The sequence below is a fragment of the Allobosea sp. GW822-FHT03F07 genome, assembly GCF_058801345.1.
On sequence record NZ_JBXAND010000001.1, the window covers coordinates 1,562,440 to 1,782,948 of the forward strand.

The following is a 220,509-nucleotide window of genomic DNA, read 5'->3' on the forward strand; positions in this document are numbered from 1 at the left end:
GCGCATTGTCAGAGCCGCACGCGCCTTGGCGAGGCGCAAGTCCGCCTGCAGTTCGGGCGGGTAGCGATCGAGCACGGCTTCGGCGCGCCGGAAGCCGAGCAGGGCCTGGGCGTCGCGGCCGCGCCGTTGATCGACCAGCGCGCGCCATAGGCCCGTCTCGGGATCGTCCTTGATCGGCGCGGCGTCGAAGGCCGTGGCGGCCTCCTGATGCCGGTGCATCCCTGTCGCGATCAGGCCTTTCAGGAACAGCGCCTCGCGGTTGGCGCGCATGGCCGGATCTTCCGCCATCAGGGTTTGCAGCGGGCCCTTGGCCTCGGCCAGCAAGCCGTTGGCGGCGTAGAAGCGCGCCAGTGCGAGGCGGGTCTCCGATTTGCGGGCGCGCGAGGCCCCGATGATCTCGCGCTGGAGCATGCGCTCCTGTTCGCGCACGGCGGGAACGACCAGCTTGCTCCACTGCTCGGCGTCGAGCAGGGCGGCCTGTGGCTTTGCCGCTTCTGAGTCGGCGTCTTTCTCAGGGGCGGGGACGTCCAGCGTCACCGTCAAGCCGCCCGTGCGGCCGATGCGAACCTGCTCGGTGCCGGCGCGGACGACGACATCGTCGGAGCGCGGGCTCACCGCCAGCCCATGCGTGGTCTGAAGCAGGCCGAATTCGACGAACTGGTAGGGCTTGGGCGTCACCCGGGTCGGCCCGGTCGCCGTGGCGACCGCGACGGGCAAGCCGCCGGGGCCTGCCTCCAGCCAGTGAACGCCGGTCATGCCGCGCAGGGGCACGGCGACGATGGTCTGCCCCTGCTCGTCCATGGAGCGAGCCGGGATCAAGGGCTCTGCCGGCTTGCCGCCCTGCTCCCCGAAGCTCAGCGACCAGGTCGTGCCGTCGTCGAACAGCCGCGCCAGGGGCTGGCCTGCGAGGCGCAGACGGACCAGCGCGACCTTGCCCTCGCGAGTGACGCTGGCATCCTCGATCAGTTGCGGCAGCAGGCCCTTGAGCTCGGCCGGGTCGATCGTGTCGCGGGTGTCGAAGACCAGCGTCGCGGCACCGGCCTCGACGAAGCCGGCGGCGCCCGTCATCCGCGGGAAGCGGAAGTCGAGACGCGTGCCGACGGCCACGACCTTCACCGCCTGCGGCGCTGGATCGACCGCCGGCGGAGGCTTCGGCGCCTGGGCCGGTGCGGCGGCGGCAGGTGGGGCCGGCCTATTCTCGCCGGCCGGGGTCGGAGCCGGGGCAGGGGGCGTGGCCGGGCCGGCTGGCGGCGGGGCGGGGGCCTGCGTCGCGGCGGCGGCGGTCAGCGCGCCGACCGGATCGACCAGCGCGGCGGCGGACAGCTTGGCGGGCTTCAGCAGGTCGACGACGAGCCCGTCCTCGTCGCGGAAACTGCGGAACTGCCAGTCCTTGGGCAGCGAGAGCGCGAGGGTCGTAGCGGCCTTGCCGGCGTCGTGTGAAACCAGCGTCACGCCGGCAGGCAGCGCAGAGCGGATCGCGGCCGGGTCGACGTTCATCGGCTGGTTGAAGGAGAGCTTCAGCGCGCCGTCTGCGAGCTCCGGATTCAACGTCGTGTCCGGAGCCGCCTCGAAGACCAGCCGCTCCAGCGTCGGCAGGCTGGTGCTGCGCAGGCCCAGCGTCCTGCGCTGTTCCTGCGCCAGGCGAGCGGCCTCGCGGGCGCGCGCCTCGGCGACGCGCAGCCTCTCTGACATCTCGGCGATGACCTCGGGCGGCGGGCCGGGCAGGAGACCCGTCCAGTTTTCCGGCAGGATGTCGATGAAAGCCTTCTCGCCGGCCTCGATCAGGTTGGTGCGATAGGGCCGGGTGAGGGCCAGCCGCATGCCGCGCCCATCGGGATCGACGCGCGCGACCGAGACATAAGCCGGCAATTCGCGGGCGATCTTGGCGATGTCGATCTTCACGCTGCCGTCGAAGGCGACGACGAGAACGCCGTTCGATACGCGGATGCGCGTCGTGATGGGTTCGTCGAAGGTCAGGGAGAGGCGCCCGAAGCCCGGCTGCATGACGTCGCCGCGCAAGGTCGCGCTGGCGGCGAGCGCCGGCGCGCCGAGTCCGGCGGCTATTGCCAGGGCGAACAGCCCGATGCCGAAAGCGAGGGAACGCGGGAGACGCAAAGCCGGATACTCACGCAACACGACACGATCGGGGCAGGCAGACAAACCTGCCACGATCGTCGCGAGGCTAGCGCGTCAAGGATAATGGGGGGTTAAGGGCATGCTTGGAAATCCCCGTGGGGCTTCTTCTCGAGAGTCCGGCCGATCACGACGTCGGAATGTCCAAAGGCTCGACCATCAAAGAAAACGTGCAGTCGTCCCGGGCGACCGCAGGAAGACCCGAGATTCATTCCGGAGCCTCACCGGCAAACGCTCCGGCATGGATCCCGGATCTCCGCCTCGCTGCGTCCGGGACGAGGATGCGTTTCGGCGCGAAATTCCAATCAACCGAAATCGCTGAGCGCACTATCGGTCGACCTCGCAGGATGCGGGCCGATGTTTCCAAACGAACCGTCAGCGCCGCGGCGCAGGTGCGATCGCAGGCAGCTCGGTGCCGGGCAGGGAGGAGGGATCGACCGCGACACGCTCGGCGCCCGGGCCGCGCGCCATGGTCGCCAGCGCCACGGTCAGCTTCTCGGCCCGGTCGGGCGCCATCGCCGCTAGGACCTCCGACATCTTGCGCGGATTCATCTGCTGGACGACCGGCACGAGGATGTCGAGGCCGAGGCGGTCGAAGACGCGGGCGGCGTCCTTCGGCTTCATCGCCTCGTACATGATCACGAGGTTCTTGATCGCCTTGGCCTCCTCGCCCGCCTGCTTGCCGGCGGGGCTGCCCGCCTTGGTTTCGAGGTCCTTCAGGTCGCCGACGCGACTGTCGAGCTTCTTCTCGGCCGTGTCGAGCAGGCGTTCGCGCATTTCGAGCTCGCGCATGCGCGCGTCGATCGCCTCGCGGCGCTCGCCGAGGCGTTCGAGCAGGGCGCGCTCGGCCTGCGAGACCGGCGGGGTCGTGCCGTTCATGACCCCGGCCTTGTTCAGCGGATTGGCGGCTCGCGCGGCTTCTTCGTTCGCTTCTGCCTCGGCCTTCTCCGCCGCCTTCTTCGGATCGGGAGCCGGCACCGAGCCGGTGGTTTCGGGATCGCGGAACTGGATGTCGGGCGAATGCGCGTGCGCGATCACCTTGGCCAGGCCCCAGACCTCCTTCGCCGGCTTCGGCGCGGAGGCGAAGGCCGGCGGGCTCGACGGCACCTTTCCGGGATAGGGTTCCGCCGTCCAGGCGAGCATCTTCAGCGCCAGGAGACCCATGGCGCCGAGGATGACGGCCGGAAGCAGGCGGGGCCTTTCGATCACGCGGCCTGACCCTCGAGACGGCGGGCGGCGCGGCTGCGGATCGCGGCGGCGGACTGGGCGGCGCTCGCCAGGCGCGAGATTGGCGTCGCCTCGGCGGGGGCGGGCTGCATCGCCTCCTGGCCGCCAGCGGCTTTCGGCGCGATCATCGTCGCGGCGCTGACGATCTGGCCGATACGATCCATCACGACCTGCCCGGCCTCGATCTGGGCGGCGAGATCGGCGGCGTAGCGTTCGGCGGTCTGCAGGCGTTCGGCGAGGGTGCGGTCGCAATCGCCGAGCGTCAGCTTCAGGCCGGCGATGGCGCGTTCGGCGGTGTCGGTCGCGGCGATCAGCGCGCCGACTGTCTGGCGCATGCCGGCTTCATCCGCCTTCAGGCGCTCGATGCGCTTGGTCAGGACGAAGCAGGTGATGATGGTGGCGACGAGCAGGCTGGCAACCAGCACATCGGCGATGAGAGTGATCGTCATGCGGGGGCCTTTTCGTCAGGAGGGTCGGCCGAGCTGGTTGCTGTCGAAGGCGGCCATCGTCGTCTTGGAGCGCCGCAGCGGGCTGACGATCTGGACGGCGATCTTGTCGTCGACCCGGCCGATGCGCCCGTCGCTGACGATGAAGTCGCCGCAGCGCAGCGAAACGGTGGCGTCGGGACGTGCATCGAACATCAGAGTGTCGCCGATCTCGAGCTTCATCATCCGCTTCAGCGGCATCTGCGTCTCGTGCAGGACGCAGGTGACGGGCACTTCCGTCTGCCAGACCTCGGTCGCGAGATGGTTCTCCCAGATCGGATCACGGCCGAGCTTCTCACCCATGAAGCTTTCGAGCAGCAGATCACGGATCGGCTCGATGGTCGCGTAGGGCAGGAGGAGGTGGAGAGAGCCGCCACGCCCTTCCATGTCGAACTTCAGCTCGACGCGGATGGCTGCGTTGGCCGGGCGCGAGATCGACACGAAGCGCGGATTGGACTCGATGCGGTCGATCGTGAAGTTGACGGGCGAGAGCGGCTTGAAGGCGGCCTCGGCGTCGCCCAGCACGAGCGAGATCACGCGGCGGATGACGCGGATCTCGATCGAGGTGAAGGGGCGCCCGTCGATGCGCGGCGCCGGCTGGCCGCGCTTGCCGCCGAACATCGTGTCGAGCACCGAATAGATCAGCGAGGACTCGATCGTGACCAGGCCGAAATTGTCCCATTCCTCGGCCCTGAAGACCGAGAGCAGAGCCGGCTGCGAGATCGAGTTCATGTAGTCGCCGAAGCGCACGGAGCGGATGCTCTCCAGCGTGACCTCGACGTTGTCGGTGAAGAAGTTGCGCAGGCTGGTCGAGAGCAGGCGAACGAGACGCTCGAAGATGATCTCGAGCATCGGCAGGCGTTCATAGGAAACCGAACCCGAATCGACGATCGCCTGGATGCCGTTGCGGCCGTCCTTGTCGTCCCCGAGGGAGAAACCGAGCATCGTGTCGATTTCTTCCTGCCCCATCAGGCGGTCCGTACCGCCTTCCGGTTCGCCTTCCTCCTCGACGATGTCGGGCATGGTGGCCCATTCGGCCGCCATGCTCTCAGGGCTCAGGGGCGCGTCCTTGGGAGGTGCGCCGGCATTGTCGCGATCGCTCGTGCTCATCGGCCTGTCGTCGCTTCCGTCACTCTTTGTTTCCACATCGGTTTGATCCGAAAACCGGCTTCCACTTTTCGGGTCGATGCGCCGGGCAAATCCGGCCGGCTCACTGAACCAGCAGTTCCTTGAACAGCACGGCGTCGATCTTGGCGGGGAAGACCGTGACGTTGACGCGGCGCAGCAGCTCCTCCTTCAGGCGGTACATGCCGGCCGAGCCTTCGAGGTCGGAGGGGCGCAGCTCGCGCATGAAGACCTGGAAGGCGTCCTCGACGCGCGGCAGCAGCGGCTTGATCTCGTCGGAGACCTTCGCATCGGCGGTTTCGAGCACGACCTTGATCTTGATGATCGGCTGGCGGTCCTGCTGGGGGCCGCCGGTGATGCCGATCATCATGTCCTTCATCTCGATGAAGGCGACGGGCTTCTTGGCATTCTTGGCCGCCTCGGCTGCCGCGATCTGCTCGGGCGAGGGCTTCTTCAGGAAGAAGAACCAGCCTCCGCCACCGAGCGCCGCGAGCATGACGACGCCGCCGACGATCATGATCAGCTTCTTCTTGCCGCCCTGCGGCGCTTCCTCGCCGGAGGCGCCTTCCTCTTCGGTCTTCGGCTTCTTCGCCATCGCCTGCACGCCTCGAATTCCGGACGGCCAGCGCGCCTGCGCCGACCGTTGGAACACCCTGAACATTCACGGTTAACGCGTCGTTAAGGAGGGCAATTTCTGCCGGGTCGATCTTGCCGGCCGACCCGGAAATGCAGGGTTGGCCGCAGTGCCAATGATCTAAATTATTTATCTATATCAATATTTTAGCTGAATTAACCATGCTGGCATGGCGCTTGCGGAATGGTTTACGTGGCTGCTGCGCTGGGGAGCGTCGAAGCGGCCGCGGAACAGAATCGGGAGACCTGCCGTGGAGAATGCGCTTCTCGTCGGCCTGTCGCGCCAGATGGCCCTGGCGCGTGAGCTGGATGTCATCGCCAACAACATGGCGAATGTCGGGACCAACGGCTTCAAGGCGCGCTCGGCGCGCTTCAACGAATTCATCATGCCGAGCGCCAGCGCCGACAGCTTCAAGCCGAGCGACCGGCCGCTTTCCTATGTCATCGACAAGGGCACGCCGATCGACCTGTCGCAGGGGGCGATCGAACGCACGGGCAATCCGCTCGACGTGGCGCTGCGCGGCGACAACTACCTCGTCGTGCAGACGCCCAATGGCGAACGCTACACCCGCTCGGGTTCGCTCGACATCAATGCCGCCGGCCAGCTCGTGACCCAGGCGGGCCAGCCGGTCCTGGGCGATGGCGGGCCGATCACCTTCGGCTCGGCCGAAAGCAATCCGCGGATCGCGGCCGACGGCACCGTCTCCACCGATCAGGGCCAGCGCGGCAAGATCCGCCTGGTGCGCTTCGCCAATCCGCGCGCGCTGACCAGCGAGGGTACCAACCTGTTCGCCTCGCCAACCGCGCCGCTTCCGGCGGGAGCGGAGGCCCGGATGGAGCCGGGGGCGATCGAGGGCTCGAACGTCAAGGCGGTGATCGAGATGACCCGCCTGATGGAGGTGCAGCGCTCCTATCAGAGCACGGCCAACATGATGTCGAAGACCGACGAGCTGCGCAGCAAGGCGATCTCCCGCCTCGCCGACCAGCAAGCCTGACCCGGCCAAGAGGAGCAAAGCCCATGCGCGCCCTTCAGACCGCCGCCACCGGCATGATGGCCCAGGAACTCAACGTCCAGGTCATCTCCAACAACATCGCGAACGTGCGCACCACTGGCTACAAGCGCCAGCGCGTGCATTTCCAGGATCTTCTCTACGAGAACTTCCGGCGCGCGGGCTCCGCCACCTCCGACCAGAACACGCAGGTTCCGGCGGGCACCTTCGTCGGCTCCGGCGTCAAGACGGTCTCGACCGGCCGGGTCATGACGCAGGGCAACCTGACCCCGACCGAAAAGCAGTACGACCTCGCGATCCGCGGCGAGGGCTTCTTCCGGGTCCGCATGCCCGACGGCCGCACCACCTATTCTCGCGACGGCTCGTTCGATCTCGACTCGCAAGGGCAGCTCGTCACCCGCGACGGCTACCAGGTCGAACCCGGCATCACGATCCCGAACAATGCGACCAGCGTCAGCATCAACTCGCAGGGCACGGTCGAAGTCATGCTGCCGGGCCAGACGGCGCCGCAGCAGCTCGGCCAGATCCAGCTCGTCCGCTTCGTCAACAAGGTCGGCCTCGAATCGATCGGCGACAACCTGTTCATCGAGACGGCGGCGTCTGGCCAGCCGATCGACGGGTTCGGCGGCGGGGAGGGCTTCGGCACGCTGCAGCAGAACTATCTCGAAGAAGGCAACGTTCAGGCGGTGACGGAGCTTTCCTCGCTGATCGCGGCGCAGCGCGCCTATGAAATGAATTCCAAGGTCATCACCGCCGCCGACCAGATGATGTCGGCGACGACCTCGATGTTCCGCGGCTAGGCCGAAGGCAGCGCATCATGACCCGTTCCTCGCTCTCGCTCGCCGTCCTGCTCCTGCTGGTGCCCTCGGCGCTCTGCGCCCAGCCGCGGCCGGCCGCCCAGCCCGGCATGTCCGTCGCGGCCCTGTCGGCCGGCCAGGTCCCAGCGCCCCAAGTCGCAGCGCCCCAAGTCGCAGCGCCCAAAGTCACGGCGCCCCAGCCCGCGGCGGCGCAGCTTCCGCGCCGGCTGCAGCTTCGCAACGAACTGACGCTGGCGCGCGACCTCGTCAGCTTCGGCGATCTGATCGCGGGTCTCGGCGCGGAGGCCGCCGCGACTCCGGCCTTCCGGGCGCCGGCGCTCGGCGAGACCGGCACGATCCAGGTCGCCCGCATCGTGGAGGCTGCCCAGGCGGCGGGCATCATCCGCACCGCGACCGAGCTCGAGAGCCACGGCTCGGCGCAGGTCGTGGTCACCCGCGCGGCGCGGCGCGTCACCGCCTCCGACATCGAGGCTGCCGTGAAGACCGGGCTGCAGGAGCGCTACGGCGTGGATGCGCGGGCCTTCGCGCTGGCCATCGACGGTGGCGCGCCGGCGATTGCGGTCGAGCCGGAACTGACCGGCGACGTCACCGTCACCGATCTGAGCTATGACGCCCGCGCGCGCCGGCTCCAGGCCCGCGTCTCGGTGCCCGGCAGCATGGCGATGCGGCTGAAGCCGGTCCGCGTCAGTGGGCAGCTCGTCGAGACGGTCGAGGTGATCGTTCCCAAGCGGGCGATCGCCCGCGGCGAGACGCTGTCCAAGGCCGATGTCGTGGTCGAGCGTCGCCCGCGCGACGGCCAGGCCGCCGATCTCGTCAGCGATCCGCGCGCCGCCATCGACAAGGTCGCGCGCCGCGCGCTGATGGCCGGGCTGCCGCTGCGCGCCGGCGACGTCCAGCGCGAGGAGATCATCGCGAAGGGCGACCTCGTCACCATCATCTACGAATCCAAGGGGCTGATGATCACCATGCGCGGCCGCGTCAACGAGGCCGGCGCCATGGGCGACGTCGTCACCGTCACCAACCCCCAGTCCAAGCGCGTGCTGCAGGGCACGGTCAGCGGCCCCGGCCGGATTTCGGTCCAGGCCTCGCCGGCCGGCCGCGTCGCCAGCGCCCCGTAATCCCACAGCGGAAAGCAAGCCATGACCCAGATCTCCGCTCTCAAGCTCTCGGCTGCCAGAGTTTCCTGCGTGCTCGCGCTCGGCGCCGCGCTGGGGGCCTGCGGCGCCGCCGACCGGCTCGCCAATGTCGGCGCGGCGCCGGCGCTCTCGCCGATCGAGGATCCGACCGCGATGAAGGGCTACAAGCCGGTGCAGATGCCGATGCCGCAGATGGAGCATGCCTCCTTCGCGCCGAACTCGCTCTGGCGCACCGGCTCGCGCGCCTTCTTCAAGGACCAGCGCGCCCGGCAGGTCGGCGATCTCGTCACCGTCAAGGTCAAGGTCACCGACCGGGCCCAGCTCGACAACACGACCAAGCGCAGCCGCAAGAACGGCGAGGATTTCGGTGCGGCCCGGCTCATGGGTTTCGAGAACAAGCTCGACAAGTTCCTGCCCGACGGATCGAGCGCCAGCGAACTGCTCAAGCTCGATTCCGAAGGCTCGAGCGAAGGGTCGGGCTCGGTGCGCCGCGCCGAGCAGCTCGCCACCAACGTCGCGGCCGTGGTCACCCAGACCCTGCCGAACGGCAATCTGGTGATCGAGGGCAAGCAGGAGATCCGCGTCAACTTCGAGGTGCGCGAGCTGATCGTCGCCGGCGTGATCCGGCCCGAGGACATCGAGAGCGACAACACCATCGAATCCGCCAAGATCGCCCAGGCCCGCATCGCCTATGGCGGCCGCGGCCAGATCACCGATGTCCAGCAACCGCGCTACGGCCAGCAGGTGATGGACATTCTTCTCCCCTTCTAAAAGCAGCGCATTGCTTTTCGAAATCCGGCCGGCGCGGAACGCTCCCCGCAATCCCCGCGTCGATCCGGCCGGCGGTCTCTCCCGAGCCGCCATCTTGGTGAAGCATGATCTCGGCCGAAAACCGGCGCCCCACCTTTCGGGATCATGCTTGCTCCCGGCCGCCAGCCACGCTCCCCAAGCTCAAAAAGCTGGCGGCCCGAAGCCCCGCGTTCTCCCGACGCGGGGCTTTTGATTTTCCGGCGAGCAGACCAGGGGGCGGCTCCTATGGGCGGATTGCAGTCCTTCGACGCCAGCTCCGGACTTGCCCGGATCGCGCCATGTGTGGAAGTCACGAAAGCAGACGGATCATTCTCCGAGCGGTGGTTCGGCAAGACGAGGCCCACCATTTCTCTTTGATCATTTCGGCGAAGCCGGCGTCGCAGTCAGACTGGGTGGCCACCAGCCCAGGCCGGTCACGGCAATTTTTGACGACATGGGGAAAATCGCTTCGTTCTCGAGTTCAATCTTCGCGACCTGTCCACGAGACGGCGGCCGAAATGCGCGTTGAAACTCGGCTGGGAGCGGTACCGTGAGCGGCTGGATCTCGGCGATCCTGCCAGCTGTCTGCTTGAAGCCATCCGCAACGGAGACGCGATCGCCAATCTTCGCTTCATAGAGCGAGCCCGTCTCCAGATAGACCAGGGCGAACTTCTTGCCGATGTATAATTGCATCAGGTTGTCGCCGGGCCTCAGCACATCGCCCTGCACGGTGGTCTTTGGGCCTACCGTACCGTCCGCCGGCGCTTCGATGATCCCGTTATTGTAGCTGAGCCGCAGCTGCTGGAGGGCGGCGCGCGCCTCTGTCAACGACAAATCAAGCTGCGCGAGTTGCTCTATGGTGCCGCGACGCTCCGCCTCGCGCGAGACCTTCTCCTGCATTGCAAAGTAGCGATCCTTTTGAACATTGGCTGCGAAGGCGTCCGAGACAAAGCCCGCAGTGGCACGGGACGTATTGACCTTGCGAAGCTGCGCCTCGGTCTCCTTCAGGCGCTCGTCGGCGGTCTTCATGACAGCGTTGGCGACCTCCAGCTTGATGGCGAGTTCCGCCTGCCTTGCGGTGGTCTCCGCCGCTTTGGATGTGAGCGTGGCCATCGCCTCCATCATCTGCGGGGAACTGACGAGAGCCAGGACATCACCTTGTTTGACCGCTTGCCCCGGCTGCACCGCCATCTTTGTGACCTGAACGGCGTAGGGCGAGGCTATGATCACGTGTTCGGACAGGACAAGCCCTTCCGCCTTGAGCCAAATAAGGTGCCCGACAAAGAGATTACCGAGATAAATGAAGACCCCCAGTAGTGCCGTGACGTAGAAATAGCGCCCATAGTTCCGGCGGGCTTTCTGGTTTGCGCGGACATCATTCAGGAATTTGTCAGCGCGTGTGCGCTCTCTCAATTGAGTAATCATTGCCTCACCTGATCCGATGAGCCTGGTGCGAAACCCGCAACGGTGAGTACGAGTCTCGCATGGAGGCGCGGTGCACCCATTCTTCGTAATAGGCGTAGAGACGCACGCATCGCATGAAGATGCCATTGTATAGGCCAAACGTCAGCAAGAATGGCGCCACACTGAGGACCATCTTTGAGCTGTAACGCCCGCATATCGATAGCGCCATAAGGAAGGATAGCGCATCAAGTAAAAGATAAACAATCGCGACGGCGCCGAGAATGGACAGCGCTCCACTACCGAAAACCAGGAATAGCCATGCGATATATATAGGGAATACGATCGTTACGAGTACGTTTAGCGTCAGCCATTCGATCTGCTCAAATGTCTCAAGCAGATTGAACCTACGGCGGCCTGGGCTGAAGGCGTTTCGAAATTTGCGCATGCGTGTGCGGATCGTATCCCGATCCCAACGTCGCCTTTGACGAATGATCGCCGCGAAGGTCGCCGGCGTGTCGGTGAAACACCATGAATCCGCGGCAAACCTGATCTTCCAGCCGCTCCGCCGGAGCCGGAGCGTCAGGTCGAAGTCTTCGCCGGGCCCTGGATCGAGAAGACCCACCTGGGCGATGGCCTCGCGACGGAAGGCGCCAAAGGCGCCCGATGCGCAGACTACCATGTCCAGCATGTCGAGGGCGCGCTTTCCCATCCCGATCGAGACGATGTATTCGATCGCCTGGTAGGCCGTCACGACGGAATGGTCGAAGTTGCGCACGCCGAGCGCACCCGTTGTCGCTCCGACGCTTGGATCTGCAAAGGGTTCCAGGAGCCTTTCGATCGCATCGCAGTCGTAAGAACAATCAGCATCCAGATTGACGACGATATCGCCCTTCGCGATCGTAAAGCCGAGATTACAGGATGCCGCCTTGCCGCTTCGGACCTGGTTCGACAGAGCGATGTCGATGCGGCGGAGTTGGCGATATTTGTTTATGATCTCCCGCATGCCGTCGGTCGAACCGTCGTCGATGAAGATGATTTCGTCGATTCGGCGGGTCTGCTCACCGAGAGACCTGAGACATTTTTCGATGGCATCGGCCTCGTTATGGCCTGCAATCACAATGCTGACCGTCATCCGATCCAGCGAGCGCTTCTGCGCCTCGGTCAGCGCATGCTTGCTGCCGAAACTCGAGACGAAAATCGCAATCCCAGAGAGCGTGTACCGTGGGATCTCCAGCAGGATCATAAACCAGAACATCGCGAGCCATCCGGCCCAGTCGAATTGGCCCAGAATGATGAACGGTGTGTCCAGATCGTCCATGGTCATGCGGCCCGATCATGAGCACTTCGCACTGTGAGACCATCGAGAAGTGAATAGTCGAAGCCAGGGTCGATCTTCAGTACCGACGACGTCCTGCCGGCGATCTGGGCCATAGCGCGCATTGCGCCCGCCAGATCGGTTCTCGGCATCAGGATGAGAAAGCCCTCGTGATCCTCCCGGATGGCGTCAACCTCGCGAAGGGCGCTGTGCAAGACATCGCGAATGAGCAGCATGCTCTGCTCCCAAAGCCGTATGTCCTTCGCCTCGATCATCTTCCGGTTTGCAAAAGTTAAGCGGGCGACTTGATAGAGCGAGCCGAATTCACGCTGCTCTCGTTGCGCATACTCGAGCAGTATATGGAACCTGTCGGTCTCGGGTTTCGACGAGGTCCCCGGCGCTTCCTTTTCGTGGAGGACACGGTGCAAGCCTGCCGACGTCATATTGTAGGTGTACCATGTTCGGGCGGGCACCTGATCTGCGGCCGAGTGTGCTTCGCAATCGATGCATTTGAAGCCGACATTCGGTTTATCGTTGATCGCCCCGCAGTCTTGGCAACATGTGATTGATCCTGGCTTGTCGTAATCAAGACCGATGTGCCGGAGCGTTCGTGCGCATTTCGGACATTCGAATCCGCCGCCGGTACGGAAATGCGATTCCGGCGCTTCATGAGCGCATTGGAAATGATGAACGACCAGTTCTTCGCGAATATGCGGCGACATGCAGGAATGACACTCCTCACGCACCGACAGGTGCCCGGAGCGGCACTGAGGACAGCAGTGAATGCGGTCAAAGAAACCACGGACCAAGTATCCTTTGTCGAAAAGGGCGGTTGCCGTTTCGGACACATTCGCCAGCGCGCCGGCGACAGGATAGCGAACGAGATCTCGTGAGGTCGAGTCGTAGACTGGATTTAGGCCTTCGTTGCGCGAGTACATTCTGGCTAGGAGAATGTCTTCAGACCAAGTCGAATGGCGTACGGACGGCGGCAATTCTTTCAGGCGCGAATCTATTTCATACGCTCGTGCCCAGACAAGCCGTTCACTTGTCCCTGCAGCATCAATGCATTGCCGGTCGTCCGGCAGTAAGCTGATAATGGGCACGAGGGGATCTTTGATATTGTCAAGGATAAGCTTGAGAGCATGATCCGGCGCTGCAGCGGTCAGAACAACCGCATCAATTGTGTCGCCTGGCCCGAACGGCCTCCATTCTGAAGGGATGATATATCCTTCTGGAATTCTTGGGTAGGCGAGAAAGCATCGTTGCTCTAGCTTTGGAGCCAACGTAATTCCATTTACGCCAACTAACATCAATCTACTCCGAATAGGTTGATATTAATAAATTAGCACGATAATTATATTAGTAATAACTTATGACAAAATGAAATATAAGATCTATAGTATATATAGATATATAGCGAATATCAATCAGATTATTATTAATTCAATAATATTATTTACTTGGTTTAATCGCGGTATTATGTGTTCTATATTATAATCAATGTCTCATTTTGGTCATTTCGACGCGATGCTCAACTCAATGAGAAAACCTCCCCTAGTGTTCGAAGCCTCGTTTCGACCCCAACGCTACGATTAATGCAGGGTAGAAGCCGAGCAAAAAAAGTATGTATTTACTTGACCCAGTCCGTTGCATTTTACCGACCCAAGAGGATCGCGGTTGGTGGCATCAGGCCTTCGCCCATGCCGGAGTAGACGCGACAACCCGATGAGGGGAACTGGCGTCGAAAGGGCTCGCGACGGAGGACGCCAACGACCCAATAAGCGCGGCCCGGAGACACAAATCGCCGGTAAGCGGAGCGCCACGGGGCGTGCGGGCAGTGGCTCAATCTGCCCGCGCCGCGACCTGGCTCAATGGTTGCGGCCCAATACCCTCGCGCCTCGCGGCGCTCCGCTGCCCCTCACCAACCGACGCGGAGGCGCGGGCGGGCGAACGCGCATGTCTCCGTCCCTGGTCTTTGGGCATCATTCGCACCTGATTGGCCCTGCGCCGTCATCCCGGACAAGCCGCGTCAGCGGCGCCGATCCGGGATCCATTCCGGAGCCTATCGAGACCAGCGTTCCCGAATGGATCCCGGGTCTACGCTCCGCTTCGCCCGGGACGACGCGCGAATGCATGGTCGAACTTCCGGGCGACAGCGGGTTTGGGAGAGCGCCCATGCAAAAAGGCCCCGCTCCATGACGGGGCGGGGCCTCTCGCATGCTGTCACGGGCGGTCGGGCAACTAGTCGTCCCTGAACACCCGCTCGTTGCGCTCGTGGCGCTCCTGCGCCTCCAGCGAGAGCGTCGCGATCGGGCGGGCTTCGAGGCGCTTGAGCGAGATCGGCTCGCCGGTCTCCTCGCAATAGCCGTAGGTGTTGTCGTCGATCCGGGCGATCGCCGATTCGATCTTGGAGATCAGCTTGCGCTGGCGGTCGCGGGCGCGCAGCTCGATCGCGCGGTCGGTTTCGGAGGAGGCCCTGTCGGCGATGTCGGGGTGGTTCTCGCTTTCGCTCTGCAGCGTCACGAGGGTGTCCCGCGCCTCCTTCAGGATCTCTTCCTTCCAGGCCAGCAGCTTGCCACGGAAATATTCCCGCTGCCGCTCGTTCATGAACGGCTCGTCGTCCGAGGGTTTGTAGTCCGCGTCGAGGGTGATCTGCTTCGACATAGGCGCACTCTCTCGATTGCTCGTTCCCAGGCGCCCACCGACATTGCCGTGGGAGGGCCGCCGATTTGGCGCCCTTATAGCGAGGGACATGGCCGGGAACAATCGGGTTGGCGGAGCCGTCCAACGCTATCGCCCAAAGGGTCTTTTTGCCCGTCGGTCGCCGGCGAAAACGGTCTTCAGCGCATAGCTGCCAGCGCTGCGGCGATGTCCGCCTCGACCAGCCGGGCGATCGGCTGGCGGTAATGGCTGTGGTCGAAGAACTGATTCGGGTCGTGCAGTTCCGGCCGGTCGCGGCGCCAGTCGACCAATGCGGTGCGCGGGCGGCGCTCGGCGAGGGCGGCGAAAGCGTCCCGGCAGGCCTTGTCGGCAGCTGCGTCGGTGCTGCCGGGGACGGGCAGTTCGGTGTGGTAGACCGGCGGGCGCAGGAGGATCAGCGGGGTGCCGGGCGCGGTGTTCATCAGCGCCTCCAGAGCGCCGGCTGCGGGGTGCGGGCCCTTGACGTTGCCGCCGCTGGTCGCGATCGGCCTTTCCAGCCCGGCACGCTTCGTCGGGTCGCGATCATAGCCGAGCGCGATGTAGTCGGGCTCGTAGTCCCAGTAGCCGTCGCGCCGCGCCTGGCCGCCCTTGCCGGTCAGCAGGTAGGCGATCCGGCGCTGGAACTCCTCAAGCACGTCGAAGCGCAGCAGGCCGACGAGATATTCGGCGCGGTCGCGGCTGTAGAGCCAGAAGGGGAAGGGCTTTTGGTTGGGCAGTGCCGGATTGCTCGTGCACCAGAGCGAGTCGATGCCGACGACCACTGCACGGGCTGGCTCGCGCCGGTGGCGCAGGAACCAGTCGATCAGCACGAGGCCTTCCTTCGGGCCCGAGGCCGGGGCGATCAGCGAGACGAAGGGGATGCCGGTGCGCGTGCGCAGTTCCTCGGGCGAGAGGAGCTGGACATGCGAATTGCCGAAGATGGCGGCGCTGAAGGCGGGGTCTCGCCCGCGGCTGGCGGCTGCGGTCCGTGGTCCCTGTGGCCGAACGCCCTCGGGCAGGCTCAGCGGGGTATGGCCAGTGTCGTAGGGATCGATCAGGAAGGCCAGGGCGAGCGTGCCGATCAGCAGCGAAGCCGCCGTGACCGCGAAGATGCGCACGAAGCCGCCCCAACGCGCGGCCTGAGTTCGCGCGACCTGCGTCGTTTCACGCTCAGAACTGGAAGTAGATGAACTCATAATTGGCGTCTTCGCCGATCTTGAAAAGGATGAGGACGAACAGGGCCGCTGCGGCCACCGCGAGCCAGCGCGAGGGCGGCAATCGGTTAACCAGCGCCCAGGCGGTCGGGCCGATGATGGCAAAGGCCGCGGCCGGGAGCAAAGCGCGCCATTTGAAGCCGTTGCCGATGGGCGCGAACCCGAACAGGCCCTTGTAGATCGCCAGTGCCGCCTCGAAATTCGTGGCCCGGAAGAGCACCCAGCAGAGTGTCACGAACAGGAAGGTGAGGAGCCAGCCGAGCAGGGCCGGCATCGGCCAGCCGGCCCGGCGCCAGAACAGCGCGACGATCAGGGCGAGCCCATGGGCCGCGCCCCAGGCGACGAAGGTGAGTCCGGCGCCGTGCCAGAGCCCGCCCAGCGTCATGGTGGCGAAGAGCGCCCAGACTTGCGTCGGCAGGCCGCTGCGCGAGCCACCGAGCGGGATGTAGAGATAGTCGCGCAGGAAGCGCGACAGCGTCATGTGCCAGCGCCGCCAGAAATCCTGGATGCTCGTCGCGCGATAGGGCACTTCGAAATTCTGCGGCAGCACGATGCCGAAGAGCAAGGCGAGGCCCAGCGCCATGTCGGTGTAGCCGGAGAAGTCGAAATAGATCTGGAAAGAGAAGGCGAGGGTGCCTTGCCAGGCTTCCACCATCGAGACGGCCTTGCCGGCCGCTGCCGCGGCGAAGACTGGATTGGCGTATTCGGCGAGCGGGTCCCCCAGCAGGACCTTCTTGGCGAGGCCGGCGGTGAGGAGCAGCAAGCCCTGGCCGAAGCGCTTGGCCGCATCCTCGCGCCAATAGGGCCGCTCGTCGAACTGGTGCATGATTTCGCGCCAGCGCACCAGCGGCCCGGCCAGCACCTGCGGGAAGAAGGCGATGTACAGTCCGTAGCGTACCAGATCATAGCGCGGAGCCTGGCCGCGCCCGAGATCGGTCAGGTACATGACATGGTGGAAGGTGAAGAAGGAGATGCCGAGCGGCAGAGCGAGTTCGAGCTTTGGCGCAGGCAATCCTGGAATCATTCCAGCCAGATCGGTGAAGAAGTTGAAGTATTTGAACAGCGCCAGAACCGCGAGATTGCCGATGATCGCGAGCGTGATCAGCAGGCTGGCCCGGGTCTTCTGGAAGGCTTCCGCGATCAGCCAGTTCAGCCAGATCGAGACAGCCAGCAGCGGCAGGAAGCGCCAGTCCCACCAGGCGTAGAAGAGCAGCGACAATGTCAGTAGCAACGCGAGTCGCCAGCGCGGCGCAAAGCGCTCCGCCAGCCAGTGCAGGCCAAGTGCGAACGGCAGGAAGGCGAGCAGGAAGGCGAAGGAGTTGAAGAGCATCGGGAGGCAGGAGCTGCGCGAGAACCCGGCTTAGTCGATTACGCAGCGAAAGTCATGTCGCGCAGGCGCGGGATCGCCGCCCTGCGTCGACGCCTCACGACTTCAGATCGAATTCGTGCGCGAGCCTCTCGTAATTGCGCAGGCGCAGGGCGGGATCATCGAGGAAATCCTGGATCATGAATTCCTGCGCGCCGGTGATTTCGGCCATGCGCTGAAGCCTGGCCTTTACGGCAGCAGGCGTTCCGACCAGAAAAGCCGGCCAGTCCTCTTCGCCCGCCGGGACCATGCCGCCCATGATCGCGACCGCCTCGTCGAGCGTGGCCAGGTGCTCGACCATGATGCGTTCGGGCTTGCGGCGCTGGCGGAAGACGGCGCGGACCGGCATGGCGAGGCGCTCCGCCTCCTCCAGCGTCTCGCCGAGAATGACGCGAACGGCAAGGAAGGACTGCGGCGCGGCGATGCCGGCGGCAAAGGCGGAGGGGCGGAAGGACGCGCGGTAGGCCGCCATGGAATGCGGCGCCTGATCCGGCTTGTGGAAGGCGCTGCAGGCGAGCCCGAGGCCGAGCGTGGCGGCGCGTCTTGCGCTTTCGTCGCTGGCGGCGAGGATCCAGGGCAGGGGGCCGGGCGGCTCGTCGGGCATGATGCCGATGCCGTGGAACGGCGAGGTCGCCGGCAGGTCGTTGCCGAGCCAGCCGATCAACTCCTCGACGCGTTCGGCCTGATCGTCGGGGATTTGGGCGTCGCGCAGCCGCTGCAAGGCCCTGTCAGCTACGGGGCCGGCTGTGGCGCGCCCGATCCCGACATCGATGCGCCCGGGAAAGAGCGCATTCAGCGTCCGCATCGCTTCCGCCACCTTGTAGGGGCTGTAGTGGTTGAGCAGGACGCCGCCGACGCCGATGCGAATGCGCGAGGTCGCGCCGGCCAGCGCTGCGGCGAATACCTCCGGGGCCGGATTGGCCTCGAAGGCGACGTCGTGGTGCTCGACGATCCAGTAGCGGGTGAAGCCGAGGCGCTCGACCTGTTGCGCCATGGCGATGGCTGTGCGCAGCGCGCCGCCCGAGGTCGAGCCCTTCGGTACGACGAGCGGATCGAGGATCGAGAGTTTCATGGGACGGGCCGGCGCCGGTGAGGCTACTTCAGGGCGAAGGCCAAGGGCGCGATCAGCTTCGCCTTGAGGTCCATCGCCCTGGCCTTGGGCAGCATGCCGGCCTCGACCATGAAGGCCTGGTCTTCGGTCAGGTTGGCGACGTCGGCGTCGGTCATGACGGAGGTGAAGTCGTAGAGCGGCAATTGGGCCCGCGCGTCCTCGATCGAGATCTTCTGCTCCTTGGCGGCGATCGCGAGCGCCTCTTCGGGGTTCTTCGCCATGAAGTCGAGCGCCTTGCGATGGGCGGCGAAATAGGCGGCGACGAGGTCCGGATGCTCATTCAGGAAGGCCGTGCGGGCGCCGATCACGGTCGTCGGCTTGATCAGGCCCTCGCCGCTGGCGAGCGCCCGCCCGCCGGCCTTCTCGACCAGCGTGACATTGGCGCCGGCCAGCGTCGCGACATCGACCTGGCCTGCGAGGAGCGCGGCGCGCGCCGCCGGCAGGTCCATGTTGATGTATTCGACATCGGCCAGCGTCAGCTTCTGCGAGGCGAGCGCGGCGACGAGGAGCTGGTTCAGCACCGTGCCCTTCGGCCCGGCGATCTTCTTGCCCTTGAGGTCGGCGAGCTTGGCGGGGCCATCGGCACGCGTCATCAGGAAATAGGCCTTCGGCGAGCGGGCATAGGCGGCGACGACCTTGAGCGGCACGCCATTGGCGGCGGCCAGGATCGCCGAGGTGCCGCCGAGCACGCTGGCGATGTCGATCTCGCCGGCGGCGATCGCCTGGGTCTGCTGCGCGCCCGAGGTGATCTCCGGGCTTTCGACCTTGATGGCGAAGGGCGCGAAGGCTTCGTCCAGGAAGCCCTTCTCGCGCATCACGATCGAGGGAAGGTTGAAGGGCGCGGTGACATAGGTGATGCGCACGGTCTTGGGCTTGTCTGCGGCAGTGGCCGGGCCGAGCAGCAGGGCGGCCACGACGCCGATGGCGGCGAAGAGTTTCATGATGGGCTCCTGCGAGATGTCAGACCGGTTCGGCCGGGGCGGGTGAGGGGGCATCCATCAGCCGCGCCAGAATCCGTCGGCGATGGAGGTTGGTTTCGGCGGAGGTCGGGTCGCGCGGGTGAGGCAGGTCGAGGCTCTCATGGCCGACGACGCGGCCGGCCTGCATCTCCAGCACGCGCTCGCCGAGCAGGACGGCCTCCTCCACGTCATGCGTCACGAAGACGATGGTGGGGCAGCGGCGCTGCCAGATCGCGACGAGTTCGCTCTGCATGGCACGGCGCGTGAAGGCGTCGAGGGCGGCGAAGGGCTCGTCGAGGAGCAGGATCTGCGGCTCCAGCACGAGCGCGCGGGCGATGGCGACGCGCTGCGCCATGCCGCCGGAGAGCTGGCCCGGCATGGCGCGGGCAAAGGCACCGAGACCGACGAGCGCCAGCACCTCGGTGCAGCGCTGTTCGATCGTGCCCTGGGGCAGCCGGCCGCGCAGCCCGAAGGCGACATTGCCGCGCACATCGAGCCAGGGCATCAGCCTGGCTTCCTGGAAGACGACGCCGATGCGCGGCGGGCTATCGTCGCCGCGCCGGATCGCGCCTTCACTCGGGCTCTCCAACCCGGCGAGGATGCGCAGCAGGGTGGTCTTGCCGCAGCCGCTGCGCCCGACGATCGTTGTGAAGGAGCCCGGCGGAAAATCGAGGCTGACGTCGGCAAGCGCTGTCACTTGCGCACCATCGACGCTGTAGCGACGGCCGATGCCCACAAGCTCAAGCACGGGCCATCTCCAGGTCGCCCGCGAGCCAGGGCGCCGAGCGCCGGATCGCGAAGCGCAGCAGATGGTCGGCGAGGAGGCCGAGCCCGCCGATGACGAGGATACCGGCCAGCACGATGTCGGTGCGAGCCAGGTTCTCGGCATCGACGATCATGTAGCCGAGGCCGGCCGCGGAGGCGATCAACTCGGCGCCGACAAGCGCACGCCAGCTATAGCCGAGACCGATGCGCAGCCCGACGACGATGGCCGGCAGGGCCGAGGGCAACACGATCCGGAGCATGATCTCGGTGCGCGAGAAGCCGCAGACGGTGCCGACATCGATCAGCTTCCGGTCCACCGTGGCAAAGCCGCCGCGGACGCCGAGGAAGATCGGGAAGAAGCAGGAGAGGATGATGATGCCGACCTTCTGGGTCTCGCCGATGCCGAGCCAGAGCATCAGCAACGGCATCAGGGCCAGCGGCGGGATCTGGCGCAGGAATTCGAGCAAAGGCTCGAGCGTGGTGCGCAGCGGCCGGCTCAGCACGAAGAGCAGCGCCAGCGGGACCGCCAGCGCAATCGCCAGCGCATAGCCGAGCGCTACGCGCCGCAGGCTGACGAGGCTGTGCCGAACGAGTTCGCCGGAGGCGAGCAGGTCGCCCAGCGTCTCGGCGACCGTGGCGGGGCCGGGCAACAGGAAGGCGCTGACCCAGCCGGAACGGCTGGCCAGCCACCACAGGCCGATGGCGGCGGTAAAGACGGCGATGGTGATGGGGCGGGGCAATGGATCATGCCAGATTTAGAGCAATAGCTCTTCAATAGAGCCATTGAGCCGAATGGCAAGATCGGCCGGTATGTCTGTATCGTCGCGGCCTATATTTGAAATTGTCTAAGTAAAAATGAGTTACATGTCTTGTTCGGAAGGCCCGCCTTCGCCATGATCGGGCTCGTCGTGACCATCCAGATATTCATCGACGGAGTGCGATGTTCAGGACATGGATGCCCGCCACAAAGTGAGCATCCTTCGGCATGTGATGCTCGGGGCAAGCCCGAGCATGACGCGGTGGCGTGGCGTCTTGCCTGCTGGCAGCCCCTTACAGCGGAATATTGTCGTGTTTCCGCCAGGGCCGCTCGACGCTCTTGGTCCTGAGCATGGCGAGCGCGCGGGCGATCCGGCGGCGGGTCGAGTGGGGCATGATCACCTCGTCGACATAGCCGCGCTCGGCCGCGACGAAGGGCGACATGAAGCGGTCCTCATATTCCTTGGTCTGGCGCGCGATGGTCTCGGCGTCGCCGCCGCGGAAGATGATCTCGACCGCGCCCTTGGCGCCCATCACCGCGATCTGCGCGGAGGGCCAGGCGTAGTTCACATCGGCGCCGACATGCTTGGAGGCCATGACGTCATAGGCGCCGCCGAAGGCCTTGCGCGTGATGACGGTGACGAGCGGCACGGTGCATTCCGAATAGGCGAAGAGCAGCTTGGCGCCGTGCTTGATCAGGCCGCCATATTCCTGCGCCGTCCCCGGCAGGAAGCCGGGAACGTCGACGAATGTGACGATCGGGATCTCGAAGGCGTCGCAATAGCGGACGAAGCGGGCGGCCTTGCGGCTGGCATCGGAGTCGAGCACGCCGGCCAGGACCATCGGCTGGTTGGCGACGATGCCGACGGTGCGGCCCTCGATGCGGCCGAAGCCGGTGACGATATTGCCGGCATAGGCCGCCTGGATCTCGAAGAAGTCGCCCTCGTCGACCGTCTTCAGGATCAGCTCCTTGATGTCGTAGGGCTTGTTCGGATTGTCGGGGACGAGCGTGTCCAAGCTCATGTCGACGCGGTCGGGTACGTCGAAGGACGGCCATTCCGGCACACCGACCGTGTTGTTGGCGGGCAGGAAGTCGAGCAGGCGGCGCACCTGCAGCAGCGCCTCGACATCGTTCTCGAAGGAGCCGTCGGCGACCGAGGACTTGGTGGTGTGGACCTTGGCGCCGCCGAGCTCCTCGGAGGTGACGGTCTCGTTGGTCACCGTCTTCACCACGTCCGGGCCGGTGACGAACATGTAGCTGGTGTCGCGGACCATGAAGATGAAGTCGGTCATCGCCGGGGAATAAACGTCGCCGCCGGCGCAGGGGCCCATGATCACCGAGATCTGCGGGATGACCCCGGAGGCCGCGACATTGCGCTTGAAGACCTCGCCATAGCCGCCGAGCGCCGCCACGCCCTCCTGGATGCGGGCGCCGCCGGCGTCGAACAGGCCGACGATAGGGGCGCGCATCTTCAGCGCCATGTCCTGGATCTTGATGATCTTCTGCGCATGCGTCTCGGAGAGCGAGCCGCCGAAGACGGTGAAATCCTTGGAGAAGACGAAGACGGTGCGGCCGTTGACTGTGCCCCAGCCCGTGACGACGCCGTCGCCGGGGATCTTCTCGGCCTTGTCCATGCCGAAATCGACGCAGCGATGCTGCACGAACATGTCGAACTCTTCGAAGGAGTCCTTGTCGAGCAGCAGTTCGATGCGCTCGCGGGCCGAGAGCTTGCCACGCTTGTGCTGCGCCTCGATGCGGCGCTCGCCGCCGCCGAGCCGCGCGCCAGCGCGCCGGTCTTCCAGCTGGTCGAGAATGTCTTTCATGGAGCCCCCGCGAGCCTAGCCAAATAACGCAATCAACCTCGCTATCCGGCTTAAGGGCGGAAGGCCGGGCTGTCTATCGGGCGCGGTTGCGGCTTTGGTGCAAGGCGGGTTGCGCGCAGGCGCCCGGCCTATCCGGTGAGACGATGGGTGGGTTGCGAATCAAATAAGTGTGTGATTATGTATTGTCGATGGTTGAGCAGGACATCTTCAAGGCGTTGGCCGACCCGACCCGCCGGGCGATCTTCGAGAAGCTCGCGGCCGGTGGCATGAACGCCAGTGCGCTCCGTGAGGGCATGGCGATCAGCCAGCCGGCGATGTCGCAGCACCTTGCCGTGCTGCGCACCGCCGGGCTGGTGCGCGAGGAGCGGCGGGGGCGCTTCGTCAACTACGAGGTCGACCCGGACGGGCTTGCCCTGATCGCGCACTGGCTGGCGAAGTATCGGGCCTACTGGCCGGCGCGCATTGATGCCCTCAAGGATCTGCTGCGGGACATGGACCAATGAGCGAGAGCGAGACGCAGGATCGGACGAAGCAACTGGTCTTCGCCTACCAACTCGATGCGCCGCCCGAGAAGGTCTGGCGGGCGCTCAGCATTCCGGTGTTCCGCGAGAAATGGCTGCCGGCCGAGGTTGAAGCTCTCTCCTCGGTGCCGGGGGAGGAGGTGCACTATCGGCTGAGGGAGGAGGAACCCCCCTTTCTTGAAAGCGTCGTGACCTTCCACCTCGCGCCGAACGAGGGCGGTACGGAGTTGCGGATCATCCATAGGCTGACGGATGCGAGGCTGGGCGAGCAGCAACCGCTACCTGTCAACAGCAACCAGCCGCTCATGCTGCGCGCCGCCTGACCGGCCAAGCTCGCAAGTCCAGCCATCAGCATACGGAACAGAGGAGGTCGTCGATGCACGGCACGATGCAGCTCGTCCCTATCGTCGTCGAACAATCGACCAGCGGGGAACGCTCCTTCGACATCTATTCGCGCCTGCTGCGCGAGCGGATCATCTTCCTGAACGGGGAGGTCAATGATGCCAGCGCCGCGCTGGTCTGCGCGCAATTGCTGTTCCTGGAGGCCGAGAACCCGAAGCGCCCTATCCATTTCTACATCAACTCGCCGGGCGGCGTCGTCACCAGCGGCTTGGCGATCTACGACACGATGCGCTACATTCGCTCGCCCGTGCACACGCTCTGCATGGGAACGGCTCGTTCGATGGGCTCCTTTCTCTTGATGGCCGGCGAGCCGGGCGAGCGCGCGGCGCTGCCCAATGCCAGCCTGCATGTCCACCAGCCGCTCGGCGGCGCCCAGGGACAGGCCTCGGACATCCTGATCCATGCCGAGGAGATCCAGAAGACGAAGTGCCGCATGATCAGACTCTATGCCGAGCATTGCGGACGCAGCCAGGAGGAGGTGGAGCGCACGCTCGACCGTGACCGATTCATGACCGCCGAGGAGGGCCGGGATTGGGGGCTGATCGACCGCGTACTGACCGCGCCGCCGGAGGGAGCGTCGTAGTCAGGCGCCCGGCTTGCTCGGATCGCCGAGTTCGCGGTTGAGCGCGACCGCAGCGCGCACCAACTCCGCCACGATGGCGCGATCGACCACAGCGCCCTGACGCAGCTCGAGCGTCGCCATCTCGTATTTCCCGCCCGGTTTCAATCGCGGCTCGATCTGCCGCAGCCGCTTGCCGCGCCAGAAGCCGAAAAGCACGCGTTCCGCCTCGGCCCGGATGAGGCAGACGGGACCGTTCGAGAGATAGATCAGATTCGTCCATTTGATGCGTTCGTCGAGCGCGGCGGAGAGCGCGTCGCGACGCAACTGCTCGACGAGGGTGCGCTGCCAGCCGTCCAGCGCCGCGACATAGGCGTCGGGCGATGCGGCTGTCTGTCCCATCGCCATCGCCGGGACCCTAGCCCTGCTTCAGCAGCAGCGCTGCGGCATCGAAGTCGGCGCGGCGGATGGCACGGCGCTCGGCCGCCTCCTCGTCCTGGCCCCAGATGCCGATCTGGTAGTCCTCGTCGAGATGGGCGGCAGCCCAGACAGCATCCGCGTCGCGCTGGCCGAAGGCGAGCGCCAGCATCAGGATGGTCGAGCCCGTCAGCGTCATGACGTTGTGGGCGCCGGCCAGCGCCACCGGCGCCGGGATCTCCGCGACATGGCGGGCGACCGCGTCGAGGGTCTGTTGCGGCTGCTGTGCGAAGACGATGCCCTCCGCAAGCAGGAAGCGCGCGCCGATCCTGGCCTCGACGCCGTGCCGGATCGGCTCCCAGACCTCGTTCTGCTGTGCGACCAGTTCCTGCGGTTCGCTGGCGCGGTAGCAGAGCGCGTCGCTGCCGGCATAGCGCAGGATCTCGGCGCGCACGGCCTCGTGCTGGTCAGCGACGCCGTCCAGCGCCGAATTGACCAGCCGCGTCAACGGCATGCGGGCCGGGTCGATTCGTTCGGCTTGAGCCTCCCATTCGGCGGCGAGCGCCTCGGCGACAGGTCGCGATGCGACGGCCAGAGGGTTGCGGGCGGGGGTCCGGGCCGTGCGTCCGTCGAGAGCGACATGGAACAGCCCGTCGCGCTCGCTGACGCCGGCTGCCTCGTAGAAGCGCTTGGGCAGGGCATTGCGCATCGCCGATTGCGCGGCGGCGACGGGATCGGGCTGGCGCTGGCCGGCGGCACCGAAGCGTGCGAGGAAATCGTCTGTGGACATGGCCGCGGCTCTAGCATGCCCCGGGCGCGCGGTCAGCTTGCGAAGCGATCGCGCCAGGCCGGTTTCGCTCCCGGGAAGGGCAGGGCTGTCGCTGCATGGACACCACGCGCCACGGCTCGGGCTAGCACGTCGGCGGCGGTGGTGCAGAGTTCCGTCAGGGCAAAGGCGTCGGAGGGCGCGCCGGCATGGCCCGTCGCGGCGGCGAAGACGACATCGCCGTCGAGTGCGCCATGCGCGGGGCGAAGCGCACGGGCGAGGCCGTCATGGGCGGCCAGCGCCAGGCGCTTGCACTGCGCCTTGGTCAGCACGGCGTCGGTCGTGACGAGCGCGATCGTGGTATTCTGGCCGGTGCCGCCCTTGAAGTTCAGGGCAATATCCCTCTCGGAGATCGTGGCCGGCCAGCCTCGCCCACCGAACTCGCTGCCCCGTTCATAGGGCGCCGCCCAGAAATGCGGGCCGTTGCCGATCGTGGCGGTGCCGACCGCATTGACGGCAACCAGAGCGCCGACGGTCTGGCCGGTTGCGGCACGGGCGCTGGCCGAGCCGATGCCGCCTTTCAGGTTCGCCGTGGTCGCGCCGAAGCCGGCGCCGGCCGTGCCCAACTGGAAGTCGACGCCGGCTGCCGCTGCGGCGAGGCCGCCCAGCCGGCGATAGGGCGCTTCAGCGTCGCCCTTGGCCCAGGGCTTGTCGCCTCCATTCAACAGGTCGAACAGGATCGCCTGCGGCACGATCGGAATGCGCAACGAGCCGACGGGGAAGCCGCGGCCCTGGCTGGCGAGCCACCCCGTCACGCCATCGGCGGCGGCAAGCCCCCAGGCCGAGCCGCCCGACAGCACGATCGCGTCGACATGCTGGACCGTCATCTCCGGCTCGAGCAGGGCGGTGTCGCGCGTGCCGGGGGCGCCGCCGAGAACGGCGATGGAGGCGATCGTCGGGCGCTCGAAGAGGGCGACCGTCACGCCTGTCGCGGCTTGCGCCTCGTGGGCCTGCCCGATCAGGACGCCCCGGACATCGGTGATCAGATTGCGCATCGGGGAAGCCGAAAGAGTGGGAAACACAAACGCGCTGGCCGGCGCGCGGGCCTCACATTACGATCTTTTCATGATCGCGCCATCGTAGGGCCACCGCTCGGTGCGCAGTGTGGCGTCATCGCGAACCGGCTTCGAGACCCGCTCAGCGACCAACGATCCGATTGCCTCAATGGGAGATTCCGCATGAAACATATCGCACTCATCGCAGCGTCCTCCGTCGCTGCGCTCGCGGCGACCTTTGCGATCGCCCAGCCGCAGCCGCTTCCGCCCATGGGTGGCGACCGTGACGCTTCGCGTCACGAGCGCTCGGAAAGCCGCGAGCAGCGTCGTGCCGAATGGCGCGAGCAGCGCGGCGCCCGCATGCAGGAGCGTCTCAACGAACGCCTCGCCAAGCTGCGCACCGACATGAAGCTGAAGCCCGAGCAGGTGCCGTTGTTCGACACCGTCGAGAACCTTGTCAAGAAGCGGGCCGAGGAGCGCCGCGCCGGCTGGGCCGCCATGCGCGAGCAGCACGAGACCTTCCGCCATGCCGACATCATGGAAAAGCTCGACATGATGTCCGGTCGTCAGGCCGCGCGTGCGGCGCATTCCAAGGAACTCGCCGATGCCGTGCGCCCGCTCTGGGTGACGCTCAGCGACGAGCAGAAGACCGTGGCGCGCCGCGCCGTGCGCGAGGTCATGGCCGAGGGTCGCGGCATGATGGAGCGGATGCGCGAGCGCATGGACGAGCGCCGCGGCGGGCATGACCACGACGACGACGACCGTGGGCCGCGTCGCTGGCGCGAGGAGCGCGGTGATCGCTGGGAGCGCCGCGGCTGATCGCGCGACAGGCTTCCACCGACCGAGAAGGGCGGCTCTCGCGAGCCGCCCCTTTGCTTTTGCGCGTCAGGTGCCGACCGCGTCGCTGACGCATTTCTTGGTGAAGCTGGTCTTGGCGGCGCCGGAGAGCTTCTTTTCGGCGGCGGCCTTGTCGCAGGCCGCGCCGGCGTCCTTCTCGCACTTGGTCAGGAAGCTCGTCTTCGCGGCACCGGCGAGCTTCTTGTCGCCCGCCTGGACCGTGCAACTCTGGGCATGGGCAAAACTCGAGAGGCAGGTCAGTGCCAGGGCCGCAATCAGGGTCTTCGTCATGGTTCTCGATTCCCGGCTCGTGATTCCCGTGGTTGGGGATGCAAGGGTTAACCCAGCGGGAAGCGGCCGCAAGCGGCAATTCCGCCGCATCCGCCTTGATTTCGCCTCACCTCCTAATGCCTTGGGAACAAAGGGAAAACGCGATTTACCCTGACCGTTCAACTTCGATTCATCTGTTTCCGTTTACGGTTCGGCAGTGATTTGGAAACAAAGGTGGGCCATGAAGGCGACATGGTTGATCTGGGGTATGCGCGGCTTCATCGGCCTCGTTTTCCTCTTGAGCCTGTTTGGACCCTATGCGCTGTCGATCCTGATCGGCTGCCTGGGGCTGGGCTGCCATTACTTCCGCAACGAGGTCGGCTCGCATCTGTGAGCGGCGAGGCGGCATCGCGTTGATGGCCCTGACGGCAGGTTGATTCAGCGCAAGGGCGAGGGCGCCGGCAGCGTGTAGCCAGAGCTGCATGGTCTCCGGCGGTTTTCTCATCGGGTTGGCGCTTCTGCTCGCCACGCCCGGCCCCACAAACACCCTGCTTGCGCTCGCGGGTGGAACGAGCCGGCTGCGCGCGGCACCCGGGCTGTTGCTAGCGGAACTCGGCGCCTATCTCGTTGCCGTCATCACGCTGGGAGTCCTGGTCAGGCTGCTCGGCTCGGGGGTCGAGGGCTTGCGGCCCTGGATGCAGGCGGGGGCAGCCATCTATCTCTCCTGGGTGGCCGGCACGATGTGGCGCTGGCGGCCCGATCTGTCCGGTGTCGATCGGGTTCGTCCTTGCCATGTCGCCGCGACGACGCTGCTGAACCCCAAGACGCTGATCATCGCCTTCGTGCTGATGCCGCCGGGTTGGAGCAGCGAGGAGGCGGTCGCTGCGGCGCATCTTTCGGCGATGTGCGTCCTGATTCCGGCTGCCGGCAGCGCATGGTTCCTCGGCGGGCGCGGGTTGGCGGCCGTGACGGGAGTTGGCCGCCGACGACTGATCCCGCGCGCTTCGGCGCTTCTGCTGGGCCTGTTCGCGATGGTGCTGGCTGGGCGCGCGCTCGCCGGATGGTGAGGTGTGGGCGGTGGTTCAACGGCACGTCGCAGAACGCGGAGATCATTCCCTGGCGATGGCGGCTATGGCAGCATGACGGGATGAGTCAGCGCATTCGATCGGCAACGCCCATCGATCTCGAGGTCGTCGAGCAGATCGTTCTGGATGCATACAGCCACTATATCGCCCGCATCGGTCGAGAACCGGGGCCGATGCTGGATGACTACGCGGCTCTGATTTCGGACGGACGCGTCTGCGTGATCGAGCACGATGGCATCGTGCAGGGACTGCTCGTCCTGATCCCGCAAGCCGATGCGATGCTGCTGGACAATGTGGCCGTCTCGCCGCGGGCCCAGGGGCTGGGCCTCGGCCGTATGCTGCTGGACTACGCCGAACAGGCAGCGGTCGCGGCGGGCTATCGCTCTATCAAGCTCTACACGAACGAGGCGATGACAGAGAACATCGCGCTCTATTCCCGCATCGGCTACGCGGAAACACATCGCGTCGAGGAGAAGGGGTTGCGGCGGGTCTACATGGTCAAGCCGGTCGGTCGGGCTGGTGAAGTGTAGCCGGAAAGGCCGCGTTTCAGCCCAACGGCGACATGCGAGCTGGCGACATGCGAGCTTCAGTGCCGGGCGGCTCCCGTCCCCTTCATCTCCACGTGAAACTCAAGCAGCAGGTCGAACAGCGGCGTTTTCCGGAAGTCCTCATCGAACCCCCAGCCGGACGCCCGCTTCTGCTTGCGATTCGCGATAGCGCCCAGCCAGGCGAGGGGCCGCAGGACGCGAGATACCATCGCGAATTCGGGGAGGTCGGGCCTCGGGACCTCTTCGAGCGTTTCCATGATCGTGCTCGCCTCCATCAGCTTGCCCGCGCTCGACCAGCCATGCGCCGTCACCGACAGGCTCCAGAGGATCACACCCATATGATGCTGCGGCCAGAACTCGATCGGGTTCCTGTCGAAATCCTGAAGATTCACGCTCCAGAACACCGCCTCGAAGAGTTCGGCCAGCAGGGCAGGAGCGGCTTCCGGAGCCAGCAGCGCCTTGCCGGCCTTGCTCGCCTTCAGAACCCCCAGACGTTTTCGCAGGAGCCCTGCAGCCTGCAGCGCGATCCGCGTGAAGAGGACCCCGTAGGCGTCGTCTTCGTTGATCACCTTGTTCACGGCGAGGATGTCGGCCTTGTCGTAGCCCGGCCATTCCGTCCGATCGAAGACGTGGCGGACATCGACACGCTTCAGGGCTCCGGCGGGGGTGAGCACGAGTCCGCCCTTCTCAACGGCAAGCTCCAGCAGGAGCCGCGCGGCGATCACCATGGGGGCCTGAAGGGCGGCCTCGACAGGAACGTATTGGGGCGTGAGGCGAAGCGCCTGCGGCACCCGGCCGGGCGGCTCCAGGAGCGCCTTGAGGGACTCAGGCTGCAGATGCGTCCAGGCGGGAGGGATGGTGGTCACGCTTGCAAGCCTAGGCGGGCTGAGGCGCGGGCTCAACAGCCGGGCGAAGCTCCGCTCGCGAAAAGCGTGGCCCAAAAAAACGGGGGATGGCGATCTCTCGCCATCCCCCGAAATAATGCCGGTAAACGGGTCCTGCGACCCGCTCCGCCCGATCAGCGCGAGTAGAACTCGATGACCAGGTTCGGTTCCATCTGCACCGCGTAGGGCACGTCCGTCAGGGTCGGCGTGCGGGTGAAGGTGGCGGTCGACTTGTTGTGGTCGGTGTCGAGATAGTCGGGAACGTCACGCTCGGCGAGCTGGGCCGATTCGAGGACGATGGCGAGCTGGCGGGAGCTCTCCTTGACCGCGATCACGTCGCCCGGCTTGACCTGGTAGGAAGCGATGTTGACGCGCTTGCCGTTGACCGTGATGTGGCCGTGGTTGACGAACTGACGGGCGGCGAAGACCGTCGGGACGAACTTGGCGCGGTAGATCACGGCGTCGAGGCGGCGCTCGAGCAGGCCGATCAGGTTCTCGCCCGAGTCGCCCTTGAGGCGGATCGCCTCGGCGTAGTAGCGGCGGAACTGCTTCTCGGAGATCGAGCCGTAGTAGCCCTTGAGCTTCTGCTTGGCGCGCAACTGCGTGCCGAAGTCGGACGGCTTGCCCTTGCGGCGCTGGCCGTGCTGGCCGGGGCCGTATTCGCGGCGGTTGACCGGGGACTTCGGACGGCCCCAGATGTTCTGACCGAGGCGGCGGTCAATCTTGTACTTCGCCTCATGGCGCTTCGACATATCGCGTGTCCTCTGTGGTTCGCGAGTTGAGGACCGCGCCCTCCTGCTCCCCGATAGAAATGGCCGGGGCGACAGATCCGGCCTCCGAAGAGAAGCGGATCACGGGTGCGGAAAAAGCCACGCGGGCCTTTTGGGCCCGCGCGACGCCGGCTTAGAACCACTTGTGGCGGCGTTTGTCAAACCGAAAGCGTCGTTCCGGGGGCGGCCCGTACCGAAACCGTCATGGTCGGGCTTGTCCCGACCATCCACGTCTTCCTTCGTCGAGTGCGGTGTTCAAGGCGTGGATGCTCGCCACAAGGGCGAGCATGACGGGGAAGCCTTTCCCCGCCGCTCGCGATCAATTCGCCAGCGGCATCGGCTCGATAGCGACCTCGGCCAGCCCATATCCGGCGAGCGCGATGCGCAGGGGCCCGGTGATGCCGGCGCCGGACGTGAAGACCGCAACGGCGTCGTTGGCTCCGGTCCGGCCGGCGGAGACATCGGGGCCAAGCAACTGCACGACGCGCCGGGCGATGGCCGGCGCCGGATCGATCCATTCGACCGGCCAGGCCGCGAGGCGCCGCATCCTCTCCAGCAGAAGCGGATAATGCGTGCAGGAGAGGGTGACGACATCGGTGCGGGCGTTGCCGCGGGCGACGAAGCAGGGTGCGATCTCGGCGGCGATGGCGTCGTCATCGACCGGCTCGCCCTTGAGCGCCGCCTCGGCGAGGCCGGCGAGTTGCGTCGAGCCGACCAGCGTGACCTCGCAATCGCCGGCATAGTGCTCGATCAGGCCGCGGGTGTAGTCGCGCGCCACCGTGCCGGGCGTCGCCAGCACCGAGATCAGGCGCGATTTCGTCAAGGCGGCAGCGGGTTTGATCGCAGGCACCGTGCCCACGAAGGGCAGGGCGAAACGGGCCCGCAAGGCCGGCAGCACCAGCGTCGAGGCGGTGTTGCAGGCGATGACCACCAGATCGGGATGGAAGCGCGCGACCAGCCGCTCCATCACCGACATCACGCGCGTGACGAGTTCGTCCTCGCGCAGCCCGCCATAGGGAAAGCCGGCATCGTCTGCGGCATAAACGACATGGGCGCCGGGATGGGCCTGCATCGTCCGCGACAGCACGGTGAGGCCGCCGAGCCCGGAATCGAAGACGAGGATGGTGGGCGTGTGTCGCGGCAGCATCGTCGCCCGATACGCCGTTCCGGCCAGAAGATCGACCTGCATGCGCCTTGAGCCTGCCAACTGACGAAGGCGGCAATTGCGCCAGAGAGGAGTTAAGAGATCGTCAAGATCCGCTTAGCGCGATGCATCGTATTTGATCGATTCGTTCAGGCCTTGATCCGCGCCACCGCCGCGGCTGCGGCCCGGCCGGCCAGTGTCGCGCCGCCGACCGTCATCGCGCCGCCCCCGGCCGTGGCTTCGCCGGCGATGAAGATGCGCCCGCCGATCGGCTCGGCGAGCTGTTCGCGCGCGGCCTCGCGCCCGGGCAGGCAGACGGAATAGGAGCCGCGCGAGAACGGGTCGGTCCACCAGGCGGGGAAGGAGATCCCGGTCACGGCCTTGCGAATGTCGGCGCCGATCATCTGCGCCAGCAGTTCGGTGACGTGGGCACGGGCGGCCTCGGGGCCCGCGGCCGAGAGTTCGCGGGCATGGTCGCCGCCGCAATAGGCGATGACGAGGTCCTTGCCATCCGGGAACATGTCGACATTCATCAGGCGGCTGGGCGAGCCGGCCTCGAGAAAGCTCGTGCCGGGCGTGATGCCGAAGCGCTCGCCCTCGACCTTCAGCGCGATCTTGGTCAGCGCGCCCATGCCGATGCCGTCGAGCGCGTTGCGGGTTCGGGCCGGCAAGGCCGGGGTGAAGCGGATCGCGCCGGCCTTGAGCACACCGACGGGCACCGTGACGATGACGGCATTGGCGCGCAGCGTGCCGGATGGCGTCGTGACCGCGACATCCGGCCCGTCCCAGCGGATCTCGCTGACGGGCTGGTTCAGGCGGATGTCGAGGTCGGCGCCGTGACGGGCGACGAGGTTGCCGTAGCCCGACGGCACGATCAGGTCGTCGCCGGCCCAGAGTCGCTGATAGTCGCGCGCGGAAATCCGATCGGATTCCTCGCCAATGGAGAGCAGCAAGCCGGACGATGCGATCTGCGACATGTCCGGGCCGAGATCGCCGAGCAGATCCCTGACCGAAAGATCGCGCCGGGTGAGGTCGACCGTTTCGAGCCGGCGGTCGATCTGGCCGAAGGCGCCGCGCCGCTTCTGCCGGTCGGCGTCAGGCATGGGCTTGCCGCCGGAGAAAACCTGGAAGCCGCCGCCCCAGGATTCGCCCTGCGTTTCGATACCGAGTTCGCGTGCGATCTGGACCCAGGGGTTGCGCTCGGCCCAGTGGATGAACATGGCTCCGGCATCATAGGACGGGCCGAGCGATGCGTCGGTGAAGGCGCGGCCGCCGATGCGGTTTCGGGCTTCCAGCACGATCGCCTTGCGACCAGCGGCCTTGAGTTGATGGGCGGCTGCGAGCCCTGCCGCGCCGGCGCCGATGACGATAACGTCGGTCTCGGCCGCGTGGCCGTGACCTGTCGGCAGTGCCAGCGAGGCCGCCATCGCAGCTGATCCCGTCAAGATGGTCCGGCGGTCGAGCATCGGTTCGGAGCGTTCCATTCTGCCCGCCCATGTTGGGCTCGTATCCCGGTGTTGCAACAGGAAGGTGTCGGGCAAGCGGCCGGGCGCGATCACGAGATCGGGAGGCCGGGGCCGCGGCGCGGCTGGGCGGGCGATCTCCGATTAGAGCAATGCGACACAATACTCTTGATTAGAGAAATTCTACTATTGTGTTGTTTGTGCACCGCAATGATTTCTTCGATTGTCGGGCAATTGACAGTCGTCGAGTCGGTCAATAACCGAATAGAGCCTTATCAAATCGTATAAGGCCTTGTTTATATTCATTTTAAACTTCTGAGACGTGGTGGCGCAAGCCATCCGCGCCGATAAGGACGGGTCAGGGCGATGGGGATTCATTCCGGCAGGCTGGGCGAGGGCGTCGCGCTCGGGACTTTGATGATGGTACTGCTGGCGTCGCCCGCGCTGGCGCAGCAGAGCCGCACGCAGCAGGCTCCCGTGGTACAATCCTCGGAAGCGCCCGTCACGCTCGACCAGATCACGGTCCAGGGTGAGAGCGGGGCCGGCAGCGCGCTCGTCGAGGGGCCGACCACGACGCGGACGACGCGCGAGCAGCTCGACCGGGCGCAGGTGCAGAGCCTGGCGGAGCTCTCCAACCGCATCGAAGCGGGCATCACCCTCAACCGGCAGACCAACTCGCTCAATATCCGCGGCCTAGATGGGGCGCGAATCCTGACGACGATCGACGGCATCCGCCAGCCTTTCCTCACCGATGCGCGCACCAACGGCCGCGGGATACCGCTGGCCTTTGATTTCGACTCCCTCTCGACGCTCGACCTGCTTCGCGGGCCGAGCGGCGGCGCGACACTTGGCAGCGGCGCGCTCGGCGGCGCGCTCGCCGTGCGCACGCTCGACCCCGAGGACCTGATCCGCAATGGCCGCAGCTACGGTGCGCTGGCCAAGACCGGCTTCGACAGCACCGACCGTGCCATCTTCGGCAGCGCCGCCGTCGCCGGGCGCTGGAACAACACCTGGGCCCTGGTCCAGGGCGGTTTCCGCACCGGGCACGAGACCGACAACCGAGGCAACGTGAAGACAGTCGGCGCGGCCCGCACCGAGCCCAACCCGACCGATTTCGACCAGTACAACTTCCTGGCCAAGATCCATCAGTACTCGAACGACCAGGCACATCGCTTCGGGCTGACCGCGGAAACCTTCAAGCGCTCCGCGCGGATCCAGAACCGCGACAACTCGGTCTCGCTGACCGGCAATTTCCGTCCCGGATCCTATACGACCGGCGAGGACATCGAGCGTGACCGCGTCTCGCTGAGCTATGACTACAAGCTGCCGGGCTCGTTCTTCGACGAGGCCCATGCCCAGGCCTATTGGCAGCGCCTGAAGCGCAACGACCTGACGACGGCTTATCGCTTCACTAGCATCGTCGGTCCCTATGGTCGCGACAACGAGAACGAAGAGAACGCCTATGGCTTCAACGGCCACGTCATCAAGAACTTCAACACCGGCATGTTCTCGCACCGGCTCATGGCCGGAACCGAACTGCGCATGACGTCGCTGGAGCAGTATTCCAAGGGCTACGACAATTGTCCGACCCGGCCGGCAACGGGCAGCTTCACCGGCGCCTTCACGACCTGCAACAACATCCCGAGCAACCAGGCCGAGCAGCCGAAGGTCGACGGGCAGCTCGCCGGTTTCTTCGTGCAGGACGAGATCGGCATGCTCGACAACCGCCTGCGCGTGACGCCGGGCGTGCGCTACGACTGGTATGAGGAGAAGCCGAAGTATACGCCGGAATATTTCGCCAATTTCTCGCGTCCGACCAGCCTGCCGCCGTCATCAAGCGATTCCGCCTGGTCGCCGCGCGTCCGGCTCGAATACGACATCGTCAAGAGCGCCGGCCTGTTCAAGAACGTGACGGTCTTTGCGCAATGGGCCAAGACGTTCCGCCCGCCGACGGCCAATGAACTCTATGGCCGGTTCGGCTCTGCGACGACCTATCTGCGCATCGGCAATCCCGACCTGCGGCCCGAGATCGGCAACGGCATCGATGTCGGCTTCCGCTTCGGCGACAAGGCGTTCGGCGGTTCGGTGACCTATTTCCACACCAACTACCGCAATTTCATCGATACCTATCAGGTCCAGGCCCCCTGCGTCGGCGGGCAATACTGCCAGGGTGGCATCACCAGCTTCCGCAACATCGCGCGGGCCGAGATTCAGGGCATCGAGGCCAATGGCCAGTACGCCTTCGCGCCGAACTGGCTGGTCCGCGGTTCGTTCGCCTGGACCCAGGGCAAGAACAAGGTCGACGACACCTATCTGAACTCGATCCCGCCGATCCAGGGTATCGTCGCGATTGCCTATGGCACGGAAAACTGGGGCGCCGAGGTGTCGACCAAGCTGGCGGCCGCGCGCAACGACGTCGCCGCGACGACGGGCACGAATGCCGGCTTCAAGGCGCCGGGCTACGCGCTCTTCAACGCCACCGCCTGGTGGAAGCCGATGCCGCAGATCGCGGACCTCGAAATCCAGGTCGGCGTCTACAACATCTTCGACCGCAAGTACTGGGATGCCGTCAACGTCCCGACCGGAACGCTCGCCCAGGCGCGCGACTACTACACCGAGCCTGGCCGCACGGTGAAGGCGACGGTGAAGTACCAGTTCTGACCAGCCTCGTTTCGAGACCCGGCTTGTGGGCCGGCCCTTCGGGGCCGGCCTTTTCTTTGGGCGCGCGATCAGTTTCCCGTTCGCACACCGTTCGGAGCGAGCGCGACTAGTCCTTCCGTCGCGTGGACGCCGATTGGCGATCGTGCAACGTTACGATCGGTTATGCTGGGGGGTCCATGAGACATGCATTGATACTTGCTGCCGGTTTGGCAGCTTTGGGTGTTACGGGCTTTGGAGGGGAGGCATCGGCGCAGGGCATCCATCCACAGTGCCGGACGGCGAAAGACCAACGGTCCTGCTCCTGCGCGGTGAACAATGGCGGCAGCGTCTCAGCTGATCCTCATCGACCGGGTCGCATGCGCTGGAGGTCGGCGAAGCTGGGGACGGCTGCGCATATGGCGTTCATGAACTGCACAAATGCCAGGGGGCGCTACTGACGCGAAAAGCGCGAGCCGCATAAAGCCGATGCACGAGGCCTCGAAGGCGACGGTGGAGTTCCGGTCCTGATCGGCCGCGCTTCGAGGCTTGGCTCATGGGCCGGCCCTTCGGGGCCGGCCTTTCTCGTTGATGGGGCGTGAAGGACGGTCGCGTCGCGGGCGGAGCAAGTCGGCAACGGGTCGATAGCGGACATCTTCTAGAATCGATTCTATCCCTTTTGCAGCCTCGGCACGGCGTTCGGGTGGTCACTTTTCGGACTCGACAGCTCAGCACCGTTACCCCGTGCTGCCGATTGTTAAGCGAGCCCTTAGGAGGAAATCGCGATCTTAAGAGTCCGCGGAACCAGACCTAAGCGAAAGGAGTGCTAACGCGGAGCCATAGAACTCTTCATTTAAGAGAATCCAATGGCCATGCGCAGATACGTCTCGATCATCTTCGCCATCTTGATCGGCGTTACGGCGCTTTTTATTTTTGGTTGGTTTTCCTCGTGCCAAGGCCGGATGCAAGAGTGCTACGCATCGTTTCGGGCTGTCGGGGACAATGCCGATTCCGTTACGCGTGAGCGACAACGAGCCATCTATGCCGGTTTCGGCGCATCTGCGAGCACCGTGGCGTTCCCGATGCCTCTCGGAGATGGGACGAGCGGCATCTTGTTGATCGATCGCAGCACCGGCAAGCCCAGTCTCGTCGCGCCTACCAATTACACACACTGGTCGCCGAATTTCTCTACAAATGGAGAGCGACTGGTGTTCGCGCGGCAGCTTAAGGGCAGCACAGAAAGAGAGCTGATCAGTTGTAAAGTGATTGGTTGGCAATGCGATGTATTGTATAAAACAGATTCACCGATTTCCTCTGCAGTCGATATTGGTAATGGGTCTGTCATTTTCTCGATGGGCGTTCCGCGAGCGGGCGACAACGAGAGGAGGCGTCGGTTTGATCTTTATGCCATAGAAAAGGGACAAGTCCCAAAGCGGCTTACCGAATATGAAGCCTATACGCTGTCATCGATAAGCGTCGGGGGGAACAAGATTGCCTTCGCCGCGGAAAGCGGAATTGGTTTCGAGCCATTTCGCTGCGAAGAATCGGATAGATACAAGTGCCCCGAGAGCAATATCTATGTTCTCGACCTCGCCCTTCCTGAAGTGACCGTCAATAAAACCTCGAACTTGAAACCAGCTCTGGTGCTCCCTGGATACACGGTCGGCGTGGCTTTAACAGGCGACGGCGCCAGAGCCGCATTGCGGAACACCACCAGACGCGGGAATCCCTATCGCTATAATGAAATAATTGCTGGCTTTGACGGCGCCGTAGAGCGCCAGATTGATGTCGAGGGATATGCCTTCTCATCTGGAGTTTTTGTCGGAGAGACGTTTTTGGTCAATGAGTTATTCGAAGACCGATACCGGGTGCGTGCCCTCAACTTGTCAAAAAATCAGCTCCAAGACCTGCAATTCGAATTCTTGCCCGGCAAATCGGCGGAGCCTGACTCGATCACTCTCTCGTTTTCGTAAGCGGGGCCAGACCAAGGCTGATGCTTCCGAAGTCCGCAATGGGTCGGGAACTGACATTTAATTCTTGCGCTCTGCACCATCTTGACAGGACGAGTCGACGACCGTGGCCCGCCGTGTGACCCGGACGATTGTGTTCCTGCAGGCTCCTCGGCTTAGATCGGTCAGATAGAGCGACGATTGGCGTTGAAAGGCATCGAGGTCTGCGGCATCGCCTTCAATCACCGCAATATGGCGCGAACCGTCGAGGAAGCCGCTGTATAAAATATAACGCCCTTTCATCGAATGACTGCCGGCGAGCTTGGCGGCTTCTAACCCGCGCACCTGTGAAGCCGCAAAATCGATGAAATAAAACGCATTCGAAAAGCATCCGATCAGCACGAAAGCAGCCACGATAATCAAGCCAAAAGCGGCGTAACGACCAACCGATATTGCCGAGAAAATGGCGAATAGGGCGAGCGGGATAGCGAGCCAATCTAACCGCGAGGCGCAATAGAGCGATAGCGCGGCCAGTACTGAACATAACAACGTGCCAAACGCGCGATAAGATGGGTTCGTCATATGAGAAATGCTGTAGGGCTGCCTCGCTGGCTCGATCGATATCACAGTTGGCGACAAATTGGGTTCGTCGCATCAAGCGGCGCTGTTCGAAACATGTGCGCCACGGGTCGATGGCGGCCACTTATCCCGGTGGGCAATCGAACACGAAAAGCGACAGTGTCCATGTTCCGATAATCAGTATCGGGCTGGAGAAGACGGTAGCTGCTACGATCTTTAGTGGGTCAATCTTCCGGCTGAAAGCAATCAAAAAAACCAAGCCCAGCGAAAGCCAGACGCCCAAGAGGTGAGTTGGCCCAATCTCGGCCAATAGCTCGCACGCGCCTGCAGAATGCCCCACTTCTGCCGGCCCTCATCCGTTGCAAGGCACGGCTCTTAACGTGCGTCAATTTGGTCTGCAATGGGTCGAAAGCTGACATCGGCATTCATCAGAGACCGACCGATAACCACTAGCTGGCTAGTGGCATAGGGCTCGGCGAGCATGTAAGACACGCGCATGGCCGAGCTTCCGAAATCGCTCTATTCGATTCTTCGCACATGCGTGCATCTTTTCAGCTCATTCGCTGTGTTGACTATCTCCACGCTTGGGTTGAGCGCTTTCAAGCTCGATCAAGTCTATTTCATTCTTACAAACGCAGTCATTTTTTTAGCAGCGGGCTACACGGGCATCTTTGTTAGATCTATTGGGTATAACATCACGATATTGATCTTGGCTCTTCCGAGCCTTTGGTTCTCATTCAACGCATATTTCTACCACAATAACATTTTGTCTGGCCCTCAAATCAAGGAGGGCTACCTATTGACCTCGATGTACTGCCTCGTTGGAATGGCGTGCACCTTTGTTTTTCTGATCAGTCGCATCTGGAAATATGCCGTCGCAAAGTATGAAGCCCGGGTGTGAAGAGTGGCCACTGATCGCTTATGAACACCGCAACCGCCGCTACCAGCGAAAATGTCTGATGTCAGCAACGGGTCGTGACCGGACCCTCTCCTCGAATTCGCGCCGATTCGCTTACGCGCCATCCTCTGGCTTCGGCGCGCGCAACCGCCTTGGTCCTTCCGTCAACGACTTGAAGACGCCTCGGAGCGTGCGGGCCTCCTGCTCGGTCATCTCCAGACGGTGCAGGATGTCGCGCAGATTGGCGGTCATGATCTGCTTCTTGCCGGGCGGGAAGAAGCCGCAAAGGTCGAGTTCGCTCTCGACATAGTCGAACATCGACAGCACCGTGGCGCGGGTGGCCGGCGGGGAGAGGTTGTTTTCGCGGAAGGGCGGCTCGCCCCCGGTCGCCTTGAACCATTCATAGCCGGCGAGCAGGACGGCCTGGGCGAGGTTGAGGGAGGCGAAGGCAGGGTTGACGGGGAAGGTCAGGATCGCGTCGGCGAAGGAAATCTCCTCATTGGTCAGCCCGATGCGCTCGCGCCCGAACAGGATGCCGACGCGCTCGCCCGAGCCGATTCTATGGGCGATCGGGGGCATCGCCTCGGCCGGTGTGAGAACGCGCTTCATCTGGCCGCGCTCGCGGGCTGTGGTGGCCAGGACGTAGTTCAGATCGGCGATGGCCTCCGCCGCACTCGGAAAGAGCCGGGCGTTCTCGAGGATATGGGTCGCTCCCGAGGCTGCCGAGGTCGCACCTTTCTTCAAACCGCCGCCGGTCGGCCAGCCATCGCGCGGCGCGACGAGGCGCATTTCGGAAAGGCCGAAATTCGCCATGGCGCGGGCGCACATGCCGATGTTCTCGGCCATCTGCGGCTCGACCAGGATGATGACGGGGGCAGGGGCCTCGACGGGCGGGCGGGTGCGGTCGGTGCCGGATCCGGGCATGATGGTGTCTCGTCATTCCCGGGCGGAGCGCAGGGGCGGCCGTGGGAATCGCCCCAAGTGAGCGCCGGGTCAAGCCTTGGCCGTCATGGTCGGGCTTGTCCCGACCATCCACGTCTTCACTGGTCCAATGTCGCGTTCAAGACGTGGATGCTCGCCACAAGGGCGAGCGTGACGATAGCGGCCGGCTTCAGCCGGCTGCCTTCTCGACCGCCCGCATGACACGCAGCGTGTTGCCGCCGGCGAGTTTTTCGAGATTATCCTCCGACCAGCCGCGGCGGATCAGCTCGGCGATCAGGGCCGGGAAGACCGAGGTGTCCTCCAGGCCGTCGGGATTGATCCAGCCGAAGAAGTCCGAGCCGATGCCGACATGGTCATGGCCGATGCGCTGCGCGAGATAGTCGAGATGGTCGCAATATTGCGGCAGCGTTGCCCTGGGCCTGGGGCCGGACTTCGCCGCGATTTCGGCCTCGGCCTTCTCGTGGTCGAGCCCTTCAGGCGTCTTGCCGTATTGGTCCTTGGCGGGCCTGTGCCAGTCGCGCGAAGCCTGGCTGATGAAATCGGGCACGAAGGTCGCCATGACGACGCCGCCATTGCCTTTGATCCGGTCGAGCACGTCGTCGGGGACGTTGCGCGGGTGGTCGCAGAGCGAAAACGCGTTGGAGTGCGACCAGACGACCGGCGCGCGCGTCACATCGAGCGTGTCGTGCATCACCTTCGGCGAGACATGGGCGAGATCGACGACCATGCCGAGCCGGTTCATCCGGCGGATCACGTCCTTGCCGAAGGCGGTCAGCCCGTCATGCCTTGGCGCATCCGTCGCGGAATCACACCAGTCGGTGGTATCGTTGTGGCAGAGCGTCATCAGGCGGATGCCGAGATCGTAATAGGCGTCGAGCGCGTCGAGCTGGTTGTCGAGGGCGGTGCCGTTCTCGATCGTCATGAACAGCGCAATGCGCCCTTCCGCCTGCGCCGCGACGACGTCGTCGGCGGAGAGCCCCGGGCGGAAGGCGTCGGCGTGGCGCTTCAGGATGTCGCGCATCAGCGCGATCTGGGCCAAGGCGAAACCGGCCGGGCCCTTCTGCTTCGGCGGGACATAGGCCGCGAAGAACTGGCCGGCGAGCTTGCCGGCCTGCATGCGCGGGATGTCCGTGTCGCCCTCGGCATGGACCTTGTCGAGACGGTAGGCGCCGACATCGCCCTTCGCCTCGCGGTTCAGGCGGATGACGTAGGGCAGGTCGTTATGGCCGTCGATCAGCGGGGCGCGATCGAGAAGGGCGAGGGCCGCCGCATAGGCGTTGTCCTGGACGGGGGGCTTGGCGAGGGCCATGGCGTATCTCTGCTCGGAATCGGGAAGACCACTTTGTCAGGGAGCGCGCGAAGCGGCGAGGGCCAGAAGCGCAGGGCGCCCCCTCGTCATGGTCGGGCTTGTCCCGACCACCCATGTCTTCCCTGGTCGATGGCGGTGTTCAAGACGTGGATGCTCGCCACAAGGGCGAGCATGACGATGTTTCCCCGCCTGCGCGGCCTGCGTCAGCCGAACCGCGCCGGCGAGAAGGGCGTCGGGTCGACGAAGGCCTTCTGGCCGGTCACCATCTCGGCGACCATGCGGCCGGTGACGGCGGCGAGCGTCAGCCCGTGATGGGCGTGGCCGAAGGAGAACCAGAGCCCCTTATGCTTCGGCGCCGGGCCGATGATCGGCATCATGTCGGGCGTGCAGGGGCGCCGGCCGAGCCAGGGCTCGGGGTCCACCCGTTCGCCGAGCGGAAAGAGCGTGCGGGCGATCGGCTCGGCCCGTGCGAGCTGGACCGGGGTCTTGGGCGCGTCGCGGTCGGCGAATTCCGCGCCGGTCGTCAGGCGGATGCCCTGCTGCATCGGCGCGAGGAAATAGCCGCGCTCGGTGTCTAGGACCGGATGGTTGAGCACCGCATTGCCCTTGGCCTTGTAGTGCATGTGGTAGCCGCGCTTGACCGCGAGCGGCAGGCTGTAGCCGAGCTTGCCGGTGAGCACGTCGGCCCAGGGGCCGAGCGCGATCACGACGTCCTTCGCCTGCGCCTTGGTGCCGTCGGCGAGCGTGACGCTCCATTCCGCTCCGTTCTGCGCGAGCGTACCCGCATCGCCGATCGCCAGCTTGCCGCCGAGCTTTTCGAACAGCGCGACATAGGCCTGTGACAGGCCGAGCGGATTGATGACGGTGACCGGGTCGGTCCAGTGCAGGCCGCCGACCAGGCTGCCATGGTCGATATGCGGCTCCTCGGCCTTCAGGGTGGCGATGTCGAGGGCGCGATAGTTGAGGCCGAATTCGCGGTTCCATTTCGCCGCCTCGGCCAGGCGCTCGTCCTGCTGGGCGGCCGTGCGGAAGACCTTCATCCAGCCCTTGCGGCGGAGGAGGTCCGTGGCGCCCGCTTCCTGCGCCAATGCGTCGTGCTCGGTGACGCAATGCTCGATCAGGGTCGCGTATTTATGGGCGATGGCTTCGTGCTGCGAGGCGCGCGAATGCATCCAGTAGGACCACAGGAAGGGCGCGAGCTTCGGGATCGCGCTCCAGTGGTAATAGGCGTCGATCGTGTTGTTGCGCGCATAGCGGAGAAGCGCCCCGAAATCATGCGGGAAGCCGTAGGGGTAGACGCCCTCGCGCTGGATCAGCCCGGCATTGCCATAGCTCGTCTCCTCGCCCGGAGCGCGCCGGTCGACGAGCAGGACGGAGCGGCCGGCTTTCTGCAGATGCAGCGCCACCGAAATGCCGACGATGCCCGCACCCAGAACGATCGTATCCGTCGCCATGACCTGCTCCTGCCAGTCCCCACATCAGCAAAAATAGCCGTTTGCGCTGCCTTGTCAGCGCCGCGACGTGTTTTTGCGCCGTTGGGCCCAAAGTTTCGCAAGATTTGCGCCATGGCGGCCGTCATCTATCGCGGAAGCCGGCAAAGCATGGTTTCGACGCAATTTCCTGCCGACGCAGGGTGGGGCTGCGGCGATGGCGGGTGACGCCAGCATGGCAATCGGCCAGTGTCGGCCTCCTTTCGGGACGAGTCGTGCCTTCCATGCTCACGCGCATCGCCGCTTCTCTGGCCGCCGGCCTTGCCTGGCTCGGGCGCTACGGGACCCAGGGATTCGCGCTCTCGATCTTTCTCGGCCTGGCGCTGCCGCAGTTCTCGGCCGCCGCGCGCCCGGTTCTGCCGGTGACGATCTTCTGCTTCACCACCATCGTCTTCATGCGGGCCGATATCGGCATCATCGCCGGCCTGCTGCGTCGCCCGGGCAAGTTGATTCTGACCTGCCTGTGGATGGTGGCTGCCCCCGTCGCGCTGATCGGCGGCGCCTTCCTGATCGCGGGGCGCGACGCGCTCGACCCCGGCCTGCTGCTCGGTCTCGCGATCCTTGCTGCGGCGCCGCCGATCATGTCCTCGCCCGCCGTCGCGATCCTCTACGGCTTCGAGCCGTCGCTGATCATCGCCGGCGTCATCATCACCACGGTCGCGAGCCCGCTGGTCGCGCCGATGCTGGTCGAGCTTCTGGCCGGGGCGGCCGTGCCGCTCGACCGCTGGGTCCTGAGCCTGCGGCTGCTGCTCTTCGTCGGGGGCGGCATGGCCTGCGCTGCCGTGTTGCGCTTCTGGCTGGGCAGGGCGCGCATCAAGGCGATGAAGGCCAATCTCGATGGCTTCGGCGTGCTGATGTATTTCATCTTCGCGATCGCGGCGATGGACGGCGTCACCCGGGCTGCGCTCGACAACCCGGTACGTGTCGCCGGCTTCCTCGCCTCCGCCTTCGGCGTATCGGTGATCGGGCTGGGGGTGAGCTATCTCGTCCTGCGTTTCCTGCGCCGGTCCGAGCGCTTCATGGTCGGCTACGGCGCCGGGCAGCGCAATATGGGCATGATCGTCGCCGCGCTCGGGGCCGGGGTGCCGCCCTCGACCTTCCTGTTCTTCGCGCTGGCGCAGTTCCCGATCTACCTGATGCCCTGGTTGCTGAGCCGGATTGCGGGGCGCATCCGGCGCGAGGAGGCCGCTGCTGACGGTGCCTGACGGGGAAAGTTGCGAAGCTGGCTCCGTCGTCATCGGAGCCTTCAGTCATGATCACCCTTCATTCCGGGCCGCTGAGCCTGTTCTCGCGCAAGGTCGAGATCGCCCTGCGGGAGAAGGGGCTGGCCTTCGAACGGATCACGGTCCCGTTCAACCAGACGACGGGCTATGATCCCAGGCACCCGGAGGTCGTCGCGCTCAACCCGAAGAAGCAGGTGCCCATCCTGAGCGATTGCGGGCTAGTGCTCTACGATTCCACTGTCATCCTCGAATATCTCGAAGACGCCTATCCGGAGCCGGCGCTCTACCCGGCAAGCCCGGTCGACCGGGCGCGCTGCCGGCTCGACGAGCTCTATGCCGACGAGATCATGTTCGCGAGCCTGAAGCTGCTGATGCATCGCACGGAACCGCCGGCTTCGGACCTGATGAGGCGTGCCGCCCAGGAGGCCGACGCGCTGATCGGCGAAAGCCAGCTCACCGATCACTATGCGGTGCTGGAGGAGAAGCTGGCCGGGCGCGACTTTTTCGGCGGCCTGCTCTCTGCCGCCGATATCGCGCTGTTCATGTCTGTCCTGTATGCGCTGCGGCTCGGCGGGCCTTCGCTTGAAGGCTTCGAGGGGCTGGCGCGCTGGTATGACCGGCTGAACCAGCGCCCGGCCTTTGCGACGGCGGCAGCCGAGATGGCCGAGGCCGACCGGCGGCTGTCCTTTCCGGTCAAGGCGCGTTCGGCCTGACAGGCGGACCGGCCGGCGCATTTTTTGTTCGCCGCATCGCATTTCTGCGGAAAACGCGTTCCCATTTTGCCGCGCGATGCTTTAAACCGCCTCGCATGAGCGCTCCCATCCGCATCGCCCCGTCCATCCTCTCGGCCGACTTCTCGAAGCTCGGCGAGGAGGTTCGCGCCATCGACGAGGCTGGCGCCGACTGGATCCATTGCGACGTGATGGACGGGCATTTCGTGCCTAACATCACCTTCGGGCCCGATGTGCTGAAGGCGATCAGGCCGCATACGAAGAAGTTCTTCGACGTGCATCTGATGATCGCGCCGGTCGACCCGTATATCGAGGCCTTCGCCAAGGCCGGCGCCGACCTGATCTCGTTCCATGTCGAGGCAGGCCCGCACCCGCACCGGACGATGCAGGCGATCCGGGCGCAGGGCAAGAAAGCCGGCATCGTGCTCAACCCCGGCACGCCGGCGAGCCTGGTCGAGCCGATGCTGGATGATCTCGACTTGATCCTGCTGATGACGGTCAATCCGGGCTTCGGCGGGCAGAGCTTCATCCATTCGGTCGTGCCGAAGATCGCGCAGGTGAGGGCGCTGATCGGCGAGCGACCGATTGCGCTCGAGATCGACGGCGGCGCGACGCCCGAGACGGCGCCGTTGGCTGCCAAGGCCGGAGCGGACGTCTTCGTTGCGGGCTCGGCCGTGTTCAAGGGCGGGCCTTCGGCCTATGCCGGCAATATTTCCGCGATCCGCAAGGCGGCCGAAGCTGCGCGCGGTGATTGGGTTTGAGGTTTAATCAGCCCTCATCCTGAGGAGCCGCGAAGCGGCGTCTCGAAGGATGATCCAGAGTGCACTGGAGCATCCTTCGAGACGCGCTCCTGAAGGAGCGCTCCTCAGAACGAGGGCTCATGTGGTGACAAGGACGAGACGATGATCCCGCGCTATTCCCGCCCTGAAATGGTCGCCATCTGGGAGCCGCAGACGCGATTCCGGATCTGGTTCGAAATCGAGGCGCATGCCACCGACAAGCTGGCCGAGCTCGGCGTCGTGCCGAAGGAGGCTGCCGCGACGATCTGGGCCAAGGCCAAGGACGCGACCTTCGATGTCGCGCGGATCGACGAGATCGAGCGCGTCACCAAGCACGACGTCATCGCCTTCCTGACGCATCTGGCCGAGATCGTCGGCCCCGAGGCGCGCTTCGTCCATCAGGGCATGACCTCGTCGGACATTCTCGACACGACGCTTTCGGTCCAACTCGCCCGTGCCACCGACATCCTCATCGCCGATGTCGATGCGCTGCTGGCGGCCATCAAGCGCCGGGCCTTCGAGCACAAGCTCACCCCGACGATCGGCCGCTCGCACGGCATCCATGCCGAGCCGGTGACCTTCGGGCTCAAGCTCGCCCAGGCCTATGCCGAGTTCGACCGCTGCCGCGCCCGCCTCATTGCGGCCCGCGCCGAGATCGCGACCTGTGCGATTTCGGGCGCGGTCGGCACCTTCGCCAATATCGATCCGCGCGTCGAAGCCTATGTCGCGGAGAAGATGGGGCTCACCGTCGAGCCGGTTTCGACGCAGGTCATCCCGCGCGACCGGCATGCGATGTATTTCGCCACGCTCGGCGTCGTCGCCTCCTCGATCGAGCGGCTGGCGACCGAGATCCGGCACTTGCAGCGCACCGAGGTCTATGAGGCCGAGGAGTTCTTCTCGCCGGGCCAGAAGGGTTCGTCGGCGATGCCGCATAAGCGCAACCCCGTCCTGACCGAGAACCTGACCGGCCTCGCCCGCCTCGTGCGCGGCATGGTCGTGCCGGCGCTGGAGAACGTCGCGCTCTGGCACGAGCGCGACATCTCGCATTCCTCGGTCGAGCGCATGATCGGCCCCGACGCGACCGTGACGCTCGATTTCGCGCTGGCGCGGCTCACCGGCGTCGTCGACAAGCTGCTGATCTACCCGCAGAACATGCGCAAGAACCTCGACAGGCTCGGCGGCCTGCACAATTCGCAGCGCGTCCTGCTGGCCTTGACCCAGGCCGGAGCCAGCCGCGAGGAGAGCTATACACTCGTCCAGCGCAATGCGATGCGCACCTGGGAGCATGGCGAGGACTTCCTGACCAACCTCAAGAAGGACAGGGACGTCACCGCCCGGCTGTCGGATGCCGAGCTCGGGGCGATGTTCGACGAAGGCTATCACTTCAAGCATGTCGACACGATCTTTGCGCGGGTGTTCGGGGAGAGCTGACGGGCTGGACTTCGGCGGCGGCAGGGCTATCTACGCCTGATGAAATCCTCCGACACCGACATCCTCATCATTCCCGGCTGGTCCGGTTCCGGGCCCGATCACTGGCAGAGCCGCTGGGTGGCGAAGCTCACCACGGCGCGGGTTGTCGAGCAGGAGGACTGGTACAAGCCTTCGCGGCATCTCTGGTCCGAGCGCATCGTGCAGGCGGTGCGGGCCTCGACGCGGCCAGTGGTGCTCGTCGCGCATTCGGCGGGCGTCAGCGCGGTCGCGCATGCGGCCGAGCATCTGCATCCGGGCGAGGTAGCCGGGGCCTTTCTGGTGGCGCCGGCGTCCGAACGGGCCAAGGGCGCGATCCCCGGCATGGCGGCCGACTTCATTCCGCACCGGCGCGAGATCCTGCCGTTCCGCAGCGTGCTGATCGCCAGCACCAACGATCCCTACTGCACGCCCGAGGAGGCGAAGGAACTGGCGCAGATCTGGGGCTCCGAGTTCGTCGACGCGGGCGAAAGCGGCCATATCAACGCTGAATCCGGGCATGGCCCCTGGCCGGACGGGCTGCTGCGTTTCGGCGGCTTTCTCAGGAGCTTGACGGCGGTTCCTCAGAAACGGATTCAGGGCTGAGGCTGGCTGGATGGTCGGTCTCCCAGACGCGGACCGCGTCCTTGAGCGCCATCAACTCTCTGAAGCTGCTTCCATCCTGAACCGAGAGCGCCTTGATGCGGTGGATCGCGAGTGCGTAGTCTTCATCCGTCTCGATGGTGAAGGCGGGCGGGTCCGACCGACAGGAATCCGGCCCGTGCTTGATCGTCGTCTTCATGGCGACCTCCGGACGATGGAGCATCCGTGAATTATACTCCCGATGGGAGAATTCGCATTTGCGTCAAATCAACTCGCCCGCTGTTCCGGGAGACCCCAACCCGGCCAGACCTATTCTACGACTGCGGCAAAGCAGGGAGCAGGTCGGACAATGTACAAGTTCATTCTCATACCGACGGACGGATCGGAATTTGCCCAGAAGGGCGTGGAGCATGGCCTGAGCCTGGCCAAGAGCGTCGGCGCCAAGGTCACCATCGTCACCGTCACGGAGCCGTTTCCGATCTACGCCGGCGCCGCGGCCAGCGCCGGGTGGGCGTCGCCGCCGATGGATACGGGGGAGTATGAGGCTGGCCAGGCGCAAGCTGCCCAGAAGATACTGGCCGATGTCAGCGCTGCAGCGGAGAGGCTCGGCCTCGATGCCGAGACCGTTCATGTTCCCCAGGCTCACCCGGCCGAGGCCATCGTCGAGATTGCCAATACCCGCCAGTGCAGCCTCATCGTCATGGCATCACATGGAAGACGCGGGCTCCGTCGCCTTCTGCTCGGCAGCCAGACCGCCGAGGTGCTCGCCAGCAGTCCCGTACCCGTCCTGGTGGTCGTGTAGCGTCTATTGCGGAGACGGGGGTAGCGAGCGGCTGATGGGCTCGGGTGCATATCCGAGCAAATTTGCATTGCTCGGAATGCATTTCCCCCGCGACCGCTACCCGTCATGGTCGCCCTTGTGGCGACCATCCACGTCTCCGCTGGCCGAAGGCTGTTCTCAGGAAATGGATGCTCGGGACAAGCCCGAGCATGACGGGGCGTGGCACAATCGAGCGTTCGTTCGGTTGGGCGCTCAAGCCAGCTCTCGACCCATTGCCGACCTCTTGGTATGCAGCCAAATTCCTCATTCGGCGTGATGAGGCCATGTGATGTCAGCTTGCATTTCCGACGGTTGGGCCAACTTTGGCTCTTTCCTCTTTTTCGTCGGGAGCGGAGCGCTGTACGTCAAGTTCGCAGCGCGCATATTGCGGGAGGCGCGGCTCCAAGCGCAGGACAGTTCGGTCTTCGATGGCTCGCCCGTGTTAGCACTGATTGGACTGCATCGAACGCTGCAGATCTGGAGAAAACCCTCTGCGCTGTCAGAGCAGGACCAGGAGCTCCTACAACAAACACGCGGACGCTTGGCGAGGCTGTCATTGTTCGGGGGCGGGCGAATCGGTTTGCCGCTTTGGTTCCTGTTCGCGAGCCAGACCTGCGCGTTCCAAGCGGCGTGGCGCCTGTGAGTTCCGCTTCCGACCCGTTGCAGGCACTTGAGCAGACCGTGCGCGAGGTCGGGAGAATGCTTAATCACGGCCGTTTGGGCAGCAGCCGGTTCTCTGCATGGGCGTCAAGTTGTCCTTCATCGCTGAAACTGAATTCGATGCTCGCGCTGCCTTCACGGCCCTCCAACGCTCCAATGTCCAGAAGCCACAGTCTGAGACGTGGCAATCCTTCTTCTGACAAAGCGGATTTTATCGAGCCCTTGATGGCTCGAGGAACGGCGCGAACCTCGATGTGCCAATCCCAAGGACGGGACAATGGGCCGAAGTAGGTATTGCCCCGGTGACCACGGAACTCGGCCAGAAGCACTCGCAGAGGTCGCCCGGCTTTCTCGGACCAATCGTCAAACTCCCCAAAACGAAGCTTGAGATGTTCATACTGGGGGACATCGTGCAGCGCTTGCGAAATTAGCTCTGCGCCTAGCGGATATCCGGTCGATTTCCAGACTTCTCGTCGATACTCCGTTGGGATGATCGGTCGAGGCGGAGGGAGAGCGCTCTCCTCCCGACTTTTTTGCATTTGCTCTAGCATGCGTAGTCGCTTCTCGGTCGCCTTTCGGAGTGCGCCGTTCGAAACGTAAATGAGTCGAGCGCGCGCCCAAGCGATTTGCTGGCCCAGTTCTTGATCCGATAATTCCGACACTTCTGAAAGTGTCGAAGCCCTAACGCCCCGCCCCATCGTCGCTTCCCCCGATTGCCGCAGGAACCTACCAGATCGGCGTCAGCTTTCACCGTTGCAGACATCGCCAATCAATGGTGGTGTGCCCGGTACGATGAGCACACTGCCGATGGCCTCTAACGACAACAGGCTTCGCGAGCACGTTAGACGCGTTCTGCGCGACACATGGGACCCGATAGGGCTCGGTGAGGAGTTGCCCGATGATGAGTACGATAGTTATGTGCCGGGCCTAATCCCTCTGGTGCGCGGCCTGACGGCTTTTGAGGCTGAGATCGCGGCCCATCTGTTGCGGATCGAGGCGGATATGATGTGCCTGTCTCCACACCCCGCAAGAGCAACGCGGACTGCTCGTGCTCTGCTCGGTTTGCGGGAGGCGGATCAGCGCAATTCCGACGTTCTCGTCAAGCAGGTGGTGAGCCCGGACGGCTTGCGTTGCCTTTGGGTGCTACTGCGTCGCGATGGCCTCTACGGCTACGAGCACAGGGTTCTCCAGCACGAGAACGACGAGAATGGCGCATGGTCATGGTGGGCAGACGCCGGCCAAGGTCCGTCAGGGCTCTTTGCTTCCGCAGAGGCGGCTGAACGCGACGCTCGCGGGTCAATCGACTGGATGCGCTAAGGTCGGCTTCCGACCCGTTGCAGACCTCCCGCCGAGTTGATACGCGATCGCATGGCAACGAGACGATTGGCCCCTTCCGATGCAGAAGCTACGGCCCGAGTGCACCGAGCCAGCTTCGACGATCGCCTGCCGTGGTTGGCGGGTTTGCACACGCCTCATGAGGACCGAGCCTACTTCGCCAACGTCGTCTTCGACGAATGCGAGGTGTGGGGTTCCTTTGATGGCGACGATCTAATCGGCTTCATCGCATTTCGAGAGAACTGGATTGATCAGCTTTACGTGCTCCCGGCCTATCAGGGGCGCGGCATAGGAGGTGCATTGTTAGCGGTGGCTCAGGCTCGCTTTTCCGAAATCCAACTCTGGACCTTTCAGAAGAACGACGCAGCCAGAAGCTTCTATGAGAACAGGGGGTTTGTAATCGCCGAGCAAACAGACGGGTCGCGCAACGAAGAGCGCGAGCCGGATGTCCTCTATGCGTGGCGCGAGGAATGACCGCTCGCAACCCATAGCGACCGCCGCGGCGGTCTGTAGGCGTTCCTTCTCCTCACGAAAAACAAAAACCGCCCCGGTTTACACCGGGGCGGTCTCGTTTCACGCGCTGAGGCGATCAGCCGCCGAGATCAATTCTCGACATAGGTGATCTTGCCGTCCGCGCCCTTCTTCCAGGTGTATATGGTGTAGTCGGGGCGGGTGATGTCGCCCTTCTTGTCGAAGGCGAGATCGCCGATGACAGTCTTGACCGGCTGGCCGCCGCGGAGCGCCTCGGCGACCTTCTTGGGATCGAGCGAGTTGGCGCGCTTGGCGCCCTCGGCGATGACCTGAACGGCGGCGTAGCTGTAGAGGGTGTAGGCCTCGGGCTTGAAGTTCTTCGCTTCGAACTTCTTCACGACGCCGGCAGCTTCCGGACGCTTCTGCGGGTCCGGCGGGAAGGTCATCAGCGTGCCTTCGACGCCGGGGCCGCCGATCGTGGCGAACTCGTCGGTGGTGATGCCGTCGCCGGAGATCAGCACGGCCTTGACGCCCTGGTCGCGCATCTGGCGCACGATCAGGCCGCCTTCGGTGTGCAGACCGCCCCAGTAGACGAAGTCGGCGCCGACCGACTTGATCTTGGAGATGAGCGCCGAGAAGTCCTTCTCGCCGGCGTTCACGCCCTCATAGAGCACGTCCTTGATGCCGGCCTTGGTCAGGCCCTTGCGGGTCTCGTCGGCGAGGCCCTGGCCATAGGTGGTCTTGTCGTGGATGACGGCGATCTTCTTGTCCTTGAAGTTCTTCGCGATGTAGGCCGCCGCGACCTCGCCCTGCTGGTCGTCGCGGCCGCAGGTGCGGAAGACGTTCCAGAGGCCGCGCTCGGTGATCTTCGGGTTGGTCGCCGAAGGGGAGATCGCGAGGATGCCGTTCTCGGCATAGACTTCCGACGCCGGCATGGTGACGCCGGAGTTGAAGTGGCCGACCACGAACTTGACGCCGTCGCCGACGAACTTGTTGGCGACGGAGACACCCTGCTTGGGATCGGAGACGTCGTCGCCGACCGAGAGCGTGATCTTCTGGCCGAGGATGCCGCCGGCGGCGTTGATGTCCTCGACGGCCTGCTCCGTCCCGTTCTTCAATTGCGCGCCGAAGGCGGCGTTGGGGCCGGTGATCGGCCCGGCGACGCCGAACTTGATCTGGGCGTTGGCCGCGCCGGCGAAGGCGAGGACCGCGCCGAGCGCGATGCTGCTCAACAGCAGTTTCTTCATGAGATGAGACTCCCCTGCATTTGACTATGAACGGGCTGAATTATCCGCCCGTCTCGGCGCGTGCTGCCGCCGTGAACCGCAGTCTTGCGCGTTTTCAGGCGGGTGTCACGTGACAAGCTCTTAATGGGTTTTGATCCTTTAGACGGGGTTTTCGCTGCCTTCCCGCGCCTTCCAGGTGAACGGCCCGGTGCGCTCGTAGAGCCAGCGGTACTGCGTCGTCATCTGCTTCGCGAGGTTGTAGCGCCAGCCCGCAAAGCCGAACGCCATCAGCACGAGGACGTCGACGATGTAGTAGTGCAGCGTCAGCAGCGTCGCCTCGAACAGGGCGAAATGGATGAAGCGGACGAACAGGCCCAGCACCAGCATGTAGAGGACCAGTTGCCAGGTCGGGCGCCAGGTCTTGGCGATGGCGCGCCCCGCCATCCAGGCGAGCCACCCCCCCATCACCACGCTGACCAGCAGGAACAGCCAGACCGTCGGTTCTTCGTAGAGGATGCCCTGCATGTCAGTGCCTCCCGCCTTCGAGATAGGCGGCGCGCACCTGCGGATTGGACAGGAGTTCCTGGCCGGTGCCGCTCATGGTGATGACGCCGTTGACCATGACATAGCCGCGATGGGCAAGCTTGAGCGCATGGAAGGCGTTCTGCTCGACCAGGAAGACCGTCAGCCCCTGCGCCCGGTTCAACTCCCGGATGGCCTCGAAGATCTGCTTGACGATCAGCGGGGCGAGGCCGAGCGAGGGCTCGTCGAGCAGCAGCAGCTTCGGCCGCGCCATCAACGCGCGGGCGATCGCGACCATCTGCTGCTCGCCGCCTGACAGCGTGCCGCCGCGTTGCTGCAGGCGCTCCTTGATGCGCGGGAACAGCGCGCAGATCTTCTCGAGGTCCTCGTCGAAATGGGCGAGGTCGCGGACGGCTGCGCCCATCTGCAGGTTCTCGAAGACGGTCATGCGCGGGAAGATGCGCCTTCCCTCCGGCGACTGCGCTATCCCCAGGCGCGCGATCTGGTGGCTCGGCATCTTGGTGATGTCCTGCCCCTCATAGGTGATCGTGCCCTCGCGCGCCTGCGGGTTGCCGAAGATCGTCATCATCAGGGTGGATTTGCCGGCGCCGTTGGCGCCGATCATGGTGACGATCTCGCCTTCGCGGACGTCGATGTCGACCCCCTTCAGCGCGATGATCTTGCCGTAATAGGTCTTGACGCCGCGGACGGCGAGGAGCGCGGGGGCTTGCGCCTGCGCCGTGGCTTGGGTTTGCAGTTGGGCCTCGGTCACGCGATTCCGACCTCCTCTTCGACGGCCGCGACCTCTTCGTCGTCGACGCCGAGATAGGCTGCGATCACCTTCGGATCGGCCTGGACTTCCGCCGGCGTGCCGTCGGCGATCTTGGTGCCGTAGTCGAGCACCACGACATGGTCCGAGATTTCCATCACCACCGACATGTCGTGCTCGATCAAGAGCAGCGCCGTGCCGATGTCCTTGCGGATCGAGAGCAGCAGCGTGTTGAGGTCGTGACTTTCGCGCGGGTTGAGGCCTGCGGCCGGCTCGTCGAGGCAGAGCAGGACGGGGTCGGTGCACATGGCGCGTGCGATCTCGAGCCGGCGCTGGTCGCCATAGGGCAGGTCGGCGGCGGGGTCGTCGGCGCGGTCGATCAGGTTGATCTTTTCCAGCCAGAACTTGGCCTTCTCGATCGCTTCCTTCTCGCGGGCCTTGTAGCCGCCGATGCCGAGCACGCCGAGGAAGGTGTACCCCGAGGCGATCATCAGCGGATTATGCTGTGCGATCAGCAGGTTCTCCAACACGGTCATGCCGCCGAAGAGGCGGATGTTCTGGAAGGTGCGGGCGACCTTGGCGTGCCAGCTGATCCTGAAGTCGGGCATGCGCTCGAGCAGGTAGCTGGCGCCGGAATCCTGCGTCAGCGTGATCATGCCCTCGGTCGGCTTGTAGAAGCCGGTGATGCAGTTGAACACCGTGGTCTTGCCGGCGCCGTTGGGGCCGATCAGCGCCGTGATGTCGCCCTTGCGCGCCTCGAAGGAGAGGTCGTTGACGGCGGTCAGGCCGCCGAAGCGCATGGTGACGTGCTCGGCGCGGAGCAGGGGCCTGTCGTGGAGGGGAGCGGTCGTCATCAGCCGTGCCCTTCCTGGACCATGTCGGCGGAGATCGCCTTCTTCTCCTTGAGGAATGCCGTCGGTTCGCGCGTCGAGATCAGGCCGCGCGGCTTCCAGATCATGATGACGACCATGGCGAGGCCGAAGATCAGCATGCGGTACTTCGTCGGGTCGAAGTCGTTGCCGAAGATGGCCTTGAGCCATTCCAGTTCACGCAGCAACTCGGTGCCGCCGATCATCGCGATGGCGGCGATGGCGCAGCCCCAGAGCGAGCCCATGCCGCCGAGCACGACGATGGCGAGGATGATCGCCGATTCCATGAAGACGAACGATTCAGGCGAGATGAACCCCTGGCGCGCCGAGAAGAACGCGCCGGCGACGCCGCCGAACATGGCGCCGATCGCAAAGGCGGTCAGCTTCGTCGAGGTGGTGTTGATGCCGAGCGAGCGGCAGGCGATCTCGTCCTCGCGCAGCGCCTCCCAGGCCCGTCCGACCGGCAGGCGGCGCAGGCGCAGGGTGACGAACGCGGTGAGCAGCGCCAACCCGAGGATCAGGTAGTAGAGGAAGATCGTGCGGTAGAGCGGCGAGAATTCCAATCCGAACACGGCGGCGAAGCCGGTGTCGCTGGCGTTGAAGGGAATGCCGAAGAAGGTCGGGCGGGGGATGCCGGAGATGCCGGCATAGCCGCCGGAGAAGTCGACCCAGTTGATCAGGACGAGGCGGATGATCTCGCCGAAGGCCAGCGTCACGATCGCGAGATAGTCGCCGCGCAGGCGCAGGACGGGGAAGCCGAGCAGCATGCCCCAGAAGGCGGCGAGGATTCCCGAGAGCGGCAGCAGGATCCAGAAGGACAGGCCGAAATTCTTGGCGAGAAGCGCGTAGGAATAGGCACCGACCGCGTAGAAGGCGACATAGCCGAGATCGAGCAGGCCGGCGAGGCCGACAACGATGTTCAGCCCCCAGCCAAGCATGACGTAGATCAGGATCTGGACGCCGAAATTGTCGATCCATTTCAGCGCGCCGCCCCAGCCCGCCAGATTGATCGCGATGATCGGGAAGGTGACGAGGAAGCCCAGCCCGAACAGCGAGAAGCTGCGCGAATGGCGCTGGAAGAAGGCGAAGGTGCCGTGCGGCAGGAAGCGCACCAGCGATTTGCGCTCCGACCTGGTCTGCTGGCGCAGGACGACGAGGAGACGCCCGACGAAGACGATGGCCACCGCCCAGGCGACCGCATCCCAGCGCGGATCGAGCACCAGGACATTGTCCATGTTCTGGCGCGTGCCCCAGGCGATGATCGGGATGCACAGGCCGAGCGTGACCAAGGCGGCGAAACCCGCCTCCTTCACGGCGGCCTTGAGATCGGGGCGGGCTGCGGGCGTCGAGAGCGTGGCGGAGGGGGCAGGCCTGTTCATCGCTTCAGACCTTCTCGACTTCGGGGCGGCCGAGGATGCCCGAGGGCATGAAGACGAGGACGATCGCCAGGATGCAGAAGGCGGCGACGTCCTTGTAGTCGATGGTGAAATAGGCCGACCACATCACCTCGATCAGCCCGATCAGCAGCCCGCCGATCACGGCGCCGGGCAGCGAGCCGATGCCGCCTAGGACGGCCGCGGTGAAGGCCTTCACGCCGGGCACGAAGCCGTCATGGAACGAGACCACGCCGTAGAGGACGAGGTACATGACGCCGGCGACCGCTGCGAGCGCGGCGCCCATCACGAAGGTGATCGAGATCGTGCGATCGACGTCGATGCCGAGGAGGGCGGCCATCTTGCGGTCCTGCTCGCAGGCGCGCTGGGCCCGGCCGAGCGGCGTCTTCTGGACGATGTACCAGAATGCCGCGAGCAGGATCGCGGTCGTCACGATGATGACGATCTGCTTGTAGGAGATCTGGACCGAATAGGTCGCGCTCTCGATGAGCGTGATCGACTTGTTCAGCATCGGCGCGACCGACTTGTTGCGCGGGCCCTGCACGACCTGGACGAAGTTCATCAGGAAGATCGACATGCCGATCGCAGAGATCAGCGGGGCGAGGCGGAAGGAGCCCCGCAGTGGCCGGTAGGCGACGCGTTCGATGGCCCAGTTCCACAGCGAGGTGAAGAACATCGCCAGCGCCAGCACGACGATCAGTGCGACGACGATCAGGCCGGCCCCGAACCAGGAGGCGATCAGCATGAAGAAGATCAGCGCGATGAAGGCCGAGAGCATGAAGATATCGCCATGGGCGAAGTTCACCATGCCGATGATGCCGAAAACCATCGTATAGCCGATGGCGATGAGGCCGTAGATCGACCCCAGGGTCAGCCCGTTGATGAGCTGCTGCAGGAATACTTCCATCGACGACGCAGACCCCTCGAATCCGCTCCCGTTCTCTTCGTCGGCATGACGCCGACGCATGCGGGATGCGATCACCATGCAGAGCTACCAATGCCCAACGCTTTCGACAATCGCGCCGGGCCATAAAACTGTCAAAAGCAATCTGCTGTGAACTGCCTCGGAAATGGGCAGCACTCTTTGCGGTGTCGCGGTGATTTCGCGCAAGATGATTGTGTTTGGGGCAGGCGCGACCGTGACCTCGACCATGAGCCGTGCGATGCGGATGCAGCTCTCGGGGGTGCGGGCGTGGTGGGTGATCCTCCGCTACGGTCACGATTGATCGATTCCTGGCAGGCGGGCGATCTCTTCGGAGAGGAAGTCGATCAGTAGCCGGACCCGGGCGATTCCGGCGCGCTCCGGGACGATCAGCATGCTGAGCGGGATGGAAGGCAGGGAGTAGTCCGGCAGGATCGCTTCGAGCCGGCCCGCAGTGACGAGATCGTCCACGAGCCAGCGATGGGCCGGCGCGATGCCGCGCCCGGCGATGAGAGCCTCGCGTGCGGCCAGCCCATGGTCGATCCGCAAACGGCCTATGAAGGGTACTGTGTAGCGTTCGCTGCCCGGGCCTTGCAGGGCGAGCGTGTCGCTACCCGCCACGTTCGACATCCGGATGCCCTCATGGGCGGAGAGTTCCTCGGGGAAAGCCGGTCGTCCTCGCTTTGCCAGATAGTCCGGCGCAGCGACGAGCAGGCGCCGGCTCCGTCCCAGCGCTCTCAGCTTCATCGAGCTGTCACCGAGCGGGCCCAGGCGCAGCGCGAGATCGCTGCCCTCGCGAACAAGATCGACGCGCTCGTCGGTGAGGCTGAGGTCGACCCCGATATCAGGATAGCGGTCCTGAAAGGCGAAAATCAGACGGCTGACATGCAGCACGCCCAAGGCGGCCGTGCAGGAGATCCGGATCGTGCCGGCAGGGGCGTCGCGCCTACCTCGCGCCTCGGCGCCGGCCTGCTCGACGAGGCGAAGAATCTGGACGCAGTTGCCATAGTAGCGGCTGCCCTCGTCGGTCATCGTGACGCGCCGCGTGGTCCTGCTGAGCAACGGCACGCCGACGGCCTCTTCGAGTTCCTGCAATTGCCGCGTGACGGTCGACTGCCCGAGGCCGAGTTCCCGCGCGACCGCCGACAGGTTGCCGCGTTCGGCGACGCGGACGAAGCTGCGCATGCGATCGAGCGTGATATCTGATTTATCCATTAATCGGCAAAATCTTATGCATTGCCGTTGTGTAGCGGATGGATTCCGCATTGCCTAGCTGGGAGGTCGAGTGTCCAACGCGGAATAGCTGTCCATGAAAATCCTCCTCGTCTTCGCCCATCCCGAACCCCGCTCGCTCAATGGGGCTCTGCGCGATGTCGCCATCCAGGAACTCGAGGCCGAAGGTCACGAGGTGCGGGTGTCGGATCTCTATGCTGAGCGCTGGAAATCCGAGGTCGATCGCGCCGACTTTCCCTCGCTCACGCCGGATGCGCGGTTGGTGCCCGTCGCGGCCTCGAAGAAGGAGTTCGAGGCCAATGCGCTGACCGAAGACGTTAGAGCCGAGATCGAGAAACTCCTGTGGGCCGATGCCCTGATCCTCCAGTTCCCGCTCTGGTGGTTCACCATGCCGGCCATCCTCAAGGGCTGGGTCGACCGCGTGTTCGCCTACGGCTTCGCCTATGGCGTCGGCGAGCACAGCGACAGGCGCTGGGGCGACCGCTATGGCGAAGGAGTTCTGATGGGCAAGCGGGCGATGCTGATCGTGACCGCCGGCGGCTGGGAGGAACACTATGCCGCCCGCGGGATCAACGGGCCGATCGACGACCTGCTGTTCCCGATCAATCACGGCATCCTGTATTACCCGGGCTACGACGTGCTTCCGTCCTTCGTCGCCTACAGAGTCGATCGCCTCGACGAGGCCGGTTTCGAGGCGACAGCCAAGCGTCTGCGCGAGAGGATGCGGACGCTCGCGACCACCCCACCCATTCCCTATCGGCAGCAGAATGGCGGCGACTATTTGATCCCCAGCATGCAGCTACGCCCCGGTCTGAACGATCCCGGTGCTGCCGGCTTCACGCTGCATCTCAATGGAACGGAAGCTGGCGCGGCACCCAAGACGAAGTGACGCGGCCTGTCGGGTCCTGCCATCGCTTGCGCCGCCGCCCCCCGTTCAGGCTTTGTCCGTCACCAGGAAGCCATGTGCCAGCGGGTCGCGGTCGTCGATGAAGATCGTGTTGTAGCCGGTCATGCGGGCCCAGCCCTCGATCGAGGGAATGATCGCCTCGAAGGGGCCGACCTGCGCGGTGGCCTCGACCCGGCCGCGGAACATCGTGCCGATGATGCTCTCATGCACGAAGTCGTCGCCGACCTGGAGTTTGCCCTGCGCCGCCCATTGCGCCATCCGCGAGGAGGTGCCGGTGCCGCAGGGAGAACGGTCGATCGCCTTGTCGCCATAGAAGACGGCGTTGCGGGCATGGGCTTCGGGTTTGGTCGGCTCGCCGGTCCAGAGGATGTGGCTGAGGCCGTTGATCGCCGGGTTCTCGGGGTGAATGAACTCGTATTTCGCGTTGAGCGCCGCGCGTAGCTTCGGGCTCCAGCGCTGGATGTCGGACGGCTGGATATCGGCGATATCGGAGAAATTCGCTTGCGGGTCGACGATCGCATAAAAGTTGCCGCCATAGGCGACATCGACGGTGATCTCGCCGAGTTCCTCGATCTCGGCGGTCAGGCCGGTCGCGTGGAGATAGGAGGCGATGTTGGTGATGCGGACGCTGTCGACATGGTCGCCATTGCGGGTGTAGCGGGCCGTCACCAGCCCGGCCGGCGTGTCGATGCGCAGCACGCCTTCCTCGCGCGGCGTGACGAGGCCGCGCTCCAGCGCCATCGTGACGGTGCCGATGGTGCCGTGGCCGCACATCGGCAGGCAGCCAGAGGTCTCGATGAACAGGAAAGCGATGTCGGCGTCGTCGCGCGTCGGCGGATAGAGGATCGAGCCCGACATGACGTCGTGGCCGCGTGGCTCGAACATCAGGCCGGTGCGGATCCAGTCATATTCAGCCAGGAAATGTGCGCGCTTCTCGACCATGTTGGCGCCCTTCAGCGGCGGGGCGCCGCCTGCGACCATACGCACCGGGTTGCCGCAGGTATGTCCGTCGACGCAGAAGAAGGTGTGAGTGCTCATGGGCTTGGCTCGGTCGGTTGTCGAATCGATTCAGAAGCGGCGCGGGCTGAAGGGCGAGAGATCGATCGCGGGAGCGCGACCGGCGAGCAGCGCGGCGACGAGATCGGCGGTCGCCGTCGATTGCGTCATGCCATAATGGCCGTGGCCGAAGGCATAGACGACATTGGGGTTGCGGCTGGCTGCGCCGATCACCGGCAGCGAGTCGGGCAGGGAGGGGCGAAAACCCATCCAGAGCGTGCCGGTCTCGAAGGCCGGCAGGCCGTCCACGAACTGGTTCGCCTTGTCATAGAGGCTCTTCGTGCGGGCGTGGTTGGGCGGCGCCTCCAGCCCGCCGAACTCGACCGCGCCGCCGATGCGTAGGCCGCTTTCGAGCGGCGTCATGACGAAGCCGTGCCCCTCGAAGCCGACGGGCCGCGTCGTCAGTCCGGTCACGCCTGGGAAGCTGACATTGTAGCCGCGCTCGGTGTCGAGCGGGACCTTGTCGCCCAGCGCCGCCGCCAGCGGCTTCGACCATGCGCCGGCCGCGACCACGGCGCGATCGACCAAGCGCTGGAAGCCGTCGCGGCCGATCAGGGCAGGGCGCTCGCCTGTCGAGATGTTGGTGATCTCGGCCTTCTCGAAGGTCGCGCCACGCGCCAGCGCCGCCTCGAACAGGGCGAGCGTGAGCTGAAGCGGATCGCTGATATGGGCGGTGTCGGGATGGAAGGCCGCGCCGACGAACTTATCCTTCAGCGCGGGCTCGAACTGGCGCAGCTCGGCCGGACCGATCATCTCGACCGTGATGCCGAATTCGGCCTGGCGCTTGGTGATCTTGCCGGCTTCCTCGAAGGCGCCGACGTCCGTGAAGACATAGAGCCCACCCTTGCGGTGGATATGGCTTTCGAGCCCGGCGCTTTTGGCGCGGGCGAGCCAGGCCGGCAAGGCGCGCTGCTGCAGTGCGCCGATGCCCTGGATCGAGCGCTCATAGGCATCCGGCCGCGCGGCCAGCACGAAGCGCGCGAGCCAGGGCAGCAGCCTGGGGAAATAGGCGGGGCGGATCGCGAGGGGGCCCAGCGGGTCAGCCAGGAATTTCGGCACCTGCCTGAGAATCTTGGGGCTCGCGATCGGCAGGATGTCGGTATGGGCGATCCAGCCGGCATTGCCGCGCGAGGGGCCGAAGCCCGGACCTTCCTTGTCGAGGATCAGGACCTCGTGGTCCTCGTCGAGCAGGGCATGGGCGATGGCCGAGCCGACGATGCCGGCTCCGACGACGGCAATCTTCATGGCAGCGGTCTCGTCATGGCCAAGGCCTTCATGGCAGGGACAGTTGCTTCAGGGCGCCGGGCTGCTTCACCTCGATCTCGACGAAGGCGATCGGATGCTCGGAGCCGTTCATGACGTCATGCTCGATACCAGCCGGACGCATATAGGCCTGTCCCTGTGCGAGCGGGACATCGCTCGTCTTCGTGCCGTCATGGATGCGCAGCGTGCCTGCGACGAGCATGATGACGAAATAGGGCCAGCCATGGCTGTGCCAGCCGGTGACCGCGCCGGGTTCGAAGTCCCAGCGCGTGATGCGGATCGTCTCGTCATCCTGCTGGACGGTGGGAATGGCTGGAAGCGTGCAGGTAAAGGCCATTCCGGTCTCCGGTCGGAGGGGGAGCGCCGAGGCCGGGTGCGCCTTCGACGGCATCTCGTTCTGCAACAGCCGCGTCGGGAGGTCGAGGCCTTCGCGAGCCGATGGGCCACCCGGCCCGGTCATGGCGGAAGGCTCGTTACAATGCGTCTCGACACAAAGCAGTCTTGCGCGACGGCCCGTTTCGCTTGCAGATTGCAGATGTAACGTCCTATCACGATATGGCAGGTTGATATATCAATGGCTCCCGATACGTCAATCCCGGTGCGTGGGCGTGGAGAGGACGCATGAGCCTTCGACCCGTTGCCGCTGTCGATCCCTATGATGAGGGCGCCGTGCCGCCGCAGGCGCACGGCACGCCGAGCCTGACCGAGATCGCCTATCGCAGGCTCGAGGAGGCGATCGTGACGCTGTCGCTGCGGCCCGGAGCCGTGCTGACCGAGGCGCAGATGATCGACATGGTCGGCGTCGGGCGGACGCCGGTGCGCGAGGCGCTGATCCGCCTGGCGCAGCAGGGCTTGGTGGAAGTGCTGCCGCGGAAAGGGGTCGTCGTCGCCGGCATCAACGCGATCGACATCATGGCCGCGCTCGATGCGCGCGAGGTGCTGGAGCGGCTGATCGCATCGGATGCCGCCAAACGGGCAAGCCCGCGTGAGCGCATCGCCATCGTCGAGAAGGCGCGTGCCATGCGCGCGGCTGCGATCGAGGGCGATGCCAACGCCTATATGCGGCTCGACAAGGAACTCGACGCCGAGGTCGCGGCGGCGGCGCGCAGCCCCTATGCGACACGCGCCGTCGAGCCGCTGCAGGCCCTGATCCGGAGGGCCTGGTATCATTTCGAGCGGCAGGACGACCTGCTGCCGGCCGCCAGCCATCATGTCGCCTTCGCCCAGGCGCTGGCGACGGCCGATCCCGTCGCCGCCATGGCAGCCAGCGATGCCCTGATGCTGCATCTGCGCAGCGGATTACTAGCGACGCTCGAACGCGAGTGAGCCGGGTCCTGCCTTCCCGCATCTCTCATGATATATTTTATCCGCGCGGCACTGCCGCCGCCGCGGGGCGGCCGTGCGCCGGTGATTCTGGCTTTTCCGGCCCGCAGTCTCTACATGAGCGGCGAATTCGCTCTCGCTGATCAGCCGGACACCGATGACAGAACATGTTCAACCCGTGCGGGGGCCTGCGCCCGATGCACCGCTCTTTCGCGACGCGATGGCGCGGATCGCGAGCGCGGTGCATGTGGTCACCACGATCGGCCCGCTTGGCCGGATCGGGCTGACCGCCACGGCCGTCGCTTCTGTATCGGATACGCCACCGACCGTGCTGGTCTCGATTGCGCAGCCGAGCCGGACGCTGGCCGCGATCGAGGCGAGCGGGGTGTTCTGTATCAACACCTTGCCGGGGCATTGCGAAGATCTGGCCGAGATATTCGCCAGCCGGCGCAGTATCGATGGCAAGGCGCGTTTCGCATCGCGCCACTGGACTAGCCTGGCGACCGGCGCGCCGGTTCTGTCCGAGGCGGTTGCCGCCTTCGATTGCCGGCTGGTCGCTGCTCATGACATCGCGACCCACCGTATCCTGATCGGCGAGGTCGTCGGGCTCGGCGGAGCCGGGCGGGAGCCGGCCGATGCGACCAGCCTGATCTATCGCGGGCGGCGGTTCGAGGCGGTCTGACCGGCTTTGCATCGGCTGTTTCCGAGAACCGCAGCGCGTTTTCGGGCCGATGCTCTGGCCGTCAGCCTTTGTTGGCCTCAGCGTCCATCTCGGCGAAGACGCTGGCGGCTTCCTTGAAGGCGTGGTTCGAGGCCGGAACGCCGGCATAGATCGCCGTCTGCAGCAGCACTTCCTTGATGTCGTCGCGGCTCAGCCCGTTGTTGATCGCGCCGCGCACATGGATGCGGAATTCACCCCAGGCGCCGAGCGAGGCTGCGATCGCCAGGACGATGATCGAGCGCTCGCGACGCACCAGACCCGGCCGGTTCCAGATGTCGTTCCAGGCGGTGCGGGTGATGAACTCCTGCCACTCGCCGTTGAAGTCGGTGACGCTGGCGCTGGCCTTGTCGACATAGGCGCCGCCGAGCACGGCGCGCCGGGTCTTCATGCCCTCGTCATAGCGGGTCTTCTCGTCCATGGTGGACTCCTCAGCCTTTAAGGAAGTCGAGCACGGCGCCGGTGAAGGCCGCGGGCTGCTCGAGATTTGAGAGATGTGCCGCGTCGAGTTCGACCGTGCGCGAACCCGGAACGGCTTCGGCGATCAGATGGCCGGCGGCCGGCGGCGTTGCCGGATCGACCTTGCCGATGATGACGAGAACCGGATTCCCGACACCCCGGAGCGCCTCGCGCTGGTCCATGTCGCGGATCGCGGCGCAGCAGGTGGCATAGCCGATCGCGGGCGTCGTGGTCAGCATCTCGCTGACCTTCGCGACGGTCGCGGCGTCGGATTCGCGAAAGCGCGGGCTGAACCAGCGTTCCAGCGTGCCCTGGACGAGGCCGGCCATGCCCTGGCTGCGCACCGTTCTGATCCGATTGTTCCAGAGGTCCGGCGGGCCCATGCGGGCGGCCGTATTGGCGAGCACGAGGTGGCCCATACGCTGCCGGGCATGCGTCGCGAGCCACTGGCCGACCATGCCGCCCTTCGAGACGCCGCACCAATGCGCCTTGTCGATGCCGAAATGGTCGAGGATGGCAAGCGCGTCCTGTCCGAGCGTGGCGATCGAGAAGGGCCTGTCGGTCGCGACCGAGAGACCGTGGCCGCGGGAATCGTAGCGCAGAATGCGGAAATGCTTCGACAGGTCAGGGATCTGCGGATCCCACATCGAGAGGTTGGTGCCGAGAGAATTCGACAGCATCAGCACGGGAGCGTCGTCCGGGCCGTCGAAGCGGATGTTGAACGGCTCGCCTCGAATGGTCTCGATCGGCATCGGCGCTGTCTCCCTGTCTCGTCTTGTCTCTATTCGGCGGTGATCTTGCCGTCGCCCGACAGCAGAAGCCAGCGGCCGGCGAGGGCCGCCTGCTCCGCGGTGGGCAGGCGCAGGGCCGGCGGCGTCGCCCAGCCCATTTCACGCGCCACCACCAGCCCGAGCAGCAGAATGGCGTCGGGCGCATCCATCAGCAGCGCGGCCGGCGCCTTGCCGGCGTGAACGAGTTCGAGCAGCACGGCAGACGCCGAGGAGGAGCCGATCGTCCCCGGCAGCGCCAGCACGGTGCCGGCGATGTCCGCGCCGAGCTGCGGGTGGCGTGCGTCGATGATGGTGCCGCTGCGAGGATCGACGCCGCCCCAGAAGCTGATCGGTGCGGTGAGCGCGAGGCAGCGGCCCGCGGCCTGCGAGCCCGGAATCAGGACCTCCGCATTTAGGACCATGCGTGCGGCTCCCTCACAAGGTGGCCGGCGACGGCGCTCTCGACGCATTCGGCCAGCGAACCATAGGTCACGGCATAGCCGGTCGTTCCCGGCGCGTAGTGGGCGAACTTGCCGGAGTTGGTCATCAGCACTGCGCCCGGAATATCCGGGAGGATCGGGGTGACGACGACGCAGGTGTCGACGACGAAGATCAGGCCGGCGCGTTCGAGCGCGGCGCGGCGTCCTTGCGCTTCCAGCGGGCGCAGGACATGGCGGCCGGTGTTGGCGTAGAGAGGAGCCTTCAGCTCGCGCCCTGCAAGCAGGCGCTCGACCTCGTCGATCTCGGCCAGCGAAAGATGCGGCGAGCCGATCGCCACCGCATCGATGCGCTCGGTTGCTCCGGCGGTGGAGAGCCCCGCCAGCGCCTGCTGCACGAATTGCGGCGATAATGTCAGCGTCTCGCGGGGCGGGACGCCCGCAAGCGCCGTCGCGGCGTCGGGCGCTTCGGGCGTCACACCGGCGATATGGAACAGGCCGACGCCGCCGGCCGAGGCCGAGGCCGCGCCCAGCGCCTTCAGCCGGTCCTCGGTGGTGCAGCCCTGCAGGCCCTCGATGACGGCGACCGCTGAGCCGGCCGCGCGGCCGAGGACGGTGCCGAGGACGGGATAGAACACGTCCGAGGCGCGCAATTCGCGGCTCAGCCCGCTCGCATCGATCAGCAGCGTCGCGACCCGGTTCTCCGCCCGGTGCAGCCCGTAATCAGGCGCGACGCCGGCGATGGCGCAGGCGATGTCGAGGAAATCGCCATAGCGGTTGGTGCGGGCGCCGAGCACCGAATTGCAGAAGACGACGGCATTGGATTCGCCCCAGGCGACGTCGCTGCCCTGCCTGGGGCGGTGCCCGGCCTGATAGGGGGCGCAGGTCCAGGAGGGCTCGCAGCCCATCGCCTCATAGGCACGCATCATCCGGGCAGCCATGTCGCGCTCATGCGGCGGCAGGCGGATCGTGGCGCAGCCGGCAGGCGTCAGGGCGCCGACATTCAGCGTCGAGCGAACCGCGACGCGGGCGCCTCCCTCGACCAGCTTCTCCGCGAAGAGCGTGCCGGAATCGCCATGATAGAGCGCGCTGTCGATATGGGCGGAGGCGACGGGGATCAGCCGCGGCGCACCCATCAGACGCGCGGCCTCGGCGACGATGCGCAAGGCCATGGCGGTGCCGTCATCGCCGGCCGCGATGGCGCGCTGCTGCGGCGCAAGTTCAACCATCGACGACCCTGTAGTCCCGCGCCGGGGCAGGGGGCACGGGCTGCGGGCGCTGCTCGCAGCGGGCCAGAACGCGGTCGATGATCGCGTCGGAGGCGCCGCGATAGGTCGACGGGTCGAACAGCTCAGCGAGGGTGGCGGCGTCGAGATGGTCGGTCACTGCGGGCATATCGCTCAGCACATCGCGCAGATGCCGCTGCTGCGCCACACAGGCATGGCTCGCCTCTTCCAGCAGATGATGCGCCTGCGCCTTGCCCAACGCTGCGGCGAGCGCGACCGAGACGCGTTCCGACATCACCAGCCCATGCGTGACCTCGATATTGATGCGCATGCGCTCGGGAAAGACCTGAAGTCCCTCGATCAGGGTGACCGTCTGCGCCAAGGCGGAGCCGGCGATACGGAAGAGTTCCGGCAGCGTCGGCCATTCGGCATGCCAGCCTCCGAGCGCGCGTTCGTGCTCATGCGGCATGGCGGCCAGCAGGGTCGAGACCAGGCCCGGCGCACGCTGCGCGGCAGCCAGGATCAGCGTGCACAGCACCGGATTACGCTTGTGTGGCATGGCCGAGGAGCCACCCTTGCCGGGTGCTTCCGGCTCGGCGAGTTCGCCGATCTCGGTTTGGGCCATGAGGGAGACGTCGCGCGCGATCTTGCCGAGATTGCCGGTCAGGATGCCGAGTTCTGCCGCCAGACGGGCGTTGCGGTGGCGCTGCGCGTGCCAGGGGATGAGGGATGACGGTGCGCCCAGCGTCACGTCGACGAACTGCGCCTGGACACGCCCGGCATCGTCGCCCAGCGCGGCCAGCGTGCCGGCGGCCCCGGCAAACTGAACGACCGGTGCCTCGAGATTGTCGCGCAGGATGCGCCGGCTCTCCAGCAACGGGTCGAGCCAGAGCGCGGTCTTGACCCCGAAGCTGATCGGCACTGCCTGCTGCAGAAAGGTCCGGCCGATCATGGGCGTCGCGCGATGCGTCTCGAGCAGCGCGTGCAGGGCGTGAACCAGCCGACCGAGCCGGAGATCTATGAGCTTCAGCCCGCGGCCGAGGACATGGACGTAGCCGGAATCGATCACGTCCTGGCTGGTCGCGCCGTAATGAACCCATTTGGCCTCCTCGGGCGATGCCGCGGCGACGCGCGCAGTCAGCGCCTTCACCAGCGGGATCGCGGGGTTGCCAGCCAGCGTCGCGGCCCGCCCGAGTTCGGCGATGTCGTAGAGATCCGGGTCGCATTGCCGGGCGACGGCCGCAGCCGTACCCTCCGGGGCGAAACCCTCGGCTTCCAGCGCGCTTGCGAGCATCGCCTCGAAGCCGAGCATGCCGTGGAGGAGCGTCCTGTCGCTCATCGCCGAAGCCATTTCGGCATCGACGAAAAGCTCGCCGAACAGGTTCGGTGTGCCTTGGGTCATCGGTAGCGTTGCGTCATGCGGCGGGTGGGGGCGGTCGTCACGCTTCGTCCTCTTGTGCCGATCGGCGCTTTCCGCTCATGGATAGGCGCGACAGCCTTGGATAGACCCGAGGCGTGGCCGGCTGCAACAGGAGCCGGAATGTTGCGGCAGGGATCCGAGGGAGTAGCGCCATGGCGATGACGATGAACGGGGAGGTGACCTTGCCCGCGACCAGAGAGATTGTCTGGGCCAAGCTGAACGACGCCGAGGTGCTGAAGGCCTGCATCCCCGGCTGCGAACAGCTCAGCAAGGATGACGACACGCATTTCTCCGCCGTCGTGAAGGTGAAGCTCGGGCCGGTGAAGGCCAGCTTCAAGGGCAAGGTCGAACTCGTCGATCTCGATCCGCCCAATGGTTATCGCATCCAGGGCGAGGGCGAGGGCGGCATCGCCGGATTCGCCAAGGGCGGCGCCAAGGTCGCGTTGAGCGACGCCGGCGAGGGGCAGACGCTGCTGCGCTACGATGTCGAGGCGCAGGTCGGCGGCAAGCTGATGCAACTCGGCTCCCGGCTGATCGATTCGGTCTCGAAGAAGCTCGCCGACGAGTTTTTCGCCAACTTCGCCAAAGCGGTCAGCGAAGGCTGACCGCGTCTGCTTCTTGAGGTCGGTCAGCGAAGGCTAACCGCGTCAGGAGGCCTGCCGCAGCGCGTTCAGCGCCTCGCCGACGGCGGCCTCGGCGGCGCCGACCTGAAGCGCGATCTGCGAGGCGACGAGGGTCGCGCGTTCGATCGCCTTCGTGGTCGTCTCGAGGCTTTGGCCGACCGCCTGGGCGCTGGCGATGGTGTCGTCCGAGCAGCCGGCGACGTCCGAGGCGTCGCGCGCTATGCCCGAGGTGGCGAGGCTCTGCTGGGCGACCGAGTCGGATATGGCCTCGGAATCGCCCCGGATCTCGCCGATGGTCGCGCTGATCGAGGCGGCATGCTCGCCGCAGGTCGCGGCGCTCGCCGAGAGTTCGCCGATCTGGCGGGTTATCTCCTGAGTCGCGCCGGCCGTCTGTGTCGCCAGCGATTTCACCTCCGAGGCGACGACGGCGAAGCCACGCCCGGCCTCTCCGGCCCGCGCGGCCTCGATCGTGGCGTTGAGGGCGAGCAGATTGGTCTGGGCGGCGATGTCCGCGATCAGGCCGAGGACCGAGCCGATTCTGGCGGTCGATTCACGCAACTGCGCGATCGCTTCATTCATCGCCTCCGCGTCGCCGACGGCACGCGAGGCGATGGCGACGCTCTGGCGGGCGCGATGACCGATCTCGCCGATATTGGCCGACATCTCCTCGGTCGCTGCGGCCGTCTGACGGGCGCGGTCACGCATCATTTCCGCCGCGCGCGTGACATCGAGAACCTGCGTCCGGATGAAGGCCGTGGAGCCGGAGGTCTCGTCGGCGGCGCTGATGAACTGCTCGACGGCGCCGCTGATCGTCGAATCAAGCGTGCCGATCCGAGACTTCAACATATGCGCGGCGGTTTCGAGCGCCTCGCCGCGATGCCGGGCCTCCGCAGCCTCGAGGGCCTGGTCCAGCGTGATCGCCGTATTGATGTCCATGACGAGGATGTGCTCGATGATCTCCATGTCCCTGGCGAAACGGCGGGGAGACAGAAGGGGTGCCAGGCGGGCCTTCGTCGCGATCACCCTGAACAGCGCCATCGCAATCGACACACGCGAGCGGGTGCCGACCTTGATCGCGCGTTCCAGCGCGCACATACGCTCCATCGACGCGACGTAGCGCTCGTCGAAATCCCCTTCGAAGATCAGACTGAAATGTTGCTCGGTGACCTCGTAGAGGTTTTCCGACAGCGGCGTGATGTTGTCTTTCAGCCCGGGATGGATCTGTCGGCCGTAAGAGAAGGAATTGGCTACGATCTCCTTGATGACGAGATCGACATGCTTGCGGTAGCGCCGCAATGCTGCGCGCTTTTGTGCGCCGTAGCCTGTCGAGCGCAGGCGTCGCTCGATCTGTTCGGAAATCGACGTCAAGATCGGCCCCCGTGCCACCGGCAAATGCACTCCGCCGAACCGGGTCACTGTGAGGGGCTTGCGTTAAAATTCCGCCAATGCGGCGGCCGTAGCGGGCTCTCCAATTTCGGCCGGCATTCATCGGAGCGCGATGAAACCTCCGCGAAACGGTGCCAAACAGCCGGTCTTTCCTCGACGTCTCCGGCTTGACCGCGCAAAAGCGTGGGTCCACAGTCCGTTTAAAGCTGTTCCAAGGAGAAGCTCGTGCTTTGCCGCGAGGCTCCGTTCCAGCGCAGCGTTCGGTTATGTCACGAGCCGGGCGTCAGACCCGGGTCTCAAGGAGGAAGACGATGGCCACCCTCTCCATGACGGTGAACGGCAAAGCCGTCACTGCGACGATCGATCCGCGCACGCTGCTGGTCCAGTTCCTGCGCGAGAACCTGCGCCTGACCGGCACGCATGTCGGCTGCGACACCAGCCAGTGCGGCGCCTGCGTCGTCCATATCGACGGCAAGGCGGTGAAGGCGTGCACGACGCTGGCGGTCTCGCTCGAAGGCGCGTCCGTGACGACGATCGAGGGGCTGGCCATGGACGGGACGCTGCATCCGATGCAGGAGGCCTTCCGCGAGCATCACGGCCTGCAATGCGGCTTCTGCACGCCGGGCATGATCATGTCCGCCGTCGACATCGTGAACCGTCGCGGCCACCGCCTCGACGAGAAGACGATCCGCGAGGATCTCGACGGCAATATCTGCCGCTGCACGGGCTACCACAACATCGTCAAGGCCGTCGCTGCCGGGGCCGAGGCCATGGCCGGGCAGGGCATGGGCAAGAAGGAGCCTCCGCGCCAGGCGGCCGAGTGAAAGGCTTGCGAGTGAAAGGTCTGCGAACGAGACGCCGTAGCCCGCGCTCATCCGTGCGGGGCTTGTCTTGAGGTCATGACGTGCCCGCCAGAGGCGCGCTGAGGGAGGGAACACCATGTCGGCAACCGGAATCGGCGCCTCGGTGCGGCGCAAGGAAGACCACCGCTTCATCACCGGCCAGGGACGCTACACCGATGACATCAACCGGCCGGGCCAAGCTTACGCCTATTTCCTGCGCTCGCCGCATGCCCATGCCACGATCAAGTCGATCGACAGCAAGGCGGCTGCGAAGATGCCGGGCGTGCTCGGCATCTATACGGGCGAGGATCTGGCGGCCGACAAGGTCGGCGGGCTGATCTGCGGCTGGATGATCCACAACAAGGACGGCTCGCCGATGCGGGCCGGCGCCCATCCGGCCCTGGCTCAGGGCAAGGTCCGCTATGTCGGCGACCATGTCGCGGTCATCGTCGCCGAGACTTTGGCGCAGGCGCGGGACGCGGCCGAGGCGGTCGTTGTCGATTACGCCGTGCTGCCCGCGGTGGTCGATACGGCCAAGGCGGCCGGAGCCAAGACGGTGGTGCATTCGGAGGCGCCGGACAACACCGTCTTCAACTGGCATCTCGGCAACAAGGACGAGACGGAGGCCGCCTTCAAGAGGGCGAAGCACGTCACCAGGCTCGACATCGTCAACAACCGGCTCGTGCCGAATCCGATGGAGCCGCGGGCGGCCGTCGGTGATTATGATGCCGGGGAGGGCGTCTTCACGCTCTACACGACGAGCCAGAATCCGCATGTGGCGCGGCTCGTACTCTCGGCCTTCATCGGCATCGCGCCGGAGAACAAGCTGCGCGTGGTCGCTCCCGATGTCGGCGGCGGCTTCGGCTCGAAGATCTTCATCTATGCCGAGGAGACGGTCTGCGTCTGGGTGGCGAAGAAGGTCGGCCGGCCGGTGAAGTGGAATTCCGACCGCACCGAGGCTTTCCTCTCCGATGCGCATGGCCGCGACCATGTCACCCATGCGGAACTGGCGACCGACGCCGAGGGCAAGATCACGGCCCTGCGGGTCAAGACCACGGCCAATCTCGGCGCCTATCTCTCGACCTTTTCCTCCTCGGTGCCGACCTATCTCTACGCGCCACTGTTGTCGGGGCAGTACGACATCCCGGCGATCTATGCGGAAGTCGATGCGGTCTACACCAACACCGCGCCGGTCGACGCCTATCGCGGGGCCGGGCGGCCAGAGGCGACCTTCGTGGTCGAGCGGCTGGTCGAGGTCGCGGCGCGGGAACTCGGCAAGGACCCGGCCAAGTTCCGGCTGCAGAACTACGTCAGGAAGTTCCCGCACCAGACGCCGGTCATCATGATGTACGACGCCGGCAATTACGGTGCCTCGATGAAAAAGGCGCTGGAAATCATCGACTACAAGGGCATCGGCAAGCGCAAGCGCGACTCCGCCCGCAATGGCAAGCTGCGCGGCATCGGCTTCTCCGCCTATATCGAGGCCTGCGGCATCGCGCCTTCGGCGGCGGTCGGTTCGCTCGGCGCTGGCGTCGGCCTGTGGGAATCGGCCGAGGTCAGGGTCAACCCGATCGGCACGGTCGAGGTGCTGACCGGCTCGCACAGCCACGGCCAAGGCCATGAGACGACCTTCGCCCAGCTCGTCTCGGATAAGCTTGGCATCCCCATCGACAATGTCTCGATCATCCATGGCGATACCGACAAGGTGCAGATGGGCATGGGCACCTATGGCTCGCGCTCCGGCGCGGTCGGCATGTCCGCCATCGTCAAGGCGGTCGACAAGGTCATCGCCAAGGGCAAGAAGGTCGCCGCCTATGTGCTCGAGGCCGACGAGGCCGATATCGACTTCGCCGACGGGCATTTCAGTGTGAAAGGCACCGACCGCAAGCTCGACTTCGGCTCCTGCGCGCTGCAGGCCTATATCGCGCACAAGTTCAACGGGCAGGATCTGGAGCCGGGGCTGAAGGAGGGCGCGTTCTACGACCCGACCAACTTCACCTTTCCGGCCGGCGTCCATATCTGCGAGGTCGAGATCGATCCGCAGACAGGCGTCACGAAGATCGAGCGCTGGGCGGCGGTCGATGATTTTGGCAACGTCATCAACCCGATGATCGTCGAGGGCCAGGTCCATGGTGGCATCGCCCAGGGCGTCGGCCAAGCGCTGCTCGAAGGCGCGAAATACAACAGCGACGGGCAGCTCGTGACCGCGAGCTTCATGGACTACTGCATGCCGCGCGCCGACGACCTGCCGTCGTTCCAGGTCGGAATGACCGTGACGCCATGCCCCTCCAATCCGCTCGGGATCAAGGGCTGCGGCGAGGCCGGCGCCATCGCCGCGCCGCCCGCCGTGATCAACGCCATCACCGACGCGCTCGGCCATGAGGACATCGCCATGCCGGCGACGCCGCAGGCCGTCTGGCGCGCGGTGCAGAAGAGCATCAAGAGAATGGCAGCCGAATAGATTTCGTTTGTCATCCCGGCGCGCCGCTTCGCTCCGGCCGGGATGACCCCTGCGGATTTCAACAAGGGATCATACCCATGTACGCCTTCACCTATCACCGCCCGGGCTCCGCACGTCAGGCCGCGGGCCTCCTCGCCAAGAAGGAGGACGCCAAGATCCTCGCCGGCGGACACACGCTGCTGCCGACGATGAAGCAGCGCCTGGCCTCACCGAGCGCGCTGATCGATCTTTGCGCCTGTGGCGATCTCAAGGGCATCGTGCGCAAGGGGCGCACCGTCGTCATCGGGGCGATGTCGACCCATGCCGAGGTCGCTGAATCGGCTGTCGTGCAGGAGGCGATCCCGGGGCTGGCCTATCTTGCCTCGCATATCGGCGACCCGCATGTGCGCCATCGCGGCACGATCGGCGGCTCGGTCGCCAACAATGATCCGGCGGCGGACTATCCGGCGGCCTGCCTCGCGCTGGGCGCGACGATCGTGACCAACAAGCGCAAGATCGAGGCGGACGACTTCTTCACCGGCCTCTACGAGACGGCGCTGGACGAGGGCGAGATCATCACCAAGGTGGTGTTCCCGGTGGTGACCAAGGCCGGCTATGCGAAGTTCCGCAATCCGGCCTCGCGCTATGCGCTGGTCGGCGTCTTCGTCGCCAAGCGTGGCGGCGACATCCGCGTCGCGGTGACCGGAGCGGGCGAGGGCGGCGTCTTCCGCTGGCCTGAAGCGGAGGTCGCGCTCAAGGCCCGCTTCGCGCCGAAGTCCCTGGAAGGGCTCAAGCATACCGCGGACGGCATCAACGGCGACATGCATGCCGACCCGGAGTACCGCGCGCATCTGATCGGTGTGATGACGAAGCAAGCCGTGGCGCAGGCGACGGGGAAGTGAGTGCCGAATGGCGGGTCAGTAGAAGAAACGTTCCTCGACGATCAGCCCGTCGCGAACCGTATAGAGACCGGCTTCGTCCATCTGGACGCGCTCGCCGGTCTCCTTGACCGTGACGTCAATGGCAAAGCGCATGACGAACTGGTCGCCGTTGCGATAAGGGCCGAAGGCCTCGGCCGCATGGACTTCGTGAGCGGAATACCACCAGTCGCTCTTGGCCTTGACGGCGGCCCGGCCTTCGACCCGCGCCATCGGCCCGTCCATGGCTTCAATGCTGACGATGTCGGCGGCGTTGAAGCGTTCGGCGGCCTCCTGATGTTCGCCGCGCTTGAGCATGTCGGCGAAGGTGGTGATGGCTTCTGCATCCGTCATTGATCGTCTCCCTGTCCGGTTTCGGGTATAGGGGCAGGCCATGATGGGCTGGCCGCCACGGCGTGGTGATGACAGACTCGCGCGCCAGGATTTGACATGAACGATAGCCGAACTGCTTCTCTCCCATCCTCGATCGATGCCACGCTCTCTCTTCTGCAGAGCCAAGGCTATGTCGCCGATCGCGCGCTGGCGACGGTGCTCTTCCTGGCCCTCAAGATGAAGCGGCCGCTGCTGCTCGAGGGCGAGGCGGGCACCGGCAAGACCGAGATCGCCAAGGTGCTTTCGGCCGGGCTCGGGCGGAAGCTGATCCGGCTGCAGTGCTATGAGGGGCTGGACCTCGCATCGGCCGTCTATGAGTGGAACTATGCCGGGCAGATGATGGCGATCCGTCTTGCGGAAGCGGGTGGTGTAACGGGAGATCGCGAGCGGCTCGAAGGCGATATCTTCTCCCAGAAATACCTGATCAAGCGGCCTTTGCTGCAGGCGCTGGAGCCGCAGGAGGGCGGGGCGCCGATCCTGCTGATCGACGAGCTCGACCGTACCGACGAGGCCTTCGAGGCCTTCCTGCTCGAAGTCCTGGCGGATTCGCAGGTGACGATTCCCGAACTCGGCACGGTGAAGGCGGCGGAGCCGCCGATCGTGATCCTGACCTCGAACCGCACGCGCGAAATCCACGACGCGTTGAAGCGGCGCTGCCTCTATCATTGGGTCGGCTATCCCGACGCGCCCCGCGAACTGGCGATCCTGAAGGCGCGGGCGCCGCACGCTCCCGCCAAGCTGGCGAAACAGGTGGTGAGCTTCGTGCAGGCGATCCGCAAGGAGGAGCTGTTCAAGGCGCCCGGCGTGGCCGAGACGCTCGACTGGGCGACGGCTCTGGTCGAGCTCGACGCCGTCGCGCTCGATCCCGCGCTGGTCTCCGACACGCTCGGAGCGCTGCTCAAATACCAGGACGACATCCAGGCGATGCAGGGCTCGAAGGTGAAGGAACTGCTCGATCAGGCGAAGGCCGAGGCGAAGGGCTGACGGACTGCCGACAGTCCTGCGCCATATCAAGGACAGGGCCCGTTACGGCCGCCAGCATGCGAATGGGACGTGTGGGCAGGCGAAGGAGCGATCATGAACAACGATCTCAGGGCGATCGAGGCGGTGACCCGGACCTATCTCGACGGGCTCTATGAGGGCGATGTCGCCAAGCTGGAGCACGCGTTTCACCCGACCAGCGCCCTGACGACGGCGCAGGAGGATGGAACGATCAAGATCGTGCCGCGTGACGAATGGCTGAAGGCCGTCAGCGAGCGGCCGGCGCCGAAGGCCGCCGGCATGACGCGCGGCGACCATGTGCTGACCATCGACATCGTCGGCCCGACGCTCGCTTTGGTGAAGGTGAAGTGCCAGATGCCGCCGCGCTATTTCACCGACCTGCTCTCCTTCCTGAAGGTCGAGAGCAAATGGCAGATCGTGCAGAAGGTCTTCATGACCGAGATGGGGCCGTGAGTTCATCCTCGGCCCTTATCCTGAGGAGCCGCGGAACGCGGCGTCTCGAGGAATGCTCCAAATCTCTCCGGTGCCTCCTGGACCATCTTTCGAGACGCGCCTGCGGCGCTCTTCAGGATGAGGGCTACGGGATACGCTGGGAGTCGCTATGACCGGCAAGCTACCCGAGAACATCGCCTATTTCGCCCGCGCTCTGCGCATCGCGGGCCTTCGCGTCGGTCCCGGCGCGGTGGTCGAGGCTGTCGAAGCGCTCGCCGAGGGGGCGCTCGGAGAGCGCGACGACGTTTATTGGGCGCTGCATGCGATCTTCGTGAAGCGGCATGAGGACAGCGCAGTCTACGATCAAGCCTTCCGGCTGTTCTGGCGCCGGCGCAACCTGATCGAGAAGATCATGGCGCAGATGTCGCCTGTCTCGCCCGGCGCCGACAGCACGCCGCAGAAGGAGGAGGCCGGGGCGCTGCGCGTCGCCGAGGCGTTTAAGCCGCCGAGGCGGGAGGAGGATGCGCCGGTCGAGCTGACCGAATTGACGGCGCGACTGACCGTCTCCGACCGCGAGACGCTGAAATCGCGAGACTTCGCCCAGATGAGCGCGGCAGAGATCGCGCGGGCCAAGCAACTGGTCGCGGAACTCAGCCTTCCCGACGATTTGGTCGCCACACGGCGCTTCCGGGCGGCCCATCAAGGCGCGCGGATCGATCCGCGCCGAACCTTCCGCCGCTCGCTGCGGGGAGGCGGAGGCTCGATCGACCTCGCCTTCCGCGAGCGAGCCGAGGTTCATCCACCGATCGTGGCGCTGGTCGATATCTCCGGTTCGATGGCGGAGTATTCGCGCATCTTCCTGCATTTCCTGCATGCTGTCACAGAGAAGCGCCGGCGGGTGCATTCCTTCGTCTTCGGCACGCGGCTGACCAACATCACCCGCTCGCTGCGTGCACGCGATCCGGACGAGGCGCTGGCGCTGGCGGGCAAGGCCGCGCCCGATTGGGAAGGCGGCACGCGCATCTCGACGGCGCTGCATACGTTCAACCGGGTCTGGTCGCGCCGCGTGCTCGGCGGCGGGGCGATCGTGCTGCTCTTCACCGACGGGCTGGAGCGGCACCTCGACGGCGAGCTGGCCTTCGAGATGGACCGGCTGCACCGCTCCTGCCGGCAACTGATCTGGCTGAATCCGCTGCTGCGCTTCGACCAGTTCGAGGCGCGCGCCAGCGGCATCCGGGCGATGCTGCCCCATGTCGATTCGTTCCGGCCGATCCACAACCTCGCGGCGATGGCCGATCTTTGTGCCGCGCTCTCTCCGGAGGCGAGCCTCGCGAGCGATCCGCGCCAGTGGCTGAAGAAGGCGGGTTAGGCCGGCGCCCCGGTCCTCTCGAAGCGCCCAGCTTTGAGGAAATGCAGCGTCTGCGCGATGGCCTCGCGATTGCGCATGATCAACGGGTGGGTGGCGTGGATCGTGATGTGGTCGGCCATGCCGGCGACCCTGGTGCGTTCGACCGAGACGCGACCGTCATTGGCGCCCGGCAGCATCAGCGAGCCGATCGGATATAATGAGCGGTCGCCGGCGATGACGCCGAGGGGATAGTCGACCGCGCCCAATATCTCGCAGAGCGCATCGGGCCGCGCCGTCCCCAGTTCCGAGCCTGCCGGCCCGAAGAAGGCGCGGAAGAGCCGGTTGTTTCCCAGCGTGTCGGCGATCTCGCTGCCTTCGTTCGGCGGCGCCAGCATCACGACATGGCCGAGCCGCTCCGGGCGATGGCGGTTGATATAGGCGCGGGCGATGAGGCCGCCCATCGAATGGGTGACGAAATGCAGTCGGCCCTCGACCTCTGCGCGGAAGCGCGCGACTGGCTCGCGCATGAAGGCGACGATGTTCTCAATGCACTGGCTGCGGGCGGGATAGTCGAGGTTGAGCGTGCGATAGCCTTCCGCTCGCAGGGCTTTCTCCAGAGCCGCGAGGGAGCTAGAGCGCCGCGCAATGCCATGCAGAAGAACGATGCCGTCTTGCTTTGCCATATCGCGCCTTGCCCCCACGGCGAGCGATAGCGGGATCGTCATCCTTGGTCGAGGCGCGGACCGAGATTTCGCGGCATATATGCTCGAAAGCCGTGGCGGCCATGCTTAAGTAGACGCGCGCTGGCGATGATCTGCGCATATGTTGGGCAAGGTGGTATCCGGCTCTCCGGCAGGCCGTTCGAACCAGGGGCGATGGGCACATGATCAGCACCGACACCGACATCCTCTCGACGGCCGAAGCCTGGGCGAACGCCGGCCGTTCGGTGGCGCTCGCCACCGTGGTCGAGACCTGGGGCTCGGCACCGCGCCCGGTCGGATCGCATCTCGTCATCGACGGGGAGGGCAATTTCCAGGGCTCGGTCTCGGGCGGCTGTGTCGAAGGGGCGGTCGTCGAGGAGGCGATCGACGTCATAGCCGACGGCAAGGCACGCACGCTTGAATTCGGCGTCGCCGACGAGACCGCCTGGAAGGTCGGGCTGTCCTGTGGCGGCAAGATCAGGGTGTATGTGGAAAAGGTGAACTGATGGCCTCCTGGGAGACGCTGCTCGCCTTCGCGACGCTGACCCTCGTCGTCGCCTATTTCCCGGGGCCGGCGCTGCTCTACACGGCGGCGCAGACCATCGCGCATGGCCGTCGCGCCGGCTTCATGGCGATGCTCGGCATCCATCTCGGCTGCTATGTCCATGTATTCGCCGCGGCCTTCGGCCTGTCGGTCGTGTTCAAGCATGTGCCGGAGCTCTATCTCGCTGTGAAGATGGCCGGTGCGGCCTATCTGGTCTGGCTCGGCATCGGCATGATCCGGTCAAAGCTGGCGGCGACTGACGCCCCCCTTGCGCCGCCCAAGACCGTCAGACGGGCGCTGATCGATTCCTTCATCGTCGAGGTGCTGAACCCGAAGGTGGCGTTGTTCTTTATCGCCATGCTGCCGCAATTCGTTGACCCGGCGGCGTCGCTGCCGGTCTGGACGCAGTTCCTGATCCTCGGCACGATCGTGAATGTCGCCTTCTCCTCGGCGGATCTCGTCACGGTGCTCGGGGCGTCCGCCGTGATCAGGATGATGAAGAAGACCCAGGCCGGCTTCGCCTTCGGGAGATGGCTCGGCGGTTCGCTGATGATCGGGCTTGGCCTCAAGCTCGCCACCGACAAGGGCTGAGGCGATGGATCTGGCAATTCTGGCGACGCTCAACGCCGAGCGCGCGGCCCGGCGCGCAACCGTGCTGGTCACCGATGTCGCAAGTGGCGCGCAGAGGCTGGTGAAGGCCGCCGACATCGCATCCGATCCGCTTGCCGAGGTGCTCGACAAGCAGCTCCGCATGGCCAAAAGCGCCATGATCGAAGCAGAGGGCAAGCAGGTTTTTTTGACCGTGCAAGCGCCGCATCCGCGCGTGATCGTCACCGGCGCGGTGCATATCTCGCAGGCGATGGCTCCGATGGCGAAGCTGCTCGACCTCGATCTTACGATCATCGACCCGCGCACGGCCTTCGCCACGCCGGAGCGCTTTCCGGAGGTCACGCTGCTGACGCAGTGGCCGGACGAGGCGCTGGCGAGGCTCGGGCTCGATGCCTATACGGCTTTCGTCGCGCTGACGCATGACCCCAAGATCGACGATCCCGGCCTGGAGGCTGCCCTGCGCTCGGACTGCTTCTATATCGGCGCGCTCGGCAGCCGGAAGACGCATGGGCGCCGTCTCGAACGGCTTGCGGCCGCCGGCTTCGACGAGGCGGCGAGCGCCCGCATCCATGCGCCGATCGGGCTCGACATCGGCGCCGTCTCGCCGGCCGAAATCGCGCTTGCGATCCTGGGCGAGATCGTCTCGGCCCTGCGCGGTCCGCGGCGGAACCCGGCATGAAATTCGGACCCGTCCCCGTCGCGGAAGCGGCCGGCTGCATCGCTGCCCATAGCGTGCGTGCCGGCGCCGTCATCGTGAAGAAGGGCGCCGCGATCACGCCCGACGACGTCGCCCGGTTGACGGAGGCCGGGCTGTCGGAACTGGTCGCCGTCAGGCTGGAGCCCGGGGACATCGGCGAGAACGAAGCCGCGACGCGGCTCGCGGCGGCGCTGGCGGGGCGCGGCGTGGTGACGGAGGCCGCCTTCACCGGGCGGGTCAACCTCTTCGCAGCGACCGCCGGCGTGCTGACGATCGATGCGGGTGCGATCGACGGGCTCAACCGGATCGACGAGGCGATCACGGTGGCGACGCTGCCGCTGATGAAGCCCGTCGTCGCAGGCGAAATGGTCGGCACGGTCAAGATCATCCCCTATGGCCTGCCGGCGGCGCTGGTCGAGCAGGCGCACGCCACCTTGCAGGATTTGAAGCCGATCGCCGTCGCGCCCTACAGGCCGCTGCGCGTCGCCTTGATCTCGACGCTGCTTCCCGGTCTCAAGCCCTCCGTCGTCGACAAGACGTTGCGGGTGATGGCGGAACGACTCGCACCGGCCGGTGCGACGATCACGGCCGATCTGCGCGTGCCGCACCAGCAGGAGCCGCTGGCGCAGGCGGTCGCGGCGCAGGCGGAGTTGGCCGATCTCGTGGTGATCTTCGGAGCGTCGGCCATCACCGACCGACGCGACGTGATCCCGCAGGCGCTGCTGGAAGCCGGCGGGCGGATCGAGCATCTCGGCATGCCGGTCGATCCCGGAAACCTGCTGCTGATCGGCGAGCTTTCCGGCAAGCCGGTCATTGGCGCGCCGGGCTGTGCACGCTCGCCCAAGGAGAACGGCTTCGACTGGGTGCTGCAGCGCTGCCTCGCCGGCATTCCGGTGAGCCGCGCGGATATTCAGGCCATGGGCGTCGGCGGCCTCCTGATGGAGATCGTCTCGCGGCCGCAGCCGCGGGCTCCGGCACATCTGGAAGCTGCTCCCGTTGCCGGGATTGTGCTCGCCGCCGGCCGTTCGACGCGCATGGGCGAAGCCAACAAGCTGCTCCAGAGCGTGCGCGGCAAGCCGATGGTTCGCCACGCGGTGGAGGCGCAACTCGCCTCGCGGGCGCGGCCAGTGATCGTGGTGACCGGGCACCAGCATGAGCCGGTCGCGGCAGCGCTCGCCGGGCTCGATGTCGAGCTCGTGCACAACCCCGATTTCGCCAGCGGCCTCGCGAGTTCCGTCAAGGCTGGGCTGGCGGCCTTGCCGGAGAGCGCTGCCGGCGTCGTCGTTTCGCTCGGCGACATGCCCAATGTCACGGCCGGCGTGATCGACCGGCTCGCGCAGGTCTTCGCCGAAAGCAGCGACGCCCTTGCCGTCGTGCCGACGCTGCTGGGCCAGCGCGGCAATCCCGTGCTGCTGGCGCGGGCGCTGTTCCACGAAGTCGAGAAGCTCGAGGGCGACCAGGGCGCGCGGCGCCTGCTCGACGCTGCGGGGGACGCGATCGTCGAGGTGCCGCTCGACGATCCGGCGATCGCGCTCGATGTTGATACGCCCGAAGCCTTGGCAGCGTTGGAGCACTAAGCCCTCAACGCAGCCAATGCACCCCCAGGGTCGCATAGGCCTCCGACGGGCGGTCGCTGGTCTGTTGCCAGCCGCCGGCGATGCGCCAGCTCAATCCCAGGAAGCGCAGGCCGGTCAGGTGCAGGCCGAGGCGCAGCTTGCTGTAGTCGCTTTCACGATAGGCCTCGATCTCGGGTCCGAGATAGATGCCCTCGAGCGGCAGATCCCGAGGCAGGAGCCAGCCCGGAGCGACGCGACCCCAGAGCCGGCCGCCGATCGTCGAGGCGTAGGCGCTGGCGTGGAGCATCGTGTCGGGCGTTGGCGTCATCCAGAGATCGCCGTGGAGGCGGGCGCCATAGCGGTTGGTCACGACGGTGGCGAGCGGCTCCTCGCGCTGTTCGCCTTCATAGTCCGAGCCGGCATAGAGCGACAAAAACGTATCGCCGATGCGCCATTCATAGCCGATCAGCGCCTGCGCCTCGCTCTTGTAGGCGAGGGTGTAGGGCCGCTGGCGCCCAAGTTCTTCTCGTGAACCGCCGACCTTGAGCATGGCTCTGAAACCACTGCCGGCCAGCCCGCCCGTCAGCGCCTTCTTCATGCCGATCGCGGCGAAGGTCTTGGTCGGCCCGGCTTCGAGCGAGCCGAAGATGACGGTGGAGAGTGGCGACCGCTCGTCGGTCGTCTCGTCCTCGGCCATGGCGGCATCGGCTAGCGGGCAGGCGAGCATGGCCACCGAAACGGCAGCCAGCCTCGCGGCTCCAGCGATCGCCGAACCATACGCCACGCACGCCCCCCAAGCGCAGGATCCAAATGGACCGCCGCTGACGCAATTGCAGCAGGCTGGCAGGAGGCTTGCAAGTTTTTGTTAACCAAGCCGGCGCAGCATCGTCGTGAAAATGCTAAGCTTTCACCGTGGGCCAACGAGGGGAGAGAGCAAATGGCCGACAGCGACTTCATGCGGCAACTGGCAGGATACGGCCTGACGACGGCGACGATCCTTTATCGGATGCCGGATCACCAGAGCGTCCTGCAGAGCTATATCTGGCAGCAATACGATATCGCGCCGCGCTTCCCGGTGCTGCACGATTTCCTCGCCTTCTGGAAACGCGAACTCGACGGTCCGCTGCATTCGGTGACGATCGCGCATTCGCGGCTGATCCGGCCGGCGGAGATCGTCAGCGTCAACGGCGTGCTGACGCTGCACTGAGCGTCCCTCGCTTTCAAGGCGCAGGGAGCCTCGACGGGGCAGCTCCTCCTTTTGCGCTTGATGCTCCTGCGCCAGCCCTGCTTGTTGCTCGCCGCCGCCGCGTGCTAGGCCGCTGCTCCCGTCACGGCCCGGCCCGATCCCTTGTCATCACCTCTGCGCACTTCGGGACTGCTCACGGCGCTTTCCGCCCTGCCCGGAGAGCGTGTCGCTGTGGGCTCGATCGTCGCTGCGCTGAAGGATCGAGCCTACGCGCTCCTTGTCGTCTTGCTCGGCCTGCCGAACTGCCTGCCGATGCCGCCGCCGATACCGCTGGTCTGCGGCCTCGTGCTCGCCTTCGTCGCGGCGCAGATGCTGGCGGGGCGCGTGATGCCCTGGCTGCCGCCGACGCTGCTGGCGCGCAGTATCGGCAAGCCCGTGCTGACGCGGGCGGTCGACCGGGCGGTGCCGCTGCTGATCCGGCTGGAGCGCTTCTCGCAGCCGCGACTGACAATGCTCGGCGGTGCCTATGCCATTCCGGTGCTTGGCCTGCTGATCCTGGTTCTGGCGCTCGGCCTCATCGTCGCGGCGCCTTTCATCGGGCAGATTCCGCTCGGCCTCGCTGTCTGCCTGGTCGGCCTCGGGCTGGTGGAGCGCGATGGGGTGCTGATCATCGCGGGCGCAGTCTGCGGCGCATTCGGCCTCGCGCTGAGCGCGGGCTTCGCCTACGCGATCTTCAGCGGAATCCACGGCCTGTTCTTCTGAGCGCCGTGCCGGTTACCCGTTAGGGCTCAAGCGGCGGCGAGGACTTTCGCGAAGGGCTTTTCCTGGGCCAGCAATGCGTCGATCTCTTCGGCCGTCACGCCCTTGGAGAACAGGAAGCCCTGCAACTCATGGCAGCCGATCGCCTGCAGGAAGCGATGCTGCTCGGCCGTCTCGACACCTTCGGCGCAGACGCGCAAGCCCAGCGCCCGCCCGAGATGCGCGATCGAATGGACCAGAATGGCGGATTCGCCGGTGGTCTCCATGTACTCCAGGAAGGAGCGGTCGATCTTGATCTTGTCGAAGGCGAAGCGCCGCAGGTAGATCAGGCTCGAATAGCCGGTGCCGAAATCGTCCAGCGCCAGGCCGACGCCATGGGCGCGCAGGTCCATCATCGCGGCCTCGGCGGCGTCGGCATCGTCGACGACCACGCCCTCCGTCAATTCGAGTTCGAGCTGCGTCGGATCGAAGCCGGTTTCTTCAAGGATGCGGATGACGTTGGCGACGAAGTCCTTGTGGCGGAACTGGATCGGAGAAACGTTGACGGCAAGGCGGATGCCTTCCCAGCGCTTCGCCTCGAGGCAGGCCTGTCGCAGCACCCATTCGCTCAGGGGCACGATCAGGCCGCGCTCCTCGGCGATGCCGATGAACTCCGTCGGCGGCACCATGCCGTGGACCGGGTGGTCCCAGCGCACCAACGCCTCGACGCCGACGATGGTCGCGCCATCGACGGAGACCTGAGGCTGATAGTGCAACACGAGTTCGTCGTCGTCGATGGCGCGGCGCAGATCTTCCTCGACCATGCGCTTGAGCGCCAGCGAGCGATTCATCTGTACCTCAAAGAAGGAGTAGCGGTTGCGGCCGCCATTCTTCGATTGATAGAGCGCCGTGTCGGCCAACCTCAGCAGGCTCTCGCGATCGGTCGCATCCTGGGGGGCGAGCGCGATGCCGATCGAGCAGCCGATCGTCGTCGCGACCCCCATGATGATGAAGGGTTCGGTGAGGCTCTCGAGAACGCGTTCGCCCAGCGCGGCGCATCCTGCAGGGAAATTGCCGTGCGTCTGAATGATGCCGAACTCGTCGCCGCCGATGCGCGCGACGGTGTCGCCGCTCCGCACGACCTTCGACAGTCTCTGTGCGACCTGGCGGATCAACTCGTCGCCCGCAGTATGGCCATAAGTGTCGTTGACTGCCTTGAAGCGATCGAGATCGATCAGCATTACGGCGAGACCGCCGCCCGAGCGGTTGAGCTGCGCCAGTTCCTGATCGAGCCTGATGTCGAAGGTGCGTCTGTTCGGCAGCAGCGACAATTCGTCCTGGCCGGCAAGACGCTGGATCTGGCCTTCCCGGAGCGCGATCTGATCGGCCGCGCCGCGCAGGCGATGCACGATGAAGGCGAAGATCGCGCTGAACAGCAACCCGACGCCAGCGAGGGCCCAGGCAAACTGGTGCAGCATCGCGTCGCCAGGCCGTTCGGGCGACCAGGTCAGCCAGGCGTGGACGGATCCATCGGCTGCCGGAAGAGCGCGCCTCGAAAGCGGATCGGCCGGCATCTCGCGCACGATCTTGATGTTGGCGACGCGATAGCGCTCGGACAGGTCCTCGAGCATCGAGTTCGTCATACGCCGATAGCCGACGATCTTGATGGGCCCGAGCAATTGCGAGACCAACGAGCCCGGGCGCGGGGCAACGTCCATCTTCATGATGCTGACGGCTTCAAACCCGTCATGGGTCAACGACCATGAAGACGAGCCCGGCCCCCCGCGTGAATCGGGCAGCTTGCGCATCGGCGGGCTGCCTGGCTTCAACATCCCCGGAAGCGACCCGCTGAAATGTTTCAGCCCGTCATAGCCGGTCTGCCCCGCCGGAGCATCGCCCTCGATGCCGGCAAAGACCAGACCGGACTGCGAAACCACATAGGCTCCGTCGAACTCGAGAAAACGGCTGCCAAGCCGGGCGAAAGCCGATTGCAGCATTGCCAGAGGGTTGGCGCCGGAGAAGGAATTCTGCAACTCACCTGCTGCAGCCAGGCTCTGAAAGCGCAATTCGCGCAGGCGCACCTGACTTTCCATCGCGGCTTCGACACGGTCGCGCTGACGTTCCGCCTCGAGTCGGTTCGCGTCGCTGGTGATCGCGAAGACGACCGCTCCGGCCGCGGCCATCACCATCAGAAAAGCGCAGCCGAGAGTCGCGACAGTGCTCTTCAGCATCCGCGCGGACGCGTCCGCGTTGGTCAACTTCGCGACGAAAGGCGACGACATCAGGTGTCCCAAGGGGGCCGCATTAAGCCGGACCATCGCAGGGGAATCTTGATATCCCGTTGACGCATCAGCGCATCATGGACATTTCTCGGCCCGATCAAGAGTTCCTGACAAGACCCATCCAGGTCCTGTCAGGAACTCTTGGGCTCGTAGGGCGGCCGCGGGATGGCGGTATGGGCGGCCCGCAAGGCCGCCGACCAGCGTTCGCGCAGGTCATGGAAATAGGGCTCGCCAGCCTCGATGCGGCGCGTCAGCTCCGGCTCGTCGGCGTCGCGGCGCATCACGAGCAGGTCGATCGGCAGGCCGACGCCGAGGTTGGAGCGCATGGTCGAATCCATCGAGATCAGGCCGACCTTCAACGCGTCGTAGAGATGGGTCTTGTAGGTGATCGCGCGGTCGAGGATCGGCTTGCCGTATTTGTGCTCACCGATCTGGAGGAACGGCGCGTCGACGCCGCATTCGATGAAGTTGCCGGCGCCGTAGATCATGAAAAGCCGCATCGGCTGGCCCTTGATCTGCCCGCCGAACAGCATCGAGACGTCGAACTTGACGCCTGCATCCTTCAGGGCCGGACCGTCTTCGGTGCGGACATGACGGATCGCTCGGCCGACGAGCTGCGCGGCGCGGAACATCGAGGTCGCGCCCTGCAAGGTGTCGCTCTCCCCTGTCTCCGGGTTCGGCAGCCCTTCATGCAGCAGGCTGACGACGGATTGCGTGACGGAGAGATTGCCCGCCGTCATCAGGCCGAAAGTCCGATCTCCCGGCCAGGAGAAGACGTGCAGCTTGCGGAAGGTCGAGATGTCGTCGAGCCCGGCATTGGTGCGGGTGTCGGCGATCATCACAAGCCCGTCCTGCACGAGTATTCCGGCGCAATAGGTCACGGGACTGGTCCTGTCTTGATCTCAACTCTTGGCGTCTGCCGGCGTGTCGTCGCATATCGCCAGCGCCGCCGCCAGCCATTCGACGGCGTCGCCGTTGCCGCAGCAGGGGAGGTTACTGGTTGGCGAAGCGCCCGCCGGCCTCGCGCGCGCTGACGAGGACGGCGAGCGCCTCGCCGCCGCCGCCCTTGCGCGCGCCGCGTACCGGGGCCGCATCGGCAAAGTCGAGCCCCGCCGCAACACGGACATGGGTATCGATCGGGCACAGCCCGTTGGCGGCGTCGAAACCGATCCAGCCGTAATCGTCGAGATGGATCTCGGCCCAGGCATGGGCGCCGCTGGCGTGTGGCAGGCTGTCGGCTTCGGCGACATAGCCCGAGACATAGCGGGCGGGGATATCGAGATGGCGCGCACAACTCACGAAGATATGGGCGATATCCTGCGGGATGCCTTCGCCCGCGGCAAAGGCCGCGGCCGCGCCGATGCCGGTGCGCTGCCCGGTCTCGATGCAGGCGATCTTCGCGTGCAGGGCGTCCATCAGCGCGTGCATCTTCGAGAGCGGCGTTTCCGCCGCGCTGGTGGCGTCTTCGGCGAAGCTTCGCAGGGCGGGATCGGGCATCGTCAGCAAGGTGTCGCGGTGGAAGACGTCGATCGGAACGCGCTCTATCGTGCCGCGGACAACGCCGGCGAGATCGATCGTCTCGATCAGCCCGTCGATCCGGATCGACATCTCGGCGATCGGCCCATCGGCCGAGAAGGTGTGGACGACATTGCCGAAGGGGTCCTGTGTCGCACGCAGGCGGCCGTCGATATTGGGCTCGATGCGCCAGGACATGACGTGCTGGCCGTCATGGTCGCGTGGGGTCAGCCGCAGGATCTGCGTGATGTGCTGTGCCGGCTCGGCATAGGCATAGCTGATCGTGTGGGAAATCCGAATCCGCATGGCGATCGCAAACTGGGGCGGGGCTGGCTCGTTTCGCTTAGGTCTCTTAACCGCCGCAGCCTCACGAAGCGAGCCTGCGGCGGCGGGTCATTGCAGATACTGCTCGGTGATCGTGCCGCCGAGCCGGTTATTCTCCGTGATGAAGTCCTCGATGAACTCGTGCAGCCCGTGCTGGAAGACGTCGTCGATGCTGGTGCTCGAGAGGTTGGCGAGCGTCTTGCGCGCCTGGCGCTGGGCGGGGCCCTGCCGGCCGTAGGAATCGCCGAGCAAATCGAGGAAGCGCGAGATGTTCTCGTAGCAGGCGGCGAGCGAGCGCGGCATGCGCCGGTTCAGGATCAAGAGATCGGCGATCAGCAGCGGCTTCACCGCCTCGCGATAGACCCAGTGATAGGCCGTCAGGGCCGAGACCTCGCGCAGCACCGTCGTCCACTGGAAGTAGTCGAGCGAGCCGCCGACCTGCTCGTTGGCCGGCAGCAGCACATGGTATTTCACGTCGAGGATGCGGGCGGTGTTGTCGGCGCGCTCGACATAGACGCCAAGCCTCGAAAACCAGTAGCCGTCGTCGCGCAGCATGGTGCGGTAGGCCGAGCCGTCGAAGACCAGCGAGACGTTCTTCACCCAGTCGAGGAAGCGGGCGAACTCCTCCCGGTCCATGCGCTTCTTCTCGAAGCGCTGCAGTTCGAGCCAGGCGCCGTTGAGCGCGTCCCACATCTCGGAGGTGAGCGCCGTGCGCACGCCGCGCGCATTCGAGCGGGCGAGCGCCAGGCAGTTGCGGATCGAGGACGGGTTGTCGGGATTGAAAGTCAGGAAGTCGCAGACATTGCGCTCGTTCGCCTCGCCATAGGCCTTGGCGAAGGCGTCGTCGCAGCCGGCGGTCGCGACCGCGCTCTGCCATTCGGTGCCGGCGCCGCCATAGGAGGAGGGCAGGTTGGAGAGCCGCATGGTGGCGTCGAGGATCCGGGCCAGATATTCCGCCCGCTCGACATAGCGGGAGACCCAGTAGAGGCTGTCGGCGGTGCGCGAGAGCATGGTCAGATCGGGCCTTTTCGCGACGAGGCGGGATGTGTCCGGTGAGCGTTGCAAGGGGGTGCCGGTGGCGATGTCATGCATCGAGCACCCATGTGTCCTTGGTGCCGCCGCCCTGGCTTGAATTGACCACGAGAGAGCCCTCCTTGAGCGCGACGCGCGTCAGGCCGCCCGGGACGCAGGAGATGCCGTTGGCGCCCGAGAGCACATAGGGCCGCAGGTCGACATGGCGCGGCGCCACGCCCGAGGCGACGAAGGTCGGGCAGGTCGAGAGCGCCAGCGTCGGCTGGGCGATGAAGCCCTCGGGCTGGGCCTTGAGCTTGCGGCGGAAGGTCTCGATCTGCGCCTTGTTGGCGTGCGGGCCGACCAGCATGCCGTAGCCGCCGGAACCGTTGACCTCCTTGACGACCAGTTTCTCCAGATTGTCGAGCACATAGGCGTTGGCATCGGGCTCGCGGCAGCGATAGGTCGGGACGTTCTTCAGGATCGGCTCTTCGCCGGTGAAGAACTTCACGATCTCGGGCATGTAGCTGTAGACCGCCTTGTCGTCGGCGACGCCGGTGCCGACCGCATTGGCCAGCGTAACGTTGCCGGCCTTGTAGGCGCCGATCAGCCCGGGCACGCCGAGCACGGAATCGCCTCGGAAGACGAGAGGGTCGATGAAGTCGTCGTCGATGCGGCGGTAGATCACGTCGACGCGTTTGGGGCCCTGCGTCGTCCGCATGTAGACGACATCGTCCTTGACCAGGAGGTCGGAGCCCTCGACCAGTTCGACGCCTAGCTTGTCGGCCAGGAAGGAGTGCTCGTAGAAGGCCGAATTGAACTGGCCGGGCGTCAGCAGGCAGATGCTGGGGTCGGAGGGTGCGCTGCGCGGCGCGACCGAGCGCAAGGTCGCCAGAAGCTGGTCGGGATAGTTGTCGACCGGCGCGACCCGGTGGGTGGCGAAGAGCTCGGGGAAGAGCCGCAACATCACCTCGCGGTTCTCCATCATGTAGGAGACGCCTGACGGCGTGCGCGCATTGTCTTCCAGCACATAGAAGGTGTCGGCATCGACGCGGACGATGTCGATCCCGGCGATGTGGCAGTAGATGCCGTGCGGCACCTGGAAATCGACCATTTCGAGCTGGTAGCAGGCGTTGCGATAGACCAGGTCGGGCGGGATGATCCCGGCCTTGAGGCATTCCTTGGGGCCGTAGACATCGGCGAGGAACATGTTGAGCGCCGTCACGCGCTGGCGCAGGCCCGCCTCCAGCTTGGTCCATTCCGGCTTGGTCAGAACGCGCGGGATGATGTCGAAGGGGATCAGCCGTTCGGTCGATTCCTCGTCGCCATAGACCGCGAAGGTGATGCCGATGCGGCGAAAGAAGAGTTCCGCCTGGCTGCGCCGGAGAGCCAGCATCTCGGGCGGTGCTTCCTTCAGCCAGCGGTCGAGCGCGTCATAGGCTGGCCTCAGTTCGGCTCCCGAGCCGGTCATCTCATCGAACGCGACCATGCAGGTTTCTTTCCCCATTTTCAGCAGCCTATGCCCATTCGCAGGCGTTCGGGAAGAGGGCCGATGGTCAGGCGCGCGCCGGTATCTGCCTATTGCGTGGGCAATATCGCGAGGTTGGCCTTGGCAATTGGTCGCATGGCGGAGCCCAGCGACGAGGTACTGGCCCGTCACCCTCGCTCTTCGAGCCAGAGCTTCAGCGCCACGGCGTTGTTGCGCTGCTCGTCGCGCGCCGCGTAGAGCAGCGTCACCGGGCCGGCCTCCAGCCGTGCGTTCAGCACGCTGAGCGCGGCCATTGCAGGCGCGGCTCCCAGCTCGGCGGCATAGGCGGCGCGGAACTCCTCCCAGCGATCCGGCTGGCCGTGGAACTGCCGGCGCAGATCGTCGCTCGGCGCGATGTCCTTCAGCCAGAGATCGACGGCGGTCTTAGCGATGCCGCGCGGCCATAGCCTGTCGACCAGAATGCGCGTGCCATCGGTCGTGGCCGGAGGCTCGTAGACGCGCTTGAGCGCGAGCTGCGTCATATCAGGCCCAGCCCGCGGAAGCTGGCGTGGCCATCGCGGCCGACGATCACGTGGTCATGGATCGCGATGCCGAGAGGCTTCGCGATATCAACGAGTTCGCGGGTCATCTTCACGTCGGCGCCCGAGGGCGTCGGGTCGCCGGAGGGATGATTGTGGACCAGGATGACCGCCGAGGCCGAGAGTTCGAGTGCCCGCCGCATGACCTCGCGGGGATAGACCGGCGTGTGATCGACGGTGCCGGTCTGCTGGACTTCATCGGCGATCACGGCGTTCTTCTTGTCGAGGAAGAGGATGCGGAACTGCTCGCGCTCGGCGAAGGCCATGGCGGTGCGGCAATAGTCGAGCACGGCCGACCATGACGACAGCACGGTGCGCTTGGCGACGGCGCCGCGAGCCATGCGCTGCAGCGCGGCCTCGACGATCTTGAGGTCGAGAGCGACACCCTCGCCGACGCCTTTGACCTCGGTCAGCCGCGAGGCGGGAGCGCCCAGCACCTCGGCGAAGGAGCCGAAGCGCCGGATCAGTTCCTTGGCGAGCGGCTTGACGTCCCGTTGCGGGATAGAGCGGAACAGCAGCAGTTCCAGAAGCTCATAGTCGGGCAGGGCGTCCGCGCCGGATTCCTGGAAGCGTCCGCGCAGGCGTTCGCGATGGCCGTGGTAATGCGGCGCGTCGGCGGCAGCGGCGGAATCCGCGGGCAGGGCGGTGGCCGCAAAGCGGTCCGAGCCGTTGCCTGCGCCTGACGTCATCGGGTGGCGGGTGGCGCGGCGAGCGGGTTGTCGCGTCCGGTGGGCGAGAGCGTGAAGATCTCGCAGCCGGTTTCGGTGACGCCGATCGTGTGCTCGAACTGGGCCGAGAGCGAACGGTCCCGCGTCACGGCCGTCCAACCGTCGGAAAGCACCTTTACGCCGGGCTTGCCGATATTGATCATCGGCTCGATCGTGAAGATCATTCCCGCTTTGAGCTGGGGGCCTTCGCCCGGCGCGCCATAGTGCAGGATGTTGGGCGAGTCGTGGAAAAGCTGCCCAACGCCATGGCCGCAGAAATCGCGCACTACCGAGCAGCGCTCGGCTTCGGCAAAGCGCTGGATGGCGAAGCCGATGTCGCCGGTGGTGTTGCCTGCGCGGACGGCCTTGATGCCGCGTAGGAGGCTTTCATAGGTGATTTCGATCAGGCGCTCGGCCTTGCGCGGAATCTCGCCGACCCCGTACATCCGGCTCGAATCGCCGTGCCAGCCATTCACGATCAGCGTGTAGTCGATGTTCATGATGTCGCCCTCGCGCAGGGGCTTGTCATCGGGGATGCCGTGACAGACGACATGGTTGATCGAGGTGCAGATCGACTTGGTGTAGCCGCGATAGAACAAGGTCGCCGGGAAGGCGCCGTTGTCCATGGCGAACTGGAAGGCGAGGTCGTCGAGGCGCTGCGTGGTGACGCCCGGCTTGACGTAGCCGCCGAGCATGTCGAGGCCTTCGGCCGTCAGGCGGCCGGCTTTGTGCATGGCCGCGAAGGCCTCGGGGCCGTGAATCTTGATCGCGGGCTCGCGCATGCGCGATCGCCCAACTGTTTCGTCGAAGGTCATTTTTGCCGCGCAACTCCTCGCCGACCATATCTATTGGGTTTGGCAGCGCACGCAAGGCACCGTGCAGCCGCTGGCCGGGCCGCAACCGCGAGACCTGCCTGGAACGGCCCGATCGTCCGGCTGGCGCTAGGCTGCGACCGGGTGTATCAGGCTGGCTCAATGGCCATCATCGAACAGTCTCAGGCCGAGGACAAGCCTTACGGCACCTTCGCGCCGCAGCGCGGTCTCTCGCGCATCATCGCCTGGACGCGTTGTGCGTCCGACAGTTTCCTCGGGCGCAAGATCGCCTATGCGCTGCGCCGGCTCGGGCTGCGCTCGCTCGATGGGCGTCCCGTCGACATCGAGTCGCTGGGTGCGAAGATGCGGCTCTATCCGGACGGCAATGTCTGCGAGAAGCGCGTCCTCTTCACCCCGCAATATTTCGATCCGCTGGAGCGCGGATTGCTGGCCGAGCGCCTGCATGACGGCTTTCGCTTCATCGATATCGGCGCCAATATCGGGGCCTATTCGCTGTTCGTTGCGGCCAAGGCCGGGCCCAGCGCGCGGATTTTGGCGATCGAACCGCAGCCCGAGGTTTTTGCGCGGCTTTCGTTCAATATCGCGCAGAATCCCTTCGGAACGGTCAAGGCCGTCGCCTGCGCGCTGGCCGATAAGCCGGGCGAACTGACGCTGTTCATCGATCCGACCAATCGCGGCGAGTCGAGCGTCCGCATCCTGCGCTCCAGCGCCGGAAGCACGGTGCGGGTCCCGGCGATGACGCTGCTCTCGCTCGTCCAGAACGAGGGTTATGAGCGGCTGGACGCGATCAAGCTCGATGTCGAGGGTGCGGAGGACCTGATCCTCGAGCCATTCCTGCGCGATGCGCCGGAGAGCCTGTGGCCGGAGTTCATCATCGTCGAGGATTCGCGCCAGCGCTGGCAGAGCGACCTGCCCGCGCTGCTCGTCCAGAGCGGTTACACGCTGTTGGCGCAGACGCGCCTCAATCTCGTCTACGAACGCAAGGCCCGGCAGGGCTGACGCCTCATATGTCCGGCGCGGCCTGCATGGCGGCGGCGCCGGTAGCGGCGCTTGAGCCGGCGCCGGCAAACCCCTAGCTCTAGAGCGGAGTGGTGGCGCGACGATCGCACGCCGCCGGGGCCAGGAGCCGGGCATGACCGCGAGTGACACGACATCTTCCCGGGCGATCGTCACCGCTGCGATCCTCGTCATCGGCGACGAGATCCTGTCCGGGCGGACCAAGGACAAGAACATCGGCTACATCGCCGAATATCTGACCAATATCGGCATCGAGCTGCGCCAGGTCCGTATCGTGCCCGATGTCGAGGACGAGATCGTCTCGGCGCTGAATGCGCTGCGCTCGCGCTACACCTATGTCTTCACGACGGGCGGTATCGGGCCGACGCATGACGACATCACCGCGGATTCGGTGGCGGCCGCCTTCGGCGTCTCGATCGACTATGATCCGCGCGCCATCGCCATGCTGTCGGAGCGCTTTCCGCCCGACCAGCTCAACGAGGCGCGGCTGCGCATGGCGCGCATCCCGGCCGGTGCGGAGTTGATCGCGAATTCGGTCTCGAAGGCGCCGGGCTTCAATATCGGCAATGTCTACGTCATGGCCGGCGTGCCCTCGATCATGCAGGCGATGCTGGACGTCGTCGCTCCGACGCTGAAGACCGGGGTCAAGATCCTGTCGGACACCGTCCGCGCCGGCCTGCGCGAAGGCGATATCGGCACGGCGCTGGCCGAGGTCGCGAAAGCCCATCCGGATGTCGCGATCGGCTCCTATCCATTCTTCTCGGAAACGGGACCGGACACGAACGTAGTCGTGCGGTCGCGAGATGCCGGAAAGTTGAGCGCGGCGATGGCAGACGTCAAAGCCATGCTGGCGCTCGAGCAGGCGAGGCTGCGAACCTGACGCCCATGCCCTCCCGGGGGCGACCGATGCCCCGAGGCGCTTTGGCTTTCAGGGGATGACGTGCGCGCGGCCTCTTGCCAGCGGGCCGCCGATAGGGTTTCGGACTGATCGAGGGCGTTCGTCGGGAACGCCCGGCCCCATCAGCAGTCCGGAGCCGAGAACATGGCCGAACCGACCTCAAACAAGGCCTTCCCGGTTTCCTGGGACCAGTTTCATCGTGACGCCCGCGCGCTCGCCTGGCGGCTGGCCGAGAAGGGGCCGTTCGAGGCGATCGTCTGCATCACCCGCGGCGGCCTGGTCCCGGCGGCGATCATCTGCCGAGAACTCGGCCTGCGTCTGATCGAGACGGTCTGCGTCGCGAGTTATCACGACTACAAGAACCAGTCCGAGCTTAAGGTGCTGAAGGACGTCGCGCCTTCGATCAAGGCGATCGGGGACGGAAAGGGCAAGGGCGTGCTCGTGGTCGACGATCTAACCGACACCGGCAAGACCGCCCGCGTCGTGCGCGAGATGCTGCCCAACGCTCATTTCGCCACGGTTTACGCCAAGCCGGCCGGCGTGCCGACGGTCGATACCTTCGTGACGGAGGTCAGCCAGGACACCTGGATCTATTTCCCCTGGGACATGGGGCTTTCCTATGTCGAGCCGATCGCCAAGGATCACAAGGGCTGAGCATCACGAGAGCTGAAGGCAGGCTGCTCAACGCGCCCTGAGCGCCACGCTCATCCCCGCGATTACCAGCAGCATCCCGGCGACCTCCGCCGCCGACGGGTATTCGGCCAGCAGCAGCGTGCCGGCGATCGCGGTCACGACCGGGTTCAGCGGCAGGAAGAGGGTAGCGCGGGCGGCTCCCAGCAACTGCATCGTCTTGGTGTAGAGGAAGAGCGCGCCGACACCCACGATCGCGCCCTGATAGAGCGCCTGCAGCGCGATCGCAGGCCAAGTGGCTTCGCCCAGCCGGATCGGCATGGTCAGCGCCAGGACCGGCAGGAGCAGCAGCGAAAGCAGGCAGGTCGCGATCGTGACATCGATGGCGTCGGCACCCCAGCGCCGCGCCAGCAATCCGAAGATCGACCACAGCACGGCGTTGGCGACGAAGAACAGATCGCCGATCCAGGCATTCCCCTCCGGCCCATGCAATCCGAAAGCCTGCCAGCCGAAAGCGCCGATGCCGACCAGCACCAGTGCAAGCCCCAGCATACGCCACGGCCCCGGACGCTCTCCCAGCACCACGAAGGCAAGGGCAACCGTCATGACGGGAATCAGGCCGGGCACAATGACCGAGGCATGCAGGGCTGGGGCGAAGGTGGCGCCCGCGACCAATACGAGCGCATAGGGCGCGCCTGCGAGCGCCGTCATGACCAGGGCACGCCGCCAGCCGAGCTTCCCGACCGGGAAAGGGCGCATCCGCCGCAAGGCCAGCGGCAGCAGCAACAGCGAGGCGACCGCAAAGCGCAGGATGGTGACGTCGGCCGCACTCATGCCGTCCGCCACCGACTGGCGCGAAACCACCGCCTGCACGCCCCAGATCAGGCTGGTCGCCAAACCGCAGCCAATGCCGAGCCAAAGCCGGCGGCGCGCGCTCGCAGCGGCGGGGGAGGCGGATTCTGTCACGAGGGGCTTTCGGAAGGGCAGGGCCGTCGGAGCCGGGCCGAAACCCGGCCCGGCGCCCGCTCCTATGGCGTGCGGGGCCGTCCATGGGCAAGAGGCCCCGCGGCATAGCTCGCACGCGTCGGCGAGCGCGCCTCATCGGTCGTTGGGAGGCGGATGTGGCCCTAGCCGGCGATGAACCGTTCGGAGGCGCGGTGCAGCACCTGCAGGCCGAGAGCCAGATCCTCGTCCCGGGTGTCCTCGGTCCAATGATGCGAAATGCCGCCGATCGAGGGGACGAAGAGCATGGAGGCGGGCATGCGCCGGGCTATGGCCTGCGCGTCGTGGCCGGCTCCCGACGGCATGGTCTGCCAGGCGGCCGGGGCGAACTCCTCCGCCGCCTGCGATAGAGCCTCCATCATCGCGGGGTCGCACGGCGCTGGAATCGTCTTCGAGACCGAGGTGAGCGTGATCCTGCAGCGCTCGCGGCGGTTCGCCTCCTGCACCAGCGCCCGCAGGCCCGCTTCCAGCCGCTCCAGCACCGGAACGGAGACGTCGCGGAACTGGAAGAGTATTTCCGCTCGGCCGGGAATGATGTTGGGCGCATCGGGATCGAGCCGGAAGCGCCCGGTGGTCCAGGTGGTGCGCTCGCCGCAGATCCGAGGGAACTCGGCGTCGATCGCGGCGAGCAGGCGCACGGCGCTGAGGCCCGCGTCCTTGCGTTCCGCCATCGTCGTGCCGCCGGCGTGGTCCTGCTGGCCCTCGACGACGATCCGCCATTGCCAGATCGCGACGATGCCGGTGACGACGCCGAGCCTCAGGCCGGTGCTGTCGAGCTGCGTGCCCTGCTCGATATGCATCTCGTAATAGCCTTTGTGCCGGCCCGGCTCGAGCTGCCGCCGCGGCAGTCCCTCGAGCCCCGCGGCGCGCAGGGCGTCGCGCATCGGGGTGCCGTCGGTGCGGTTGCGGGCGCGGTCGATCGCCTCATCCGTCAAATCGCCGATCAGGGACCGGCTGCCGGGCAGGCCCATGCCGAAATGGCCTTCCTCATCGGCGAAGGCGCAGACATCGACGGGAAGCCCGGCGCGCGCCAATGCGATTCCTGCCACGACGCCGAGCGCGCCGTCGAGCCAACCGGCCTCGTTCTGCGATTCGATATGGCTGCCGACGAGCAGATGCGGACCCGGACCGCGATGGCGGCCATAGACATTGCCGATGCCGTCGATGTCGCTGTCGAGCCCGCATTCGCTGAGCTTGCCCATGAGCCAGCGGCGGGCCTCCATGTCCTGCGGCGAGTAGGTCGGGCGATGGACACCGGTCTTGAAAGTGCCGATCCCGCGCAGTTCGTAGAGATCCCGCAGGAAGGCATCGGTATCGACCGGAGGCATGGCTGGATCGCTTTCAGGACAATCTAGGGCGGGGAGGGAACGTGTCGCTACGAGATCGGCCACCCCGCCTTTCGGTCGCCGGCAGAGCAAAACACATGCCGCCAAGCCAGCAGGGGGTTGGCATACCGGCCCAGAACTTGCCTCATGGGAGGGCTGGGAGGAAGGCCATGAACGATAGGGCGGAAGCTCCGATGGCGGAAGATGCGACGGTGGTTCTGGCCGCCAGGCTCCGGGCGGAGATCGAGCAGGCGCGCAGCGATTCCCGCGAGGATCCCTTCGGCAATCCGGTGCTGCGTGTGACGCTCTGGCTCACACGCCGGATGGATCGCGGCGAACTGACCGTCGAGGCCGCACAGGATCTCGTGCGTCTCCTCGGCCGCGAAGCGCTGCGCCAGCGGGCCGGGCGGGTCGCGGCCTATGTCGGCCTGGAAGCGGACGGCGAAAGCGCCTTTGCGGAACTGGCCGAGCGCTTGGTCGAGGCGGCGGCGAAAGAGGCCGATCCATTCGAGAGTTTTCGCCTCGCCGTCGAGCGTGTCCGCTTCGCCGCCGTCTTCACCGCTCATCCGACTTTCGGCATGAGCCGGAAGCTCGCGCATGCGCTGGCGGCGCTGGCCTCCGGCGACAGGGCGGCCGAGGTCGTGATCAACCAGCCGGCGCTGTCCTTCCGGCCGGATGCCCGCATCACCCTGCAGGACGAGTTCGAGCAGGCGCGCTATGCGGTTCGGCACGCACGCGATGCGATCGATCGTCTCAACGAGGCCTTGCTGAGCGCAGCCCGCGAGCGCTGGCCCGAGCGCTGGCAGGGCCTCGTCCCACGTCCGGTCACCCTGGCCTCCTGGGTCGGCTGCGACACGGACGGGCGCACCGATATCGGCTGGTGGGACACGCTGCGCTACCGGCTGGAGTCGAAGCAGGGACAATTCGCCCGCATCCTGGAGAAGCTACCCGCCGCGCCCGCGACGGCGGGGGTGTGGGATCTGGTGGGGCAGGCGCAGGCTGCCGTCGAGCGGCAGCTCGCGCTGGCGCCTCCGATCTCGACGCAACCGAGCCTGCCGGCGCTGCAGGCCTTCGCGCTGGCGCTGGTCAACGAGCGCGAGACGGCGCTGCCCGAGGCGACGGCGCTGATCGCGGCGCTGGACGAGGCGCTCGCCCAATCCGACGACGACCACGTGACGATGGCGCTCTGCCTGGTCAAGGCGGGCTGCGTGGCCCATGGCGTCTCGATCGCGCTGCCGCATTTCCGGCTCAACGCCTCGCAGCTCCACAATGCGATGCGGGCGGTCATTCCGCTCGAGGAGGAGCCGACCCAGCCGGCGCAGCGCCGGGCCTTCCTCTCGGCGGTCAACGCCTTGCTCGCGAAGGTGCAGCCGATCGCGGTCGATTTCGGAGCGCTGGCTGCGGAACGCGCCTCGGCGACGCGCATGCTGATGACGATCGCGCAGATCGTGAAGCATGTGGACGGCACGAGGCCGGTGCGCTTCCTCGTCGCGGAGACCGAGACCGGCTACACGCTGCTCTGCGCGCTCTGGCTCGCCAGCCGCTTCGGCATCGCGGACCGGGTCGAGATCTCGCCGCTGTTCGAAACCTCGGATGCGCTGGAGCAGGGGCCGCGCATCATCGACGAGGCGTTGCGCAGCCCGCATTTCCGCGCTTATCTCAAGCGGCATGGGCGCTTCTGCGTCCAGTTCGGCTATTCCGATTCCGGCCGCTATATCGGGCAGGTCGCCGCGACGTTCTTCGTCGAGCGGCTGCGCATCCGGATCTGCGAGCTGCTGGTCCGCTATGATCTCGCCGATGTCGAGCTGGTGATCTTCGACACGCATGGCGAATCGGCCGGACGCGGTGCTCATCCTGCCAGCCTCGCCGATCGGCTGGCCTATCTCGAACCGGCCTGGGCGCTCGCCGCCTTCGCCAGGGCCGGCGTCCGCACCGTGCGCGAGACCAGCTTCCAGGGCAGCGACGGCTACATGCTGTTCGGCACGCGGCAGCTCGCCGGTGCCACGGTCGGGCGTATCGCCGAGGCGGTGCTCGCCCCCGCCGATCAGCCCGTATCCGACCCGATCTATGACGAGCCCGATTTCGCGACCGAGTTCTTCCAGACCGTGCGCGAGGAAATGACGGCGCTCGTCGACGATCCCGGCTATGCCGCGCTGATCGGGACCTTCGGGCCGTCGCTACTCGACAAGACCGGATCGCGGCCGGCTGCGCGCCAGAGCGATGCCGGCGGGCCGACGCGCATCCGCCATCCACGCGAGCTGCGCGCTATCCCCAACAACGCGATCCTGCAGCAGCTCGGCTGGCTGGCGAACAGCGTCCACGGCATCGGCCAGGCAGCGTCGCGTGCGCCCGACCTGTTCAACGCGATGCGCGAGCGTTCCGACCGTTTCGACCGGGCCTATCGCCTGGCGGAGCATGCGATCGCGGCGAGCGACCTCGACGTGCTGCGCGCCTATCTCGACACGCTCGACCCCGGCAGCTGGTTCGACCGGGCGCGGCGCACGGCCAAGGAGAGCCGCCGCGACGAACTGCTCGCCGTCGGAGATGCGCTGTCGCGGCTGGAGCTGGCGCCGGCGCTCAGGCGGCTGTTCTGGCGGCTGTCCTCCGATGCCCTGAAGCTGAAAACCGCGGCCGGAGAGACGCCGGAGATGCCGGTCAGGTTGGTTGCGCTGCATGCGATCAGGCTGGCGGCGATGCACGCCATCTGGCTGCGGGCCAGCCATATCCCTGATTTCCGACCGCATGCCGGGCTGACGCGCGAGGCGCTTATCGAGCGGCTCTTGCGGCTCGACGTGCCGGCCTGCCTCGCCCTGCTGGGAGAGATTTTCCCGCTCAAGCCCGACCCGACGATCGGGCTCGATTTCGGCGAGCCTCCCGGCCCGCGCGAGGCCGGAACCTATGAGGCGCTGCACCGGGACGTGATCGCGCCAATGCGGGAATTGTTCGATCTGCTGCGGGAGATTTCAGGCGCCATCCAGCATGAGATCGGGGCATTCGGCTGAGATCAGAGGCATCTCCTGCGCAAGCATTCATTGCAACGTCAGCATATCGGCTTAGGTAGGGCGAAGAGGAACGCCAGCCGGGAGCCGAGCCAAGCATGGCCGACGCCGATCGTAATCTACCTGTCTTCGATGCAGCAGGCGCGCGCATCACCCTGTTCACGGCGCTGCTGCAGGCGGTCTCGCGCCACGGCAGGGGGCGGATCGCGGTCGAGGATGCCGAGCGCAAGCCGCTGAGCTACGGCAATCTCGTGCTGGGTGCGCTGGTGCTGGGCCGCAAGCTGGCAGCGCTGACGACCGAGAAGGAAAAGGTCGGCGTGCTCCTGCCGAATGTGCAGGCCCTTGCGGTCACATTGTTCGGATTGACGGCCTTCGGGCGCGTGCCGGCGCTGCTGAACTTCACCGCCGGCGTCAAGAATTTGCGGGCGGCCGGCGAACTCGCGGAACTCAGGACGATCGTCACCTCGCGCCGCTTCGTCGACCAGGCCAAGCTCGACGACGAGTTGGAGGTGCTGGGCGAAGGCCGGCGCATCATTTATCTTGAGGATGTCCGCAAGCAGATCACCAGCCTCGACAAGGCCCTGGGCGTGCTGGCGAACCTCATGCCCGGGCTGGCGATGCGCCGTTTCGAGGCGCGGCCGGATGATCCGGCCGTCGTGCTCTTCACCTCCGGTACGGAGGGCAGGCCCAAGGGCGTGGTGCTGAGCCATGCCAACCTCGTCTCGAATGCGCGCCAGATCTTCGCGCTCGCGGCCGGCTTCCTGTCCGAGCGCGACATCATCATGAACCCGCTGCCGGCCTTCCATTCGTTCGGTTTGACCGCGGGGCTGCTGATGCCGCTGCTCAGCGGCATGAAGGTCGTGCTCTATCCGAGCCCGCTGCACTACAAGCAGGTGCCGAAGCTGATCGGCGAAACCGGCTGCACATTCCTATTTGCGACGGACACCTTCCTCCAGGGCTACGCCCGCGCCGCGGACCCCGACGACCTCAAGAGCGTGCGCTACGTCGTGGCCGGGGCCGAGAGGGTGAAGCCGGACACGCGGCGGATGTGGGAGCCCTACGGCACCACGATCCTGGAAGGCTATGGCTGCACGGAATGCTCGCCGGTGCTGGCCTGCAACACGCCGGTCGCGATGCGCGAGGGCAGCGTCGGGCGGCTCCTGCCCGGCATCGAGGCGCGGCTCGAGCCGGTCGAGGGCATCACCGAGGGCGGCAAGCTCTGCGTGCGCGGACCCAATATCATGGCCGGCTATCTCAGCGCCGACGAGCCCGGCAAGCTCCTGCCCCCGGCAGGCGGCTGGCACGACACCGGCGACATCGTCGCGCTCGACGACGGTTTCGTCGTCATCAAGGGGCGCGCCAAGCGCTTCGCCAAGCTCGGCGGCGAGATGGTCTCGCTCGCGGCGGTCGAGTCGATGATCGCGGGGCTCTGGCCCGACCAGAATCATGTGGTCGTCGCGCTGCCGGACGCGCGCAAGGGCGAGCAGCTCGTGCTCGTCACCGAAAAGCCGAACGCCGAGCGCGGCGCCCTGCAGGACACCGCCAAGGCGCAGGGCTTCCCGGAACTGTGGGTGCCGCGCGCCATTCTCGTCACGAACTCGATTCCGGTGCTGGGCAACGGCAAGATCGACTACGGCGCGACGCTGGAACTGGCAAAGTCGCGCCGTTCGCTGCTGTAAAGCCACAATCGTGATGATGTTGCACCGCATGATCATGACCTCCGCCGCTTCGCTTCTGGCGAGCGTCCGCGCCGCCGCGCTGGCGCCCGCTCTCTTCCTCGCCGCGCCGGCCGATCTCGCGGCGCAGACGCAAGGGGCCGTCTATGAGCGGCGCGACGAGTGCATCCAGGCCGGCCTGCTGACCGCCGAGCAATGCGAATTCGCCTACCGCAACGCCCGCGCCGAATTCGAGCAGAAGGCGCCGCGCTATGCCTCGCGGGCGTTGTGCGAGCGCAGCCACAAGCGCTGCGGCGCCCAGATGGTCACGGCCGGCGGCTGGGAGAGCTTCGGCAAGGGCGGTGCGACCTATGTGCCGCGCTTCATCGCGGTCCGGGTGACGGGCGAGGGCGCGGCGCGTCGGGCCTGGCCGGTGATCGAGAGCGCGGGGCGCACCCCGTTCGCCGGGCGGCCGGTGACGGAGCTGCAGGACAGGGTCGCCGGCCGGCAGGGCACGGTCGGCCTCGCCGCTTCGCGCAGCGGCCACGGCCAAGGCGGCCAGCAGCAGGGCGGAGCTTACGTGAAGCGCGGCGACCGCGACGACACGGTGCGCGTGCCGATGCAGCAGAAGGCGATCGGCTCGGATGTGGCGCCCGGCCTCTATGTCGATCCCGACGGGGTCGAATGGTACAAGCCGGCGCGGCGCAACTGAGCGTCTACCGATAAGCCGCTGCGGCGCTTGCGCTTCGGCGGTGCGCCCGCTACCGCTCTCACCCAGGCGGACGTGGCGAAACTGGTAGACGCAAGAGACTTAAAATCTCTCAGCCGCAAGGCTATGCGGGTTCGATCCCCGCCGTCCGCACCAAGCGCCCGCGCTCACGGCGTCCGCGCTTTCCTGAACACCACGCTGAGATTGTTCGCCGGCATCTCGATCACCTCGGGCGCGCCGAAGCCCGCTTCCGCTGCCAGCGCCGTGACCTCGTCCAGATCGCGCAGGCCCCATTCGGGGTTGCGCTCGCGCAGGCTGGCGTCGAAGGCGGCGTTGCTCGGCTCCAGCGGGCGGTCCGGGCGCTTGAACGGACCGTAGAGGATCAGCGGCGCGCCTGGCGGCAGCAGGCGGCCGGCGTGGCGAATCAGGCCCTGCGCCGCCGACCAGGGGGCGACGTGGATCATGTTGATGCAGAGGATCGCTTCGGGGGTGCAGGATGGCCAATCCTCGGCGGCGGCGTCGATCCGGAGCGGCGGCAGGATGTTGCCGGCCCCGCTCTGCCCGGCCCAAGCGGCGATGCTGGCGAGCGCGTCTAGGCTCGGGTCGCTCGGCTGGAAGGTGAGGGCGGGCAAGGCGCAGGCGAAATGGACGGCATGTTCGCCGGAGCCGCTGGCGATCTCCAGCACCGTGCCGCTGGCCGGCAGCACTAGGCGCAGCACCTCCAGGATGGCGTCGCGGTTACGGGCGGCGGCCGGCGCGCGCAGACGCCTGTCCTCCTGCGCGCTTTCCGCTGATGGTTCCCAGGGGGCAGGCTTGTTTTGGGTCATGCTCGGGTCATCCTTGCGGCCATTCTGGCGTCCTTGCGAATTTTTCGTGTCGAGCCATCGCCAGACCCATAGCATCCGCTATAAGAATGGCTCGAAGCGGGCCGCCGACAGTGCGGTCCTGCATGGCACGGACTGGTTTTGTTAACCGAAATATTGATCGTCGTGGCCCTGACCGTGATCAACGGTCTGCTCGCCATGTCCGAACTAGCAGTCGTCTCGTCCCGTCCGGCCCGACTCAAGGTTCTCAGCGATCAAGGCAACCGAGGCGCGACCACCGCGATCCGCCTCGCCGACAATCCAGGCCGCTTCCTCTCCACCGTCCAGATCGGCATCACGCTGGTCGGCGTGCTCTCTGGCGCCTTCTCGGGCGCGACTCTGGGTGCGCGGCTGGCGGAATGGCTGATGATGCAGGGGCTTACGCCCGCCGTGGCTGATGGCGTGGGCGTCGGTGTCGTCGTCGTCGCCATCACCTATCTGTCGCTGATCGTCGGCGAACTCGTGCCCAAGCAGATCGCGCTGCGTGATCCCGAGCGGGTTGCGGCGCGCGTCGCGCCGGCGATGTCTCTGCTCTCCAAGGTCGGCGCGCCGCTGGTCTTCCTGCTCGACATCTCCGGCAAGGCGGTTCTCGCCTTGCTCGGCCATAAGGGTGAATCGGAGGAGAGGGTCACGGAAGAGGAGGTCCGCACCATCATCGCCGAGGCAGAGACCGCCGGCGTGCTGGAGCGCGACGAACGCGAGATGATCTCCGGCGTGATGCGCCTCGCCGACCGTTCGGCGCGGGCGCTGATGACGCCGCGCCGCGAGGTCGAGGTCATCGATCTCGCCGACAGCGCCGACGAGATCCGCGCTCAGTTGCGCGCCACCCGCCGCTCGCGCCTGCCGGTGCAGGATGGCGAGGCGGATTCAATCATCGGCGTCGTCGTGGTCAAGGAGCTGATCGATTTCCTCTCCGATGGCGGCGCGCGCGATTTGCGCGGGCTGGTCAGCGAGGCGCCGGTGGTGATGGACACGGCCGGCGCGCTGCAGGTGCTGCGGGAGATCCGCTCTTCGCGCGTCCACATGGCGCTCGTCTTCGACGAGTACGGACATTTCGAGGGCATCATCACGCCCGGCGACGTGCTCGAGGCGATCATCGGCGCCTTCCAGGAGGAAGAGGAGAGCGAGCCGCCCATCGTCGCACGCGCCGACGGGTCCTGGCTGGTGGCCGGCTGGATGCAGGTCGACGAGTTCTCGCATGAGCTCGGCATCCACATCCCGCGCGACGCCGATTTCCAGACGGTCGCCGGCTTCGTCCTGGCGGAGCTCAACCACCTGCCCAATGTCGGGGAGGTCTTCGAGAAGGGCCATTGGCGCTTCGAGGTTGTCGATCTCGACGGGCGCCGGATCGACAAGATCCTGGTCAGCCGCATCGATTGACAGTGCATGCCGCGTTGACGGCAATGGGACCATCGTGATCTAATCCTCGCCAAGGGGTTCAATCGCGACGACCCCGTGAGGCTTCGGCCCAAGGCTCGCGTCCATTATCCTCGGCTTCAGGATGGACGCTCATGTCTTCCAACATCTCGATCAACGCTGCCCAATTGTCCCGGCTCGTCGGCCTGCCCGACGCTCCGGTCCTCGTCGATGTCCGAATCCCGGAGGATGTCGCGGCCGATCCGCGCCTGCTGCCGGCCTCGGAGAAGCGGTCCCATGCCGATGTCCCGGCCTGGGCTTCGGCCTATGCCGGCCGGCGCGTCGTGATAGCCTGCCAGCGCGGCCTGAAACTCAGCGAAGGCGTGGCGGGCTGGCTGCGCCATCATGGCGTCGCCGCCGAGAACCTCGCCGGCGGCTTCGAGGCCTGGCGCGATGCGGGCGGTACGCTCGTTCGCAGCGAAAGGCTGCCGCCGCGTGATGCGTCCGGCCGCACCGTCTGGGTCACGCGGACACGGCCGAAGGTCGACCGGATCGCCTGCCCGTGGCTGATCCGGCGCTTCGTCGATCGCGAGGCCGTGTTCCTGTTCGTGTCGCCCTCTGAAGTGGCGGCGGTGGCGGAGCGCTTCGACGCGACGCCGTTCGACATCGACGGCGTGTTCTGGAGCCATCGGGGCGAGCGCTGCACCTTCGACATCATGATCGAGGAGTTCGGGCTTGCGAGCCCGGCGCTCGACAAGCTGGCCGCAATCGTGCGAGCAGCCGATACGGCGACGCTCGACAACGCGCCCCAGGCCGCTGGGCTGCTGGCAGCGTCGCTGGGGCTGTCGCGCATGTTCAGGGACGATCTCGCGCAGTTGGAGGCCGGCATGCTGCTTTATGACGCCTTCTATCGCTGGTGCCGCGATGCGAGCGAGGAAACCCATAACTGGCCCGCCGGGCCGGCTCCTGTTTGAAGGCCGCCGCGATGACGACCATCACGAACGACAGGGGCTTTGAGGCTCCCGCGACACTGCCGACGCTGTCCGAGACGACGCGCGTCTGGGCGCGGATCGGCCTGCTCTCCTTCGGCGGGCCGGCGGGGCAGATCGCCTTGATGCACAAGGAACTGGTGGAGGAGCGGCGCTGGATCGGCGAGGAGCGTTTCCTGCACGCTCTCAACTACTGCATGCTGCTGCCAGGCCCGGAGGCGCAGCAACTCGCCGTCTATATCGGCTGGCTGATGCACCGGACCATCGGCGGGCTCATCGCAGGGCTGCTCTTCATCCTGCCCGGCGCCGCGGTGATGCTGGGCCTGAGCGTCCTTTATGTGCTCTACCGGCATGTGCCGCTGGTCGATGGGCTCTTCTTCGGGGTCAAGGCGGCAGTGCTCGCCGTGGTCATCGAGGCGGGCCTGAGGATCAGTCGGCGCGCGCTCAAGAACCGGGCGATGGTGGCGATCGCTGTCGCCGCCTTCGTGGCGATCTTCCTGTTCAAGGCGCCGTTTCCGGCGATCATCCTGGCGGCCGGCATCATCGGCTGGGTCGGGCATCGGTTTGCGCCGCGCTTGTTCGGGGCTCAGTCCGGCCATGGCAAGGCCGGCCCGGACGTGACGGGCATCGTCGACGTGCTGTTCGCCCGCGGTGAGCTCGATCATGTGCGGCCGTCGCGCGGCAAGGCGCTGCGGACGATGGCGATCTGGCTGCCACTCTGGCTCGGCCCGGTGCTGCTGCTCTGGCTCTGGACCGGTGGCGGCAGCGTCTGGACGCAGCTCGGCCGCTTCTTCAGCACGATGGCGGTGGTGACCTTCGGCGGCGCCTATGCGGTGCTCGCCTATGTCGCCCAGGCGGCGGTCGAAACCCATGGCTGGCTGCGCGCGGGCGAGATGATCGACGGGCTCGGCCTTGCCGAGACCACGCCGGGGCCGCTGATCCTGGTGCTGCAGTTCGTCGGCTTCCTGGCCGGCTTTCGTGCGCCGGGCGATCTGCCGCCCTTGCTGGCGGGAAGCCTCGGAGCCCTGCTGACGCTGTGGGTCACCTTCGCGCCCTGCTTCTTCTGGATCTTCCTCGGTGGCCCTTATGTCGAGGCGCTACGGGGCAACCGGGCGCTCTCGGCGGCGCTGGGGGCGATCACGGCGGCGGTGGTCGGCGTGATCACGAACCTCGCGCTCTGGTTCGGGCTCCATGTGCTGTTCAGACAAGTGCAGGCGGTGGAGTTCCTTGGCTTGTCGCCGGACTGGCCGGTCCTGGCCTCGCTCGACTGGCGGGCGGCGCTGCTCTCGGCCGCAGCGATGGTCGCGATGTTGCGCTTCAAGACGGGGATGATCCCGACCCTGGCTGCCTGCGCCGCGGCGGGCATCATGCTGACGCGGCTTTCGCCCTGATCAGCGGCGGGGTGGCTCGCCCTGGTCGATGATGCGGTATTCGGCGTCCAAGATCTCGACATGGCCGGCCTGTCCGCGCGGCTGCGGAAAAGGCGCGGACGGGTCGATGCCGGCCGCCTTCATCCGGGCGCGCAGCCGCCAGACCGCGATCGCGCCTGCAACCGCGACCACCGGGATCAGGATCAGGGCAAGGCTCGCGGCGATCAGGAACAGCACGACGCCGATCACGAGGCTCGCCGCCATGGCGAGCCACGCGGCCCAGCGTGGCATGCGGGTGGTGCGGCCACCGAGCTGCTCGTAGAGATTGACGCGGATCATGACACCTTCATCCGATCGAGGGCGATCGGAATCTAGGTACGAATTGCGGCGAAGGCGAGATCACCCAAGGGCATGCCGTCCGCATTTTCATGCGTCACGCCAGTCGTACAGCCAGCCATAGCGCTTGCGCAGCCCGTCCGCCCCCATGTGCCGCAGGGCGATGTCGCGACCGCTGCTCCAGGGCCAGCCGAGATGGTAGGTTCGGCCATTGCTCCGGCTGGCTTCCTGGACGCGCGCTGCCCGGGCCGATCGCGCTGCGGCGTAGGCCGCCATTGCGGCCGGGACGCCGGTTGGCCCGTCGGCCTGAAGCGTTTGCGCCAGCAGGCGGGTGAGCACCGCCGCATCCTCGATCGCGAGCGAGGCACCCTGGGCGAGGAAGGGCAGGACGGGATGGGCGGCGTCGCCCAGCAGAGCGATGCGCCCCTTCGCCATCACGGCCGGCTTGCGGTCGAACAGAGACCAGACCTGCCAGCCGCTCGCGGAAGCCACGAGCTCGCGCAGCGCCTGCGAGCCGCCGGCGACATGCTCGGTCACAATCCCGGATTCGCCGTCGCGCGACCAGCCCTCGCGGGCCTGCTTCGTCGGCCTGATCACGACGACATTGGTCTCCCGGCCACCTGCAACCGCGTAATGCACCATGTGGCGGCCGGGGCCGAGATGGAGATTGACACGGGGCTTGTCGGCCTTGGCGCCGGGCGCAAGCGCACGCCAGGCCTCGTAGCCGGTGAAGACAGGAGGAGAGGTGTCGCCCGATAGATCGCGGACACGCGACCACAAGCCGTCGGCGCCGATCAGGCCGAGGCCCTGCATGCTCTCCTCATGGCCGTTCCGGCCGGTGAGTGTGACCGTGACGCCGTGTTCGTCCTGGGCGATCTGCTCGACGGCGCGCCCCACGATGAGGCGGATGTTCGGCATGGCGCGCGCGGCGTCGAGCAGCACGGTGTGCAGATCGTTGCGCTTGAGCATGCGGAACGGCGTCGGCAGGCGCTCGGGATGCTGCGGCATCTCGATCAGTTCCGCGCCATCCCTCCAGCGGCGGACGATCAGGCCATGCGAGCTGACGCTGACGCGCTTCAGCGGCAGGGTCAGGTCCAGCTCGTCCAGCACGCGCCCGGAATTGGGGCTGATCTGGAGCCCGGCGCCGAGTTCCCCGAAGCCGGTGCGTTTCTCGATGACCGTCGCGGAGATGCCGCGGCGCGCCAGGGACAGGGCTGCCGTCAGCCCGCCGATGCCGGCGCCGGCGATCAGGACATGAGGAGCGGACACAGCGAAACGCCTTCAATACTCGGTTCGGGATGGGCGCGGATGCCCCTCAACAACCCGCGCCGTGGGGGCGTTCCAGACCGGACGGTCTCGTCCCGGGCAGGACTGTTCTCAGGCCGCCTTGGACGTCTCGTGATGCGCACATTCCGGCGGCGAGCAGGCGCCGGCCTTCAGCGACGGATCGTATTTGAACAGCGTCGAGCAATAGGGGCAGACGATCTCGTGGTCGGAGCCCATGTCGAGATAGACATGCGGGTGGTCGAAGGGCGGCTTGGCGCCGATACACATGAACTCATGCGCGCCGACATGGATGACGGCGACGCCGGTGTCGTTGTGGAAATGCGGAATGCCGTGATCGGCCATGTTCGTCGCTCGTGTCTCGTGATGTCGGCGCAAACTATCGCGCCGCGCCGCCTCGCGCCAGTGCGCGATTGTCTCAGCGGGGCTTCTGAGGAGGCCGGCAGGCCTGGGCGAGTTCCGTCATGCGTGTCCGCTCGGCCTCGGTCAGGACATTGTCTCGGACCTTGGGCCAGAGGCTCTCGCGTTTCAGCGAATCGACCGTGCAGGCGCAGAGCGGCTCGCACTCGTCGCTGTTGAAGCCGCCCTGCGAACAACTGCGCTGGCAGGACTGCATGAAGGGCTGTTCCTCGGACGCCGGCCGCATCGGCATGACCTGCAGGGCGAGCATCAGCAGGCCGATGAAGACGGGCTGATGGACGAGATAGACCAGGAGGCTGTGCCGGCCGCCCCAGACGACGAGCCGGGCGGGCAGGCGCTTCGCCCGCCAGGCGGCCAAGGTGGTGCCGTCGAGCCGGGGCAGGGCAAGCCGCGCCAGCACGATGCCGCCGAGCACGCAGCCGAACCAGGGGAAGACCGGCACGAAGTCAGCGCTGACGATGGGAGCCCTGGAGAAGCCGAGCCAGGCGAGCCAGGTCTGGTCGAGCAGCGGGTGAGCAATGAGGCGGGGCAGGGCGAAGACGAGCGCCGCCGCCCCAGCAACGGCGAGCGTCGGCAGATGCAGGAAAGGCAGTGCCAGCACGCTCGCCAGCGCGACCTGATGCAGGATGCCGAAGAAGATGAAGCTCGAGGGCATCGCGAAGTAGGTGGCGAGCGTCACCAGCGCGGCGGCGCCAGCGACCATGGCGAGGCGCTTGAGAAAGGACGCGCGGTTGAGGCCGTTTCGCGTGGCCAGCACGAGGCTGACGCCGACCAGAGTCAGGAAGGATCCGGCGATCAGCCGCGCGAAAAGGCGCCAGCCCGGTTCGTTGGGGACGTCGACGTCGGTCACCCCGAGATCGGCAAGATCATAGGCGAAATGGAACACGAACATCGCCAATAGGGCGAGGCCGCGCGCCAGATCGACGATTTCCAGCCGAGAGCGGGGAGGAAAGCCTCTTGCGGAGGGCGTGGCGTCGCTCATGGCGTGATTCGGCTCATGGCGGTCTTCATAGGGAGCTTGCGCCGCCGCCGCTACCCAACGCAGGTTTCGCATGGCAGGTGGTAGGCCTCGCCCTTCTTCATCTCGTCCTCGCCCATCACGACGGTTCGCCATGCAGAGCTTCTCATCCGACGGCGTCGAACTCGCCTTCATCGACCTCGCGCCCACCGGCGACGTTCCCCGGCACGAGACGATCATGCTCGTCCACGGCTTCGGCTCCAGCCACATGGTCAACTGGGTCAACACCCAGTGGACGAAGACGCTGACCCATGCCGGCTACCGTGTCGTCGCGCTCGACAATCGCGGCCATGGCCAGAGCGAGAAGCTCTACGATCCCGACGCCTATTCCTCGCATGTCATGGCCGAGGATGTGCGGCGGCTGATGGACCATCTCGACATCCCCCGCGCCTTCGTCATGGGCTACTCGATGGGCGCGCGGATCTCGGCACATCTGGCGCTGGCGCATCCGCAGCGGCTCAGGGCGCTGATGCTCGGCGGGCTCGGCATCCATCTCGTCGAGGGCGTCGGCCTGCCGCTGGGTATTGCGGATGCGATGGAGGCGCCTTCGCTCGACGTCCTGACCGACCCGATGCAGCGCATGTTCCGCGCCTTCGCCGATGCGACGAAGAGCGATCTCAAGGCATTGGCGGCCTGCATCAGGGGCTCGCGCCAGACGTTGAGCGTCGCGCAGGTCGGCAGCATCGCCGTGCCCACGCTCGTCAGCGTCGGGACGAAGGACGATGTCGCGGGCTCCGGACCTGAGCTCGCGGCGCTGATTCCCGGTGCGGAATCCTTCTCGATCGAGGGGCGCGACCACAACCTCGCCGTCGGTGACAAGACCCACAAGCAGGCGGTTCTCGACTTCCTGTCGCGTTTGTGAGAAAGATCGTGCTGCTCAGCAGCTTCATGGAAAAGCGGGCGACGCCAATGTGTTGTCGACGGCAGCTCAAAGACTGAATCCACCGCCTGCCACGCTGATTCAACTCGGCCCTGCAATCACCTTTGGCGCGGATGTCTCATCCAGTGCTAGTGTTCGCTCCGCCGAACGACCTTTTTCGGAGAAGAACCATGTCGTCAGGGCGTTCCGTCGCGGAAGTGCGCGATCATGCGACCGGGCTCAACCTCGTCGATCCCTTGTGGTCGCGCTTGCGGCGCGAAGCCGAGGCCGCGATCGCCGCCGAGCCGTCGCTGGGCAGCCTGATCGTCGCCTCCGTGCTCAACCAGCCCAGCTTCGAGGCGGCGGTCGGTCATCGCGTCGCGGTCCGGCTCGGCCATCCCGCGGTTTCCGCCGATCTGATCGAGCAGGCCTTCAGTGAAGCGCTTGCCGCCGACGAGAGCGTGTCGCAGGGCATGCGCGCCGACGTGCTCGCCGTGCTCGACCGCGACCCGGCCTGCTACCGCGTGCTCGAGCCGGTGCTCTTCTTCAAGGGCTTCCATGCCCTGCAATGCCACCGGCTGGCGCATTGGCTCTGGCGGCAGGACCGGCGCGATTTCGCGCTCTATCTGCAGAGCCGGTCCTCCGAAGTCTTCCAGACCGATATCAATCCCGCCGCGAAGATCGGCAAGGGCATCTTCCTCGACCATGCCACCGGCCTCGTCGTCGGCGAGACCACGGTGATCGAGGACGATGTCTCGATGCTGCAGGACGTGACGCTGGGCGGCACCGGCAAGCAGGGGGGCGACCGGCATCCCAAGATCCGCAAGGGCGTGCTGATCGGCGCCGGCGCCAAGATCCTCGGCAACATCGAGATCGGGCAATGCGCCCGGGTCGCGGCCGGCTCGGTCGTGCTCGCGGCCGTGCCGCGCAACAAGACGGTGGCCGGCGTTCCGGCCAAGGTCGTCGGCGAGGCCGGCTGCGCCGAGCCGTCGCGCTCGATGGATCAGATCCTGTCCGGGGATGCCGGCGCCCATATCTGAGCGAGCTATGTCGGCCGGCATCGGCGTGCCGGCTGTCTTCCAGAGCCGTTACGATTTCAAGTAGCGCGCCGTCATCTCGGCGCGCAGGGCCTCTTCCGTCACCACGAGGCCGCCGCCGAGCCTGACCGATTCGACGCGGCCGTCGGCGCCGCGGTTGAGCGTCACCGTCTCGCCAGGGCTGTTGAAGCCCGAGGCTCTGGCGATGCGCCCGATGTCCTTCCCTTCGATGGCAATCTCGGGAGCGTCCTGGAACGGTTCGAGCAGGGCCGGGTTCGCGACGAGGACCTTGCCGGACATCGCCACCAGATCGCCGCAGGCCCAAACGGTCCACCAGCGGCCACTCCAGTCGGCGAGGTCGGCGGAGGCGGGGCCATGCTTCTCGAAGCCCTGGAGGATGTGGACGACGCCGTCGAGCCAGGGATGTGCCAGGCCGTCGATGGAGTTCGTCAGCACCGAGACGGTCAAATCCTGTTCCGGGAAGACGCAGGTGCGGGTGATGAAGCCCTGGAAGCCGCCGGAATGGCCAAACCAGCGCCAGTCGCCTTTGCCGCCGGAGATCGTGCCGAGGCCGTAATGCCGGCCGAGCACGCTCTCGTCGTCGGCCCAGTGGCGGCGGCTCATCTCCCGGCGCGAGAGCGGCGACAGGATGCTGGAGGCGGCGGCCGGCGAGAGTTGCGCGAAATAGCGGGCGACATCGGCCGCCGTCGCGACGAAACCGGCGGCGGCGTCCATCGCATTGCCGGGGTTGTCGGCGGGAATGACGACGCGCCGGTCCAGCGGCAGGCGTCCACTATGGCCTTTCGCCATCGGCCTTCCGCCCCAGCCCTCGATGCCCGGCGAGGTTTCCTCGAGCCCGGCGGCTGCCACGACCTCCTGGGCGATCCATTCGGCATAGGGGCGGCCGGTGACCGCCTCGATGACGAGGCCGAGCAGCGCGAAGCCATGGTTCGAGTATTTGAAGCGCTGCGATGCCGGCAGGGGCGGCGGTGCAGCGAGGTCTGCCAGCAGGGTCGCCTTGTCGAGATAGGGTCGGCGATCGGTGAACTGGCCGCTATCGGGCCCGTCGCGGGTCAGCCCGGCGCTGTTGGAGACGATCTGGCGCAGCGTTGCCGCCGAAATCTCGGGATGCAGGCCCGGCACATAGGTCCCGACGGGGTCGTCGAGGCGCAGGCGGCCGGCCTCCGCCAGTTTCAGCAGGCCGGCTGCAGTGAAGCTCTTGGAATGGGAGGCGATGCGGAAACCGTGGCGCGGCGTGAGCGCTTCGCCCGTTGCGAGATCGGCCTGTCCGAAGGCGGCTTCGAGCACGAGCCGGCCGCCCTGTGCGATCGCGATGGCGACGCCCGGCTGCTGCTGATGGCGATGCTGGAAAGCGAGCCAGGAGGAGACATAGTCGAGGGCGGGGGCAAGCCAGGGCGTCATCGCCGGAATCCACAATCAGAGTCGGGGCCGGTACTATGGCCGTGGCGGCGCCGGGCCGGAACCCAGGTCCGCAAACAACCTGTCAGCGATGCATTCGACGCCAGCATCATCCTCGGGTCTCGACGGCTCCGGGACCGCTTTCGCTTGCCCTCACCGGCGCGCCATGGCATCCGTCCGGCCAATTCGAAAGGACCAGTCCCATGGACAAGACCGAACTCGCCAAGCTCGAAACCTATCTGCGACGCACCTTCGCCAACCATGCGATCAGCGTCCGCGCGCGGATGAAGAAGACCGATTCGGCCGAGGTCTATCTGGCCGACGAATTCATCGGCATCATCCATGTCGACGACGAGGACGGCGACCGCTCGTTCAATTTCACCATGGCGATCCTCGACGTCGATCTCGAAGATTGACGAGATTTCACGAGGGCGGCCGTCTGACGCGACCGCCTGCGCTTCCGGTGCTCACGGACTCAAGTCCGCTCCGCTCCGGTTCTCGCCGGTCACGCCAGCCGGCTCACCCTGCCGAAATCTCGGCGCGCCGCTGTCAGCGCATCATCCCGTCGATGGTGTGGCGGATGCCGCCGAGCATCAGTTCCCAGTCGGCGATGATCGCGCGCGGGAAGCGGATGTTCACATCCATGCCGCGATGGCGGAACGTGACCCGGCAGGGCTCGTCCAGGTCGGACCTGCCGTTTTCCAGCGGGCAGCGCGCGGCGAAGCCGCGACCGTCGGGGACCGAGACATAGAGTTCGTCGCCCTCATAGGGCGACCCCTTGCGGAAGCCGCGTACGACGAGCCCGCCGGGATTCGACCAGACGGTCGGCGTCAGGAAGCGCGCATAGACCGACAATTGCGTCTGCGGCTCGTTGACCTTGTCCTGCGGGGCCAGGGTCACCAGAAGCCGCTGGCGGTTGTCGGCCCGGGCCGGGCCGAGGCTCGGCCAGTCCAGCCGCAGGCGCACCATACCGACCAGCCGGCTCGAATCATCGGGCTCCACGCCGGTCAGGTTCTGCGGCACCATCAGGGCGATCGAGCCGATCCGCGCCGGCTGGATCGCGGTTTCGCGCTCGTCCTCGCGATGCGTCAGGTAAAGCGCCAGGCCGGAGGCGAGGGCGCCGGCGAACATGATCGCGAAGGCCGCCTTGAACAGCGCTGCATCGGCGCGCGGCAGGGGCGGAGGCGGGCGCTTCAGGCGCGAGCGTACGAGATGCGTGAGGCCTGTTCCGGGATGGGGCGGCAGGCTCTGCGAGGCCTGCTCGGCGACGGGATCCTGGGGATGATATGCGGTCACGGGCAGCGCCTTCGGAGATACTGTCTCCACTGAAGCATCAGCGCGTTAACGCGCCGTAAACCATGCCGGGTCGGCGGTTGCACGGGCGATGGGCGTTAACCATCGCTTAAGACTTTCCTTCACACTTCGTAAACCATGCGGCAGGGTCCGGCGCTATCGCCCGCGGGAGCCTGAAATCCTTGACGATCGAACCTGCCGCGCTCGAGGCGCTTCAATCGCTGGTCATCGGCTACGCCTTTGCGGGTCTGCTCGCCAGCGCCTTCGAGTTGTTCACGGCGCAGCGCGCCGATTTCCGCCTGCTCCAGGCGGGCGGGCTGTTCGCGGTGGCGAGCGTGCCGGTCGTTGTCTTCAGCGCACCCTTCCTGATCGTGCGCAACACCGTGCGCGGCCGCCGGATCGAGGGCAGGCCGCTTATGTTCGTGATGCTGGCGAGCATGATCGCCTCGGTCTGGAGCATCGCCAGCGGCCGCGTCGTGCTCGATCTGCTGCATTTGCTCGGCTCTTGACGGCGAGGCTGCGACACCGTCACTCCTGAGCGCGTTCGCCTGCGCCGGAGGATGACGACATGCCGCTCTATTCGCTCGATGGACTGAAGCCCGAGACGCCTCCCGTCGGACAGTGGTGGCTGGCGCCGGATGCCCATCTCATCGGCAAGGTCCGCATCGGCGCCGGTGTCGGCATCTGGTTCGGTGCCGTGCTGCGCGGCGACAATGAGTGGATCGAGATCCGCGCCGACAGCAATATCCAGGAAGGCTGTGTGCTGCACACCGACATGGGCTCACCGCTGGTGGTCGGGGAGGGCTGCACGATCGGTCATCGCGCGATCCTGCATGGCTGCATCATTGGCGAGAACAGCCTGATCGGCATGGGCGCGACCGTGCTGAACGGGGCGAAGATCGGCCGCAACAGCCTCGTCGGCGCCAATGCGCTGGTCACCGAAGGCAAGGAGTTCCCGGACAACTCGCTGATCGTCGGTTCGCCCGCGCGCGCGATCCGGACGCTCGACGAGGCGGCTGCCGCGGGCATCACGGCTTCGGCACGCGGCTATGTCGCGCGCTGGAAGCAGTTCGCAGCAGGCATGGTCCGGCTGGACTGAGGCGCCAGGCCCTGAAAGCAGAGCGGGCCGGCCCCCCGGGGAAGGAGGCCGGCCCTATGGCGAAACCCGGCCTGGGGACGGGTGGGTGGGGACGTGACCAAGTCTCGCCGTCCATGCGAAGAGGGCATCGCCCCCTCCGATCTCGCTTTGTCGATCTCGTCTTGCCGATCGCCAGTCCCCGGACGATGCGGTCGTGCTGCGGCAGCCTCAGCGAACCGAGGCGACCGTCGATGTCTGTGCGCCGCCGAGCGAGGTCCAGCCCGTCCGCAGTTGCGACTCGCGCTTGACGTAGACGTAGCCGGTCTGGTTCCAGGGCAGGACGGCGTTGCGCTTGTTGTCGAGGATGAAGTCGCCGCGATCGGTACGGACCATCAGCACGGCGTGGCCGGCATTCTCCTCGTCGATGACGACCGTCATCGGCATGGCGCGGCGCGGCACGCCGATCTCGGCGAGGCGCTTGCGCTTCAGCAGCGCGAAATCCTCGCAATCGCCCTTGCCGTCCTCGGGCAGGTCCCAGCGATCGACGACGCCCCAGTGATCCTCGTCGGTCACCGCTTCGATCTCGCGATTGATGCGCGAGTTCAGCGTCACGAGAGCCTTCCAGAGCTTCGGCGTCATCTCGACGCGCTCTTCTTCATTGAGGTTGACGCGGCATTCGGCCGGGCTGCGCTTGCAGAAATCCGTCCAGGCGTAGGGCGCCCTGGCGTCGCCCGAGGCGTTGGCCGGCGCGCTGGCCACGGGAATTCCGGCGCTGGCCTGCTGTGCCTGAGCGACCGAGGCGCTGCCGGCGATCAGCGCGAGCGCCAGCGCCGTACCCATGAGGCTGCGGTAATGTGAAGGCATATCGTCCCCTCTCCTGTCCCTGGGGAGGACGATGCCGCCGGCTCATGGATTTGGCTTGAAATGAAACCGAACAATTGTAGCGAATTCGCCGAACGATGCTGACAATACACCTTAGTATAAATCGTCGGAGAATGGGGTTGTAATAAATCCCCGCGCTGAATTCATCGGCCGTTAATTATCGGACCGTCCGGGAGATCAATTGATTAACCGTATCGCAGCGGCATGCCCCGGCGCCGCCTGTGAGACCGGCGCGGCGCCACCGAGCAATTGCGCGCCGATGTCATCGGGGTGCGAGAACATGAAGGCCGGCTCGAGCGCCTGCAGGGCGCGGGCGCTCGTGAAGCCCCAGCCGACGGCGCCGAAGGCCATGCCGGCCTCGCTCGCCGCCTCGAAGTCCCTGATCTCGTCTCCGATGCAGAGGCACTGCCCATGCTCGATCCCGGCCACCCTGGCGAGTTGACGGAACTTCGCCGCCTTGCCGAACAGCCCGGCGCCGCAGGCGAAATGCGTGAACATGGCCGCCATGTCGTCACCGAGCGCGCGGCGGATATTGCTTTCGGTATTCGAGCTGACGATGGCGAGCACCAAGCCCTGCCGCCTGAGCTGGCGCAACATGGCCTCGATCCCGGGAAAGATGGTGACCGACTGGACATCGCTGGCCGCCAGACGGCGCATGTGGCGGGCGATGAAGGGCAGCTTCCATCTGGAGACGCCGAGATGGTCGATGAGCTGGCGCGCGCTGTGCCCGCGCAACCCCTCGACTTCGTCGGGTTCGATGCGCCGGAAGCGGTAGCGATCGGCGACGTCGTTCAGGACGCTCGCGAACCAGGGGAAGGTGTCGGCCAGCGTTCCGTCGAAATCGAAGATGATCAGCTTGTAGGGCATGCCCGGCATTCGCAGCGTCATGATGAGCTGGCTATGGCGGGAGCCGGCCGTCCGCGCAAGCGCGGCCTGTGGACGCGCGCGGCGGGAGGAGCGAGCGATCGCGTGTGGCCCGGGGGCTCAGAGTTCCAGGTTCTCGTCGAGCAGATCGGCCGAGAGCGGGAAGCGGAATTCGGCGGCGAAGCCGCCGTCGAAGCGCCGCACGATCTTGGCCGGCGTCGAGCCGATGCGCAGCGGCGTGTTCATCGGCAAATCGAGATCGGTCGTGAACGCCGTGCCCGACAGCGAGATATCGATGAGCCGCACGACATGCTCGGAGCCGTCGTCCATCGTGACGACGGCGCGCGGATTGCGCGGAACGATGCGTTCGTGGCGACGGTCCTCGGGCAGGCCGAGCTCCTCGCGATTGGCGAGCCAGGTCAGCTGCGCCGTGAATTTCTCGCGCTTGCGGCTGGTCGCGGTGATGGTCATCGCGAAGCCTTCCATCGTCGTGCGCACGCAGGTGCCTTCGATGCGGCCGAGATGTTCGAGATAGACGATGACGCGATCGCCCGGGTTGGCCCGCGCCGGCGCGGCGAGATGGACGCCGCCGGGGGAGATGTCGATCGTCTGGCAGGGGTATTCCATGCGGTTGGGCAGCATGTAACGGCCCAGCAGGACGACCTTCATACGATGATGCCGCCTGCGCTCGGCAGTGCGTGGAGCCGTCCGGGACGTCTGGAGTGCGCTCAACATCAAAGGTCAGCCTGATTTCGGGCCGATCCTATGAGCGCTCTGGTTAACGCGCGGTTAGCCTTTCAGGCCCGGCCTCCCGGCAGGACCATCAATTTCGGCGGGTGAGATCGCATGGGAGGCGGTGGCTGCTGGCGCAGGCCGACGCCCGGCCAGAGCATGCGCAGCGAGATCATGCGCATCGACTCCAGCGTATCGAGGCCGAGCCATTCCGGCGTGGTGGCGGCCGAGAGCGAGCCCAACAGGCGTGCATGGGTGCGGCCGCGATAGCGCAGCGGCAACAGCAGCAGCTCCAGATAGACAGGGGCTCCGCTCTGCGTCTCGCCAGCGAGGCCCGCGACCGCGCCAGCGGTCTCGTCCATCACGGTTTGCGCGAGGCGGCGCATCTCGGCCTGGGATTCGACGTCGGGCCAGAGCGCCGTGAAGGCCCGCCCGCGCAATTCATGGCCGAGGAGGGCGCAGAGCCGCGTGCCCGCAAGCCTGAAGACAGGTCCGATTGGTTCATTCTCCAGGATGAAGGTATCGGCCAGTGCGTGACGCAGCGCGCCCGGCTCGATTTCGCCACGCTCCGGTGCCGCCCGTTCGCCCCGAAGAGCGTCCCAGTAGTCGAAAACCAGGCGCGTGCTCGTGTTTTTCATTCCGGTACCCAATGCTGCCCGCCGTCGCCTTCCGCCGAAGTCCTGCGTCCCGTAATGGTGCAGAAGCGTCTGGAGGAGGGACGAATCGATCCTTCTGGCGGTGAAGGACGCAGGCGTCGTGCCGTCTTGCCATGCTCCCGGCGGGCTGTTCGGGTGAACGGTGCGTTAAGGTTAACAAGGTCTTGAGATTGTGGATAACCGGTTAAAATGCTTATCAAATTGACTGCAATTCGCGGGCGTTGAGCCCGCGTCCGAAGGGGCCGGCGGGGATGTGACCGCGGCGTTCCGAGTTGCGTATCGGGGCGCCCGCTCAGCCGGGAAAAAGGGGAGTGCCGCAAGGCTGCTCCCCTTTTTTCATATGCGGGGCGCGCAGCGCCGCCGCTTGCCACGGGCGGCGGCTTCGGCAAGGGTTGCGGCGCATGTCCTACACCCCTCCCAGCCAGCCTTCGCCGCCGCCAGGCGAGCCCGTCCTCAACCTGCCGACCGCCGTCGTGTGGCTGATCGTCGTGCTGGGGCTGATTCAGGGCGGCCGGTCGCTGCTCTCGGACTATGACGACTATGTCCTGATGTCGTGGTTCGCCTTCGTGCCGGCGCGGCTGAGCCTCTGGCTCGCGCCCGACCGCCTGGACGAGATGGTGAGCGCGGTCGCGGCCTCGAGCGCGGGGCAGGATCTGGCGGACCGGCTGCAACTCGTCCGGCTGATGCTCGCCGATGGCGGCCCCAGGCTTTGGACACTGCTGAGCTACGGGCTGCTGCACGGCTCCTGGCTGCACCTGATCACCAATCTCGTCTGGCTCGCGGCCTTTGGCAGTCCGGTGGCGCGCCGGCTCGGCAGTGGGCGCTTCCTGAGCCTGATGGGGCTTTCGACCATCGGCGGCGCGCTGCTGCACTGGTTCTCGCGCGAGCTCGACGTGCTGCCGCTGGTCGGCGCGTCCGCGGCGGTGTCGGGCGCGACGGCGGCGGCGATCCGCTTCGTCTTCGCACCTGGCCTGCGCTTCGGCTCGCTCGCCGACGACGCGGTCGTGCGCGCCATTCCCGCCGAGCCGATGGGGCAGCTCTGGCGCAACTCGCGCGCCATGCTGTTCATCGTGATCTGGTTCGCGACGAATATCCTGTTCGGATCCGGGCTCGTGCCGATCCTGGGCGAGGAGACCAGCATCGCCTGGGAGGCCCATATCGGCGGCTTCCTCGTCGGGCTGCTGCTGTTTCCCTTGCTCGACAGGGGAGCGCTTCGGCGTTGAGGGCAGCCTGCCGGGCACCTTGCCTGCGCCGTTGTCTTCCCCCACACTTAGTCCATTCGTAGCGTTCCCGAGGCCGTCCCGGCAGGTGAGTTTCGTCGGCGGCAGCGGGGGCAGACCGATCCCGCGCGCCGGACAACGGCGCCACCGCACGGAGGATGATGCCATGAATGTCGAGCAACTGCTGGGCGACAAGGGGCACGAGGTCATTTCGGTCCAGCCGCATCGCACCCTGGCCGAGGTGATCCGCACGCTGACCGAACGGCGGATCGGCGCCGTGGCGGTGATGGGGGCGGACGGGACTCTGGTCGGCATCCTGTCCGAGCGCGACATCATCCGCGCGCTGGGCGAGCACGGCGCCGCCGCCCTCGAAAGTCCGGTCTCGCGCGCGATGACGTCCAAGGTCGTGACCTGCCGGACCCAGACCAGCGTCGACGAACTGATGGAACTGATGACCTCCGGGCGCTTCCGCCATGTACCGGTCGTCGAGAATGGCCGCGTCGTCGGCATCGTCTCGATCGGCGACGTGGTGAAGCATCGCGTCGCGGCGATCGAGGCCGAAAGCCGGGCGATGCGCGACTATATCGCCATGGCCTGAGATAGAAAACGGGCCTGAGGACGCAGACGGAGCGTCAGGCGGAGATGCGGCTGGCGGCAATCGCCGCTTCGATGTCGTCGAGGGAGCGTTGCGTCGCCTGGCGCCCGAGTTCGATCGTCTCGTCGGCGCGGTGGAAATCGAACAGACCCATGCGGCCGAGCTTGGGGCCGATCATCACGTCCGGCGGATCGCCGGCCAGGCGGGAGCGCGAGATCCGATCCTGGGTGATGTTGAAGGCGTCGATCATGACGCCTGCGAGGCCCGGCCGGTCACCGTTCTGCCGGCCGACGAGGCCACGGACACGGCGCGCCGCGCCGGTAATGCCACCGAGCCAGCGCGAGGTCGGGCGCACGTCGAGCTCCGGCAGGATCTCGGGATCGGGGTCGGCGGGATGGTGCTGGATCGTGGTGCCGCGGCCGGCGAGATCGCTGTTCAGGTTGACGCAGATCACGACATCGGCACCGAGCGCGCGCGCCGCGGTGACCGGCACCGGATTGACCAGCGCGCCGTCCATCAGCCAGCGACCGCCGAGTTTAACCGGGTCGAAGACGCCGGGCAGTGCATAGGAGGCTCCCAGAGCATCGACCAGGGAGCCGTGCGTCAGCCAGATCTCGTGGCCCGTGCCCAGTTCGGTCGCGATTGCGACGAAACGCGTCGCCAGTTCCTCGATCCGTTGTCCGGCGAGGTCCCGCTCCAGCAGCCGCTTCAGGCGTCCGCCGCCGATCAGGCCGGCTCCGCCGATGTGGAAATCCATCAGGCCGACGACGCGGCGCTTGGTCAGGCTGGTGGCGAAATCGGCAAGTTCCCGCAGCTTGCCCGATGCGTAGCAGCCGCCGACGACAGCGCCGATCGAGGTTCCGGCGATGACGTCCGGCGTGTAACCGGCCTCGGCCAAGACTTCGAGCACGCCGATATGGGCCCAGCCGCGGGCCGCGCCGCCGCCCAGCGCCAGCCCGATCTTCGGCCGGCCGTTCGGCGCGGGCGCATCCGCGCTCATCTCGTTCATCGGCCTTCCGTCTCCGCCAAAGCCGCCACTCGCAAGGCCGCCGCCACCAAGTCCAAAGGCTCGCCGCGCGACGTCTTCCCACAACATGGGCCTGTCCCTCCGGGGGAGGACGAAGCGTCGCTTGAACCCATGATCAAATCGTCACTGCCGATCAAAAGCTTGCCGATATCGGTCGCTTTTGACGGAAAGATGAAAGCTTGGTGAAAACTTTCCCAATGATGGCGATCGGCCTTAGCCAAAGGCGAGCGGTTCGGCGGCGGCCTCGCGCAACGGCTTGACGCGGTAGAAGCAGGAGTGGCGCCCGGTATGGCAGCAGCCGCCGTCGCCCGCGACATTCACCTTCAGCCAAAGTGCGTCCTGGTCGCAATCGACCCTCATCTCGACGATGGTCTGGATCTGGCCGGAGGTCGCGCCCTTGTGCCAGAGCTCGCCCCGCGAGCGCGACCAGTACCAGGCCTCGCCGGTCTCGATCGAACGCGCCAGCGCATCGGCGTTCATATGGGCGACCATCAGCAACTCGCCGGTCGCGGCATCGGTGGTGACGCAGGTGACGAGGCCACTGGCGTCAAAGCGAGGAGAGAGAACGGTGCCCTCTTCGAGCGCGGTCTTATCGGGGGCGGAAGGAAAGGGGGACATGAAGGCTCCGAACGATCAAGGGCGCATCGCGACGATGCGTCCTTGTAGGGCCGGCCGACCCGCCGGCCAATCGCAAAGCGGCAGAGCTAAAGCCCCGGCGACTTCACCATGGTGAAGAAGCGAACCTGCTCGGCCGGGTCCTTGAACAGGCCGGTATATTGCGTCGTCATGGTCGTCGAGCCCTGCTTCTGCACGCCGCGCATCGACATGCACATATGCTCGGCCTCGATCAGCACGGCGACGCCGCGCGGCTCCAGCGCCCGCTCGATCACCTTGGCGATCTGCGCCGTCATCGTCTCCTGCGTCTGCAGGCGGCGGGCATAGACATCGACGATGCGGGCGAGCTTTGAGAGCCCGACGACGCCCCGGGACGGATAATAGCCGATATGCGCCTTGCCGACGAAGGGCACCATGTGGTGCTCGCAATGCGAATAGAACGGGATGTCGCGCACCAGGACCATGTCCTGATAATCCTCGACCTCCTCGAAGACGCGATCGAGGATCTCGTCCGGGTCGTCGTCATAGCCCTTGTAGAATTCCTTGTAGGCCTTGGCGACGCGGTGCGGCGTCTCGCGCAGACCTTCCCGCGCCGGGTCGTCGCCGGCCCAGCGAATGAGCGTGCGCACGGCCTCTTCGGCCTGTTCCTGCGTCGGCTTCTTGATGAGAAACTTGTCTGCGGAGGGGCTCAGAGCCCGCTCGACGGACAAGGACTTAACCACTGGGTTCACGTGGTGCCTCCCGTTACCATGACACGCCATACACCGCGCAAGCCCGCTTGGACCTGCGGTACGGACGCTGCGACAAGTTCGTCCTCAAAAGCCGGCCATGAGGATGCTCTCCCGCCGGCCGCTCTTCCATCCTATATTGGCGACGAGCGCCGGTCATTCCAAGGCCGGTGGAGAGCACGACATGCTGAGCGACGTCTACAACAAGCGAATTCTCGAACTGGCTGCGAACATCCCGCTGCTGGAGCGGCTGCCCGCTCCCGACGCCACCGCCAAGGCCCATTCGCGACTATGCGGCTCGACAGTGACAGTCGATGTCACCATGGATGGCGATGTCGTCACTGGGTTCGGGCATGAGGTGAAGGCTTGCGCGCTGGGCCAGGCCTCGTCCTCGATCATGGCGCGCCATGTCGTCGGCTCGACGGCCGAGGAGTTGCGGACCGTGCGCGAGCAGGCCCGGGCGATCCTGAAGGAGAACGCCGAGCCGCCCAGCGGAAAATGGTCCGATCTCGCTGTGTTGGTGCCGGTGCGCGACTACAAGGCACGCCATGCCTCGACGATGCTGACCTTCGACGCGGTGGTCGATGCGATCGGTCAGATCGAGCAGAAGCGCCGCGCGCCGCAGGCGGTCGCTTGAACGCTCCGGGCGTGTTCGATCCCGGCGCGGGCTATTTCAGGCCGAGCGCAAGCCGGGTTTCGGCCTTGGTTTCGTCGAAGCGGGCCCGGAAGGCGCGGTCGGCGAGCAGCGCTTTGGCGACGGCGCGGCCGGCCTTGTCGCCGGCGGCGAGATCGCTGCGGTAATGGAAGCCGCAGACGAGGCGGCTCTCATTGTAGTCGGTGACCCGCTCCTCGAATTTCGTGGCGAGTTCGGGCGCGGCTTCGGTGAGGAGTTCGGCATAGAGAGCGGCCGTCGCCGCATGGCCGGCGGGGAAGGAGGTGCCGTCCGGGCGCCCGCCCGGGCAGGGCTTGACCCGGACCTTACTCCAGGCGGAGAACGGACGCGTGCGATTGGTCATCCGACGCACGCTGAGCAGCACGAGGCTGAGTTCGACCTGCGCTTCCCGGAACAGCAGGCGAACCTCGCGGTGCTCATTGCCCGCAAAAGGGATGCCGGCGCCTTCGAGGAAGCGGGCGAGCGTCTGATACTGGTCGGCGATCGCAGCCTTCTCGCGTTCGGGCGTGCGGGTTGTCGAGATCTGGATGACTTCGTCGAACTCGCGCTTGTGCTCCGGGGAGTTCATCGCGGGCGGCAGCCCGACGATGCGGGCGATGTCGACCTTGCCCGGCTCGAGCCAGAGCAGGTTGGTACGATGCTGGGCGCTCGCGGTGGCGGGCAGCGACAGCAGGCCCGCCGCCAGGCACAGCGCGGCGGCGCCATGGCGGAACGGAAGCGGTCGCGGAACGGGGCGATGCATGGCGAATCTCGGCTCTGATGACGAGCGCGATGAAAGGGCATCGCAGCGTGCCTTGTCACGTCTTTTCGCGCAGGCGGTGCATTTGAAGCGGGCGCCGCGACGTGGCGCTCATTACGCGATCCGCGGCTACCAGCTCAGCCTGTCGATGCTGGTCGGCCGCCATTGCCGGCATTGGCCGAGTTGTTCGGCCTATACCGACGAGGCGATCCAGCGCTTCGGCCTGTGGCGTGGCGGCTGGGTCGGCGTCGCGCGGATCTGCCGCTGCACGCCGCTGGGGACGAGCGGAATCGACCTCGTCTGCGAGGAGCTGCCCGAGGGCTCGCGCTGGTATCGGCCCTGGTCCTATGGTCGCTGGCGCGGGGTCAACGCGCCGGAGAGGGACTAATCGGCTGCGTTGGCGTTGGCTTTCAACGCGGTGCGGCATCCTTCGGAGAGCTTTGAGACGTTTTCCTTGAAGCAGGCCGCGATGCGGCCGCCGCCGGGCTGCACGCCGGGGCAGAGGGTGGCGACATCCTTGGCGCAGGCGTCACGCAGCGCGGCGCGATCCTGCGCCAGAAGAGGCTGCGCGGTGAAGGCGAGGAAGGCTGAGAGGACGAGAGTTCGGATCACGGCGTGGCTCTCCTGTGGCTGAATCGTGACGGCAACCAGCATCATGCCGGCGACAGCTTGCGGGGCGATGAGGAAAACATGACGAAACCGACAGGTTTTGTTGCGCCGCGTCGCGAAGCGATTGCCTGCGGGCGTCGCCTCGTATAGGCGGGGCGTCTCGGTGGCGTCCTCTCCCGGATACGGACATCTCCGCACAAGCTAACCCATGTATCCGGCCTTGACTTACGGGGTTCGTATCCCCGAGTGAGCAGGAGCGCGATCGATGACGATCTCCCTGACATTTCCCGACGGCGCCAAGCGCGAATTTCCCTCCGGCATCACCGGCAAGGAGATCGCGGGCGGCATTTCGCCCTCTCTATTGAAGCGCACCGTGGCGATGGCGCTGGACGGCGTCGTCGTCGATCTCGGCGATGCGATCGCGAAGGACTCGAAGATCGAGTTCCTGACGCGTGACGACCCGCGCGCGCTCGAACTGATCCGGCACGACTGCGCCCATGTCCTCGCGGAGGCGGTGCAGGCGCTCTGGCCCGGCACGCAGGTGACGATCGGCCCGGTGATCGAGGGCGGTTTCTTCTACGATTTCGCCCGCAACGAGCCCTTCACGCCCGAGGACCTGCCGGTCATCGAGAAGAAGATGCGCGAGATCATCGCCAAGGACGCGCCTTTCACCAAGGAAGAGTGGAGCCGCGACAAGGCCAAGGCGTTCTTCTCCGAGAAGGGCGAAGCCTACAAGGTCGAGTTGGTCGATGCGATCCCGGCCGACCAGACGCTGAAGATGTATAAGCAGGGCGAGTGGATCGACCTCTGCCGCGGCCCGCACATGACCTCGGTCGGCAAGGTCGGCAACGCCTTCAAGCTGATGAAGACGGCCGGCGCCTATTGGCGCGGCGACAGCAACAACGCGATGCTGACGCGCATCTACGGCACCGCCTTCGCCCGGCAGGAAGATCTCGACGCCCATCTCAAGCAGATCGAGGAGGCCGAGAAGCGCGACCACCGCAAGCTCGGCCGCGAGATGAACCTGTTCCACTTCCAGGAGGAGGGGCCGGGCGTCGTGTTCTGGCACTCCAAGGGCTGGCGCCTGTTCCAGGAGATCCTGACCTATATGCGGCGCCGGCTGGCGGCCGACTATGAGGAAGTCAACGCGCCGCAGGTGCTCGACAAGTCGCTCTGGGAGACCTCGGGCCACTGGGGCTGGTACCAGGACAACATGTTCGCGGTGAAGTCGGCCTCGGCCTTCGAGAACCCGAACGATGCGACCAAGGACCAGAAGGTTTTCGCGCTGAAGCCGATGAACTGCCCGGGCCATGTCCAGATTTTCAAGCACGGCCTCAAGAGCTATCGCGACCTGCCGATCCGGCTGGCCGAGTTCGGCAATGTCCATCGCTACGAGCCGTCGGGGGCCCTGCACGGGCTGATGCGCGTGCGCGGTTTCACGCAGGACGACGCGCATATCTTCTGCACCGAAGAGCAGCTCGCGGCCGAGTGCCTGAAGATCAACGACCTGATCCTCTCGGTCTATGAGGATTTCGGCTTCACCGAGGAACTCGTCATCAAGCTCTCGACGCGGCCCGAGAAGCGCGTCGGCTCCGACGCGCTCTGGGACCATGCCGAGGAGGTGATGACCAAGGTGCTGGAGACGATCGCGCACCAGTCCGGCAACCGGATCAAGACCGAGATCAATCCGGGCGAGGGCGCCTTCTACGGGCCGAAGTTCGAATATGTCCTGCGCGACGCCATCGGCCGCGACTGGCAGTGCGGCACGACGCAGGTCGACTTCAACCTGCCTGAGCGGTTCGGCGCGTTCTATATCGGCTCGGACGGCGAGAAGAAGCAGCCGGTCATGGTGCACCGCGCGATCTGCGGATCGCTCGAGCGCTTCACCGGCATCCTGATCGAGAACTTCGCCGGGCATTTCCCGCTCTGGCTCGCCCCCGAGCAGATCGTCGTCGCGCCGATCACCTCCGAGGCGGATGCCTATGCGGAGGACGTGACCATGGCCTGCCTCTCGGCCGGCCTGCGCGCGCGCGCCGATCTTCGCAACGAGAAGATCTCCTACAAGGTGCGCGAGCATTCGCTGGCCAAGGTTCCGGTCATCCTCGCCGTCGGCAAGCGTGAAGCCGAGGAGCGCACGGTCACCGTGCGCCGCCTCGGCAGCCAGGCGCAGACGGTGATGAGCCTCGATGCGATGCTGGCCGCGATGGTCGACGAGGCGACGCCTCCGGACCTGAAGCGGATCAAGGCGGTGCGGTCGGCGCGCTGACGGCCGGGTACGCACTGCAGTTGCGAGCCCCGCGGCGACTGCGAGGCTCGGCCTGCCCTAATCGCGGCTCGCCGCTACGAGCGCCTGCGCCGCGCGCCGGAGCAGGGCGGGCGCTTCGCCGGGTTCGAAGATCGGCGAGCTCACGAAGGCGCCGTTGATCAGGACCGCGAGCTGGCCCGCCAGTTCGTCCGGGCGGGCGACGCCGAGCCGCGCGGCGATCCCGGCGAGACGGCGGCGCAACTCGCGCTTGTGGGCGGTCGCGACCCTGCGCGCGGGATGGTCGGACTCCGGGAACTCCGCCGCGACGTTGATCTGCGGGCAGCCGCGATAGTTCGGGCGCCCGACGCGCTCGCCGATCCAGCCGAGATGAGCATCGAGCTCGGCTGTGGCAGCGCCATGCTCCTGCGCGACACGGTCCCAGGTGCCCCAGAAATCCTCATCCTCGCGGGCGAGGAACGCGGCGATGAGGTCGTCCTTCGTGCCGAAATGGCGATAGAGGCTCGTCTTCGCCACGCCGGCCTCCGCCACGACCAGATCGACCCCAACGGCACGCACACCGCGCTCGTAGAAGAGCTTGCAGGCGGTCGACAGGATTCGCTCCCTGACCTCGGCTGGGTTCTCGGCGTGGGAACGCAAATCTGTTCCGACCATGTCTTCCTCCTGCAGCGAAACGCGGAGCCGCTCACCTTGGGCCGAAGCGATCCGCATGATGTGGGGATGACGTAGCACATCCCTGCTTGACACGCTACAGACCTGTATGTACGAAACATACAGGTCTGTAGCGAAATGGAGGGGATCATGCAGAACAACGCAACGACAGGGACAGAGGTCGCCGTATTCGGCGCGGCAGGGCATACGGGCCGCTTCATCGTGGCGGAACTGCTTCGGCGCGGGCTCACGCCGATCGCGATCGGCCGCGATGTCGCAACGCTCGAATCGAAGCTTCCCGGGAAGGGCATCCGGCGCCGCCAGGCGGGGCTCGACGATGCCTCCTCGCTCGACCGCGCGCTTGCGGGAGCGAAGGCCGTGATCAATTGCGCCGGTCCGTTCCTCGATACGGCGGAGCCCGTCGCGGCGGCCGCCCTGCGCGCCGGCATCCACTATCTCGACGTGACGGCCGAACAGCCCAGCGCGAGCGACACGCTCGCCTGCTTCGATGCGCCGGCTCGCGCGGCCGGCGTCGCCGTGATCCCCGCCATGGGCTTCTATGGCGGCCTGGCCGATCTCCTGGTTACGGCTGCGATCGGCGATGGGAAGGCCGACGCGATCGAGATCATGATCGGCCTCGACAGCTGGCATCCGACCCGCGGCACGCGGATCACGGGCGACCGGAATACGGCGCAGCGTTTGGTCGTCTCGGATGGGCAACTCGCGCCGCTACCGAAGCCGGCCCGCGAGACGAACTGGGACTTCGGCGGTGCGCTCGGCCGCCAGTCCCTGGTCGAACTGCCGTTCTCCGAGATCGTCCTGATCGCGGGCCACATCCAGACCCGTGAACTCCGGACCTGGCTGAGCAGCGTGGCGCTGACCGATCTGCGCGACCCGGAGACGCCGGCGCCGCAGGCCGCCGACGAGGCGGGGCGCTCGGAGCAGCGCTTCCAGGTCGATATCGTCGTCACGCGCGGCGGTGAAAGACGACATGCCTCGGCGCGCGGACGAGACATCTACGCCGTTTCGGCACCGCTCGTCTGCGAGGCGACGCAGCGCCTGCTCGAGGGTCGCTTCGCCATGGCCGGCGCCCATCCGCCCGGAGCGGTCTTCGATGCGGCGAGCCTCCTGGCAGCTCTCGCTCCTGAGCATCTGGAGTACGAGCTCGGCTGAGCCGCCCGACGAACTGGCCTGCGCGGAGGCTCTCGCCAATCGCCCCGTCCTCATGCCAGATTGCCGGGCATGCTGACGGGGTCCTATCGCAAGCGGCTCGATGCCGATCTGACACGCTGGGTCGGGGAAGGGCTGCTCAACGCGGATTCCGCCAGCGCCATCCGCCGCTCGATCGCCGCCGAGGGCGGATTCAGGCTGCCGGCCCTGCTAGGGCTGTTCGGCGGTCTCTTGATCGCGTCGAGCGTCGCTGCCTTCGTGGCGGCGAACTGGGAGGCGATCCCGCGGCTCGTCAAGCTGGCGATGATCGTGATCGGCGTCGTCACGGCGCTCGGCATCGCCGCCAGGCTGGAGGGCAAGGGTTCGTCCATGGGCGCGGATGCAGCCGCGACCTGCGGCGTCCTCGTCTTCGGGGCAGGCATCGCCCTGATCGGCCAGATGTATCACCTGCCGGCGGATTGGCCTGCCGGTGCTCTTCTGGTCGGGCTCGGGGCGATCGTCGTCGCCTTCCTGCTGCGCTCGAACGGGGCGCTCGCCATTGCCTTCGTGGCGCTCTGCGCCTGGAGCGTCGGGCGCTGGCAGGAGAGCCAGGGCGCGATCCATCTGCCCTTCCTCCTGGTCTACATTCCGGCCTTGTGGCTCGCCTTGTCGCGCAGCAACCGGCTGGTGCACCATCTGGCGGTACTCGCGCTCGGGCTCTGGCTCGCCCTGCTGCCGGGCGACTGGATGAACAGCCGGTTCGACTACGGCCTCCTCGCCTATGCGCTGGCCGTCTCGGCTGCCTATGTCGCGCTCGGCGGTTGGGCGCTCGATCGCGGCGGGCCGGCGTTGCTGACCTCCTGCCTGCCCTGGGGGCTATTCGCGCTGGTGTTCGTCCTCAACATCGAGCTGATCCGGATTCTCGATCCGCGCGAGTCGCGGGCCGGCACGGCGATCTGGCTGAACTACGCGGCCTATGCCGTTGCGCTGCTCCTGATCGCTGGCGCGGCGGCGCTCGCGCGCGAGAAGCGTTTCGCATGGCCGCTGGCCGTCGCGCTGATCCTGGCGCTGCTGGTGCCGCCGGTGTTCTGGAGCGGCGTCGTCGTCGGCCTGCCCGGCAAGGTCATCGTCGCCAGCCTGGTGCTGTCGGCTGCGATCGGGCTCGTCGTCGCGGGCGTTACCGGCGGGGTGAGGCGGTTGACGCTGGCCGGCTCGGGCATGTTCGGCCTCGCGATCCTGGTCCTGCTTTGGCAGACGATCGGCACCTTGCTCGACCAGTCGCTGTTCTTCCTCGTCGCCGGCGTCGTCCTGCTCGGGCTGGCGAGCGGGGCAAGGCGGCTGTTCGCGCGTCTCACCCGGCCGGTCGGGGAGGCAGCCTGATGCGCGTTCCGTCCGCCGATCCGCTGATCAGACGAGTGCCGCTGCTCTGGCGGGCACTGGCCGCGATGCTGCTCCTCAGCGGCGGCCTGCTCGCTCTGGTCGAGAGCCGGGCCGGCATCCTGCGCAGCGGGGCTGAGGTCCGGCTCAAGACCGTCCCGGTCGATCCGCGCGATCTTTTTCGTGGTGATTATGTCGTGCTGGCCTATCCGATCAGCACGGTCGAAGGTTCCGCTGGGGTCGAGGGCGGCTTCAAGCGCGGCGATGCCGTGTTCGTGACATTGACGCGCGACGGGGAGGGCTTCGCCCAGGCCCGTTCTGTCGCCCGGACGCGTCCGGCGCCGGCCAATGGCGAGGTCGTCATCGCCGGGCGGGTCCAGTCGACAGGGGCCTGCGCGCTGAACGATGCCGGCGAGGCCGATTGCGCCTCCGGGCGGCGGCGCCTGCGGATCGCCTATGGGCTGGAGAGCTATTTCGTGCCGCAGGGCGAGGGGCGCGCCATCGAGACCACGCCGCGGGCCCGGATCGAGGTGGTCGCCGCCGTTTCCGCCTCAGGCGAGGCCGCGATCAAGCGCCTGCTGATCGACGGCAAGCTCGTCTATGCCGAGCCGCCCTATTAGGGGCGCATTCCTTCGCCATTTCCCGCCACGCCTGCGGCGCTCTCGCCTCGGCCGGCTGCCCGCGTAGGTCGGCTACACAGGCTTGTGAAGCGAGGCATTAATGACGCGGAAACCAATCTGCTTTATGAACGGCAGATGAACGGGCGTGATAGGTTCCGTTCATGTTCGGGAACCCGCCCCGCTGTGGCTCGTTCTCTCCAGAGGTTCCGCCAACCCATTCCGGACGCCACTCGTGACGCAGGCGCTTTCCCGATTCCTGTTGCTGGGCCATGGCCCGGAAGGCGCGCCGTCCCCGGCGCAGCGGGACGCGCGCATCGATGTGATCCGCGGGCTGGCGCTGCTGATCATCTTCATCAACCACATGCCGGGGAATGTCATCGCCGGCTACATGCCGCATAATTTCGGCTTTTCGGATGGTGCGGACGCCTTCGTGCTGCTCGCTGGCGTCTCGGCGACGCTGGCCTATGGCAACCTGATCGAACGGCGCGGCCTGGGCGTCGGTGCGTTGAAGATCGGCGCGCGGATCTGGACGCTCTATATCGCGCATATCGCCGTGTTCATCATCGTCTGCGGCGTGGTCGCGGCCGCGGTGACGCGCACGCAGAACCCGCTCTATGTCGAGGCGATCAATATCCAGCCCTTCTTCTCGGACACGTTCGCGGCGCTGATCGACGTCCTGACATTGCGCTACCAGCCGTCCTATCTCGACATCCTGCCGCTCTACATCGTGCTGCTCACAGCTTTCCCGGCAATCTATCTGGCCGCGCGGGCCAGCCCGCTGGGAGCGCTGCTGATCTCGCTCGCGATCTGGCAGGCTGCGCTCTGGTTCGGCCTGAACCTGACGAACGTTCATGCGGCGGGCTGGTTCTTCAATCCCTTCGCCTGGCAGGTCGTCTTCACCTTAGGCGTCATCCTGGGTTGCGCCGCGCAACGCGGCCTCGCCGCGCCGCGCCTGCCCTGGCTCGATGCGCTGGCGGTGGCTTTCCTCGTCTTCGCCTACACCGCCAAGACCTCGTCCGGAAATCCGCTGGGCATCGCAATGCTCAACGAGTGGTTCGACTCGGTGCAGCTCGGTTCGGACAAGACCAATCTGGCCTGGAGCCGCCTGCTGCATGTCGCGGCGCTGGCCTGGCTCGCCATGCGCTGGCTGCCCGCAGGCGAGGGCATGCTGCGCAATGTCATCGGCCGGACGCTCGCCGTCGTCGGACGCCACTCGCTCGACGTGTTCTGCGCCGGAACGGTTCTGGCGATTGCGGGCCAGATCATCCTGGCGGAAACCGGCTTCGCGCTGGGACCTCAGTTGCTCGTTTGCGCCACGGGTATTACATTGCTGGTCGGTTTAGGGATGTTTTTGACGTGGTACCAGTCGATCACGCTCTCCGGCGCAGCAGATCGGTCCGCATCGCCGCGGCGGGCTTCGGCGCAGCTCTGACCTTCTTCGCGGGCTTGGGCGTTGCATCGGCGACGCCGAAACTGGCTGCTCCGAACTCCGATGCTCGTTGCCGTTCGGGTGCGGCCCAGCCCGCTTTCCTGCCCGCCCTGCCGGCAGCCCAGAAGGCATTGCGCGAGACGGGCAAGCTCACGATCGTCGCGATCGGCTCATCGACGACGGCCGGAGCCGGGGCCAGCGCCGAGGACAGGGCCTATCCCGCCGTGCTGCAGGACGAGTTGCGCCGGCGATTGCCGAACGCGGACGTCACGGTCATCAACAAAGGCGTCGGCGGCCAGTCGGCCTATGAGATGCTGCTGCGGATGGACGCGGATGTCGTCGAGCAGAACCCTTCGGTGGTCATCTGGCAGACCGTGGTTAATGACGCGATCAACCATGTCAGCGAGGAAAAGCTCGCCAAGATCCTGCGCAAGGGCATCCAGAAGGTCCAGGCGGCCGGCATCGACATGGTGATGATGGACCTGCCCTGGCTGTCGCGCGAAAGCCGCTATCCCCGTTATGACGACTACCGGGCGGTTTTGAAGAAGACGGCCGACGAAAATGGCGTCGCGATCTTCCCGCGCTACGGAATGATGCGCGATTGGGCCCGCTCGAAGCGCTTCACGCCCGAGGAACTGGTCGGAATGGACGGCACCCATATGGTCGACGCCGCCTATCGCTGCCTCGCCATCCGCATCGCCGACGGCATCGTCGGCACCCTGACCGGCGCCAAGCCGGAAATCGCTGCTGGGAAAGCGACCAACTGACGCCGCAGCTTCAGCGCGCCAGCACCTCGATGTCACGATCGAGGCCCGATTCCACCTTGAAGTCGCGCGAGTGGACCTGGCCCTCCTGCCGGGCGATCAGCACATAGTCGCCTTCCGCCAGGATGACCTGCGGGAAGGCGCCGATGGCTTCGCGGATGACGTCGCCGCCGGGCGTCAGCACGCTGAAGGCCGTCCCGGCAAAGGCTTCGCCGCCGGGGGCCGCGACCAGCTTGAGCGTGACGCGGGCGGCGCGGTGATGCAGCGTCGCATCGGTGACCTTGCCGGACTCGACCTTCACATCGGCGCGCTGAATCGCGTTGGAATCGCCATAGGTCGAGACGACGTGATAGGTGCCCTCCGGCAGGCGGATCAACTCGCCGCCCTTGGCATTGGCAACGAGCCTGCCTTCCGAATTGCCCTGCAGCGGCACGAAGATCTGGAAGCTGAGCTGGGCCGGTGCGATCGGCGCATCGCCGATCGAGCCCGCGAGCGAGAGCCCTCCCGCGCTGATCGCGATCTGGTCGCGCAGCCCCATCGGACCGAGCGTGATGCGCTTCGTGCCGCTGGCGAAGCCATAGGCGGCGTGCAGCAGATAGGTGCCCGGCTCCAGCGAGAAGACCGGCTGGGCATCCGTCGAGCGCGCGACGATGCGCGGCGGAGAGCCGTCCGCCGTCTCGCTCAGGATGCGCCAGACGAGGCCGGAGCGGATTGGCTTGCGGTCGCTGGCGAACTGCGCTGCCAAGGAGAGCGAGGCCAGTGAGGTGGTCTGGGACTGGGTGGGCTGAGCCGGCGGCGGGGCGATTCCGCTGCCCAGCGCCGGCGGCTGCATCGCCGGCTGGACCTGGGCCGAGGCCAGAGCGGGTTGCAGGGCGAGCGCGGTCGCGAGCAGGCTCGCAGCCAATCGGCGCCCTCCTTCAAACCCGTCAAATTCAAGCATGCTCACAGCCCTCGGTACCCGTGCGTTCACGTCTCAGCAGGCTCGCTTGTCCTCATCATGGCAAGACATTAGGTCTGAGGCAGTTCCCCACATCCGGATGCTTCATGACCGATACGCTTTCCCTGCTCAAGCTGCGCCGTTCGGTGCCGCCGCAATTCCTGACCGCGCCCGGCCCCGATGCCTCGCAGCTCGACGAGCTTCTGACGATCGCCTCGCGCGTGCCGGATCACGGCAAGCTGGTGCCCTGGCGCTTCATCGTGTTCTCGGGGGAGGGCCGCGCCAAGGCCGCCGAGGTGGTGGCGGAGGCGTTTCGCGCCCGCAATCCCGACGCCCGGCCCGAACAGGTCGAGTTCGAGCGCAACCGCCTGCTGCACGCGCCCGTCATCATCGCTGTCGTCTCGCGTGCGGGGCCGCATGTCAAGATTCCGGAATGGGAGCAGGAGCTCACTTCCGGGGCCGTCTGCATGACGATGCTCGTCGCCGCGCAGGCGATGGGCTTTTCGGGCAGCTGGCTGACGAACTGGTTCTCCTTCGACCGCGGCGTGCTCGACGCCTTCGGGCTCTCGGCCAGCGAACGCATCGCCGGCTTCGTGCATCTGGGCACGGCGACATCGGTTCCCTCGGACCGGGACCGGCCGGTGCTCGCCGATATCGTCAGCCATTACGGGGCCTGAACATGATCTATTCGCCGGCGCTGCAGGATCACGGCCTGGGCCATGATCCCTTCAAGGCGATCGTGACGCCGCGCCCTATCGGCTGGATCACGGCGATGAGCGCGCAGGGCGAGGTCAATCTCTCGCCCTACAGCTTCTTCAACGCCGTCTCGACGCGGCCGCATATCGTGATGTTCTCGTCTGAGGGCAAGAAGGACGCGATCGCCTTCGTCGAGGAGACCGGCGAATTCACCTGCTCGCTGGTGACCAAGGCGCTCGCCCATCAGATGAACCAGACCTCGGCGCCGCTGGCGCGCGGCACCAGTGAATACGGCCATGCCGGGCTCGAGATGGCGGCATCGAAATTCGTCAGGCCGCCGCGCGTCGCGGCGAGCCCGGCCGCGCTCGAATGCAAGCTGCTCTCGGTGCAGCAACTGGTGGATCTCGACGGCAACAGCGTCGAACGCTGGATGGTGCTCGGGCAGGTCGTCGGCATCTTCATGGACGACGCCTTCATCCGCGACGGGCGCTTCGACACGGTCGCGGCCCATCCGATCGCGCGCTGCGGCTACGCCGACTATGCCGAGGTCGACCACCTCTTCTCGATCCAGCGCCCGCCGGGCGGTTAGGGCGTCGCGGACTGGCTACGGCCCGTAGCCCAGCTGCACGGAGACACGGCGTCATCCCGGGCCTGCCCCGGGATCTATCGGAAGGCTCCGGAACTCTACGATGGATCCCGGAGCGGCGCTGCTACGCAGCTTGTCCGGGATGACGGCGCTCTGGCGAGATCGGGTGCGCTAGCTGGCGGGCCTCACGCGATAGTCGCCGAGTGGCGCAAGCGCCGCATTGATTGCATCGGCGCCGATCGCGGCGCGCTCAGGCAGTGTCATACGGGGCGGATCGAGCGTGACCGTCGTTCCCGGAGCGAGCCTGGTCGCGGCCTGCTGCACCCGCGACAGGCAGCCGCCGCAATGCATCCCCGAAACCTCGAAAACCCGTGTCATTCGAATCGCCTCCAGCGGTTCATTCAGCCAGCTTCTCAGCGCGTGCCCTGACGCGCTGCGCCCTAACAAGATGGGGGCGATCCAGCATTTCGCCATCCAGCCCGATCACGCCGACGCCGGGATTGGCCTCGAACAGCGCGATGATCGCCTCCGCCCGCGCCAAGGTCTCCGGCGAGGGCGCGAAGATCTCATTGATCGGAGCGACCTGGTCGGGGTGGATCGCCATCTTGCCGGTGAAGCCGTCGCGCCGCGCCGCAAGGCACTCGGCCCGGAAGCCCTCGGCATCGCGGAAGGCGGTGAAGACGGTATCGATCGCATCGACCTGGGCCGCGGCTGCCGCAAACAGCGTCAGCGAGCGGGCGAGGCGGTACGGATCGGTGTAGACACCGCTCTCCAGCCGGTTGGTCTCGGCGCCGAGATCGGCCGAGAGATCCTCGGCGCCCCAGGTCAGGCCGGCGAGCCGGTGCGTCGCCCCGGCATAGCTGCCTAGGCCGAAGATGCCCTTGCCCGTCTCGGTCGCGATCGGGATGATTTTGGTCCCGCCATCGGGCAGGTCGCTCTCGGCCTCGCGCACCGCGATCTTGGCGGCGAGATGGCCGACATCGACCCCGCCTTCCGATTTCGGCAGCATGATCGCATCCGGCGCCCCCGGCATGACCGCGTCGAGATCGTCTTCCGTCAGCCCGGTCGATAGCGCGTTGATGCGCACGATCAGGCGCGGCCGCCGGGGCAGGGCGCGGCTCGCCTCCAGGAAGGCGCGAGTGACCTCGCGGGCGTTGGGCTTGGCGTCGAGTGCGACGGAATCCTCAAGGTCGAGGATCAGCGCGTCGGCGCCGCTGTCGAGGCCCTTCTGCTGCTTGCGGGGGCTGTCGCCGGGAACGAAGAGAAGCGAGCGCATCAGATATCAGACCGCGACGGTTGCAGGGGCGGGGTGCCGGCGCATGAAGGCCTGGCGCCGGCACTGTGCGACCAGCGTGCCGTCCTGCTTGTAGGCGCGGTGATGGAACTCGACGATGCCGGCATCTGGCCGCGAGCGCGATTCGCGCTTGGCGACAATCTCGGTGGTGCAGTTGATCGTGTCGCCTTCGAAGAGCGGAGCCGGGAAGGTGACGTCGGTCATGCCGAGATTGCCAATCGTCGTGCCGACCGTGGTGTCGTTGACCGAGATTCCGATCATCAGCCCGAGCGTGAACAGCGAGTTCATCAGCGGCTTGCCCCATTCAGTCTCGGTCGCGCAGAAATGCGCATCGATATGAAGGGGTTGCGGGTTGAGGGTCATGTTCGAGAACAGCATGTTGTCCATCTGCGTCACGGTGCGGGTAAGCCCGTGCTCGATGATGGCGCCAACCTCGAAATCCTCGAAATAGATCCCGCCGCGCTTGTGGCGCTTCATTTCCGGCATCGACATCCTCCGTGGCGTTGTAGCGGCGGCCGGGCCGCCCTGGACCGCGTCGCATACGGACCGTTTCGGCCGTGTGCGAAAAACCTGATCGCTTCTAGACGTTTCAGCGGCTTGCTCATCCGAAAAAACCGACCCCGCCTCTTCGCACAATGTCAGGGCGATTCATCGCGATTAACCGTTCGCTTACCATAATCGAGCCACTCTCCACACAGCGCCGCAGCGTCATGCGGCAGGCCGCTGGCGGCGGGTTCGCCCGAGTGACTCGATGTTCCTGTTCTCCACACCGCAGACGCGAGAAGCCACCTCGCCGGCCAATCCGGTGGTCAGCGCCATTCGCGACGGCGCGGCCAAGACCGGGGCCGGCTTCGACTACCTGCTGAAGACGGCGCAGCGCGAATCCTCTCTGGAGCCCGACGCCAAGGCGAAGACATCGAGCGCGACCGGCCTGTTTCAGTTCATCGAGCAGACCTGGCTTTCGATGGTCAAGCAGGAGGGGCCGAAACAGGGGCTCTCCAGCTATGCGGACGCGATCAGCGAGACGAGCGGCCGCCTGACCGTCGCGGATCCCGCGGCGCGCGAAAAGATCCTCGAGCTGCGCAAGGATCCGCAGGTCGCCGCCGTGATGGCGGGCGCGCTGACCCAGAAGAACCGCGAGCAGCTCACCGGTGCGCTCGGCCGCCAGCCCCATGCCGGCGAGCTCTACATGGCCCATGTGCTCGGTGCGCGCGGCGCTTCCGACCTGATCAAGACCGCGGCGAGCGATCCGACACGCGCCGCGGCGAAGGATTTTCCGGAGGCCGCCGCCGCCAATCGCGGCATCTTCTTCGACAAGGCCGGCCGGGCGCGCAGCGCGCAGGAGGTCTATGGCGTGCTGGCCGCGAGCCATGCCAACACGCAGCTCGCGGCAGCGACGGCGACAAGCCAGCCGACGACGGGACAATCCGCGAGCGCAGGGCAGGGCGGCGACAAGCCGGTCGAGATCGCCGCTGCGCTCCAGCCGGGGCGGGCCAAGGGGTTGATCGGCCTTTTCTCGACAGAAGGCTCACGGGCGCCGGTCTCGCAGGCGGTCGCCAATCTCTGGGCGACGCCACGTGCCGATGGCTCACGCACCGCCGCGCTCGATCCGGCCGACCGCTATTTCCCGCGCCAGACGAAGTCCGACGCGACGGCGATCGCGCCGACGGCATCGGACGCCGCCGCAGCCAACGCCTCCGCCTCGGCGGCGAGGGCGGTCAATGCGCCGCTGCCGCCTTCACGGCCGGTCGAGCTGACGCAGCCCGGCACTTCCGCGCAGGAGCGTCCCGCGAGCCGGGCGCGCCGCGCGCCGCTGGACCTCTCCTCCTTCATGACCCAGCGGAGCGGCACATGATCGTTCGCCGCTTCCTGCTCTGGACTCGCACGGCGAATGCCGAGGAGCGTGCCAACGGCGCGGCTGCGCTGGCCGGCGCCTATCTGCGTTCCGGAATGGCCGAGGAGGATCGCGCCGAGGCCGAGACGGCACTGATCGCGCTGATCGACGATCCCTCACCGCGGGTGCGTCGCGCCATCGCAGAGGAAATGGCGGCGTCGCCGCGCGCGCCGCGCAATCTCGTGCTCGGGTTGATCGCGGAGCAGAGCGATGTCGCGGCCCTCATGCTCGCTCATTCGCCTGTCCTGACCGAAGCCGATCTGGTCGATGCCGCCGCGATCGGCGACATGCTGGCCCAGCGCGCCATCGCGATGCGGCCGCACCTTTCGGCCGGCGTCTGTGCGGCGCTGGCCGAGGTCGGCGGCGATGAGGCGCTGGTCACGCTTGCGGGCAACCGCACGGCCGATATTCCCGATTTCTCGCTGGAGCGCATGGTCGAGCGTGCCGGTGACTGCGGCGCGCTGCGCGAGGCGCTGTTGGCGCGAACCGATCTCCCTGCCGGGCTGAGGCAGTCCATCGCGGCCAAGGTCTCCGACGCATTGGCGAGCTTCGTCACGGGCTGCGGCTGGCTGACGCCCGAGCGCAGCGCGAGGCTCGCGCGCGAATCGACCGAACGTGTCGCCGTCGCGCTCGCGGCCGGCGGCGAGGACAGCGACGCGCCGGCCATCGTCGAGGTGCTGCGGGCCAATGGGCGGCTGACGCCCGGCCTGATGCTGCGCTCCCTGCTCAGCGGCGAGCCGGCCTTGGCGGAAGCGGCCTTCGTTGCCCTGTCCGATTTGCCGGCGCCTCGCGTCGCCGCATTGCTGCGCGATCGTCGTGGCGCCGGTCTCAAGGCGCTCTACCGCAAGGCCGGCTTGCCGGCCTCGCTCCAGCCCGCCTTCACCGCCGCCATAGCGGCCCTGAACGCGCGCGGTTTCGATGCCGGCGGGGCGGGGCGCGGCATCGACCGGACACTGCTGCGCGAGGTGCTGATCGCCTGCGAGAGCCTGGACGGCTCCGGCACCGAGGCGCTGACGGGCCTGCTGCGCCGCATGGATGCCGAAGCCGCGCGTGAAGAGGCGAGGGCCATGGCCGACAGCCTCGCGGACGATGCCGCACTGGCCTATCTCGTCGAAGCCGATCCGGCCCTGCTGGTCGAGCTGGACATCGCGGATATCAGGCAGGCGGCCTGAGCATCACTGTCAGTGACGCTTGTGCCTGCCCGGCGCGGCCGGCTGACGAGGGGGCGGTGCCGATCAATCCTGCGGCAGGCCGCCGCGAAGGCCTCGGGAGTCCGGCATCAGCGCAGCCAGACGGGTGTCGTTCTTCGGCGGAGCGACGAAGGCGCGCATCGGCTTGCGCGGCAGGTCGAGATCGATAGGCCGGCCTGGCGGCAGCGGTGCGTTCTTGACGAGCGTCAGGGCCGAGCTTGCGAGCACGGGCGCCGCCGGCGCCTGCGGCGCGAAAGCGAGCGGAGCGGCGGCGAAGGAGGTCGATACCGTGGAAGAGCCGGTGGCGACGGGGACGGGCGTGGAGGCCGAAGCGAGCTGATAGCTCGGCTCCTCGATGCGACGGCGCTCGGGCCGTTCGCCCTTCACATAGAAGGCGTTTCCGCCCGCAACCTGCACATAGTGCATGTTGGGATAGGAGAAGCGCAGCCCGGCCATATGGAAGTGCTTGGCATTTCCGATCGCCTCGTTGCGCCGGCCGTCGAGGATGTTCTCCGCGATGGCCTCGATCTTCGGCAGGTCGCGGGCAGCCATCGGGCGGGTCAGCACGCCGGCGGCGAATTGGCGCGGTGCGCCGACGACGCCGCAGATGGTCTCGGGGTAGCGCGGCGATTCGACCCGGTTCATCACGACCGTGCCGACGCTGAGCAGGCCGGCCTCGCTCGAACGGCTCGATTCGAAATACATGGCGCGGACGAGGCATTCCTTCTCGCGCGGGTCGGCCTTCGCGAGGGCGACGGCGCGCTTGCGGGCCTCCAGGGCGTGCTTCGTCGCGGGAGCGGCGTTGCTCGAGGCGGTCTCGACGGGAGACATGCTGCAGGCGCCCAGCGCCGGTGCTGCCAGTGCAATCAAAAGCGGGATCGCTTTACGATGGTGGCGGCTCATACCGATGGAGCGGACGGCATTCGTAGCGATCACGGTCCGCTTCATGCGGCAACCTCCTGATTACGGGATGGGTCTGCCGCAGGCGGCGCAACCGTAGTCACCGGCAAGGAATCCGATATCTCTTAGCAGAAAGTTAATTTCGGAAGGAAGAGGCAAAGTCGAGCGGCTGCGGGTGGACCATAGGCGCGGCAAAATCCGCGTCCATTCCAGCCTGCGGGAGCCAGTCACGGAGCGATGTTGGCCGCCCTCGGCTCATTTCAGTGACTCGCGTGTCACGAAACACGCTTCAATAGCCGAACTGTTCCCGCAAGATCCGCTCGTCCAGGCTGTGACCGGGATCGTGTAGCATGACGAGATCGATCGTGCGGTCGATCTCGATCTCGACGCGGACGACATTGTCGATCTGGACGTGGTCGGCGACGGCGCTGACCGGGCGCTTCTCGGCTTCGAGCACCTCGATCGTCACCTTGGCGTGGTCCGGCAGGAGAGCGCCGCGCCAGCGCCGCGGGCGGAAGGCCGAGATCGGCGTCAGCGCCAGCAGGGGGGCGTCCAGCGGCAGGATCGGGCCGTTGGCGGAGAGGTTGTAGGCAGTCGATCCGGCCGGCGTCGCCAGCAGCACGCCGTCCGCGACCAGCTCGCTCAAGCGAACCTGGCCATCGATCGAGATCCTGAGCTTTGCCGCCTGATAGGAGCGGCGCAGGAGCGAGACCTCGTTGATCGCCTCGGCGCGGACCTCGGTGCCGTCCTTGTCGACGGCGCGCATCGACAGCGGATGGACGACGCTGCGATGCGCCTCCGAGAGCTTCCTGCGCAGGCCGCGCTCGCGGAACTCGTTCATCAGGAAGCCGACCGAGCCGCGATTCATCCCGTAGATCGGCGTGCCCGTGCCGATGAAGCGATGCAGGGTCTGCAGCATCAGCCCGTCGCCGCCCAGAGCGACGATGACGTCGGCGGTCGCAGTATCGGCATTGCCGTAGCGCTCGGTCAGCTTGGCCAAAGCGGCCTGCGCCTCGGGGGTCTCGCTGGCGACGAAGGAGATGGCCTGGAAACGCTCGGTCATCGCTGGTCCTGAGGCGGCGCGCCGTAGCTGGCGCAGGCCGTGCCTTAGCATGGGCGGCAGGCGGATCGCGAGCGGGCTGCGGCGGAAAAGCTCCTGCGCCGCTCAGGAAAAAGGCCGGGGGCGACCCCGGCCTCGCTCGTTCGCCGGCATGGGCAAGGCGTCAGATCGCAGTGCTCCACTGCACCGGCACCATCTCGAAGCCGTTGCTGGATTTGGCGATGTAGCCTGTCGCCGGGAAGGGCGCATGGTAGAAGGCGACCTGCATCCTGTCGGCCGAGACCATGTCGAGCAGCTTGCGCCGGGTTGCGGCCGCCTGCGGGCCGTCCATGTCGAACACCGCCGACCAGTCGGGGTTGCGCACGAACAGGGCGGGGTGGTTGGTCGTGTCCGACATGATCATCAGCTTGCCGGCGCCCGACGCCACCGCGAAGACGGTGTGGCCGGGGGTGTGCCCGGGGGCTGCGACCGCGGTGATGCCGGGCAGGATTTCCTTGCCGGGTTCGAAGTGCTTCACATCCTTGGCGACGGGCCCGAAGACGCGGCGAACACCGGCGAAGGCGCCCTTCATGGCCTCGGGGGCGGCGCTGGCCTTGGCGTCATCCATCCAGAAGGCCCATTCCGCCGCCGGCACCATGACCTCGGCATTGGGGAACATCGCGGTGCCGTCCTTGAGGCGGAAGCCGTTGATGTGGTCGCCGTGGAAATGGCTGAAGACGACGGTGGAGACGTCCTTGGCATCGAAGCCGGCGGCCTTGAAGTTGGCGGCCCAGGCGCCCGACGTCGGCGCACCCGAATCGCCGTTGCCGGTGTCGATCAGCGTGAGCTTGCCGCCCTGCTGGATCGCCAGCGTGGTGAAGCTGATGCTGAGCGCGTCGGCAGGCAGGAAGGCCTCCGCCATCGCCTTCTTCACGTCATTGAGCTCGGCGTTCCGGACGAAGCCCTCGAGCGGGCGCCGCGCGAAGCCGTCATTGATCGCGGTGATGGTGATGTCGCCGATCTTGTAGCGATAGAATCCGGGGGCCTGGTTCACGGGAACTCCTTGCGCGTGGGCCGGGCTCAGCCCGGGCAGGTCCAATGTGGCGGCAGCGGCCAGCGCGCCGGCGCCTGCGATCACGCCGCGGCGCGACAGGTTTGAATCGGTCATGTGATCTCCCTCAGCTCGGCTGGAGCCTGCGTGAGACCCTAGCGACCGGCGCGCCGCGTTCAATCGTCGCAGGCGGTCGCAAGGGCCATGCAAAGGTCAAGTTTTCGTGAGTGGCGGGGCATACTTGCCCGATTTGTCTCACTTGCTGCCTTCATCGGCCTCGCTGCGGGCGAAGGCGCGCAGCATTGCCGCGCAGAGGGCGAGGGCGCCGATCGTGCCGTTGGCCGAGCATTCGGCGACCAGGGCTTGGAAGACGGTGCTGTCCTCGCCGGCCATGCATTGCAGGCTCCAGCGCCAGTCGGGCGCCTTCTGGCGCAGTAACCCGACGGCGACATCGATGTTGCCGCTGACGGTACCGAGCGCCTTCCAGAGCGAGCCCTGCAGGTAGATGCCGCCCGCAGGCGCCCTGCGGCTGACGAGGTGCTTCGGCTTGCGGCGTACGGTGAAGCCCAACGCCTCATAGATGTCGGCATCCAGCGCCCGGTCCGGCTTGCCGGTGGCTTCGCAGCGGTCGGCGAGGGCGAGGAGGCGGTCGGGTTCGTGCATGTCGGCCTGTCTCGAGACGCAGCGAGATCAACCACTTCGCCGCCTGCCTGGCAAGATACAGATCGGATGCCGGCTGCGAAATGCGAAATCATCGTCTCTGGCGGCGCGCGACGACAGTATCCGTTCGGATGCGGTCTGCCAGGATCGGAAAATGGTGCCGGCGGAGAGGATCGAACTCCCGACCTTCGGTTTACAAAACCGCTGCACTACCGCTGTGCTACGCCGGCCCATGGCCACCGAATACCCGGCGCCAATTCGGTATTTGATGATCGATGCGCCGTGGCGCCTCGGCATCTTGCCGCTAGCGGTTACCAGCCGGACCCAGCCAGGGCAAGATCGTCCGTTCGCCGATCGCCGTCAAAGCAAAGGACCCCGCCTTCGAGAGGCGGGGTCCGGTCGTCTTTCGGGAACTGCGCCGAGGCTCAGTTCAAGCCTCAGTTCAAGCCTCAGTTCTCATGGGTCATGATGTCGCGATCCTTGGTCTCGGGCACGAAGAGCATGCCGATGACGAAGGTCATGAGCGCGATCACGATCGGGTACCAGAGGCCGTAGAAGATGTCGCCGGTGCCGGCCACCATCGCGAATGAGGTGGCGGGCAGCAGGCCGCCGAACCAGCCATTGCCGATGTGGTAGGGCAGCGACATGCCGGTGTAGCGGATGCGGGTCGGGAAGAGCTCGACCAGGGCGGCGGCGATCGGGCCGTAGACCATCGTCACATAGATCACGAGGACGGTCAGGATCGCGATGATCGTCAGCGACTGGGCGCTCGCCAGCGCGCTGAAGAAGCCGACCTTGACGATGCGCGCATCGCCGGGAGCCGGATAGCCGGCCGCAATCGCTTCCTTGGCGAGGTTGGCCGCGAAGGTTGCGTCGATCGCGATGTCCTTGCCGTTGACGGTGACCTTGGCCGGCGTGCCGGCAGGAGCCGGAGCCTGGGTGTAGACGATCGCCTGCTGCGCCAGCGTGCGGCGGGCGATGTCGCAGGGCTGGGTGAAGGTGCGCACGCCGACCGGATCGAAGACCGAGCCGCAGGTCGCAGGATCGGCGATGACCTGGACCTTGACGTTCTCATGCGCAGCGGCGAGGCCGGGGTTCGCTGCCCGGGTCAGGGCGCCGAAGAGCGGGAAGTAGGTCAGCGCCGCGATCAGGCAACCCGCCAGGATGACGGGCTTGCGGCCGATCCTGTCCGAGAGCGAGCCGAAGAAGATGAAGCCGCCGGTGCCGATGATCAGCGACCAGGCGATCAGCACGTTCGCCGAGTAGAGATCGACCTTCAGGATGCTCTGGATGAAGAACAGGGCGTAGAACTGGCCGGTGTACCAGACGACGGCCTGGCCGGCGGTGAGGCCGAACAGCGCGAGCAGGGCGATCTTGGCGTTCTTCCACTGGCCGAAGGCCTCGGAGAGCGGCGCCTTCGAGCCGGTGCCCTCTTCCTTCATCTTCTTGAAGGCGGGGGATTCCTGCATCTGGAGACGGATCCAGACCGAGATGGCGAGCAGGAAGATCGAGAGCAGGAACGGAATGCGCCAGCCCCAGGCGGCGAAGTCGGCCTCGCCCATGTTGACGCGGATGCCCAGGATCACGATCAGCGACAGCAGCAGGCCGAGCGTCGCCGTGGTCTGGATCCAGGAGGTGTAGAAGCCGCGGCGGCCGGGAGGCGCGTGCTCGGCGACATAGACGGCGGCGCCGCCATACTCGCCGCCCAGCGCGAGTCCCTGCAGCATGCGCAGCGCGATCAGGATGACCGGGGCGATCCAGCCGATCGAATTGTAGCTGGGCAACAGGCCGACCAGGAAGGTCGAGGCGCCCATGATCACGATCGTGACGAGGAAGGTGTATTTGCGGCCGATCAGGTCACCCAGGCGGCCGAAGAAGAGCGCGCCGAACGGACGGACGAGGAAGCCGGCGGCGAAGGCGAGCAGCGCGAAGATCGCGCGGGTATTCGGATCGAAGGCCGAGAAGAAATGCGCGCCGATCATCACGGCGAGCGAGCCGTAGAGATAGAAGTCGTACCACTCGAACACCGTGCCGAGCGACGATGCCAGAATGACGCGCTTTTCTTCCTTGGTCATGGGGCGCGGCGCGACCTTCGCCCCCTGTGCGTTTGCTGCCATGCTCATGGCGTTGTCTCCCCTGCAAATTCCCCGGCAGCGGGACGATCCGCGCTGCCTCGTGGCCTGGCTCGCATTCTGACGCCGCGATGCCAGCGTGCCGGCGCCATGCCTTCAGGCCCAGCGTTCCGGTCTGGTACACAGCAATGCTCGTGACGGGTTCGCTCGGCAATCGAGCACTTCGTCTAACAAAAGCGGACGAATTGGCCTGATATTGCACTTGCGAAGGGGAGAAATCGCACTTTCGTCGCATTCGGCATTTCGGTCGATGCCATGGCTTTGGGCGGGATGCCGGCTCGCGCGGAGGCTTCCGATTAACGATCGCTTAAGACGGCTTTCCCTGGCCGGCGTTCTGCCTATACTCGCGTTCCGGAGGCCTGAAGATGCGGATGAGGAGGAGCGCCATGTCGCGCACCAGAACGATTCGCCTCGCCCTCCTGCTGTCGGTGCTGCTCGCGCCCGCCGGCATGGCCGAGGCCGCCGGAGCGCGGACCGGCTCCTTCGCCAGCGCTCCGAGATCGGTGGCCTACGCGCCGAAGGCGTTTCGCCCGGTCGCCACGGGCCTTCACCAGCGGGTGTCGCGCAGCCACTTTGCTCGGTCTGCCGGCTTGCGCGATCATGGCAACGGGCAATGGCGCCGCCCGGGAGCAGGATTGTTCACCTCGGCGGGCTTCATCGGGCCCTGGGCCTATCCGGCCAGCCCCGTCGCACCGCCCACCCTCCCGGTCGACGACGACACGCCGCGCGGGGGCGATCCCGATTCCTTCGAGAACCTGCCCGTGCGGATGGGGATCGCGCGCGCGCCGACGCCGGAGCCGACGATCTACCGGCTCGAGGGCCGCCGCGACCGGCCGGCCACGCGCGTCATCCGGATCAACGAGCCCGAGCCGAAGCATCGCCGCAGCCGCTTCGCCCATGCCGAAACGGGCGCGCTGCTGCTGATCGTGCCCGGCCGCTGAGAGTGGCTTCGTTTTAGCATCGGATTCGTCCGAAAACCGGATTCCACTTTTCGATCCGATGCTCTAGCGCCGCCGGCTGGCGGCGTAGAGCGCGATCGCGGTCGCGTTGGAGACGTTGAGGCTGGTGATGCTGCCAGGCACCTCCAGCCGTGCAACCTGGTCGCAGAGTTCGCGCGAGCGCTGGCGCAGGCCCTTGCCCTCGGCCCCCATGACCATGACCAGCGGGCGGGTGAGCGTGACATCGTCAAAGGCAACGTCGCCATCCGAATCGAAGCCGATGCGCTGGAAGCCACGCTTGCCGAGCTGGTCGAGCGCATCGCCGAGATTGCGAACGGCGATCAGCGGGACGTGCTCGAGCGCCCCCGAGGCGGATTTCGCCAGAACGCCCGTCGCGGCCGGCGAGTGGCGGATGGTGACGATGACGGCGGCGGCGCCGAAGGCCGCGGCCGAGCGCAGGATCGCACCGACATTATGCGGGTCGGTGATCTGGTCGAGCGCCAGCACCACCGCATCGTCGGGCAGGCTGTCGAGATCGGGCGAGGGCAGGGGATCGCAGACGAGATAGAGACCCTGATGGACCGAATCGGGCGTCAGGAGCCGGTCGATCTCGGAGGGACGCACGATCTCGGCCTGGAGCGGCAGTTCGCCGACCTCCTCCTGCAGGCGCTTCAGTCCGTTTTCGGTCGCGAGCAGGCGGCGATGGCGCCGCTTGGGATTACGCAGTGCCTCGATGACGGGGTGGACGCCGTAAAGCACCGCCTCGTCGATATCGCCGGGGCGATGTGGCGGCGGGCCGTCCTGGCGGCGGAACCGGCTTTGTCCCGGGCCGCCCGGCTTGCCGGGCTTGGGACGAAACGGCGCGGGCATTGGGTTTTCTCCTCGATCGCTGGCGCATGCCCTGACATGCCGGACGGGGCTTGGCCAGCGTGGAATTGCTGCCTTGATGCGCGATGCCCATAGGGCAGGCGGCTTTTTGCCGTTGACAGGGCGCAGCCCCGTCACCATAAGTCCGGCCGCGCCTGTCGCCGTCACGCAAGTGACACGAGAGATCGCCTGCGGCCTGGCCGCAAGCGGCGCGGGCGGGGGAATGTCCCGAGCGGCAAAGGGGGCGGACTGTAAATCCGCTGGCTATGCCTTCGCAGGTTCGAGTCCTGCTTCCCCCACCACCCTTCTTTTGTTGACCGCGAGCGCGCCGCACGCTGGTGCTTGGCCGTCCAGGCTTCCCCGAAATGCCGTTGCCGTCGATCGGCCGGTTAGACGCCGATGGGCATGGCTCGCTTGCCGCGATGGCGTGAGCCGCCAGCCCGTCGCCTGTCGAATGGCCAGGACGGTTCCCTGTCGCCTTTGATTGTTTTACCCTCAGAACCGAGCAAAATCATCGGCAGATGGAGGTAAAATGGCCCGGCCGTCGGACGCCCGAAAAGATCAGGAACTGATCAATATCCTGACCGCCAATGCGCGCATTCCCCTGGCGGAGGTCGCCAAGACGCTGGGCGTCTCGCGCGCGACGGTGCAGGGGCGCCTGAGCCGGCTCGAGCGCGAGGGCGTCATCGTCGGCTATACGACGATCCTGGGTAAGGAAGACGCCGAGAATACAGCGCTTTCGGCCATCATCATGGTCGAGCTCGAAGTCAAGCAGCAAGGCAATGTGATTCCGCTGCTGCGCAAGCGCCCCGAAGTCATTCAGTGTTACACGCTCAGCGGGCATTTCGATCTATTCGTGAAGATCCGATGCGCAACGCCGACACATCTCGACGAGATCATCGACTGGATCGCCGAGATGGATGGGGTCCGCCGGACGACCTCGTCGATTCTTCTCGCGCGCAAGTTCGAAAGGTGAGCAGAGAACGGGCAAAACCCAGCCTCGCAGGCGGGCAATGCGCTCGATTTCTATGCATTTTTTCTAGTTTCACTCTGAAATCATGCGTTACCCATCAATGGGTACGAATATTCCGTCGATCTCCGGCGATCTGAATATTTATGTCGGCTTTACGCTCCCCGACAAAAGGAAAGAACCAAGGAGCATCCGGGATGAATGGCGCTTCCGCTCTCGTGAGCATGCTGTCCGACTATGGCGTGGACGTCATTTTCGGGGTACCGGGCGACACCAATGTCGCCTTGTACGAAGCGCTCAGGACGGCGGGTAACGGTCCACGCCACATTATGTGCCGGGACGAGCGTTCTGCGGTGTTCATGGCCGATTGCTATGCAAGGCTCTCTGGCAAGCCGGGCGTGGCCGAGGTGCCGAGCGGGGCCGGCGCGCTCTATGGCCTTCCCGGTGTCGCCGAAGCCAACAAGTCGTCCGTCCCGCTCATCCTGCTCGTCAACGACATTCCGCAGCCCGGCGTCGGGCGCGGCACGCTGACGGAGCTTGCGGTCGATGACCTGTTCCGGCCGATCGCGAAGCGCACCGAAACGCTGCGGCACATCGCCAAGCTGCCGGAACTGGTGCGGCGAGCCTTCCGCGAGGCAACCGCGGGCCGCCCGGGCGCTGTCGTCCTGACCTTGCCGGAGGACATCCTCTACCAGACGCTGCCGGAGACCGGGGTTTCCCTACATATAGAGGCGCAATGCAGCCGCGCGCCCTCGTCGCGGACGCGCCCGCCGGAAGCCGATCTGGCACGGGCGCTCGACTGCATGCTCGCCGCCCGGCGCCCGGTCATCGTGGCCGGGGGCGGCGCAAATCGCTCGGGCGCGGCGGCGGCGGTGACCGGTTTCGCGGAGCGGCTGCAGATCCCGGTGGTCACGACCATCACAGGGCAGGGGATCATTCGGGACGACCACAGGCTCGGTATCGGCATCATCGGCGACAACGGCTTCCACCCGCATGCGATCTGGGCGCTGGGGCGGGCGGATCTCGTCATCTATGTCGGCTGCCGCATGGGCTCGGTCGCGACGATGAACTGGCAGTGGCCCGTCCCGAGCGGCGGTACCCGGATCGTGCAGATCGATCTCGATCCGGAGACGATCGGCAACACCTACCCCATCGACGAGCCGCTGGTCGGCGACGCGCAGGCGGTGATCGAGGCTTTGCTCGCCAGGATCCCTGCCGAGTTCGAGCCCGGGACGGACGCATGGGTCAGCGAGATCAACGCTCGCAGGGCCGAGTTCTGGGACGCGATGGCGCCCTGTCTCCAGGACGATACGGTGCCGTTGCGGCCGGAGCGCGTGATCGAGGCGCTGAACCGGCATGTACCGACGCCGTGCCATGTCGTCTCGGATGCCGGCACGGCGACGCCCTATGCCACACGCTTCCTGCGGCTGCGCGATCCGGAATCGAAGCTCGTGATCCCGCGCTTCTTCGGCGGGCTGGGCTATGCCATCCCGGCCGTGGTCGGCGCTCATTTCGCGGCGCCGCATCTGCGGCCGGTCGCCCTGTTCGGCGACGGGTCGCTCGGCATGTCGGCGGGTGAACTGGAGACGCTGGCGCGGCTGCAGATCCCGGCCGTGCTGATCCATTTCAACAATGCCTGCTTCGGCTGGATCAAGGCCTTGCAGCGCGTGACCGAGCGGGTTCATGCCAGCGAGGCAGGTGCATTGCTTGGTACCGGCACGAACGATCCGAGCTTTGCGGTCGACTTCGGCGCCTATGACATGAGCAAGCTCGCGGCCGTGTACGGCATCCGCGGCTATCGCGTCGAGACGCCGCAGCAACTGGAGACGGCGCTGACCGAAGCCTTCGCGCTGAACGAGCCGGTCTTCCTCGACATCGCCGTCGAATCCATCGCCGACCGGCTGCCCCCGGTCTTCTCCTGGCTGCAGAAGGCTGGGGTCGATCCCGAGGCGGTCGGTGTCCAGGCGGCCCTTTAAACGTTCAAGACCGGAGACAAGAGCATGAAAATCGAGCGCAAGCGGATCGCTGTGCTGGGCGCCGGGCAGATCGGCGCGATCATCGCCGGAATGCTGGCGGAGCATGGGCACCAGGTCACGCTGGCCGATGCGTCACCCGCCCAACTCGCCCTGGCGGCGGGGCAGGGCTTTGCGACCGAGACGGTCGATGCGGCCGATCTCAACGCGTTGAGGGCTTTCCTGGCTGAGCGCGACATCGTCGTCAGCGCCTGCCCGTATTTCCTCAACAAGGGCATCGCCCGCGTCGCCGTCGAGACCGGCACGCACTATTTCGACCTGACCGAGGATGTGGAGACGACCGCCTACATCAAGCAGATAGGGGCTGGCGCCAACGTCGCGCTGGTTCCGCAATGCGGGCTGGCGCCCGGTTTCATCTGCATTCTGGGCGCCGACATGGCGGCGCGCTTCGACAGCGTGAAGACGATCAAGATGCGGGTCGGGGCGTTGCCGCTCTATCCGACCAATGCGTTACGCTACAATGTCACCTGGTCGGTCGATGGGCTGATCAACGAATATTGCAACCCGTGCGAGATCGTCTTCGACGGCCAGCCGATCCTGGTGCCGGCGCTCGAAGGGCTCGAAAGCGTGATGATCGACGGCGTCGCCTATGAGGCCTTCAATACCTCCGGCGGGCTCGGCACTCTGACCGAGACGCTGGCCGGGAAGGTCCGCGACATGAGCTACAAGACGCTGCGCTATCCCGGCCATGCCGAGATCATGAAGCTCCTGCTGCGCGGGCTCGAACTCGCGGATGACAAGGAGACGATGCGGCGCATCCTCAGCCATTCCGCGCCGTTCACGCGCAAGGACGTGGTGATCGTCTTCGTCACCGGGATCGGCGAGAAGGCCGGGCGCCTGGAGGAGGACAGCATCGTGCTGCGCTATGACGGCACGCCGGCGATGAGCGCGATCCAGCTCACCACCGCCGCCGGCTGCGTCGCGATGGTCGAGCTTTTCCTCGCCGGCAAGCTGCCGCAGCAGGGCTTCGTGCGCCAGGAGGATGCGATGCTGGCCGACTTCCTCGCGACGAAGGCAGGCTTGCGGCTGTCGAGCGAACTGCGCGGGGCGCAGGGCAGTGGGGAGTTCAACGTACAAGACAGGCGCAACGCCGCCTGATCATCTGACCAACGAAAAGGAGGCCGGTGCAACGGCCGAATCATCGACGCTCACAACAACAAGGGGATCACCATGATTTCGCGCAGGGATATCGCAACCGCCATCGGCGCCGCCGCCTCGGGCATCGCCGCAGTGAACATCATCTCGCCGGCAGCCGCGCAGGCCCCGGCGAACGAGACCACCTTCGATCGCGTCCGCCGCACCAAGAAGCTGCGCATCGGCGCGGTCGCTGGTGCGGCGCCCTACTACATGAAGGACATCGCCACCGGCCAATGGGGCGGCTTCTACATCGACCTGTCCAAGGCGCTGGCCGAGGAACTCGAGGTCGAGCTCGAGATCACCGAGACGACCTGGGGCAATTCGGTCCTCGATCTGCAGTCCGGCAAGACGGACATCTTCTTCGGCCTGAACCCGACGCCCAAGCGCGCCCTGGTGATCGATTTTTCCGTGCCGGTGTTCAACAACGCCTTCACGATGATCGCCAAGAAAGGCCTCGGCAAGAAGACCTGGGACGAGTTCAACAACCCCGCCGTGAAGATCACGGTCGATGCCGGCTCGTCGCAGGACCAGGTCGCGACGCGGCTGTGCCCGAAGGCGCAGATCTCGCGCTTCAAGGCGGTGGACGAGGCCGCGACGGCCGTGATGACCGGCCGCGCCGATGCGCAGTGCATCGTGATGATGCTCTCGCTGACGATGCTGAAGAAGAACCCGCAGCTCGGCGAACTCGTCGTCCCGACCCCGGTCTTCGCCACGACCTCGAATGCGGGCTTCCGCCGCGAGGCCGACAAGACCTGGCGCGACTACGTCAACACCTGGCTCGAATTCAACCGCGGCCTCGGCCTGATCCGCAGCGTCATCATCAAGAACATGGAAGCGGTCGGCATCACCGAGGCCGACATGCCGGCCGGCATCACGCTCTGATCGCGCTGGTCTCAGTCCGAACCGCGCCGTCATCCCGGGCGTAGCGAAGCGAAGACCCGGGATCCATTCTGGAACCCTTCCGACAGAGGTTCTGGAATGAATCCCGGGTCGACTTGCAGTCGCCCGGAATGATGGCGCGGTTTTCCCGGATTGCCCGACGCTCTTGTCACGGCATGTCATCCCTCGACCGGACCTCGCCTCATGTATCAATGGGATTTCAATTTCCTCTGGAGCTATCGCTGGCTGTTCCTGAACGGGCTCGGCATCACGGTCGGCTTCACCGTGGCGATCGTCGTGCTGGGGCTGGTGATCGGGCTCACCGGCGCTCTGGCGAAGCTCTCCTCCTTCGCGCCGCTGCGCTGGCTGGCGCATGGCTATATCGAGGTCTTCCGCTGCACGCCGGTGCTGGTGCAGCTCGTCTGGTTCTACTATGCCCTGCCGATCCTCAGCGGCATCGAGATTTCCGCGATCACGGCGTCGATCCTGGCGCTCTCGCTCTATGGCGGGTCGTTCTACGCGGAGATCATCCGCGGCGGCATCGTTTCGATCGATCCCGGCCAGTCGGAGGCTGCGGCCGCGCTCGGCATGACGCCCTATCAGTCGATGCGCCGGATCATCCTGCCGCAGGCGCTTAAGCGCATGGTGCCGCCGCTGATGAACCAGTCGATCATCCAGTTCAAGAACACCTCGCTGGTCTCGGTGCTGGCGGTGCCGGACCTGCTCTATCAGGGCCAGATCGCGGCCCATGACAGCTACCGGCCGCTGGAGGTCTATACTGCCGTGGCCGTCGCCTATTTCCTGCTTCTCTACCCGCTGACGATCATCGTCCGGCAGGGCGAGAAGAAGCTCGCCACGAGCGATTGAGGTCCCGCGATGAACAGCCAGGCGAAGATCGAGATCGCGGCGCTGCGCAAGCAGTTCGGGGACCTCGTCGTCCTCAAGGACATCAATCTCAACGTCGAGCAGGGGCAGGTCGTTGCGCTGATCGGCCCGTCGGGCTCCGGCAAGTCGACGCTGCTGCGCTGCATCAACCTGCTGGTGACGCCGAATGGCGGCCAGGTGCGGGTCGGCTCCGACAGCTTTTCCTTCGGGCCGGGCACGAAGCTGCCGGGCACGCGTGAACTCGCCCGCTTCCGCGCCGGCACCGGCATGGTGTTCCAGCACTTCAACCTGTTCCCGCACATGACCGCGCTCGGCAACGTCATGGAGGCGCCGGTCACGGTGCGCGGCAAGAGCAAGCAGGCGGCGCGCGAGCATGCGCTGGCGCTGCTCGCCAAGGTCGGGCTCGCCGATAAGGTCGACGAATATCCGAGCCGGCTTTCGGGTGGCCAGAAGCAGCGCGTCGCGATCGCGCGTGCGCTGGCCATGGAGCCCGATGTGATGCTGTTCGACGAGGCGACCTCGGCGCTCGATCCCGAACTCGTCGGCGAGGTACTCGGCGTCATGCAGAAGCTTGCCGCGGAGGGCATGACGATGGTGATCGTCACCCATGAAATCGCCTTCGCCCGCGAGGTCGCCGACCGGGTGATCTTCATGCGCGACGGCGTCGTCGTCGAAGAGGGGCCGGCCCGCCAAGTGATCGACACACCGCGCGAGGCGGCGACGCAGGCCTTCCTCGGCCATTTCCATCGCGGCGGCGCGCAGGCACAGGCATAGCGGCATGACGAAGCCCATGCGCGTCTATCTCGTCACTGGCGCGGCGAGCGGCATCGGCCGCGCGACCGCGCTGCATCTCGCCGGTCCGGGCGTCGGCCTCGTGCTGCATACCGGCTCCAACCAGGCCGGGCTCGATGCCGTCGCGGATCAGGCGCGCAGCGCCGGCGCCACGGTTGCGACCGTTCTCGGCGACATCGCAGCGCCGGAGACCCTGGATCGGGCCATCGCTCTTGCCGGTGATCGCTTCGCTCGCCTCGATGGGGTGATCGCGGTCGCCGGCCACGCCCGCAAGGGCGCCATCATGGACCTGCTGGAGGCCGACTTCCGTCAGGCCATGGATGAATCGGCGCTGGCGCTGATGCGAATGACGCGTCTGGGGCGGGCCTTGCTGAAGGAGAGCGGGAGCGGGCGCATCGTCGCGACCTCGTCCTTCGTCGCCCATGCGCTGCGCACCGACATGCAGCCCTTTGCGGCGACGGCGGCGAGCCGCTCGGCGCTCGAAACCACGGTCCGGCTGATGGCGCATGAACTGGCGGCCGACGCGATCACCGTCAATGCCGTCGCGCCCGGTCTGATCCGCAAGGACGACAGCAAGGGCAGCAAGCTCTCGCCCGAGGCCATCGCCCGCATGGAGGCGATCATTCCGCTCGGGCGGCGCGGCCTGCCGGAAGAGGTCGCCGCCGTGATCGGCTTCCTCGCCTCGCCGGCGGCGTCCTACGTCACGGGCCAGACGATCCACGTCAACGGGGGGCTCGTATGAGCCTGCAGGTCATGAATATGGCGACGGTCGAACGCATCCGGCTCTTCTTCATCGAGAGCCCGATCAAGATGGCACGGCTCCAGGGCGTCGGCAACGTCAAGGGCACGGTCAAGCGCGTGCTGGTCGAGCTGACCGCCAGCGACGGTGCCATCGGCTGGGGCGAGGCGGCCCCGTGGGAGGTCTTCACCGGCACGGCCGAGGCGGCGCTGGCGGCCATCGACGTCTATCTCCGCCCGGTGCTGATCGGGCGTCCGATCAGGCGCATCCGCGAGACGACGGCGCTGCTCGACAAGGTGCTGGTGGGACATGCCGAGGCCAAGGTCGCCATCGAGATGGCGCTGTTCGACATCGTCGGCAAGCAATCCGGCCTGTCGGTTGCGGACCTGCTCGGCGGGCGGGTGCGCGATACGATCCCGCTGTCCTTCTCGATCGCCGATCCGGATTTCGCGGCGGATCTGGAGCGGATGCGGGTCATGGTTCCGGCCGGCAACGTGATCTACAAGGTCAAGACCGGCGTGAAGCCGCACCGCGAAGACCTCGCCCATCTCGAGGCCATGCGCTCCGAATTCGGCGACGCGATCGACCTGCGGCTCGACTACAATCAGGCGCTGCAACCCTTCGGCGCGATCAAGATCCTGCGCGATGTCGACCAGTTCAGGCCGACCTTCATCGAGCAGCCCGTGCCGCGTCCGCATCTCGACGCGATGGCTTCGTTCGTGGCCGCGCTGGACACGCCGATCCTCGCCGACGAGAGCTGCTTCGACGCCCGCGACCTGAACGAGATCATCCGGCTCAAGGCGGCGAACGCCATCTCGGTGAAGCTGATGAAGGCGGGCGGGCTGCTCAAGGCGCAAGGCATCATGGCGATCGCCGACACGGCCGGGCTGCCGGGCTATGGCGGCACGCTCTGGGAGGGCGGCATTGGGCTCGCCGCGGGCACGCAGCTCATCGCCGCGACGCCGGGCATCTCGCTCGGCTGCGAGTTCTACATGCCGCATCACGTGCTCACCGAGGACGTGCTGGAGGAAAAGGTCGCCAATCGCGGCGGCCATGTCGTCGTGCCCGAGGGACCGGGTCTCGGCATCCGAGTCAGCGAGGCTTCGATCCGGGCCAATGCCCGCGTGCTCGCCGAACACTGAGGCGCTGCCCAGCGACGGGAGACCAAGGCGCGGCTCCGCCGCGCTGCCTGTTGCAAATGACGTAAGAGCAGGCCGAAGCCGGAAGGGCGATTGCCCTCGTGCCGAAACCGTGCCCTATTTCCGCACCTGTCGGTCGAAATTGCGCCAGGTCGAGCCTGCACGGGGGTGGATGGTGTCGCATAAAGACAAGAACAAGCATCGGATTTCGGCGGCTGGCCCGCTCCTCGCCCTCAGTATCGCCATGACACTCGGTGGCTGTCTTTCCAGCGGTGACGAGCCGCGGGCCGGGACACAGGTTGCCTCCGCCATCGTGGCGCCGACCAATATCGGCGTGGAGAAGCTGATCGGGAGCTGGGGCATCGCCTCCTTCCACACCGAGAAGGACCGCAAGCGCACCGAGGCCCAGGCCAAGGCGGGCTGCAGCCAGCCCTATGTGATCAGGAAGGGGCCTGACGACGGCGTCATGATGCATGTCGCGGATGATGCCAAGCTCTACGAACTCAGGCTCAAGGCCGGGCCGGGCGGCAAGACATTCCTCGGTTTCGAGGCGCCTCCCGGCGATCCCCAGGATCGCGAGATCCTTTCGGCGAGCGACACGATGCTCGTCATGCGCTTCGTCGATCCCGACGCGCATCGCCGTTACGGCACCTTCATCTATGTACGTTGTCGCTGAGTGGGAGAACCGGAGATGACTTCCAGGACCGTTTCCCTGGCGCGGGCCGGCTTGTTCGGAGCGGCGCTGGCCGCCGCTCTGTCGATGACGCTGACGGCCTCCGCCCAGCCGCGACCGCCTGCCGCGGTGCAGGAGACGATGAATATTGGCGACGAGCCGGGCCGGGTTTCCACCGAAGAGGTCAGCATCACGGAGGGGCCCTATGCTCGCCAGATGGTGCTGTTCCGCTCCAACGAGCCGCCCGGCACCGTCGTGATCCAGTCGGCCGAGCGCTTCCTCTATGTCGTGCAGGGCAATGGCCGCGCGCTGCGCTACGGCATCGGTGTCGGCCGCGAGGGCTTCCAGTGGTCAGGGCAGGTGCAGGTCAGCCGCAAGGCGGAATGGCCGGACTGGCGCCCGCCGCCGGAAATGCTGCAGCGCCAGCCCTATCTGCCGCGCTTCATGGCCGGCGGGCCGGGCAATCCGATGGGCGCGCGGGCGCTCTATCTCGGCTCGACGGTCTTCCGTATCCACGGCACCAACCAGCCCGAGACGATCGGGGAGGCGATCTCGTCGGGCTGCTTCCGGCTCGCCAATGGCGACATCGCCGATCTCTATGAGCGCGTGCCGCTCGGAACCAAGGTGATCATCCGCCACAAAGCCACGCTGTAATCGGCGCCGTCACGACGGCTCGCCAGGGAAACGGGGGATAGCTGCATGTCGAAGGTTTCGCGGATGCGTGAATGCTCGCTCGGCATCATCGCGGCCGGCGCCCTGGCGCTTGGCCTTAGCGTGCCAGCCGGAGCCGGGACGCTCGAAACAGTCAAGCAGAGGGGGACCCTCTCCTGCGGCGTCAGCGAGGGGCTGAACGGCTTCTCGGACAAGGATGCGCAGGGCAAGTGGAGCGGTTTCGACGTCGATTTCTGCCGCGCGCTCGCAGCCGCCGTGCTCGGGGATCCGCAGAAGGTCACCTTCACGCCGCTCTCCGCCAGCGAGCGTTTCGATGCGTTGAAATCGGCGAAGGTCGACCTGCTCTCGCGCAATTCGACCTGGACGCTCGGACGTGAGGCCGAGCTCGGGCTCGCCTTCGCCGGGATCACCTATCATGACGGGCAGGGCTTCCTCGCCAAGCGCGCGCTGAAGATTGATGGCGCGCTGGCGCTCGACAAGGCGAAGATCTGCGTCGAGGCGGGCACCACTACCCAGATCAATCTCGCGGATTTCTTCCGGGCCAATTCGATGACCTATGAGGAGAAGGTCTTTCCGAGTGCGGCCGAAGCCTTCGCCGCTTTCGAGTCCGGGCAGTGCGACGTGCTGACCCGCGATCAGTCGGCGCTCTATGGCGAAAGGCTGCGCCTCGCCAAGCCGGCCGAGGCGATCGTCCTGCCCGACGTGATCTCGAAGGAGCCATTGGGGCCGGTCGTCCGCAGCGATGACTTTCCCTGGTTCACCGTGGTCAAATGGGTGAACTTCGCGCTGATCAACGCAGAAGAACTCGGGATTTCCTCGACCAATCTCGAAGAGGCACTGAAGTCGCAGAAGCCGGATGTGCGGCGCTTCACTGGCGCCGAGGGCGGCTTCGGCAAGGGGCTCGGCCTCGATGCGGATTGGGCCGTTCGGGCGGTCAAGGCGACGGGCAGCTATGCCGAGATCTATGAGCGCAATCTCGGCACGAGCTCGAAACTGAGCATCCCGCGTGCCCTCAACCAGCTCTGGAACATGGGCGGCGTGCTTTACGCTCCGCCGATGCGCTGATGCCAAGTCAACAGCGCGCGGCCTGGTAGGTCGCCAGTTCCTCGGTGACGACGGCGAGGAAGCCGTCGACGAGGACGTTGTTGAGGTGATGGCTCGGGAACAGAGCGTTGCCGTGGAACATGATCCGCGGCTCGAACGGCCGAAAGGCGATGCCGCTGCGGCGGTAGTCGTCGGCCGCGATCGGGTTGACGATGCCGATCCCGAGCCCCTGTTCGACCAGCGCGCAGATCGTCGCGCCAAAGGGCGATTCCAGCGTGAGCTGCCGGCGCACGCCCGCACGTTCGAAGATGCGGTCGACCCGGTTGCGTGCGCCGTCCTCCAGCGACAGCGAAATGAAGGACTCGCCCTCGAGATCCTCGGGCACGATGACCTCGCGCTCGGCCAGCCTGTGGCCGGGCGGAAGCGCGCAGAGGCCGGGCACCGTGTAGAGGTGGCGCTGTTCGATCGAGGGCGTATCGACGATGTTGGCGACGAAGCCGATGTCGCAGTAATAGGCCGACATCCAGCGGGTGACGGTGCCGTCGCTGCCCATCTGCAGCGAGATCGTGACATTTGGAAAGCGCTGCTTGAACAAGCGGATGCAGCGCGGAATGAAACCGAGCGCCATCACCGGCATGGCCGCGATACGCAGGCGCCCGGTGCCGAAGGCTTTGATGTCCCTGGCCGCCTGCGACAGGTTCTCCAGGCCGAGGAAGCTGCGCTCGACCTCGCGGTAGAATGACAGCCCCTCATCGGTCGGCCGGATGCGGCCTGCCTTGCGCTCGAACAGCTTCAGATGGGTTGCCGCCTCGAGCTCGGCGATGAGGCGGCTGATACTCGGCTGCGAGGTCCGCAACTCCTGGGCCGCTGCGGTCATCGAGCCGCGCAGCATGATGCTCCGGAACGCTTCGACCTGCCGCAGATTCATGCCGACCTTATATCACCAGTGAATAGGAGCGCCAAAAACTGACATTTGACCAGATGGATGCCGGCTACAATACTTTTGTCTATGTCCGCTGGTCCCGCCATCGCCGTGACGCCCCGCCTGACAGGCATGGCCTGTCTGCGCTGCGAAGCCGACTGGCCGGTGGCGGAGCATGGGGCCGGATGTCCGCGCTGCGCGGCGGAACGGCACGCTTCCAATCTCCGCCTCGTGTACGCTCCCGGGCCTGAGCCCATTGCGCTGCCCTATCCGGGAGCGCTCTCACTGGGCGAGGGCGGCACGCCGCTGGTCGAGGTGCCGGAGCTTGCCGCCTCATTGGGCGTCGGACGGGTCTCGCTCAAGCTCGAATGGTGCAACCCGACCGGCTCGCACAAGGACCGGATGAGCGCGCAGCTCGTCGCGCGGGCGCTCGACATCGGCGCGACGCGGATCGTGGCGGCCTCCAGCGGCAATGGCGGCCTGTCGGTCGCGGCCTATGCCGCGCGCGCCGGCATTCCTACGGAGATCGCGACGACGGACGGCCTGCCGGACAGCTATCGCCGCGCGATCGTGACGCATGGCGCGACGATCATCGGCTTCTCCGACAGCATGGCGCGCTGGCACCATCTGGCGCGGCGGGTGGCGGAGGAGGGCGCCTTCGCCGCGACGAACTACCGGCTGCCCGCGATCGGCACCAATCCCTTCGGCATCGAGGGCTACAAGATGGTCGCGGCCGAGATCGCGGCAGCCGCGCAGCCTGATCTCGTGGTTGCGCCCTGTTCGCGTGGCGATCTGCTGTCGGGCTTGCATCTCGGCTTCGCAGAGCTCGGCCGGGGCGTGCCGAGGCTGGTGGCGGCCGAACCCTTCCCGCGGCTTGCGCGTGTCCTCGCCGGGGCGGATTATCGCGAGGATTTCGCCGGCGAGACGGCACAGTTCTCGATCGCCGGCAGCACCGTGACCTGGCAGGCGGTGCAGGCCTTGCGCGCCAGCGCGGGGCTTGCCGTTGCAGTCGACGACGATGCCGTCCGGCTGGCGCAGGCGAAGCTCGCGCGGCTCGGCTTCCATGCCGAGCTGTCGGCCGCCGCGGCGCTGGCTGCGCTCGCAGAGCTCGCGAAGGATGGCAGCCTCGCCGGGCGCCATGCGGTGCTTGTGCTGACGGGCTCGGGCTTCAGAGAGACAGACATCGCGGAGCTGCCCGTCGGCATTCCGCAGCGAGATCGCCGCCCCGAGCGGGCGAGCGCGCAGCCGGCGCAGACCGGCGCATCACTCAAACCAACCATCCAACAGAGGGACAACGGATGACCCATCTTCCCGCCAAGCGCTTCGGCGCTCTTTCCGCACTCGCCGCCACGGCGTTCGTCGCCGCCATTTCGGGCGCACAGGCGCAGAGCCTGCCGCCGCTGCCGGAGGCGATCAAATCGGCCGGTCTGCTCAAGGCCGGCGTGCGCTGCGACCAGCCGCCCTATGGCTACAAGGACGAGACCGGCAAGTTCGCCGGCGTCGAGACCGACATGGCGATCCAGATCGCGACCTGGGCCTTCGGCTCGGCCGACAAGATCGAGCTGACGTGCGTCACCGCCGAGAACCGCATCCCGCAGCTCAACGGCAAGAAGGTCGATCTGCTGATCGCGACGCTCGGCGTCACGCCGGAACGCGCCCGCGTCGTCGACTTCTCCAAGCCCTATCGCTGGGGCGGCTCGGACATGCTCGTCGCCAAGGACAGCCCGATCAAGAAGCTCGACGACGTCGCGGGCAAGGTCGTCATCATGCTGAAGGGCTCGACCCAGGCGAAGTGGTTCGAGGACACCATGCCGAAGGTCGACAATCTCCGGCTCAACACCGCCTCCGACGCGCTGCAGTCGCTGAAGCAGGGACGCGGCGACGCCTACACGCATGACGCCGCGACGCTGATCGTGATCGCTGCCAAGGACCCCTCGCTGCGCCTCGTCGGCGAGCCCTTCGCGGTTTCGGACGCCGCCGTCGGCGTGCGCAAGAACGAGGCGGAGTGGCTGGCCTATGTCGACGCCGCGCTCGACCGCATGAAGGCCGAGGGCCTCTATGCGAAATGGGTCGAGAAGTGGATCCCGGCCGACATCCGGCCCTTCTATACCGACGCCTTCACCAAGCCGAAGCCGACGGCGCGCTGAGCCCAAGCCGATCGTCCGGAGGGGGGTGACCGCCTCCGGTTTCGTCATCGCGACAGCAGGGGTTTGCCGCTGCCATGGAATTCGATCTCGCCTATCTGGCCGCGCAATGGCCGGCGCTGATGCGCGGCCTGTGGCTCACCATCCAGGTCAGCCTGCTCTCGATCGTGCTCTCCGTCGTGGTGGGCTTGTTCGGGGCGGCGATGCGGGTGCTGCAGGTGCCTGTGCTTGACAAGGCCGTCGTGGCTTACGTCGAGTTCATCCGCAACACGCCGCTGCTGGCGCAGCTCTTCTTCATCTTCTACGGGCTCCCCGGTCTCGGGTTGAAGCTCTCGCTGTTCTGGTCGGGCGTGCTCTGCCTGACGCTCTGGGCCGGCGCCTATCAGGTCGAGAACATCCGCGGCGGGCTGGAGACGGTCGGCAAGGGCCTGCGCGAGGCAGCGTTCTCGCTCGGCCTATCGCCCTGGCGCTTCTTCCGGCTGATCGCGGCGCCGATGGCGATCCGCGTCGGTCTGCCCTCGATGCTCAACACCTCGATCTCGCTTTTGAAGAACTCGTCCTATCTCCAGGCGATCGGGCTGGCCGAGCTGACCTATGTCGCGATCGACCGGATCTCGATGGATTTCCGCACCATCGAGATGTTCGCCGCGATCTGCGTGATCTACCTCGCGCTCGTCCTGACGCTCTCCTTCTTCGCCGGCCGGCTCGAATACCGGCTCAACACCCCGTTCCGGGTCTGAGGGCGCGGCGATGGAACTGCTGGTCAAGAACCTTCCCTTCATCCTCCAGGGCATCGGCCTGACGTTGGCTTTGGCTCTGGCGACGCTGTTCTTCTCGACGATCATCGCCTTCGTGCTGGGAACGCTGGCGACGCTGCGCTTCCGCTGGCTGCGCATCGCGGTGAAGGTCTATGTCGAGCTGTTCCGCGACATCCCGCTGATCGTGAACATCTTCTTCGTGTTCTTCGTCGCGCCGCTCTTCGGCCTGGAACTGTCGCCCTTTGCCGCCGTCACCGTCGGCCTCTCGCTCTGGGGCAGCGCCAACGGCACCGAGATCGTACGGGCAGGCTTCAACGCTGTGCCCAAGCACCAGTGGCAGAGCGCGGCTGCGCTCGGGTTGAAGGGCTGGGAAGTCTATCTCTTCGTCACCGGGCCGCAGGCGCTGCGCTCGATCCTGCCGCCCTTCGTCGGACTGCTGACGCTGCTTGTTCAGGCGACATCGCTCGGCGCGCTCGTCGGCGTGACCGAGTTCTTCAAGGTCGGCCAGATCATCGTCGAGCGCACCACGATGATGGAGGGCTGGAACCCGGCCTTCACCGTCTATGGCGCGGTGCTGCTGATCTACTTCGTGATCTGCTCGGCGCTGACCTGGTTCGGCCGCTGGCTTGAACGACGGCTGAAGTCCGACCGGCGCCGGGTGGCGCCCGGCACGACGATCGTCGAGCAGCCGGCCACGCAGCTTCCCTGATCCCTTTTTCCCAATTTGCCTGTCCAGAGGACTTCACCATGGAATCCAAAGTCAGCCGTCGCCTGACCGAAACGGTCGCGCAGGAAGTCTGCGACCACATCTACGCGCCGCGCCTTGCTCGCGATTTCAAGACTGTCTTCGGCCATATGAGCGATCTCAACCAGGCGCATGTGCTGATGCTGGCGCGCTGCGGCCTGATCTCGCCGCAGGCGGCCAAGGCGCTGGCCGGCGGCCTGCTGCGGATGGAGGAGGAGGGGCCCGACGTGGTCGAGCTCGACCCGCAGCGCGAGGATTCCTACTTCAACTACGAGGCCCATCTGATCAAGCTGATCGGCACCGATGCCGGCGGGCGGATGCATATCGCGCGCAGCCGCAACGACCTGACGGCGGCGCTCGACCGCCTGCGGGCGCGCGACCTCCTGCTCGATGCCGGACAGGCGCTGCTGCAGGTCGAGGAGCACGCACTCGACGGTGCCTTCCGCTTCCGCGACGCGGTGATGCCGGGCTACACCCATCTCCAGCCGGCGCAGCCCGTCACCTACGGCTTCTATCTCGCCGGCGTGGCGCAGGCCTTCGAGCGCGACTATGGCCGCCTCGTCGATGCCTGGGCGCGCACCAATATCAGCCCGCTCGGCGCCGGCGCGCTGGCGGGAACGACCTTCGCCATCGATCGTGCGGCCGTCGCAGCCTCGCTCGGCTTCGAAGGGCTGGTCGAGAATACGCTGGACGCCGTCGCGACCCGCGATTTCGGCCTGGAGATCCTCGCGGGGCTGTCGCAGATCGCGCTCGGCTGGAGCCGCGTCGCGCAGGATTACCATGTGCTGGTCAGCCACGAGTTCCAGACGGTCGAGTTCCCCGATCGCGTCACCGGCACGTCCAGCATCATGCCGCAGAAGAAGAACCCGGTGGTGCTCGAGCATCTCAAGGGCAAGGCCGGACATCTGCTCGGGCTCTACGTCTCCTCCGCGACGGCGGTGAAGGGCACGCATTTCACCAACACCATCGACGGCAACCGCGAGGCCATGCGCGGCGTCTGGGAGGCGGGCGAGGAGACGTTGCGCTGCCTCTCGCTGTTCGACCTGATCATCTCGACCGGCCGCCCCAACGCAGCTCTGATGAAACGGCGGGTCACGGAGGATTTCGCCTCGGCCACCGATCTGGCGGACGTGATGGTGCGTGACGCCGATCTCTCCTTCCGCGAGGCGCATCACGTCGTCGGCGGCGTGGTCCGCGCAGCGATGGACAAGGGCCTCGCGGCGGACGGCATCACCACGCAGATGGTCGACGATGCCGCGCGCGAGCAGCTCGGCCGCCCACTCGGGCTGGATCCGGAGGTCGTGCGCCGCAGCCTCGATCCGGTCGCGAGCGTCGCCGCCCGCACGCTTCCCGGTGGACCGGCGCCTGAGGCCGTCGCTCGCTCCGTCGAGACGGCGCAAGTGAGGCTCGAGGACAACCGGGCGTCGCTGGCCGAAAAGCGGGGACGGCTCCAGGCGGTGCGCGAGACGCTGAAGCGCGACATGCGGGAGCTTGCGGCATGAGCCCGCAGCCGCTGATCAGCCTGCGCGGCATCGGCAAGCGCTTCGGCGGCCATCAGGCGCTGCGCGGGATCGACCTCGATGTCGAGCCCGGCAGCGTCGTGGTGCTGATCGGCCCGAGCGGCTCAGGGAAAAGCACGCTGATCCGCTGCATCAACGGGCTCGTGCGGCCTGACGAGGGCAGCCTGACGGTCTCCGGACGGCCGGTCGATATCCATCACGAGAGCGCCTGGCAGGAGCTGCGCACCGAGATCGGCATGGTCTTCCAGGATTATGCGCTGTTCCCGCACCTCTCGGTGCTCCGGAACATGACGCTGACGCCGCAGCGCCGTCGCAAGCTGCCGCGCGCGGTCGCCGAGGAGCGCGCGCGGCAGCTGCTCGTCAAGGTCGGGCTCGCCCACAAGGCGGAGGATTATCCCTCCGCGCTGTCGGGCGGACAGCAGCAGCGCGTCGCGATCGTGCGGGCGCTGGCGATGCAGCCCAAGGCGATCCTGTTCGACGAGCCGACCTCGGCGCTCGACCCGGAGACGATCACCAGCGTGCTCGACGTGATGCGCGATCTCGCCCGGGAGGGCACGACCATGGTGGTCGTGACCCATGAGATGGGCTTTGCCCGCGAGGTTGCCGACCGCGTCGTCTTCATGGCGGACGGCGGAATCATCGAACAGGGGCCGCCGCGTGAATTCTTCGCAAACCCACGGCATGAGCGCACGCGCGCCTTCCTGTCCAACATCAGATCCTTCGGAGAGGCCGAACATGCCTGACGAGACCAGCGTGCTGGCGCCGAATTTCACCACCGATCCCTATTGGTGGGATGCGGCGCCGCCGGAGATTGCGCGCGAGGCGCTGCCGGAGCAGACCGACGTGCTCGTCGTGGGCTCGGGCTATTGCGGGCTCTCAGCCGCCGCGGAACTGGCGCGCAACGGCGTCGACGTCACGGTCGTTGATGCCGAGGAACTCGGGGCCGGCGCCTCGACGCGATCCGGCGGCATGGTGTCGAGCGGTCAGAAGCTGGTGATCGGCGGTGCGATCAAGGGTGTCGACGGCGCCCGCATGGAACGCCTGCTCGAGGATTCGCTGGCCTCCTACGAGCATCTCAAGACGCTGATCCGCGAGAAGGACCTCGACGCCGATCTCGGCGTGTTCGGGCGCTATTTCGGCGCGCATGTGCCGAGGCATTACGACCGGCTGCGCCGCCACGGCGAATTGCTGGCCAGGCATACCGGCGTGACCGTTCACGACATCCCCAAGTCGCGCCAGCACGAGATAACCAAGACCGACTTCTACCATGGCGGCATCGTCATCGACGATTACGGCGGGCTGCACCCGGCGAAGTATCACCGCGCCCTGCGGCGGCTTGCGGCCGAAAGCGGGGCGACGCTACGGTCGCATGCGCCGGTGCTCGAGGTCGGGCCGGCCCTGAACGGCTTCCACAGCGTCGAGACCGGCCGCGGCACGATCCGGGCGCGCAACGTCTTCTTCGGCACCAACGGCTACACCGGCCAGGGCAACGACTATCTGCGCAAGCGCATCGTCGGCGTGCGCAGCTACCAGATCGCGACCGAGCCGCTGCCGCCGGAGCTTCTGGCGGAGATCAATCCCGGCCGGCGCATGATCACGGACTCCAAGCGCGAGTTGATCTATTCGCGGCCGTCGCCGGACGGCACGCGCCTGCTTTTCGGAAGCCGCCCCGGCATGTTCAGCCTGCCAGAACGGGAGGCCGCGCCGCGTCTGCACGCGATGATGCTGAAGGTCTGGCCGCAACTCGCGGGCTATAAGGTGACCCATTGCTGGAGCGGAAAGGTCGGCATGACCGCCGACAAGATCGCCCATATGGGCCGGCGCGACGGCATCGACTTCGCGATTGGCTGCAATGGCAACGGCGTCGCGCTGATGACCTATCTCGGGCACCAGTCGGCGCTGAAGCTGCTCGGCCACCAGAACCGGCCGAGCGCCTTCGACGATCCGGCCTTTCCGCAGGTTCCGGTGCCGTTCTATGACGGCAAGCCCTGGTTCCTGCCGATCGTTAGCGGCTGGTATCATCTGCAGGATGCGATCGACCGCCGCCTGGCCCGGCTTTGAGAGGGTGAGACCATGACGAAGGTTGCGATGGTCTCCGGCGCCAGTCGCGGGATCGGGCGGGCGATAGCGGAGCAATTGGGAAGGCAGGGCATCGCGCTCAGCCTCGCGATCCGCCAGCCTGCGTCCGCGCCGCAGACCGATGGTTTCGCCCCGGCCGGCCTGATGAGCTTTCCCTATCAGGCGACCGAACCGGGTTCCGAGAAGGCCTGGGTCGAGGCGACGATGGCCCGCTTCGGCCGCATCGACATCCTCGTCAACGCGGCCGGCATCCTGCGCAACGTCTCGCTGGCCGACGGCAGCGAAGAGGATCTCGACGCGATGCTCGCCGTCAATCTCAAGGCGCCTTTCCGGCTGATCCAGACGGCATTGCCGCATCTGCGGGCATGCGGACGGGGCAGGGTGGTCAATGTCGCCTCGCTCTCGGGCAAGCGCGTGCGCAACGGCAATGCCGGCTACCAGATGAGCAAGTTCGCGATGGTCGCGCTGTCGCATGCGATCCGGCAGGCGGCTTTCGAAGACGGCGTGCGCTCGCTCGCGCTTTGCCCGGGCTATGTCGCGACCGACATGACGGCGCAGGCGCCGCTGCCGCAGGAGGCGATGACACAGCCCGAAGATCTGGCGAAGCTGGTCGGCTTGATCGTCGAATTGCCGAACACGGCCTCGATCTCCGAGCTTCTGGTCAATTGCAGCTACGAGGTCATGCTCTGATCGGGCGCCTGCGGCGCCTCAATCGGCCTTCATGTCGTCATGCGATAAGCGCCGGTAGAGCGCGCTGGCGCGGTTGAGATGGTCGGACATGGCCTGTGCCGCCTCGTCGGGCCGGCCGGCTGCGATGGCGTCGTAGATGCGCTGATGTTCCTGCAATGTCAGGGTCTCGGCGCCATGGGCGCGCACCAGCGAATGGTAGTAGGTGCCGAGCCAGGCGAGCATGCCTTCGACCACGGCCGGGAAGACCGGGTTGCCGCTCATCACCGCGATCTGGCGATGGAAGGCGATGTCGCGTTCGAGGAAGTCGTCGAGACCGGCTTCCCGATGTTCGTCGAGGCGCTGGCGCAGCACGGCGAGGCCTGCCGCATCCGTGCGTTGCGCAGCGAGCCGTGCGACACCGGCTTCGAGCAGCACACGCGCTTCCTTGAGATGGTCGATCGTCTGTGGGTCGACGCTCAGCAGATAGCGGGCGGCATCGGTCATCTGTCCGACCATCGCCTGCGCCGTCGGCAGCAGGACGCGGGCGCGCTCGCCATGGCTGATGCTGACGAGGCCGGAGCGTTCGAGCTGCTGCAGCGCCTCGCGGATCGAAGGGCGGCCGACGCCGTAGGTTTCCATCAGGTCGCGCTCGGACGGCAATTGCGCGCCAGGGGCGAATTCGCCGGAATGGATGCGCGCTACCAGGCGGTCGAGCACCTCCTGGTGCAGCTTGCGGCGCGGGATCGGCTCCGGGGTCATGGCGAGGTTGTCTCGATCGGACCGCCCTCGCGGACGGCGCTGAAATAGTCGATGCCGCCGATCTGCCCGCCCTTGAGCGCGAGTTCAAGCCCGTCGCGGCGGGTGTCGTCGGCATAAACGCGGCAGAGCGGCGAGCCCGGCGCGATCGCCGCGATCGCCGAGAGCGCATCGACGCCGAGCGCCAGCGTGGCATGGCCGGAGGTGTCGCCGCCCGCGATCAAGGCACGCCGCAGACCGGAGGCACCGAGGATCGCACCGAGGATGGCGCCGAGCCCCGCGCCGATCCTGTCATTGACCGCGCCGACATCCGCGCCAGCGCTGCGGCAGGCCTCGGTGAGGGCGGACACGGCGGGGTCGTCCGGTCCCTGTGCGGTGAAGACGAGAGGCGAGCCGCCCTGGCCCAGCGCCGCGAGTGCGGCGGCCGCGGCGCGTCCGCATTCGGCCTCCCAGGCAGAAGGATCGATGGCGCGGGCCGCATCGAGCCTGATCGGCGCAAAGCCATGGCTCGCGGCATGGGCGATCTGGCCTGCGGTCACGGGAGAGCAGGAGCCGGACACGACCGCGATGCGCTCGACCGGCGTGACCCGCATGACCGGTGGCGAGCGCGGGATCAGCCCGGCCTCGCGCCAATGCGCGACGAGCGCGTATTCGATGCCCTGCGAGCCCACCATGAGGCGACAGGCCTCGCGGTCGTGCCAGATCAGGCGGCCGGCGGCGGCGAGGCTCGGCTCGTCGACGGCGTCGATCAGGACCACCGGCACGTCGTCGCCGCTGAGAGCGGCCAGAGCGCGCTCTCCCTTGCCGTGGTGGAGAGTGGGCAGGTCGATCAGCCCGATCCGGCGGCCGGTCTGGCGCACGAGATGGCGGGCGAGGTCGGCTTCGTCCATCGGGGTCACGGGGTGGCGCGCCATGACCGGGTGGCGGTCGAGCCTGTGGCCGGCGCCGTCGACCATCGCGAAGAGGTTGCCGAAGAGCTGATAGCGGCCGATGGCGGGCGCCGCGACGACGAGCGGTACCCATTCCGGCGCCAACGTCGCGACGCCGAGATCGATGGCGCGGCCGATCGAGCCGATCTCGGGCGCCGAATCGAAGGTCGAGCAGACCTTGTAGTGGATCAGCGACGCGCCGATGCCGGCGAGCGCCTCGTAGATAGCAGGCAGGTGCTCGTCCATCCATTCGGGCGGTTTGGAGCGCGCGATGCCGGCGATGCCGATGCAGCGATGGTCGGAGAAGGCTGCGAGCCGCTCCGGCGAGGGCGGTCTCAGGAACATCACCGAGTCGAGGCCGGCGAAGCTCATCACCTCCATCACGGCGGCCGAGCCGGTGAAGTCGTCGCCGTAATAGGCGAGCAGCGGGCCGGGGGGCAGGGCTTCGGTCATCGATAGTGGCCCAACGCCGCGGCGAGAGCAGGGCTGTCCTTGGCCTTCTGGTCGAGAGGCACGCCATCGACCGCCGCGCTCCAGGCGTCGCGCAATGCTGCGACGCCGGCAGCCGGGCCGTCCGGATGGGCGAGGATGCCGCCGCCAGCCGCAAAGATCAGGTCGGTCGTGCCGAGTGCGCGCCAGGTGCCCTCCGCCTGCCGGATCGTCTGGCCGGAGGAGAAGACCGGCATGATCGCATCCGCGCGCTCGGGGAAAAGCGGAGCGAGGCAGGCTTTCGCCGAGGCGATGACGCTCTCGTCAGGTTCGCTGAACTTGTTGGCGAGGCCGTTGACATGCATGTGGTCGACACCGGCCAGCCGCCATAGCTTGTGCCAGGCGGTGTAGTCCCAGCCCAGCGCCGGGCTGCGCGAGAGATAGCCCCAGCCATTGCGATGGGCGTGGATCGGCAGTTGCGAGAAGCGGCCGAGCTCGATCATGCCGACAAGCCCGACCGAATTCAGGCTCGCCATGACGCAGGTGCCGCCGGCCTTCAGGACATGGTCGTGGCGGCGCTTCATCTGGTCGAGATCGCCGGTCAGGTTGAAGGCGACCATGGTCTTGCGGCCGCTGCGGTCGGCCTGTGCCTCGACCACCCGCATCACCGCATCGACCCGCGCCTCGAACGGGCAGAGCGCCCCGTCCGATTGCAACTCGTCGTCCTTGATGAAGTCGATGCCGGCGCGGCAGAGCGTATCGACGAGGTCCGCCGTCTCCTGTGGCCCGAAGCCGACGCTCGGCTTGATGATGGTGCCGATCAGCGGGCCGCTGGCGACGCCTGCGAGCCTGCGCGTGCCCGCGATGCCGAAGCGTGGCCCGGCATAGGCCTCCACGAAGGCGTGGGGCATGCGGATGTCCAGGAGCTTCAGGCCGCTGACCTGCCGCAGCTCGAAGAGGTTGCCGGCGACCGTGGCGACAAGGTTCGGCAATGAGGCACCGATGGTTTCGATCGGCCAGGAGAGTGTGACCCTGGCGCGCCGATAGCCCTCCGGCGGGGCCGGCATGTTCGCCGTCGCGCCGGGCAGGGCCGGGCTGTCGGCACGGTCGAGCAGATCCAGCCGCTCGACGCGCGCAGCGGCACGCGCCGTTAGTTCGGGCGTCTCGCCCGGGACGGCGATGAAGGTGCCGCTCGATTGCTCGCCGGCCATCGCCTCGGCGGTGTGGCGCGGGTCGCCCGGCGTCTCCAGCCAGTAATCCGCCTCGACGCGCTGATCCGTATCCACGGTCGCTCCCAACTCATGATGTCATCATACCAGATTGACAGCATGAAACGCGCATGGGATCAACTCGTCATACCGGTTTCCGGCCAGTCCCTGGCGATATGGAGATGCAAGATGACGGTGGTCGCTCTGTTCGGAGCCGGCGGGAAGATGGGCATGCGGCTTGGCCGCAACCTCGCCAAATCCCGCTTCACCACGCGCCATGTCGAGGTCAGCCCGGCCGGCCAGGAGCGGGTGCGCGAGGCCTTCGGCGTCGCCTGCATCGATGCCGACGCGGCGACCGAGGGAGCCGAGGTTGTCGTGCTGGCTGTGCCGGATACGCATGTCGGGACGGTGGCGAAGACGCTTCTGCCCAAGCTGGCGCCGGGGACGATCGTCGTCATCCTCGATGCAGCCGCGCCCCATGCCGGGCATCTGCCCGAGCGTGCCGACATCACCTATTTCGTCACGCATCCCTGCCATCCGCCGATCTTCAACGACGAGACCGACCCGGCCGCCAAGGCGGACCATTTCGGCGGTATCGCTGCCAAGCAGCACATCGTCAACGCGCTGATGCAGGGGCCCGAAGAGCACTACGCGCTGGGCGAGGAGGTGGCGCGGGCGATCTGGGCGCCTGTGATGCGCTCGCACCGGGTCACGGTCGAGCAGATGGCGATCCTCGAGCCCGGCCTGTCGGAGACGGTCTGCGCGACGCTGCTCGACGCGATGCGCGAGGCGATGGAGGAGGCGATCGCGCGCGGCGTGCCGCGCGAGGCGGCCCGCGACTTCCTGCTCGGCCATATGAACATCCTCGCCGCGGTCACCTTCGGGCAGGTTCAGGGCGTGTTCTCGGACGCCTGCAACAAGGCCATCGTCTTCGGCAAGGACACGATCCTGAAGCCGGACTGGAAGCGCCTGTTCGAGCCGGAGGAAATCGCGGCGAGCGTTCGCCGCATCACCTGAGAGGGTGGCTCATCATTCGAGCCCTCATCCCGAGGAAGCCCGAAGGGCTGTCTCGAAGGATGCTCCAGATGTGGCGCCAGGCCAAGGGCCGCCTTGTCGCCCTCTCGGGTGCGCTTGTCGCGCTGGCCTATCTGGTGGGCCTCGTCGCAGCGGAGACAAGCCGTCGCGCGGAGCGTGATGCGGGAAACTCGGCACTCCCTGCACCGGACGGGTTGACTTCCGTCCGCCGCTGGGGAATTTCGGAGACAGCGCGGGTGTAGCTCAATGGTAGAGCAGCAGCCTTCCAAGCTGAATACCCGGGTTCGATTCCCGGTACCCGCTCCAATCTCCCCATTTGCCGCGTCTTGTTCGGAAACGGACCGTCATCCCGAGCTTGCCCCGGGATCCATCGGAGGGCTCCGGAGCTTTACGACGGCCCGCATCTGCGCGGCTTCGCCGCTCGTCCGGGATGACGAAGCGGTTCTGCGCGCTACCGATCGCCCGGGTGATCAAAGCGCCGCCAGCTTCGCTCGGCCGAGGATGCGACGGCGCATTCGATGAAGCGAACGCCGCGCGCGCCGTCCCCCACGGTCGGATAGTCCGCGTCGAGCGGATCGGCCGTGAGGCCTCGGCTGCGCGCGCGAATGTCGGCGAAGACGCCGCGGTAGACATTGGCGAAGGCCTCGATGAAGCCTTCGGGATGGCCGGCCGGAATCCGGCTGGCGCGGCGGGCCGATTCGCAGAGCCAGGGCGAGCCGCGGGTCAGGATCTGCAAAGGACCGTCGCCGCGATGGTGGAGGAGGCGGTTCGGCTCCTCCTGCCGCCATTCGAGCGTGCCCAGTTCGCCCGAAACCCGCAACCTCAAATCGTTTTCCAGCCCGGCATTGATCTGCGAGGCGACGAGCACGCCGCGCGCGCCGCCCCGGAAGCGCATGAGTATGCTGGCGTCGTCGTCGAGCGCGCGACCCGGAACCAGCGCTCCGAGATCGGCGACGAGGTCCTCGATGGCGAGGCCCGTCACCGTCGAGACGAGGTTTTCGGCATGCGAGCCGATGTCGCCGAGCGCCCCGGCGATGCCGCTGCGAGCGGGATCGGTGCGCCAACTCGCCTGTTTGTTGCCGCTTGCCTCGAGCGCCGTCGCGAGCCAGCCCTGATTGTATTCGACGACGACCTTGCGGACGGAGCCGAGCGCGCCCGAGCGCACCATCTCGCGCGCCTGACGGATCATCGGATAGCCGGTGTAGTTGTAGGTGACGCCGAAGACGGTGCCGCGTTGCGCGACGGCGGCGACGAGCGCGTCGGCCTGGGCGCTGTTGTGAACCAGGGGCTTGTCGCAGACGACGTTGAAACCGGCCTCGGTGAAGGCCTGCGCGATTGGGAAATGGCTGTCTGTCGGCGTGACGATGCTCACGACATCGACGCGCTCTGCGGCCGGGCGCTTCAGCTCGGCTTCCAGCAGCGCCTGCCAACTCGCATGATTGTTCGCATCGCTCAGACCGAGCGCGCGGCCCGATTCCAGTGCCCGCTCTGGGCTTGAGGAGAGGGCGCCCGCAGTGAGGTCCGCCAGCCCGTCGAGCGCGACGGCATGGCGATGCACGGCACCGATGAAAGCGCCCTGGCCGCCGCCGACCATGGCGTAGCGCAGCCGGCGCACAGTGTCTTCGCTCATGATGCGTCCAATCTTTAGAAGCCCCGTGTTCCACAGCCCTCATGCTGAGGGGCGGTATCAAGCAGCCAGGTGAAGGAGTGGCCGTCGCAGACGATGGACCCGCGACGGCCAGGATCAAGCTGACGCTCAGAACGGCGAGTCGGGGAAGTAGAAGTCCTTGGCGTTGCTCTTGTCGATCAGCACCGAGGGGATGATCGTCGTCGCCGGCAGCTTCTCGCCCTTGAGGCGCGCCTCGGCCGTCAGCTTGATCGCGTCGTAGATGAACTTCGGCGAGTAGCTGACATTGGCCTGGATGCGCGGGTCCTTGCCGTCGATGATCAGCTTGACCATGTCCTTCGCGCCGGCGCCGCCGAAGATCACCTTGATGTCCTTGCGGTTGGCCTGCTCGATGGCGCGCATGGCGCCGAAGGCCATGTCGTCATCGGCGGCCCAGAAGGCGTCGATCTCCTTGAACCGCGTCAGGAAGTCCTGCGTGACCTTGTAGGCGTCGTCGCGGTTCCAGTTGGCGTATTTGGCGTCGAGCAGTTTGATGTCCGGATTGGCCTTGAGGACCGCGTTGAAGGCGTCCATGCGCTCGGTGTCGAGCGTGGTCGGGATGCCGCGCAGCGCGACGACAGTGCCCTTTCCGCCCAGCGTCTTGGCGATGTATTCGGCAGGTACCTTGCCGAAAGCGGTGTTGTCGCCGGCGACATAGGCGTCCTGTGCCGAGGTGTCGGTCAGGCCGCGGTCGACCACGGTCACATAGGCGCCCTTGGCCTTCACATTGGCGACGGGCCGGGTGAGGGCGGCCGACTCGAAGGGGAAGACGACGAGCGCGTTGATCTTGTTGACTGTGCTCAGGTCCTGGAGCTGGTTGGCCTGCTCCGTCGCGTTGGCGGCGGTGCGGATGGTGACCTTGAGGTCCTTGTGCTTGGCCTCGAGGTCCTTCTTGGCCTGGTTGGCCCAGTAGTTGATGCCGCCCATGAAGCTGTGGGTCGCGGCGGGGATCGAGACGCCGAGATTGACGGGCTCGGCGGCGGCGCTGGTCACAGCGAAGGCGAGGCTCGCTGCCGTGGCGGCAAGCACGAAGCTGCGTCTGGTCTGCATCGACATCATTTCTCTCCCTATGTGGCTCGCCCTAGCGGCGGCCCTTCTGCAAAAACGCGACTGTGATGATGACGAAGCCCTGCACGGCGGCGTTCAGGTAGACGCTGATCAGGCTCGTCAGATTGAGGATGTTGCTGATCACCGAGAGCAGGATCGCGCCGACGACCGTGCCGATGATGCTGCCGTGGCCGCCCTTGAGCGCCGCGCCGCCGACGATCACCGCGGCGATCGCCTCGAGTTCCCAGAGCAGGCCGGTGGTCGGCGAGGCCGAGGCCAGGCGCGGCACATAGAACAGCGTGGCGATGCCGACGCAGATGCCGAGCAGCATGTAGGTGAGGATCTTGACGCGCTCGACATCGACCGCGGCATAGCGCGCGACGGTCTCGTTGGAGCCGATCGCCTGGACATGCCGGCCATAGGCGGTCTTGTTCAGGATGGCCGCGCCGATGATGGCGACGACGAGGAAGGCGACGACCGGGATCGGCACGCCGAAGAGGCTGCCGTAATAGACCGGCGCATAGAGATCGGCGAGGTTGTTCTCCAGCGTCAGCGCGCCACCATCGGCGAAATAGGTCAGGTAAGCGCGGTAGATGCCGAGCGTGCCGAGCGTGACGATGAAGGGTTCGATCCGCCCCTTTGCGATCAGCACGCCATGGATCAGGCCGAAGGCCCCGCCGAGGATGATCGCCAGCCCGGCGCCGCAGAGCACCGCCATAAGCGGAGAACCGAGCGCACCGGCTGCCCAGTTGATGAACATGATGACGCAGCCGGCGATCAGGGCCGCCATCGAGCCGACCGAGAGGTCGATGCCACCGAGGATGATGACGAAGCACATGCCGACCGCGATGATGCCGATGAAGGCGGTGCGGGTGAGCACGTTCAGCGCGTTGTCGAGCGTGGCGAAGTCGCTGTTCAGCGCGGCGCCGGCGAGGCAGAGCAGCACCAGACCGAGGACGGGGCCGAGGCTGGACAGCCTTTCGCGCCAGGGCGTGCCGCCGGCCGGGCGGCGCAGATCGGCGCTGGCGACGGTCGTTTCAGGCTGCGACATGACGGGTCCCCGTGGCATGAGCGATCATCTCGACCTCCGTCATATCCGCGCCCTCGACGGTCGCGACGAGCCGACCGGCCCGCATGATCGCGACGCGGTGCGCCAGCCCGATCAGCTCGACCAGCTCCGACGAGACCACCACGACGGCGAGACCCTGCCGGGCGAGCCGCTGGATCAGGAAATAGATCTCGCGCTTGGCTCCGACATCGACGCCGCGCGTCGGCTCGTCGAGCACGACCACCTTCGGCTCGGGGTGCAACACCTTGGCGAGGGCGAGCTTCTGCTGGTTGCCACCGGAGAGCGAGGCCGCGCGTGCCGAAAGCGAGCCGGCGCGAATCCCGAAGGCCTCGACGGCCCGGGTCAGTGCGCTCCGCTCGGCGCCGTGGTCGAGCCAGGGCTGCGCATAGCGCTCCAGCGCCATCAGGGTGAGGTTGGGCGCGAGCGGGAAGTCGACATGCAGCCCCTTGCCCTTGCGATCCTCGCTCAGATAGCTCAGCCCGTGCCGGGTCGCGTCCTGAAGCGTCCGCAGCGTCACAGGACGCCCCACGACCTCGACGCGGCCATGGCCCGGCCGCAGGCCGAGGATGCCCTCGAACAGCTCGGTCCGCCCCGCGCCGACGAGCCCGGCGAAGCCGAGGATCTCGCCCGGACGCACGGCGAAGAAGACGTCGCTGGCCCAGCCCGGCACGGAGAAGCCCTCGACCTTGAGCACTGGGGCCGCGGCTTCGTCGAAGGGCACTTTGTCGGGGAACAGGTCCGCGATCTCGCGGCCGACCATCATCGTCGCCATGTCGTGGCGGGTCATGGAGGCTGTCGGGGCGCGGCCGACGAGGCGGCCATCCCGCATCACGATGACCTCGTCGGTGATGCGCTCGACCTCGTCGAGCTTGTGCGAGATGTAGACGATGGTGACGCCGTCGGAGCGCATGCGCTCGATCAGCGCGAAGAGCCGCGCGACCTCTGATGGCGTCAGTGTCGCTGTCGGCTCGTCCATGATCAGCAGGCGGGTCTTGCGCGAAAGCGCCTTGGCGATCTCGACGAGCTGCTTCTCGGCCACGATAAGCTGGCGGACCGGCGTATCGGGGGCGCGATCGAGCCCGACCTGCTGCAATGCCGCTGCAGCCTCGCGCCGCATCGCCGCCTCATCGAGGAACCAGCCCTTGCGGCGCTCGTGGCCGAGGAAGATGTTGCCGGCGATCGTCAGATCCTCGGCGAGATTGAACTCCTGATGGATCAGGACGATGCCGAGCGCCTCGGCGTCGCGCGAGCCGGAGAAGACGACCGGCCCGCCTTCCACGAGTACGCGGCCCTCGCTCGGCTGTTCGTAGCCGGCGAGGATCTTCATCAGCGTCGACTTGCCGGCTCCGTTCTCCCCGAGCAGGCCGTAGACACGGCCGGGCTCCAGTGCGAACGAGACGCCGTGCAGCACCTCGACCGGGCCGAAGCGCTTGACGATGTCGTCGAAAGCGACCGACAGGCCGCGGCCATGCGCGCTCATCGCGTGCCTCCGCTGCGTAGGGCCTCGCGCATGGCGAGCACGCCGGCGCCGATAAGCCCGGTTTCCGGCCCGAGCGGAGCGGAGTTGATTTCGAGATGGCGCGTGGAGAGCGCGAGCGAGCGCTGGTTCACGCTCTGGCGGATCGCGGCGAGGAACATCGGCCCGATCTGCGAGACGCCGCCGCCGATGAAGATGTGCGACGGGTTGTAGAAGTTGACCAGCGCCGCCAGCACCTGCCCGATCAGTCGGCCCGAGCGACGCACGATCGCGTCGGCTTCGGCGTCGCCGGCACGGCAGGCGGCGCCGATGTCGGCGGCTTCGAGCCGTCCGGCCTCGGCGAGGCGCTGCGCCAGCGCGGGGCTGCGACCCGTCTCCGCCGCTTCACTGCCCATCGCGACGATCGCCGGCGCGGCCGCCATCGCCTCGACGCAGCCGCGATTGCCGCAACGGCAGAGCGGGCCTTCGGGATCGACGCAGATGTGCCCGACATCGCCGGCCGAACCGCTGGCGCCGCGATAGAGCTCGCCATGGCAGACGATGCCGCAGCCGATGCCGGTGCCGACCTTGATGACGAGGAAGTTCTCGATCTGCTTGCGCTGGCGCCAGAGCACGCCGAGCGCCATCAGGTTCACGTCGTTGTCGACGAAGACCGGCGCCTCGGTGATCTCGCGCAGGTCGTCGCGAATGGCGTAGCTGTCCCAGCCGGGCATCAGCGGCGGATTGACGAGTTGGCCGACGGCGAAATTGACCGGGCCGGGCACGCCGATCCCAACCGCAAGGACGCGGTCGCGGGCGATGCCGTGCTGCGCCAGCATGGCCGGAATCAAGCTGCGCAGACGTGCCATGATCGGCCCGGGGCCTGCCTGCACGTCGACCTCCTGGGAGTGGCGTGCGATGACGCCGAGATCGGGCCGCAGGAGCGCGACATCGAGGCTGGTCGCGCCGATATCGACGCCGATCAGGACGCCGATGCGGCCATGGACCCGTAGCGTCTCGGGACGCCGCCCGCCCGTCGAATGCTGGACGCCGGCCTCGTCGAGCAGGCCCTGGTCGAGCAGACCGGCCGCGAGCGCATTGGTCTTGCTGCGCGAGAACTGTAGCGTATCGGACAAGGCGTGGCGCGCGACGCCGCCGGCCCAGAACGCCGCTTCCAGCAGCGCGAGCTCGTCGGGACTCAAAGCATGCCAGGGCAGCGCGATGGCAGCCTCCTGCGTTCCTCGATCGGCCTGTCCCGGCCGTTGGTCGGAAGGCTAGGAGCGAACCGCTCGCCCGCTCAAGACCAAACTTCGGCCTAGATCAGGCGAATGTCTGGATGAAGCAGGCTTGGCGCGCAGCAGCGTCCCGCTCTGGACCGATCGCACCCTGTCGCGCCATCGTGCGGCGAAACGGGAGGATGAGACGATGCCGGCGACGATGAAGGGCCCTGCGATTTTTCTGGCGCAGTTCGCGGGGGACAAGGCGCCGTTCGATCGCTGGCGGTCGATCACCTCCTGGGCGGCCAGGCTCGGCTATCGCGGCGTGCAATTGCCGTCCTGGGATGGTCGCTTCATCGATCTTGCGCGTGCGGCCGGGTCGCAGGATTACTGCGACGAACTGATCGGGATCGCGGGCGAGAGCGGCGTTGCGATCACCGAGCTTTCGACGCATCTGCAGGGCCAACTGGTCGCGGTCAACCCGGCCTATGACGCTGCCTTCGACGCTTTCGCGCCGGCCGCGTTTCATGGACGTCCGGCCGAGCGTCAGGCCTGGGCGGTGGAACAGGTCAAGCTTGCGGCGAAGGCCTCGCGACGGCTCGGGCTGGGCGGTTCGGTCAGCTTCACCGGGGCGCTGGCCTGGCCCTTCGTCTACCCTTGGCCGCAGCGGCCGGCGGGTCTCGTCACCGAGGCTTTCGGAGAGCTGGCGCGGCGCTGGCGGCCGATCCTCGATGTCTATGAGGAGCACGGCGTCGATATCGGCTTCGAGATCCATCCGGGCGAGGACGTCTTCGACGGTGCGACTTTCGAACTGTTCCTCGATCGTCTCGACGGGCATCCGCGGTGCCGGATCAACTACGATCCGTCGCATTTCCTGTTGCAGCAGCTCGACTATCTCGCCTTCATCGACATCTATCACGAGCGGATCAGCGCCTTTCACGTAAAGGATGCGGAATTCCGCCCAAATGGCCGGCAGGGCGTCTATTCCGGCTTCGCGTCCTGGCTCGAGCGGGCAGGGCGATTCCGTTCGCTGGGCGATGGGCAAGTCGACTTCAAGGCGATCTTCTCGAAGCTCGCGCAGTACGGCTTCGACGGTTGGGCGGTGCTCGAATGGGAGTGTGCGCTCAAGCATCCGGAGGACGGCGCGCGCGAAGGCGCGGCCTTCATCGCCGACCACATCATCCGCGTCACCGACACGGCCTTCGACGATTTCGCCGGCGGCGGCGACCCGGGCCTCGCGCGAAGGATGCTGGGGCTGGACTAGGGCGCGGACCGATAAAGGGGTTGCTTCGCCGGTTCGGCGTGATTCACGGCTTCTGGGAGGAAGTACGGATGAATCGGGATCGTTTCCGGCTCACGGACGCGCAATTCGCACGGATCGAGCCGCATCTACCGACGGATACACGTGGCAAGTCGCGTGTTGACGACCGCCGCGTGATCAGCGGCATCGTTCATGTTCTGCCGCCTCAAGGATTTCCGCCGCGTCGCAACCCGATACGGCCGAAACGCCGTCTGTATCGCAGCGATAGTCAGCTACTGGTTATGACTGTCGGCCCTGCGTCGGTGCACGGGAGCGGGATCTAACCACCCGCGACGTTCCCGCTGAACATTCCGCCGCGGAAGACGGGTGCTGCGGGATTCGTGGTGAAGAGAACAAGATCGCTGTCCAGTTCCGCGCTGACGCCGAAATCGCCGTCGTCGAGGAGGATGCTTTCGCCGTCCGTGAGCGTGGTCCCGCCCACCGCGATCCGCCCGGAAAAGACGTAAAGGAGCCGCAAGAGCTTCTCATCCGGCGCTGGCGGAAGATCCATCCCGAGGCCCGCGCTGAGATGCGCGTCCTGCACCCAGACTTCAGCCCGGACCGTGAGCGGCGCGCCGACGGGACCGGCGACCAGACGCCATGCATTCTCGCTGACGACGGTATCAAACTCATGGAACTGAACCATGGGTTCGAGATCGGCCTCACGGGGGCGCAGGAAGATCTGGAGGCCTTCCAGCACGCCGCCCCCAGGCAGGACCATCTCCTCATGCTGGAAGGTATGGCCGGCGTTCATCAGCATGAGGCGCCTGTTCGAGATTTCTTCCTTCTGCCCCACCGTGTCGCTGTGGAGGACCGTGCCGCGGCGCAGATAGGTGAGAATCTCGTCGTCCTTGTGCGGGTGCATGCGGATGACCGTGCCGGGCGTCACGCGGGCGTGATCGATCCGGCCGATCGCGCCGATACCACTGTCTCCCTCATTGAGGACAGTGCCCGGGTAGAGGATCTCGATGCCGAAGCCGCCGGCACGGTGTGCACGTTTTAGGGTGCGGTCGAGCTTGATCGGTGCGGTCATCGTCATGTCCTTTCTGGAAGGCGGCAAACTCACGCGGTTGCCCGGCTACCCGCAGCCTCGAAGGTCGGATAGTCGATGTAGCCTTTGGCGCCGCCGGCATAGAAGGTGTTGCGATCGCCCTCGTTCAGCGGGGCATCGGCCTTCAGGCGCTCGATGAAATCCGGATTGGCGAGGATCATCTGCCCATAGGCCTCCATGTCGGCCGTGCCGGCGGCGACGTCGCGGCCGATCTGATTGCGGGGCCGGCTTGGCCGGTTGACGATCAGCGCCTGGTCCCACGATGTGCGAATGTCGGCCAGAAGATCTTCATTCCCGAGGTGCAGGAGATGCAGATAGACGAGGCCGAGCTTGTTCAGTTCAGCGACGAGATAGCGATAAAGGTCCGGTCCCTCGCTGCCTTCGTCGATGCCGTTCATCGGCGCGCCGGGCGACAAACGAATGGCGGTTTTTTCCGCGCCGATCTCCTTGACGATCGCCGCCGCGACTTCGATGGCGAAGCGCGCCCGATTCTCGACGCCGCCGCCATACTGGTCGGTTCTCGTGTTCGCGCTCGGGGCCAGGAACTGATGGACCAGGTAGCCGTTCGCACCATGGATCTCGATACCGTCGGCCCCGGCTTCGATCGCGCGGCGCGCGGCGATGCGGAAATCCTCGACCGTCCCACCGATCTCCTGCGTGCTTAACGCCCGAGGCTCGGGAATATCCAGTATCCCCTTTAGCGTGAACATTTGCGCGCCCGGCGCGATCGCGGACGGGGCGACAGGCTGGCGATGATGGGGCGTGTTGTCGGGATGCGAGACGCGGCCGACATGCATGAGCTGGATGAAGAGGCGGCCGCCGCGATCGTGCACGGCGCTGGTCACCTTCCGCCAGCCGCCGACATGCGCGTCTGTGTAGATTCCCGGCGTGGCCAGATAGCCTTGGCCGTCATCGGAGGGCTGCGTGCCTTCGCTGATCAGGAGGCCGGCGCTGGCGCGCTGCCCGTAATATTCCGCGGCGAGATCGCTCGGCGTGCCATCGGGATAGGCGCGGCTGCGGGTCATCGGCGCCATGGCGAAGCGATGCGGAAGCTTGAGAGAGCCCAGGCTGATGGGCTGCCAGATGTCAGTCATGTTCTCGATCTCCGAAGCTCTGGTTTGAGTCAGTCTCGGGACACGTCCCCATGCGCAGGGCCCATGCAGAGCGATGCGGGAGGATCCCGAGACAGGACGCCGTGCAGGATCAGTTTATGCCCAGCGCCTGGACGAGTTGGCCGCCTTCGGGCGTGCTCCAGCTACCGGCGAGTTCGGCGATGAGCTGGTTGGTGGTGGTCAGCATGACCCCGGCCTTTTCCATGCGGCGCAGCGCGATATCGTCGGCCATCTTGGTTGGCGAGCCGCCAGCATCGGCGACGACTTGGACATCGTAGCCCTGGCCCACGAGGGTCAGCGCCGGATAGACGGTGCAGACATCGTTGGTGACGCCGGCAAGGATCAGCTTCCTGCGACCCGTCGCCTTCACGGCAGCGGCGAAGTTCTCGTCGTCCATGGCATTGACGATGCCGAGACGCTTGATGCGCGCCTTGAATTCGGCCGGCAGGATCGTTTCCAGCTCGCTCAGCAGCGGTCCCTGGGCCCGGTCTTCCATGCTGGAGGTCAGCACGGTCGGAAGTTTGAGGATTGTCGCGGCCTTCGCCAGGATGAGCGCGTTCTTCTTCATTTCATCAAAGGTGGTCGATCCGACCCAGCCCATTGTTCCGACCTGATGGTCGATGAGCAGTAGGGCGGCATCTTCTGCCTTGAGTCTGGTATAGGACATTGTTGGTCTCCTTCTGGTCAGCGCGATGCGGCAGCCGGCTATTCGTCGTTCTTGGCGTTGGCATCCGCGCGGCTTTCGTGACCACGCCGATGCTTCATTGACCATTTCGCACCAGGGCTTCGCGGGATAAAGATGGTCAAATCGAATTCATTGCTGCATAATTGGCGCAATGAACATCGAACTCAGCGACATGGCGCTCTTCGTCGAAGTCGCGAAAGCAATGAGCTTTCGCGGCGCGGCAGCGGCGATCGGGGTGCCCAACTCGACCTTGTCCAGGCGGATTTCCGCGTTGGAAAAGGCGATCGGTCTGCGTCTGTTGCACCGCACGACGCGCAGGATCGAGCTGACGGAAGCCGGTCGGATTTATTTCGAACGCTGCAAGCGCATCGTCGATGAAGCTCGGCTGGCGCATGAGCAACTTGGCGACATGCTGGCGCAGCCGAGCGGGGTCTTGCGCGCGTCGTTGCCCGTCGGGTTCGCGAACGCTTTTCTGGCTCCGCTCGTCGCGGAGTTTGCCAGCCGCTATCCAGCCATCACGTTTGAGTTTGATCTTTCGCCCCGGCGCGCCGATCTGGTCACGGAGCCCGTCGACGTCGCCATTCGAATGGGAGAATCACAAGATTCGAACCTGATCAGTCGCCAGATCACGCAGCTGCCACGTCATCTTTATGCCGCCCCGCGCTATATCGAGCGAGCCGGCGAGCTGTCACATCCGCGCGATCTCGCGGCACATGAATGTCTCCGCCTGCGATCAGGGCAGACAGACATTTGGACACTGCTGCATTCGCGCGAGAGCGTGGCCGCCCCCGTCCAAGGCCGCTTTCTTCTGAACGATGTCGGCATGATCCAACGGCTTGCAATCCTCGAACGCGGCATCGCCATGCTGGCGGAAGCCGTCGCGGCCGAAGACGTTGCATATGGCCGCTTGCGTCGTGTGCTGCCGGAATGGCAAGCGCCGCCAATCTCCGTCTACGCCATAACCGAAACAAAGCTGTTGCCGGCGAAGACGCAGCTCTTCATCGACTTTCTGCGCGCACGGTTGAGAAACAATCGCGACGCGCCGCTTGCTTATGGGTCCGAGCCCTAAGCGGCCTGGCGCGGTCTTGTCCGTGTGACGAGCGATGATAGGCTACCCTGCGTCAGCAGGGAGAGCGGCATGCGGGTGGCCTGGGCGATCGCGATGCTGTTGCCGATCGGCTTCGGCGGTGGCGTCGAGGCGCGAGAACTCGCGGGGCGCTTCGGCTATCTCGGCGAATGGGATGTCGCGGCGGTTCTGTCCGAGGAGAAGGCGGGCCGCGCCGCGGCGATGGAATTCGCGGGATCGCTGCTGATGAAGCACAATACGGTCTGCGGCCCCGGCGAGACGCCTGAAAAAACAGGCCATATCCGGATGAGCGTGCGCGGCAATCGCTACGCCGCGACGATGACGCTGGCGGGCTCGTCCTGCTCCTTCTCGGGCACGTTGTCTGAGACGGCGCATACCTTCGTGACCTGCGGCGGTGAAGGGCAGATCCCGCTGCGGCTCTGGTTCAAGTAGTAGGGCTTAACTGCCGCGGCTACGGCTCGCGCACGACCCTGAAGCCGTTGGTGTAGAAGCGGACATCCGCCTCGTATTTGAAACGCGCGGCCGAGCGCAGATAGCGCGGGTCGTTATTGAAGGAGCCGCCGCGCAAGACGCGCTCGCGGCAGCCCGGCGCGGTGAAGGCGCTGCCGTCGCGCGGCGTCGCGCGATAGCTGTCGCCCCAGCAATCGGCGACCCATTCGGCGGCGTTGCCAGCCATGTCGTAGAGCCCGAAGCCGTTGGCGGGGTACTGGCCGGCCTCGACCGCCTGCCGGCGGGTCGGATCGTTGCAGCCGACGCAGTTGGCGCGCTCCTTCACCAAGGTGGCGCCCCAGGGATAGGTCGTCGTCGTGCCGCCGCGCGCGGCATATTCCCATTCGGCTTCTGTCGGCAGGCGGTATTTGCGGCCGGTCCTGGTCGAGAGCCAGGCGAGATAGGCGTTGGCGTCGTTCCAGTGGATATCAGTGACCGGGCGCTTGCCGCGGCCGAGGCCGCGATCGTTCGGACGATGCGAGCAGCCGCCTTGGTCTACGCAGGCGTCCCACTCCTCGAAGGTGACCTCGCGCAGGCCCATATAGAACCCGTTGCGGATCGCGACGGTGTGGACCGGCTTCTCGAATTCGTAGAGCTCGTTGGCTCCCATCTCGAAGCTTCCGGGCTGGATCAGGACCAGTTCGGGGCAGCCGTCGCAGTCGCGCACGACCCGGGCGGAGGAAGGCGGCGGCGATGCCGGCGCAGATGCCGGAGGCCGGGCAGGTTCGCGCACGGAAGCTACAGGAGCGGAGGGAGGCGCCGCCTGCGGGGCTGGTGGAGCAATCGCTGGCGGCCTGGCCGCGTATTGCTGCTCGCGCGTGCGCGCCAGCCCGGCGAAACGGCCATTTGGATAGGCGTTGAGATAGGCGCGATACTCGGCCGGGTTCTCGCTCGAGCGGATCGATTCCCAGAAGGCGAGCTCATAGGCGTCCTGCCGTGCGGCCGGCGATTCCATCGGTGGCAGCGGGATCACCGCCCGGCTGGTCTGGGCGATCTGGGCCGGGCGGGCAACCGGGGTGACGATCAGCCCGGCCGGTGGCTCCGACGAGATCCAGATCTGCTGGCTGCGCCGTGTCAGCCGCGCCACCGCATCGCGGGTCCGGGCGAGCGCAGCGGTCATGTCGAGTCCGGGTGTCCGGATCGCCTTGACCCATTCGTCGATAGCCGGGTTGCCGCGTGCGCCGGCGTCCGCAACCGTGCGGCCGGGCGCAGCGGTGAACATGACGCTGACGGTCTCCATGCGCTCGATCGCAAGCAGACCTTTCGAATTGCCGGCGAGCTCCGCCTGCCAGGGATTGTCGCGGCTGGCATCGATCACGACGAGCGCGCTCGCCGGCCTCGCCACGATCAGCGCGTCGATCAGCATGTCCAGATCGACGGCGGCCTGGGCGATCTCGGAAGCCGAGCGCAGGCGCTGATCGACCGGTACGAGGAAGTTGCGGCCGCGCAACTGCACGGCGTGGCCGGAATAGAAGACGACGGTGTGCGCGCCGCGTCTGAGCTTGCCGGCGAAGGTCGCGATCGCATCCTGCAGGCCCGGGCCGTTCGCATCATCGGCGACGACGACGTCGAATTCGCCCTCGCGCAGCGCCGCCACCACGGCGCGGGCATCGGACGCGGCATCGGCCACCGGAGCCAGCGGGTAGGCGGCGTTTCCGATCACGAGTGCGACGCGGTCCGGCCGGGCGCCGCCGTCCTGTGCCAGGCCCGGGGTGGCCAACAGCAACAGTGCGCAGATGGCGAGCGACAAATGGCGCAACCAGGACATGACGCTCTTCATTCCGCTCGGGACGCTCCTCGCTCGAATCTTCATGGCCTCAGCGAACATATACGGTGATCTTGCGTGACATCACCGGGGGATCGTGCGGGACGTGGTTATGGTCTCCCAGCAGGAGCTGCAGGGTATGCTTGCCCTTGGGCAGGGTCACGACGACCTCGGTCTGGCCATTGCCGAGATGTACATTGTTGTAGTCGGCGGGGATCGGCTGGTCCGGCGGACCCGGATCGGTGTCGATCAGCAGATGGTGATGGCCGGTGTTAGACCAGACCGTGCCGGCGGGCGCGACGCCCATCTCCTTCAGGCCGATCCGGACCGTAAAGCGCTCGGGCACGCGCAGCCCGTCGAGCGGATAGTGGAAATAGACCAGGGCTCCCTTTGGGGCGGGCTGACGGGGAGCGGATTGCGCCCAGGCAGCGCCTGACAGGGGCAGCAGCACTGCCAGCAGCAGACCCGCCACGCCGCGCTGGAATAGTCTTGCGGCAGCATCATGTGCTGCAGCCGGCAGAGAGGGATGCGGGCTCATCGACGCCTCACCGGTCTCTTGCCGCCCGGTGCGACCAGCACCGTGATGCGCTCCGACATGATCGGCGGATCGTGCGGCACATGGTTCTCGTCGGCGAGGATGAGCTGGAGCGTGTGCTCGCCCATAGGCAGCGTGACCTTGCGCTCGGTCTGGCCGCCGCCGAGATGGATGTGATTCAGATCGGCGGGGATCGCCTGGTCGAGCGGCGGCGTCGGCGCGTCGATGATCAGGTGGTGGTGCCCGGTGTTCGGCTTGACGACGCCGGCCGGCGCCACGCCCATGTTGCGCAGGCCGAAGCGGATCGTCGTGGTCGGGAAGATCGCGTCGCCATCGCGCGGATAGACGAAGTAGACGACGGCGTCGTTAGGGGCCGGCGTCAACGCCGGCTTGCCAGGAGCTGGGGCGGCGGGAGGCGCGGGCTGCACGGCGGAGGCGACCTGCTGACCCTCGACGACGCGCACCCGGATTCGCTGTGACATCAGCGGCGGATCATGCGGGACATGGTCGTGATCGCCCATCAGCAATTGCAGCGTGTGCTCGCCCGGCGGCAGCGTCAGTTCCGCCTCCGTCTGGGCACGCCCGAAATGCAGATGGTTGAAGTCGCTGGGGATCTCGCGGTCGAGCGGCGGCAGGTCGGTATCGACGAGGAGGTGATGGTGGCCGCCATTCTCGCTCTTCGTCCCGGCCGGCGACAAGGCCACGCCCTCGACGCCGAAGCGAACGCGCGAGCGGGGCGGGATCGTCGCGCCGTCGGCGAGATCGACGAAGAACACCTTGGCGCCGGGCGCGGCGACGGAGCGCGGCTTCTCCTCGGCCTCAGCCGTCACCTCTATGGTGATCTTCTCCGACATGACCGGCGGATTGTGCGGGACATGGTCATGGTCGGCGAAGAGAAGCTGGAGCGTATGCTTGCCCGGCGTCAGCGCGATCTCGGCCTCGGTCTGGCCGCCGCCGAAATGGATGTGGTTGAAGTCGCTCGGGATCGGCTGGTCGAGCGGCGGCAATTCCGTGTCGATCAGGAGATGGTGATGGCCGGCATTGCGCTGCGGCGGGCCCGCGGGGGCGACGTCCATGCCGGTCAGCGCGAAGCGGATCGTCAGCTTGCCGGGAACGCGGGCATTGTTCGGCAAGTCGACGAAGCCGAGCCGGGCATTGGCGGGCGCTACGCTGCGCGGCCGCGCCCTTTCCTGGGCGAAGGCGGGCGCGGGAAGAGCCGTGGCGAGCGCTGCGAAGCCACATGCCAGAACGGCCGGCACGAAGCAAAGCCGAACCCTTCGCATCGGCTTGTCCCTTTCACGCGTTCCAGCCTTTTCAAAGATTATCAGTGCGGTGCCGCAGGGGCAAGCTGAATAGCCCTGATCCCAACAACTTGAGCGATGCCAGTTCCGTGCGGAACAGCTTGTGCGGACTGGATTTTTGCAAGGTGCTGCGATAGGTTGACGTAGAGGCTGGCAGCAGCCTTCAGGGAAAGATTTCATGAACCTTGTCGCCAGATTCTGGGCACTGGTCGGACTCGCGGTGCTGTTGCTGGCGGGGTCGGCGGCGGCCACGGAGCGCCGCGTCGCGCTCGTGATCGGCAATTCCGGCTACAGCAATGCGCCCGTACTGCCGAACACGGTCAACGACGCCCACGACATGGCCGCATCGCTGCGCAAGGTCGGTTTCGAGGTCGTCGACGGCGTCAATCTCGACAAGCGCGGCATGGACCAGGCGGTGACCCGGTTCGCGCGCCTTGCGCAGGATGCCGACGCGGTGATGTTCTACTATGCCGGCCACGGATTCCAGTTCAACGGCGAGAACTACCTCGTTCCGGTCGAGGCGCGCGTCGAGGACGAGGTCAGCGTCCAGTACGAGACGACGCGGCTGAACGACGTCATGACCGCTCTGAACTTCTCCAAGGGCGTCAAGATCATGGTGCTCGACGCCTGCCGCAACAATCCCTTCGTGAGTCAGCTCGCCAAGCGCCAGGCGACGCGGAGTTTTTCGGTCGGCAGCGGGCTTGCCCCCGTCGCGCGGGCTCAGGGCATGGTGATCGCCTATGCCACGCAGGCGAACGATGTCGCAGCTGACGGCATGGGGCGCAACAGCCCCTTCACGGCCGCCCTGGTGCGCGAGATCGACCAGCCCGGCCTCGAGGTCGCGACGATGTTCCGGCGGGTGCAGAAGAGCGTCTATGACGCGACCAACGGGCGCCAGACGCCGGAATTGTCGCTGTCGCTGCTGGGCGACTTCTATCTCAATCGGGAGGAGACCGACAGCGACGTGTGGCGCCGGATCCGGGCGAGCGACGACCCGGCCGCGCTCAACGCCTTCATTCAGCGCTATCCGACGAGCTTCTTCACCATCGATGCGCGCACGAGACTCGACCTGATCGAGCGCCGCGCGGCCGAGACGAAGGAGCGGGATTTGTTGGCGCGCGAATTCGCCGAGCGCGAGCGGGCGCTGCTGGAGCGTGTCGAGCGCGCCGAGAAGGTGCGGCAACAGGCTGCGACCGATCTGGCCCGCCGCCAGAGCGAGGCGGCGCCCGCCGTCTCGCAGCCCAGCTCGCCGGCGCGGCCGCAGGCTCCGGCTGCCGGAACCGTGAGGCCGGTCGCGATTCCCGCCCAGGAGAGGGCGGAGCGCGAGCGGCTGGCGGACGAGGTCTCGCGGCGCGAGCGCGAACTGGCCGCGCTCGAGACCGAAAAGCGGCGCCTGGCCGATGAGCGGGTCATGCTCGAGCAGGCGATGGCGGCGCGGATGGGCACGCTGACCATGTCCGCCCCGGTCCAGCCCAGCCTTTCGCTGGCTGTGCCGTCACCGCCGACCGAGCGTTCCCTGAACGAACGGGCGCTGGCGGAGCCGATCCTGCCCGCTCCTGCAGCAGCAACCCGCCCTCAGACGGTGCGGACGCAGAACACGCGCGTGCCGAGTGCCGCGACCTGCAGCGAGATCCTGCTGCGCGCGCAACTCGGCGAACTCACGCCTCAGGCGAGGGAGCAGTTGCAACTGTGCCGCTGAGCGCCCGATCGCCGCGTTTTTCCGACGCCGGATCGTGTCGTCCGGCTCCCGGCCCGCTGAGATGACTGGCAGATAATCATGTGGTCGATCTTCCGCCTTCGCAGTGACACCCGCCGACCTCCATTCCTGCAGGCCCTGATCGCAGCGGCCGCGATGCTGGGCTGCGCCGCCGCCCAGGGTCAGCCGGCGCCGCCGACGCCGGTGCCTTATCCGGAAGCGCTGCAGCGGGCCGCGAACGATCTCTTCGGCAAGGCCAATCTCGCGGCCGATCGCGTCGAACTGGTGATCGATCCGCTGATCGACGCATCGTCGGGCGCACAGTCGGCGGCGACGCGCGCGATGCAGAAGACGCTGATCGAGATCGTGCAGAAATCCTATCCGCGCTTCGTCGTGCAGCCCTTCAGTTCGGAGGTTCTGGCGCGCGATCCCGTCGTACTGGTCGGGACGCTGACCGCGGTCAACAACCAGGGTGGCGACGGCCCGCGCGATGCCTTCCGGATCTGCCTGACGCTGGCCGACCTGAAGTCGCGCACCGTCGTGTCCAAGGGTGTGGCGCGCTCGACGCTGGACAATGTCGACGTCACGCCGACGCAGTATTACCGCGACGCGCCCATATGGGCGAAGGATCAGGCGACCGACGCCTATGTGAAGACCTGCCAGGGCACGCCGCTCGGCGGCGGGCTCGATCCGGCCTATGTCGATCGCCTGACCGCCAATGCCCTGATCAATGACGGCATCGCCGAATATGAGGCGCAGCGTTTCCGCGAGGCCCTCGCCTTCTACCGCACGGCGCGGCGGCTGCCCGGCGGCGACCAGCATCGCGTTCGGGTCGGCACATATCTCGCCAGCGCCAAGCTCGGCCGCCGCGACGATTCCGTCGAGGCTTTCGGCGATCTCGTCGATTACGGGCTGAGCACCGACCAGTTGATGGTGAAGCTGCTGTTCCGGCCGGGCACGACGCAGTTCGTCGACAATCCGCAGATGACGGAGCCCTATCCGATGTGGCTGAGCCAGATCGCGACACGCGCCCGGCAGAAGGGCGCCTGCCTCGAGATTGTCGGCCACACCTCGCGCACCGGCATGCCGAATCTCAACGAGCGGCTGTCGGTCTCGCGGGCGCAGTTCATCATGGACCTGTTGGCGACGGGCATGCCGGAGGGGCGCAACCGGATGATCGCCACCGGCCGCGGCTTCAAGGAGAACCTCGTCGGCACCGGCAAGGACGACGCCAGCGACGCGCTTGATCGCCGGGTCGAGTTCAAGGTGATCGGCTGCTGAGCTCCGGCCGGATTCGGGCGCATTTCCGATCGGCCATGCCTGCGATCCTTCAAACGGATGAGGCGCGGCGTCGTCTGGCGCGCTCGGATAGGGCCGGTTCAATGCATCGGCGACGGGGCGGGCGGCAGGAATGAACGATACGGGCATCAACCCTTACGACGCCGTCGCCTATCCCGGGCATTCCTTCGCGCAGACGCATCCCGCAAGGCTGGCGACGATCGCGCATTTCCACGGCATGGAGGCCGCTTCGCCCTCGGCGATGCGTGTGCTCGAACTGGGCTGCGGTCGCGGCGGCAACCTGATCCCCATGGCGGCGCAGTATCCGGAAAGCCGTTTCGTCGGCATCGATCTCAGCGGCAGTGCCATCGAGCACGCCAAGGTTGCCACCACCGAACTCGGTCTTGGCAATCTCGTCTTCCACCACCGCAACATCATGGATGTGGGCGCAGAACTCGGCCAGTTCGACTACATCCTGGTGCACGGCGTCTATTCATGGGTGCCGGATTTCGTGCGCGACAAGATCATCGCGCTCTTCGGCGAGCTGCTGTCGCCCCATGGCATCGCCTATGTCAGCTACAATGCGCTGCCCGGCTGCCGGCTGCGCGATCTCGCGCGAGACGTGATGCTCTATGCGACGCGCGACGTGCATGACCCGCAGGAGCGGGTGCGCGTGGCGCGAGCCTCGCTCAAGGCCTTCGCCGAGGCCAGCGACGGCCAAACCTTCCATGGCGCTGCGCTCAGACAGCGCCTGGAACAACTCAACGATACGCCCGACAACGTGCTCTACCATGACGACCTCAATCCGGGCGCGCGGGCCTTCGCACTCCACGAGGTGCTGGGGGCGGCCGAGCGGCACGGCCTGCAGTTCCTGGCCGAGGCGTCCTTTCCCAACATGTACGGCGCCGCGAAGGGACCGGCCCAGGCCATGCTCGCCGGCATTCCTGTCGAGGAGGCGGTTTTGCGCGAACAGACGCTCGATCTGCTTATCGGCCGCGCCTTCCGCGAGACCTTGCTCTGCCGGCAGGGCATCACGCTGCGGCGCGGCATCAAGCCCGGCGCTCTCAAGCCCTATTACATCGCGGCGCATGCCTGGCTGGTCGAGGAGAAGGACGGCGAGGAGCAGAAGCCGGGCGTCGATCGCTTCGAGTTCGGCGAGGGTGTGCGATTGTCCGTCGATCTGCACCTGTGCAAGGCGGCGCTGCGCCAGCTCAGCAAGATCTGGCCCGCGAGCATCGCCTTCGATGATCTGGTTGCGCGGGCCGTCGCGGACGTAGGCGATGAACTCGGCCCCGATGTCGATGCACAGGTCGCGCGGCTGGACGAGGCGCTGCTGGCGATCTTCAAAGCGGGCCTGCTCGACGTCAAGCTCGCGCCGCCGCCTCTGACGACCGCGATCGGAGAGCGGCCGCTGGCGAGCGAGGTGGCGCGTTGGCAGGCGACGACGGCGCGCGAGGTCACCGATCTGCGCCACCGCATGGTGGCGCTCGACGGCGTCATCGTGCGCAAGTTCGTCTGCCTGCTCGATGGTTCTCGTACGCCCGAGATGCTGCTGAGCGATCTCAACGCCTTCCTCGACGAGGCGCATGGCTCCGGAGCCGATGTCGGCGACTTGCCCAGGCATGCCACCGCGGAGCAGGTCGCGATGCATCTGAAGGATGTCGCTCGCCTCGGCCTGCTGCATGCTTGATGGCTGAGGGGGCAACATTGTCGCAGCCACCCCGCGCGCGTATCCTGACGCTCCGGCATGCTGCTGCGACGGTGCATCGTGCGCGCAGGGTCGGCCGGTTTGGTGATGGCCGATGAGCGAACGCTTCAAGCAGTTCCAGGCCGTGTTTCCGGAGGAAGCCTGCCTCGACGCTCTGATGCGCGCCCGCCATGGCGGCAGCAGCATGACCTGCCCGGCCTGCGGACGCCCTGCGGCGTTCGAGCCGCGGCCGAAGCTGCGGGCCTTCTCCTGCAATCATTGCAGCTACATGATCCAGCCCGGCGCCGGGACGGTGCTCGACAACCGCCGGACACCGCTGCAGCTCTGGTTCTTCGCGCTGAAGGTCATCGCCGAGCAGGGCAGCAAGGCGGCAACGGGGATCATCGAGCGCGAAGCGAGGGTGCCGGCGATCACTGCGCGCCGGCTGGTCGACGACCTCGTGGCGCTCGAAGCCCAGGGTCTAGGCTGGTTCGAGGCCCTTCACCGCCGTGTTGTCGGTGGCCGACGCTCCGTGACGGCGCCGGCCGCCAAGGTTCCCGAGATCGCGAAGGCGAGCGCGGCCAGGCCGGGCAGGGCGGAGGGGGCCGCGTCCAAGCCGACACCTCCGACATTCGGGCAAGCGCCGGCCGCTGCCCGAGGCCTGTCGGGGCGGATGACCATGGTCGGACTCGTGGCCGGTGTCGCCTGCACCGCGATCGCCGTGCTCGGCATCGCGCTGGCCAAGCTGAGACAGGAGGAGACGCCGCCGGATCCCGAGATGGTCGCGATCCTCACTGCTCCGGCCTTGCAGACGGCGGTGCGGCCTTCACTCATCATCTCCTCGGTCGAGAGCGACCTCGAGGCGGCGCGGCAGGCGACCGAATTCGCGATCAACAGCGACCCGACACTTGCGGAGATCAAGGAGCAGGTCGCCGCAGTCCAGGACGTACCGGTCGTGCCGCTGGTGCTGCCGCCATCCAATATTTTGCTTGTGCCGCCGAAGCTGCCCTCCGGGCCGGCAGGGCCGGGACCGAGATCGCAGATTCTGAAGGCGCCGATCACCAGCGGCGGCGATCCCGAGCAACTCCTGACCTTCGGCCCGATCCGGATCCGCCGCCACCTCGTCGAGACGATCGTGCGGGCCGGCAAGGTCGTCGGCGCCGACCCCACCCTCCTGATGGCGGTCGCCGACAAGGAATCCTCGTTCTCTACCTCGGTCCAAGCCAAGACCTCGTCGGCGACGGGGCTTTACCAGTTCATCGAGCAGACCTGGCTCGGCGTCGTCAGCGAGTTCGGCGCCAAGCACGGATTGGCTGCCGAGACGAAGCTGATCGGCAAGAGCGGGAAGCAGTTCTTCGTCCCGGATGCGGCCGAGCGCCAGCGCATCCTGGATCTCCGGCGTGAGCCTTATCTCTCGGCGCTGCTCGCCGGCGAGATGCTGAAGCGCGACACGCTGCGGCTGGAGAAGGCGATGGGGCGCCACCTCACCGGCGGCGAGATCTATCTGATCCATTTCCTCGGGCCGGACGCCGCCCAGACCTTCATCGAGACGATGGAGGAAACGCCCGACGTCAAGGCGGCCGAACTACTGCCGCGCCCGGCGCAGGCCAACCGGCCGATCTTCTATGCGGAAGCCGGTGGCGAGACCAAGACGCTCTCGGTCTCCGAGGTCCACCGGAAGTTCAACGAGATGATCAAGGTTCGCCTCGACCGCTACAGCGCGGTGCGGCCGGGCGCAGCGCAGGCCGCCAACCGCGCATCGGCGAAGAAATGACCGATGACCCCCGCAGGCCTTCCGGCGTCGCCGGCAGCGCAGCACCAGAAAGGACGAGCAGCACCATGGCCGCGAACCGTTTCGAACAGGTCGACGAACCCCAGCCGGATGCGATCACGCTCAGCCTGAGCGCACGCGACGGCGAGACCTTCGGGCGCATCGCCTGCCCGGCGGAACTGGCCGGCGGACATCTCGTCAATGATTTCGTCAGCGACGAGATGAAGCCCGTGGATGCCTTCCGCTCGGCCATCCGGCTCGCCAACGAGATCAAGGCGCCGATCGTGGTCGAGGATTCGCAAGGCCTCTGGCAGGACGAATGGGGCGTGCTCTACCGCGATGAAGACTGAGCCGTGACAGCCTGAGCCCCTGGCAGTTACTCGATCCGGAAATACCGGACTCCCAGGCCCAACTTGCCGCCCTGGCGCGTGACATCCTGCTTCAGACTGGCGAAGAAGTCGGCCGAAGAGGTGGGGTTGGGTCCGGACAGGGCCGGCAGCGGCGCCTCGCTGACGAAGGTCAGGACCGTCTGCGGACGCGGTGCCCCCCCGGCCGCCGATTCGAGCTTGAGGTTGAAATTCGCGCGCCGGCCGTCGCGCCGGAGATAGCTCGCCAGATTGTAGACCAGCCCGTCATCGCCGATCAGCACGACGGCGATGTTGCGGCCGCCGTCATTGTCGATCGTGCCGCTCAGCACGTCGCCGCTCTTCATGTTGAAGGCGTTGATCTGCAGCCGTGGGGTGCGATCGATATTGTCGCCAAGCTGGCGCAGGAAATCCGCCATCGGGCATTGGGCGGCGGTGATCGGGCGCAGATGGATCTGCGCCTCGAAGCCGTTCGCTGCCTTGAAAGCGTTGTCGAAATTGACGAAGGGCTCGGTCGTGTTGCCGAAGCCTTCCAGCACGACGCGCCTGTCCGACAGTTCCGTCGGCCAGAGGAAGAAGCAGGGCCCACCCTCATAGGTCGCGACATAGCGCTGGATGCGCTCGGCCGGGGTGCGTGCGGGCTGCTCGGTCGAGGTTGCGGGCGGCGGGTCGCTGTGGCCGGCGCTGGCCGGCGGAGGTTCGGGTCGAACTGGCGGCTGTTGCGACGGGGTAGTCGGCGTCGCGGGTGGCCTCGGCGGCTCGGCGCTGGTTGGTTGCGGCATCCGCGGATCGGGTGACGCTGAGGCCGGCGGCCTGGACTCCGATGGCGGCGGGGCCGCCGGCACAGCAGGCGGCGTAGTGCTCATGCCGATCTGCGGGTTCGGCTGCGGCGCTGCGGGCGCGCTGGCCGGAGGGTCCGAAAGGTTCGGCGGCGGCGTCACCGAAGCGGGCGGGGCGGCCGGTTCGGTCAACTCCGGCGGCTTGCTTTGCGCCTGCGTGGAAGGCTCCTGCCGCGTTTCCGAGAGAAGCGGCGGCGGGCTGCTCGGCGGGCGCTGGTCGCGGCCAAGAAGCGTCCAGCCGTAGAAGCCGCCTGCAGCGATGAGCGCGACCGCGGCGACGCCGGCCAGCGCCCGCCACAGGGCACCCCCGCCGCTCTTGTTGTCGCCGGAGGACGAGGCGAGCGGTTTGGGCTTGCTGCGGCTGAAGGCTGTTTTCGGCTCCCAGGCGGCGACCTCGGACATGTCGGCGAGGCGGTCGGCGGGGTCGGCGGCGAGCATGCGTGTCAGCAGCGGGCGGATGCGCGCATCGACCAATGACAGATCGGGCACGCGGCGGCGCTTGTCGAGGATCTGGACCTGGGTGCCGCCCATGTCGAGCGCCTTGCCGGTCAGCGCCTCGGCCAGGACGAGGCCGAAACTGTACATGTCGGAGCGGCCGGTGACCTCGCCATCATAGAGGCCGAGCTGTTCGGGCGAGACATAGTTGTATTTGCCGGCGAAGCCGGAGCCGATCACCGTGCCGTCGCCCAGGACGCTGGAGCGGGCGATGCCGAAATCGATGATCTTGGCACGGGCCAGATTGCCGCCGGGCAGGATGATGTTGTCGGGCGAGATATCGCGGTGAACGATGCCGAGCAGGTGCGCGGCATGCAGCGCGGGCGCGATGCGCCGGCGCAGCACGTCGACCTCCTCCAGGCTCAGCGGTCCTTCCTTGATACGGTCGGACAGGGGCTGGCCATCGACGAATTCCATCGCGAGATAGGGCGACTGCGTCACAGGGTCGATGGTGAAGACGTAATAGCGGACGATGGCCTCGTTATAGAGATTATGCAGCGCCGCCGCCTCGCGCCGGAACAGGGCGAGCGCGGCCTCGTCACGCGCCATTTCGGGGCGGATCATCTTGATCGCGACGGCGTCGCCCGTCTGGATGGCGCGGCCCTTGTACACCTCGCCCATGCCGCCGACCGCGATCAGCCGTTCGACCTCGTAAATCCCGTTCAGCGTGGTCCCGACCGAGACGGCGCCGGCGCGCGGCGTAAAGACGGTGCGCTCGGAGTCGCTCATGGCGTGCCATTCCCCTGCATGCGCATATTGGGCATCCACTGCGTGTTCCGGGACTCGTCCTGATGATAACGGACGATGATTACCGTGACATTGTCGCGCGCGCCGCGCTGCAAGGTCAGCGCCAGCAAGGCGTCGCAGGCCTGCTGGGCGCCGGCATCGTCGACCGCCTGGAGGATCTCGTCATCCGCGACATGCTCGGTCAGCCCGTCCGAGCAGAGCACGAAGACGTCCTCGCTCGCGATCTCGCCACTGTCGAGGTCGAGCTCCGGCATGTCGTGGACGCCGATGGCTCGGGTGATGACGTGGCGGCGCGGCGAGCGCCTGGCCTCGTCAGGCGTCAGCAGGCCGCGCTCGACCATGTCCTGGACCTCGGTATGGTCGCGCGAGATCTGCGTGATCTGGCCGGCCCGGACGAGATAGATGCGGCTGTCGCCCGACCAGACGCAGGCGAAATGCCGGTCGTGGACGAGCAGGACGGCGAGCGTCGAACCCATCGGCGCGCCGCCGCTGTCGGCGATGCGCCGGCGCAGCTCGGCATTCGCCTGGAGAACCCCATCCTCCAGCCGCGCCAGCAGATCCGGCGCCGACTGGGTCACGCCGATACGTTCGATCGCGGCTGCGACGGTCGCGCTGGCCAGCGCACCGTTCTCGTGGCCGCCCATGCCGTCCGCCACGGCCCAGACGCCGAACTCCGGACGGACGACCAGATTGTCCTCATTGGCGCTGCGGACGCGGCCGACATGGCTGATCGCGCCGGTCTCGAAGGGGGCGGTGGCGTGGCTGAGGTCGTTCATGGTCCGGCTCGCCCCTGTTGGAGGAACGCATCGAAACGGCCGGTCAGCAGGCCGCTGAACAGATAGGGGTCGGGAAGGCCGTGGCCGACCAGAGCGAGCGGCTCGAAATTCTCGCCGCCGACTGTCCAGAAGCAGGTCGAGTGAGCATAGGCGCGGGCATGGTCCTCGACACGCAGTGCCGCCAGCCGCTCGGGAAAGCCGGAAGCGGTGATCGCCGTGACGATGGTGCCGTCCGGGAGCCGCACCATATCGGCCGGAGGCGGTGCGAGCAGTTCGTCGCTGGGTGTTCGCAATTGACCGAGGCGCAGCGAGACGGCTTCGAAGCTCGCTTCGGCATCCAGCGCCTGCAGCAGGAAATCCTCGATTTCGCCGAACCAGGCGTCCTGCGGATCGAGTTCCGGATGCGGGATCGCGCCGCCGGGTTCCGCCAGGGCGAAGGCGGTCAGCGGGAAATAGCGCCCGACCCCATCGACCGAGGGCATGAAAGCCCCGGCAACCGTCTGGCCGCAGAAGGTCTGCCCGAGCCAGAAGCGCCAGATCGGCGCGTTCAGGAAGGCCTGCTGCCAGCCGCCGGCGAGTTCGAGCCGGCTCGCGGTGAGGCCGCCCTGGAGCCAGGCCTCGTAGACTTTGAGAAAGGCGGCGGGGGCATTCAAGGCGATGAAGTCGCGCTTGCCCGGCAGCTTTCCGAACAATCCGCAGGCCATCGTCTCAGATCCCGGTCGGGCAGCGGATGTCCCGCAAGGCGGGCAGGATCAGCGGATTCTTGAGCGAGCCGACGCCGAAGGAGTAGCCGACCTGGCGACCGCCGGCCGCGAGCGTCAGCCCGACATTGTCGCCCTGCTTGAGCACCGAACCGGCATCGAGCAGGCGGAAGAAGGACCAGACGCCGTCCTTCTCGAAGAGCTTGACCTCGCCAGAGGGCGTACTCGGCCCGCTGGAGAAGAAGCCGCCACCGAACGCCCCGCCGGTGCTGCCGCCGAGCGTCAGGGTGATGGCCGTGCGGCCGATGCCGGCACCCGGCCACATCACCGGCGCCGGCGTGTTGACGCCCTGCTGGCTCTGCACGGTGAAGCCGTTGATCTCGAGCTTGGCGCTGGCCGCGTCGGCCGAGAGCGCGGTCGGGACGACGATCATCTGGAAGGAAGGCAGGTTGCCGCCAGTCGGGAAGAAGGCCTCCTTGATCTCGCTGGCGCGCTGGAATTCGCGGAGCGTCGTCGGTGAGAGCGCGCGGGCGACGCGGCTTTCGACACGCCAGTTCCACTGCGCCTTGGAGCTGTCGACATAGGGCTCGAGCCGCTCCTTGTAGAACTTGTCCATGATGCCGCCGGGAGCGAACAGCCGGGCGAAGTCGGCCAGCGGCACGTCGCGCGTGCTCGCCTTCACGAAGGGGTAGCGGTTGGTCAGGATATCGGTGCAGACGCGGCCGACCTGATCGCCCAGTGCCTGTCGCAGCAGCGCGACCGTCGCCCCTGTGGCATCGCCCTCGAAATCGTTGACCGCCGAGACGACCATGGCGCCGAAGGGCGCGGGATAGCGCGAGGAATTGGCGCGCAAGGCCGCGATCAGCGGCACCAGTGCCGCATTGGCTGCAGCCGACTGGGCCGGGTTGGTCGCGGCGATGGCGAGGTTCTGGTTGATCTCCGAGAAGATCTGAAGGAGCTGGTCGACCGGCCGGCGGCCGAGATCGCCCTCGACCAGGACATGGAAGGGCTTGAACTGGCTCTCGATGTCGGCGCCGAGCGCCTCGTTGCCGCCACCGCCGAGCACGCGCTCGACGCCGGGCGCGCTCAAGGGGAGGTTGGTGCCCAGCCGGCTCAGCGCTTCGCTCGCGCGCTTTTCCAGCACGTCGGTCGCCGCTTGTGCCGCCGCCTTGCGGGCGGAGGGCCGCTCCTTGGTGAGCTGCGTCTCGTCGCGGATGGATTCGAGGATCTGCTTGAAGGGCGAGGTCGGCGCCGCCATGGCGCTGAGCGCGACATATTGCGGCTTGTCGGCGTTAAGCGGGCGCAGCTTCAGGCGCGCCAGCGAGCGCTGCCAGGAGGCGACGTAGTCGCGGCTGTAGAGCTTCAGCAGGTCCTGGAAGAGCGTGGCGTATTGCGAGATGATCGCCTGCTGGTCGACATTCTCGCCCAGCACCCAGCGCTCCTTCTCGATCCGGTCGCCGATATCGCCGAGGCGATCGACGAAGGCGTTCTGGAAGCCGTCATAGGTGTAGAAATAGGGCACGCGAACCTGATCGAGGTCTTCGCCACCGACGCCCTCGAAAGCCAGGCGGACGTCGGAGCCGCCGCGCCTTGCCGCGACCCAGTCCTTCTGGCTCTGCGAGCGGGCCTGGGTGCGCAGCAGTTCATAGGCGCGCTCCGCGATGCTGAGGCGGCGCAGGGTGCGCTGGCTGTTCTCGATCAGCGACTGGTTGAGCTTGACCAGCGGCTCGGCATCGCCGTCGTCGAGGTCGAGCATCGCGACGAGATGCTCCTCCAGCGCCTCGCGGCCCTTGGCGTTGGCGGCGCCCGGGAACAGGTTCTCGGCCCAGTCCAGCCGCATCCAGGCGATGACGAGGTCGCGGTCGAGTTTCGCCTGCCCACCAACCATCATGTAGACCTTGAGCGCCTCGTAGACGAAGCCTGGATTGTTCTGGTTGGCCTCGAGCTGCTCCTCCAGCCGGAAGATGATGCGCGAGCGCAGCATCCGTTCCAGCGCCTGCTGATAGGTGATTTCGGCAGCGTTCTGGAGCCGGTCGCGCTGACTGAGGCCAAAGGTGGCGGCAACCGGCGTCGGCTCCTCACGCGTGGCGTAGCCTGCCGGCATGTGGCGCAGCTTGTGCAACAGCGGCAGCACACGGCTGAAATTACGCTCGGAGATCGTCGTCTCCTGCAGCACCGGCGCGGCGCTGCTGCGGTAGTCCGACAAGCCGTAGTTGGTTGCGGTGATCAGGTCGCTGTTGCGCGAGAAGCTCATCCACCACAGGCCGAGCGCCACCAGCGAGACGATGGCGACCGTGGCGAAGCCTGCAACGCGCAGCATGGTGGCGCGGCGCGCAGCGCCGAGATCGGTCGAAACCCAGCCGGCCTCGCCGATGATCACCTTCTGGATCAGGTCGGTGAGGAAGTAGCTCTTGCCGCGGCCGGAATAGGCGCCGGTATTGGCGTGGTCGCTGCCGAAACTGCGTGAAAGGGCGCCAATCAGTTGGTCGATCGGCGTGCCTTCCTGCGTGCCGGAGGTGAAGTAGAAGCCGCGCAGCGTCGCATTGGCGTGATAGCGGGTCGGTTCGAAGACGCGGCCGAGGAAATCCACGATCGAGCGCTTCAGCGTCGCCATCTGGCTCGGGAAGCCGAAGATCTGGGCGCGGGCGGTCGGATTGGCCTCGTCCTGCAGGCGATCGGGCAGGCGTTCGTTCAGGCGTTCGATCAGCGCGTCGTATTCGGGCGCGACATCGCCGATCATGTTGCGGGTCTTGTCGGTGGTCTGGAAGGAGTGGCCCCAGACCATGCGGCGCTGCGGCTCGGAGAGCGCGCCGAAGAACTCGTTGAAGCCTGCGATCAGGTCGGATTTCGTGAAGACGGCATAGACCGGGAAATCGACCTTCAGCCGCTCGTTGAGTTCGAGCAGGCGGCTGCGGATCGCGTCGGCATGGGCAGCGATCTCCTCCGGCGAGGAGGTCAGCAGGTCCTCGACGCTGATCGCGACCATGACGCCGTTGATCGGCTGGCGCGGGCGGTTGGCCTTGAGCAGGTCGAGGAAGGCAAACCAGCTCGCCTTCTCGGCGTTGGTGTCGGTGTCCTGCGTGGTGTAGCGGCCGGCGGTGTCGATCAGCACCGCTTCCTCGGCGAACCACCAGTCGCAGTAGCGTGTGCCGCCGACGCCGGCCACCGCTGCAGGCGCTGCGCCGCCACGGGCGAGGGGGAATTTCAGCCCGGAATTGACCAGCGCGGTCGTCTTGCCGGCGCCGGGCGGGCCGATGATGACGTACCAGGGCAGGTCATAGAGATAATCGCCCCCCTTCGCGCCACGAGCACGGCGCAGCGTCGCCAGGGCGTCGTGCATGGCGCCGGACAGCGCCGCGGCATCGCCGGTCGATTCCTGCTGCTGTTCCAGAGCCTGCGTCAGCGCCGCAGTCGCGCGGCGGCGGCGGATGACGATCACGGCGATCCAGGCGACGGCGCCGAGCGCCAGCAGCGCGACGATGGGCAGGCGCACCCAGATCGACTCGAACGGCCTGACCTCGCCGACCGCAAGGAACGGCGCGCCGAACCAGACGAGCAGGGCGAGCGCCAAGGTTCCGACGAAGATCGCAGCAACACGCAACCAGGCGGCGAGATTCATCTGCACCTCCCGGACGGTGCTGATTTCACGCGGAAGCGCGCCGTCATCCCGGGCTTGACCCGGGATCCATTCCGGAGCCTGCGGGATTGGGGCTCAGGCATGGATCCCGGCTCTTCGCTTCGCTGCGGCCGGGATGACACTGCGTTCTCGTAAAGGTGCAGCATGGTTCAGCCCTGCCGCTGGATCACGATCTCGACGCGCCGGTTCTTGGCGCGTCCTTCGCGGGTGGCGTTGGGCGCGATCGGGACGTCGGCGCCCTTGCCCTCGAAGCTGATCCGGTCGGGCTTGCTCAGCTTCGTCTTCAGCAGTTCGCCCACCGCCTTGGCCCGAGCCTGCGACAGCTCGACATTGGAGGGGAAGCGGGCCGTGCGGATCGGCACATTGTCGGTATGGCCGAGCACCTTGACGGCGCCGCCCTCGGTTTCCAGCACGGTGGCGATGCGCTCGATCAGCGGCCGGAACTCGTCGCGCACCGCGGCCTGACCGGGCTCGAACAGGGTGATGTCGACGAGCCTGACGAGGATGACGTTGGGCGTGACCTGACAGACGATCGGCGGCTGCACCGCGCCGCAGACCTTGGGCGGCACGGGCGGAGGCGGGAGCGGCGGCGGGGGGGCCGAGAAGACCTTGCGGACGATGCCGAGCTCGCCCTTGGGGTGGACCGAGAGCATGGCCGTGGCCGCGGCTTCCGCATTGCCGGACAGCAGGAAGCGGAAGACGAAATAGAGGCCGAGAACGGCGACGCCGGCCAGCGCCGCGACCGACCAGACCGGAACCTTGAAGCGCGCCACCTGCGAGGCGACGGCCTGGCCGCGCCAGCGCGGCGACAGCTCGGCGTCGGGCTGCTTCACGCGGCGCAAGGTCTCGAACAGGTTGCGCTGGATGATCTGGAGATTGGCTGCGCCGCCTGACGAGGTCCGGTGGATGCCCTGGAAACCAAGCGCCAGGCAGGCATGCATCATCTCGAGCAGGTCGTAATTGACCGACGGGTCCGCCTTGGCGCGGTCGAGTTCCTCGAAGAAGCGCACGCCGCCGGTGCGCTCGCCGAAGAAGCGCGAGAGCATGCTGTATTGCGTCCAGACATGCCGGTCCTCGCCGGGAATGTTCTGGACGATGTCGTCGGCGGCCGCGCACAGGATGTATTTCGCGATGCGGGTCTGTTCGGCGGAGATGCCGGCCGAACGGACCTCGTGCTCGAAGGCCTCGATCGTGTCCGTGACCTGTCCGAGCAACTGCGCCGGCGGAGCACTGCTCAAGGACGAGCGCAGGCGCCCGAGCAGCAGCAACAGCGGCCCGGCGGCGCGCAGCAGCGGGTTGGCGTTCGGTGTCAGGAGTTGTTCGCGTCCCGGCATCGGGCCGCCCGAGATCGGCGGGGGCGGCGGCGCCGGGCGCTGGGGAGCCGGCGGGGCGGCGGAGAGCCATTCATCGCCGGTTCCGGGGACGCCGGGCGAGGCGACGGATGGCGCATAGGGCGTGGGGGCGGCCGGCGCGGGTTGCGCCGGGCGGGAGGGCAGGGGCGCGCGGCGTCCGGCCGGGTTCGGCCTGATGATGGTCCGGTCGGAACGGCCGAACGGATCGGAGGGCGAACCCGGGTCGCTCATCGCCTGCCCTCGAGCACGGCCCAGAGTTCCAGTTCGAGGTCGGGCCAGTCACCGGAGAAGTGCATGCCGATCGAACTCGCCGTCGAGAATTCGGGCCAGAGCGGCGAGGTGCGGTCGAGATAGAAATAGACATGGTCGGTCAGCGCGCGGATCTGCGGCGGCGGCGTTGGCAGATGGACGAGATTGATGCCCGGCAGATGGGCATGTACGATCTCGTTCATCTTGGTGTTCGGGCCGACCTTAAAGAGCTGCGGGAACTGCGCCTGGATCTCGGTCAGCGGGCGCCGCGCCGCCACTTCCAGTACCAGCGTCGCGTTGCGGACGAGGCTGCGGTCGCGGATTGTCGACATGAAGGCGTTGGGCGCGCGCTCGGTGATCTCCAGCCGGATCGCGCGGCGGCCGAGATTAGCCGAGAGGAAGTCCTGGATGTCGCGCACGACCGGCGTGAAGCAGTTTTCCAGATCGTCATGGTCGTAAGGAGGGTAGTCACGGGCGCGGCGCTCGGCCGTGGTGAAGGTCGCAAGCTCGCCGGCCAGTGCGACGAAGGTCACGAACAGCCGTTCGGGATGGACGTAGCGCGACTGGCGCAGATGCTTCAGCACCGGGATCTGCCGGTTCAGCAATTGCAGCATGAAATAGTCGGCGCTCTGCAGGCCGCCGCCTGCGGTCGGGTCTGCGGCATAGCGGGCGAGTTCTTCCAGCTTGTTGTCGATCCAGCCGATGACGCGGTCGAGCCAGCCCTCGATCACCGGATAGGCGGAGCAGACCAGCACCGGCGGGGCGAATTTCTCGTCGAACAGGATCGCCCGGTCGCGGACCTCGAGGATGCGCCCGAGCGCCAGGCCGACATAGCCGGCCTTGGCGGTCTTGCGCAGCTCCAGCGTCAGGCGCGGATGGGCGATGTCGATCTCCTCCTCGATCCGCAGCGAGGCGGTCGAATCGATCAGCATCTCGGTAGCGGGGACGAAGCGGCTGGCGCTGCCGTTGAGCGCGTCCTCGACCTCTCGGGTGTTGGCCGAGGCGAGCGGCAAGGAGAGCCAGACGATCTGGCCGGCGGCGTTCTCCGGCACCTCGATCGCCAGCGGCAGCGGGCTGTTGTCGGGCATGGCGAAGGGCGTTCCGTCCGGCATCACGCCGACGGCGCGGCGCAGGCCTATCCGGCTCTGCTGGGCGAGATCGCGGTCGATCTCCAACACCGAGAATCCCCATGGGTAAGGGGTGACATGCCGGACGCGGTTTTCCAGCAGGTTCTCAAGATACCGATCGTTCTGCTGGAAGTGATGTGGCCTTAGAAACAGCCCTTCCGACCAGACGACCTTGCTGTACCACGACATCCGGGTCTCGCTCACTCAAAGGCATGTCGGCAACCTTATACGGGTCGCCAACAAGCGTCACCAAGCGAATGCTAGCCCGCAAGAAAACGGCCGCCGTCATTGACTTGAATGATGCGCGGTTGTGCGATCGTGGGCAGTCGATCAAGATCGAATCCGCTGCCTATATCGGATTGTCCGCGCGAGACGCGATGATGTCCGGTGGGGGCGCCAAGCAGGAGCTGACGAATGCCGACAGGCCCAGCCGCGCGAATTCTCGACATGGTGCTGCATCCGCTGCCCGGCATCCTCCAGCCCGGGCCCGGCAGCCCGACCGTGCTGATCGGCGGCCTGCCGGCCTGGCGCGGCGTCTCCGCTGCTGCGGCGGCGGCGATCCAGGCGGCGCGACAGGTCTCCGATGCCGCGATCGCGACGGCTGAAGCCGCTACGCTCGCGGCCGCGGGCACGCCCGGCGCGCCCGCGGCCAAGGCGGCCGAGGAGACCGCCAAGGCGACGGCTGCTGCCAGCATGGGCTCGATGATCACGGGGGCGGCCGGTGGTGCGGACATCCATAGCTGCCTGACATTGCTGCCCATGCCGCCGCATGGACCGGGCGTCGTCATCGACGGCTCGCAGACCGTGCTGATCAACAATCTCTCGGCCTGCCGTGTCGGCGACACGATCATCGAGGCGGTCGGCCCGCCGAACAAGATCACGATGGGCCTGACGACGGTCATCATCGGCGGCTGACGGGTCCGGCATCCTCGGGTAGACGGGGCCGGCGCGGGCCGTTCCGCGTCAGCCGACTTCACGAGAGGATACCGACCATGGCCATCGAACGCATCGGAGTGACTCAGCGCTGGTGCGATGCCGCGATCTTCAACGGCATCGTGTTCCTCGCGGGCCATGTCGCCGAGAAGACCGAAGGCCGCCCGCTCGGGGAGCAGACGACGGAGGTTCTGGCGCTGCTGGAAGAGACGCTCGAGGCCGCCGGCAGCGACAAGAGCCGCATCCTGAGCGTCCAGATCTTCCTCACCGACATCTCGAAGATCGCCGAGATGAATGCCGTCTGGGACGCCTGGGTGCCGCCGGGTACCGCGCCGGCCCGCGCCACCGTCGAGGCCAAGCTCGCTTCGCCGGACCAGTACATCGAGATCACGGCGGTGGCGGCGAAGAAGGGCGCCTGAGGCGCTGTTCGGTCAGCCGTCTTTGCGAGCGCCCGGCGTCATGCTCGCGCTTGTGGCGAGCATCCACGTCTTGAACACAGGTCTCGACCAGCGAAGACGTGGATGGTCGGGACAAGCCCGACCATGACGGCGTGGCAGTCTCACTTGCCGCCGCGGTCGTAGCACTCGGCGAAATAGAGCATGAAGGCGTCGACGAGGCCGTCCTCATAGGGGGCGGTCTTGGCCTCCCAGCGCGCGACATAGGCGTCCCACATCTTGGCCTTGCGCGAGCCGAGCAGGGAGTCGAGGCCGCGTTCCTGCGCCATGCTTTCGGCGATGGCCTGCGGGTCGAGATCCTCGACGAGCATGCGCAGAGCGTGCTGCATGGCCGAGTAGGTCTTGATCTGGTGGGCCTTGAGGTCGCGGAAGCTTTCGTCGAAGGCCTTCTGCGCGCTGAGATAGCCGCTCTTCGGTCGGCCGAAGATGAGCTGCAGCGCGTCGTCCACGGTCGGCGAGAACTTCAGCGGATTGTTGTCCTGCGCCTGGATCATCGTCTGGTTGGCGCTGCGGGCGATGCGCTTGCTCTCGGCGCGCGCGGCGAGAAGCTGCTTCAGCTCGATCGCGACGAGACGCATCAGCCCGCCGAGCTGTTCGGCGAAGGCGCCCGGATCCTGCCAGCCCAGGTCGCCGGTGGAGAGGCCTGCGCCCTTGGCGAAACGCTGGACGAATTCGGCTGCGGAGATTGAGGGCATGCCGGCCGGCGGCGGCGCGAAAGGCTGCGAGGGCGGCGGCGTGAAGGGCTGGGCCGGCGGCGAAGCGGCCGGAGGCAGCGATGCGATCGGTGTGGCGGGCTCCGCCGACGATGGATCGCCCCAGGGATCGCCCGGGGGCAGGTCGGCCGTGATCGGACGACGCGGCGTCGGGATCGGCGCCACCGGCTCCGCTGCCGGCGGGGGCGGTTCCCGATAGGGGGCCCAGGCGAAGTCGTCGCTACGCGGCTGGGGTGTCGGCAGGGCTGGCCGCGGGACTGCGGGTTCGGCCGTGGGCGTCGGGATATCGGCGGCCCAGTCGATGAAGCCGTCATGGACGGGGCGATGCCGGCTCGGTGGCAGCAGGTCGCGGCGCGGGATCGGCGGGGCCTCGTCGCCGCTCGATGACCAGAGCGATTCCGGCTGGGCGGCATAGGAGGGAGTTGCCGGCGCCACCGCCTGTTCCGCCTGGGCCGCGTCGTCGATCGTGACGGCGATGATGTAGTGGCCGATCTCGAGCCGGTCGCCATGCTGGAGCCGGTAGGGCGACTGCACGCGCTGACTGCCGCCGTTGACATAGGTGCCGTTGGTCGAGACGTCGCGCAGCCAGTAGCTACCGTCCTGGAAGCGGACCTCGCAATGGCGGCCGGAGATCGCTCGCGTCGGATCGGGCAGAGACCAGTCGAGATGCTGGTCTCTGCCAATGTCGAGGCCGCGCCCACCGCTCAACGTGACGCTGAGGGGACCGCCGTCGGGCAGCGCGGTCTCGTTCTCGATGGTCAGCGTCAGTGGCATCGCACATCTCCCGGGCTCGGCCGCGACCCCGTGCAGGGTGCAAGCCCGGCGCTTCCGGCAGCCGGAAGGACGGTGGTGTGCCGGCCGGCCGGCCAGCGTTCAGGATCTCGTCTTGCCGTCGTCATCGGCCAATCGAATGCATGCTTCGACACAATTGCGCAATGCGGCCTGATGTTCCCGCCCCGAAAGCCGGCCCAGCGCCACCAGAACGGCGATGCGCGCCATTTTCGCAGTCAGGTCGGGGGGGCAGGGCACAGTATGGGTCGCCACCATGCTGCCGCCGGAATAGGCGGCGGCGAAGGCGGCCCAGGTGCCGGGCAGGGCGGTGTCGCCCTCGTCCGCCAAGGCGAGCGCCGCCCTGCGCGTCTCGTCGCGCGGATCGCGGACCCAGGCCTCGGCGGCGGCGAGGCCTGGGTCCGGCGCCGTTCCGGGCGCCTGCATCGCGCGCAGCGACTGCGACGCCCACCAGACCGCTTCACGGCGTGGCAGGACGAAGGCGCAGAAGCCGATCGCCTCGGCTGGCGCCTGGCCTTGCGCCAGCCGCTTCAGGAAGGCCAGCGGATGCTCGGTCGTCGGCTTGGTCGCGATGACCTTGCGGAGCGAGGGGAAGGTGTCGAACACCTCCTGGGCGGTGCTGAAGCGAAGGCGCGACATCACTCTCTCAGTCGATCTTGTTCAGTTTATCTTGACCATGCCGCCATTGATGATGACGACCGCATCGCTGCGCACCTCGGTCTTGGCGACGCTGGTGATCACGATGGTCGGCGAGGAGATCTCGATGCTGGTCGGCAGCATCTTGATCGTGCTCTGGCCGACCGTGAGGTTGATCGCGTCGCGGGCCTCGATGTCGAGCTTGCCCTGCTCGACATGGAGGAGATCGTTGCCCTTCTTGAGCCTGGTTTCGCGCGAGTAGCCGCCGCCGCTGTAGTCGGGGCCGACCTCGCGCGTTTCGCTGTCCTTGATCAGGGCCTTGAAGTCCTTTTCGGCCTGGATGCTGAAGACCTCCTGGCGATAGCGGTCCTCGAACTTGATCTCGTTGTAGCAGTTGGAAATGCCGGCCCCGTCGGTCGATTCGGATTTCAGGCCGGACTGCGTCTTGTTGTCGGGCAAGGCGTAAGCCGGCTTGTGCTGGTCGTTGACGACCGTGCCGGTGACCAGCGGCAGGTCCGGATTACCTTCGAGGAACTCGACCACGACCTCCTGGCCGATGCGCGGGATGACCTGCCCGCCCCAGTTCTTGCCGGACCACATCTGCGCGACGCGCGTGCGGCAGGAGGTCGATTCATCCTCGCGGTCCCAGTGGAAGCGGAGATAGACGCGGCCGAACTCGTCGACGTCGATGTCGCCTTCCTCGCCCTGATTCTTGTCGCCCACGACCTTGGCCGTGTGAGGGCCGTAGACGGTTGGGCGCGGGGTCAGCAGCGGCGCGCGGAAGCGCCGGTCGCTCTTCTGGAACTCATAGGAGCCGCGATAGGTCGATTCGTCCCCGCTGCCAGAGCGGTAGCTCTGTCCGGTGAATGAATGGGTCGCGCCGACGACGAGGTACTCGATGTTTTCAGAGGCGGTCTGGTGCGCGGCGAGCTTCATCAGCGCCCCCGGAAAGAGGCTGGGCGCGTCGCCGGCGGCGTGGCGGCGATCGTCCTTGGCCTGCTGCGCCTGGGCGCGCACGCGGGCGAAGTGTTCGCCCTCGTCCCGCTTGATGTAGCTGCGGGGATAATCATAGGCCTCGTAGGACTTGGCCTTGTCGAAGCCCTCTTCGGCGCGGGCGGTGAGGTCGGAGCCAGACTGCTGGAAGTCGTAGTCCTTCAGCGCGATCTTGCCCGTCCGCAGGCGCCGCATGCTCGACCAATGCGTCATGTGCTCGATATGGCGCGGCAGGCGGCTGGAAACCGGCATCAGCGGATAGGCGGTTCCGGCCCCGGCGAAGGTCGGCTGGGCGGCGGCGTTGACCGGGTCATGCGAGGAGCGTGAATCGGACAGCACCAGCTTGTGGTCGCCATCGACGTGCTTGAAGTAGTAATAGATGCCGTACTGCTCCATCAGCCGCAGCACGAAGTCGAGATCGGTCTCGCGATACTGCACGCAGTAGTCGATCTTCTGCAGCCCATCGCTGGTCCGGTCGTCGAAGCTCGCCGTCTCTTCCTTGGCGAAGATCAGCTTGATGATGTCGATCGCGGTCTTGTTCTTGAAGATGCGGCAATCGGCCCGCTGCGAGAGCAGCCAGAGCCATGGCCGCAGCGTGAAACGGTAGAGATACAGGTCGTTTTCCTTGCCGTGCCATTGGGCATCGACCAGGGTTCCGTTGAAGATCCGCTGGCTGCCATTCTTCAGGGTCATCTTCACGGAGCACTTCTGGCTCATGATGCTCTGAAGATCGGCGTTTTCAGTCTTGCTTGTCGCCTCTATCTGAAATGTAAACAATTCGCTTAAAGCTTCCTGCCCTTCAAACTGTACAAGAGAAAATACGTCTTGACCCAAAGGGGTTTCGAACGAAGCAGTTCTTTGAAACTGTCGAAGATCGGCGGCCATCAACGAAACCTCGCGGTTGTAGATGCTATTTTGATATTGACGTAGCGGATGGCGCGAGTCATAATTTGCGCCTTCTATCCTTAGCCGCCCGCGTTAAGCTAAACGGGAGGGGGACCATGCGCAAGCAACCCGCGAATACAGCCATCGCCATCCTTTCCGTCGGTTTTTACGTGCTGCAGGCGCTGCCGGCGCAGGCGCAGACCTACAAGGCGGACGACATCGTCAAGCATTTCCAGCCGGCGACGCCGCAGGTCAGCGCAACCCGCGGGCTGTGCATCGGCACGGAGGCCGACTGCAGCAAGGCCGGGCATGTCGTGAAGCCGGCTGCCGTGGCAGCCTTCGACCTCGTAGTCCGATTCAAGTACAATTCCGACGTGCTCGAGCCCGATGCGCGGGTCAATCTCGACGAGTTCGCCAAGGCGCTGAAGACGCCGCAACTCGCAGCCAGCAGCTTCGTGGTCGAGGGGCACACAGATGCCTCCGGCACGCCGTCCTACAATCGCGATCTGTCGCAGCGGCGCGCGCAGGCGGTGGTGCGCTATCTGAGCGATCGCGGCGTCGACACGGCCAAGCTCGCGGCGCGCGGCTACGGCCAGGACAAGCCCGTCGTCGCCGATCCCTTCGCCGGCGAGAATCGCCGTGTCGAAACGCGGCTGAAGACCGACTGAGCGAGCCCGACGCGCCCGCTGGGCGGATTTCCCTGCGGTCGAGCCGCTGAATGCGTGACGGGTGAGGGCCATGGCGGCTTTGAATTTTGCTGAATACGCGGGTGCAATTTCCGGCGACGAGCCCTGCGGGCCGGACCTCGAGGACGATGCCGACTTCATGAACGTCACGGCGCGGCTCGAAGTCGCGCTGCCGGCGCAGTATTTCAGGCGCGACGACGACGGGCGGCAGGTCGCATTCGATCGCGGCAGCATCGAGTTCCCGGCTGCCTTTTCCGACCTCTCGAAGCTGCTGGAGCGATCCAGAGATCTCAGGGTCTTCGTGCTGGCGGGCAAACTCGCGATCCTCAATCGCGACGTGCCGGCTTTCGCGGCATGCCTAACGACCATTACCACCCTCCTGTCCGAGCATTGGGAGGAGGTGCATCCGCGCGCCATGGATGGCGATTTCATCATGCGCGAGGTCGCGCTGCAGAGCCTCGACGAACTGCCAACGGTCGTGCTGCCGCTGCAGCATGCCCCGCTGTTCGTCAGCCGGCGCATCGGCCCGTTCGCCTTCCGGAGCCAACTCGTCGCCAGCGGCGAAACGAAGCTCGTCGAGGGGGAGCAGCATCCCGACCAGGGCACGATCCAGGCGGCGCTGAGCGAGGTCGACATCGACGATCTCACGGCCACGCTTGCCCGGGCCCGCGCGATCGCCGACGCGCTCGGGGCGATCCGCGCGATCTGGCTGGAGAAGGTCGGGGCCGATCATACGCTCAGCTTTCCGCGCCTCTCGGCGCTTGTCGGTCAGATCGTCGCCTTCCTCGATGCGGCGGTGGCGCGTCGCTTGCCGGGGCACCAGGCGGTGCCGATGGCGGAGGCGACGCCCGGCACGGTCGCGCCAGCAGGCACGAACAGCTTTGCTCCGGGCTCCTGCGGCAACATCCTTCAAGTGAAGGATACCTTGGCCGCCTGCCTCGGCTACTTTCGCCGCATGGAACCTTCCAGCCCGGCGGTTCTCCTGATCGGCCAGGCGCAGCAACTGATCGGCAAGTCCTTGATCGAAGTCATTCAGATCATGTTCCCGGATCATTTGGCTACGGCGGTGCTGGAGATCGGCGACCGGCCGCGTTTCCGGCTGCCGCTGGAGCGTCTGAGCGCGCCGGAGGAAACGGCCGGGGAGGATGGTTACGAGGATCGCTCCTACGAGGAGGAGACGTCCTACGAGGAAAGTTCCGACGAAGATGCTTCCGATGCATCTGCGGATGAAGGCGAAACCGAATCCGGCGGCGAAGGCGATGCCGACATCGTCGAGGATGCGGCTCCGGAACCTGTCGAGGAGCCGCGGGCGGCCCCGGCCAAGGCTGTCATTCCCAGGATCGAGAGCCGCACGGACGCGATCGCGGGGATGAAGGCGGTCGCGGCGTTCTACCGCCAGATCGAGCCTTCGCATCCGACGCCGCTGCTGATGGACAAAGCCTGCGCGCTCGCGCAGCAGGATTTCATGGCCCTGCTCGGCAATATCCTCCCGGAAGTGGCCATGATGCCGGACGCCGACAGCTAGGACAGTTTTTCGTATTCCGCTTGAACCAAGCGTCACACTGGCGAGACTATATCGGTAGAGAGCAACAACGGTTAGGATGTCACGTTACGTCGGCGTGACGCGATTGCAGAGGGGCAAGCACCATGGCCGGAGATTCAGGGCAGAAGTTCATCCGCCGCAACAGGCCGCCGCGGGTCCACATCACCTACGAAGACCCGTACAATGCCGAGCAGAAGATCGAGCTGCCCTTCGTCATGGGCGTGATGGCCGATCTCTCGGGCAACGCTTCGGGCGTCGACAAGGCCGAGATCTCGCAGCGCAAGTTCCTCGACTTCGACATGGACAATTTCGATCAGCGCATGGCCGCGATCGAGCCCGGTGTCGCCTTCAACGTGCCCAACAAGCTCGGCGATGGCGGCGACAAGCTCTCGGTCGCGCTGAAATTCTCGAAGTTCGACGATTTCAACCCGGCTGCCGTCGCCCGCCAGATCCCGGCGATGGCCAAGCTGCTGGAGGCGCGCGAACAGCTCGCCAACCTCGTACGCTTCATGGACGGCAAGATGGCTGCGAGCGACCAGATCAAGGCGCTTCTGGCCGATCCCCAGCTCATGGCGGCGCTCAAGGACAAGCTCGGCGACAAGCCGTCCGACGGCGCGGCGACCGAAGACAGCAAGTAAGCAAGCGAGGCGGCAATGGCAGCGGAAGCACAAACCCAGCAGCCCGGCGGCGCAGTCGCCGAGACGCGTGATCTCGACGAGTTCGCCTCGGTCCTGAAGCAGAGCTTCAAGCCCAAGACCGAGCGTGCCGCGACGGAGGTCGAGGCCGGCATCGCGACCCTGGTCAACCAGGCGCTCTCGGACTCGACGCTCATCAAGAACGATGTGCTCGATACGATCGAGGAGATGATCGCGAGGCTCGACGCCAAGCTGACCGAGCAGATGAACGAGGTGCTGCACGCACCCGAATTCCAGCAGATCGAGAGCGCTTGGCGCGGCCTGAACTATCTGGTCTTCAATTCGGAGACCGATGCGCAGCTCAAGATCAAGGTGATGAATGTCTCGAAGAACGAGCTTTATCGCAATCTGAAGACCTATCCCGGCGCGCGCTGGGACCAGAGCCCGCTGTTCAAGCAGGTCTATGAGCAGGAGTTCGGTCAGCTCGGCGGCCAGCCTTTCGGCTGTCTGATCGGCGACTACCATTTCAGCCATGTGCCGACCGACGTGCAGTTGCTGCGCGACCTCTCCAAGGTCGCGGCCGCCGCTCACGCCCCCTTCTTCGCCGGCGCCGAGCCGACGCTGATGGGCATGGACTCCTGGACGGAGCTGTCCAACCCGCGCGATCTCAGCAAGGTGTTCGACACGCCGGATTATGCGGCCTGGAAGGGCCTGCGCGATGCGGCCGACTCCCGCTATGTCGGCCTGTGCCTGCCGCGGGTGCTCTCGCGGGTGCCTTACGGCGCGAAATCGGAGCCGGTCGAGGAGTTCGCCTTCGAGGAGGACACTGACGGGCACAAGGGCGAGAAATACGCCTGGATGAACGCGGCCTATGCGATGGCCGTCAACATCAACCGCGCCTACAAGGAATACGGCTGGTGCACGCGCATCCGCGGGGTGCAGTCGGGCGGCGAGGTGCTCAACCTGCCGACCCACACCTTCCCGACGGATGATGGCGGCATCGACCTGAAATGCCCGACCGAGATCGCGATCAGCGACCGGCGCGAGGCGGAGCTGGCCAAGTCCGGCCTGATCCCGCTGATCCACCGCAAGAACACCGACAAGGCAGCCTTCATCGGCGCGCAGTCGCTCTACAAGCCCAAGGCGTTCTCCGGCCCCGACGGGGTCGCGGCGACGGCTTCGGACAACCTGTCGGCGCGGCTGCCCTACATGTTCGCGGTCTCGCGCTTCGCGCACTATCTGAAGTGCATGGTGCGCGACAAGATCGGCTCCTACAAGGAAAAGGAGCCGCTGCGGCGCTGGCTGCAGGAGTGGATCACCGACTATGTCGATGGCGATCCGGTCAATTCCAGCGAAGAGACGAAGGCACGGCGCCCGCTCTCCGATGCGCGCATCGACGTCTTCGAGGACGAGGAGAACCCTGGCTACTACTCGGCCAAGTTCTATCTCAGGCCGCACTTCCAGCTCGAGGGCATGGATATCGGCTTGAGCCTGGTCTCACGCCTGCCAGCTCCCAAGACGTGATCGTCACCTGACCAGCATGTGAAGTCAGCAACGAAGACCTTCAGCGCTCCGGGCGGTCGAGCCCGGGCGCGCAGGAGAACTGCGTCCAGTATTCGGGTTTCACAACCACATTCACCCTCACTCCCAACCATTGGAGATGATCATGGCTACCGACTTCCTTCTCGAGATCGACGGCATCAAGGGCGAAAGCCAGGATTCCAAGCACAAGGACACGATCGAGGTCGATTCCTTTTCCTGGGGCGTCAGCAACGCTGGCTCGCATGCGGCGGGTTCCGGCGGCGGTGCCGGCAAGGCGAGCTTCCAGGACATCCACTTCACCTCGTCCGTCGGCAAGGCCTCGGCCAACCTGGCGCTCTCCTGCGCCACCGGCAAGCACATCTCCAAGGCGGTGCTCTATGTCCGCAAGCAGGGCGAGAACCAGCAGGACTACTATGTCCTGACGCTGGAGGACCTGTTGGTGTCGAGCTACCAGTCCGGCGATGCCGCCGGCGGCTCGAGCGTGCCGACCGACCAGTTCTCGCTCAACTTCGCCAAGATCAAGTACGAGTACAAGTCCCAGAAGAAGGACGGCACGCTGGACGCGCCGGTGACGATGACCTGGGATCTCAAGGCCAACAAGAAGTGACGTGAGACGCAGGCCGGTGTCGCGCGAGCGGCGCCGGCCTGCCGCTTTTCGATGGTCGTTGCGGAGAAGCGCCGCGGCGGCCATCGTGCTTGTGTCCCCGCCCGGCGGCGGGTTCCGTCGATGACCGAGATGCGATCCGGGATGCCATGAACGGCCCGATGCCATGAACGGCCCGATCTCCAGGAAGCGGCTGCGGCCGCCTTTGATGTTCGCTTTTCGCGAGGCGCATCTGGAAAAGGATGCGAAGGTCTCGCTCGACCTGCGCGACGAGGGCGGCGAGCGCGTCATCGCGAACCGCCGCGCCGCGCCGCGCGCCGCCATCACCGAGCCGAAGCTGAGGCGCGAGATCGCGCTCGACCTCGAAGGGCTGGTCAACACGATCAACCTGGCCTCGTCGGTCGACCTGTCGGATCACGAGCATGTCCGGCGCTCGATCCTGAACCACGGCTTTCCCGACCTCGCCAACCGGACCATCGACGAGCATCGCGTCGATCTGATCCGCGAGGACATGATCGCCGTGCTGCTCGAATACGAGCCGCGACTGATCCAGGAAACGATCGCCGTCGAGCGCGACGATTCCCTCGACAGGGCCGAACTCAAGGTGCGCTTCCTCGTGCGGGCGGACCTGAATTGCGAACCGCTCAACATACCCGTCCAGTTCGTCGCCGATCTCGAACTGGATACGGGCAAGATGGCGATCAGGAGCCGGTAGGGACGATGAACCAGGAGTTCCTCGACTTCTACAACCAAGAGCTCCGCCTGTTCATGGAGCACACGAAGGAATTCGCCGAAGAGTATCCCGGCATTGCCGAAAGGCTGGGCGGGCTCGTCGGCGAGCGCATGGACCCGATGGTCGGCGGCCTGCTGGAGGGCGCGGCCTTTCTCGCGGCGCGCGTGCAGCTCAAGCTGAAGCACGAGTTCCCGGAATTCACCAACAACCTGCTCGAACAGCTGATCCCGAACTACCTCGCGCCGACGCCCTCCGCGCTGCTGGCGGGCATCCGGCCGCCCTTCTCGGATCCCGGCCTGCGCGAGGGGATGAGGATCCCGCGCGGCTCCTATATCGACGCGACCTATCTCGAACGCGAGCGCCGCGTCGCCTGCCGCTATCGGCTCGGCGCGGATGTCACGATGTGGCCCTTCGACATCGCCGCGGCCGAATACATCCCGGCGCCGGGGCCGCTCCAGGCTCTCGGCCTGCGCACCGATCACCGGGCCCTGTCCGGCTTGCGGCTGTCGCTGACGCACCGGACCATGGCCGACCCCGAGCAGGAACCGTCGCCGGCGCAGGCGCTGAAGACGCCGACGAGCTGGTTTTCCGGCTGCAGGTGCAAGGATCTGACCTTCCACCTGCTTGGGACGGAAGCCGATGCGGTCGCGCTGTACGAGCAGCTCTTCTCCGATTGCGTCGGCATCTATTTCCGCCATCTCGATGAGTTCGGCGACCCGGTCATCACGCCCGCCGAGGGCTGTTCGCTGGAGCAGCTGGGCTTTTCCGAGAACGAGGCGCTGCTCCCGGCCGATACCCGCATCTTCCGCGGCTTCGACCTGTTGCGCGAGCTGTTCTGGTTTCCGCGCAAATTCCTCGGCTTCAGGCTCGACGGTCTCGCGCGGATCATGCCGAAGCTGACGGCCAAGGCGGTCGACGTGATCTTCGTCTTCGACGAGGTGAACACGCGGCTTGCCGCCGCGGTGCAGAAGCAGATGTTCGCGCTCTATGCCGCGCCCGCGATCAACCTGTTCGAGAAAACGGCTGACCGCATGCCGGTCAAGAGCAACCAGCATGAGTTCCATGTCGTGCCGGATCGCAGCCGCCAGCTCGACTACGAGCCGCACAGCATCCTCTCGGTCCACGCCCACTATGTCGGCGGGCGCGAGAAGCAGCCGGTGCACCCGCTCTATTCCTCGCCCGAGGGCGCCTCGCCGACGCATGGCCTGCTCTATACGCAGCGCCGGCTGCCGCGCCGCCGCTCCGTCGCCGAGCGGCGCACCGGGCGCTCCTCCGACTATACCGGGACGGACATGTTCATCTCGCTGGTGGAGCCTGCCGGCGTTAGCGACAGCGTCTCGGTGGCCGAACTCAGCGTGCGTGCGCTCTGCTCCAACCGGCATTTGCCGGAGCATTTGCCGACGGGCGAGGGCGGCGCCGATTTCCGCCTGATCGACAATGTCGCGCTCGACGTCGCCTGCCTGTCCGGGCCGACGCCGCCGCGCGAGCCGATCGTCTCGCAATTGCGGCTGCGCTCGGAGACGGCGAGCACCGGTGTCGTGACCTGGCGGCTGATCAACCTGCTCAGCCTCAATCATCTCGGCCTCGTCCAGCGCGGCGCGGGGCAGAACGGCGAAGCGCTGCGGGAGCTGCTCTCGCTCTTCGCCGATCTCGCCGACAGCGCCACCGAACGGCGCATCCGCGGCATCAAGAGCGTCGACAGCCGGCCGGTGGTCAGGCGCTTTCCGCAGCGGGCAGGGACGGGCGCGGCGCGTGGGCTGGAGATCACCGTCGTCCTCGACGAAAAGGCCTTCGAGGGCTCGGGCGTCTTCCTGCTGGGCGCGGTGCTAGACCGCTTCTTCGCCGAGTATGCGGCGATGAACCACTTCACCCAGACGGTGATCCGAACCGTCGAGCGCGGGGAGGTGATGCGCTGGCCGCCGCGCGCCGGAGCGAGGCGGATCCTGTGAGCGAAAGCGCGAATCCGAGCCCAAATCTGAGCCAAGCCCTGCAGCGCGAGCCCAGCTTTGCCGAGCAGTTGCAGGACGAGCCCTGGCGCTTCGATTTCTACGCGGTCATGCGCCGGCTCGAACGCAGCTTCCCGGACCGGGCGCGGATCGGCGACGTCGCGGCACGCCGCGACGAATATGTCGCGCTGGGCGAGCAGGCCTATCTCGATTTCCCGGCTTCGACGATCGCGGAGGCGGATCGCGACCTGCAGGGGCGGCTGCGGCTCTTCGTCAAGTTCCTCGGCCTGCTCGGGCCGCAGGGCGCGCTCCCGCTGGCGACGACCGAGGAGAGCTATCACTGGCAGCTCCTGCGCGACGACGCCTTTCCGCGCTTCCTCGACATCTTCAACCACCGCTTCCTGCAGCTCTTCTACCGCGCCTGGGCGGACTCCCGGCCGATCGCGCAGCATGACCGGCCGGAGTTCGACCGCTTCGCCGCCTATGTCGGCAGCCAGATCGGGCTCGGCTCGGGGCCCTATCGCAACCGCGATGCGGTGCCGGATGCCGAGATGCTGTCCCATGCCGGGCTGATCGGAGCGCAGGCGAAGTCGGCCTCGCGGCTGCGGGGCCTGCTCGCCGGGCTGTTCAAGGCGGAGGTCGAGATCGAGCAGTTAGTCGGCATGCGGCTGGTCTTCGACCCCGCCGACCGGACGCGACTGGGCGGCAGCCATTGCACGCTCGGCGGCGACGCGCTCCTGGGAGCCAGCGTCTATAGCGTCGAGGACAAGTTCCGCATCTGCATCGTCGCGCAGAATCTGGAGGAGTTTTCCCGCTTCCTGCCGAACGGCGATCGCTGCGAGCCCTTGGCGGATGCCGTCTTCTTCCATCTCGGCGAGCAGTTCGAATGGGATGTCGAGCTCGCCCTGCCGGTCGGCGAGGTCAAGCCCGCTCGGCTCGGCCAGTTCGGCAGTCTCGGCTGGACGAGCTGGATGTCGCCGAACTGGGACGTCTCCGCCGGGGCCTTACGCCGCGACGCCCGTTTTCATCCTGCCGAGCGCATGCGCCAGAAGCGCAGCCGGGCCACCTGAACCTCGACGCTCAAGGAGACCGTCATGGCCGATATCAGTCTCGAAGCCGTCACAGGCAAGCTCAACCGGGTCGGCTATGAGGCCTTCATCCAGGCGCTGCGCCAGGCCAAGGGAGCGGGCAACCGCAATGTCGAGCTGGCCCATTGGCTCGCCCAGATCCTGCAGCGGCGGTCGACCGATATCGGGCTGACGGCGCAGCATTACAGCCTCGACATGGGCAAGCTCGCGACCGATATCGGCGGCGTCATCGAGGGCTTCCGCAAGAACGAGACGGAGATGCCCGGCGTCGCCAACAACGTCGTCGACGTGCTCGACCGTGGCTGGCACTACGCCACGCTGTTCTTCGGCGAGACGCAGATCAGGACCGGCCATGTCCTTGTCGCGGCGCTGAAGTCGCTGGAGCTGCGCCGGGCGCTGACCGGAATTTCGAAGGAATTCGGCAAGATCCCGGTCGAGGAACTCGCAGCCGGCCATGCCAAGATCTGGGAGGCTTCCGAGGAGGAAAACCTGCGGCCGATGGACGGCTCGGGGTTGCGCGCCGCAGGCACGCCAGGCGCTGAAGCTGCCGAGGGCGCGAAGGGCACCACCGCGCTCGACCGCTTCTCGCAGGACCTGACCGTCAAGGCGCGCGAAGGGGGGATGGACCCGATCCTCGGCCGCGACGACGAGATCCGCCAGGTCATCGACGTACTGATGCGGCGGCGCCAGAACAACCCGATCCTCACCGGCGAGGCCGGCGTCGGCAAGACGGCGATCGCCGAGGGGTTCGCGCAGCGGGTCGCGGCCGGCGACGTGCCGCCGCCGTTGAAGGGCGTGCGGGTCGTGGCCCTCGACATCGGCCTGATGCAGGCCGGCGCCTCGATGAAGGGCGAGTTCGAGCAGCGCCTGCGCTCTGTCATCGACGAGGTGCAGTCCTCGCCGACGCCGGTTATCCTGTTCATCGACGAGGCCCACACGCTGATCGGCGCGGGCGGTGCGGCCGGCACGGGCGACGCCGCCAACCTGCTGAAGCCCGCTCTGGCGCGTGGCACGCTGCGCACCATCGCCGCGACGACCTGGTCCGAGTATCGCCAGTATTTCGAGAAGGACCCGGCGCTGACCCGGCGCTTCCAGCCGGTCAATGTCGACGAGCCCGATGTCGCGCGCTGCTGCACCATGCTGCGCGGCCTGATCGGCCCGATGGAGAAGCACCACAAGGTCCGCATCTCCGATGCCGCGATCGTGGCGGCGGTGACGCTGTCGCATCGCTATATCCCCGCCCGCCAGCTTCCCGACAAGGCGGTCAGCCTGCTCGATACGGCCTGCGCCCGCGTCGCCATCAGCCAGAGCGCGACGCCGGCCGCGATCGAGGACGCCCGCGTCGGCATCTCGGCGTTGGAGCAGGAGAAGGGGGCGCTGACCGCCGACCAGGATCTCGGCAGCGAGACCGAAAAGCGGCTGGGCGAGATCGAGGTCGAGATCGCCGAACGGCAGCAGAAGCTGGCGGCGCTGGAGGCCGCCTGGGCGAGCGAGCTTGCGATCGTCGAGGAGATCAAGGCGCTGCGCGCCAAGCTCGGCGAGAAGCCTCCGGCCGCCGATCCGAAGGCGGATGTCGCCCGCGACGTCGCCGCCGGCGAGGCGGGGGAGCCGGCGCCGGAGCCTGCCACGCCTGTCTCGACGGAAGCGGTGGGGGAGACGCCCGATCCGGACGCGGCGCGCGCGACGCTCGCCGAGAAGTTCGCGGCGCTCGGCGGCATCGATCCGGCACAGCGGATGATCTACGCCCATGTCGACGAGCAGTCGGTCGCCTCGGTCGTCTCCGACTGGACCGGCATTCCGGTCGGCCGGATGGTCGCCGACGAGATCGAGACCGTCCTGAAGCTCGCCGAGACTTTGAGCAAGCGCGTCGTCGGCCAGGACCATGGCCTGTCGATGATCGCAAGGCGCATCGAGACCAACCGCGCCAAGCTCGACAATCCGAACAAGCCGATCGGCGTCTTCATGCTCTGCGGTCCTTCCGGCGTCGGCAAGACCGAAACGGCGCTGGCGCTGGCCGAGCAGCTCTATGGTGGCGAGCAGAACGTCATCACCATCAATATGTCCGAGTTCCAGGAGGCGCACACCGTCTCGACGCTGAAGGGAGCGCCTCCCGGCTATGTCGGCTATGGCGAGGGCGGGCGGCTGACGGAGGCCGTGCGCCGCAAGCCCTATTCCGTAGTGCTGCTCGACGAGATCGAGAAGGCTCATCCGGACGTCCACGAGCTGTTCTTCCAGGTCTTCGACAAGGGGGTGATGGAGGATGGCACCGGCCGGCGCATCGACTTCAAGAACACGCTGATTATCCTGACCTCGAATGTCGGCACCGAC

215 protein-coding genes, 4 tRNA genes and 3 pseudogenes (2 of these 222 cut by a window edge) are annotated in these 220,509 nt (G+C 66.5%); 111 read left to right on the plus strand and 111 right to left on the minus strand.

Annotated elements, in window-relative coordinates; genetic code table 11:
• The 5 genes from AC1RMY_RS07465 to fliL all read right to left on the minus strand — a co-directional run.
• A protein-coding gene (locus AC1RMY_RS07465; protein ID WP_492863313.1) for a hypothetical protein crosses the window boundary here: on the minus strand, positions 1–2,115 show its 5' portion. It extends 1,362 nt beyond the left edge of the window; the window shows 2,115 of its 3,477 coding nt (coding positions 1–2,115); it begins with the start codon at positions 2,113–2,115; the stop codon falls past the left edge of the window.
• 393 nt (positions 2,116–2,508) lie between these two features.
• Complete coding sequence (locus tag AC1RMY_RS07470; protein ID WP_492863314.1) at positions 2,509–3,342, minus strand: MotE family protein; 834 nt, start codon at positions 3,340–3,342, stop codon at positions 2,509–2,511.
• Complete coding sequence (locus AC1RMY_RS07475; protein WP_492863315.1) at positions 3,339–3,809, minus strand: DUF6468 domain-containing protein; 471 nt, start codon at positions 3,807–3,809, stop codon at positions 3,339–3,341. Before AC1RMY_RS07475 ends, AC1RMY_RS07470 begins: the two co-directional genes overlap by 4 nt.
• Positions 3,810–3,824: 15 nt before the next feature.
• The gene (gene fliM / locus AC1RMY_RS07480) at positions 3,825–4,955 is read right to left on the minus strand and encodes a flagellar motor switch protein FliM (protein WP_492863316.1); all 1,131 of its coding nucleotides are present in this window, start codon (positions 4,953–4,955) and stop codon (positions 3,825–3,827) included.
• 100 nt (positions 4,956–5,055) lie between these two features.
• Positions 5,056–5,565: a flagellar basal body-associated protein FliL gene (fliL, locus tag AC1RMY_RS07485; protein ID WP_492863317.1), complete on the minus strand. Its 510-nt coding sequence runs from the start codon at positions 5,563–5,565 to the stop codon at positions 5,056–5,058.
• A 289-nt stretch (positions 5,566–5,854) separates the two neighbouring features.
• On the opposite strand from fliL, the gene flgF reads away from it, so the two are divergent.
• Genes flgF through flgH form a run of 4 tightly spaced genes read left to right on the plus strand, consistent with a single transcriptional unit; the run spans position 5,855 to position 9,338 of the window.
• Positions 5,855–6,598, plus strand: a complete 744-nt coding sequence (flgF, locus tag AC1RMY_RS07490) for a flagellar basal-body rod protein FlgF (RefSeq protein ID WP_492863318.1) — start codon at positions 5,855–5,857, stop codon at positions 6,596–6,598.
• A gap of 23 nt (positions 6,599–6,621) precedes the next feature.
• Complete coding sequence (gene flgG, locus AC1RMY_RS07495) at positions 6,622–7,413, plus strand: flagellar basal-body rod protein FlgG (RefSeq protein ID WP_492863319.1); 792 nt, start codon at positions 6,622–6,624, stop codon at positions 7,411–7,413.
• A gap of 17 nt (positions 7,414–7,430) precedes the next feature.
• The gene (flgA, locus tag AC1RMY_RS07500; protein WP_492863320.1) at positions 7,431–8,549 is read left to right on the plus strand and encodes a flagellar basal body P-ring formation chaperone FlgA; all 1,119 of its coding nucleotides are present in this window, start codon (positions 7,431–7,433) and stop codon (positions 8,547–8,549) included.
• Positions 8,550–8,570: 21 nt separating this feature from the next.
• Positions 8,571–9,338, plus strand: coding sequence for a flagellar basal body L-ring protein FlgH (gene flgH, locus AC1RMY_RS07505; RefSeq protein ID WP_492863321.1), 768 nt, complete (start codon positions 8,571–8,573; stop codon positions 9,336–9,338).
• 396 nt (positions 9,339–9,734) lie between these two features.
• Here flgH and AC1RMY_RS07510 read toward each other — a convergent pair whose 3' ends face one another.
• The 11 genes from AC1RMY_RS07510 to AC1RMY_RS07560 all read right to left on the minus strand — a co-directional run bounded on the left by AC1RMY_RS07510 (position 9,735) and on the right by AC1RMY_RS07560 (position 22,749).
• Positions 9,735–10,781 carry an HlyD family secretion protein gene (locus AC1RMY_RS07510; protein WP_492863322.1) on the minus strand — a complete coding sequence of 349 codons (1,047 nt, stop codon included), beginning with the start codon at positions 10,779–10,781 and terminating at the stop codon, positions 9,735–9,737.
• A gap of 4 nt (positions 10,782–10,785) precedes the next feature.
• Complete coding sequence (locus AC1RMY_RS07515) at positions 10,786–12,084, minus strand: glycosyltransferase family 2 protein (RefSeq protein ID WP_492863323.1); 1,299 nt, start codon at positions 12,082–12,084, stop codon at positions 10,786–10,788.
• Positions 12,081–13,385, minus strand: a complete 1,305-nt coding sequence (locus tag AC1RMY_RS07520; protein ID WP_492863324.1) for a TackOD1 domain-containing metal-binding protein — start codon at positions 13,383–13,385, stop codon at positions 12,081–12,083. Before AC1RMY_RS07520 ends, AC1RMY_RS07515 begins: the two co-directional genes overlap by 4 nt.
• A 931-nt stretch (positions 13,386–14,316) precedes the next feature.
• Positions 14,317–14,739, minus strand: coding sequence for an RNA polymerase-binding protein DksA (gene dksA, locus AC1RMY_RS07525; RefSeq protein ID WP_492863325.1), 423 nt, complete (start codon positions 14,737–14,739; stop codon positions 14,317–14,319).
• A gap of 176 nt (positions 14,740–14,915) precedes the next feature.
• A complete protein-coding gene (locus AC1RMY_RS07530) occupies positions 14,916–15,872 on the minus strand; it encodes a hypothetical protein (protein WP_492863326.1) in 957 nt (318 codons plus the stop codon).
• Positions 15,873–15,924: 52 nt separating this feature from the next.
• Entirely contained in the window at positions 15,925–17,298 is a 1,374-nt protein-coding gene (locus tag AC1RMY_RS07535; RefSeq protein WP_492863327.1) for an MBOAT family O-acyltransferase, read from the minus strand.
• Positions 17,299–17,392: 94 nt separating this feature from the next.
• Entirely contained in the window at positions 17,393–18,406 is a 1,014-nt protein-coding gene (locus AC1RMY_RS07540; RefSeq protein WP_492863328.1) for an MsnO8 family LLM class oxidoreductase, read from the minus strand.
• A gap of 23 nt (positions 18,407–18,429) precedes the next feature.
• The gene (locus tag AC1RMY_RS07545) at positions 18,430–19,386 is read right to left on the minus strand and encodes an ABC transporter substrate-binding protein (RefSeq protein WP_492863329.1); all 957 of its coding nucleotides are present in this window, start codon (positions 19,384–19,386) and stop codon (positions 18,430–18,432) included.
• A 19-nt stretch (positions 19,387–19,405) separates the two neighbouring features.
• Positions 19,406–20,152 carry an ABC transporter ATP-binding protein gene (locus AC1RMY_RS07550; protein WP_492863330.1) on the minus strand — a complete coding sequence of 249 codons (747 nt, stop codon included), beginning with the start codon at positions 20,150–20,152 and terminating at the stop codon, positions 19,406–19,408.
• Positions 20,145–20,909, minus strand: a complete 765-nt coding sequence (locus AC1RMY_RS07555) for an ABC transporter permease (protein ID WP_492863331.1) — start codon at positions 20,907–20,909, stop codon at positions 20,145–20,147. The genes AC1RMY_RS07550 and AC1RMY_RS07555 overlap by 8 nt, the downstream gene beginning before the upstream one ends.
• Positions 20,910–21,219: 310 nt before the next feature.
• Positions 21,220–22,749: an acyl-CoA carboxylase subunit beta gene (locus tag AC1RMY_RS07560; protein ID WP_492863332.1), complete on the minus strand. Its 1,530-nt coding sequence runs from the start codon at positions 22,747–22,749 to the stop codon at positions 21,220–21,222.
• 188 nt (positions 22,750–22,937) lie between these two features.
• Here AC1RMY_RS07560 and AC1RMY_RS07565 point away from each other — a divergent pair, with 188 nt between their 5' ends.
• The 3 genes from AC1RMY_RS07565 to AC1RMY_RS07575 are packed head-to-tail and all read left to right on the plus strand — an operon-like array spanning position 22,938 to position 24,255.
• A complete protein-coding gene (locus AC1RMY_RS07565; RefSeq protein ID WP_492863333.1) occupies positions 22,938–23,252 on the plus strand; it encodes an ArsR/SmtB family transcription factor in 315 nt (104 codons plus the stop codon).
• Positions 23,249–23,593, plus strand: coding sequence for an SRPBCC family protein (locus tag AC1RMY_RS07570; protein ID WP_492863334.1), 345 nt, complete (start codon positions 23,249–23,251; stop codon positions 23,591–23,593). Before AC1RMY_RS07565 ends, AC1RMY_RS07570 begins: the two co-directional genes overlap by 4 nt.
• Positions 23,594–23,646: 53 nt before the next feature.
• The gene (locus AC1RMY_RS07575) at positions 23,647–24,255 is read left to right on the plus strand and encodes an ATP-dependent Clp protease proteolytic subunit (protein WP_492863335.1); all 609 of its coding nucleotides are present in this window, start codon (positions 23,647–23,649) and stop codon (positions 24,253–24,255) included.
• Here the strand turns inward: AC1RMY_RS07575 and AC1RMY_RS07580 are convergent, their stop codons facing one another.
• From AC1RMY_RS07580 to AC1RMY_RS07590, 3 genes are read right to left on the minus strand one after another with little or no spacing between them, the layout of a single operon-like run.
• Complete coding sequence (locus AC1RMY_RS07580) at positions 24,256–24,633, minus strand: DUF1801 domain-containing protein (protein WP_492863336.1); 378 nt, start codon at positions 24,631–24,633, stop codon at positions 24,256–24,258.
• A 16-nt stretch (positions 24,634–24,649) separates the two neighbouring features.
• The gene (locus tag AC1RMY_RS07585; RefSeq protein WP_492863337.1) at positions 24,650–25,438 is read right to left on the minus strand and encodes an ATP12 family chaperone protein; all 789 of its coding nucleotides are present in this window, start codon (positions 25,436–25,438) and stop codon (positions 24,650–24,652) included.
• 32 nt (positions 25,439–25,470) lie between these two features.
• The gene (locus AC1RMY_RS07590; protein ID WP_492863338.1) at positions 25,471–26,469 is read right to left on the minus strand and encodes a P1 family peptidase; all 999 of its coding nucleotides are present in this window, start codon (positions 26,467–26,469) and stop codon (positions 25,471–25,473) included.
• Positions 26,470–26,652: 183 nt separating this feature from the next.
• Between AC1RMY_RS07590 and AC1RMY_RS07595 the strand changes: the two genes are divergently transcribed.
• The gene (locus AC1RMY_RS07595) at positions 26,653–27,288 is read left to right on the plus strand and encodes a hypothetical protein (protein ID WP_492863339.1); all 636 of its coding nucleotides are present in this window, start codon (positions 26,653–26,655) and stop codon (positions 27,286–27,288) included.
• 66 nt (positions 27,289–27,354) lie between these two features.
• On the opposite strand, the gene AC1RMY_RS07600 is transcribed toward AC1RMY_RS07595, so the two are convergent.
• On the minus strand, positions 27,355–27,597 hold the full coding sequence (locus AC1RMY_RS07600) for a hypothetical protein (protein ID WP_492863340.1): 243 nt from the start codon (positions 27,595–27,597) through the stop codon (positions 27,355–27,357).
• Between the two features lie 220 nt (positions 27,598–27,817).
• Between AC1RMY_RS07600 and AC1RMY_RS07605 the strand changes: the two genes are divergently transcribed.
• From AC1RMY_RS07605 to AC1RMY_RS07615, 3 genes are all read left to right on the plus strand, one after another.
• Positions 27,818–27,970 carry a hypothetical protein gene (locus AC1RMY_RS07605; RefSeq protein WP_181301107.1) on the plus strand — a complete coding sequence of 51 codons (153 nt, stop codon included), beginning with the start codon at positions 27,818–27,820 and terminating at the stop codon, positions 27,968–27,970.
• Positions 27,971–28,058: 88 nt separating this feature from the next.
• Positions 28,059–28,643: a hypothetical protein gene (locus AC1RMY_RS07610; protein WP_492863341.1), complete on the plus strand. Its 585-nt coding sequence runs from the start codon at positions 28,059–28,061 to the stop codon at positions 28,641–28,643.
• 80 nt (positions 28,644–28,723) lie between these two features.
• Positions 28,724–29,191 carry a GNAT family N-acetyltransferase gene (locus AC1RMY_RS07615; protein ID WP_492863342.1) on the plus strand — a complete coding sequence of 156 codons (468 nt, stop codon included), beginning with the start codon at positions 28,724–28,726 and terminating at the stop codon, positions 29,189–29,191.
• A gap of 56 nt (positions 29,192–29,247) precedes the next feature.
• Here the strand turns inward: AC1RMY_RS07615 and AC1RMY_RS07620 are convergent, their stop codons facing one another.
• The 4 genes from AC1RMY_RS07620 to AC1RMY_RS07635 form a co-directional block, all read right to left on the minus strand.
• Positions 29,248–29,934, minus strand: a complete 687-nt coding sequence (locus AC1RMY_RS07620; protein ID WP_492863343.1) for a hypothetical protein — start codon at positions 29,932–29,934, stop codon at positions 29,248–29,250.
• Between the two features lie 293 nt (positions 29,935–30,227).
• Positions 30,228–30,845, minus strand: a complete 618-nt coding sequence (gene rpsD, locus AC1RMY_RS07625) for a 30S ribosomal protein S4 (RefSeq protein WP_492863344.1) — start codon at positions 30,843–30,845, stop codon at positions 30,228–30,230.
• Between the two features lie 337 nt (positions 30,846–31,182).
• On the minus strand, positions 31,183–32,052 hold the full coding sequence (gene murI / locus AC1RMY_RS07630) for a glutamate racemase (protein ID WP_492863345.1): 870 nt from the start codon (positions 32,050–32,052) through the stop codon (positions 31,183–31,185).
• Between the two features lie 104 nt (positions 32,053–32,156).
• Positions 32,157–33,491: a flavin monoamine oxidase family protein gene (locus AC1RMY_RS07635; protein WP_492863346.1), complete on the minus strand. Its 1,335-nt coding sequence runs from the start codon at positions 33,489–33,491 to the stop codon at positions 32,157–32,159.
• A gap of 345 nt (positions 33,492–33,836) precedes the next feature.
• Here AC1RMY_RS07635 and AC1RMY_RS07640 point away from each other — a divergent pair, with 345 nt between their 5' ends.
• Entirely contained in the window at positions 33,837–36,131 is a 2,295-nt protein-coding gene (locus tag AC1RMY_RS07640; protein ID WP_492863347.1) for a TonB-dependent hemoglobin/transferrin/lactoferrin family receptor, read from the plus strand.
• 842 nt (positions 36,132–36,973) lie between these two features.
• Positions 36,974–38,080, plus strand: a complete 1,107-nt coding sequence (locus AC1RMY_RS07645; protein WP_492863348.1) for a hypothetical protein — start codon at positions 36,974–36,976, stop codon at positions 38,078–38,080.
• 57 nt (positions 38,081–38,137) lie between these two features.
• On the opposite strand, the gene AC1RMY_RS07650 is transcribed toward AC1RMY_RS07645, so the two are convergent.
• Positions 38,138–38,638 (minus strand): hypothetical protein, encoded by a 501-nt coding sequence (locus AC1RMY_RS07650; protein WP_492863349.1) that lies wholly within the window; start codon positions 38,636–38,638, stop codon positions 38,138–38,140.
• A gap of 493 nt (positions 38,639–39,131) precedes the next feature.
• Here AC1RMY_RS07650 and AC1RMY_RS07655 point away from each other — a divergent pair, with 493 nt between their 5' ends.
• Positions 39,132–39,536, plus strand: coding sequence for a hypothetical protein (locus AC1RMY_RS07655; RefSeq protein ID WP_492863350.1), 405 nt, complete (start codon positions 39,132–39,134; stop codon positions 39,534–39,536).
• Between the two features lie 111 nt (positions 39,537–39,647).
• Here AC1RMY_RS07655 and AC1RMY_RS07660 read toward each other — a convergent pair whose 3' ends face one another.
• The 3 genes from AC1RMY_RS07660 to AC1RMY_RS07670 form a co-directional block, all read right to left on the minus strand.
• Entirely contained in the window at positions 39,648–40,457 is an 810-nt protein-coding gene (locus tag AC1RMY_RS07660) for an RNA methyltransferase (RefSeq protein ID WP_492863351.1), read from the minus strand.
• Between the two features lie 187 nt (positions 40,458–40,644).
• Positions 40,645–41,784, minus strand: a complete 1,140-nt coding sequence (locus AC1RMY_RS07665) for a dipeptidase (RefSeq protein WP_492863352.1) — start codon at positions 41,782–41,784, stop codon at positions 40,645–40,647.
• A 203-nt stretch (positions 41,785–41,987) separates the two neighbouring features.
• On the minus strand, positions 41,988–43,238 hold the full coding sequence (locus AC1RMY_RS07670; protein WP_492863353.1) for an NAD(P)/FAD-dependent oxidoreductase: 1,251 nt from the start codon (positions 43,236–43,238) through the stop codon (positions 41,988–41,990).
• A 260-nt stretch (positions 43,239–43,498) separates the two neighbouring features.
• Here AC1RMY_RS07670 and AC1RMY_RS07675 point away from each other — a divergent pair, with 260 nt between their 5' ends.
• From AC1RMY_RS07675 to AC1RMY_RS07695, 5 genes are all read left to right on the plus strand, one after another.
• On the plus strand, positions 43,499–44,479 hold the full coding sequence (locus AC1RMY_RS07675; RefSeq protein ID WP_492863354.1) for a hypothetical protein: 981 nt from the start codon (positions 43,499–43,501) through the stop codon (positions 44,477–44,479).
• 47 nt (positions 44,480–44,526) lie between these two features.
• Positions 44,527–45,210, plus strand: coding sequence for a glutathione S-transferase family protein (locus AC1RMY_RS07680; RefSeq protein ID WP_492863355.1), 684 nt, complete (start codon positions 44,527–44,529; stop codon positions 45,208–45,210).
• A 95-nt stretch (positions 45,211–45,305) separates the two neighbouring features.
• Positions 45,306–45,989 carry a ribulose-phosphate 3-epimerase gene (gene rpe / locus AC1RMY_RS07685; RefSeq protein ID WP_492863356.1) on the plus strand — a complete coding sequence of 228 codons (684 nt, stop codon included), beginning with the start codon at positions 45,306–45,308 and terminating at the stop codon, positions 45,987–45,989.
• 141 nt (positions 45,990–46,130) lie between these two features.
• Complete coding sequence (purB, locus tag AC1RMY_RS07690; protein WP_492863357.1) at positions 46,131–47,438, plus strand: adenylosuccinate lyase; 1,308 nt, start codon at positions 46,131–46,133, stop codon at positions 47,436–47,438.
• Between the two features lie 39 nt (positions 47,439–47,477).
• The gene (locus tag AC1RMY_RS07695; RefSeq protein ID WP_492863358.1) at positions 47,478–48,059 is read left to right on the plus strand and encodes an RBBP9/YdeN family alpha/beta hydrolase; all 582 of its coding nucleotides are present in this window, start codon (positions 47,478–47,480) and stop codon (positions 48,057–48,059) included.
• Here the strand turns inward: AC1RMY_RS07695 and AC1RMY_RS07700 are convergent.
• The gene (locus AC1RMY_RS07700) at positions 48,016–48,255 is read right to left on the minus strand and encodes a hypothetical protein (RefSeq protein ID WP_492863359.1); all 240 of its coding nucleotides are present in this window, start codon (positions 48,253–48,255) and stop codon (positions 48,016–48,018) included. The two genes, AC1RMY_RS07695 and AC1RMY_RS07700, sit on opposite strands and share 44 nt — an antisense overlap.
• A 150-nt stretch (positions 48,256–48,405) precedes the next feature.
• On the opposite strand from AC1RMY_RS07700, the gene AC1RMY_RS07705 reads away from it, so the two are divergent.
• On the plus strand, positions 48,406–48,858 hold the full coding sequence (locus AC1RMY_RS07705; RefSeq protein WP_492863360.1) for a universal stress protein: 453 nt from the start codon (positions 48,406–48,408) through the stop codon (positions 48,856–48,858).
• 725 nt (positions 48,859–49,583) lie between these two features.
• On the opposite strand, the gene AC1RMY_RS07710 is transcribed toward AC1RMY_RS07705, so the two are convergent.
• Positions 49,584–50,087 carry a hypothetical protein gene (locus tag AC1RMY_RS07710; RefSeq protein WP_492863361.1) on the minus strand — a complete coding sequence of 168 codons (504 nt, stop codon included), beginning with the start codon at positions 50,085–50,087 and terminating at the stop codon, positions 49,584–49,586.
• Between the two features lie 241 nt (positions 50,088–50,328).
• Between AC1RMY_RS07710 and AC1RMY_RS07715 the strand changes: the two genes are divergently transcribed.
• Both AC1RMY_RS07715 and AC1RMY_RS07720 read left to right on the plus strand, forming a co-directional pair.
• Positions 50,329–50,853: a hypothetical protein gene (locus AC1RMY_RS07715; protein WP_492863362.1), complete on the plus strand. Its 525-nt coding sequence runs from the start codon at positions 50,329–50,331 to the stop codon at positions 50,851–50,853.
• Positions 50,854–50,904: 51 nt separating this feature from the next.
• Positions 50,905–51,345, plus strand: coding sequence for a GNAT family N-acetyltransferase (locus tag AC1RMY_RS07720; RefSeq protein WP_492863363.1), 441 nt, complete (start codon positions 50,905–50,907; stop codon positions 51,343–51,345).
• 128 nt (positions 51,346–51,473) lie between these two features.
• Here the strand turns inward: AC1RMY_RS07720 and AC1RMY_RS07725 are convergent, their stop codons facing one another.
• From AC1RMY_RS07725 to AC1RMY_RS07755, 7 genes and pseudogenes are all read right to left on the minus strand, one after another.
• Complete coding sequence (locus AC1RMY_RS07725; protein WP_492863364.1) at positions 51,474–52,589, minus strand: branched-chain amino acid ABC transporter substrate-binding protein; 1,116 nt, start codon at positions 52,587–52,589, stop codon at positions 51,474–51,476.
• A 138-nt stretch (positions 52,590–52,727) separates the two neighbouring features.
• The gene (locus AC1RMY_RS07730) at positions 52,728–53,093 is read right to left on the minus strand and encodes a DUF6867 family protein (protein ID WP_492863365.1); all 366 of its coding nucleotides are present in this window, start codon (positions 53,091–53,093) and stop codon (positions 52,728–52,730) included.
• Position 53,094: 1 nt separating this feature from the next.
• The gene (locus tag AC1RMY_RS07735) at positions 53,095–53,862 is read right to left on the minus strand and encodes an ABC transporter ATP-binding protein (RefSeq protein ID WP_492863366.1); all 768 of its coding nucleotides are present in this window, start codon (positions 53,860–53,862) and stop codon (positions 53,095–53,097) included.
• A 14-nt stretch (positions 53,863–53,876) separates the two neighbouring features.
• Positions 53,877–54,713, minus strand: a pseudogene (locus tag AC1RMY_RS07740) (ABC transporter ATP-binding protein); the annotation flags it as partial.
• Positions 54,713–56,107, minus strand: a complete 1,395-nt coding sequence (gene livM, locus AC1RMY_RS07745; protein WP_492863367.1) for a high-affinity branched-chain amino acid ABC transporter permease LivM — start codon at positions 56,105–56,107, stop codon at positions 54,713–54,715. The pseudogene AC1RMY_RS07740 and the gene livM, both read right to left, overlap by 1 nt.
• A 4-nt stretch (positions 56,108–56,111) precedes the next feature.
• A complete protein-coding gene (locus tag AC1RMY_RS07750; RefSeq protein WP_492863368.1) occupies positions 56,112–57,029 on the minus strand; it encodes a branched-chain amino acid ABC transporter permease in 918 nt (305 codons plus the stop codon).
• A gap of 309 nt (positions 57,030–57,338) precedes the next feature.
• Positions 57,339–58,259: a LysR family transcriptional regulator gene (locus AC1RMY_RS07755; RefSeq protein ID WP_492863369.1), complete on the minus strand. Its 921-nt coding sequence runs from the start codon at positions 58,257–58,259 to the stop codon at positions 57,339–57,341.
• A gap of 94 nt (positions 58,260–58,353) precedes the next feature.
• Here AC1RMY_RS07755 and AC1RMY_RS07760 point away from each other — a divergent pair, with 94 nt between their 5' ends.
• Positions 58,354–59,166 (plus strand): NAD(P)H-dependent oxidoreductase, encoded by an 813-nt coding sequence (locus tag AC1RMY_RS07760; protein WP_492863370.1) that lies wholly within the window; start codon positions 58,354–58,356, stop codon positions 59,164–59,166.
• A gap of 45 nt (positions 59,167–59,211) precedes the next feature.
• On the opposite strand, the gene AC1RMY_RS07765 is transcribed toward AC1RMY_RS07760, so the two are convergent.
• Genes AC1RMY_RS07765 through AC1RMY_RS07775 form a run of 3 tightly spaced genes read right to left on the minus strand, consistent with a single transcriptional unit; the run spans position 59,212 to position 61,840 of the window.
• Positions 59,212–60,222 carry a 4-hydroxyproline epimerase gene (locus tag AC1RMY_RS07765; RefSeq protein WP_492863371.1) on the minus strand — a complete coding sequence of 337 codons (1,011 nt, stop codon included), beginning with the start codon at positions 60,220–60,222 and terminating at the stop codon, positions 59,212–59,214.
• Positions 60,223–60,252: 30 nt separating this feature from the next.
• On the minus strand, positions 60,253–61,485 hold the full coding sequence (locus tag AC1RMY_RS07770; protein ID WP_492863372.1) for an NAD(P)/FAD-dependent oxidoreductase: 1,233 nt from the start codon (positions 61,483–61,485) through the stop codon (positions 60,253–60,255).
• Positions 61,486–61,513: 28 nt separating this feature from the next.
• Entirely contained in the window at positions 61,514–61,840 is a 327-nt protein-coding gene (locus AC1RMY_RS07775) for a cupin domain-containing protein (protein WP_492863373.1), read from the minus strand.
• 284 nt (positions 61,841–62,124) lie between these two features.
• Here AC1RMY_RS07775 and AC1RMY_RS07780 point away from each other — a divergent pair, with 284 nt between their 5' ends.
• Both AC1RMY_RS07780 and AC1RMY_RS07785 read left to right on the plus strand, forming a co-directional pair.
• Entirely contained in the window at positions 62,125–62,829 is a 705-nt protein-coding gene (locus AC1RMY_RS07780) for a GntR family transcriptional regulator (protein ID WP_492863374.1), read from the plus strand.
• Between the two features lie 175 nt (positions 62,830–63,004).
• Complete coding sequence (locus tag AC1RMY_RS07785) at positions 63,005–63,508, plus strand: flavin reductase family protein (protein WP_492863375.1); 504 nt, start codon at positions 63,005–63,007, stop codon at positions 63,506–63,508.
• A 61-nt stretch (positions 63,509–63,569) separates the two neighbouring features.
• Here the strand turns inward: AC1RMY_RS07785 and pcaC are convergent, their stop codons facing one another.
• From pcaC to pcaB, 5 genes are read right to left on the minus strand one after another with little or no spacing between them, the layout of a single operon-like run.
• A complete protein-coding gene (gene pcaC, locus AC1RMY_RS07790) occupies positions 63,570–63,965 on the minus strand; it encodes a 4-carboxymuconolactone decarboxylase (protein ID WP_492863376.1) in 396 nt (131 codons plus the stop codon).
• 10 nt (positions 63,966–63,975) lie between these two features.
• Positions 63,976–64,755, minus strand: coding sequence for a 3-oxoadipate enol-lactonase (gene pcaD, locus AC1RMY_RS07795; protein ID WP_492863377.1), 780 nt, complete (start codon positions 64,753–64,755; stop codon positions 63,976–63,978).
• A 29-nt stretch (positions 64,756–64,784) separates the two neighbouring features.
• A complete protein-coding gene (locus AC1RMY_RS07800; protein ID WP_492863378.1) occupies positions 64,785–65,195 on the minus strand; it encodes an aconitase X swivel domain-containing protein in 411 nt (136 codons plus the stop codon).
• Positions 65,186–66,439 carry an aconitase X gene (locus tag AC1RMY_RS07805; RefSeq protein WP_492863379.1) on the minus strand — a complete coding sequence of 418 codons (1,254 nt, stop codon included), beginning with the start codon at positions 66,437–66,439 and terminating at the stop codon, positions 65,186–65,188. Before AC1RMY_RS07805 ends, AC1RMY_RS07800 begins: the two co-directional genes overlap by 10 nt.
• Positions 66,432–67,838, minus strand: a complete 1,407-nt coding sequence (gene pcaB, locus AC1RMY_RS07810; RefSeq protein WP_492863380.1) for a 3-carboxy-cis,cis-muconate cycloisomerase — start codon at positions 67,836–67,838, stop codon at positions 66,432–66,434. Before pcaB ends, AC1RMY_RS07805 begins: the two co-directional genes overlap by 8 nt.
• A 170-nt stretch (positions 67,839–68,008) precedes the next feature.
• Here pcaB and AC1RMY_RS07815 point away from each other — a divergent pair, with 170 nt between their 5' ends.
• Positions 68,009–68,461 (plus strand): SRPBCC family protein, encoded by a 453-nt coding sequence (locus tag AC1RMY_RS07815; protein ID WP_492863381.1) that lies wholly within the window; start codon positions 68,009–68,011, stop codon positions 68,459–68,461.
• A 42-nt stretch (positions 68,462–68,503) separates the two neighbouring features.
• Here the strand turns inward: AC1RMY_RS07815 and AC1RMY_RS07820 are convergent, their stop codons facing one another.
• Positions 68,504–69,847, minus strand: coding sequence for a methyl-accepting chemotaxis protein (locus tag AC1RMY_RS07820; protein ID WP_492863382.1), 1,344 nt, complete (start codon positions 69,845–69,847; stop codon positions 68,504–68,506).
• A 329-nt stretch (positions 69,848–70,176) separates the two neighbouring features.
• Here AC1RMY_RS07820 and AC1RMY_RS07825 point away from each other — a divergent pair, with 329 nt between their 5' ends.
• From AC1RMY_RS07825 to AC1RMY_RS07835, 3 genes are all read left to right on the plus strand, one after another.
• Complete coding sequence (locus AC1RMY_RS07825) at positions 70,177–70,689, plus strand: (2Fe-2S)-binding protein (protein WP_492863383.1); 513 nt, start codon at positions 70,177–70,179, stop codon at positions 70,687–70,689.
• Positions 70,690–70,804: 115 nt separating this feature from the next.
• The gene (locus AC1RMY_RS07830) at positions 70,805–73,168 is read left to right on the plus strand and encodes a xanthine dehydrogenase family protein molybdopterin-binding subunit (RefSeq protein WP_492863384.1); all 2,364 of its coding nucleotides are present in this window, start codon (positions 70,805–70,807) and stop codon (positions 73,166–73,168) included.
• 77 nt (positions 73,169–73,245) lie between these two features.
• Positions 73,246–74,049, plus strand: a complete 804-nt coding sequence (locus tag AC1RMY_RS07835; RefSeq protein ID WP_492863385.1) for an FAD binding domain-containing protein — start codon at positions 73,246–73,248, stop codon at positions 74,047–74,049.
• A 15-nt stretch (positions 74,050–74,064) separates the two neighbouring features.
• Here the strand turns inward: AC1RMY_RS07835 and AC1RMY_RS07840 are convergent, their stop codons facing one another.
• Complete coding sequence (locus AC1RMY_RS07840) at positions 74,065–74,418, minus strand: SnoaL-like domain-containing protein (protein ID WP_492863386.1); 354 nt, start codon at positions 74,416–74,418, stop codon at positions 74,065–74,067.
• Between the two features lie 96 nt (positions 74,419–74,514).
• Here AC1RMY_RS07840 and AC1RMY_RS07845 point away from each other — a divergent pair, with 96 nt between their 5' ends.
• The 3 genes from AC1RMY_RS07845 (at position 74,515) to AC1RMY_RS07855 (ending at position 77,260) form a co-directional block, all read left to right on the plus strand.
• Complete coding sequence (locus AC1RMY_RS07845) at positions 74,515–75,441, plus strand: AAA family ATPase (protein WP_492863387.1); 927 nt, start codon at positions 74,515–74,517, stop codon at positions 75,439–75,441.
• A 93-nt stretch (positions 75,442–75,534) separates the two neighbouring features.
• Positions 75,535–75,912, plus strand: coding sequence for a nuclear transport factor 2 family protein (locus AC1RMY_RS07850; protein ID WP_492863388.1), 378 nt, complete (start codon positions 75,535–75,537; stop codon positions 75,910–75,912).
• A 148-nt stretch (positions 75,913–76,060) separates the two neighbouring features.
• Complete coding sequence (locus AC1RMY_RS07855; protein WP_492863389.1) at positions 76,061–77,260, plus strand: vWA domain-containing protein; 1,200 nt, start codon at positions 76,061–76,063, stop codon at positions 77,258–77,260.
• On the opposite strand, the gene AC1RMY_RS07860 is transcribed toward AC1RMY_RS07855, so the two are convergent.
• Positions 77,257–77,922: an esterase/lipase family protein gene (locus AC1RMY_RS07860; RefSeq protein WP_492863390.1), complete on the minus strand. Its 666-nt coding sequence runs from the start codon at positions 77,920–77,922 to the stop codon at positions 77,257–77,259. The genes AC1RMY_RS07855 and AC1RMY_RS07860 overlap by 4 nt on opposite strands.
• Positions 77,923–78,122: 200 nt before the next feature.
• On the opposite strand from AC1RMY_RS07860, the gene AC1RMY_RS07865 reads away from it, so the two are divergent.
• The 4 genes from AC1RMY_RS07865 to AC1RMY_RS07880 are packed head-to-tail and all read left to right on the plus strand — an operon-like array spanning position 78,123 to position 81,367.
• A complete protein-coding gene (locus tag AC1RMY_RS07865) occupies positions 78,123–78,446 on the plus strand; it encodes an XdhC family protein (protein WP_492863391.1) in 324 nt (107 codons plus the stop codon).
• The gene (locus tag AC1RMY_RS07870; protein WP_492863392.1) at positions 78,446–79,075 is read left to right on the plus strand and encodes a LysE family translocator; all 630 of its coding nucleotides are present in this window, start codon (positions 78,446–78,448) and stop codon (positions 79,073–79,075) included. Before AC1RMY_RS07865 ends, AC1RMY_RS07870 begins: the two co-directional genes overlap by 1 nt.
• A 4-nt stretch (positions 79,076–79,079) precedes the next feature.
• Positions 79,080–79,772 (plus strand): XdhC family protein, encoded by a 693-nt coding sequence (locus AC1RMY_RS07875; protein WP_492863393.1) that lies wholly within the window; start codon positions 79,080–79,082, stop codon positions 79,770–79,772.
• Positions 79,769–81,367 (plus strand): NTP transferase domain-containing protein, encoded by a 1,599-nt coding sequence (locus tag AC1RMY_RS07880; protein ID WP_492863394.1) that lies wholly within the window; start codon positions 79,769–79,771, stop codon positions 81,365–81,367. Before AC1RMY_RS07875 ends, AC1RMY_RS07880 begins: the two co-directional genes overlap by 4 nt.
• 4 nt (positions 81,368–81,371) lie before the next feature.
• Here AC1RMY_RS07880 and bcsS read toward each other — a convergent pair whose 3' ends face one another.
• Positions 81,372–82,130, minus strand: a complete 759-nt coding sequence (gene bcsS / locus AC1RMY_RS07885; RefSeq protein ID WP_492863395.1) for a cellulose biosynthesis protein BcsS — start codon at positions 82,128–82,130, stop codon at positions 81,372–81,374.
• A 153-nt stretch (positions 82,131–82,283) separates the two neighbouring features.
• Here bcsS and AC1RMY_RS07890 point away from each other — a divergent pair, with 153 nt between their 5' ends.
• Positions 82,284–82,553: an usg protein gene (locus tag AC1RMY_RS07890; RefSeq protein ID WP_492863396.1), complete on the plus strand. Its 270-nt coding sequence runs from the start codon at positions 82,284–82,286 to the stop codon at positions 82,551–82,553.
• 141 nt (positions 82,554–82,694) lie between these two features.
• Positions 82,695–83,294, plus strand: coding sequence for an exopolysaccharide biosynthesis protein (locus tag AC1RMY_RS07895; RefSeq protein WP_492863397.1), 600 nt, complete (start codon positions 82,695–82,697; stop codon positions 83,292–83,294).
• A 26-nt stretch (positions 83,295–83,320) separates the two neighbouring features.
• Here the strand turns inward: AC1RMY_RS07895 and AC1RMY_RS07900 are convergent, their stop codons facing one another.
• The 8 genes from AC1RMY_RS07900 to map form a co-directional block, all read right to left on the minus strand.
• Complete coding sequence (locus AC1RMY_RS07900; RefSeq protein ID WP_492863398.1) at positions 83,321–85,552, minus strand: putative bifunctional diguanylate cyclase/phosphodiesterase; 2,232 nt, start codon at positions 85,550–85,552, stop codon at positions 83,321–83,323.
• Positions 85,553–85,683: 131 nt separating this feature from the next.
• Positions 85,684–86,433, minus strand: a complete 750-nt coding sequence (locus AC1RMY_RS07905; protein WP_492863399.1) for a proteasome-type protease — start codon at positions 86,431–86,433, stop codon at positions 85,684–85,686.
• A gap of 112 nt (positions 86,434–86,545) precedes the next feature.
• The gene (locus AC1RMY_RS07910; protein ID WP_492863400.1) at positions 86,546–87,373 is read right to left on the minus strand and encodes a transglutaminase family protein; all 828 of its coding nucleotides are present in this window, start codon (positions 87,371–87,373) and stop codon (positions 86,546–86,548) included.
• Positions 87,374–87,460: 87 nt separating this feature from the next.
• Complete coding sequence (locus AC1RMY_RS07915; RefSeq protein WP_492863401.1) at positions 87,461–88,402, minus strand: alpha-E domain-containing protein; 942 nt, start codon at positions 88,400–88,402, stop codon at positions 87,461–87,463.
• A gap of 73 nt (positions 88,403–88,475) precedes the next feature.
• Positions 88,476–89,891: a circularly permuted type 2 ATP-grasp protein gene (locus tag AC1RMY_RS07920; protein ID WP_492863402.1), complete on the minus strand. Its 1,416-nt coding sequence runs from the start codon at positions 89,889–89,891 to the stop codon at positions 88,476–88,478.
• A gap of 167 nt (positions 89,892–90,058) precedes the next feature.
• Positions 90,059–90,412 carry a DUF488 domain-containing protein gene (locus tag AC1RMY_RS07925; RefSeq protein WP_492863403.1) on the minus strand — a complete coding sequence of 118 codons (354 nt, stop codon included), beginning with the start codon at positions 90,410–90,412 and terminating at the stop codon, positions 90,059–90,061.
• Positions 90,409–91,158: a RadC family protein gene (radC, locus tag AC1RMY_RS07930; RefSeq protein ID WP_492863404.1), complete on the minus strand. Its 750-nt coding sequence runs from the start codon at positions 91,156–91,158 to the stop codon at positions 90,409–90,411. The genes AC1RMY_RS07925 and radC overlap by 4 nt, the downstream gene beginning before the upstream one ends.
• Positions 91,155–91,991, minus strand: a complete 837-nt coding sequence (gene map, locus AC1RMY_RS07935; RefSeq protein ID WP_492863405.1) for a type I methionyl aminopeptidase — start codon at positions 91,989–91,991, stop codon at positions 91,155–91,157. The genes radC and map overlap by 4 nt, the downstream gene beginning before the upstream one ends.
• A 159-nt stretch (positions 91,992–92,150) precedes the next feature.
• Between map and AC1RMY_RS07940 the strand changes: the two genes are divergently transcribed.
• The 3 genes from AC1RMY_RS07940 to gpt all read left to right on the plus strand — a co-directional run bounded on the left by AC1RMY_RS07940 (position 92,151) and on the right by gpt (position 94,578).
• Positions 92,151–93,008 (plus strand): FkbM family methyltransferase, encoded by an 858-nt coding sequence (locus AC1RMY_RS07940; RefSeq protein ID WP_492863406.1) that lies wholly within the window; start codon positions 92,151–92,153, stop codon positions 93,006–93,008.
• 133 nt (positions 93,009–93,141) lie between these two features.
• Entirely contained in the window at positions 93,142–93,906 is a 765-nt protein-coding gene (locus tag AC1RMY_RS07945) for a competence/damage-inducible protein A (RefSeq protein WP_492863407.1), read from the plus strand.
• 162 nt (positions 93,907–94,068) lie between these two features.
• Complete coding sequence (gene gpt / locus AC1RMY_RS07950) at positions 94,069–94,578, plus strand: xanthine phosphoribosyltransferase (RefSeq protein WP_492863408.1); 510 nt, start codon at positions 94,069–94,071, stop codon at positions 94,576–94,578.
• A gap of 27 nt (positions 94,579–94,605) precedes the next feature.
• Here gpt and AC1RMY_RS07955 read toward each other — a convergent pair whose 3' ends face one another.
• Both AC1RMY_RS07955 and AC1RMY_RS07960 read right to left on the minus strand, forming a co-directional pair.
• Positions 94,606–95,520, minus strand: coding sequence for a DMT family transporter (locus tag AC1RMY_RS07955; protein WP_492863409.1), 915 nt, complete (start codon positions 95,518–95,520; stop codon positions 94,606–94,608).
• A 161-nt stretch (positions 95,521–95,681) separates the two neighbouring features.
• A complete protein-coding gene (locus AC1RMY_RS07960; RefSeq protein WP_492863410.1) occupies positions 95,682–96,884 on the minus strand; it encodes a Zn-dependent hydrolase in 1,203 nt (400 codons plus the stop codon).
• Positions 96,885–97,051: 167 nt separating this feature from the next.
• Here AC1RMY_RS07960 and AC1RMY_RS07965 point away from each other — a divergent pair, with 167 nt between their 5' ends.
• The 4 genes from AC1RMY_RS07965 (at position 97,052) to AC1RMY_RS07980 (ending at position 102,400) form a co-directional block, all read left to right on the plus strand.
• Positions 97,052–99,883 (plus strand): phosphoenolpyruvate carboxylase, encoded by a 2,832-nt coding sequence (locus AC1RMY_RS07965; RefSeq protein ID WP_492863411.1) that lies wholly within the window; start codon positions 97,052–97,054, stop codon positions 99,881–99,883.
• Positions 99,884–99,978: 95 nt separating this feature from the next.
• Positions 99,979–101,559, plus strand: a complete 1,581-nt coding sequence (locus AC1RMY_RS07970) for an AMP-binding protein (RefSeq protein WP_492863412.1) — start codon at positions 99,979–99,981, stop codon at positions 101,557–101,559.
• A 28-nt stretch (positions 101,560–101,587) separates the two neighbouring features.
• The gene (locus AC1RMY_RS07975) at positions 101,588–102,247 is read left to right on the plus strand and encodes a DUF1190 domain-containing protein (RefSeq protein ID WP_492863413.1); all 660 of its coding nucleotides are present in this window, start codon (positions 101,588–101,590) and stop codon (positions 102,245–102,247) included.
• Between the two features lie 66 nt (positions 102,248–102,313).
• Positions 102,314–102,400, plus strand: a tRNA-Leu gene (locus tag AC1RMY_RS07980).
• An 11-nt stretch (positions 102,401–102,411) separates the two neighbouring features.
• On the opposite strand, the gene AC1RMY_RS07985 is transcribed toward AC1RMY_RS07980, so the two are convergent.
• On the minus strand, positions 102,412–103,071 hold the full coding sequence (locus AC1RMY_RS07985; RefSeq protein ID WP_492863414.1) for a DUF938 domain-containing protein: 660 nt from the start codon (positions 103,069–103,071) through the stop codon (positions 102,412–102,414).
• A 153-nt stretch (positions 103,072–103,224) separates the two neighbouring features.
• Between AC1RMY_RS07985 and AC1RMY_RS07990 the strand changes: the two genes are divergently transcribed.
• From AC1RMY_RS07990 to chrA, 3 genes are all read left to right on the plus strand, one after another.
• Positions 103,225–104,487 carry a hemolysin family protein gene (locus AC1RMY_RS07990; protein ID WP_492863415.1) on the plus strand — a complete coding sequence of 421 codons (1,263 nt, stop codon included), beginning with the start codon at positions 103,225–103,227 and terminating at the stop codon, positions 104,485–104,487.
• A 131-nt stretch (positions 104,488–104,618) separates the two neighbouring features.
• Entirely contained in the window at positions 104,619–105,437 is an 819-nt protein-coding gene (locus AC1RMY_RS07995) for a chromate resistance protein ChrB domain-containing protein (protein ID WP_492863416.1), read from the plus strand.
• A gap of 11 nt (positions 105,438–105,448) precedes the next feature.
• Positions 105,449–106,843 (plus strand): chromate efflux transporter, encoded by a 1,395-nt coding sequence (gene chrA, locus AC1RMY_RS08000; protein ID WP_492863417.1) that lies wholly within the window; start codon positions 105,449–105,451, stop codon positions 106,841–106,843.
• On the opposite strand, the gene AC1RMY_RS08005 is transcribed toward chrA, so the two are convergent.
• From AC1RMY_RS08005 to AC1RMY_RS08020, 4 genes are all read right to left on the minus strand, one after another.
• Entirely contained in the window at positions 106,844–107,161 is a 318-nt protein-coding gene (locus AC1RMY_RS08005; RefSeq protein ID WP_492863418.1) for a hypothetical protein, read from the minus strand. It lies immediately after the preceding gene.
• A gap of 87 nt (positions 107,162–107,248) precedes the next feature.
• Complete coding sequence (locus AC1RMY_RS08010; protein ID WP_492863419.1) at positions 107,249–108,427, minus strand: FAD-dependent monooxygenase; 1,179 nt, start codon at positions 108,425–108,427, stop codon at positions 107,249–107,251.
• A 108-nt stretch (positions 108,428–108,535) separates the two neighbouring features.
• Complete coding sequence (locus tag AC1RMY_RS08015; protein WP_492863420.1) at positions 108,536–108,787, minus strand: zinc-finger domain-containing protein; 252 nt, start codon at positions 108,785–108,787, stop codon at positions 108,536–108,538.
• Between the two features lie 73 nt (positions 108,788–108,860).
• A complete protein-coding gene (locus AC1RMY_RS08020) occupies positions 108,861–109,844 on the minus strand; it encodes an acetyltransferase domain-containing protein (protein WP_492863421.1) in 984 nt (327 codons plus the stop codon).
• Positions 109,845–109,974: 130 nt separating this feature from the next.
• Between AC1RMY_RS08020 and AC1RMY_RS08025 the strand changes: the two genes are divergently transcribed.
• Together AC1RMY_RS08025 and cysE are read left to right on the plus strand one after the other, a co-directional pair.
• Entirely contained in the window at positions 109,975–110,742 is a 768-nt protein-coding gene (locus tag AC1RMY_RS08025) for an alpha/beta fold hydrolase (RefSeq protein ID WP_492863422.1), read from the plus strand.
• Positions 110,743–110,930: 188 nt separating this feature from the next.
• A complete protein-coding gene (cysE, locus tag AC1RMY_RS08030; RefSeq protein ID WP_492863423.1) occupies positions 110,931–111,779 on the plus strand; it encodes a serine O-acetyltransferase in 849 nt (282 codons plus the stop codon).
• A 48-nt stretch (positions 111,780–111,827) separates the two neighbouring features.
• Here cysE and AC1RMY_RS08035 read toward each other — a convergent pair whose 3' ends face one another.
• The gene (locus AC1RMY_RS08035; RefSeq protein ID WP_492863424.1) at positions 111,828–113,198 is read right to left on the minus strand and encodes a serine hydrolase domain-containing protein; all 1,371 of its coding nucleotides are present in this window, start codon (positions 113,196–113,198) and stop codon (positions 111,828–111,830) included.
• 200 nt (positions 113,199–113,398) lie between these two features.
• On the opposite strand from AC1RMY_RS08035, the gene AC1RMY_RS08040 reads away from it, so the two are divergent.
• Positions 113,399–113,611, plus strand: coding sequence for a DUF3126 family protein (locus AC1RMY_RS08040; protein WP_492863425.1), 213 nt, complete (start codon positions 113,399–113,401; stop codon positions 113,609–113,611).
• A gap of 133 nt (positions 113,612–113,744) precedes the next feature.
• Here the strand turns inward: AC1RMY_RS08040 and AC1RMY_RS08045 are convergent, their stop codons facing one another.
• A complete protein-coding gene (locus tag AC1RMY_RS08045; RefSeq protein ID WP_492863426.1) occupies positions 113,745–114,491 on the minus strand; it encodes a hypothetical protein in 747 nt (248 codons plus the stop codon).
• Positions 114,492–114,670: 179 nt separating this feature from the next.
• Between AC1RMY_RS08045 and AC1RMY_RS08050 the strand changes: the two genes are divergently transcribed.
• Positions 114,671–114,997, plus strand: a complete 327-nt coding sequence (locus tag AC1RMY_RS08050) for a DUF6949 family protein (protein ID WP_492863427.1) — start codon at positions 114,671–114,673, stop codon at positions 114,995–114,997.
• Positions 114,998–115,056: 59 nt separating this feature from the next.
• Positions 115,057–115,587, plus strand: a complete 531-nt coding sequence (locus AC1RMY_RS08055) for a gamma carbonic anhydrase family protein (RefSeq protein ID WP_492863428.1) — start codon at positions 115,057–115,059, stop codon at positions 115,585–115,587.
• Between the two features lie 207 nt (positions 115,588–115,794).
• Here the strand turns inward: AC1RMY_RS08055 and AC1RMY_RS08060 are convergent, their stop codons facing one another.
• The 4 genes from AC1RMY_RS08060 to AC1RMY_RS08075 all read right to left on the minus strand — a co-directional run bounded on the left by AC1RMY_RS08060 (position 115,795) and on the right by AC1RMY_RS08075 (position 118,682).
• Positions 115,795–116,430, minus strand: a complete 636-nt coding sequence (locus tag AC1RMY_RS08060) for a transglutaminase-like cysteine peptidase (RefSeq protein ID WP_492863429.1) — start codon at positions 116,428–116,430, stop codon at positions 115,795–115,797.
• 195 nt (positions 116,431–116,625) lie between these two features.
• Positions 116,626–117,336, minus strand: a complete 711-nt coding sequence (locus tag AC1RMY_RS08065; RefSeq protein WP_492863430.1) for an HAD hydrolase-like protein — start codon at positions 117,334–117,336, stop codon at positions 116,626–116,628.
• A 96-nt stretch (positions 117,337–117,432) separates the two neighbouring features.
• Entirely contained in the window at positions 117,433–118,047 is a 615-nt protein-coding gene (locus AC1RMY_RS08070; RefSeq protein ID WP_492863431.1) for a PilZ domain-containing protein, read from the minus strand.
• A 62-nt stretch (positions 118,048–118,109) separates the two neighbouring features.
• Positions 118,110–118,682 (minus strand): PAS domain-containing protein, encoded by a 573-nt coding sequence (locus tag AC1RMY_RS08075; protein ID WP_492863432.1) that lies wholly within the window; start codon positions 118,680–118,682, stop codon positions 118,110–118,112.
• 419 nt (positions 118,683–119,101) lie between these two features.
• On the opposite strand from AC1RMY_RS08075, the gene AC1RMY_RS08080 reads away from it, so the two are divergent.
• Together AC1RMY_RS08080 and AC1RMY_RS08085 are read left to right on the plus strand one after the other, a co-directional pair.
• Positions 119,102–119,923, plus strand: coding sequence for a rhomboid family intramembrane serine protease (locus tag AC1RMY_RS08080; RefSeq protein WP_492863433.1), 822 nt, complete (start codon positions 119,102–119,104; stop codon positions 119,921–119,923).
• A 163-nt stretch (positions 119,924–120,086) separates the two neighbouring features.
• Positions 120,087–120,518 carry a CBS domain-containing protein gene (locus tag AC1RMY_RS08085; protein WP_492863434.1) on the plus strand — a complete coding sequence of 144 codons (432 nt, stop codon included), beginning with the start codon at positions 120,087–120,089 and terminating at the stop codon, positions 120,516–120,518.
• A gap of 34 nt (positions 120,519–120,552) precedes the next feature.
• On the opposite strand, the gene AC1RMY_RS08090 is transcribed toward AC1RMY_RS08085, so the two are convergent.
• From AC1RMY_RS08090 to folE, 3 genes are all read right to left on the minus strand, one after another.
• Positions 120,553–121,524 carry a patatin-like phospholipase family protein gene (locus tag AC1RMY_RS08090; protein ID WP_492863435.1) on the minus strand — a complete coding sequence of 324 codons (972 nt, stop codon included), beginning with the start codon at positions 121,522–121,524 and terminating at the stop codon, positions 120,553–120,555.
• A 231-nt stretch (positions 121,525–121,755) separates the two neighbouring features.
• Entirely contained in the window at positions 121,756–122,160 is a 405-nt protein-coding gene (hisI, locus tag AC1RMY_RS08095; protein WP_492863436.1) for a phosphoribosyl-AMP cyclohydrolase, read from the minus strand.
• A gap of 86 nt (positions 122,161–122,246) precedes the next feature.
• On the minus strand, positions 122,247–122,888 hold the full coding sequence (folE, locus tag AC1RMY_RS08100) for a GTP cyclohydrolase I FolE (RefSeq protein WP_492863437.1): 642 nt from the start codon (positions 122,886–122,888) through the stop codon (positions 122,247–122,249).
• Positions 122,889–123,069: 181 nt separating this feature from the next.
• Here folE and AC1RMY_RS08105 point away from each other — a divergent pair, with 181 nt between their 5' ends.
• Positions 123,070–123,522, plus strand: coding sequence for an iron-sulfur cluster assembly scaffold protein (locus tag AC1RMY_RS08105; protein ID WP_492863438.1), 453 nt, complete (start codon positions 123,070–123,072; stop codon positions 123,520–123,522).
• Between the two features lie 31 nt (positions 123,523–123,553).
• On the opposite strand, the gene AC1RMY_RS08110 is transcribed toward AC1RMY_RS08105, so the two are convergent.
• Complete coding sequence (locus AC1RMY_RS08110) at positions 123,554–124,300, minus strand: phosphatase PAP2 family protein (protein ID WP_492863439.1); 747 nt, start codon at positions 124,298–124,300, stop codon at positions 123,554–123,556.
• 82 nt (positions 124,301–124,382) lie between these two features.
• Here AC1RMY_RS08110 and yidD point away from each other — a divergent pair, with 82 nt between their 5' ends.
• The gene (gene yidD, locus AC1RMY_RS08115; protein ID WP_492863579.1) at positions 124,383–124,685 is read left to right on the plus strand and encodes a membrane protein insertion efficiency factor YidD; all 303 of its coding nucleotides are present in this window, start codon (positions 124,383–124,385) and stop codon (positions 124,683–124,685) included.
• On the opposite strand, the gene AC1RMY_RS08120 is transcribed toward yidD, so the two are convergent.
• The gene (locus tag AC1RMY_RS08120) at positions 124,682–124,909 is read right to left on the minus strand and encodes a cysteine rich repeat-containing protein (RefSeq protein WP_492863440.1); all 228 of its coding nucleotides are present in this window, start codon (positions 124,907–124,909) and stop codon (positions 124,682–124,684) included. The genes yidD and AC1RMY_RS08120 overlap by 4 nt on opposite strands.
• A 262-nt stretch (positions 124,910–125,171) precedes the next feature.
• On the opposite strand from AC1RMY_RS08120, the gene thrS reads away from it, so the two are divergent.
• A complete protein-coding gene (gene thrS, locus AC1RMY_RS08125) occupies positions 125,172–127,172 on the plus strand; it encodes a threonine--tRNA ligase (protein ID WP_492863441.1) in 2,001 nt (666 codons plus the stop codon).
• Positions 127,173–127,229: 57 nt separating this feature from the next.
• Here thrS and AC1RMY_RS08130 read toward each other — a convergent pair whose 3' ends face one another.
• Positions 127,230–127,823 carry a TetR/AcrR family transcriptional regulator gene (locus AC1RMY_RS08130; RefSeq protein ID WP_492863442.1) on the minus strand — a complete coding sequence of 198 codons (594 nt, stop codon included), beginning with the start codon at positions 127,821–127,823 and terminating at the stop codon, positions 127,230–127,232.
• Between the two features lie 147 nt (positions 127,824–127,970).
• Here AC1RMY_RS08130 and AC1RMY_RS08135 point away from each other — a divergent pair, with 147 nt between their 5' ends.
• The 5 genes from AC1RMY_RS08135 (at position 127,971) to AC1RMY_RS08155 (ending at position 133,162) form a co-directional block, all read left to right on the plus strand.
• Positions 127,971–128,993, plus strand: coding sequence for a saccharopine dehydrogenase family protein (locus tag AC1RMY_RS08135; protein WP_492863443.1), 1,023 nt, complete (start codon positions 127,971–127,973; stop codon positions 128,991–128,993).
• A gap of 69 nt (positions 128,994–129,062) precedes the next feature.
• Positions 129,063–130,349, plus strand: coding sequence for a DUF2157 domain-containing protein (locus tag AC1RMY_RS08140; protein ID WP_492863444.1), 1,287 nt, complete (start codon positions 129,063–129,065; stop codon positions 130,347–130,349).
• On the plus strand, positions 130,349–130,966 hold the full coding sequence (locus AC1RMY_RS08145; RefSeq protein ID WP_492863445.1) for a GDYXXLXY domain-containing protein: 618 nt from the start codon (positions 130,349–130,351) through the stop codon (positions 130,964–130,966). Before AC1RMY_RS08140 ends, AC1RMY_RS08145 begins: the two co-directional genes overlap by 1 nt.
• A 232-nt stretch (positions 130,967–131,198) precedes the next feature.
• Complete coding sequence (locus tag AC1RMY_RS08150; protein ID WP_492863446.1) at positions 131,199–132,398, plus strand: OpgC family protein; 1,200 nt, start codon at positions 131,199–131,201, stop codon at positions 132,396–132,398.
• Complete coding sequence (locus tag AC1RMY_RS08155) at positions 132,323–133,162, plus strand: SGNH/GDSL hydrolase family protein (RefSeq protein ID WP_492863447.1); 840 nt, start codon at positions 132,323–132,325, stop codon at positions 133,160–133,162. Before AC1RMY_RS08150 ends, AC1RMY_RS08155 begins: the two co-directional genes overlap by 76 nt.
• A 10-nt stretch (positions 133,163–133,172) precedes the next feature.
• Here AC1RMY_RS08155 and AC1RMY_RS08160 read toward each other — a convergent pair whose 3' ends face one another.
• On the minus strand, positions 133,173–134,099 hold the full coding sequence (locus tag AC1RMY_RS08160; RefSeq protein ID WP_492863448.1) for an RgsD C-terminal domain-containing protein: 927 nt from the start codon (positions 134,097–134,099) through the stop codon (positions 133,173–133,175).
• Positions 134,100–134,203: 104 nt separating this feature from the next.
• On the opposite strand from AC1RMY_RS08160, the gene AC1RMY_RS08165 reads away from it, so the two are divergent.
• Positions 134,204–134,773 carry a nitroreductase family protein gene (locus AC1RMY_RS08165; protein WP_492863449.1) on the plus strand — a complete coding sequence of 190 codons (570 nt, stop codon included), beginning with the start codon at positions 134,204–134,206 and terminating at the stop codon, positions 134,771–134,773.
• Positions 134,774–134,775: 2 nt separating this feature from the next.
• Positions 134,776–135,381 (plus strand): flavin reductase family protein, encoded by a 606-nt coding sequence (locus AC1RMY_RS08170; RefSeq protein WP_492863450.1) that lies wholly within the window; start codon positions 134,776–134,778, stop codon positions 135,379–135,381.
• A 168-nt stretch (positions 135,382–135,549) separates the two neighbouring features.
• Here AC1RMY_RS08170 and AC1RMY_RS08175 read toward each other — a convergent pair whose 3' ends face one another.
• The 3 genes from AC1RMY_RS08175 to AC1RMY_RS08185 are packed head-to-tail and all read right to left on the minus strand — an operon-like array spanning position 135,550 to position 137,158.
• Positions 135,550–135,756, minus strand: coding sequence for a heavy-metal-associated domain-containing protein (locus AC1RMY_RS08175; protein WP_492863451.1), 207 nt, complete (start codon positions 135,754–135,756; stop codon positions 135,550–135,552).
• A gap of 19 nt (positions 135,757–135,775) precedes the next feature.
• Positions 135,776–136,654, minus strand: a complete 879-nt coding sequence (locus AC1RMY_RS08180; RefSeq protein ID WP_492863452.1) for an HpcH/HpaI aldolase/citrate lyase family protein — start codon at positions 136,652–136,654, stop codon at positions 135,776–135,778.
• A 6-nt stretch (positions 136,655–136,660) separates the two neighbouring features.
• The gene (locus tag AC1RMY_RS08185) at positions 136,661–137,158 is read right to left on the minus strand and encodes a MaoC family dehydratase (protein ID WP_492863453.1); all 498 of its coding nucleotides are present in this window, start codon (positions 137,156–137,158) and stop codon (positions 136,661–136,663) included.
• Positions 137,159–137,423: 265 nt separating this feature from the next.
• On the opposite strand from AC1RMY_RS08185, the gene AC1RMY_RS08190 reads away from it, so the two are divergent.
• Together AC1RMY_RS08190 and AC1RMY_RS08195 are read left to right on the plus strand one after the other, a co-directional pair.
• A complete protein-coding gene (locus AC1RMY_RS08190) occupies positions 137,424–138,527 on the plus strand; it encodes a lytic transglycosylase domain-containing protein (RefSeq protein WP_492863454.1) in 1,104 nt (367 codons plus the stop codon).
• Positions 138,524–139,738 (plus strand): DUF2336 domain-containing protein, encoded by a 1,215-nt coding sequence (locus AC1RMY_RS08195; protein ID WP_492863455.1) that lies wholly within the window; start codon positions 138,524–138,526, stop codon positions 139,736–139,738. Before AC1RMY_RS08190 ends, AC1RMY_RS08195 begins: the two co-directional genes overlap by 4 nt.
• Before the next feature lie 63 nt (positions 139,739–139,801).
• Here the strand turns inward: AC1RMY_RS08195 and AC1RMY_RS08200 are convergent, their stop codons facing one another.
• The 6 genes from AC1RMY_RS08200 to AC1RMY_RS08225 all read right to left on the minus strand — a co-directional run bounded on the left by AC1RMY_RS08200 (position 139,802) and on the right by AC1RMY_RS08225 (position 145,481).
• Positions 139,802–140,704: a cell wall hydrolase gene (locus tag AC1RMY_RS08200; RefSeq protein WP_492863456.1), complete on the minus strand. Its 903-nt coding sequence runs from the start codon at positions 140,702–140,704 to the stop codon at positions 139,802–139,804.
• Positions 140,705–140,945: 241 nt separating this feature from the next.
• Complete coding sequence (locus AC1RMY_RS08205; protein ID WP_492863457.1) at positions 140,946–141,719, minus strand: NAD kinase; 774 nt, start codon at positions 141,717–141,719, stop codon at positions 140,946–140,948.
• A gap of 160 nt (positions 141,720–141,879) precedes the next feature.
• Complete coding sequence (locus tag AC1RMY_RS08210; RefSeq protein ID WP_492863458.1) at positions 141,880–142,863, minus strand: MBL fold metallo-hydrolase; 984 nt, start codon at positions 142,861–142,863, stop codon at positions 141,880–141,882.
• A 138-nt stretch (positions 142,864–143,001) separates the two neighbouring features.
• Positions 143,002–143,409, minus strand: a complete 408-nt coding sequence (locus AC1RMY_RS08215; RefSeq protein ID WP_492863459.1) for a hypothetical protein — start codon at positions 143,407–143,409, stop codon at positions 143,002–143,004.
• Positions 143,410–143,561: 152 nt separating this feature from the next.
• A tRNA-Thr gene (locus AC1RMY_RS08220) sits at positions 143,562–143,636 on the minus strand.
• A 219-nt stretch (positions 143,637–143,855) separates the two neighbouring features.
• A complete protein-coding gene (locus AC1RMY_RS08225; RefSeq protein ID WP_492863580.1) occupies positions 143,856–145,481 on the minus strand; it encodes an MFS transporter in 1,626 nt (541 codons plus the stop codon).
• Positions 145,482–145,924: 443 nt separating this feature from the next.
• Between AC1RMY_RS08225 and AC1RMY_RS08230 the strand changes: the two genes are divergently transcribed.
• Positions 145,925–146,479 carry a hypothetical protein gene (locus tag AC1RMY_RS08230; RefSeq protein ID WP_492863460.1) on the plus strand — a complete coding sequence of 185 codons (555 nt, stop codon included), beginning with the start codon at positions 145,925–145,927 and terminating at the stop codon, positions 146,477–146,479.
• A gap of 63 nt (positions 146,480–146,542) precedes the next feature.
• On the opposite strand, the gene rlmB is transcribed toward AC1RMY_RS08230, so the two are convergent.
• Complete coding sequence (rlmB, locus tag AC1RMY_RS08235; RefSeq protein ID WP_492863461.1) at positions 146,543–147,346, minus strand: 23S rRNA (guanosine(2251)-2'-O)-methyltransferase RlmB; 804 nt, start codon at positions 147,344–147,346, stop codon at positions 146,543–146,545.
• A 214-nt stretch (positions 147,347–147,560) separates the two neighbouring features.
• On the opposite strand from rlmB, the gene AC1RMY_RS08240 reads away from it, so the two are divergent.
• From AC1RMY_RS08240 to AC1RMY_RS08295, 12 genes are all read left to right on the plus strand, one after another.
• Positions 147,561–147,645, plus strand: a tRNA-Tyr gene (locus AC1RMY_RS08240).
• A 230-nt stretch (positions 147,646–147,875) separates the two neighbouring features.
• Positions 147,876–148,319: an Lrp/AsnC family transcriptional regulator gene (locus AC1RMY_RS08245; RefSeq protein WP_492863462.1), complete on the plus strand. Its 444-nt coding sequence runs from the start codon at positions 147,876–147,878 to the stop codon at positions 148,317–148,319.
• A gap of 191 nt (positions 148,320–148,510) precedes the next feature.
• Positions 148,511–150,289 (plus strand): thiamine pyrophosphate-binding protein, encoded by a 1,779-nt coding sequence (locus tag AC1RMY_RS08250; protein ID WP_492863463.1) that lies wholly within the window; start codon positions 148,511–148,513, stop codon positions 150,287–150,289.
• A 24-nt stretch (positions 150,290–150,313) separates the two neighbouring features.
• Positions 150,314–151,444, plus strand: coding sequence for a saccharopine dehydrogenase family protein (locus AC1RMY_RS08255; RefSeq protein ID WP_492863464.1), 1,131 nt, complete (start codon positions 150,314–150,316; stop codon positions 151,442–151,444).
• A gap of 72 nt (positions 151,445–151,516) precedes the next feature.
• The gene (locus AC1RMY_RS08260; protein WP_492863465.1) at positions 151,517–152,365 is read left to right on the plus strand and encodes a transporter substrate-binding domain-containing protein; all 849 of its coding nucleotides are present in this window, start codon (positions 151,517–151,519) and stop codon (positions 152,363–152,365) included.
• Between the two features lie 201 nt (positions 152,366–152,566).
• Positions 152,567–153,229 (plus strand): amino acid ABC transporter permease, encoded by a 663-nt coding sequence (locus AC1RMY_RS08265; RefSeq protein WP_492863466.1) that lies wholly within the window; start codon positions 152,567–152,569, stop codon positions 153,227–153,229.
• 9 nt (positions 153,230–153,238) lie between these two features.
• Positions 153,239–154,021 (plus strand): amino acid ABC transporter ATP-binding protein, encoded by a 783-nt coding sequence (locus tag AC1RMY_RS08270; RefSeq protein WP_492863467.1) that lies wholly within the window; start codon positions 153,239–153,241, stop codon positions 154,019–154,021.
• A 4-nt stretch (positions 154,022–154,025) separates the two neighbouring features.
• Positions 154,026–154,781, plus strand: coding sequence for an SDR family NAD(P)-dependent oxidoreductase (locus tag AC1RMY_RS08275; protein WP_492863468.1), 756 nt, complete (start codon positions 154,026–154,028; stop codon positions 154,779–154,781).
• 11 nt (positions 154,782–154,792) lie between these two features.
• Positions 154,793–155,920 carry an enolase C-terminal domain-like protein gene (locus AC1RMY_RS08280; RefSeq protein WP_492863581.1) on the plus strand — a complete coding sequence of 376 codons (1,128 nt, stop codon included), beginning with the start codon at positions 154,793–154,795 and terminating at the stop codon, positions 155,918–155,920.
• A gap of 169 nt (positions 155,921–156,089) precedes the next feature.
• Positions 156,090–156,593, plus strand: coding sequence for a hypothetical protein (locus AC1RMY_RS08285; RefSeq protein WP_492863469.1), 504 nt, complete (start codon positions 156,090–156,092; stop codon positions 156,591–156,593).
• 15 nt (positions 156,594–156,608) lie between these two features.
• The gene (locus AC1RMY_RS08290) at positions 156,609–157,244 is read left to right on the plus strand and encodes a L,D-transpeptidase (protein WP_492863470.1); all 636 of its coding nucleotides are present in this window, start codon (positions 156,609–156,611) and stop codon (positions 157,242–157,244) included.
• 63 nt (positions 157,245–157,307) lie between these two features.
• Positions 157,308–158,327 carry an amino acid ABC transporter substrate-binding protein gene (locus AC1RMY_RS08295; protein ID WP_492863582.1) on the plus strand — a complete coding sequence of 340 codons (1,020 nt, stop codon included), beginning with the start codon at positions 157,308–157,310 and terminating at the stop codon, positions 158,325–158,327.
• A 7-nt stretch (positions 158,328–158,334) separates the two neighbouring features.
• On the opposite strand, the gene AC1RMY_RS08300 is transcribed toward AC1RMY_RS08295, so the two are convergent.
• The gene (locus tag AC1RMY_RS08300; protein WP_492863471.1) at positions 158,335–159,234 is read right to left on the minus strand and encodes a LysR substrate-binding domain-containing protein; all 900 of its coding nucleotides are present in this window, start codon (positions 159,232–159,234) and stop codon (positions 158,335–158,337) included.
• A gap of 81 nt (positions 159,235–159,315) precedes the next feature.
• On the opposite strand from AC1RMY_RS08300, the gene AC1RMY_RS08305 reads away from it, so the two are divergent.
• The 8 genes from AC1RMY_RS08305 to AC1RMY_RS08340 all read left to right on the plus strand — a co-directional run bounded on the left by AC1RMY_RS08305 (position 159,316) and on the right by AC1RMY_RS08340 (position 167,164).
• Positions 159,316–160,530 carry a pyridoxal-phosphate dependent enzyme gene (locus tag AC1RMY_RS08305; protein ID WP_492863472.1) on the plus strand — a complete coding sequence of 405 codons (1,215 nt, stop codon included), beginning with the start codon at positions 159,316–159,318 and terminating at the stop codon, positions 160,528–160,530.
• Positions 160,527–161,375: a transporter substrate-binding domain-containing protein gene (locus AC1RMY_RS08310; RefSeq protein ID WP_492863473.1), complete on the plus strand. Its 849-nt coding sequence runs from the start codon at positions 160,527–160,529 to the stop codon at positions 161,373–161,375. Before AC1RMY_RS08305 ends, AC1RMY_RS08310 begins: the two co-directional genes overlap by 4 nt.
• Positions 161,376–161,449: 74 nt before the next feature.
• Positions 161,450–162,112: an amino acid ABC transporter permease gene (locus tag AC1RMY_RS08315; RefSeq protein WP_492863474.1), complete on the plus strand. Its 663-nt coding sequence runs from the start codon at positions 161,450–161,452 to the stop codon at positions 162,110–162,112.
• A gap of 10 nt (positions 162,113–162,122) precedes the next feature.
• Positions 162,123–162,839, plus strand: coding sequence for an amino acid ABC transporter permease (locus tag AC1RMY_RS08320; RefSeq protein WP_492863475.1), 717 nt, complete (start codon positions 162,123–162,125; stop codon positions 162,837–162,839).
• 38 nt (positions 162,840–162,877) lie between these two features.
• The gene (gene argH, locus AC1RMY_RS08325; protein ID WP_492863476.1) at positions 162,878–164,377 is read left to right on the plus strand and encodes an argininosuccinate lyase; all 1,500 of its coding nucleotides are present in this window, start codon (positions 162,878–162,880) and stop codon (positions 164,375–164,377) included.
• Complete coding sequence (locus AC1RMY_RS08330; RefSeq protein ID WP_492863477.1) at positions 164,374–165,138, plus strand: amino acid ABC transporter ATP-binding protein; 765 nt, start codon at positions 164,374–164,376, stop codon at positions 165,136–165,138. Before argH ends, AC1RMY_RS08330 begins: the two co-directional genes overlap by 4 nt.
• Entirely contained in the window at positions 165,131–166,456 is a 1,326-nt protein-coding gene (locus AC1RMY_RS08335) for an NAD(P)/FAD-dependent oxidoreductase (protein ID WP_492863478.1), read from the plus strand. Before AC1RMY_RS08330 ends, AC1RMY_RS08335 begins: the two co-directional genes overlap by 8 nt.
• A 12-nt stretch (positions 166,457–166,468) precedes the next feature.
• The gene (locus AC1RMY_RS08340; RefSeq protein WP_492863479.1) at positions 166,469–167,164 is read left to right on the plus strand and encodes an SDR family NAD(P)-dependent oxidoreductase; all 696 of its coding nucleotides are present in this window, start codon (positions 166,469–166,471) and stop codon (positions 167,162–167,164) included.
• Between the two features lie 18 nt (positions 167,165–167,182).
• Here the strand turns inward: AC1RMY_RS08340 and nanR are convergent, their stop codons facing one another.
• From nanR to AC1RMY_RS08355, 3 genes are read right to left on the minus strand one after another with little or no spacing between them, the layout of a single operon-like run.
• Positions 167,183–167,902 carry a transcriptional regulator NanR gene (gene nanR / locus AC1RMY_RS08345; protein WP_492863480.1) on the minus strand — a complete coding sequence of 240 codons (720 nt, stop codon included), beginning with the start codon at positions 167,900–167,902 and terminating at the stop codon, positions 167,183–167,185.
• Positions 167,899–169,281, minus strand: coding sequence for a four-carbon acid sugar kinase family protein (locus tag AC1RMY_RS08350; RefSeq protein ID WP_492863481.1), 1,383 nt, complete (start codon positions 169,279–169,281; stop codon positions 167,899–167,901). The genes nanR and AC1RMY_RS08350 overlap by 4 nt, the downstream gene beginning before the upstream one ends.
• A complete protein-coding gene (locus AC1RMY_RS08355) occupies positions 169,278–170,543 on the minus strand; it encodes a ribulose-bisphosphate carboxylase large subunit family protein (protein WP_492863482.1) in 1,266 nt (421 codons plus the stop codon). Before AC1RMY_RS08355 ends, AC1RMY_RS08350 begins: the two co-directional genes overlap by 4 nt.
• A gap of 111 nt (positions 170,544–170,654) precedes the next feature.
• Between AC1RMY_RS08355 and AC1RMY_RS08360 the strand changes: the two genes are divergently transcribed.
• Both AC1RMY_RS08360 and AC1RMY_RS08365 read left to right on the plus strand, forming a co-directional pair.
• Positions 170,655–171,482 carry a phosphogluconate dehydrogenase C-terminal domain-containing protein gene (locus tag AC1RMY_RS08360; protein WP_492863483.1) on the plus strand — a complete coding sequence of 276 codons (828 nt, stop codon included), beginning with the start codon at positions 170,655–170,657 and terminating at the stop codon, positions 171,480–171,482.
• A gap of 250 nt (positions 171,483–171,732) precedes the next feature.
• Positions 171,733–171,806: transfer RNA gene (locus AC1RMY_RS08365), tRNA-Gly, on the plus strand.
• Positions 171,807–171,951: 145 nt separating this feature from the next.
• Here the strand turns inward: AC1RMY_RS08365 and AC1RMY_RS08370 are convergent.
• The 5 genes from AC1RMY_RS08370 to AC1RMY_RS08390 all read right to left on the minus strand — a co-directional run bounded on the left by AC1RMY_RS08370 (position 171,952) and on the right by AC1RMY_RS08390 (position 177,940).
• The gene (locus AC1RMY_RS08370) at positions 171,952–173,130 is read right to left on the minus strand and encodes a Gfo/Idh/MocA family protein (RefSeq protein ID WP_492863484.1); all 1,179 of its coding nucleotides are present in this window, start codon (positions 173,128–173,130) and stop codon (positions 171,952–171,954) included.
• A gap of 126 nt (positions 173,131–173,256) precedes the next feature.
• Positions 173,257–174,222, minus strand: coding sequence for a substrate-binding domain-containing protein (locus AC1RMY_RS08375; protein WP_492863485.1), 966 nt, complete (start codon positions 174,220–174,222; stop codon positions 173,257–173,259).
• Positions 174,223–174,247: 25 nt separating this feature from the next.
• On the minus strand, positions 174,248–175,264 hold the full coding sequence (locus AC1RMY_RS08380) for an ABC transporter permease (protein WP_492863486.1): 1,017 nt from the start codon (positions 175,262–175,264) through the stop codon (positions 174,248–174,250).
• Positions 175,251–176,762, minus strand: coding sequence for a sugar ABC transporter ATP-binding protein (locus AC1RMY_RS08385; RefSeq protein WP_492863487.1), 1,512 nt, complete (start codon positions 176,760–176,762; stop codon positions 175,251–175,253). The genes AC1RMY_RS08380 and AC1RMY_RS08385 overlap by 14 nt, the downstream gene beginning before the upstream one ends.
• Complete coding sequence (locus AC1RMY_RS08390) at positions 176,759–177,940, minus strand: ROK family protein (RefSeq protein ID WP_492863488.1); 1,182 nt, start codon at positions 177,938–177,940, stop codon at positions 176,759–176,761. Before AC1RMY_RS08390 ends, AC1RMY_RS08385 begins: the two co-directional genes overlap by 4 nt.
• Positions 177,941–178,163: 223 nt before the next feature.
• Between AC1RMY_RS08390 and AC1RMY_RS08395 the strand changes: the two genes are divergently transcribed.
• The 3 genes and pseudogenes from AC1RMY_RS08395 to AC1RMY_RS08405 all read left to right on the plus strand — a co-directional run.
• Positions 178,164–179,219, plus strand: a complete 1,056-nt coding sequence (locus AC1RMY_RS08395) for a sugar phosphate isomerase/epimerase family protein (RefSeq protein ID WP_492863583.1) — start codon at positions 178,164–178,166, stop codon at positions 179,217–179,219.
• Positions 179,220–179,287: 68 nt separating this feature from the next.
• Positions 179,288–179,443: pseudogene (locus AC1RMY_RS08400) on the plus strand (IS5/IS1182 family transposase); the annotation flags it as partial.
• Positions 179,412–179,501: pseudogene (locus AC1RMY_RS08405) on the plus strand (IS5/IS1182 family transposase); the annotation flags it as partial. The pseudogenes AC1RMY_RS08400 and AC1RMY_RS08405, both read left to right, overlap by 32 nt.
• Before the next feature lie 34 nt (positions 179,502–179,535).
• On the opposite strand, the gene AC1RMY_RS08410 reads toward AC1RMY_RS08405, so the two are convergent.
• The 3 genes from AC1RMY_RS08410 to AC1RMY_RS08420 all read right to left on the minus strand — a co-directional run bounded on the left by AC1RMY_RS08410 (position 179,536) and on the right by AC1RMY_RS08420 (position 182,085).
• On the minus strand, positions 179,536–180,288 hold the full coding sequence (locus AC1RMY_RS08410; RefSeq protein ID WP_492863489.1) for a pirin family protein: 753 nt from the start codon (positions 180,286–180,288) through the stop codon (positions 179,536–179,538).
• A 29-nt stretch (positions 180,289–180,317) separates the two neighbouring features.
• On the minus strand, positions 180,318–181,400 hold the full coding sequence (locus tag AC1RMY_RS08415; protein ID WP_492863490.1) for an alkene reductase: 1,083 nt from the start codon (positions 181,398–181,400) through the stop codon (positions 180,318–180,320).
• Between the two features lie 109 nt (positions 181,401–181,509).
• Positions 181,510–182,085, minus strand: a complete 576-nt coding sequence (locus AC1RMY_RS08420; RefSeq protein ID WP_492863584.1) for an isochorismatase family protein — start codon at positions 182,083–182,085, stop codon at positions 181,510–181,512.
• A gap of 169 nt (positions 182,086–182,254) precedes the next feature.
• Between AC1RMY_RS08420 and AC1RMY_RS08425 the strand changes: the two genes are divergently transcribed.
• Positions 182,255–183,172 (plus strand): LysR family transcriptional regulator, encoded by a 918-nt coding sequence (locus AC1RMY_RS08425; protein WP_492863491.1) that lies wholly within the window; start codon positions 182,255–182,257, stop codon positions 183,170–183,172.
• A 69-nt stretch (positions 183,173–183,241) separates the two neighbouring features.
• The gene (locus AC1RMY_RS08430; protein WP_492863492.1) at positions 183,242–183,622 is read left to right on the plus strand and encodes a hypothetical protein; all 381 of its coding nucleotides are present in this window, start codon (positions 183,242–183,244) and stop codon (positions 183,620–183,622) included.
• Positions 183,623–183,641: 19 nt separating this feature from the next.
• Here the strand turns inward: AC1RMY_RS08430 and AC1RMY_RS08435 are convergent, their stop codons facing one another.
• The 3 genes from AC1RMY_RS08435 to AC1RMY_RS08445 are packed head-to-tail and all read right to left on the minus strand — an operon-like array spanning position 183,642 to position 187,238.
• Positions 183,642–185,447 (minus strand): SUMF1/EgtB/PvdO family nonheme iron enzyme, encoded by a 1,806-nt coding sequence (locus AC1RMY_RS08435; RefSeq protein WP_492863493.1) that lies wholly within the window; start codon positions 185,445–185,447, stop codon positions 183,642–183,644.
• A 49-nt stretch (positions 185,448–185,496) separates the two neighbouring features.
• Positions 185,497–185,982, minus strand: a complete 486-nt coding sequence (locus AC1RMY_RS08440) for a DUF4399 domain-containing protein (protein ID WP_492863494.1) — start codon at positions 185,980–185,982, stop codon at positions 185,497–185,499.
• Positions 185,979–187,238 carry a DUF4399 domain-containing protein gene (locus tag AC1RMY_RS08445; RefSeq protein WP_492863495.1) on the minus strand — a complete coding sequence of 420 codons (1,260 nt, stop codon included), beginning with the start codon at positions 187,236–187,238 and terminating at the stop codon, positions 185,979–185,981. Before AC1RMY_RS08445 ends, AC1RMY_RS08440 begins: the two co-directional genes overlap by 4 nt.
• 220 nt (positions 187,239–187,458) lie before the next feature.
• On the opposite strand from AC1RMY_RS08445, the gene AC1RMY_RS08450 reads away from it, so the two are divergent.
• The 5 genes from AC1RMY_RS08450 (at position 187,459) to AC1RMY_RS08470 (ending at position 194,062) form a co-directional block, all read left to right on the plus strand.
• On the plus strand, positions 187,459–188,979 hold the full coding sequence (locus AC1RMY_RS08450) for a caspase family protein (protein WP_492863496.1): 1,521 nt from the start codon (positions 187,459–187,461) through the stop codon (positions 188,977–188,979).
• Positions 188,980–189,057: 78 nt separating this feature from the next.
• Positions 189,058–190,257: an OmpA family protein gene (locus tag AC1RMY_RS08455; protein ID WP_492863497.1), complete on the plus strand. Its 1,200-nt coding sequence runs from the start codon at positions 189,058–189,060 to the stop codon at positions 190,255–190,257.
• 130 nt (positions 190,258–190,387) lie between these two features.
• Positions 190,388–191,944 carry a methyltransferase regulatory domain-containing protein gene (locus AC1RMY_RS08460; RefSeq protein ID WP_492863498.1) on the plus strand — a complete coding sequence of 519 codons (1,557 nt, stop codon included), beginning with the start codon at positions 190,388–190,390 and terminating at the stop codon, positions 191,942–191,944.
• A gap of 112 nt (positions 191,945–192,056) precedes the next feature.
• A complete protein-coding gene (locus AC1RMY_RS08465) occupies positions 192,057–193,715 on the plus strand; it encodes a transglycosylase SLT domain-containing protein (RefSeq protein ID WP_492863499.1) in 1,659 nt (552 codons plus the stop codon).
• 65 nt (positions 193,716–193,780) lie between these two features.
• The gene (locus AC1RMY_RS08470) at positions 193,781–194,062 is read left to right on the plus strand and encodes a hypothetical protein (protein WP_492863500.1); all 282 of its coding nucleotides are present in this window, start codon (positions 193,781–193,783) and stop codon (positions 194,060–194,062) included.
• 26 nt (positions 194,063–194,088) lie between these two features.
• On the opposite strand, the gene AC1RMY_RS08475 is transcribed toward AC1RMY_RS08470, so the two are convergent.
• The 6 genes from AC1RMY_RS08475 to tssK form a co-directional block, all read right to left on the minus strand.
• Positions 194,089–196,140, minus strand: a complete 2,052-nt coding sequence (locus AC1RMY_RS08475; protein WP_492863501.1) for a serine/threonine-protein kinase — start codon at positions 196,138–196,140, stop codon at positions 194,089–194,091.
• The gene (locus AC1RMY_RS08480) at positions 196,137–196,934 is read right to left on the minus strand and encodes a PP2C family protein-serine/threonine phosphatase (RefSeq protein ID WP_492863502.1); all 798 of its coding nucleotides are present in this window, start codon (positions 196,932–196,934) and stop codon (positions 196,137–196,139) included. The genes AC1RMY_RS08475 and AC1RMY_RS08480 overlap by 4 nt, the downstream gene beginning before the upstream one ends.
• Entirely contained in the window at positions 196,931–197,638 is a 708-nt protein-coding gene (gene tagF / locus AC1RMY_RS08485) for a type VI secretion system-associated protein TagF (RefSeq protein WP_492863503.1), read from the minus strand. Before tagF ends, AC1RMY_RS08480 begins: the two co-directional genes overlap by 4 nt.
• A 4-nt stretch (positions 197,639–197,642) precedes the next feature.
• Complete coding sequence (gene tssM / locus AC1RMY_RS08490; protein WP_492863504.1) at positions 197,643–201,254, minus strand: type VI secretion system membrane subunit TssM; 3,612 nt, start codon at positions 201,252–201,254, stop codon at positions 197,643–197,645.
• A 167-nt stretch (positions 201,255–201,421) separates the two neighbouring features.
• A complete protein-coding gene (gene tssL / locus AC1RMY_RS08495; RefSeq protein ID WP_492863505.1) occupies positions 201,422–202,855 on the minus strand; it encodes a type VI secretion system protein TssL, long form in 1,434 nt (477 codons plus the stop codon).
• A complete protein-coding gene (tssK, locus tag AC1RMY_RS08500) occupies positions 202,852–204,189 on the minus strand; it encodes a type VI secretion system baseplate subunit TssK (RefSeq protein WP_492863506.1) in 1,338 nt (445 codons plus the stop codon). Before tssK ends, tssL begins: the two co-directional genes overlap by 4 nt.
• A gap of 225 nt (positions 204,190–204,414) precedes the next feature.
• Here tssK and AC1RMY_RS08505 point away from each other — a divergent pair, with 225 nt between their 5' ends.
• Both AC1RMY_RS08505 and AC1RMY_RS08510 read left to right on the plus strand, forming a co-directional pair.
• Positions 204,415–204,915 (plus strand): PAAR domain-containing protein, encoded by a 501-nt coding sequence (locus tag AC1RMY_RS08505; RefSeq protein WP_492863507.1) that lies wholly within the window; start codon positions 204,415–204,417, stop codon positions 204,913–204,915.
• A gap of 77 nt (positions 204,916–204,992) precedes the next feature.
• Entirely contained in the window at positions 204,993–205,352 is a 360-nt protein-coding gene (locus tag AC1RMY_RS08510) for a RidA family protein (protein WP_492863508.1), read from the plus strand.
• 140 nt (positions 205,353–205,492) lie between these two features.
• Here AC1RMY_RS08510 and tagH read toward each other — a convergent pair whose 3' ends face one another.
• The 3 genes from tagH to AC1RMY_RS08525 all read right to left on the minus strand — a co-directional run bounded on the left by tagH (position 205,493) and on the right by AC1RMY_RS08525 (position 209,404).
• The gene (gene tagH / locus AC1RMY_RS08515) at positions 205,493–206,875 is read right to left on the minus strand and encodes a type VI secretion system-associated FHA domain protein TagH (RefSeq protein ID WP_492863509.1); all 1,383 of its coding nucleotides are present in this window, start codon (positions 206,873–206,875) and stop codon (positions 205,493–205,495) included.
• 99 nt (positions 206,876–206,974) lie between these two features.
• On the minus strand, positions 206,975–207,529 hold the full coding sequence (locus AC1RMY_RS08520; protein ID WP_492863510.1) for a DUF6931 family protein: 555 nt from the start codon (positions 207,527–207,529) through the stop codon (positions 206,975–206,977).
• Positions 207,530–207,550: 21 nt separating this feature from the next.
• On the minus strand, positions 207,551–209,404 hold the full coding sequence (locus AC1RMY_RS08525; protein ID WP_492863511.1) for a type VI secretion system Vgr family protein: 1,854 nt from the start codon (positions 209,402–209,404) through the stop codon (positions 207,551–207,553).
• A gap of 116 nt (positions 209,405–209,520) precedes the next feature.
• Between AC1RMY_RS08525 and AC1RMY_RS08530 the strand changes: the two genes are divergently transcribed.
• From AC1RMY_RS08530 to tssH, 9 genes are all read left to right on the plus strand, one after another.
• Entirely contained in the window at positions 209,521–210,072 is a 552-nt protein-coding gene (locus AC1RMY_RS08530; protein WP_492863512.1) for an OmpA family protein, read from the plus strand.
• A gap of 70 nt (positions 210,073–210,142) precedes the next feature.
• Complete coding sequence (locus tag AC1RMY_RS08535; RefSeq protein ID WP_492863513.1) at positions 210,143–211,615, plus strand: type VI secretion system protein TssA; 1,473 nt, start codon at positions 210,143–210,145, stop codon at positions 211,613–211,615.
• Positions 211,616–211,737: 122 nt separating this feature from the next.
• A complete protein-coding gene (tssB, locus tag AC1RMY_RS08540; protein ID WP_492863514.1) occupies positions 211,738–212,271 on the plus strand; it encodes a type VI secretion system contractile sheath small subunit in 534 nt (177 codons plus the stop codon).
• Positions 212,272–212,286: 15 nt separating this feature from the next.
• Entirely contained in the window at positions 212,287–213,792 is a 1,506-nt protein-coding gene (gene tssC / locus AC1RMY_RS08545; protein ID WP_492863515.1) for a type VI secretion system contractile sheath large subunit, read from the plus strand.
• Positions 213,793–213,934: 142 nt separating this feature from the next.
• On the plus strand, positions 213,935–214,417 hold the full coding sequence (locus AC1RMY_RS08550; protein WP_492863516.1) for an Hcp family type VI secretion system effector: 483 nt from the start codon (positions 213,935–213,937) through the stop codon (positions 214,415–214,417).
• Positions 214,418–214,622: 205 nt separating this feature from the next.
• Positions 214,623–215,129 carry a type VI secretion system baseplate subunit TssE gene (locus tag AC1RMY_RS08555; RefSeq protein ID WP_492863517.1) on the plus strand — a complete coding sequence of 169 codons (507 nt, stop codon included), beginning with the start codon at positions 214,623–214,625 and terminating at the stop codon, positions 215,127–215,129.
• A gap of 5 nt (positions 215,130–215,134) precedes the next feature.
• The gene (gene tssF, locus AC1RMY_RS08560) at positions 215,135–217,096 is read left to right on the plus strand and encodes a type VI secretion system baseplate subunit TssF (RefSeq protein ID WP_492863518.1); all 1,962 of its coding nucleotides are present in this window, start codon (positions 215,135–215,137) and stop codon (positions 217,094–217,096) included.
• Positions 217,093–218,163, plus strand: a complete 1,071-nt coding sequence (gene tssG / locus AC1RMY_RS08565) for a type VI secretion system baseplate subunit TssG (protein WP_492863519.1) — start codon at positions 217,093–217,095, stop codon at positions 218,161–218,163. The genes tssF and tssG overlap by 4 nt, the downstream gene beginning before the upstream one ends.
• Positions 218,164–218,187: 24 nt before the next feature.
• Positions 218,188–220,509, plus strand: partial view of a type VI secretion system ATPase TssH gene (gene tssH / locus AC1RMY_RS08570; RefSeq protein WP_492863520.1) — the 5' portion only. 426 nt of this gene lie beyond the right edge of the window; only the first 2,322 of its 2,748 coding nucleotides appear in the window; it begins with the start codon at positions 218,188–218,190; its stop codon lies off the right edge, out of view.

Excerpts from the sequence above, each read along its gene's own strand:
- AC1RMY_RS07475 (WP_492863315.1), bottom strand. The coding sequence starts at position 3,809 with ATGACGATCACTCTCATCGCCGATGTGCTGGTTGCCAGCCTGCTCGTC.
- fliM (WP_492863316.1), bottom strand. The coding sequence starts at position 4,955 with ATGAGCACGAGCGATCGCGACAATGCCGGCGCACCTCCCAAGGACGCG.
- fliL (WP_492863317.1), bottom strand. The coding sequence starts at position 5,565 with ATGGCGAAGAAGCCGAAGACCGAAGAGGAAGGCGCCTCCGGCGAGGAA.
- flgG (WP_492863319.1), top strand. The coding sequence starts at position 6,622 with ATGCGCGCCCTTCAGACCGCCGCCACCGGCATGATGGCCCAGGAACTC.
- flgA (WP_492863320.1), top strand. The coding sequence starts at position 7,431 with ATGACCCGTTCCTCGCTCTCGCTCGCCGTCCTGCTCCTGCTGGTGCCC.
- flgH (WP_492863321.1), top strand. The coding sequence starts at position 8,571 with ATGACCCAGATCTCCGCTCTCAAGCTCTCGGCTGCCAGAGTTTCCTGC.
- AC1RMY_RS07510 (WP_492863322.1), bottom strand. The coding sequence starts at position 10,781 with ATGATTACTCAATTGAGAGAGCGCACACGCGCTGACAAATTCCTGAAT.
- AC1RMY_RS07515 (WP_492863323.1), bottom strand. The coding sequence starts at position 12,084 with ATGACCATGGACGATCTGGACACACCGTTCATCATTCTGGGCCAATTC.
- AC1RMY_RS07520 (WP_492863324.1), bottom strand. The coding sequence starts at position 13,385 with ATGTTAGTTGGCGTAAATGGAATTACGTTGGCTCCAAAGCTAGAGCAA.
- dksA (WP_492863325.1), bottom strand. The coding sequence starts at position 14,739 with ATGTCGAAGCAGATCACCCTCGACGCGGACTACAAACCCTCGGACGAC.
- AC1RMY_RS07535 (WP_492863327.1), bottom strand. The coding sequence starts at position 17,298 with ATGCTCTTCAACTCCTTCGCCTTCCTGCTCGCCTTCCTGCCGTTCGCA.
- AC1RMY_RS07540 (WP_492863328.1), bottom strand. The coding sequence starts at position 18,406 with ATGAAACTCTCGATCCTCGATCCGCTCGTCGTACCGAAGGGCTCGACC.
- AC1RMY_RS07545 (WP_492863329.1), bottom strand. The coding sequence starts at position 19,386 with ATGAAACTCTTCGCCGCCATCGGCGTCGTGGCCGCCCTGCTGCTCGGC.
- AC1RMY_RS07560 (WP_492863332.1), bottom strand. The coding sequence starts at position 22,749 with ATGAAAGACATTCTCGACCAGCTGGAAGACCGGCGCGCTGGCGCGCGG.
- AC1RMY_RS07565 (WP_492863333.1), top strand. The coding sequence starts at position 22,938 with ATGGTTGAGCAGGACATCTTCAAGGCGTTGGCCGACCCGACCCGCCGG.
- AC1RMY_RS07570 (WP_492863334.1), top strand. The coding sequence starts at position 23,249 with ATGAGCGAGAGCGAGACGCAGGATCGGACGAAGCAACTGGTCTTCGCC.
- AC1RMY_RS07575 (WP_492863335.1), top strand. The coding sequence starts at position 23,647 with ATGCACGGCACGATGCAGCTCGTCCCTATCGTCGTCGAACAATCGACC.
- AC1RMY_RS07580 (WP_492863336.1), bottom strand. The coding sequence starts at position 24,633 with ATGGGACAGACAGCCGCATCGCCCGACGCCTATGTCGCGGCGCTGGAC.
- AC1RMY_RS07585 (WP_492863337.1), bottom strand. The coding sequence starts at position 25,438 with ATGTCCACAGACGATTTCCTCGCACGCTTCGGTGCCGCCGGCCAGCGC.
- AC1RMY_RS07590 (WP_492863338.1), bottom strand. The coding sequence starts at position 26,469 with ATGCGCAATCTGATCACCGATGTCCGGGGCGTCCTGATCGGGCAGGCC.
- AC1RMY_RS07595 (WP_492863339.1), top strand. The coding sequence starts at position 26,653 with ATGAAACATATCGCACTCATCGCAGCGTCCTCCGTCGCTGCGCTCGCG.
- AC1RMY_RS07600 (WP_492863340.1), bottom strand. The coding sequence starts at position 27,597 with ATGACGAAGACCCTGATTGCGGCCCTGGCACTGACCTGCCTCTCGAGT.
- AC1RMY_RS07605 (WP_181301107.1), top strand. The coding sequence starts at position 27,818 with ATGAAGGCGACATGGTTGATCTGGGGTATGCGCGGCTTCATCGGCCTC.
- AC1RMY_RS07610 (WP_492863341.1), top strand. The coding sequence starts at position 28,059 with ATGGTCTCCGGCGGTTTTCTCATCGGGTTGGCGCTTCTGCTCGCCACG.
- AC1RMY_RS07615 (WP_492863342.1), top strand. The coding sequence starts at position 28,724 with ATGAGTCAGCGCATTCGATCGGCAACGCCCATCGATCTCGAGGTCGTC.
- rpsD (WP_492863344.1), bottom strand. The coding sequence starts at position 30,845 with ATGTCGAAGCGCCATGAGGCGAAGTACAAGATTGACCGCCGCCTCGGT.
- murI (WP_492863345.1), bottom strand. The coding sequence starts at position 32,052 with ATGCAGGTCGATCTTCTGGCCGGAACGGCGTATCGGGCGACGATGCTG.
- AC1RMY_RS07635 (WP_492863346.1), bottom strand. The coding sequence starts at position 33,491 with ATGGAACGCTCCGAACCGATGCTCGACCGCCGGACCATCTTGACGGGA.
- AC1RMY_RS07640 (WP_492863347.1), top strand. The coding sequence starts at position 33,837 with ATGGGGATTCATTCCGGCAGGCTGGGCGAGGGCGTCGCGCTCGGGACT.
- AC1RMY_RS07645 (WP_492863348.1), top strand. The coding sequence starts at position 36,974 with ATGGCCATGCGCAGATACGTCTCGATCATCTTCGCCATCTTGATCGGC.
- AC1RMY_RS07650 (WP_492863349.1), bottom strand. The coding sequence starts at position 38,638 with ATGACGAACCCATCTTATCGCGCGTTTGGCACGTTGTTATGTTCAGTA.
- AC1RMY_RS07655 (WP_492863350.1), top strand. The coding sequence starts at position 39,132 with ATGGCCGAGCTTCCGAAATCGCTCTATTCGATTCTTCGCACATGCGTG.
- AC1RMY_RS07660 (WP_492863351.1), bottom strand. The coding sequence starts at position 40,457 with ATGCCCGGATCCGGCACCGACCGCACCCGCCCGCCCGTCGAGGCCCCT.
- AC1RMY_RS07665 (WP_492863352.1), bottom strand. The coding sequence starts at position 41,784 with ATGGCCCTCGCCAAGCCCCCCGTCCAGGACAACGCCTATGCGGCGGCC.
- AC1RMY_RS07670 (WP_492863353.1), bottom strand. The coding sequence starts at position 43,238 with ATGGCGACGGATACGATCGTTCTGGGTGCGGGCATCGTCGGCATTTCG.
- AC1RMY_RS07675 (WP_492863354.1), top strand. The coding sequence starts at position 43,499 with ATGCTCACGCGCATCGCCGCTTCTCTGGCCGCCGGCCTTGCCTGGCTC.
- AC1RMY_RS07680 (WP_492863355.1), top strand. The coding sequence starts at position 44,527 with ATGATCACCCTTCATTCCGGGCCGCTGAGCCTGTTCTCGCGCAAGGTC.
- rpe (WP_492863356.1), top strand. The coding sequence starts at position 45,306 with ATGAGCGCTCCCATCCGCATCGCCCCGTCCATCCTCTCGGCCGACTTC.
- purB (WP_492863357.1), top strand. The coding sequence starts at position 46,131 with ATGATCCCGCGCTATTCCCGCCCTGAAATGGTCGCCATCTGGGAGCCG.
- AC1RMY_RS07695 (WP_492863358.1), top strand. The coding sequence starts at position 47,478 with ATGAAATCCTCCGACACCGACATCCTCATCATTCCCGGCTGGTCCGGT.
- AC1RMY_RS07700 (WP_492863359.1), bottom strand. The coding sequence starts at position 48,255 with ATGAAGACGACGATCAAGCACGGGCCGGATTCCTGTCGGTCGGACCCG.
- AC1RMY_RS07705 (WP_492863360.1), top strand. The coding sequence starts at position 48,406 with ATGTACAAGTTCATTCTCATACCGACGGACGGATCGGAATTTGCCCAG.
- AC1RMY_RS07710 (WP_492863361.1), bottom strand. The coding sequence starts at position 50,087 with ATGCTAGAGCAAATGCAAAAAAGTCGGGAGGAGAGCGCTCTCCCTCCG.
- AC1RMY_RS07715 (WP_492863362.1), top strand. The coding sequence starts at position 50,329 with ATGAGCACACTGCCGATGGCCTCTAACGACAACAGGCTTCGCGAGCAC.
- AC1RMY_RS07720 (WP_492863363.1), top strand. The coding sequence starts at position 50,905 with ATGGCAACGAGACGATTGGCCCCTTCCGATGCAGAAGCTACGGCCCGA.
- AC1RMY_RS07725 (WP_492863364.1), bottom strand. The coding sequence starts at position 52,589 with ATGAAGAAACTGCTGTTGAGCAGCATCGCGCTCGGCGCGGTCCTCGCC.
- AC1RMY_RS07730 (WP_492863365.1), bottom strand. The coding sequence starts at position 53,093 with ATGCAGGGCATCCTCTACGAAGAACCGACGGTCTGGCTGTTCCTGCTG.
- livM (WP_492863367.1), bottom strand. The coding sequence starts at position 56,107 with ATGAACAGGCCTGCCCCCTCCGCCACGCTCTCGACGCCCGCAGCCCGC.
- AC1RMY_RS07750 (WP_492863368.1), bottom strand. The coding sequence starts at position 57,029 with ATGGAAGTATTCCTGCAGCAGCTCATCAACGGGCTGACCCTGGGGTCG.
- AC1RMY_RS07755 (WP_492863369.1), bottom strand. The coding sequence starts at position 58,259 with ATGGATAAATCAGATATCACGCTCGATCGCATGCGCAGCTTCGTCCGC.
- AC1RMY_RS07760 (WP_492863370.1), top strand. The coding sequence starts at position 58,354 with ATGAAAATCCTCCTCGTCTTCGCCCATCCCGAACCCCGCTCGCTCAAT.
- AC1RMY_RS07765 (WP_492863371.1), bottom strand. The coding sequence starts at position 60,222 with ATGAGCACTCACACCTTCTTCTGCGTCGACGGACATACCTGCGGCAAC.
- AC1RMY_RS07770 (WP_492863372.1), bottom strand. The coding sequence starts at position 61,485 with ATGAAGATTGCCGTCGTCGGAGCCGGCATCGTCGGCTCGGCCATCGCC.
- AC1RMY_RS07775 (WP_492863373.1), bottom strand. The coding sequence starts at position 61,840 with ATGGCCTTTACCTGCACGCTTCCAGCCATTCCCACCGTCCAGCAGGAT.
- AC1RMY_RS07780 (WP_492863374.1), top strand. The coding sequence starts at position 62,125 with ATGAGCCTTCGACCCGTTGCCGCTGTCGATCCCTATGATGAGGGCGCC.
- pcaC (WP_492863376.1), bottom strand. The coding sequence starts at position 63,965 with ATGGACGAGAAGACCCGCTATGACGAGGGCATGAAGACCCGGCGCGCC.
- pcaD (WP_492863377.1), bottom strand. The coding sequence starts at position 64,755 with ATGCCGATCGAGACCATTCGAGGCGAGCCGTTCAACATCCGCTTCGAC.
- AC1RMY_RS07800 (WP_492863378.1), bottom strand. The coding sequence starts at position 65,195 with ATGGTCCTAAATGCGGAGGTCCTGATTCCGGGCTCGCAGGCCGCGGGC.
- AC1RMY_RS07805 (WP_492863379.1), bottom strand. The coding sequence starts at position 66,439 with ATGGTTGAACTTGCGCCGCAGCAGCGCGCCATCGCGGCCGGCGATGAC.
- pcaB (WP_492863380.1), bottom strand. The coding sequence starts at position 67,838 with ATGACCCAAGGCACACCGAACCTGTTCGGCGAGCTTTTCGTCGATGCC.
- AC1RMY_RS07815 (WP_492863381.1), top strand. The coding sequence starts at position 68,009 with ATGGCGATGACGATGAACGGGGAGGTGACCTTGCCCGCGACCAGAGAG.
- AC1RMY_RS07825 (WP_492863383.1), top strand. The coding sequence starts at position 70,177 with ATGGCCACCCTCTCCATGACGGTGAACGGCAAAGCCGTCACTGCGACG.
- AC1RMY_RS07830 (WP_492863384.1), top strand. The coding sequence starts at position 70,805 with ATGTCGGCAACCGGAATCGGCGCCTCGGTGCGGCGCAAGGAAGACCAC.
- AC1RMY_RS07835 (WP_492863385.1), top strand. The coding sequence starts at position 73,246 with ATGTACGCCTTCACCTATCACCGCCCGGGCTCCGCACGTCAGGCCGCG.
- AC1RMY_RS07840 (WP_492863386.1), bottom strand. The coding sequence starts at position 74,418 with ATGACGGATGCAGAAGCCATCACCACCTTCGCCGACATGCTCAAGCGC.
- AC1RMY_RS07845 (WP_492863387.1), top strand. The coding sequence starts at position 74,515 with ATGAACGATAGCCGAACTGCTTCTCTCCCATCCTCGATCGATGCCACG.
- AC1RMY_RS07850 (WP_492863388.1), top strand. The coding sequence starts at position 75,535 with ATGAACAACGATCTCAGGGCGATCGAGGCGGTGACCCGGACCTATCTC.
- AC1RMY_RS07855 (WP_492863389.1), top strand. The coding sequence starts at position 76,061 with ATGACCGGCAAGCTACCCGAGAACATCGCCTATTTCGCCCGCGCTCTG.
- AC1RMY_RS07860 (WP_492863390.1), bottom strand. The coding sequence starts at position 77,922 with ATGGCAAAGCAAGACGGCATCGTTCTTCTGCATGGCATTGCGCGGCGC.
- AC1RMY_RS07865 (WP_492863391.1), top strand. The coding sequence starts at position 78,123 with ATGATCAGCACCGACACCGACATCCTCTCGACGGCCGAAGCCTGGGCG.
- AC1RMY_RS07870 (WP_492863392.1), top strand. The coding sequence starts at position 78,446 with ATGGCCTCCTGGGAGACGCTGCTCGCCTTCGCGACGCTGACCCTCGTC.
- AC1RMY_RS07875 (WP_492863393.1), top strand. The coding sequence starts at position 79,080 with ATGGATCTGGCAATTCTGGCGACGCTCAACGCCGAGCGCGCGGCCCGG.
- AC1RMY_RS07880 (WP_492863394.1), top strand. The coding sequence starts at position 79,769 with ATGAAATTCGGACCCGTCCCCGTCGCGGAAGCGGCCGGCTGCATCGCT.
- AC1RMY_RS07890 (WP_492863396.1), top strand. The coding sequence starts at position 82,284 with ATGGCCGACAGCGACTTCATGCGGCAACTGGCAGGATACGGCCTGACG.
- AC1RMY_RS07900 (WP_492863398.1), bottom strand. The coding sequence starts at position 85,552 with ATGTCGTCGCCTTTCGTCGCGAAGTTGACCAACGCGGACGCGTCCGCG.
- AC1RMY_RS07910 (WP_492863400.1), bottom strand. The coding sequence starts at position 87,373 with ATGCGGATTCGGATTTCCCACACGATCAGCTATGCCTATGCCGAGCCG.
- AC1RMY_RS07915 (WP_492863401.1), bottom strand. The coding sequence starts at position 88,402 with ATGCTCTCGCGCACCGCCGACAGCCTCTACTGGGTCTCCCGCTATGTC.
- AC1RMY_RS07920 (WP_492863402.1), bottom strand. The coding sequence starts at position 89,891 with ATGGTCGCGTTCGATGAGATGACCGGCTCGGGAGCCGAACTGAGGCCA.
- AC1RMY_RS07925 (WP_492863403.1), bottom strand. The coding sequence starts at position 90,412 with ATGACGCAGCTCGCGCTCAAGCGCGTCTACGAGCCTCCGGCCACGACC.
- radC (WP_492863404.1), bottom strand. The coding sequence starts at position 91,158 with ATGACGTCAGGCGCAGGCAACGGCTCGGACCGCTTTGCGGCCACCGCC.
- map (WP_492863405.1), bottom strand. The coding sequence starts at position 91,991 with ATGACCTTCGACGAAACAGTTGGGCGATCGCGCATGCGCGAGCCCGCG.
- AC1RMY_RS07940 (WP_492863406.1), top strand. The coding sequence starts at position 92,151 with ATGGCCATCATCGAACAGTCTCAGGCCGAGGACAAGCCTTACGGCACC.
- AC1RMY_RS07945 (WP_492863407.1), top strand. The coding sequence starts at position 93,142 with ATGACCGCGAGTGACACGACATCTTCCCGGGCGATCGTCACCGCTGCG.
- gpt (WP_492863408.1), top strand. The coding sequence starts at position 94,069 with ATGGCCGAACCGACCTCAAACAAGGCCTTCCCGGTTTCCTGGGACCAG.
- AC1RMY_RS07960 (WP_492863410.1), bottom strand. The coding sequence starts at position 96,884 with ATGCCTCCGGTCGATACCGATGCCTTCCTGCGGGATCTCTACGAACTG.
- AC1RMY_RS07965 (WP_492863411.1), top strand. The coding sequence starts at position 97,052 with ATGAACGATAGGGCGGAAGCTCCGATGGCGGAAGATGCGACGGTGGTT.
- AC1RMY_RS07970 (WP_492863412.1), top strand. The coding sequence starts at position 99,979 with ATGGCCGACGCCGATCGTAATCTACCTGTCTTCGATGCAGCAGGCGCG.
- AC1RMY_RS07975 (WP_492863413.1), top strand. The coding sequence starts at position 101,588 with ATGATCATGACCTCCGCCGCTTCGCTTCTGGCGAGCGTCCGCGCCGCC.
- AC1RMY_RS07985 (WP_492863414.1), bottom strand. The coding sequence starts at position 103,071 with ATGACCCAAAACAAGCCTGCCCCCTGGGAACCATCAGCGGAAAGCGCG.
- AC1RMY_RS07995 (WP_492863416.1), top strand. The coding sequence starts at position 104,619 with ATGTCTTCCAACATCTCGATCAACGCTGCCCAATTGTCCCGGCTCGTC.
- chrA (WP_492863417.1), top strand. The coding sequence starts at position 105,449 with ATGACGACCATCACGAACGACAGGGGCTTTGAGGCTCCCGCGACACTG.
- AC1RMY_RS08005 (WP_492863418.1), bottom strand. The coding sequence starts at position 107,161 with ATGATCCGCGTCAATCTCTACGAGCAGCTCGGTGGCCGCACCACCCGC.
- AC1RMY_RS08015 (WP_492863420.1), bottom strand. The coding sequence starts at position 108,787 with ATGGCCGATCACGGCATTCCGCATTTCCACAACGACACCGGCGTCGCC.
- AC1RMY_RS08020 (WP_492863421.1), bottom strand. The coding sequence starts at position 109,844 with ATGAGCGACGCCACGCCCTCCGCAAGAGGCTTTCCTCCCCGCTCTCGG.
- AC1RMY_RS08025 (WP_492863422.1), top strand. The coding sequence starts at position 109,975 with ATGCAGAGCTTCTCATCCGACGGCGTCGAACTCGCCTTCATCGACCTC.
- cysE (WP_492863423.1), top strand. The coding sequence starts at position 110,931 with ATGTCGTCAGGGCGTTCCGTCGCGGAAGTGCGCGATCATGCGACCGGG.
- AC1RMY_RS08035 (WP_492863424.1), bottom strand. The coding sequence starts at position 113,198 with ATGACGCCCTGGCTTGCCCCCGCCCTCGACTATGTCTCCTCCTGGCTC.
- AC1RMY_RS08040 (WP_492863425.1), top strand. The coding sequence starts at position 113,399 with ATGGACAAGACCGAACTCGCCAAGCTCGAAACCTATCTGCGACGCACC.
- AC1RMY_RS08055 (WP_492863428.1), top strand. The coding sequence starts at position 115,057 with ATGCCGCTCTATTCGCTCGATGGACTGAAGCCCGAGACGCCTCCCGTC.
- AC1RMY_RS08060 (WP_492863429.1), bottom strand. The coding sequence starts at position 116,430 with ATGCCTTCACATTACCGCAGCCTCATGGGTACGGCGCTGGCGCTCGCG.
- AC1RMY_RS08065 (WP_492863430.1), bottom strand. The coding sequence starts at position 117,336 with ATGACGCTGCGAATGCCGGGCATGCCCTACAAGCTGATCATCTTCGAT.
- AC1RMY_RS08070 (WP_492863431.1), bottom strand. The coding sequence starts at position 118,047 with ATGTTGAGCGCACTCCAGACGTCCCGGACGGCTCCACGCACTGCCGAG.
- AC1RMY_RS08075 (WP_492863432.1), bottom strand. The coding sequence starts at position 118,682 with ATGAAAAACACGAGCACGCGCCTGGTTTTCGACTACTGGGACGCTCTT.
- AC1RMY_RS08080 (WP_492863433.1), top strand. The coding sequence starts at position 119,102 with ATGTCCTACACCCCTCCCAGCCAGCCTTCGCCGCCGCCAGGCGAGCCC.
- AC1RMY_RS08085 (WP_492863434.1), top strand. The coding sequence starts at position 120,087 with ATGAATGTCGAGCAACTGCTGGGCGACAAGGGGCACGAGGTCATTTCG.
- AC1RMY_RS08090 (WP_492863435.1), bottom strand. The coding sequence starts at position 121,524 with ATGAACGAGATGAGCGCGGATGCGCCCGCGCCGAACGGCCGGCCGAAG.
- hisI (WP_492863436.1), bottom strand. The coding sequence starts at position 122,160 with ATGTCCCCCTTTCCTTCCGCCCCCGATAAGACCGCGCTCGAAGAGGGC.
- AC1RMY_RS08105 (WP_492863438.1), top strand. The coding sequence starts at position 123,070 with ATGCTGAGCGACGTCTACAACAAGCGAATTCTCGAACTGGCTGCGAAC.
- AC1RMY_RS08110 (WP_492863439.1), bottom strand. The coding sequence starts at position 124,300 with ATGCATCGCCCCGTTCCGCGACCGCTTCCGTTCCGCCATGGCGCCGCC.
- thrS (WP_492863441.1), top strand. The coding sequence starts at position 125,172 with ATGACGATCTCCCTGACATTTCCCGACGGCGCCAAGCGCGAATTTCCC.
- AC1RMY_RS08130 (WP_492863442.1), bottom strand. The coding sequence starts at position 127,823 with ATGGTCGGAACAGATTTGCGTTCCCACGCCGAGAACCCAGCCGAGGTC.
- AC1RMY_RS08135 (WP_492863443.1), top strand. The coding sequence starts at position 127,971 with ATGCAGAACAACGCAACGACAGGGACAGAGGTCGCCGTATTCGGCGCG.
- AC1RMY_RS08140 (WP_492863444.1), top strand. The coding sequence starts at position 129,063 with ATGCTGACGGGGTCCTATCGCAAGCGGCTCGATGCCGATCTGACACGC.
- AC1RMY_RS08145 (WP_492863445.1), top strand. The coding sequence starts at position 130,349 with ATGCGCGTTCCGTCCGCCGATCCGCTGATCAGACGAGTGCCGCTGCTC.
- AC1RMY_RS08160 (WP_492863448.1), bottom strand. The coding sequence starts at position 134,099 with ATGCTTGAATTTGACGGGTTTGAAGGAGGGCGCCGATTGGCTGCGAGC.
- AC1RMY_RS08165 (WP_492863449.1), top strand. The coding sequence starts at position 134,204 with ATGACCGATACGCTTTCCCTGCTCAAGCTGCGCCGTTCGGTGCCGCCG.
- AC1RMY_RS08170 (WP_492863450.1), top strand. The coding sequence starts at position 134,776 with ATGATCTATTCGCCGGCGCTGCAGGATCACGGCCTGGGCCATGATCCC.
- AC1RMY_RS08175 (WP_492863451.1), bottom strand. The coding sequence starts at position 135,756 with ATGACACGGGTTTTCGAGGTTTCGGGGATGCATTGCGGCGGCTGCCTG.
- AC1RMY_RS08180 (WP_492863452.1), bottom strand. The coding sequence starts at position 136,654 with ATGCGCTCGCTTCTCTTCGTTCCCGGCGACAGCCCCCGCAAGCAGCAG.
- AC1RMY_RS08185 (WP_492863453.1), bottom strand. The coding sequence starts at position 137,158 with ATGCCGGAAATGAAGCGCCACAAGCGCGGCGGGATCTATTTCGAGGAT.
- AC1RMY_RS08190 (WP_492863454.1), top strand. The coding sequence starts at position 137,424 with ATGTTCCTGTTCTCCACACCGCAGACGCGAGAAGCCACCTCGCCGGCC.
- AC1RMY_RS08195 (WP_492863455.1), top strand. The coding sequence starts at position 138,524 with ATGATCGTTCGCCGCTTCCTGCTCTGGACTCGCACGGCGAATGCCGAG.
- AC1RMY_RS08200 (WP_492863456.1), bottom strand. The coding sequence starts at position 140,704 with ATGAAGCGGACCGTGATCGCTACGAATGCCGTCCGCTCCATCGGTATG.
- AC1RMY_RS08205 (WP_492863457.1), bottom strand. The coding sequence starts at position 141,719 with ATGACCGAGCGTTTCCAGGCCATCTCCTTCGTCGCCAGCGAGACCCCC.
- AC1RMY_RS08210 (WP_492863458.1), bottom strand. The coding sequence starts at position 142,863 with ATGACCGATTCAAACCTGTCGCGCCGCGGCGTGATCGCAGGCGCCGGC.
- AC1RMY_RS08215 (WP_492863459.1), bottom strand. The coding sequence starts at position 143,409 with ATGCACGAACCCGACCGCCTCCTCGCCCTCGCCGACCGCTGCGAAGCC.
- AC1RMY_RS08225 (WP_492863580.1), bottom strand. The coding sequence starts at position 145,481 with ATGACCAAGGAAGAAAAGCGCGTCATTCTGGCATCGTCGCTCGGCACG.
- AC1RMY_RS08230 (WP_492863460.1), top strand. The coding sequence starts at position 145,925 with ATGTCGCGCACCAGAACGATTCGCCTCGCCCTCCTGCTGTCGGTGCTG.
- rlmB (WP_492863461.1), bottom strand. The coding sequence starts at position 147,346 with ATGCCCGCGCCGTTTCGTCCCAAGCCCGGCAAGCCGGGCGGCCCGGGA.
- AC1RMY_RS08245 (WP_492863462.1), top strand. The coding sequence starts at position 147,876 with ATGGCCCGGCCGTCGGACGCCCGAAAAGATCAGGAACTGATCAATATC.
- AC1RMY_RS08250 (WP_492863463.1), top strand. The coding sequence starts at position 148,511 with ATGAATGGCGCTTCCGCTCTCGTGAGCATGCTGTCCGACTATGGCGTG.
- AC1RMY_RS08255 (WP_492863464.1), top strand. The coding sequence starts at position 150,314 with ATGAAAATCGAGCGCAAGCGGATCGCTGTGCTGGGCGCCGGGCAGATC.
- AC1RMY_RS08260 (WP_492863465.1), top strand. The coding sequence starts at position 151,517 with ATGATTTCGCGCAGGGATATCGCAACCGCCATCGGCGCCGCCGCCTCG.
- AC1RMY_RS08265 (WP_492863466.1), top strand. The coding sequence starts at position 152,567 with ATGTATCAATGGGATTTCAATTTCCTCTGGAGCTATCGCTGGCTGTTC.
- AC1RMY_RS08270 (WP_492863467.1), top strand. The coding sequence starts at position 153,239 with ATGAACAGCCAGGCGAAGATCGAGATCGCGGCGCTGCGCAAGCAGTTC.
- AC1RMY_RS08275 (WP_492863468.1), top strand. The coding sequence starts at position 154,026 with ATGACGAAGCCCATGCGCGTCTATCTCGTCACTGGCGCGGCGAGCGGC.
- AC1RMY_RS08280 (WP_492863581.1), top strand. The coding sequence starts at position 154,793 with ATGAATATGGCGACGGTCGAACGCATCCGGCTCTTCTTCATCGAGAGC.
- AC1RMY_RS08285 (WP_492863469.1), top strand. The coding sequence starts at position 156,090 with ATGGTGTCGCATAAAGACAAGAACAAGCATCGGATTTCGGCGGCTGGC.
- AC1RMY_RS08290 (WP_492863470.1), top strand. The coding sequence starts at position 156,609 with ATGACTTCCAGGACCGTTTCCCTGGCGCGGGCCGGCTTGTTCGGAGCG.
- AC1RMY_RS08295 (WP_492863582.1), top strand. The coding sequence starts at position 157,308 with ATGCGTGAATGCTCGCTCGGCATCATCGCGGCCGGCGCCCTGGCGCTT.
- AC1RMY_RS08300 (WP_492863471.1), bottom strand. The coding sequence starts at position 159,234 with ATGAATCTGCGGCAGGTCGAAGCGTTCCGGAGCATCATGCTGCGCGGC.
- AC1RMY_RS08305 (WP_492863472.1), top strand. The coding sequence starts at position 159,316 with ATGTCCGCTGGTCCCGCCATCGCCGTGACGCCCCGCCTGACAGGCATG.
- AC1RMY_RS08310 (WP_492863473.1), top strand. The coding sequence starts at position 160,527 with ATGACCCATCTTCCCGCCAAGCGCTTCGGCGCTCTTTCCGCACTCGCC.
- AC1RMY_RS08315 (WP_492863474.1), top strand. The coding sequence starts at position 161,450 with ATGGAATTCGATCTCGCCTATCTGGCCGCGCAATGGCCGGCGCTGATG.
- AC1RMY_RS08320 (WP_492863475.1), top strand. The coding sequence starts at position 162,123 with ATGGAACTGCTGGTCAAGAACCTTCCCTTCATCCTCCAGGGCATCGGC.
- argH (WP_492863476.1), top strand. The coding sequence starts at position 162,878 with ATGGAATCCAAAGTCAGCCGTCGCCTGACCGAAACGGTCGCGCAGGAA.
- AC1RMY_RS08330 (WP_492863477.1), top strand. The coding sequence starts at position 164,374 with ATGAGCCCGCAGCCGCTGATCAGCCTGCGCGGCATCGGCAAGCGCTTC.
- AC1RMY_RS08335 (WP_492863478.1), top strand. The coding sequence starts at position 165,131 with ATGCCTGACGAGACCAGCGTGCTGGCGCCGAATTTCACCACCGATCCC.
- AC1RMY_RS08340 (WP_492863479.1), top strand. The coding sequence starts at position 166,469 with ATGACGAAGGTTGCGATGGTCTCCGGCGCCAGTCGCGGGATCGGGCGG.
- nanR (WP_492863480.1), bottom strand. The coding sequence starts at position 167,902 with ATGACCCCGGAGCCGATCCCGCGCCGCAAGCTGCACCAGGAGGTGCTC.
- AC1RMY_RS08350 (WP_492863481.1), bottom strand. The coding sequence starts at position 169,281 with ATGACCGAAGCCCTGCCCCCCGGCCCGCTGCTCGCCTATTACGGCGAC.
- AC1RMY_RS08360 (WP_492863483.1), top strand. The coding sequence starts at position 170,655 with ATGACGGTGGTCGCTCTGTTCGGAGCCGGCGGGAAGATGGGCATGCGG.
- AC1RMY_RS08370 (WP_492863484.1), bottom strand. The coding sequence starts at position 173,130 with ATGAGCGAAGACACTGTGCGCCGGCTGCGCTACGCCATGGTCGGCGGC.
- AC1RMY_RS08375 (WP_492863485.1), bottom strand. The coding sequence starts at position 174,222 with ATGTCGATGCAGACCAGACGCAGCTTCGTGCTTGCCGCCACGGCAGCG.
- AC1RMY_RS08380 (WP_492863486.1), bottom strand. The coding sequence starts at position 175,264 with ATGTCGCAGCCTGAAACGACCGTCGCCAGCGCCGATCTGCGCCGCCCG.
- AC1RMY_RS08385 (WP_492863487.1), bottom strand. The coding sequence starts at position 176,762 with ATGAGCGCGCATGGCCGCGGCCTGTCGGTCGCTTTCGACGACATCGTC.
- AC1RMY_RS08395 (WP_492863583.1), top strand. The coding sequence starts at position 178,164 with ATGCCGGCGACGATGAAGGGCCCTGCGATTTTTCTGGCGCAGTTCGCG.
- AC1RMY_RS08410 (WP_492863489.1), bottom strand. The coding sequence starts at position 180,288 with ATGACCGCACCGATCAAGCTCGACCGCACCCTAAAACGTGCACACCGT.
- AC1RMY_RS08415 (WP_492863490.1), bottom strand. The coding sequence starts at position 181,400 with ATGACTGACATCTGGCAGCCCATCAGCCTGGGCTCTCTCAAGCTTCCG.
- AC1RMY_RS08420 (WP_492863584.1), bottom strand. The coding sequence starts at position 182,085 with ATGTCCTATACCAGACTCAAGGCAGAAGATGCCGCCCTACTGCTCATC.
- AC1RMY_RS08425 (WP_492863491.1), top strand. The coding sequence starts at position 182,255 with ATGAACATCGAACTCAGCGACATGGCGCTCTTCGTCGAAGTCGCGAAA.
- AC1RMY_RS08430 (WP_492863492.1), top strand. The coding sequence starts at position 183,242 with ATGCGGGTGGCCTGGGCGATCGCGATGCTGTTGCCGATCGGCTTCGGC.
- AC1RMY_RS08435 (WP_492863493.1), bottom strand. The coding sequence starts at position 185,447 with ATGTCCTGGTTGCGCCATTTGTCGCTCGCCATCTGCGCACTGTTGCTG.
- AC1RMY_RS08440 (WP_492863494.1), bottom strand. The coding sequence starts at position 185,982 with ATGAGCCCGCATCCCTCTCTGCCGGCTGCAGCACATGATGCTGCCGCA.
- AC1RMY_RS08450 (WP_492863496.1), top strand. The coding sequence starts at position 187,459 with ATGAACCTTGTCGCCAGATTCTGGGCACTGGTCGGACTCGCGGTGCTG.
- AC1RMY_RS08455 (WP_492863497.1), top strand. The coding sequence starts at position 189,058 with ATGTGGTCGATCTTCCGCCTTCGCAGTGACACCCGCCGACCTCCATTC.
- AC1RMY_RS08460 (WP_492863498.1), top strand. The coding sequence starts at position 190,388 with ATGAACGATACGGGCATCAACCCTTACGACGCCGTCGCCTATCCCGGG.
- AC1RMY_RS08465 (WP_492863499.1), top strand. The coding sequence starts at position 192,057 with ATGAGCGAACGCTTCAAGCAGTTCCAGGCCGTGTTTCCGGAGGAAGCC.
- AC1RMY_RS08470 (WP_492863500.1), top strand. The coding sequence starts at position 193,781 with ATGGCCGCGAACCGTTTCGAACAGGTCGACGAACCCCAGCCGGATGCG.
- AC1RMY_RS08475 (WP_492863501.1), bottom strand. The coding sequence starts at position 196,140 with ATGAGCGACTCCGAGCGCACCGTCTTTACGCCGCGCGCCGGCGCCGTC.
- AC1RMY_RS08480 (WP_492863502.1), bottom strand. The coding sequence starts at position 196,934 with ATGAACGACCTCAGCCACGCCACCGCCCCCTTCGAGACCGGCGCGATC.
- tagF (WP_492863503.1), bottom strand. The coding sequence starts at position 197,638 with ATGGCCTGCGGATTGTTCGGAAAGCTGCCGGGCAAGCGCGACTTCATC.
- tssM (WP_492863504.1), bottom strand. The coding sequence starts at position 201,254 with ATGAATCTCGCCGCCTGGTTGCGTGTTGCTGCGATCTTCGTCGGAACC.
- tssL (WP_492863505.1), bottom strand. The coding sequence starts at position 202,855 with ATGAGCGACCCGGGTTCGCCCTCCGATCCGTTCGGCCGTTCCGACCGG.
- tssK (WP_492863506.1), bottom strand. The coding sequence starts at position 204,189 with ATGTCGTGGTACAGCAAGGTCGTCTGGTCGGAAGGGCTGTTTCTAAGG.
- AC1RMY_RS08505 (WP_492863507.1), top strand. The coding sequence starts at position 204,415 with ATGCCGACAGGCCCAGCCGCGCGAATTCTCGACATGGTGCTGCATCCG.
- AC1RMY_RS08510 (WP_492863508.1), top strand. The coding sequence starts at position 204,993 with ATGGCCATCGAACGCATCGGAGTGACTCAGCGCTGGTGCGATGCCGCG.
- tagH (WP_492863509.1), bottom strand. The coding sequence starts at position 206,875 with ATGCCACTGACGCTGACCATCGAGAACGAGACCGCGCTGCCCGACGGC.
- AC1RMY_RS08520 (WP_492863510.1), bottom strand. The coding sequence starts at position 207,529 with ATGTCGCGCCTTCGCTTCAGCACCGCCCAGGAGGTGTTCGACACCTTC.
- AC1RMY_RS08525 (WP_492863511.1), bottom strand. The coding sequence starts at position 209,404 with ATGGCCGCCGATCTTCGACAGTTTCAAAGAACTGCTTCGTTCGAAACC.
- AC1RMY_RS08530 (WP_492863512.1), top strand. The coding sequence starts at position 209,521 with ATGCGCAAGCAACCCGCGAATACAGCCATCGCCATCCTTTCCGTCGGT.
- AC1RMY_RS08535 (WP_492863513.1), top strand. The coding sequence starts at position 210,143 with ATGGCGGCTTTGAATTTTGCTGAATACGCGGGTGCAATTTCCGGCGAC.
- tssB (WP_492863514.1), top strand. The coding sequence starts at position 211,738 with ATGGCCGGAGATTCAGGGCAGAAGTTCATCCGCCGCAACAGGCCGCCG.
- tssC (WP_492863515.1), top strand. The coding sequence starts at position 212,287 with ATGGCAGCGGAAGCACAAACCCAGCAGCCCGGCGGCGCAGTCGCCGAG.
- AC1RMY_RS08550 (WP_492863516.1), top strand. The coding sequence starts at position 213,935 with ATGGCTACCGACTTCCTTCTCGAGATCGACGGCATCAAGGGCGAAAGC.
- AC1RMY_RS08555 (WP_492863517.1), top strand. The coding sequence starts at position 214,623 with ATGTTCGCTTTTCGCGAGGCGCATCTGGAAAAGGATGCGAAGGTCTCG.
- tssF (WP_492863518.1), top strand. The coding sequence starts at position 215,135 with ATGAACCAGGAGTTCCTCGACTTCTACAACCAAGAGCTCCGCCTGTTC.